Annotated in this window: 231 protein-coding genes, 7 pseudogenes and 1 riboswitch (2 of these 239 cut by a window edge); of the genes and pseudogenes, 116 read left to right on the forward strand and 122 right to left on the reverse strand. The window is 70.0% G+C overall.

Annotated elements, in window-relative coordinates:
* The 5 genes and pseudogenes from scpA to ACVDFE_RS10250 form a co-directional block, all read left to right on the forward strand.
* Positions 1–1,145, forward strand: the 3' portion of a protein-coding gene (scpA, locus tag ACVDFE_RS10230) for a methylmalonyl-CoA mutase (protein WP_458430276.1). Its footprint begins 991 nt before the window's first position; only the last 1,145 of its 2,136 coding nucleotides appear in the window; the start codon falls outside the window, past its left edge; the stop codon is at positions 1,143–1,145.
* A complete protein-coding gene (gene meaB, locus ACVDFE_RS10235) occupies positions 1,138–2,130 on the forward strand; it encodes a methylmalonyl Co-A mutase-associated GTPase MeaB (RefSeq protein ID WP_458430277.1) in 993 nt (330 codons plus the stop codon). Before scpA ends, meaB begins: the two co-directional genes overlap by 8 nt.
* A 56-nt stretch (positions 2,131–2,186) precedes the next feature.
* Positions 2,187–2,480 carry a hypothetical protein gene (locus ACVDFE_RS10240; RefSeq protein ID WP_360401648.1) on the forward strand — a complete coding sequence of 98 codons (294 nt, stop codon included), beginning with the start codon at positions 2,187–2,189 and terminating at the stop codon, positions 2,478–2,480.
* 214 nt (positions 2,481–2,694) lie between these two features.
* Positions 2,695–3,867: a M20 family metallopeptidase gene (locus ACVDFE_RS10245; RefSeq protein ID WP_360401651.1), complete on the forward strand. Its 1,173-nt coding sequence runs from the start codon at positions 2,695–2,697 to the stop codon at positions 3,865–3,867.
* Positions 3,864–5,139, forward strand: a pseudogene (locus tag ACVDFE_RS10250) (amidohydrolase). Before ACVDFE_RS10245 ends, ACVDFE_RS10250 begins: the two are co-directional and overlap by 4 nt.
* Positions 5,140–5,203: 64 nt before the next feature.
* Here the strand turns inward: ACVDFE_RS10250 and ACVDFE_RS10255 are convergent.
* Together ACVDFE_RS10255 and glpD are read right to left on the reverse strand one after the other, a co-directional pair.
* Entirely contained in the window at positions 5,204–6,643 is a 1,440-nt protein-coding gene (locus ACVDFE_RS10255) for an alkaline phosphatase D family protein (RefSeq protein WP_458430278.1), read from the reverse strand.
* Positions 6,644–6,671: 28 nt separating this feature from the next.
* A complete protein-coding gene (gene glpD / locus ACVDFE_RS10260) occupies positions 6,672–8,369 on the reverse strand; it encodes a glycerol-3-phosphate dehydrogenase (protein WP_360401723.1) in 1,698 nt (565 codons plus the stop codon).
* A 294-nt stretch (positions 8,370–8,663) separates the two neighbouring features.
* Between glpD and ACVDFE_RS10265 the strand changes: the two genes are divergently transcribed.
* Both ACVDFE_RS10265 and glpK read left to right on the forward strand, forming a co-directional pair.
* The gene (locus ACVDFE_RS10265) at positions 8,664–9,407 is read left to right on the forward strand and encodes an MIP/aquaporin family protein (RefSeq protein WP_360401660.1); all 744 of its coding nucleotides are present in this window, start codon (positions 8,664–8,666) and stop codon (positions 9,405–9,407) included.
* Positions 9,408–9,421: 14 nt separating this feature from the next.
* Entirely contained in the window at positions 9,422–10,930 is a 1,509-nt protein-coding gene (glpK, locus tag ACVDFE_RS10270) for a glycerol kinase GlpK (protein WP_458430279.1), read from the forward strand.
* Positions 10,931–10,979: 49 nt separating this feature from the next.
* On the opposite strand, the gene ACVDFE_RS10275 is transcribed toward glpK, so the two are convergent.
* The 5 genes from ACVDFE_RS10275 to ACVDFE_RS10295 all read right to left on the reverse strand — a co-directional run bounded on the left by ACVDFE_RS10275 (position 10,980) and on the right by ACVDFE_RS10295 (position 15,103).
* Positions 10,980–11,507 (reverse strand): sortase domain-containing protein, encoded by a 528-nt coding sequence (locus ACVDFE_RS10275; RefSeq protein WP_360401666.1) that lies wholly within the window; start codon positions 11,505–11,507, stop codon positions 10,980–10,982.
* Positions 11,508–11,571: 64 nt separating this feature from the next.
* A complete protein-coding gene (locus ACVDFE_RS10280; RefSeq protein ID WP_458430280.1) occupies positions 11,572–12,270 on the reverse strand; it encodes a hypothetical protein in 699 nt (232 codons plus the stop codon).
* Positions 12,271–12,357: 87 nt separating this feature from the next.
* Positions 12,358–12,966, reverse strand: a complete 609-nt coding sequence (locus ACVDFE_RS10285) for a class F sortase (RefSeq protein ID WP_360401672.1) — start codon at positions 12,964–12,966, stop codon at positions 12,358–12,360.
* Complete coding sequence (locus ACVDFE_RS10290) at positions 12,963–13,619, reverse strand: hypothetical protein (protein ID WP_360401675.1); 657 nt, start codon at positions 13,617–13,619, stop codon at positions 12,963–12,965. The genes ACVDFE_RS10285 and ACVDFE_RS10290 overlap by 4 nt, the downstream gene beginning before the upstream one ends.
* 80 nt (positions 13,620–13,699) lie before the next feature.
* A complete protein-coding gene (locus ACVDFE_RS10295) occupies positions 13,700–15,103 on the reverse strand; it encodes an NAD(P)H-quinone dehydrogenase (protein WP_360401678.1) in 1,404 nt (467 codons plus the stop codon).
* Positions 15,104–15,212: 109 nt separating this feature from the next.
* Between ACVDFE_RS10295 and ACVDFE_RS10300 the strand changes: the two genes are divergently transcribed.
* The gene (locus ACVDFE_RS10300) at positions 15,213–15,662 is read left to right on the forward strand and encodes a gamma-glutamylcyclotransferase family protein (protein WP_360401681.1); all 450 of its coding nucleotides are present in this window, start codon (positions 15,213–15,215) and stop codon (positions 15,660–15,662) included.
* 118 nt (positions 15,663–15,780) lie between these two features.
* Here ACVDFE_RS10300 and ACVDFE_RS10305 read toward each other — a convergent pair whose 3' ends face one another.
* The 8 genes from ACVDFE_RS10305 to ACVDFE_RS10340 form a co-directional block, all read right to left on the reverse strand.
* Complete coding sequence (locus ACVDFE_RS10305) at positions 15,781–16,596, reverse strand: ESX secretion-associated protein EspG (RefSeq protein WP_458430281.1); 816 nt, start codon at positions 16,594–16,596, stop codon at positions 15,781–15,783.
* Positions 16,596–17,831 carry a PPE domain-containing protein gene (locus ACVDFE_RS10310; RefSeq protein WP_458430282.1) on the reverse strand — a complete coding sequence of 412 codons (1,236 nt, stop codon included), beginning with the start codon at positions 17,829–17,831 and terminating at the stop codon, positions 16,596–16,598. The genes ACVDFE_RS10305 and ACVDFE_RS10310 overlap by 1 nt, the downstream gene beginning before the upstream one ends.
* A 1-nt stretch (position 17,832) precedes the next feature.
* Positions 17,833–18,198: a transcriptional regulator gene (locus ACVDFE_RS10315; RefSeq protein WP_360401690.1), complete on the reverse strand. Its 366-nt coding sequence runs from the start codon at positions 18,196–18,198 to the stop codon at positions 17,833–17,835.
* 97 nt (positions 18,199–18,295) lie between these two features.
* Positions 18,296–18,892 carry a DUF3558 domain-containing protein gene (locus tag ACVDFE_RS10320; RefSeq protein WP_458430283.1) on the reverse strand — a complete coding sequence of 199 codons (597 nt, stop codon included), beginning with the start codon at positions 18,890–18,892 and terminating at the stop codon, positions 18,296–18,298.
* 6 nt (positions 18,893–18,898) lie between these two features.
* Positions 18,899–19,465 (reverse strand): GNAT family N-acetyltransferase, encoded by a 567-nt coding sequence (locus ACVDFE_RS10325; RefSeq protein WP_458430284.1) that lies wholly within the window; start codon positions 19,463–19,465, stop codon positions 18,899–18,901.
* A 10-nt stretch (positions 19,466–19,475) separates the two neighbouring features.
* Complete coding sequence (locus ACVDFE_RS10330; protein ID WP_458430285.1) at positions 19,476–20,273, reverse strand: HAD-IA family hydrolase; 798 nt, start codon at positions 20,271–20,273, stop codon at positions 19,476–19,478.
* On the reverse strand, positions 20,252–20,638 hold the full coding sequence (locus tag ACVDFE_RS10335) for a DUF1707 SHOCT-like domain-containing protein (protein ID WP_360401702.1): 387 nt from the start codon (positions 20,636–20,638) through the stop codon (positions 20,252–20,254). The genes ACVDFE_RS10330 and ACVDFE_RS10335 overlap by 22 nt, the downstream gene beginning before the upstream one ends.
* A gap of 53 nt (positions 20,639–20,691) precedes the next feature.
* Complete coding sequence (locus ACVDFE_RS10340; RefSeq protein WP_360401705.1) at positions 20,692–22,467, reverse strand: acetyl/propionyl/methylcrotonyl-CoA carboxylase subunit alpha; 1,776 nt, start codon at positions 22,465–22,467, stop codon at positions 20,692–20,694.
* A 134-nt stretch (positions 22,468–22,601) separates the two neighbouring features.
* On the opposite strand from ACVDFE_RS10340, the gene ACVDFE_RS10345 reads away from it, so the two are divergent.
* On the forward strand, positions 22,602–23,258 hold the full coding sequence (locus ACVDFE_RS10345) for a hypothetical protein (protein WP_360401708.1): 657 nt from the start codon (positions 22,602–22,604) through the stop codon (positions 23,256–23,258).
* 3 nt (positions 23,259–23,261) lie between these two features.
* On the opposite strand, the gene ACVDFE_RS10350 is transcribed toward ACVDFE_RS10345, so the two are convergent.
* The 3 genes from ACVDFE_RS10350 to ACVDFE_RS10360 form a co-directional block, all read right to left on the reverse strand.
* Positions 23,262–24,545: a dicarboxylate/amino acid:cation symporter gene (locus ACVDFE_RS10350; protein ID WP_360401711.1), complete on the reverse strand. Its 1,284-nt coding sequence runs from the start codon at positions 24,543–24,545 to the stop codon at positions 23,262–23,264.
* Between the two features lie 180 nt (positions 24,546–24,725).
* A complete protein-coding gene (locus ACVDFE_RS10355; protein ID WP_458430286.1) occupies positions 24,726–25,325 on the reverse strand; it encodes a Maf family protein in 600 nt (199 codons plus the stop codon).
* The gene (locus ACVDFE_RS10360) at positions 25,285–26,718 is read right to left on the reverse strand and encodes an MFS transporter (protein ID WP_458430287.1); all 1,434 of its coding nucleotides are present in this window, start codon (positions 26,716–26,718) and stop codon (positions 25,285–25,287) included. Before ACVDFE_RS10360 ends, ACVDFE_RS10355 begins: the two co-directional genes overlap by 41 nt.
* A gap of 80 nt (positions 26,719–26,798) precedes the next feature.
* On the opposite strand from ACVDFE_RS10360, the gene ACVDFE_RS10365 reads away from it, so the two are divergent.
* Complete coding sequence (locus ACVDFE_RS10365; RefSeq protein ID WP_360401720.1) at positions 26,799–27,185, forward strand: hypothetical protein; 387 nt, start codon at positions 26,799–26,801, stop codon at positions 27,183–27,185.
* Between the two features lie 58 nt (positions 27,186–27,243).
* Here ACVDFE_RS10365 and ACVDFE_RS10370 read toward each other — a convergent pair whose 3' ends face one another.
* On the reverse strand, positions 27,244–27,480 hold the full coding sequence (locus ACVDFE_RS10370) for an acyl-CoA carboxylase subunit epsilon (RefSeq protein WP_360394872.1): 237 nt from the start codon (positions 27,478–27,480) through the stop codon (positions 27,244–27,246).
* Positions 27,477–29,123 (reverse strand): acyl-CoA carboxylase subunit beta, encoded by a 1,647-nt coding sequence (locus ACVDFE_RS10375; protein ID WP_458430288.1) that lies wholly within the window; start codon positions 29,121–29,123, stop codon positions 27,477–27,479. The genes ACVDFE_RS10370 and ACVDFE_RS10375 overlap by 4 nt, the downstream gene beginning before the upstream one ends.
* Before the next feature lie 117 nt (positions 29,124–29,240).
* Here ACVDFE_RS10375 and ACVDFE_RS10380 point away from each other — a divergent pair, with 117 nt between their 5' ends.
* From ACVDFE_RS10380 to ACVDFE_RS10390, 3 genes are read left to right on the forward strand one after another with little or no spacing between them, the layout of a single operon-like run.
* Positions 29,241–30,059 (forward strand): biotin--[acetyl-CoA-carboxylase] ligase, encoded by an 819-nt coding sequence (locus ACVDFE_RS10380; RefSeq protein WP_360394877.1) that lies wholly within the window; start codon positions 29,241–29,243, stop codon positions 30,057–30,059.
* Positions 30,060–30,072: 13 nt separating this feature from the next.
* On the forward strand, positions 30,073–30,597 hold the full coding sequence (locus ACVDFE_RS10385) for a PH domain-containing protein (protein ID WP_360394880.1): 525 nt from the start codon (positions 30,073–30,075) through the stop codon (positions 30,595–30,597).
* Positions 30,584–31,513: a hydroxymethylglutaryl-CoA lyase gene (locus ACVDFE_RS10390; protein WP_458430289.1), complete on the forward strand. Its 930-nt coding sequence runs from the start codon at positions 30,584–30,586 to the stop codon at positions 31,511–31,513. The genes ACVDFE_RS10385 and ACVDFE_RS10390 overlap by 14 nt, the downstream gene beginning before the upstream one ends.
* A 9-nt stretch (positions 31,514–31,522) precedes the next feature.
* Here ACVDFE_RS10390 and ACVDFE_RS10395 read toward each other — a convergent pair whose 3' ends face one another.
* On the reverse strand, positions 31,523–31,960 hold the full coding sequence (locus ACVDFE_RS10395) for a MaoC family dehydratase (RefSeq protein WP_360394885.1): 438 nt from the start codon (positions 31,958–31,960) through the stop codon (positions 31,523–31,525).
* A gap of 98 nt (positions 31,961–32,058) precedes the next feature.
* On the opposite strand from ACVDFE_RS10395, the gene ACVDFE_RS10400 reads away from it, so the two are divergent.
* Genes ACVDFE_RS10400 through ACVDFE_RS10415 form a run of 4 tightly spaced genes read left to right on the forward strand, consistent with a single transcriptional unit; the run spans position 32,059 to position 35,756 of the window.
* Entirely contained in the window at positions 32,059–32,541 is a 483-nt protein-coding gene (locus ACVDFE_RS10400; RefSeq protein ID WP_458430290.1) for a YbaB/EbfC family nucleoid-associated protein, read from the forward strand.
* Positions 32,538–32,852, forward strand: a complete 315-nt coding sequence (locus ACVDFE_RS10405) for a WXG100 family type VII secretion target (protein ID WP_360394889.1) — start codon at positions 32,538–32,540, stop codon at positions 32,850–32,852. The genes ACVDFE_RS10400 and ACVDFE_RS10405 overlap by 4 nt, the downstream gene beginning before the upstream one ends.
* 1 nt (position 32,853) lies before the next feature.
* Positions 32,854–35,508, forward strand: a complete 2,655-nt coding sequence (locus ACVDFE_RS10410) for a TNT domain-containing protein (protein ID WP_458430291.1) — start codon at positions 32,854–32,856, stop codon at positions 35,506–35,508.
* Entirely contained in the window at positions 35,505–35,756 is a 252-nt protein-coding gene (locus tag ACVDFE_RS10415; RefSeq protein ID WP_360394894.1) for a hypothetical protein, read from the forward strand. The genes ACVDFE_RS10410 and ACVDFE_RS10415 overlap by 4 nt, the downstream gene beginning before the upstream one ends.
* Here the strand turns inward: ACVDFE_RS10415 and hisN are convergent.
* Positions 35,737–36,516 carry a histidinol-phosphatase gene (hisN, locus tag ACVDFE_RS10420; RefSeq protein WP_360394896.1) on the reverse strand — a complete coding sequence of 260 codons (780 nt, stop codon included), beginning with the start codon at positions 36,514–36,516 and terminating at the stop codon, positions 35,737–35,739. The two genes, ACVDFE_RS10415 and hisN, sit on opposite strands and share 20 nt — an antisense overlap.
* 32 nt (positions 36,517–36,548) lie before the next feature.
* Here hisN and ACVDFE_RS10425 point away from each other — a divergent pair, with 32 nt between their 5' ends.
* On the forward strand, positions 36,549–37,223 hold the full coding sequence (locus ACVDFE_RS10425; RefSeq protein WP_360394899.1) for a response regulator transcription factor: 675 nt from the start codon (positions 36,549–36,551) through the stop codon (positions 37,221–37,223).
* Positions 37,223–38,497, forward strand: a complete 1,275-nt coding sequence (locus ACVDFE_RS10430; RefSeq protein WP_458430292.1) for an ATP-binding protein — start codon at positions 37,223–37,225, stop codon at positions 38,495–38,497. The genes ACVDFE_RS10425 and ACVDFE_RS10430 overlap by 1 nt, the downstream gene beginning before the upstream one ends.
* Before the next feature lies 1 nt (position 38,498).
* Here ACVDFE_RS10430 and ACVDFE_RS10435 read toward each other — a convergent pair whose 3' ends face one another.
* The 3 genes from ACVDFE_RS10435 to ACVDFE_RS10445 all read right to left on the reverse strand — a co-directional run bounded on the left by ACVDFE_RS10435 (position 38,499) and on the right by ACVDFE_RS10445 (position 41,888).
* Positions 38,499–39,032 (reverse strand): GtrA family protein, encoded by a 534-nt coding sequence (locus tag ACVDFE_RS10435; protein WP_360394904.1) that lies wholly within the window; start codon positions 39,030–39,032, stop codon positions 38,499–38,501.
* Positions 38,962–39,561, reverse strand: coding sequence for a GtrA family protein (locus ACVDFE_RS10440; RefSeq protein ID WP_360395657.1), 600 nt, complete (start codon positions 39,559–39,561; stop codon positions 38,962–38,964). Before ACVDFE_RS10440 ends, ACVDFE_RS10435 begins: the two co-directional genes overlap by 71 nt.
* An 89-nt stretch (positions 39,562–39,650) precedes the next feature.
* Positions 39,651–41,888, reverse strand: a complete 2,238-nt coding sequence (locus ACVDFE_RS10445; RefSeq protein ID WP_458430293.1) for a sigma-70 family RNA polymerase sigma factor — start codon at positions 41,886–41,888, stop codon at positions 39,651–39,653.
* Between the two features lie 139 nt (positions 41,889–42,027).
* Between ACVDFE_RS10445 and ACVDFE_RS10450 the strand changes: the two genes are divergently transcribed.
* The 7 genes from ACVDFE_RS10450 to ACVDFE_RS10480 all read left to right on the forward strand — a co-directional run bounded on the left by ACVDFE_RS10450 (position 42,028) and on the right by ACVDFE_RS10480 (position 48,100).
* Positions 42,028–42,795: a GGDEF domain-containing protein gene (locus tag ACVDFE_RS10450; protein ID WP_458430294.1), complete on the forward strand. Its 768-nt coding sequence runs from the start codon at positions 42,028–42,030 to the stop codon at positions 42,793–42,795.
* Positions 42,796–42,979: 184 nt separating this feature from the next.
* A complete protein-coding gene (locus tag ACVDFE_RS10455; protein ID WP_458430295.1) occupies positions 42,980–43,360 on the forward strand; it encodes a GntR family transcriptional regulator in 381 nt (126 codons plus the stop codon).
* Complete coding sequence (locus tag ACVDFE_RS10460) at positions 43,357–44,151, forward strand: ABC transporter ATP-binding protein (RefSeq protein WP_360394914.1); 795 nt, start codon at positions 43,357–43,359, stop codon at positions 44,149–44,151. The genes ACVDFE_RS10455 and ACVDFE_RS10460 overlap by 4 nt, the downstream gene beginning before the upstream one ends.
* Positions 44,148–45,068: a hypothetical protein gene (locus ACVDFE_RS10465; RefSeq protein ID WP_458430296.1), complete on the forward strand. Its 921-nt coding sequence runs from the start codon at positions 44,148–44,150 to the stop codon at positions 45,066–45,068. The genes ACVDFE_RS10460 and ACVDFE_RS10465 overlap by 4 nt, the downstream gene beginning before the upstream one ends.
* A gap of 99 nt (positions 45,069–45,167) precedes the next feature.
* Positions 45,168–46,367, forward strand: coding sequence for a 5-(carboxyamino)imidazole ribonucleotide synthase (locus ACVDFE_RS10470; RefSeq protein WP_458430297.1), 1,200 nt, complete (start codon positions 45,168–45,170; stop codon positions 46,365–46,367).
* Positions 46,364–46,858: a 5-(carboxyamino)imidazole ribonucleotide mutase gene (gene purE, locus ACVDFE_RS10475; protein WP_360394923.1), complete on the forward strand. Its 495-nt coding sequence runs from the start codon at positions 46,364–46,366 to the stop codon at positions 46,856–46,858. The genes ACVDFE_RS10470 and purE overlap by 4 nt, the downstream gene beginning before the upstream one ends.
* A 78-nt stretch (positions 46,859–46,936) precedes the next feature.
* Positions 46,937–48,100, forward strand: a complete 1,164-nt coding sequence (locus ACVDFE_RS10480; RefSeq protein WP_458430298.1) for an acyl-CoA dehydrogenase — start codon at positions 46,937–46,939, stop codon at positions 48,098–48,100.
* A 27-nt stretch (positions 48,101–48,127) separates the two neighbouring features.
* On the opposite strand, the gene ACVDFE_RS10485 is transcribed toward ACVDFE_RS10480, so the two are convergent.
* From ACVDFE_RS10485 to ACVDFE_RS10510, 6 genes are all read right to left on the reverse strand, one after another.
* Positions 48,128–49,171: a GTP pyrophosphokinase gene (locus tag ACVDFE_RS10485; protein WP_458430299.1), complete on the reverse strand. Its 1,044-nt coding sequence runs from the start codon at positions 49,169–49,171 to the stop codon at positions 48,128–48,130.
* 80 nt (positions 49,172–49,251) lie between these two features.
* Complete coding sequence (locus ACVDFE_RS10490; RefSeq protein ID WP_458430300.1) at positions 49,252–49,605, reverse strand: hypothetical protein; 354 nt, start codon at positions 49,603–49,605, stop codon at positions 49,252–49,254.
* Between the two features lie 69 nt (positions 49,606–49,674).
* Positions 49,675–50,265, reverse strand: a complete 591-nt coding sequence (locus ACVDFE_RS10495; RefSeq protein ID WP_458430301.1) for a hypothetical protein — start codon at positions 50,263–50,265, stop codon at positions 49,675–49,677.
* Positions 50,266–50,316: 51 nt separating this feature from the next.
* Positions 50,317–51,069, reverse strand: coding sequence for a GntR family transcriptional regulator (locus ACVDFE_RS10500; protein ID WP_458430302.1), 753 nt, complete (start codon positions 51,067–51,069; stop codon positions 50,317–50,319).
* A gap of 23 nt (positions 51,070–51,092) precedes the next feature.
* Positions 51,093–51,569 carry an SRPBCC family protein gene (locus ACVDFE_RS10505; protein ID WP_458430303.1) on the reverse strand — a complete coding sequence of 159 codons (477 nt, stop codon included), beginning with the start codon at positions 51,567–51,569 and terminating at the stop codon, positions 51,093–51,095.
* Positions 51,566–51,892: an ArsR/SmtB family transcription factor gene (locus ACVDFE_RS10510; RefSeq protein ID WP_360394942.1), complete on the reverse strand. Its 327-nt coding sequence runs from the start codon at positions 51,890–51,892 to the stop codon at positions 51,566–51,568. Before ACVDFE_RS10510 ends, ACVDFE_RS10505 begins: the two co-directional genes overlap by 4 nt.
* 104 nt (positions 51,893–51,996) lie before the next feature.
* Here ACVDFE_RS10510 and ACVDFE_RS10515 point away from each other — a divergent pair, with 104 nt between their 5' ends.
* Both ACVDFE_RS10515 and ACVDFE_RS10520 read left to right on the forward strand, forming a co-directional pair.
* The gene (locus ACVDFE_RS10515; RefSeq protein ID WP_458430304.1) at positions 51,997–52,734 is read left to right on the forward strand and encodes an META domain-containing protein; all 738 of its coding nucleotides are present in this window, start codon (positions 51,997–51,999) and stop codon (positions 52,732–52,734) included.
* A 97-nt stretch (positions 52,735–52,831) separates the two neighbouring features.
* Entirely contained in the window at positions 52,832–53,248 is a 417-nt protein-coding gene (locus ACVDFE_RS10520; RefSeq protein WP_458430305.1) for a DoxX family protein, read from the forward strand.
* Here the strand turns inward: ACVDFE_RS10520 and ACVDFE_RS10525 are convergent.
* The 3 genes from ACVDFE_RS10525 to ACVDFE_RS10535 all read right to left on the reverse strand — a co-directional run bounded on the left by ACVDFE_RS10525 (position 53,229) and on the right by ACVDFE_RS10535 (position 56,782).
* Positions 53,229–53,936 (reverse strand): TIGR03089 family protein, encoded by a 708-nt coding sequence (locus ACVDFE_RS10525; protein WP_458430306.1) that lies wholly within the window; start codon positions 53,934–53,936, stop codon positions 53,229–53,231. The genes ACVDFE_RS10520 and ACVDFE_RS10525 overlap by 20 nt on opposite strands.
* Positions 53,937–53,946: 10 nt before the next feature.
* Entirely contained in the window at positions 53,947–55,164 is a 1,218-nt protein-coding gene (locus ACVDFE_RS10530) for an LCP family protein (protein ID WP_458430307.1), read from the reverse strand.
* Positions 55,165–55,234: 70 nt separating this feature from the next.
* Positions 55,235–56,782, reverse strand: coding sequence for an LCP family protein (locus ACVDFE_RS10535; protein WP_458430308.1), 1,548 nt, complete (start codon positions 56,780–56,782; stop codon positions 55,235–55,237).
* A 128-nt stretch (positions 56,783–56,910) separates the two neighbouring features.
* Here ACVDFE_RS10535 and rfbB point away from each other — a divergent pair, with 128 nt between their 5' ends.
* Both rfbB and rfbD read left to right on the forward strand, forming a co-directional pair.
* The gene (gene rfbB / locus ACVDFE_RS10540; RefSeq protein WP_360394958.1) at positions 56,911–57,897 is read left to right on the forward strand and encodes a dTDP-glucose 4,6-dehydratase; all 987 of its coding nucleotides are present in this window, start codon (positions 56,911–56,913) and stop codon (positions 57,895–57,897) included.
* 6 nt (positions 57,898–57,903) lie between these two features.
* Positions 57,904–58,734 carry a dTDP-4-dehydrorhamnose reductase gene (gene rfbD / locus ACVDFE_RS10545; protein ID WP_458430309.1) on the forward strand — a complete coding sequence of 277 codons (831 nt, stop codon included), beginning with the start codon at positions 57,904–57,906 and terminating at the stop codon, positions 58,732–58,734.
* Between the two features lie 270 nt (positions 58,735–59,004).
* On the opposite strand, the gene ACVDFE_RS10550 is transcribed toward rfbD, so the two are convergent.
* The 5 genes from ACVDFE_RS10550 to ACVDFE_RS10570 are packed head-to-tail and all read right to left on the reverse strand — an operon-like array spanning position 59,005 to position 64,662.
* Positions 59,005–60,090 (reverse strand): glycosyltransferase family 4 protein, encoded by a 1,086-nt coding sequence (locus ACVDFE_RS10550; protein WP_458430310.1) that lies wholly within the window; start codon positions 60,088–60,090, stop codon positions 59,005–59,007.
* Complete coding sequence (locus ACVDFE_RS10555; RefSeq protein ID WP_360394967.1) at positions 60,090–62,576, reverse strand: glycosyltransferase; 2,487 nt, start codon at positions 62,574–62,576, stop codon at positions 60,090–60,092. The genes ACVDFE_RS10550 and ACVDFE_RS10555 overlap by 1 nt, the downstream gene beginning before the upstream one ends.
* 3 nt (positions 62,577–62,579) lie before the next feature.
* Positions 62,580–63,131: a hypothetical protein gene (locus ACVDFE_RS10560; protein ID WP_458430311.1), complete on the reverse strand. Its 552-nt coding sequence runs from the start codon at positions 63,129–63,131 to the stop codon at positions 62,580–62,582.
* A complete protein-coding gene (locus ACVDFE_RS10565; RefSeq protein ID WP_458430312.1) occupies positions 63,128–63,760 on the reverse strand; it encodes a hypothetical protein in 633 nt (210 codons plus the stop codon). Before ACVDFE_RS10565 ends, ACVDFE_RS10560 begins: the two co-directional genes overlap by 4 nt.
* The gene (locus tag ACVDFE_RS10570; protein ID WP_458430313.1) at positions 63,760–64,662 is read right to left on the reverse strand and encodes a glycosyltransferase family 2 protein; all 903 of its coding nucleotides are present in this window, start codon (positions 64,660–64,662) and stop codon (positions 63,760–63,762) included. Before ACVDFE_RS10570 ends, ACVDFE_RS10565 begins: the two co-directional genes overlap by 1 nt.
* 20 nt (positions 64,663–64,682) lie before the next feature.
* On the opposite strand from ACVDFE_RS10570, the gene ACVDFE_RS10575 reads away from it, so the two are divergent.
* The 3 genes from ACVDFE_RS10575 to ACVDFE_RS10585 all read left to right on the forward strand — a co-directional run bounded on the left by ACVDFE_RS10575 (position 64,683) and on the right by ACVDFE_RS10585 (position 67,756).
* A complete protein-coding gene (locus tag ACVDFE_RS10575; RefSeq protein ID WP_458430314.1) occupies positions 64,683–65,669 on the forward strand; it encodes a glycosyltransferase family 4 protein in 987 nt (328 codons plus the stop codon).
* A gap of 67 nt (positions 65,670–65,736) precedes the next feature.
* Positions 65,737–66,864: a glycosyltransferase family 4 protein gene (locus ACVDFE_RS10580; protein ID WP_360395659.1), complete on the forward strand. Its 1,128-nt coding sequence runs from the start codon at positions 65,737–65,739 to the stop codon at positions 66,862–66,864.
* Positions 66,865–66,910: 46 nt separating this feature from the next.
* On the forward strand, positions 66,911–67,756 hold the full coding sequence (locus tag ACVDFE_RS10585) for a glycosyltransferase family 2 protein (protein ID WP_360394981.1): 846 nt from the start codon (positions 66,911–66,913) through the stop codon (positions 67,754–67,756).
* 66 nt (positions 67,757–67,822) lie between these two features.
* Here the strand turns inward: ACVDFE_RS10585 and ACVDFE_RS10590 are convergent, their stop codons facing one another.
* Positions 67,823–68,233: a hypothetical protein gene (locus ACVDFE_RS10590; protein WP_360394983.1), complete on the reverse strand. Its 411-nt coding sequence runs from the start codon at positions 68,231–68,233 to the stop codon at positions 67,823–67,825.
* A gap of 118 nt (positions 68,234–68,351) precedes the next feature.
* Between ACVDFE_RS10590 and manB the strand changes: the two genes are divergently transcribed.
* Entirely contained in the window at positions 68,352–69,419 is a 1,068-nt protein-coding gene (gene manB, locus ACVDFE_RS10595) for a mannose-1-phosphate guanylyltransferase (RefSeq protein ID WP_360394987.1), read from the forward strand.
* Positions 69,412–70,293 (forward strand): DNA-3-methyladenine glycosylase family protein, encoded by an 882-nt coding sequence (locus ACVDFE_RS10600; RefSeq protein ID WP_360394989.1) that lies wholly within the window; start codon positions 69,412–69,414, stop codon positions 70,291–70,293. The genes manB and ACVDFE_RS10600 overlap by 8 nt, the downstream gene beginning before the upstream one ends.
* Positions 70,294–71,904: 1,611 nt before the next feature.
* Here the strand turns inward: ACVDFE_RS10600 and ACVDFE_RS10605 are convergent.
* Genes ACVDFE_RS10605 through ACVDFE_RS10620 form a run of 4 tightly spaced genes read right to left on the reverse strand, consistent with a single transcriptional unit; the run spans position 71,905 to position 75,471 of the window.
* On the reverse strand, positions 71,905–72,432 hold the full coding sequence (locus ACVDFE_RS10605) for an NUDIX hydrolase (RefSeq protein WP_360394992.1): 528 nt from the start codon (positions 72,430–72,432) through the stop codon (positions 71,905–71,907).
* Entirely contained in the window at positions 72,429–73,751 is a 1,323-nt protein-coding gene (locus tag ACVDFE_RS10610; RefSeq protein WP_458430315.1) for a coenzyme F420-0:L-glutamate ligase, read from the reverse strand. Before ACVDFE_RS10610 ends, ACVDFE_RS10605 begins: the two co-directional genes overlap by 4 nt.
* Positions 73,744–74,697: a 2-phospho-L-lactate transferase gene (cofD, locus tag ACVDFE_RS10615; protein WP_458430316.1), complete on the reverse strand. Its 954-nt coding sequence runs from the start codon at positions 74,695–74,697 to the stop codon at positions 73,744–73,746. Before cofD ends, ACVDFE_RS10610 begins: the two co-directional genes overlap by 8 nt.
* 39 nt (positions 74,698–74,736) lie before the next feature.
* Entirely contained in the window at positions 74,737–75,471 is a 735-nt protein-coding gene (locus tag ACVDFE_RS10620) for a site-2 protease family protein (protein ID WP_360395661.1), read from the reverse strand.
* Between the two features lie 260 nt (positions 75,472–75,731).
* Here ACVDFE_RS10620 and ACVDFE_RS10625 point away from each other — a divergent pair, with 260 nt between their 5' ends.
* Positions 75,732–76,028 (forward strand): WhiB family transcriptional regulator, encoded by a 297-nt coding sequence (locus ACVDFE_RS10625; RefSeq protein WP_045315329.1) that lies wholly within the window; start codon positions 75,732–75,734, stop codon positions 76,026–76,028.
* Between the two features lie 40 nt (positions 76,029–76,068).
* Positions 76,069–79,221, forward strand: coding sequence for a glycosyltransferase (locus tag ACVDFE_RS10630; RefSeq protein ID WP_458430317.1), 3,153 nt, complete (start codon positions 76,069–76,071; stop codon positions 79,219–79,221).
* Here the strand turns inward: ACVDFE_RS10630 and ACVDFE_RS10635 are convergent.
* The gene (locus tag ACVDFE_RS10635; protein ID WP_458430318.1) at positions 79,178–79,879 is read right to left on the reverse strand and encodes a hypothetical protein; all 702 of its coding nucleotides are present in this window, start codon (positions 79,877–79,879) and stop codon (positions 79,178–79,180) included. The two genes, ACVDFE_RS10630 and ACVDFE_RS10635, sit on opposite strands and share 44 nt — an antisense overlap.
* A 62-nt stretch (positions 79,880–79,941) precedes the next feature.
* A complete protein-coding gene (locus ACVDFE_RS10640) occupies positions 79,942–80,385 on the reverse strand; it encodes a metallopeptidase family protein (RefSeq protein WP_360395004.1) in 444 nt (147 codons plus the stop codon).
* A gap of 93 nt (positions 80,386–80,478) precedes the next feature.
* On the opposite strand from ACVDFE_RS10640, the gene ACVDFE_RS10645 reads away from it, so the two are divergent.
* From ACVDFE_RS10645 to ACVDFE_RS10680, 8 genes and pseudogenes are all read left to right on the forward strand, one after another.
* Positions 80,479–80,838 carry a DUF3499 domain-containing protein gene (locus ACVDFE_RS10645; protein WP_197288925.1) on the forward strand — a complete coding sequence of 120 codons (360 nt, stop codon included), beginning with the start codon at positions 80,479–80,481 and terminating at the stop codon, positions 80,836–80,838.
* 94 nt (positions 80,839–80,932) lie between these two features.
* Complete coding sequence (locus ACVDFE_RS10650) at positions 80,933–82,285, forward strand: phosphomannomutase/phosphoglucomutase (RefSeq protein ID WP_458430319.1); 1,353 nt, start codon at positions 80,933–80,935, stop codon at positions 82,283–82,285.
* Between the two features lie 13 nt (positions 82,286–82,298).
* Positions 82,299–82,499: a Trm112 family protein gene (locus ACVDFE_RS10655; RefSeq protein WP_458430320.1), complete on the forward strand. Its 201-nt coding sequence runs from the start codon at positions 82,299–82,301 to the stop codon at positions 82,497–82,499.
* Between the two features lie 5 nt (positions 82,500–82,504).
* Positions 82,505–83,569, forward strand: coding sequence for a hypothetical protein (locus ACVDFE_RS10660; protein ID WP_458430321.1), 1,065 nt, complete (start codon positions 82,505–82,507; stop codon positions 83,567–83,569).
* 21 nt (positions 83,570–83,590) lie between these two features.
* Complete coding sequence (gene manA / locus ACVDFE_RS10665; RefSeq protein WP_458430322.1) at positions 83,591–84,805, forward strand: mannose-6-phosphate isomerase, class I; 1,215 nt, start codon at positions 83,591–83,593, stop codon at positions 84,803–84,805.
* Positions 84,806–84,863: 58 nt separating this feature from the next.
* Positions 84,864–85,788, forward strand: a pseudogene (locus ACVDFE_RS10670) (cation diffusion facilitator family transporter).
* Positions 85,789–86,157: 369 nt separating this feature from the next.
* Positions 86,158–87,657 carry an amino acid permease gene (locus ACVDFE_RS10675; protein ID WP_360395020.1) on the forward strand — a complete coding sequence of 500 codons (1,500 nt, stop codon included), beginning with the start codon at positions 86,158–86,160 and terminating at the stop codon, positions 87,655–87,657.
* 10 nt (positions 87,658–87,667) lie between these two features.
* On the forward strand, positions 87,668–88,123 hold the full coding sequence (locus tag ACVDFE_RS10680) for a MarR family winged helix-turn-helix transcriptional regulator (RefSeq protein ID WP_458430323.1): 456 nt from the start codon (positions 87,668–87,670) through the stop codon (positions 88,121–88,123).
* A 90-nt stretch (positions 88,124–88,213) separates the two neighbouring features.
* Here the strand turns inward: ACVDFE_RS10680 and ACVDFE_RS10685 are convergent, their stop codons facing one another.
* On the reverse strand, positions 88,214–88,339 hold the full coding sequence (locus ACVDFE_RS10685; RefSeq protein WP_458430324.1) for a hypothetical protein: 126 nt from the start codon (positions 88,337–88,339) through the stop codon (positions 88,214–88,216).
* Between the two features lie 18 nt (positions 88,340–88,357).
* Here ACVDFE_RS10685 and ACVDFE_RS10690 point away from each other — a divergent pair, with 18 nt between their 5' ends.
* Complete coding sequence (locus tag ACVDFE_RS10690; protein ID WP_458430325.1) at positions 88,358–89,593, forward strand: glutamate mutase L; 1,236 nt, start codon at positions 88,358–88,360, stop codon at positions 89,591–89,593.
* Here the strand turns inward: ACVDFE_RS10690 and ACVDFE_RS10695 are convergent.
* Both ACVDFE_RS10695 and ACVDFE_RS10700 read right to left on the reverse strand, forming a co-directional pair.
* Positions 89,586–89,813 carry a helix-turn-helix domain-containing protein gene (locus ACVDFE_RS10695; protein ID WP_065916239.1) on the reverse strand — a complete coding sequence of 76 codons (228 nt, stop codon included), beginning with the start codon at positions 89,811–89,813 and terminating at the stop codon, positions 89,586–89,588. The genes ACVDFE_RS10690 and ACVDFE_RS10695 overlap by 8 nt on opposite strands.
* Complete coding sequence (locus tag ACVDFE_RS10700) at positions 89,813–90,292, reverse strand: DUF2975 domain-containing protein (RefSeq protein WP_360395030.1); 480 nt, start codon at positions 90,290–90,292, stop codon at positions 89,813–89,815. The genes ACVDFE_RS10695 and ACVDFE_RS10700 overlap by 1 nt, the downstream gene beginning before the upstream one ends.
* Before the next feature lie 98 nt (positions 90,293–90,390).
* Between ACVDFE_RS10700 and ACVDFE_RS10705 the strand changes: the two genes are divergently transcribed.
* Entirely contained in the window at positions 90,391–91,026 is a 636-nt protein-coding gene (locus ACVDFE_RS10705) for a TetR/AcrR family transcriptional regulator (RefSeq protein WP_458430326.1), read from the forward strand.
* On the opposite strand, the pseudogene ACVDFE_RS10710 reads toward ACVDFE_RS10705, so the two are convergent.
* Both ACVDFE_RS10710 and ACVDFE_RS10715 read right to left on the reverse strand, forming a co-directional pair.
* A pseudogene (locus ACVDFE_RS10710) lies at positions 90,969–91,487 on the reverse strand (GNAT family N-acetyltransferase); the annotation flags it as partial. The gene ACVDFE_RS10705 and the pseudogene ACVDFE_RS10710 overlap by 58 nt on opposite strands.
* 10 nt (positions 91,488–91,497) lie before the next feature.
* A complete protein-coding gene (locus ACVDFE_RS10715) occupies positions 91,498–93,903 on the reverse strand; it encodes a hypothetical protein (RefSeq protein WP_458430327.1) in 2,406 nt (801 codons plus the stop codon).
* Positions 93,904–94,001: 98 nt separating this feature from the next.
* Between ACVDFE_RS10715 and ahcY the strand changes: the two genes are divergently transcribed.
* The 5 genes from ahcY to ACVDFE_RS10740 all read left to right on the forward strand — a co-directional run bounded on the left by ahcY (position 94,002) and on the right by ACVDFE_RS10740 (position 97,355).
* Positions 94,002–95,465, forward strand: coding sequence for an adenosylhomocysteinase (gene ahcY, locus ACVDFE_RS10720; protein ID WP_458430328.1), 1,464 nt, complete (start codon positions 94,002–94,004; stop codon positions 95,463–95,465).
* Between the two features lie 66 nt (positions 95,466–95,531).
* Positions 95,532–95,771: a hypothetical protein gene (locus tag ACVDFE_RS10725; protein ID WP_458430329.1), complete on the forward strand. Its 240-nt coding sequence runs from the start codon at positions 95,532–95,534 to the stop codon at positions 95,769–95,771.
* A gap of 28 nt (positions 95,772–95,799) precedes the next feature.
* Entirely contained in the window at positions 95,800–96,243 is a 444-nt protein-coding gene (locus ACVDFE_RS10730) for a hypothetical protein (RefSeq protein ID WP_458430330.1), read from the forward strand.
* A gap of 9 nt (positions 96,244–96,252) precedes the next feature.
* Positions 96,253–96,939, forward strand: a complete 687-nt coding sequence (locus tag ACVDFE_RS10735; RefSeq protein ID WP_360395043.1) for a DddA-like double-stranded DNA deaminase toxin — start codon at positions 96,253–96,255, stop codon at positions 96,937–96,939.
* The gene (locus ACVDFE_RS10740; RefSeq protein WP_458430331.1) at positions 96,936–97,355 is read left to right on the forward strand and encodes an Imm1 family immunity protein; all 420 of its coding nucleotides are present in this window, start codon (positions 96,936–96,938) and stop codon (positions 97,353–97,355) included. Before ACVDFE_RS10735 ends, ACVDFE_RS10740 begins: the two co-directional genes overlap by 4 nt.
* Here ACVDFE_RS10740 and ACVDFE_RS10745 read toward each other — a convergent pair.
* Positions 97,352–97,534: a DUF397 domain-containing protein gene (locus ACVDFE_RS10745; RefSeq protein WP_458430332.1), complete on the reverse strand. Its 183-nt coding sequence runs from the start codon at positions 97,532–97,534 to the stop codon at positions 97,352–97,354. The genes ACVDFE_RS10740 and ACVDFE_RS10745 overlap by 4 nt on opposite strands.
* Positions 97,509–98,363, reverse strand: a complete 855-nt coding sequence (locus ACVDFE_RS10750) for a helix-turn-helix domain-containing protein (RefSeq protein ID WP_458430333.1) — start codon at positions 98,361–98,363, stop codon at positions 97,509–97,511. The genes ACVDFE_RS10745 and ACVDFE_RS10750 overlap by 26 nt, the downstream gene beginning before the upstream one ends.
* Positions 98,364–98,439: 76 nt before the next feature.
* Between ACVDFE_RS10750 and ACVDFE_RS10755 the strand changes: the two genes are divergently transcribed.
* On the forward strand, positions 98,440–100,527 hold the full coding sequence (locus ACVDFE_RS10755) for a hypothetical protein (protein WP_458430334.1): 2,088 nt from the start codon (positions 98,440–98,442) through the stop codon (positions 100,525–100,527).
* A gap of 60 nt (positions 100,528–100,587) precedes the next feature.
* Here the strand turns inward: ACVDFE_RS10755 and ACVDFE_RS10760 are convergent, their stop codons facing one another.
* Positions 100,588–101,556: a helix-turn-helix domain-containing protein gene (locus ACVDFE_RS10760; protein WP_360395055.1), complete on the reverse strand. Its 969-nt coding sequence runs from the start codon at positions 101,554–101,556 to the stop codon at positions 100,588–100,590.
* A 143-nt stretch (positions 101,557–101,699) separates the two neighbouring features.
* Between ACVDFE_RS10760 and ACVDFE_RS10765 the strand changes: the two genes are divergently transcribed.
* From ACVDFE_RS10765 to secA, 9 genes and pseudogenes are all read left to right on the forward strand, one after another.
* Complete coding sequence (locus ACVDFE_RS10765; RefSeq protein WP_458430335.1) at positions 101,700–102,344, forward strand: dTMP kinase; 645 nt, start codon at positions 101,700–101,702, stop codon at positions 102,342–102,344.
* Positions 102,345–102,419: 75 nt separating this feature from the next.
* Positions 102,420–103,250, forward strand: coding sequence for an SAM-dependent methyltransferase (locus ACVDFE_RS10770; RefSeq protein ID WP_458430336.1), 831 nt, complete (start codon positions 102,420–102,422; stop codon positions 103,248–103,250).
* Between the two features lie 185 nt (positions 103,251–103,435).
* The gene (gene mtrA, locus ACVDFE_RS10775; RefSeq protein WP_030471262.1) at positions 103,436–104,113 is read left to right on the forward strand and encodes an MtrAB system response regulator MtrA; all 678 of its coding nucleotides are present in this window, start codon (positions 103,436–103,438) and stop codon (positions 104,111–104,113) included.
* A gap of 10 nt (positions 104,114–104,123) precedes the next feature.
* Complete coding sequence (mtrB, locus tag ACVDFE_RS10780) at positions 104,124–105,866, forward strand: MtrAB system histidine kinase MtrB (RefSeq protein WP_458430337.1); 1,743 nt, start codon at positions 104,124–104,126, stop codon at positions 105,864–105,866.
* A gap of 476 nt (positions 105,867–106,342) precedes the next feature.
* Positions 106,343–107,206, forward strand: a complete 864-nt coding sequence (locus ACVDFE_RS10785) for an LpqB family beta-propeller domain-containing protein (protein WP_458434310.1) — start codon at positions 106,343–106,345, stop codon at positions 107,204–107,206.
* Positions 107,148–107,603: pseudogene (locus ACVDFE_RS10790) on the forward strand (LpqB family beta-propeller domain-containing protein); the annotation flags it as partial. The gene ACVDFE_RS10785 and the pseudogene ACVDFE_RS10790, both read left to right, overlap by 59 nt.
* A gap of 158 nt (positions 107,604–107,761) precedes the next feature.
* A complete protein-coding gene (locus tag ACVDFE_RS10795; protein WP_360395070.1) occupies positions 107,762–108,367 on the forward strand; it encodes a ComF family protein in 606 nt (201 codons plus the stop codon).
* A 974-nt stretch (positions 108,368–109,341) separates the two neighbouring features.
* Positions 109,342–110,022, forward strand: coding sequence for a ribosome hibernation-promoting factor, HPF/YfiA family (gene hpf / locus ACVDFE_RS10800; protein WP_458430338.1), 681 nt, complete (start codon positions 109,342–109,344; stop codon positions 110,020–110,022).
* Between the two features lie 391 nt (positions 110,023–110,413).
* Positions 110,414–113,282 (forward strand): annotated as a pseudogene (secA, locus tag ACVDFE_RS10805) (preprotein translocase subunit SecA).
* A gap of 221 nt (positions 113,283–113,503) precedes the next feature.
* On the opposite strand, the gene ACVDFE_RS10810 reads toward secA, so the two are convergent.
* The gene (locus ACVDFE_RS10810; protein WP_458430339.1) at positions 113,504–113,908 is read right to left on the reverse strand and encodes an Rv3235 family protein; all 405 of its coding nucleotides are present in this window, start codon (positions 113,906–113,908) and stop codon (positions 113,504–113,506) included.
* Between the two features lie 72 nt (positions 113,909–113,980).
* On the opposite strand from ACVDFE_RS10810, the gene ACVDFE_RS10815 reads away from it, so the two are divergent.
* On the forward strand, positions 113,981–114,391 hold the full coding sequence (locus ACVDFE_RS10815) for an HAD-IA family hydrolase (protein WP_360395081.1): 411 nt from the start codon (positions 113,981–113,983) through the stop codon (positions 114,389–114,391).
* An 87-nt stretch (positions 114,392–114,478) separates the two neighbouring features.
* A complete protein-coding gene (locus ACVDFE_RS10820; protein ID WP_360395084.1) occupies positions 114,479–114,781 on the forward strand; it encodes a hypothetical protein in 303 nt (100 codons plus the stop codon).
* A 4-nt stretch (positions 114,782–114,785) separates the two neighbouring features.
* Here the strand turns inward: ACVDFE_RS10820 and ACVDFE_RS10825 are convergent, their stop codons facing one another.
* Positions 114,786–115,535 (reverse strand): TrmH family RNA methyltransferase, encoded by a 750-nt coding sequence (locus tag ACVDFE_RS10825; RefSeq protein WP_360395087.1) that lies wholly within the window; start codon positions 115,533–115,535, stop codon positions 114,786–114,788.
* 118 nt (positions 115,536–115,653) lie between these two features.
* Between ACVDFE_RS10825 and ACVDFE_RS10830 the strand changes: the two genes are divergently transcribed.
* The 4 genes and pseudogenes from ACVDFE_RS10830 (at position 115,654) to ACVDFE_RS10845 (ending at position 118,790) form a co-directional block, all read left to right on the forward strand.
* Positions 115,654–116,319, forward strand: a complete 666-nt coding sequence (locus ACVDFE_RS10830; RefSeq protein WP_360395089.1) for a phosphotransferase — start codon at positions 115,654–115,656, stop codon at positions 116,317–116,319.
* Positions 116,320–116,329: 10 nt separating this feature from the next.
* Positions 116,330–117,721: a WS/DGAT/MGAT family O-acyltransferase gene (locus tag ACVDFE_RS10835; protein ID WP_360395091.1), complete on the forward strand. Its 1,392-nt coding sequence runs from the start codon at positions 116,330–116,332 to the stop codon at positions 117,719–117,721.
* Positions 117,721–118,213: pseudogene (locus ACVDFE_RS10840) on the forward strand (DUF6912 family protein). Before ACVDFE_RS10835 ends, ACVDFE_RS10840 begins: the two are co-directional and overlap by 1 nt.
* Positions 118,214–118,295: 82 nt before the next feature.
* Entirely contained in the window at positions 118,296–118,790 is a 495-nt protein-coding gene (locus ACVDFE_RS10845; RefSeq protein ID WP_458430340.1) for a pyridoxamine 5'-phosphate oxidase family protein, read from the forward strand.
* A gap of 19 nt (positions 118,791–118,809) precedes the next feature.
* On the opposite strand, the gene ACVDFE_RS10850 is transcribed toward ACVDFE_RS10845, so the two are convergent.
* A complete protein-coding gene (locus ACVDFE_RS10850) occupies positions 118,810–119,196 on the reverse strand; it encodes a VOC family protein (protein WP_458430341.1) in 387 nt (128 codons plus the stop codon).
* A gap of 36 nt (positions 119,197–119,232) precedes the next feature.
* Between ACVDFE_RS10850 and pruA the strand changes: the two genes are divergently transcribed.
* Positions 119,233–120,861, forward strand: coding sequence for an L-glutamate gamma-semialdehyde dehydrogenase (gene pruA / locus ACVDFE_RS10855; RefSeq protein WP_458430342.1), 1,629 nt, complete (start codon positions 119,233–119,235; stop codon positions 120,859–120,861).
* Here pruA and ACVDFE_RS10860 read toward each other — a convergent pair.
* The 4 genes from ACVDFE_RS10860 to aroA form a co-directional block, all read right to left on the reverse strand.
* Entirely contained in the window at positions 120,858–121,589 is a 732-nt protein-coding gene (locus ACVDFE_RS10860; RefSeq protein ID WP_458430343.1) for an NAD-dependent epimerase/dehydratase family protein, read from the reverse strand. The two genes, pruA and ACVDFE_RS10860, sit on opposite strands and share 4 nt — an antisense overlap.
* 67 nt (positions 121,590–121,656) lie before the next feature.
* Complete coding sequence (locus ACVDFE_RS10865) at positions 121,657–122,091, reverse strand: hypothetical protein (RefSeq protein ID WP_360395108.1); 435 nt, start codon at positions 122,089–122,091, stop codon at positions 121,657–121,659.
* Positions 122,092–122,126: 35 nt separating this feature from the next.
* Complete coding sequence (rsgA, locus tag ACVDFE_RS10870) at positions 122,127–123,125, reverse strand: ribosome small subunit-dependent GTPase A (RefSeq protein WP_360395111.1); 999 nt, start codon at positions 123,123–123,125, stop codon at positions 122,127–122,129.
* 2 nt (positions 123,126–123,127) lie between these two features.
* The gene (gene aroA, locus ACVDFE_RS10875) at positions 123,128–124,396 is read right to left on the reverse strand and encodes a 3-phosphoshikimate 1-carboxyvinyltransferase (protein ID WP_458430344.1); all 1,269 of its coding nucleotides are present in this window, start codon (positions 124,394–124,396) and stop codon (positions 123,128–123,130) included.
* An 86-nt stretch (positions 124,397–124,482) separates the two neighbouring features.
* On the opposite strand from aroA, the gene ACVDFE_RS10880 reads away from it, so the two are divergent.
* The 4 genes from ACVDFE_RS10880 (at position 124,483) to ACVDFE_RS10895 (ending at position 126,956) form a co-directional block, all read left to right on the forward strand.
* Positions 124,483–125,211, forward strand: coding sequence for an SOS response-associated peptidase (locus tag ACVDFE_RS10880; protein ID WP_458430345.1), 729 nt, complete (start codon positions 124,483–124,485; stop codon positions 125,209–125,211).
* Entirely contained in the window at positions 125,208–125,819 is a 612-nt protein-coding gene (locus ACVDFE_RS10885) for an alpha/beta hydrolase family protein (protein ID WP_458430346.1), read from the forward strand. The genes ACVDFE_RS10880 and ACVDFE_RS10885 overlap by 4 nt, the downstream gene beginning before the upstream one ends.
* Positions 125,820–125,861: 42 nt before the next feature.
* On the forward strand, positions 125,862–126,407 hold the full coding sequence (locus ACVDFE_RS10890) for a DinB family protein (protein WP_458430347.1): 546 nt from the start codon (positions 125,862–125,864) through the stop codon (positions 126,405–126,407).
* A gap of 66 nt (positions 126,408–126,473) precedes the next feature.
* On the forward strand, positions 126,474–126,956 hold the full coding sequence (locus tag ACVDFE_RS10895) for a hypothetical protein (RefSeq protein ID WP_458430348.1): 483 nt from the start codon (positions 126,474–126,476) through the stop codon (positions 126,954–126,956).
* Between the two features lie 22 nt (positions 126,957–126,978).
* Here ACVDFE_RS10895 and ybaK read toward each other — a convergent pair whose 3' ends face one another.
* Positions 126,979–127,455: a Cys-tRNA(Pro) deacylase gene (ybaK, locus tag ACVDFE_RS10900; protein WP_360395128.1), complete on the reverse strand. Its 477-nt coding sequence runs from the start codon at positions 127,453–127,455 to the stop codon at positions 126,979–126,981.
* 109 nt (positions 127,456–127,564) lie between these two features.
* Between ybaK and ACVDFE_RS10905 the strand changes: the two genes are divergently transcribed.
* Both ACVDFE_RS10905 and rsrA read left to right on the forward strand, forming a co-directional pair.
* Positions 127,565–128,179, forward strand: a complete 615-nt coding sequence (locus tag ACVDFE_RS10905) for a sigma-70 family RNA polymerase sigma factor (RefSeq protein WP_458430349.1) — start codon at positions 127,565–127,567, stop codon at positions 128,177–128,179.
* A complete protein-coding gene (gene rsrA, locus ACVDFE_RS10910) occupies positions 128,176–128,436 on the forward strand; it encodes a mycothiol system anti-sigma-R factor (RefSeq protein ID WP_360395132.1) in 261 nt (86 codons plus the stop codon). The genes ACVDFE_RS10905 and rsrA overlap by 4 nt, the downstream gene beginning before the upstream one ends.
* Positions 128,437–128,509: 73 nt before the next feature.
* Here the strand turns inward: rsrA and ACVDFE_RS10915 are convergent, their stop codons facing one another.
* Positions 128,510–128,584: a 50S ribosomal protein bL37 gene (locus ACVDFE_RS10915; protein WP_369809028.1), complete on the reverse strand. Its 75-nt coding sequence runs from the start codon at positions 128,582–128,584 to the stop codon at positions 128,510–128,512.
* Between the two features lie 54 nt (positions 128,585–128,638).
* Between ACVDFE_RS10915 and ACVDFE_RS10920 the strand changes: the two genes are divergently transcribed.
* Positions 128,639–130,117, forward strand: a complete 1,479-nt coding sequence (locus ACVDFE_RS10920; protein ID WP_360395662.1) for a sensor histidine kinase — start codon at positions 128,639–128,641, stop codon at positions 130,115–130,117.
* Between the two features lie 141 nt (positions 130,118–130,258).
* Here the strand turns inward: ACVDFE_RS10920 and ACVDFE_RS10925 are convergent, their stop codons facing one another.
* Complete coding sequence (locus tag ACVDFE_RS10925) at positions 130,259–130,513, reverse strand: WhiB family transcriptional regulator (RefSeq protein WP_015104912.1); 255 nt, start codon at positions 130,511–130,513, stop codon at positions 130,259–130,261.
* 252 nt (positions 130,514–130,765) lie between these two features.
* Complete coding sequence (locus ACVDFE_RS10930) at positions 130,766–131,704, reverse strand: diacylglycerol/lipid kinase family protein (RefSeq protein ID WP_458430350.1); 939 nt, start codon at positions 131,702–131,704, stop codon at positions 130,766–130,768.
* 251 nt (positions 131,705–131,955) lie between these two features.
* Between ACVDFE_RS10930 and ACVDFE_RS10935 the strand changes: the two genes are divergently transcribed.
* From ACVDFE_RS10935 to ACVDFE_RS10945, 3 genes are all read left to right on the forward strand, one after another.
* Positions 131,956–132,372: a hypothetical protein gene (locus tag ACVDFE_RS10935; protein WP_360395138.1), complete on the forward strand. Its 417-nt coding sequence runs from the start codon at positions 131,956–131,958 to the stop codon at positions 132,370–132,372.
* A gap of 82 nt (positions 132,373–132,454) precedes the next feature.
* On the forward strand, positions 132,455–133,171 hold the full coding sequence (locus ACVDFE_RS10940) for a S1 family peptidase (protein WP_360395140.1): 717 nt from the start codon (positions 132,455–132,457) through the stop codon (positions 133,169–133,171).
* 168 nt (positions 133,172–133,339) lie between these two features.
* Complete coding sequence (locus ACVDFE_RS10945; protein ID WP_458430351.1) at positions 133,340–134,158, forward strand: SAM-dependent methyltransferase; 819 nt, start codon at positions 133,340–133,342, stop codon at positions 134,156–134,158.
* Between the two features lie 114 nt (positions 134,159–134,272).
* Here the strand turns inward: ACVDFE_RS10945 and ACVDFE_RS10950 are convergent, their stop codons facing one another.
* The 3 genes from ACVDFE_RS10950 to ACVDFE_RS10960 all read right to left on the reverse strand — a co-directional run bounded on the left by ACVDFE_RS10950 (position 134,273) and on the right by ACVDFE_RS10960 (position 135,838).
* Positions 134,273–134,653 carry a DUF5684 domain-containing protein gene (locus ACVDFE_RS10950; protein ID WP_360395144.1) on the reverse strand — a complete coding sequence of 127 codons (381 nt, stop codon included), beginning with the start codon at positions 134,651–134,653 and terminating at the stop codon, positions 134,273–134,275.
* A gap of 115 nt (positions 134,654–134,768) precedes the next feature.
* Positions 134,769–135,242, reverse strand: coding sequence for an N-acetyltransferase family protein (locus ACVDFE_RS10955; RefSeq protein WP_458430352.1), 474 nt, complete (start codon positions 135,240–135,242; stop codon positions 134,769–134,771).
* Complete coding sequence (locus tag ACVDFE_RS10960) at positions 135,242–135,838, reverse strand: histidine phosphatase family protein (RefSeq protein ID WP_360395150.1); 597 nt, start codon at positions 135,836–135,838, stop codon at positions 135,242–135,244. The genes ACVDFE_RS10955 and ACVDFE_RS10960 overlap by 1 nt, the downstream gene beginning before the upstream one ends.
* Positions 135,839–135,906: 68 nt before the next feature.
* Between ACVDFE_RS10960 and ACVDFE_RS10965 the strand changes: the two genes are divergently transcribed.
* Positions 135,907–136,098: a hypothetical protein gene (locus ACVDFE_RS10965; protein ID WP_458430353.1), complete on the forward strand. Its 192-nt coding sequence runs from the start codon at positions 135,907–135,909 to the stop codon at positions 136,096–136,098.
* A gap of 146 nt (positions 136,099–136,244) precedes the next feature.
* On the opposite strand, the gene ACVDFE_RS10970 is transcribed toward ACVDFE_RS10965, so the two are convergent.
* On the reverse strand, positions 136,245–136,472 hold the full coding sequence (locus ACVDFE_RS10970; RefSeq protein WP_458430354.1) for a hypothetical protein: 228 nt from the start codon (positions 136,470–136,472) through the stop codon (positions 136,245–136,247).
* A gap of 813 nt (positions 136,473–137,285) precedes the next feature.
* Between ACVDFE_RS10970 and ACVDFE_RS10975 the strand changes: the two genes are divergently transcribed.
* On the forward strand, positions 137,286–137,960 hold the full coding sequence (locus ACVDFE_RS10975) for an NPCBM/NEW2 domain-containing protein (RefSeq protein ID WP_458430355.1): 675 nt from the start codon (positions 137,286–137,288) through the stop codon (positions 137,958–137,960).
* Between the two features lie 188 nt (positions 137,961–138,148).
* On the opposite strand, the gene ACVDFE_RS10980 is transcribed toward ACVDFE_RS10975, so the two are convergent.
* The 12 genes from ACVDFE_RS10980 to ACVDFE_RS11035 form a co-directional block, all read right to left on the reverse strand.
* A complete protein-coding gene (locus tag ACVDFE_RS10980; RefSeq protein WP_458430356.1) occupies positions 138,149–139,372 on the reverse strand; it encodes a tyrosine-type recombinase/integrase in 1,224 nt (407 codons plus the stop codon).
* A complete protein-coding gene (locus ACVDFE_RS10985) occupies positions 139,372–139,554 on the reverse strand; it encodes a helix-turn-helix transcriptional regulator (protein ID WP_319968535.1) in 183 nt (60 codons plus the stop codon). The genes ACVDFE_RS10980 and ACVDFE_RS10985 overlap by 1 nt, the downstream gene beginning before the upstream one ends.
* Entirely contained in the window at positions 139,551–140,882 is a 1,332-nt protein-coding gene (locus ACVDFE_RS10990; RefSeq protein WP_458430357.1) for a replication initiator, read from the reverse strand. The genes ACVDFE_RS10985 and ACVDFE_RS10990 overlap by 4 nt, the downstream gene beginning before the upstream one ends.
* Positions 140,883–140,965: 83 nt before the next feature.
* Complete coding sequence (locus ACVDFE_RS10995) at positions 140,966–141,757, reverse strand: hypothetical protein (protein ID WP_458430358.1); 792 nt, start codon at positions 141,755–141,757, stop codon at positions 140,966–140,968.
* 8 nt (positions 141,758–141,765) lie between these two features.
* The gene (locus ACVDFE_RS11000) at positions 141,766–141,951 is read right to left on the reverse strand and encodes a hypothetical protein (RefSeq protein ID WP_258946512.1); all 186 of its coding nucleotides are present in this window, start codon (positions 141,949–141,951) and stop codon (positions 141,766–141,768) included.
* Positions 141,951–142,277 carry a WhiB family transcriptional regulator gene (locus tag ACVDFE_RS11005; protein WP_458430359.1) on the reverse strand — a complete coding sequence of 109 codons (327 nt, stop codon included), beginning with the start codon at positions 142,275–142,277 and terminating at the stop codon, positions 141,951–141,953. The genes ACVDFE_RS11000 and ACVDFE_RS11005 overlap by 1 nt, the downstream gene beginning before the upstream one ends.
* Positions 142,274–142,735, reverse strand: coding sequence for a hypothetical protein (locus tag ACVDFE_RS11010; RefSeq protein ID WP_458430360.1), 462 nt, complete (start codon positions 142,733–142,735; stop codon positions 142,274–142,276). The genes ACVDFE_RS11005 and ACVDFE_RS11010 overlap by 4 nt, the downstream gene beginning before the upstream one ends.
* A 47-nt stretch (positions 142,736–142,782) precedes the next feature.
* A complete protein-coding gene (locus ACVDFE_RS11015; protein ID WP_458430361.1) occupies positions 142,783–144,153 on the reverse strand; it encodes an FtsK/SpoIIIE domain-containing protein in 1,371 nt (456 codons plus the stop codon).
* A 77-nt stretch (positions 144,154–144,230) separates the two neighbouring features.
* Complete coding sequence (locus ACVDFE_RS11020) at positions 144,231–144,416, reverse strand: hypothetical protein (protein WP_253322590.1); 186 nt, start codon at positions 144,414–144,416, stop codon at positions 144,231–144,233.
* 3 nt (positions 144,417–144,419) lie between these two features.
* Positions 144,420–144,575: a hypothetical protein gene (locus ACVDFE_RS11025; protein WP_458430362.1), complete on the reverse strand. Its 156-nt coding sequence runs from the start codon at positions 144,573–144,575 to the stop codon at positions 144,420–144,422.
* Between the two features lie 107 nt (positions 144,576–144,682).
* A complete protein-coding gene (locus tag ACVDFE_RS11030) occupies positions 144,683–144,895 on the reverse strand; it encodes a hypothetical protein (RefSeq protein ID WP_458430363.1) in 213 nt (70 codons plus the stop codon).
* 194 nt (positions 144,896–145,089) lie between these two features.
* Positions 145,090–145,479, reverse strand: a complete 390-nt coding sequence (locus ACVDFE_RS11035) for a hypothetical protein (RefSeq protein WP_458430364.1) — start codon at positions 145,477–145,479, stop codon at positions 145,090–145,092.
* A gap of 117 nt (positions 145,480–145,596) precedes the next feature.
* On the opposite strand from ACVDFE_RS11035, the gene ACVDFE_RS11040 reads away from it, so the two are divergent.
* A complete protein-coding gene (locus ACVDFE_RS11040; protein ID WP_458430365.1) occupies positions 145,597–145,965 on the forward strand; it encodes a GntR family transcriptional regulator in 369 nt (122 codons plus the stop codon).
* A gap of 183 nt (positions 145,966–146,148) precedes the next feature.
* The gene (locus tag ACVDFE_RS11045; protein WP_458430366.1) at positions 146,149–147,564 is read left to right on the forward strand and encodes a hypothetical protein; all 1,416 of its coding nucleotides are present in this window, start codon (positions 146,149–146,151) and stop codon (positions 147,562–147,564) included.
* On the opposite strand, the gene ACVDFE_RS11050 is transcribed toward ACVDFE_RS11045, so the two are convergent.
* From ACVDFE_RS11050 to ACVDFE_RS11070, 5 genes are all read right to left on the reverse strand, one after another.
* Positions 147,561–148,478, reverse strand: a complete 918-nt coding sequence (locus ACVDFE_RS11050; protein ID WP_458430367.1) for a phosphotransferase family protein — start codon at positions 148,476–148,478, stop codon at positions 147,561–147,563. The two genes, ACVDFE_RS11045 and ACVDFE_RS11050, sit on opposite strands and share 4 nt — an antisense overlap.
* 101 nt (positions 148,479–148,579) lie before the next feature.
* A complete protein-coding gene (locus ACVDFE_RS11055; RefSeq protein WP_458430368.1) occupies positions 148,580–149,431 on the reverse strand; it encodes a helix-turn-helix domain-containing protein in 852 nt (283 codons plus the stop codon).
* 4 nt (positions 149,432–149,435) lie between these two features.
* Positions 149,436–150,308, reverse strand: coding sequence for a Scr1 family TA system antitoxin-like transcriptional regulator (locus ACVDFE_RS11060; protein WP_458430369.1), 873 nt, complete (start codon positions 150,306–150,308; stop codon positions 149,436–149,438).
* Positions 150,305–150,538 carry a hypothetical protein gene (locus ACVDFE_RS11065; protein WP_458430370.1) on the reverse strand — a complete coding sequence of 78 codons (234 nt, stop codon included), beginning with the start codon at positions 150,536–150,538 and terminating at the stop codon, positions 150,305–150,307. Before ACVDFE_RS11065 ends, ACVDFE_RS11060 begins: the two co-directional genes overlap by 4 nt.
* Positions 150,539–150,650: 112 nt before the next feature.
* A complete protein-coding gene (locus tag ACVDFE_RS11070) occupies positions 150,651–151,856 on the reverse strand; it encodes a helix-turn-helix domain-containing protein (RefSeq protein WP_458430371.1) in 1,206 nt (401 codons plus the stop codon).
* Between the two features lie 78 nt (positions 151,857–151,934).
* On the opposite strand from ACVDFE_RS11070, the gene ACVDFE_RS11075 reads away from it, so the two are divergent.
* Complete coding sequence (locus tag ACVDFE_RS11075; RefSeq protein WP_458430372.1) at positions 151,935–152,657, forward strand: HAD hydrolase-like protein; 723 nt, start codon at positions 151,935–151,937, stop codon at positions 152,655–152,657.
* Here the strand turns inward: ACVDFE_RS11075 and ACVDFE_RS11080 are convergent.
* From ACVDFE_RS11080 to ACVDFE_RS11100, 5 genes are all read right to left on the reverse strand, one after another.
* Complete coding sequence (locus ACVDFE_RS11080) at positions 152,640–153,614, reverse strand: DUF4238 domain-containing protein (RefSeq protein ID WP_458430373.1); 975 nt, start codon at positions 153,612–153,614, stop codon at positions 152,640–152,642. The two genes, ACVDFE_RS11075 and ACVDFE_RS11080, sit on opposite strands and share 18 nt — an antisense overlap.
* A 459-nt stretch (positions 153,615–154,073) precedes the next feature.
* The gene (locus ACVDFE_RS11085) at positions 154,074–155,111 is read right to left on the reverse strand and encodes a DUF262 domain-containing protein (protein WP_458430374.1); all 1,038 of its coding nucleotides are present in this window, start codon (positions 155,109–155,111) and stop codon (positions 154,074–154,076) included.
* Positions 155,081–155,686, reverse strand: a complete 606-nt coding sequence (locus tag ACVDFE_RS11090) for a hypothetical protein (RefSeq protein ID WP_458430375.1) — start codon at positions 155,684–155,686, stop codon at positions 155,081–155,083. The genes ACVDFE_RS11085 and ACVDFE_RS11090 overlap by 31 nt, the downstream gene beginning before the upstream one ends.
* Positions 155,687–155,860: 174 nt before the next feature.
* A complete protein-coding gene (locus ACVDFE_RS11095; RefSeq protein WP_458434313.1) occupies positions 155,861–156,841 on the reverse strand; it encodes a NaeI family type II restriction endonuclease in 981 nt (326 codons plus the stop codon).
* A gap of 119 nt (positions 156,842–156,960) precedes the next feature.
* Complete coding sequence (locus ACVDFE_RS11100; protein ID WP_458434315.1) at positions 156,961–158,049, reverse strand: DNA cytosine methyltransferase; 1,089 nt, start codon at positions 158,047–158,049, stop codon at positions 156,961–156,963.
* A gap of 137 nt (positions 158,050–158,186) precedes the next feature.
* Here ACVDFE_RS11100 and ACVDFE_RS11105 point away from each other — a divergent pair, with 137 nt between their 5' ends.
* Entirely contained in the window at positions 158,187–158,561 is a 375-nt protein-coding gene (locus ACVDFE_RS11105; RefSeq protein WP_458430376.1) for a very short patch repair endonuclease, read from the forward strand.
* A 387-nt stretch (positions 158,562–158,948) separates the two neighbouring features.
* On the opposite strand, the gene ACVDFE_RS11110 is transcribed toward ACVDFE_RS11105, so the two are convergent.
* The 3 genes from ACVDFE_RS11110 to sodN all read right to left on the reverse strand — a co-directional run bounded on the left by ACVDFE_RS11110 (position 158,949) and on the right by sodN (position 160,527).
* Positions 158,949–159,434 carry a hypothetical protein gene (locus tag ACVDFE_RS11110; protein WP_458430377.1) on the reverse strand — a complete coding sequence of 162 codons (486 nt, stop codon included), beginning with the start codon at positions 159,432–159,434 and terminating at the stop codon, positions 158,949–158,951.
* A gap of 149 nt (positions 159,435–159,583) precedes the next feature.
* The gene (locus tag ACVDFE_RS11115) at positions 159,584–159,919 is read right to left on the reverse strand and encodes a hypothetical protein (RefSeq protein WP_458430378.1); all 336 of its coding nucleotides are present in this window, start codon (positions 159,917–159,919) and stop codon (positions 159,584–159,586) included.
* Positions 159,920–160,119: 200 nt separating this feature from the next.
* Positions 160,120–160,527 (reverse strand): superoxide dismutase, Ni, encoded by a 408-nt coding sequence (gene sodN / locus ACVDFE_RS11120; protein WP_065916284.1) that lies wholly within the window; start codon positions 160,525–160,527, stop codon positions 160,120–160,122.
* 94 nt (positions 160,528–160,621) lie between these two features.
* Between sodN and ACVDFE_RS11125 the strand changes: the two genes are divergently transcribed.
* Complete coding sequence (locus tag ACVDFE_RS11125; protein ID WP_360395664.1) at positions 160,622–160,903, forward strand: S24 family peptidase; 282 nt, start codon at positions 160,622–160,624, stop codon at positions 160,901–160,903.
* On the opposite strand, the gene ACVDFE_RS11130 is transcribed toward ACVDFE_RS11125, so the two are convergent.
* Positions 160,893–161,492 carry a dTDP-4-dehydrorhamnose 3,5-epimerase family protein gene (locus ACVDFE_RS11130; protein ID WP_360395155.1) on the reverse strand — a complete coding sequence of 200 codons (600 nt, stop codon included), beginning with the start codon at positions 161,490–161,492 and terminating at the stop codon, positions 160,893–160,895. The genes ACVDFE_RS11125 and ACVDFE_RS11130 overlap by 11 nt on opposite strands.
* A 386-nt stretch (positions 161,493–161,878) precedes the next feature.
* Between ACVDFE_RS11130 and ACVDFE_RS11135 the strand changes: the two genes are divergently transcribed.
* The 4 genes from ACVDFE_RS11135 to ACVDFE_RS11150 all read left to right on the forward strand — a co-directional run bounded on the left by ACVDFE_RS11135 (position 161,879) and on the right by ACVDFE_RS11150 (position 168,013).
* Positions 161,879–163,027: an NAD(P)-dependent malic enzyme gene (locus ACVDFE_RS11135; RefSeq protein WP_360395666.1), complete on the forward strand. Its 1,149-nt coding sequence runs from the start codon at positions 161,879–161,881 to the stop codon at positions 163,025–163,027.
* Positions 163,028–163,273: 246 nt separating this feature from the next.
* Positions 163,274–166,450, forward strand: coding sequence for a bifunctional diguanylate cyclase/phosphodiesterase (locus tag ACVDFE_RS11140; protein WP_360395158.1), 3,177 nt, complete (start codon positions 163,274–163,276; stop codon positions 166,448–166,450).
* 73 nt (positions 166,451–166,523) lie between these two features.
* Positions 166,524–167,225: a helix-turn-helix domain-containing protein gene (locus ACVDFE_RS11145; protein WP_458430379.1), complete on the forward strand. Its 702-nt coding sequence runs from the start codon at positions 166,524–166,526 to the stop codon at positions 167,223–167,225.
* A 494-nt stretch (positions 167,226–167,719) separates the two neighbouring features.
* Positions 167,720–168,013: a hypothetical protein gene (locus tag ACVDFE_RS11150; protein ID WP_458430380.1), complete on the forward strand. Its 294-nt coding sequence runs from the start codon at positions 167,720–167,722 to the stop codon at positions 168,011–168,013.
* On the opposite strand, the gene ACVDFE_RS11155 is transcribed toward ACVDFE_RS11150, so the two are convergent.
* A complete protein-coding gene (locus ACVDFE_RS11155; protein ID WP_360395166.1) occupies positions 168,010–169,560 on the reverse strand; it encodes a bis-aminopropyl spermidine synthase family protein in 1,551 nt (516 codons plus the stop codon). The two genes, ACVDFE_RS11150 and ACVDFE_RS11155, sit on opposite strands and share 4 nt — an antisense overlap.
* Before the next feature lie 133 nt (positions 169,561–169,693).
* On the opposite strand from ACVDFE_RS11155, the gene ACVDFE_RS11160 reads away from it, so the two are divergent.
* Genes ACVDFE_RS11160 through ACVDFE_RS11175 form a run of 4 tightly spaced genes read left to right on the forward strand, consistent with a single transcriptional unit; the run spans position 169,694 to position 172,978 of the window.
* A complete protein-coding gene (locus ACVDFE_RS11160) occupies positions 169,694–170,776 on the forward strand; it encodes an ABC transporter ATP-binding protein (RefSeq protein ID WP_360395169.1) in 1,083 nt (360 codons plus the stop codon).
* On the forward strand, positions 170,773–171,411 hold the full coding sequence (locus ACVDFE_RS11165; protein WP_360395171.1) for an ABC transporter permease: 639 nt from the start codon (positions 170,773–170,775) through the stop codon (positions 171,409–171,411). The genes ACVDFE_RS11160 and ACVDFE_RS11165 overlap by 4 nt, the downstream gene beginning before the upstream one ends.
* An 8-nt stretch (positions 171,412–171,419) precedes the next feature.
* The gene (locus tag ACVDFE_RS11170; protein ID WP_360395174.1) at positions 171,420–172,082 is read left to right on the forward strand and encodes an ABC transporter permease; all 663 of its coding nucleotides are present in this window, start codon (positions 171,420–171,422) and stop codon (positions 172,080–172,082) included.
* Positions 172,079–172,978 (forward strand): ABC transporter substrate-binding protein, encoded by a 900-nt coding sequence (locus tag ACVDFE_RS11175; RefSeq protein ID WP_360395177.1) that lies wholly within the window; start codon positions 172,079–172,081, stop codon positions 172,976–172,978. The genes ACVDFE_RS11170 and ACVDFE_RS11175 overlap by 4 nt, the downstream gene beginning before the upstream one ends.
* A 67-nt stretch (positions 172,979–173,045) precedes the next feature.
* Here the strand turns inward: ACVDFE_RS11175 and ACVDFE_RS11180 are convergent, their stop codons facing one another.
* The 3 genes from ACVDFE_RS11180 to ACVDFE_RS11190 form a co-directional block, all read right to left on the reverse strand.
* Positions 173,046–173,330 (reverse strand): hypothetical protein, encoded by a 285-nt coding sequence (locus tag ACVDFE_RS11180; RefSeq protein WP_458430381.1) that lies wholly within the window; start codon positions 173,328–173,330, stop codon positions 173,046–173,048.
* 40 nt (positions 173,331–173,370) lie between these two features.
* Positions 173,371–173,538, reverse strand: a complete 168-nt coding sequence (locus ACVDFE_RS11185) for a GNAT family N-acetyltransferase (protein ID WP_458430382.1) — start codon at positions 173,536–173,538, stop codon at positions 173,371–173,373.
* Between the two features lie 107 nt (positions 173,539–173,645).
* A complete protein-coding gene (locus ACVDFE_RS11190; protein WP_458430383.1) occupies positions 173,646–174,431 on the reverse strand; it encodes an IclR family transcriptional regulator in 786 nt (261 codons plus the stop codon).
* Between the two features lie 113 nt (positions 174,432–174,544).
* Here ACVDFE_RS11190 and ACVDFE_RS11195 point away from each other — a divergent pair, with 113 nt between their 5' ends.
* From ACVDFE_RS11195 to ACVDFE_RS11235, 9 genes and pseudogenes are all read left to right on the forward strand, one after another.
* On the forward strand, positions 174,545–175,072 hold the full coding sequence (locus ACVDFE_RS11195) for a SigE family RNA polymerase sigma factor (protein WP_360395183.1): 528 nt from the start codon (positions 174,545–174,547) through the stop codon (positions 175,070–175,072).
* Positions 175,069–175,977 (forward strand): hypothetical protein, encoded by a 909-nt coding sequence (locus tag ACVDFE_RS11200; protein ID WP_360395186.1) that lies wholly within the window; start codon positions 175,069–175,071, stop codon positions 175,975–175,977. The genes ACVDFE_RS11195 and ACVDFE_RS11200 overlap by 4 nt, the downstream gene beginning before the upstream one ends.
* Positions 175,978–176,049: 72 nt before the next feature.
* Positions 176,050–177,555: a histidine ammonia-lyase gene (gene hutH, locus ACVDFE_RS11205; protein WP_360395189.1), complete on the forward strand. Its 1,506-nt coding sequence runs from the start codon at positions 176,050–176,052 to the stop codon at positions 177,553–177,555.
* Complete coding sequence (gene hutU, locus ACVDFE_RS11210) at positions 177,552–179,213, forward strand: urocanate hydratase (protein ID WP_360395191.1); 1,662 nt, start codon at positions 177,552–177,554, stop codon at positions 179,211–179,213. The genes hutH and hutU overlap by 4 nt, the downstream gene beginning before the upstream one ends.
* The gene (locus tag ACVDFE_RS11215; RefSeq protein ID WP_458430384.1) at positions 179,213–180,382 is read left to right on the forward strand and encodes an allantoate amidohydrolase; all 1,170 of its coding nucleotides are present in this window, start codon (positions 179,213–179,215) and stop codon (positions 180,380–180,382) included. Before hutU ends, ACVDFE_RS11215 begins: the two co-directional genes overlap by 1 nt.
* Positions 180,379–180,921, forward strand: a pseudogene (locus ACVDFE_RS11220) (amidohydrolase family protein); the annotation flags it as partial. The gene ACVDFE_RS11215 and the pseudogene ACVDFE_RS11220, both read left to right, overlap by 4 nt.
* Positions 180,922–180,937: 16 nt before the next feature.
* On the forward strand, positions 180,938–181,654 hold the full coding sequence (locus ACVDFE_RS11225) for an amidohydrolase family protein (RefSeq protein WP_458434316.1): 717 nt from the start codon (positions 180,938–180,940) through the stop codon (positions 181,652–181,654).
* Positions 181,651–182,799, forward strand: coding sequence for an imidazolonepropionase (gene hutI, locus ACVDFE_RS11230; RefSeq protein WP_458434317.1), 1,149 nt, complete (start codon positions 181,651–181,653; stop codon positions 182,797–182,799). The genes ACVDFE_RS11225 and hutI overlap by 4 nt, the downstream gene beginning before the upstream one ends.
* A gap of 63 nt (positions 182,800–182,862) precedes the next feature.
* On the forward strand, positions 182,863–183,744 hold the full coding sequence (locus ACVDFE_RS11235) for a hypothetical protein (RefSeq protein WP_360395203.1): 882 nt from the start codon (positions 182,863–182,865) through the stop codon (positions 183,742–183,744).
* A 123-nt stretch (positions 183,745–183,867) separates the two neighbouring features.
* Here ACVDFE_RS11235 and ACVDFE_RS11240 read toward each other — a convergent pair whose 3' ends face one another.
* Positions 183,868–185,043: a S8 family peptidase gene (locus ACVDFE_RS11240; protein WP_360395206.1), complete on the reverse strand. Its 1,176-nt coding sequence runs from the start codon at positions 185,041–185,043 to the stop codon at positions 183,868–183,870.
* Positions 185,044–185,242: 199 nt separating this feature from the next.
* Here ACVDFE_RS11240 and ACVDFE_RS11245 point away from each other — a divergent pair, with 199 nt between their 5' ends.
* The gene (locus ACVDFE_RS11245; protein ID WP_360395209.1) at positions 185,243–186,235 is read left to right on the forward strand and encodes an aldo/keto reductase; all 993 of its coding nucleotides are present in this window, start codon (positions 185,243–185,245) and stop codon (positions 186,233–186,235) included.
* Positions 186,236–186,326: 91 nt separating this feature from the next.
* On the opposite strand, the gene ACVDFE_RS11250 is transcribed toward ACVDFE_RS11245, so the two are convergent.
* From ACVDFE_RS11250 to ACVDFE_RS11285, 8 genes are all read right to left on the reverse strand, one after another.
* The gene (locus ACVDFE_RS11250; RefSeq protein ID WP_030471325.1) at positions 186,327–186,506 is read right to left on the reverse strand and encodes a DUF6104 family protein; all 180 of its coding nucleotides are present in this window, start codon (positions 186,504–186,506) and stop codon (positions 186,327–186,329) included.
* Between the two features lie 80 nt (positions 186,507–186,586).
* A complete protein-coding gene (locus ACVDFE_RS11255) occupies positions 186,587–190,303 on the reverse strand; it encodes a multifunctional oxoglutarate decarboxylase/oxoglutarate dehydrogenase thiamine pyrophosphate-binding subunit/dihydrolipoyllysine-residue succinyltransferase subunit (RefSeq protein WP_458430385.1) in 3,717 nt (1,238 codons plus the stop codon).
* Positions 190,304–190,603: 300 nt separating this feature from the next.
* The gene (locus ACVDFE_RS11260; protein WP_458430386.1) at positions 190,604–191,428 is read right to left on the reverse strand and encodes a hypothetical protein; all 825 of its coding nucleotides are present in this window, start codon (positions 191,426–191,428) and stop codon (positions 190,604–190,606) included.
* A gap of 701 nt (positions 191,429–192,129) precedes the next feature.
* Positions 192,130–195,828, reverse strand: a complete 3,699-nt coding sequence (locus ACVDFE_RS11265; RefSeq protein WP_458430387.1) for an ABC transporter ATP-binding protein — start codon at positions 195,826–195,828, stop codon at positions 192,130–192,132.
* A 46-nt stretch (positions 195,829–195,874) separates the two neighbouring features.
* Positions 195,875–196,747, reverse strand: a complete 873-nt coding sequence (locus ACVDFE_RS11270; RefSeq protein ID WP_458430388.1) for a hypothetical protein — start codon at positions 196,745–196,747, stop codon at positions 195,875–195,877.
* Positions 196,747–197,706, reverse strand: a complete 960-nt coding sequence (locus ACVDFE_RS11275; RefSeq protein ID WP_360395224.1) for an ABC transporter ATP-binding protein — start codon at positions 197,704–197,706, stop codon at positions 196,747–196,749. The genes ACVDFE_RS11270 and ACVDFE_RS11275 overlap by 1 nt, the downstream gene beginning before the upstream one ends.
* A 21-nt stretch (positions 197,707–197,727) precedes the next feature.
* Positions 197,728–198,171, reverse strand: a complete 444-nt coding sequence (locus ACVDFE_RS11280; RefSeq protein ID WP_458430389.1) for a hypothetical protein — start codon at positions 198,169–198,171, stop codon at positions 197,728–197,730.
* On the reverse strand, positions 198,171–198,353 hold the full coding sequence (locus ACVDFE_RS11285) for a hypothetical protein (RefSeq protein WP_360395230.1): 183 nt from the start codon (positions 198,351–198,353) through the stop codon (positions 198,171–198,173). Before ACVDFE_RS11285 ends, ACVDFE_RS11280 begins: the two co-directional genes overlap by 1 nt.
* Before the next feature lie 343 nt (positions 198,354–198,696).
* Here ACVDFE_RS11285 and ACVDFE_RS11290 point away from each other — a divergent pair, with 343 nt between their 5' ends.
* Together ACVDFE_RS11290 and ACVDFE_RS11295 are read left to right on the forward strand one after the other, a co-directional pair.
* Positions 198,697–200,148 carry an MFS transporter gene (locus ACVDFE_RS11290; RefSeq protein WP_360395233.1) on the forward strand — a complete coding sequence of 484 codons (1,452 nt, stop codon included), beginning with the start codon at positions 198,697–198,699 and terminating at the stop codon, positions 200,146–200,148.
* A gap of 9 nt (positions 200,149–200,157) precedes the next feature.
* Positions 200,158–200,838, forward strand: coding sequence for a TetR/AcrR family transcriptional regulator C-terminal domain-containing protein (locus tag ACVDFE_RS11295; protein WP_360395235.1), 681 nt, complete (start codon positions 200,158–200,160; stop codon positions 200,836–200,838).
* 79 nt (positions 200,839–200,917) lie between these two features.
* Here the strand turns inward: ACVDFE_RS11295 and ald are convergent, their stop codons facing one another.
* Entirely contained in the window at positions 200,918–202,030 is a 1,113-nt protein-coding gene (gene ald / locus ACVDFE_RS11300) for an alanine dehydrogenase (RefSeq protein ID WP_458430390.1), read from the reverse strand.
* A 221-nt stretch (positions 202,031–202,251) separates the two neighbouring features.
* A riboswitch (glycine riboswitch) is annotated at positions 202,252–202,344 on the forward strand.
* A 60-nt stretch (positions 202,345–202,404) separates the two neighbouring features.
* Here ald and gcvH point away from each other — a divergent pair.
* Complete coding sequence (gene gcvH, locus ACVDFE_RS11305; RefSeq protein WP_360395239.1) at positions 202,405–202,785, forward strand: glycine cleavage system protein GcvH; 381 nt, start codon at positions 202,405–202,407, stop codon at positions 202,783–202,785.
* Positions 202,786–202,816: 31 nt separating this feature from the next.
* Positions 202,817–204,181: an L-serine ammonia-lyase gene (locus ACVDFE_RS11310; RefSeq protein ID WP_458430391.1), complete on the forward strand. Its 1,365-nt coding sequence runs from the start codon at positions 202,817–202,819 to the stop codon at positions 204,179–204,181.
* Between the two features lie 6 nt (positions 204,182–204,187).
* Here the strand turns inward: ACVDFE_RS11310 and ACVDFE_RS11315 are convergent, their stop codons facing one another.
* From ACVDFE_RS11315 to ACVDFE_RS11345, 7 genes are all read right to left on the reverse strand, one after another.
* Positions 204,188–204,544, reverse strand: coding sequence for a winged helix-turn-helix transcriptional regulator (locus tag ACVDFE_RS11315; protein WP_360395243.1), 357 nt, complete (start codon positions 204,542–204,544; stop codon positions 204,188–204,190).
* A gap of 89 nt (positions 204,545–204,633) precedes the next feature.
* On the reverse strand, positions 204,634–205,116 hold the full coding sequence (locus tag ACVDFE_RS11320) for a hypothetical protein (RefSeq protein ID WP_458430392.1): 483 nt from the start codon (positions 205,114–205,116) through the stop codon (positions 204,634–204,636).
* A gap of 17 nt (positions 205,117–205,133) precedes the next feature.
* Entirely contained in the window at positions 205,134–206,219 is a 1,086-nt protein-coding gene (locus ACVDFE_RS11325) for a TROVE domain-containing protein (protein ID WP_458430393.1), read from the reverse strand.
* A 328-nt stretch (positions 206,220–206,547) separates the two neighbouring features.
* Complete coding sequence (locus tag ACVDFE_RS11330; protein ID WP_360395247.1) at positions 206,548–207,195, reverse strand: TVP38/TMEM64 family protein; 648 nt, start codon at positions 207,193–207,195, stop codon at positions 206,548–206,550.
* Between the two features lie 145 nt (positions 207,196–207,340).
* Positions 207,341–209,221, reverse strand: coding sequence for an ABC1 kinase family protein (locus ACVDFE_RS11335; RefSeq protein ID WP_458430394.1), 1,881 nt, complete (start codon positions 209,219–209,221; stop codon positions 207,341–207,343).
* Positions 209,222–209,309: 88 nt separating this feature from the next.
* A complete protein-coding gene (locus tag ACVDFE_RS11340) occupies positions 209,310–209,693 on the reverse strand; it encodes an SSI family serine proteinase inhibitor (protein WP_360395251.1) in 384 nt (127 codons plus the stop codon).
* A gap of 87 nt (positions 209,694–209,780) precedes the next feature.
* Positions 209,781–210,638, reverse strand: a complete 858-nt coding sequence (locus ACVDFE_RS11345) for an SGNH/GDSL hydrolase family protein (protein ID WP_458430395.1) — start codon at positions 210,636–210,638, stop codon at positions 209,781–209,783.
* A 99-nt stretch (positions 210,639–210,737) separates the two neighbouring features.
* Here ACVDFE_RS11345 and ACVDFE_RS11350 point away from each other — a divergent pair, with 99 nt between their 5' ends.
* Positions 210,738–212,015 (forward strand): MFS transporter, encoded by a 1,278-nt coding sequence (locus ACVDFE_RS11350; RefSeq protein WP_458430396.1) that lies wholly within the window; start codon positions 210,738–210,740, stop codon positions 212,013–212,015.
* On the opposite strand, the gene ACVDFE_RS11355 is transcribed toward ACVDFE_RS11350, so the two are convergent.
* Together ACVDFE_RS11355 and ACVDFE_RS11360 are read right to left on the reverse strand one after the other, a co-directional pair.
* Positions 211,947–212,744 (reverse strand): hypothetical protein, encoded by a 798-nt coding sequence (locus ACVDFE_RS11355; RefSeq protein ID WP_458430397.1) that lies wholly within the window; start codon positions 212,742–212,744, stop codon positions 211,947–211,949. The genes ACVDFE_RS11350 and ACVDFE_RS11355 overlap by 69 nt on opposite strands.
* Before the next feature lie 50 nt (positions 212,745–212,794).
* Positions 212,795–213,742: an SPFH domain-containing protein gene (locus tag ACVDFE_RS11360; RefSeq protein ID WP_458430398.1), complete on the reverse strand. Its 948-nt coding sequence runs from the start codon at positions 213,740–213,742 to the stop codon at positions 212,795–212,797.
* Between the two features lie 37 nt (positions 213,743–213,779).
* Here ACVDFE_RS11360 and ACVDFE_RS11365 point away from each other — a divergent pair, with 37 nt between their 5' ends.
* Complete coding sequence (locus ACVDFE_RS11365) at positions 213,780–214,469, forward strand: NUDIX hydrolase (protein WP_360395260.1); 690 nt, start codon at positions 213,780–213,782, stop codon at positions 214,467–214,469.
* A gap of 44 nt (positions 214,470–214,513) precedes the next feature.
* Here ACVDFE_RS11365 and ACVDFE_RS11370 read toward each other — a convergent pair whose 3' ends face one another.
* The gene (locus ACVDFE_RS11370; protein WP_458430399.1) at positions 214,514–215,521 is read right to left on the reverse strand and encodes a Gfo/Idh/MocA family protein; all 1,008 of its coding nucleotides are present in this window, start codon (positions 215,519–215,521) and stop codon (positions 214,514–214,516) included.
* Between the two features lie 188 nt (positions 215,522–215,709).
* Between ACVDFE_RS11370 and ACVDFE_RS11375 the strand changes: the two genes are divergently transcribed.
* Together ACVDFE_RS11375 and metX are read left to right on the forward strand one after the other, a co-directional pair.
* Complete coding sequence (locus ACVDFE_RS11375; protein WP_360395262.1) at positions 215,710–216,996, forward strand: bifunctional o-acetylhomoserine/o-acetylserine sulfhydrylase; 1,287 nt, start codon at positions 215,710–215,712, stop codon at positions 216,994–216,996.
* Positions 216,996–218,006, forward strand: a complete 1,011-nt coding sequence (metX, locus tag ACVDFE_RS11380; RefSeq protein ID WP_458430400.1) for a homoserine O-acetyltransferase MetX — start codon at positions 216,996–216,998, stop codon at positions 218,004–218,006. Before ACVDFE_RS11375 ends, metX begins: the two co-directional genes overlap by 1 nt.
* On the opposite strand, the gene ACVDFE_RS11385 is transcribed toward metX, so the two are convergent.
* Positions 217,969–218,655: a TioE family transcriptional regulator gene (locus ACVDFE_RS11385; RefSeq protein WP_360395265.1), complete on the reverse strand. Its 687-nt coding sequence runs from the start codon at positions 218,653–218,655 to the stop codon at positions 217,969–217,971. The genes metX and ACVDFE_RS11385 overlap by 38 nt on opposite strands.
* A gap of 79 nt (positions 218,656–218,734) precedes the next feature.
* On the opposite strand from ACVDFE_RS11385, the gene ACVDFE_RS11390 reads away from it, so the two are divergent.
* Complete coding sequence (locus tag ACVDFE_RS11390; protein WP_458430401.1) at positions 218,735–219,841, forward strand: erythromycin esterase family protein; 1,107 nt, start codon at positions 218,735–218,737, stop codon at positions 219,839–219,841.
* On the opposite strand, the gene ACVDFE_RS11395 is transcribed toward ACVDFE_RS11390, so the two are convergent.
* On the reverse strand, positions 219,813–220,319 hold the full coding sequence (locus ACVDFE_RS11395; protein ID WP_360395269.1) for a hypothetical protein: 507 nt from the start codon (positions 220,317–220,319) through the stop codon (positions 219,813–219,815). The genes ACVDFE_RS11390 and ACVDFE_RS11395 overlap by 29 nt on opposite strands.
* 119 nt (positions 220,320–220,438) lie before the next feature.
* On the opposite strand from ACVDFE_RS11395, the gene ACVDFE_RS11400 reads away from it, so the two are divergent.
* From ACVDFE_RS11400 to ACVDFE_RS11410, 3 genes are all read left to right on the forward strand, one after another.
* The gene (locus ACVDFE_RS11400; RefSeq protein ID WP_360395270.1) at positions 220,439–221,557 is read left to right on the forward strand and encodes a sensor histidine kinase; all 1,119 of its coding nucleotides are present in this window, start codon (positions 220,439–220,441) and stop codon (positions 221,555–221,557) included.
* Positions 221,554–222,207, forward strand: coding sequence for a response regulator transcription factor (locus tag ACVDFE_RS11405; RefSeq protein ID WP_360395272.1), 654 nt, complete (start codon positions 221,554–221,556; stop codon positions 222,205–222,207). Before ACVDFE_RS11400 ends, ACVDFE_RS11405 begins: the two co-directional genes overlap by 4 nt.
* Before the next feature lie 62 nt (positions 222,208–222,269).
* Positions 222,270–222,974: an alpha/beta hydrolase gene (locus ACVDFE_RS11410; protein ID WP_458430402.1), complete on the forward strand. Its 705-nt coding sequence runs from the start codon at positions 222,270–222,272 to the stop codon at positions 222,972–222,974.
* Between the two features lie 438 nt (positions 222,975–223,412).
* Here the strand turns inward: ACVDFE_RS11410 and ACVDFE_RS11415 are convergent, their stop codons facing one another.
* Positions 223,413–224,748, reverse strand: partial view of a phospholipase A2 gene (locus ACVDFE_RS11415; protein WP_458430403.1) — the 3' portion only. It continues 674 nt past the right edge of the window; 1,336 of the gene's 2,010 nt are visible here — the last part of the coding sequence; its start codon lies off the right edge, out of view — the gene reads right to left on this strand; its stop codon occupies positions 223,413–223,415.

A 224,748-nucleotide genomic window follows, 5' to 3' on the forward strand; every position in this document is an offset into this window, starting at 1 on the left:
ACGTCGCGCGCACCTGCGTCGAGGCCATGGCCGCGACGCAAGGGCACACGCAGTCGTTGCACACCAACGCACTCGACGAAGCGCTCGCACTGCCCACCGACTTCTCCGCCCGCATCGCCCGCAACACGCAGCTGCTGCTGCAGCAGGAGTCCGGCACCACGCGGGTGATCGACCCGTGGGGTGGCAGCGCCTACGTCGAACGACTCACCAACGAGCTGGCGGCGAAGGCGTGGGGGCACATCACCGAGGTCGAGAAGGCCGGCGGGATGGCCCGCGCGATCGACGAGGGCATCCCCAAGCTGCGCATCGAGGAAGCCGCCGCCCGCACGCAGGCGCGCATCGACTCCGGCCGCCAACCCGTGATCGGCGTCAACAAGTACCCGGTGACCGGCGACGAGCAGATCGAGGTCCTCAAGGTCGACAACGCCGGCGTGCGCGCACAGCAACTGGAGAAACTGCGCCGCCTCCGCGAAGAACGCGACCAGTCCGCCGTGGACAGTGCCCTCGACGCCCTGACGAACGCGGCAGGCGGCGGGGGCAACCTGCTGGAGCTGGCGATCAACGCCGCCCGCGCCAAAGCCACCGTCGGCGAGATCTCCGAGGCGCTGGGCAAGGTGTGGGGCCGGCACTCCGCGCAGATCCGCACCATTTCCGGTGTCTACCGGCAGGAGGTCGGCCCAGTGTCCAACGTGGACGCCTGCCGCGAGGTCGTCGAGACGTTCGCGCGGCAGGAAGGCCGCCGCCCGCGCATCCTGGTCGCCAAGATGGGCCAGGACGGGCACGACCGCGGCCAGAAGGTGATCGCCACGGCGTTCGCCGACCTCGGCTTCGACGTCGACGTCGGCCCGCTGTTCCAGACACCCGACGAAGTCGCCCGCCAGGCCGTCGAGGCCGACGTGCACATCGTCGGCGTCTCCTCCCTCGCCGCCGGACACCTCACACTGGTGCCCGCACTGCGCGAGGAACTGGCCAACCTCGACCGCGCCGACATCATGATCGTCGTCGGCGGCGTCATCCCACCACAGGACTTCGACGAACTGCACGCCGCCGGAGCGGCGGCGATCTTCCCACCCGGCACCGTCATCGCCGACGCCGCCAAGGACCTCCTGGTCAAGCTCGCGGACCAGCTCGGCCACCATGGCTAGGGCGATCGACGTCGCCGAGTACGCGAAGGGTGTGCTCGGCGGCAACCGCAGCGTGCTCGCCAGGGCCATCACGCTGGTCGAGTCAACCCGCGCCGACCACCGCGCGCAGGCCCAGGAGCTGCTCGTCGAGCTGCTGCCGAAGTCCGGCGCGGCGGTCAGGGTCGGCATCACCGGTGTCCCCGGCGTCGGCAAGTCCACGTTCATCGACGCACTCGGCACGATGCTGGTCGAGCGGGGCCACCGGGTCGCGGTGCTCGCCGTCGACCCGTCGTCCACCCGCACCGGCGGCAGCATCCTGGGCGACAAGACGCGGATGGCGCGGTTGTCGGTGAGCCCGGACGCGTTCATCCGGCCCTCGCCGACCTCCGGCACGCTCGGCGGCGTCGCCCAGGCCACCCGCGAGACGATCGTGCTGGTCGAGGCGGCCGGGTTCGACGTGGTGCTGGTCGAGACGGTCGGCGTCGGGCAGTCCGAGGTGGCCGTCGCCAACATGACGGACTGCTCGCTGTTCCTCACCCTCGCCCGCACCGGCGACCAGCTCCAGGGCATCAAGAAGGGCATCCTGGAGCTCGCGGACGTCATCGCGGTCAACAAGGCCGACGGCGAGCACGAGCTGGACGCCCGCAAGGCCGCACGTGAGCTGGCGGGCGCGCTCAAGCTGCTGCGCGCGCCGGACGCGGTGTGGCACCCGCCCGTGCTCACCTGCTCCGGCCTCACCGGGGTCGGTCTCGACGAGCTGTGGTCCCGCGTGCTGGAACACCGGACGACCCTGAGCGAGGCCGGGGAGCTGGACGAACGCCGGCGGCGCCAGCAGGTCGACTGGACCTGGATGATGGTCCGCGACTCGCTGTGGCGGCAGGTGCGCGAGAGCCCGGCCGTGCGCGCGTCGGCACCCTCCCTGGAGGAGAAGGTCCGCAGCGGGGAACTCACCGCGACACTCGCCGCGGAGCAGATCCTGAAAGCCTTCCAGGCCGACGCTGGGTGAGTGCGTAACTAGTTTGGGTGACCTTCGATCGTGGTATTCGTTGTAGAGTTCAGGGCATGTCGAGGTTGCTGCTGGCCTGCGTGTTCGCGCTGATGGGCGTCTTCGGGATCGCCGGGACATCGGTCGCCGACGAGGGTGCGAACGCCCCCGCGGTGGTGGTGGCGCAGACGACGGCGAACCCCGGTCCGGCCCTCGACTCGCCGCAGGAGCCGTCCCCGGAGGTGCGGCAGGAGACCAAGCAGAAGCTGTGGATCGGCGGCATCGCGCTGGTGCTGTTCACGATCGTCTACTACCGCAACAAGAAGCGGTGGGCGGCGTGGAAGAAGGCGCGAGCGGCCAAGAAGGGCTGACTCGAGGACGTTCGAGGTGTGTTCGCCTGAGACGCCGCGTCCCACCTGATGGGACGTAATAGTCAAAGTTAAGCGTGCTTCTCGGCCATTTGCGTCATCGTTGATCGGTCAGACCGAAACTCGCTCGCCGCTCGGCGCAGCGCTGCGACCGGCCAGCCGGTTGATCATCATCAGCGCGTCGCGTCCTGGGGGCGGTGATGCAGGATGGTGGCAAATGGGTACCGACTTGAAGATCAGCACACGCTCGACCGTCGAGCGGTACTCCGACGCGCTGGTGGACCTGTCGCACTCGATCCACGCCGAACCGGAGCTGGCGTTCGAGGAGCACCGCAGCGCGGAGAAGATCACCTCCCTGCTGGCCCGCGAGGGCTTCAAGGTCGAGTCCGGTGTCGCCGGCCTGGACACGGCGTTCGTCGCGACGTTCGGCGACGGCGAGCTCGTGCTGGGACTGTGCGCCGAGTACGACGCGTTGCCCGAGGTCGGGCACGCGTGCGGGCACAACGTCATCGCTGCCGCTTCGGTGGGAACCGCTCTTGCGCTGCGTGACGTCGCCGACCGCCTGGGTGTCACCGTGAAGGTGATCGGGACGCCCGCGGAGGAGGTCGGTGGCGGCAAGGTGCTGATGCTGGAGCGGGGCGTGTTCGACGACGTCTCGTTCTCGATGATGGTGCACCCCGCGCCGTACGAGTCGTGCGCCGCGCGTTCGCTCGCCATCACCGACCTGGAGGTGCACTACAGCGGCAAGCCGTCACACGCGGCCGCCGCCCCGCACCTGGGCATCAACGCCGCCGACGCGGTCACCGTCGCGCAGATCTCGATCAGCCTGCTGCGGCAGCACCTCGAGCCCGGCCAGATGGTGACCGGCATCGTGACGAACGGCGGCACGGTCCCGAACGTAATACCCGCCCGCGCATCGGCGATGTTCGATGTGAGGGCGGAGAACCTGGAATCGTTGCAGCGCCTGGAGAACCGGATCCGGGACTGCTTCGGGGCCGGAGCGCTGGCGACCGGCTGCACCCATGAGGTCGTGCAGGTCTCGCCGATCTACGCCGAGCTGACCCCCGACCCGTGGCTCGCCGATGCCTACCGGCACGCGGCCACCGAGCTGGGGCGACGGCCGCTCTCCCGAGAAGAGGAAGCGGGCAGGAAGATCGGAAGCACCGACATGGGCAACGTCACCAGAGTGTTGCCCGCAATCCACCCGACCATTGCCATCGACTGCGGAGACGCGGTGAACCACCAACAAGAGTTCGCGACCGCCTGTGCGTCGGCATCGGCCGATCGCGCGATGCTCGACGGAGCACTCGCCATGGCCTGGACGACGATCGCGACAGCCACCGACCCCCAGCAGCGGGAACGCCTGCTGGCCAGCGGAGGTGCCGCATGACGGTCCTGGACTCCCGCCTTTCCGGCGCTGCGGTTTCTTCCTCCCCTGAGATGCTCGTCGACCCCACCGGGGTGAGCATGTCTCCTGTGGATGATCTCGGAGAGGGCCGCGGCCCCGCCTGGCTCGACGACTGGCTGAAGGCACACGCCTCGGACGTCGTCGCGTGGCGCCGCCACATCCACGCCCACCCCGAGCTTCTCCCGGCGCGAGTACAACACCACCGAGCTGGTGGCGAAGCTGCTGCGCGAGGTGGGCCTCAAGCCCCGCGTGCTGCCCGGCGGCACCGGCCTGATCTGCGACATCGGCCGCGGTCCCCGCATCGTGGCCCTGCGCGCCGACATGGACGCCCTGCCGTTGCACGAGAACACCGGCTCGCCGTTCTCGTCCACTGTGGACGGTGTGTCGCACGCGTGCGGTCACGACGCCCACACCACGGTCCTGCTGGGCGCTGCGCTGGCACTGGCCTCCGCCACCGAGCTGCCAGGACGGGTGCGGCTGGTGTTCCAGCCGGCCGAGGAGGTCATGCCCGGCGGAGCGCTCGACGTGCTCGCCGCGGGTGGCCTCGACGGTGTGGAGCGGATCTTCGGCCTGCACTGCGACCCGCGCCTGCAGGTCGGCCGCATCGGCACGCGCATCGGCGCCATCACCTCCGCCTCCGACCTGCTGGAGCTGCGGCTTTCGTCACCGGGCGGCCACACGTCGCGGCCGCACCTGACCGCCGACCTGGTGCACGCGCTGGGCACGGTGATCACCGGCCTGCCGACGATGCTGTCCCGCCGCGTCGACCCGCGTTCCGGCACCGTGCTGGTGTGGGGTGCCGTCCACGCCGGTGAGGCGCCCAACGCGGTGCCGCAGGACGGCCTGGTGCGCGGCACCCTGCGCACCGGCGACCGCGACATCTGGGCCGAGCTGGAACCGCTGGTCAAGGACCTGGTGACCGGTCTGCTGCTGCCGACCGGCGTCGGGTTCGACCTGCACCACCGCCGCGGCGTCCCGCCCGTGGTCAACGAGCGGGAGTCGACGCAGATCCTGCGCGCCGGCATCGAGGCCGCACTCGGCGACGACGCGCTGGCCGGCACCGAGCAGTCCTCCGGCGGTGAGGACTTCGGCTGGTACCTGGAGCACGTTCCCGGGTCGTTCGCGCGGCTCGGCGTGTGGAACGGGGTGGAGAAGCAGCGGGACCTGCACCAGCCGACGTTCGACCTGGACGAACGGGCCCTGCTCGTCGGGGTGCGCGTGCTGGTCCACACGGCCCTGGCCGCCCTCGCCTAGCTGTGAAGGCGTCCGCAAGTACCACCAACCACGTGGTTGGTGGTACTTGCAGACGCCGTTCGCGTCAGAGGACCTGGTCCACCTGAGCGGTGTCGTGCAGCGTCCGCCACGAGTGCGCGAGAGTCACCGCCGTGTTCGGGTCGCGCTTGTCGGCGAGGTAGTGCCAGTCCATCCGCACCTGCTCCGGCGTCACGGTCAGCACCTGCGCGCCGTGCGAGTCGAGCTCCACGAACTTCACGTGCGGGTTCAGGGCGCGGAACTGGGCCTCGATCTGCAGTGACGCGGAACGCGGCGGCACGCCGATGCGTTCGTCGAAGTTGTCCGAGGTCACCGAGGTCGAGACGAACTCCGTGGCGACCGTGCCCTCGCCGAACGGCACGTCGATCGCCCACGACGAGTGGATGTCGCCGGTCAGGAACACGGCGTTCTTCATGCCCGCGCGGTCGAGGGCGCGCAGCACGACCTCGCGGTCCGCGGGGAAGCCGTCCCACTGGTCGGTGTTCGTCGGCGGCAGGCCGGGCAGGGGCGGGATCTTCAGCGGGGCCAGCATCACCGAGTTGCCGACGAGCTTCCAGCGGGCGCGGCCGTCGGTCAGCGCGGACGTGAACCAGGCGCGCTGGGCGGTGCCCAGGATGGTCGTGTCGGTGCGGTAGCTGCGCAGGTCGAGCATGGTGAGGTCGGCGAGGCGGCCGAAGTGCAGGCGGCGGGTCAGCTTGCCCTCGCGGACCGGCATCCACTCGAAGTAGGCCTGCGTGGCCGCGGCCAGACGGGCGCCCCAGGGGCCCTCGGTGGCCGGGTCGTGGACAGGGGAGCCGATGGACGAGGAATTTTCCGCCGACTCGTGGTCGTCCCAGGTCGCGATGACCGGGTGCGCCGCGTGCAGGGCCTGCAGGTGCGGGTCGGTCTTGTACTGGGCGTGGCGGGTGCGGTAGTCGTCGAGCGTCTCGCACTCGTGCTGCGGTTCGGTGACGCGGACGCCGGGCTCGAAGTACTCGTAGACGTAGTCGCCGAGGTGGATCACGGCGTCCAGGTCGTCACGGGTGGCGAGGTAGCCGTAGGCGCCGAAGTGGCCGGCGATCCAGTTCGCGCAGGAGACGACGCCGAACGTCAGCGAGCCGCAGTCGGCGGACGGGCGGGGAGCGGTCTTGGTGCGGCCGACGGGGGAGACCACGTCGGCGGCGGTGAAGCGGTAGTAGTAGCGGGTGGCCGGGCGCAGGCCGGAGACCTCGACCTTCACGGTGTGGTCGCGGTGGGCGCCGGTGAGGGTGCGGCCGCGTGCCACGACGTGCGTGAACGACGCGTCGCGGGCCACCTCCCAGCGGATCGGCCCGTCGGTGACCACGCGGGTCCACAGCAGCACGCCGTCCGGGTGCGGGTCACCGGAGGCGACGCCGTGCTCGAAGACGGGTGCGGTGGTGGCGTGCGCGGTGCCGGTGACGGCGGCACCAGCGGCACCGGCGGCGGCAGTGGCTTTCAGGAACGTTCGACGATCGACCCCGGGCATGCCGCCCAGCATGCCCGAGGCCGGCTCGTCAGCTCACGGGTTCGGTCAACTGCGGACGGGCTTCGGGAGCCGCGGCACGAACGGCGTCCGCAGCTTGGTCGTCCGCCTTCGTCTGCGAGGTGCGCTCGGACTCGACCCGCGCGTTGTAGACCTCGACCTCGCGCTTCACCGCGTCGTCGTCCCAGCCGAGGACCGGGGCCACCAGGCGGGCCACGGCCTCCGCGCAGTCCACGCCGCGGTGCGCGTACTCGATGGAGATGCGGGTGCGGCGGGTCAGGACGTCCTCCAGGTGCAGGGCGCCCTCGTGCGACGCCGCGTAGACGGCCTCGACCTGGAGGTAGTCGGGGGCCGCGGTGATCGGCTTGAGCAGCTCAGGGTTGCCCGCGGCCAGGCCGAGGACCTCGTGCACCAGCGAGCCGTAGCGGTCCAGCAGGTGGCGGACGCGGTACGGGTGCAGGCCGTGCCTGGCCGCGAGCTGGTCGGCCTGGTTGACCAGGGCGTGGTAGCCGTCGGCACCCACCAGCGGCACCTTGTCGGTGATCGACGGCTGGATGCGGCCCGGCACGTCGACCTGCGCCGCGTCCACGGCGTCGGCGCCCATCACGCGGTACGTCGTGTACTTGCCGCCCGCGATCGCCACCAGACCGGGCGCGACCCGTGCCACGGCGTGCTCGCGCGACAGCTTCGACGTCGAGTCGGACTCACCGGCCAGCAACGGGCGCAGACCCGCGTAGACGCCCTCGATGTCGTCGTGCGTCAACGGCGTCGCGAGCACGGAGTTCACGTGTTCGAGGATGTAGTCGATGTCGTGCTTGGTCGCGGCGGGGTGCGCGAGGTCGAGGTTCCAGTCGGTGTCGGTGGTGCCGACGATCCAGTGGTTGCGCCACGGGATCACGAACAGCACGGACTTCTCGGTGCGCAGGATCATGCCCGCCTCGGCCACGATCCGGTCGCGCGGGACGACGATGTGCACGCCCTTCGACGCCCGCACCCGGAACCGGCCGCGCGAACCCGAGAGCCGTTGCAGCTCGTCGGTCCACACACCGGTCGCGTTGATCACCGCGTGCGCCCGCACGTCGACCTCACGGCCGTCCTCGACGTCGCGGACCCGCACGCCGGACACGCGGTCCGCCTCCCGCAGGAAGCTGATCACCTGGGTCGACGTGCGCACGACGGCGCCGTAGTGCGCGGCGGTGCGGCCGACCATCATCGTGTGCCGGGCGTCGTCGGCCTGGGCGTCGTAGTAGCGGATGCCGCCGATCAGCGCGTCGCGCTTCAACGCGGGCACGAGCCGCTGGGCACCCGCACGGGTGAGGTGCTTCTGCCCCGGCACGGACCGGGCCCCGCCCATCGTGTCGTAGAGGAACAGGCCGGCCGCGGTGTACGGGCGTTCCCAGATCCGGTTGGTCAGCGGGTAGAGGAACGCGACGGGCTTCACCAGGTGCGGCGCGATCCGGGTCAGCATCAGCTCGCGCTCCCGCAGCGCCTCGCGGACCAGGCCGAACTCCAGCTGCTCCAGGTAGCGCAGGCCACCGTGGAAGAGCTTGGACGACCGGCTCGACGTGCCCGAAGCCAGGTCACGGGCCTCCACCAGGGCCACCCGCAGGCCGCGCGTGGCCGCGTCCAGTGCCGCGCCGACGCCGACCACCCCACCGCCGACCACGACGACGTCGAACGTCTCGGACCCCAGGCGCTGCCACGCCTCCTCGCGTTCGGCGGGGCCCAGCCCGCCGGTGACCGGAGGGGCGACGGGGGTCTGCGGTGCTTCAGCTGCGTCCTTGTTCGTGGCCACGACGGATGCCTCCCCTGTGCCGACTCGCGGATCACGTTACCTGCAGTCACCGACCTCCGCCCACGGGCGAGCGCACCGGGTCCCCACGGCCTGAAAACGGCCCGGCGAACCCACCTCGCGTGGACAACTGATCAGCCCGGTAATAGCGTCCGAGCACGTTGCAGGCGGGCAGCGCGGCCTGACCTCCGGGTGTGCGCTCCTCCTGGCCGCAGACGAAGGAGGCTGACGGTGGGTGCAGGCTCGATCTTCGTGTGGGAGGTGCTGGGGACGGCGGTCCTCATCCTCCTGGGCACCGGTGTGGTCGCGAACCAGGTGCTCAAAGACACGCTCGGCAACAGCACGGGGTTCCTGTTCGTCAACGTCGGCTGGGCGTTCGCGGTCTTCGCGGGTGCGAGCATCGCGAACCCGAGCGGTGCGCACCTCAACCCCGCCCTCACGTTCGGGCTCGCCATCGCGGGCAAGACGCCGTGGGGTGACGTCCCGTTCTACGTCCTCGGGCAGATGGCCGGTGCGATCATCGGCGCGATGCTCTGCTGGGCGACCTACAAGCTGCAGTTCGACACCCACGACGAACCGCAGAACACCCTGGGCATCTTCGCCACCGGGCCGACCGTGCCGAACGCGCTGTGGAACACGGTCTCCGAGGTCATCGGCACGTTCGTGCTCGTCGCCTGGGTCCTGCTGTCCCCGTCCGCGAAGGCCGCCGAGGGCGGACTGCCGCAGTTCGGCAACTCGGCGCTCGGCTACGCGGGCGTGGCGTTCGTGGTCCTGGTCATCGGCACGTCACTCGGCGGCCCCACCGGGTACGCCATCAACCCCGCTCGCGACCTCGGTCCGCGCATCGCCTACGCCTTCCTCATGCCCATCCGCGACAAGGGTGGCGCAAACTGGGGCTACTCGTGGGTGCCCGTCGTCGGCCCGCTGGTCGGCGGCGCACTCGCGGCGTTGCTCTACCTGGTTCTCCCGGTCTGAAAGGACACACGCGCATGACCCAGTACGTGGCCGCGATCGACCAGGGCACCACGTCGACCCGCTGCATGATCTTCGACCACTCCGGGCGGGTGGTGTCGGTCGACCAGAAGGAGCACGAGCAGATCTTCCCGAAGGCCGGGTGGGTCGAGCACGACCCGAAGGAGGTCTGGCAGAACACCCGCCAGGTCGCCGCCGGCGCGCTCGCGAAGGCCGACCTGACCACCGCGGACATCGTCGCCGTCGGCATCACCAACCAGCGCGAGACCGCGGTGGTGTGGGACCGCAACACCGGTGAGCCCGTCTACAACGCCATCGTCTGGCAGGACACCCGCACCGACCGGATCGTCACCGAGCTCGGTGCGCTGGGCGGCGGCCAGGAGCGCTACCGGGCCAAGGTCGGCCTGCCGCTCGCCACCTACTTCTCCGGCCCCAAGGTCCGCTGGATCCTCGACAACGTCGAGGGCGCCCGCGAGAAGGCCGAGGCGGGCGACCTGCTGTTCGGCAACATGGACACCTGGGTGCTGTGGAACATGACCGGCGGGGTGAACGGCGGCGTGCACGTCACCGACCCGACCAACGCCTCCCGCACCATGCTGATGGACCTCGACACGCTGCAGTGGGACTCCTCCATCGCATCCGACATGGGCATCCCGATGTCGATGCTGCCGGAGATCCGGTCCTCCTCCGAGGTCTACGGGCAGGTGCGGGAACGCGGCGCGCTCGCCGGCGTGCCGATCGCGGGCATCCTCGGCGACCAGCAGGCGGCGACGTTCGGGCAGGCCTGCCTCTCGCCCGGCGAGGCCAAGAACACCTACGGCACCGGCAACTTCATGCTGCTCAACACCGGCACCGAGAAGGTGATGAGCGAGAACGGCCTGCTGACCACGATCTGCTACAAGATCGGCGAGGCGGCACCCGTGTACGCGCTGGAGGGCTCGATCGCCGTCACCGGCTCGCTGGTGCAGTGGCTGCGCGACAACCTCGGCATGATCGGCGACGCGGCCGAGGTCGAGCGGCACGCGCGGTCGGTCGAGGACAACGGCGGCGCGTACTTCGTGCCCGCCTTCTCCGGCCTGTTCGCGCCCTACTGGCGCTCCGACGCCCGCGGCGCGATCGTGGGCCTCACCCGGTTCGTCAACAAGGGCCACCTGGCGCGCGCGGTGCTGGAGGCGACCGCGTTCCAGACGCGCGAGGTGCTCGACGCGATGAACGCCGACTCGGGCGTGGACCTCACCGCGTTGAAGGTCGACGGCGGCATGGTCGTGAACGAGCTGCTGATGCAGTTCCAGGCGGACATCCTGGGCGTGCCGGTGATCCGGCCGGTCGTGGCCGAGACGACCGCGCTGGGCGCCGCTTACGCGGCCGGGCTCGCCGTCGGGTTCTGGAAGACCGAGGACGACATCCGCGAGAACTGGGCGATGGACAAGCAGTGGGAGCCGCAGATGGACGACTCCCGCCGCACGTCGGAGTACGCGAACTGGAAGAAGGCCGTCACGAAGACCTTCGACTGGGTCGAGGACTAGGAGTCACGGCACGGCGAGTTCGTGCCGGACGACCGGCACGAACTCGCCGTCAAACAGCGTGCACGATCACGTTGTCGCGGGTGCCGCACGTGATCAGCCGCAGCCCCTGCTGGTCCGCGTCCTTCGCCACGGCCTCGGCGAAGTAGTCGTCGCGGATGACCCGCTCGGTGCGCGTCACCGTGAACCGCGCCACCGAACCGTCCTTCTTGGACACCTCGACGACGTCGCCCTCTGCCAGGTCGTTCAGCCGGTAGAACACGCCGCGGGCCCCGTTGCTCTCGATCCGCCCGACGATGATCCACTGCTTCGGTTGCGTCTGGTGCCAGCCGGCCTGCATGCCCTCGTTGGCCGGGGGCATCTGCACGGCGCCGTCCGCGCCGAGGGGCAGCTGGATCAGCGAGGACCGCACGCCGATGCGCTCGACTCTCAGCTCCATCGGATCCGAGTTGCCGAGCGGCGACACCACCGGCGGCGGTGCGCTCTCGCTCGTCGCAGCCGTCGGCTTCGGCGCCGGCTGCGAGCAGGCGGTGCCGGCCAGGGCCACGCTCAGCACCGCGATCAAGACACGAGTCCCCACGAACCCATTGACGCACATCCGGTGGTCAGGTTGCTCGTCCGGCCAGGACAGTGCCGAACTGTGATCAGGCCGTGCCGCCTCCACCGGTCTGCGGCGCGCCCTTGGGCTTCACGATGGGCGGCTTGGGCTTGGCCGTGGGCGCTGCCGGAGGCGTCGTGGAGGTCGGCGGGGTGGTCGGCGGGGCCTTGACGGTGAACGTGTTCACGAAGGTCTGGTTCTTGTAGCAGTGGACCGTCGCTTCGTACGTTCCGGGCGTGCCGGTCGCCTTGCCTTCGCCGTGCGCGCTGCCCCCGGGGTTGTTCGGGAGGCTGATCGGTGCGACGAAGCCGTTCGACTCGGCGGTGGGGCAGAACGAGTACCCGGTGACCTGCACCTTGATCGTCTCGCCCGGCGCGTACACCTCCTTGTCGAGGAACCGGCCGTCGAACGGGGGCACCGGCGGCTGCGGCTTGTCCAGCCGGTAGCGCACGACCCCCTGTGCGCTGGTGCCCTTGCACTCCAGGTACGCCGCGAACGGGCCCTGCACGTCGGCGAACCTGCCGCGCAGGGTGGCCAGGTCGAACGTCGCGAAGCCGGGCGACGTGAGCGACGTCGGACCGCCGGGACAGGTGCCCTCCTCGATCGTCGCGGTGAACTCGGAAGCGTGCGGGAAGACCTCGCCCCCCAGCGAGAACTTCGGCGTGACGTCCTCCTGGGCAGCGGCGATCGGCGTGAGCGCGAACACCACGCCGACGGCCGCGAGCGCGGCAACTGACCTGATCATGGCTGTCTCTCCCCCCTCGGGCACATGGACTGCTGGTACCGAACACGCCCGAGCGGGCGGTTCGGTTGCCGACAGGCGGCCTTTTCCTCAGATCAGCGTCGCGTAGACGATGATGTTGTCCCGGTAGCTGTGCGCGGCCTCGTCGAAGCTGCCCCCGCAGGTGATCAGCCGCAGCTCGGGTTCGGCGGTGTCGCCGTAGACGGCCTCGGTGGGGAAACCGGCCTTGGCGATCTGCTCGGTCTTGCGCACGCGGAACCTGGCCGTGGTGCCGTCCTTCCTGGACACCTCGACCTCGTCACCGGCGACCAGTTCCTTGAGGCGGAAGAAGATCCCCGGCTTCTTCAGCCCGTCGACGTGACCCAGCAGGATCGCGGGACCGGCCTCGCCGGGAGTGCGTGCGAGCCGGTACCACCCGGCCTGCATCGGCTGTTCGACCGGCGGCACCTCGACCGTCTCGTCGGCGTTCAGGCCGAGCGGGACGAGTGACGACGTGGCGCCGATCTTCGGGATGCGCACCTCGGTCGGTTCCGACGGTGGCATGCCCTTCTCGGCGACCGTTCGTGCCGCGGAACCGGTCGGGTGCGCCGGTGAACCGCTCGGCGGCGGGGTCGTCCGCGGTTCTGCCGCGGGAGGGGTGGCACAGGCGCTGAGCAGCGCCAGTGCCACCACCACGACCGCGATGGCGAGCCGCTTCACCGGGCCGTGCCCCCGCCGCCGGTCTGCGGCGCGCCCTTGGGCTTCACGATCGGCGTCTTCGGCTTCGCCGCGGGCTGTCCGGCCTTGGCCTTGACCGTGAACTTCCTGGTCGCGGTCTGGCCGGAGCACTGCATCGACGCCTCGTAGGTCCCCGGCGTGTCGACGACCTTGCCGCGACCGTTCCGCAACGATCCCTCGGTCTTGTAGACGATGTCGATCGGCTCGACGAACCCGGCGGACGTCACCGGGCCCGTGCACATCGCCGTGACCTGCCGGTGCACGTCGATGGTGCCGCCCGCCTCGACCACGTCGTCCGGGAAGAAGTAGAACGTCTCGACCACCCTGAACTTGACCGTGACCGGCTTGCCCCCGCAGGTCGCCGTGGCCTCGTACTCACCGTTCTGGTCGACAGCGGTCCCGCGACCTGCGAGGAGGTTCGGCTGGTTCTTCTCGAGCTCGATCGGCGCGGCGAAACCCTTCGAGGTGACCGGTCCGACGCAGTTGTGCCCCTGGTCAGCGGTGACCCCGACCGGTGCGCCCGGCAGGTACTCGCTCCTGTCGAGGGTGAACCCGGCGTTCTCCTGCGCGCCCGCTGCATGTGCGAATGCGAACGTGGCTCCGAGCGCGACGACGGTCGCGAAAATGCGCTTCATCTGTTTCTCCCCCTGAGTGGAACTCGCACCCCGAAGACGCCCCGGAGGGCGCCTCGGTTGCCGGGGGAGGTCTGAGTTACCTAGTCGAGATCGTCGTGCCGCATGAGCTGGCGGCCGGACTCGGTGATGGAGCCCGAGAGCGACGGGTAGACGGAGAACGTCGTCGCGAGGTGCTCGACGGTCAGCTGGTTCTGCACGGCCAGCGCGATCGGCAGGATCAGCTCGCTCGCGTTCGGCGCCACCACGACACCGCCGATGACCACGCCGGTGGCCGGGCGGCAGAACAGCTTCACGAAGCCGCGGCGCAGACCCTCCATCTTGGCGCGGGGGTTCGTGGCGAGCGGCAGCATGATCGTGCGGGCCGGCACCTCGCCCGAGTCGATCGCCTGCTGGCTGATGCCGACGCTCGCGATCTCGGGGTTGGTGAAGACGTTCGCGGCGACGGTCTTGAGCTTGATCGGGCTGACGCCCTCGCCCAGCGCGTGCCACATGGCGATGCGGCCCTGCATGGCGGCGACCGAGGCGAGCAGCAGCACACCGGTGCAGTCGCCGGCCGCGTAGACGCCGCTGACGTTCGTGCGGCTGACCCGGTCGACCGGGATGTAACCGCCGCGCCCGAGCTCGATGCCGATCTTGTCGAGACCGATGTCGTCGGTGTTCGGGACGGAACCGACGGTCATCAGGGCGTGCGACGCCTCGATCGTGCGACCGTCTTCCAGGTGGATCAGGACGCCGTCGCCGACGTTCTCAACCTTGTCCGCGCGCGCGTGCTTGACCACGGCCGTGCCGCGCTCGGCGAACACGTCCTCCAGCACCGCGGCCGCGTCGGCGTCCTCGTGGGGGAGCACCCGGTCCCGGCTGGAGACCATCGTCACCTTCACGCCCATCTCGGTGTAGGCGCTGGCGAACTCGACACCGGTCACACCGGAGCCGATGACGGCCAGGTGCTCGGGCAGCTCGGGCAGGTCGTAGATCTGCCGCCAGGTCAGGACGCGCTTGCCGTCCGGCTCGGCGCCCTGCAGGACGCGCGGGGTGGCACCCGTTGCGATGAGCACCACATCGGCGGTCAGGACCTCCTCGGCACCGTCCGGGGTCGTCGCGACCACGCGGTGCTGGGCCAGCCCCTTCGAACCGTCCGCGAACCGGGCCCGGCCGTTGATCAGCCGCACGCCCTCGCGCTGCAACCGCGCCCGCACGTCGGCGGACTGGGCGAGGGCGAGCCCCTTCACCCGGCCGTGCACGACCGGCAGGTCGACCGCCGCCTGGTCGTTGTTGGTCTGGATGCCCAGCTCACCGGCGTTGCGGAAGGCGCTGCGGGCCCCCGCCGACGCGATGAAGGTCTTCGACGGCACGCAGTCGTACAGCACGCACGCGCCACCCGCCCCGTCGGTCTCCACCAGGGTCACGTCAGCGCTGTGCTGAGCCGCAACCAGGGCTGCCTCGTAACCTGCGGGTCCGCCGCCCATGATGACGATGCGGGTCACGATCAGTTCCCTTCTGCGTGCTTGCTGGCCGGGACAACCGTACGCGTTGTCGCGAACCGCCGTGTCGCCAGGACCGAAAGCTGATCGTCGAGTCGCTACTCTGTCGGACGTGCCGCTCTATGCCGCGTACGGGTCGAACATGGATCCGAACCAGATGATGGAGCGAGCCCCGTACTCCCCGCTCGCGGGGACCGGCTGGCTCGTGGGTTGGCGTCTGACCTTCGGCGGCGAGGACCTCGGCTGGGAGGGTGCGCTCGCCACCATCGTCGAAGAGCCGGACCAGCAGACGTTCTGCGTGCTCTACGACGTCTCACCGCGCGACGAGTCGCGCCTGGACCGGTGGGAGGGGGCGCTCGGGCTGTACAAGAAGATCAGGCTGCGGGTGCAGACCCTCGAGGGGTCCGTGGTGGCCTGGCTGTACGTCCTCGACGCGTACGAGGGCGGCCTGCCCTCCGCCCGGTACATCGGCGTCGTGGCGGACGCGGCCGAGGCCGCCGGCGCTCCGCACGACTACGTCAACGACCTGCGGACCCGCCCCTGCCAGGGCATCGGCCCCTAGCTCCCTCTCCCTGCGCGCCCCGCGCCGCTGCCCTCACGCGGGGCCCTTTCGTGCGCTCACAGCGCACGAAAGCTCCCCGCGTGCACCTCAGCAGGCGGGCGAAGGGGCGCGTGAGGGGTCAGAACGGCTGGCCGGTGGCCTCTTCCAGCAGCTCCACCAGGTGGTGGTGCAGCCGGCGGTAGTCCACCGGGGTGATCGTCGACCACGGCGGCCTGCCCTCCGAGGCCCGGCGCATCTGCAGGTAGCGGCCCTGGGGCGTGTCGTAGAACGAGACCACCCGGTCCGGCCGCACCCGCTTGCCCCACTTGTCGCGGGCCGCCGCGCCGAACTGGCCGCGGTGCGTGGCGTCGCGGACCATGTCGGCCAGCGCGTGGGCGTCGTCGGCGCGCAGGCCGCGGGAGCGCAGCTCGGCCTCCAGGTCCTCGGGTGAGGCCGCTGAGGAGGCCGCCGCGTCCAGGTCCGCCGACGGCAGGGTGATGGAGTGGCCCTCCCCGGCCGGCGCGGACGGCAGGACGGTCAGGGCCTCACGGGGCAGCCCGTCGGCCTCCGCGGGGCGCAGCAGGAGCTGGCCGCCGTCGAGGACGGCGAGCACACCGGCCTGGCCCTTGCCGGCCGCCAGCAGGCGGACGCTGCGCTCGTGCAGCCAGAGGCGGGCGTCGATCTCCCGCTGCGGGCGGTTGAGCACGTGCAGCAGGTCTTCCAGGGTCGGGTCCAGCGACCGCGGGCCGCCCAGGCCGCGGGCGCCGAGCTGGCGCCAGACCTGGTCCTCGAGCACGCGGCGTTCCTCGCGGGTCTTGCCCGGTGAGGGCACCTTGAGCACCAGCGGCATCGTCTCCAGGCCGAGGTGCTCCCAGAGGACGTCGAACTCCAGCGCGGAGATGACCACCGGGTCGCGCGTGTCACTCGTCCCGAGGTCCAGGCCCAGCAGCGTCATCAGTCGGTCGTGCTCTCCCCGATCACCGGCAGCGCGTAGCTGCCGATCCCGTAGATGTCATCGCGTTCGCGCAGGTAGTCGGCGGCCTTGTGCTCAAGGTCCTCTTCGTCCTCGCCCTTGCGCGGGCCCATGCCGCCGAACGGGTCGTACGACTGCGGCAACGGCACGGAGCGCTGGTGCACGCGGTCGTTGTTCTGCCCGCCGACGGTGCCCAGCGGGCCCATCGACGAACCGTGGGCGCCACCCGCGTTGTTGACCGTCGCGCTGTGGCCGACCATCTGGCCGACGGCCGCCGACGACGACGCGGTCGCGCCCTCCTCCATCTCCTTCACCTCACCGGTGCCGGCCGAGGACGACGAGCGGTTGCCGGTGCGCTGACCGGGCACGGCGCCCGTGGTGCCGACGCCGGCCGCGCCGGTGCCCGCCGGACCGGACGTGCCCGCGGTGCCGGCCTGGCCGGCCGAGGACAGCGACGTCGAACCGGTGCCCCTGCCCGTGGTCGCCGCGGGCGACACGCCCGAGCTGCGGGTCGTGGTGCCCGGAGCGGTGCCGCTGCCGCCACGCGGGGGCGCGGTGGTCGAGCCGCGCGAGCCGGAGCCCGTGCGGGTGCGCGGACCGGTGCCCGTGCCGCCGTGCGGGCCGAAGACCCAGCCACCGGGCGTGTGCACGCCGGGGCCGCTGCTCGACGTGATGCCCGAGGCGCTGATCTGCAGCTGCGGCGGCTGGGTGAACTGGCCCAGCGTCGAGGTGTTCGCCGTCGTGGACGACGCGTAGGTGGCCATGACCTCACGGGCGCGGCGCTCCGCGGAGTCCGCTGCCGCCTCCTGCTGCTCGTGGTCGGTCTGGCCGCCGAAGAGGTGCACGATGCCGCTGACCAGCGCGTTCGGCTGCTCCGCCGTCACCTTCACCGGCGCGGGCATGTCGGCGCGGGCCTTGGCGATGTGGTCGGCCTGCAGCTCGGCCGAGTAGCGCATGACGTCGGCTCCGCCGCGGGCGCCGTCGGCCCAGGCGGCGAGCGGGTTCATGCCGGCGGCGGCCTGCTCGGCCGCCCTGCCCTGCCACCGGGCGCCGGACTTCGCGATGCCGCGGTGCAGGTCGTCGTTGATCTCGCTCAGCGCACTGGACACACCGGCCCAGCGCTCGACCGAGGTGTGCGAGGCAGCAGCGCCGGGACCGGCGTGGATGCGCGCGTAGAGTTCCTCGTGGCTGTAGCCCTGCCAGCGGTGCTCCACCATCTCAGCAACCACTCTTCCCCATCAGGCCCGTGTTGTCGCCCTCGACCACGCGGTACTGGCGTTCGATCTGGTTCAGGTTGTCCATCGCCGTCTTCAGCTGCCGCTGGTAGTTCTGCAGCGCCTCGAGGGCGGAGTCGCCGTCGGTGACCGACCGCTCGTTGAACTTCTCCGCTGCCTCGGCGCTGACCGGGTCGCCGGCCCACGGGCGGACCCGGAACTCGGTGACGGCGAGCTCGATCTGCTTGTCGAGCTTCGTCAACGCGGCTGAGAAGGTGCTGCGCAACGCGGGGATCGCGTCCGGCTCCACGTTCAGCTCGTGCTGGACGGGCGGCGAGGAGTCAGCCCCGCTGCGTCCCCCTGGCGGCATGGTGGAACCTCCGGCGGTTGTGCTTGCAAGCGCTCAGCCACTCTAACCACCGAAGGTAACGCTGTGGAGTGCAACGGGTGACTTCCCCCCGTGTGGGTCAGCGCTTCTGGGTCAAACTGGCCATCGCGGCCTCCGCCACCCGCTGGGCCCCGAGACACAAATGATCTTGTTGCGCGCCACTGGAATTGCCGCCGTCGCGGAACATGACGTCGAGGAACTGGCCCTCGGCGACGTCGACCTCGACGTTGCAGACGTCGTCGATCCCGGGTGTGCGGACAGTAATCGCCGCGAACCCCTCGATCGCCCCGATGACGTACTCGACCTGGGCGTTCTCCGAGATCCACACGTCGGCGCCGGAGACCAGGACGAGCGCGAGGCGGGCGACGTTGCCGCTGGTCGTGCTGCGGATCGAGCACGCCTTCGCGCCGTTGAAGCTCGTCTCGACGTACGGGTTCGGCGGGCTGTCCAGGCTCAGCGCCGTGCGCTGGTCGGCGGTCAGCACCGCGCACGGGTCGACCTCGTCCAGCGGGACCGCCAGCGGCCGGGGCGGCAGGGACGGCCTGGTCGCCGAGGACGTGGGCGCCGGCGGCGGGGCACTGCTGTCGCCGGAGCTGCGTTCAGGCCCGGTCGTGCACCCGGTCAGCGCCAGCGCCGGCACCACCACCGCGGCGGTGAGGAGCGCTCGGATCCGCATGGCCGGTCACCGTAGCTGCTCCGGGAAGGGGTCCGTGGCCAGGCGAGACCAGAGCAACATGTCTTCTCGCTGCTCATCGACTATCGCCTCGTCGCGAAGTCGACCCTCCAGGGTGAACCCGCACTTCTCCGCGACGCGCTGCGACGCCTTGTTCGACGCCGCGTGCCGGTAGGCGACCCGGTGCACGCCCAGCCCGCCGAACGCGAACGCGAGCGTCGAGTTCAGCGCGATCGTCAGCACGCCCCGGCCGCGGTGCTCCGGCTGCGTCCAGCAGGTGATCTCGCCGAGCCCGAACTTCAGGTCCAGGTCGCGGATCACCACACCGGCCAGCAGCTCGGCCGTCGTCGCGTCGCACACCGCCCACGAGACGCGCTGCTCGTAGGTCCAGCCGTTGGTCAGGTAGTCGATGAAGATCTCGGCCGCCGCCTCGTTGTGCAGCCCCATCCTCGGCATGTACCGGCGCGTCTCCTCGTCGGCGAACGCGGCCGTGATCGCCGGGACGTCGTTGATCCGGTCGTCCCGCCGGAACGCCCTCAGGTAGTACTCGCCGGCGTTGATCTCGACTGCTTCCACGCGGGTGAGGCTAGTGCTCCGCGGCGAACCCGTCGTGCCGCTCCGCCAGCTCGTCGAGCTCGTCGCGGTGCGCGGAGGCGGGGGAGCCGTCCGGTGCGGTGGTCAGCTCGACCACCCAGTCCACGTCCTCGGCGTCGTCCTCACCGGCCAGCATGTCCCGGTGCACCCGCGCGGGCGCCCAGCCCTCTCCCAGCAGCTCGGTGGCGAGCTCCTCGGCCTCGTCGCGGTCGGGCAGCACCAGCAGCACGGTCGGCGGGATCAGCCCGCGCGTGGCCAGCGCCACCCGCAGCGCCCGCACGTCCGGCACGTGCACGCCGTCCAACCCGGCCGCGGTCGCCGCGACGGCGTTCTCCTCGCTGTCGTCGCAGAACACCGCCGTGGTGCGGCCGAGCTCGTCGAGCACCCGCCGGTAGATCGCGGGGTCCGGCTTCGCGACGCCCAGGCGGGAGGAGTTGAAGACCGCGTCGAACTCCCCGTCGAGCCCGAGCACGGCCAGGTCCGCCTCCAGCCGCGTGGTCGCGTTCGACAGCAGCGCCACGAAGCACTGCCGGCGTGCCAGCCGGGCCAGGTGCAGGGCCTCGGGAACGACCTCACCGCCCGCCGCCCACGCGTCGACCCGTTCGCGGGGGATCGTCCTGGCGATCTCGTCCTGCCACTGCGCGTCGGTGATCTCACCGGTGACGGCCCGGTGCAGCAGACCGGGCTCGAACGCGACGGCGGCGACGTCCGGCGGGGTCGGCGGGTACGCGCGCAACACCCCGTCGAGGTCGAGCAGCAGCAGCGGTTTCACCGCCGGCGCCCGTTCCACTGCCCCCACAGGATCGCGACGGCGGGGATGAGCAGGAAGATCAGCGGGTTCTTGACGAGCACGAAGAACGCGATCACCACGGCGACCCCGACCACCGGCACCACCGCGCCCTCCCAGCGGCGCGCGGGCACGGCAGAGGGCTGGTCGAACATCGGCGTCGGCACGGCGAACTGCGGCCGCGGGTCCGGCAGGTCGCGGAACTGCGCGAGCAGCTCACCGCGGGTCTTCGCGGTGGTGATCCGCGCGGACCGCTCGCCGTACTCGTCCACGTCGATGCGGCCCGCGCTCATGTGCTCACCGAGCACCTGCAACGCCTGGCTGCGCTCGGTGTCGCCGATGCGGATGTCCCGTGCCGGGTCGCTCACCCCTCAATGGTAGGCGAGCCCCCACCCTGCTTCCCCCGCAGATGCTTGAGCTGTCAGTCCTTCAGCTCGCAGATCACGGTGCCCTGGGTGATCGGGTCACCGGGCGCGGCCGCCAGCCCCGTCACGGTGCCCGCCTTGTGCGCCGTCACCGGGTTCTCCATCTTCATGGCCTCCAGCACCACGATCAGGTCCCCGGCCGCGACGGTCTGCCCGTCCTCCACGGCCACCTTCACGATGGTGCCCTGCATCGGCGCCGCCACCGCGTCACCGGACACCGCCGCCGACCCGCCGCCCGCGCGCTTGGCCTTCGCCGGCTTCTTCACGGCGGCACCACCGGCGGCCGGACGCGCGCCCACCGCGAGGTCACCCGGCAGCGACACCTCCAACCGCCGCCCGCCGACCTCGACCACCACGGTCTGCCGCGGCGCCTCCTCGGCGGCGGCGTCCGCGCCACCGGAGAACGGCGGGATCCGGTTGTCGAACTCCGTCTCGATCCACCGCGTGTGCACGGTGAAGCCCTCGGGCTTCTCGGCGGTGAACGCCGCGTCGCGCACGATCACGCGGTGGAACGGCAGCACGGTCGCCATGCCGTCGACGACCATCTCGTCCAGCGCGCGCCGGGCCCTCGCCAGGGCCTCCTCGCGGGTCTCGCCGGTCACGACCAGCTTGGCCAGCAGCGAGTCGAACTGCCCGCCGATCACGGAACCGCTCTCCACACCGGCGTCCACGCGCACGCCCGGCCCGGACGGCGCCACGAACGTGGTCACGGTGCCCGGCGCCGGCAGGAAGCCGCGGCCGGCGTCCTCACCGTTGATCCGGAACTCGATGGAGTGCGCGCGGGGCGCCGGGTCCTCGGTGTACCGCAGCTTCTCGCCCGCGGCGATGCGGAACTGCTCGCGCACCAGGTCGAGGCCCGTGGTCTCCTCCGACACCGGGTGTTCGACCTGCAGCCGGGTGTTGACCTCCAGGAACGAGATCGACCCGTCGAGGCCCACGAGGTACTCGACGGTGCCGGCGCCGTGGTAGCCGGCCTCCAGGCAGATCGCCTTGGCCGACGAGTGGATGGTGGCGCGCTGCTCGTCGGTCAGGAACGGCGCGGGCGCCTCCTCGACGAGCTTCTGGTGGCGGCGCTGCAGGGAGCAGTCGCGGGTGCCGACGACGATCACGTTGCCGTGCGTGTCCGCGAGCACCTGGGCCTCGACGTGGCGCGGCTTGTCCAGGTACCGCTCGACGAAGCACTCGCCGCGGCCGAACGCCGTGACGGCCTCGCGCACCGCGGAGTCGAACAGCTCGGGGATCTCCTCCAGCGTCCGCGCGACCTTCAGGCCGCGGCCACCGCCGCCGAACGCGGCCTTGATCGCGATCGGCAGGCCGTTCTCCTCGGCGAACGCGATGATCTCGTCGGGGCCGGACACCGGGTCCTTGGTGCCGGGCACCAGCGGCGCGCCGGCGCGCATCGCGATGTGCCGCGCGGTCACCTTGTCGCCGAGGTCGCGGATCGCCTGCGGGGTCGGGCCGACCCAGACCAGGCCCGCGTCCAGCACGGCCTGCGCGAACTCGGCGTTCTCGGACAGGAAGCCGTAACCGGGGTGCACGGAGTCGGCACCGGACTGCGCTGCGGCGGCCAGCACCTTCTCGATCGACAGGTAGCTCTCGCCGGGGGTGTTCCCGCCGAGCGCGAACGCCTCGTCGGCGAGCCGGACGAACGGTGCGTCCCGGTCGGGGTCGGCGTAGACGGCGACGCTCGTCAGCCCGGCGTCCTTGCAGGCGCGGATGACCCGGACGGCGATCTCACCGCGGTTGGCGATGAGGACCTTGCGCAGCGACACGGCGTCGTACCTCCTGCTGGGACCGGCAATTACGGCTCTGGCTGGTGCCGCAGTCTACGGAAACCGGTGAACGGGGAGAGGGAGAGACGGCTCACTTCACATCCATCGTGGGCCCATCCGCCACAATCTGCTCTGTGGGTGCAGCCAGGTCCTCGCGGGTGGTCGCCGTCGTCGCTGCCGCCGTGGTCGTCGCGGGGCTGGTGTTCGCCTACTCCCAGCGTCCCGACCACACCGGTTCGGGCCAGTCCGGCAGCGGCGGGGGAATGCGCTGCGGCACCACCGTCTGCCAGTCCGTCGTCGGCAGGTCGGTCGGCGGCGACATGGTGGAGCTGCTCGGCGGCACCGGCGGCGGGCGGATCAGGGTGACCGGGGAGACCGGCACGTTCATCTTCGAGATGACCACCGCCGAGGCGGGCGCGACGATCACCGCCGACTCGTTGCTGTGCCACGCGTCGGCGGTCAGCGTGTGCCTGGTGCGCGGCCCGCACAACGACGAGGTGCTCGGCGAGGTGCTGGTCCGCAAGAACGGCACGTGGTCGCGCATCCAGACGACGTACCTGGCGAGCGCGGCCTACCTGGGGCTGCACGACGTCGACGAGGACGGCGTCGCGGACATCGTCGCCGCGCAGCTCGCGTGCGGCGGTCAGTGCCGCGACGCGTTCGTGCAGGTGTTCAGCGCACTCGGTCCGGACATCGGCTGCACGCAGGCGGCGCCGGCGCGGGAGCAGCTGCCAGGCTGGCCCGCACCGGCGCCGAGGTTGTCCCAGCTCCGTCCCTGCACCGACGCCTAGGCGTCAGGCGTTGATCAGTTCCTTCTCGGCGGGAGCGCCGTCCTCGATCAGGCCCTCGCTGCGGGCGACCACGACCGGCACGGTGATCTGCCCGGCCACGTTCGTCGCGGTGCGCATCATGTCGAGGATCGGGTCGATCGCGTAGACCACGGCCACACCGGTCGCGATCACCTGCGGCGGCAGGCCGATGACGCCCAGCGTCAGGGTGAGCATCGTGTACCAGCCGGTGGTGCCGGCGGTCGCGAACGCGCCGAACACGGCCACCGCGACGATGCCGACGTACTGCCACACCGAGAGCTGGATGCCGAACAGGTTCGCGATGAAGATCGTCGCGACGGCCGGGTAGACCGCGGCGCAGCCGTCCATCTTGGTGGTGGTGCCCAGCGGCACGGCGAAGTTCGCGTACTCCTGCGAGACGCCGAGGTCCGTGGCTGCCTTGCGGGACAACGGGAGCGTGGCGCCCGACGAGCGGGACACGAACGCGAACTGGATGGCCGTCCACGACTTGCGGAAGAACTCGACCGGCGAGACCTTGCCGACGAACTTCAGCAGCACCGGGTAGACGACGAACAGCACGATCGCGGTGCCGAGGTAGACGGCGACGATCAACGAGAACAGCGGCCGCACGAACGAGTTGCCGTACGTGGCGACGGCGTTGCCGATGAGGCCGAAGATGCCGATCGGGGCCAGCAGGATGATCCAGCCGACGACCTTCTGCACGATGTCGAAGAACGAGCGGACCAGGTTCGTGAACGGTGCGGCCTTGTCGCCGAGCGCGTAGGCCGCGAAGCCGACGAGCACCGCGATGAACACGACCTGCAGCACGTCGCCCTCGGTGAAGGCGCTGAAGATGTTCGACGGGACCAGGTTGTCGAGCAGCGCGCTCCACGAGCCGGACGCGCGCTTGGCGAGCTTGTCGACGGCACCGGCGGCGGGTTCGATCTGCACGCCCTGGCCGGGCTTGAGGACCGCGCCGACGGCGAGGCCGATCAGCACGGCGACCAGCGACGTGATGCCGAACCACAGGAACGTCTTGCCGCCCAGGCGCGCGGCGGTGCGACCGCCGCCGAGGTGCCGCAGCGACGCGATGCCGACGACGATCGCCGTGAACACGAGCGGGATGACGGTGAGCTGGAGCAGCTTGGTGAAGTTGCCGCCGATCCAGGCGAGCACGGGTGCGAGCCACGTGCCCTTCCCGAGCCAGCCGGCCAGCGCGCCGAGGACGAGCGCGGCGAGCACGGTCAGGCCGAAGACCTTGGGTTTGCGGTATGTCTGGACGATCGACACTGGAACATCTCCTGGGCAGGGATGAGCGAAAGGGGGCTGGGGGCGGTCAGCCCGTACAGCCCGTGCTCGTCCTGCGTCCGTGGTCGATGGTCCGACGACGCGTCAAATACTCGTTCACCGCGTACCCCCAACGCGTCCGCTGGGGACAATCTTCCCTGTTGGGAGGAAGTGTGACCAGGGCTACCAGAGTGTGGACACCGGAACACCCAACCGGCCCAGCAGCCGCCGGGTGAGCGGCAGGCTGATGCCGATCACCGAGGTGTGGTCGCCGTCGATGCCGTCGATGAACCAGCCGCCCAGCCCGTCGATCGTGAAGCCGCCCGCGACGTGCAGCGGCTCACCGGTCGCGAGGTAGGCCTCCAGCTCCTCGGCGGCCGGCGTGCCGAACCGCACGGTCGTCGACTCGGCCGCGGACGCCCGGTCGACCACCTCCCCGCCGGACACCCGCAGCACGGTGTGCCCGGTGATCAGCACACCGCTCTTGCCGGCCACCCGCTGCCACCGCTCCCGCGCGACCTCGACCGTGCCCGGCTTGCCGACCAGCTCGCCCTCGAACAGCAGCATCGAGTCGCAGCCGATCACCACGCACTCGTCGTCGTGCTCGACCGCCTCCGCCTTGGCCGCGGACAGCGCGACCACCGTCTCCTCGGGCGTCGGGTCGGTGAGCGAGGCGACCAGCGCGTCCTCGTCGACACCGGACACGCGGACGACGGGCTCGATGCCCGCCGCCCGCAGCACGCTAAGACGAGCGGGGGACTGGGAGGCCAGGATCAGGTGCACGCCCGGAGTCTGGCACGGGCGGTGCGCTACCCGGGGGTGTGGTCGCCGGGGTCACGGGCCGGAAGGCCACCGCGGCGACCAGCCCGACCAGGAGCACCGCGATCAGCATCCAGAACGTCGCCCGCACCGCCGTGGTGAAGTCGCCGGTCGCGGCCAGCACCACCTGCAGCACCGCGCCCATCGCGGCGCTGCCCAGCACGTTCCCGAACTGCCGCGAGGTGTTGTAGATGCCCGAACCCGCACCGAGCAGCGACCGGTCGACCGTGCGGATGGAGATGTTCGTGAGCGGCGAGTACACCAGCCCCATGCCGACGCCCAGCGCGACGAGCGAGGGGACCAGCACCCACTGGTTGCCGTCGTGCAGGAGGAACGTCATCGTGCCGATGCTCACCGCCAGCAGCACGAACCCGCTGATCGGCAGCACCTTGGCGTTCGCCCGGTTCGACCAGCGCCCCGCGAAGATCGCCGTGGTGCCGGACATCAGCGACGCCGGCGCCGTGACCAGGCCCGCCATCAGCGGCGACAGCTTCGGCACGGTCTGCAGGAACAGCACCAGCGCCACGAAGAAGGCGGTGACCGTGAACCCGATGGCGATGTTCGCGACGTTGCCGAGCGAGAAGTTGCGGTTGCGGAAGATCCGCAGCGGCAGCAGCGGCTCCGGGTTGCGCGGGGCCGCCTGCCAGAGCACGAACGCCACCAGCACCACCACCCCGGCCACCACGACCTCGGGGATCGTGACCGGTCCCGCGACCCGCCCCCACCCGTAGTGCTCGCCGTTCTGGATGCCGAACACCACGAGCCCGAGCCCCGCGCAGCACAGCACCACGCCCAGCACGTCGAACCGGTGCGCCCGGCCGGGCCGCAGGTCCGGCACCCACAGCGCGAGCAGGACCAGCGCGACCACCCCGATCGGGATGTTCACGAAGAAGATCCACTGCCACCCCAGGTGCGTGACCAGCACACCGCCCAGCAGCGGTCCCGAGACCGTGGCCAGTCCCGCGACCGAGCCCCACGTGCCCAGCGCGGCACCCCGCCGGTCCGCCGGGAACAGGTGCGTGATGAACGCCATCGTCTGCGGCGTCATGGCCGCGGCCCCCAGCCCCTGCACCGCGCGGGCGGCGATGAGCGCCGTGGAGCTGCCCGCGAGCCCGCACGCCAGCGAGGCGAGCACGAACAGCAGCAGCCCGATCAGGTAGAGCCGCTTCGGCCCGTACCGGTCACCGAGCCGGCCGGTCATCAGCAGCGGCACGGCGAACGCCAGCAGGTAGGCGCTGTTCACCCAGATGATGTCGTTCAGCGAGGCACCGAGCCCGGCCTGCATCGAGGGCATCGCGACGTTGACGATCGTGGTGTCCAGCAACGTCATGAAGAAACCGACGCAAAGGGCGTACACGGCACGCCAGGCAGCCCGGTCTGCTGATTGCGTAGGACTACTGATGCGCGCTCTCCTCTTCCGTCGGCACCCTCGGTGGGGTGAAGCGCTGGGTGCTTGTCCTCACCGAACGCGGTCCCGATCGCGAAGGCAAGCGCAGACGGACCGCCGCACTCCTCGTCGCGCTCGGCGCCCTCCTCGGCGCCGGTGCCGTCGGAGGCGTGCTCGCGAGCGACCCCATCGGCTACGGCGTACCCGTCTGGCCGTTCGCCAACCCTGCCGACCGCGCGGAGAACGCGTTGCTGGCACAGGTCGAACCCGCGCTGCGGTCCCGGCAGCCACTGCCCACACAGGACGCACAGGTGCTGCGCACGACCGAGTCGTACGGCAGCGTGTTCTGGACGTTGAAGCTGAGGGTGGACGGTGAGGAACGGTGCCGGGAGGTGGCCGTGGGCCTCGACTTCACGAGCCGCCGCGTTCCCTGCTAGCCAGAAGGCGTCTGCAAGTACCACCGACTGGCAGTCGGTGGTACTTGCAGACGCCGGATCAGCCGGGGAGGCCCGAGGCGCGCCACGCCCCCGGCCCGTGCTGCAACGGCCTGCGCACCCGCCGGGCGGGGTTGGCCCACTCCGACCGCGGCGCCGGCGCGTCCTCGACCGGCCCACCCGCGGCCAGCCCGGCCACGACGACCGTCAGCGCCGCCAGCTCGTAGTCGTCCGGCGCGCCCTTGACGACCCGCAGCAACGGCCGTTCGGGAGCGGCCTGCTCGTCCGCGGCGCTCACAGCGGGATGTTCCCGTGCTTCTTGGGCGGCAACGTCTCCCGCTTGTCCCGCAGCATCGACAACGCCCGCGCCACGTACCCGCGCGTGTAGGACGGCGGGATCACCGAGTCGACGTACCCGCGCTCGGCGGCCACGTACGGGTTGCACAGCGCGTCCTCGTACTCCTGCTGCAACCGGCCGCGCAACGCGTCGACGTCCTCACCACCGGCTGCCGCAGCGGCCAGCTTCTTGCGGTGCACGATGTTCGCCGCGCCGGACGCACCCATGACGGCGATCTGCGCGGTGGGCCACGCGAGGTTGATGTCGGCGCCGAGGTGCTTGGAGCCCATGACGTCGTACGCGCCGCCGTAAGCCTTGCGGGTGATGACGGTGACGAGCGGGACGGTGGCCTCGGCGTAGGCGTAGATCAGCTTGGCGCCGCGGCGGATGATGCCGTTCCACTCCTGGTCGGTGCCGGGCAGGAAGCCGGGCACGTCCACGAACGTCAGCACCGGGATGTTGAACGCGTCGCAGGTGCGCACGAACCGCGCGGCCTTCTCGGAGGCGTCGATGTCGAGGCAGCCGGCGAACTGGGTGGGCTGGTTCGCGACGACGCCGACGGAGTGGCCGTCCACGCGGCCGAAGCCGACCAGGATGTTCGGCGCGAACAGCGGCTGGACCTCCAGGAAGTCGCCGTCGTCGAGCACGCGGTTGATGACCTCGTGCATGTCGTACGGCTGGTTCGCGGAGTCCGGGATGAGCGTGTCCAGCGCGCGGTCGTCGTCGGTGATCGAGTCGGAGATCGAGCCGGCGGCCAGGGTGGGCTCGAACGCGGGCGCGTCGGACAGGTTGTTCGACGGCAGGTACGAGAGGAGCTCCTTCACGTACGCGATCGCGTCCTCCTCGTCGCTGCCGAGGTAGTGCGCGTTGCCGGACCTGGTGTTGTGCGTGCGGCCGCCGCCCAGCTCCTCGAACGTCACGTCCTCGCCGGTGACCGTCTTGATGACGTCCGGACCGGTGATGAACATGTGCGAGGTCTGGTCGACCATCACCACGAAGTCGGTCAGCGCGGGGGAGTAGACGTGCCCGCCCGCGTTCGAGCCCATGATCAGCGAGATCTGCGGGATCACGCCGGACGCGCGGACGTTGCGGGTGAAGATCTCGCCGTACAGGCCGAGCGAGACGACGCCCTCCTGGATGCGCGCGCCGCCGCCCTCGTTGATGCCGATGATCGGGCGGCCTGTCTTGATCGCCAGGTCCATGACCTTGACGATCTTCTCGCCGTAGACCTCGCCGAGCGAGCCGCCGAACACCGTGACGTCTTGGGAGAACACGCACACCGGACGGCCGTCGACGGTGCCGTAACCGGTCACCACGCCGTCGCCGTACGGGCGGTTGGTCTCCTGCCCGAAGTTCGTGGAGCGGTGCCGCGCCAGCTCGTCCAGCTCGACGAACGAGCCGGGGTCGAGCAGGAGGTCGATGCGCTCGCGGGCGGTCTTCTTGCCCTTCACGTGCTGCTTCTCGACCGCGCGCGCCGAGCCGGCGTGGACCGCCTCGTCGTTGCGCCGGTAGAGGTCAACGAGCTTGCCCGCGGTGGTGTGGACGTCGGGAGCGCCTGAAGCGTCGCCGGGGACGCTTCCGATCGGCTCGGTCGCACTGCTCATGGGCTCGCAGCCTAACGAGACCATTGCTGAACTGCCCCGTGCAGTTGTCCAGGTCACGGCAACCTGTTGGTCGTGTTCGATCGCACGTACCCTCTTCCGTTCCAATAGCCTGGCGCGATGGACACCGCACTCGACGCCGAAGCGCTGCGCGCGCGGCTGGTCGCACCCCACGGTCCGTACGCCGCGCTCGACGTCGTGCAGACCACCGCCTCCACGAACGCGGACCTCACCGCCGCCGCCGTCGCGGGCGCGCGGGACCGCTCCGTGCTGATCGCGCTGGAGCAGAGCGCGGGGCAGGGCCGGCGCGGGCGCAGCTGGTCGTCGCCGGAGGGCGGGCTGTACGTCAGCGTGCTGTTCCGGCCGGCGGACGTGCCGGCGCAGCGGCTGCCGTGGCTGAACCTCATCGCCGGGCTGGCGCTCGTGCGGGTGGCCCACTCGACCGGGGTCGAGGCAGCGCTGAAGTGGCCCAACGACCTGCTGCTCGGCGCCAAGGGCGAGAAGGGCGCCGGAATCCTGTCCGAGATCACCGCGGGTGTGGAGCCGGCCGTCGTGGTCGGCATCGGCCTGAACGTCGCGGCCCTGCCGGACGACGTGCAGCCCGCGCCGGGTGGGCTCGCCCCGACGTCGCTGGCCGACGTGGGCGCGAGCGAGCTCGACCGCGGCGAGCTGGCCTTCCGGTTGCTCGTCGAGCTGGCGGGGCTGGAAGGCGTGTGGCGCAAGAACGGTGGCGACGCCGTGGAGTCCGGTGTGCTGGAGGAGTACCAGGAGCACTGCGCGACCGTCGGGCAACGCGTGCGCGTCGAGCTCGCCGGTGGCGTGCAGCTGGAAGGCACGGCCCAGCGGATCGAGCCCGACGGCACCCTCGTCGTGCGCGGCACCGACGGCGTCGACCACGGCGTGTCCGCTGGTGACGTGGTGCATTTGCGCCCTGCGTAGCTAGGGTTGTCCCATGGCCTACCCCGACGACCTGCTGAGCTCCGGCGAGCACGTCGTGATCCACCGGCGCCCGCACTGGAAGGTGCTGGTCCTCCCGGTGTTCTGGCTGCTGGTGGTGGTCGTGCTCGGCACGTACCTGGCCGGGCTCGTCGGTGACCTGTCGTGGGCGGGCATCGCCTGGACCGTGCTGGCGGTCGTCGCGCTGCTGCTGGTCGTCGGGCTGACGCTCGTGCCGCTGGCCCGCTGGCGGACGACCCACCTCGTGATCACCTCGGACCGGGTGATCTACCGCGAGGGCGTGGTCAAGCGCACCGGCCTGGACATCCCGCTGTCGCGGGTGAACAGCGTCCGGTTCGAGCAGAGCCTCGTCGACCGCGTGCTCGGCTGCGGCACCCTGGTCGTCGAGTCGGCGTCGGACGCGCCGATCCCGATCGACGACGTACCGTCCGTGGAGAAGGTGCACACCTTGCTGTACCGCGAGATGAACGACAACCCCGAAGACGACTTCGAGCAGAGGACCATCAATGGGCGCGCGTGAGGTCGGCCTGCCCGACGTGGTCGGCTCCGGTTCGCTGCCGTCGTCGGTGACGATCTGGGAGGTCGGCGCGCGGGACGGCCTGCAGAACGAGTCCGCGGTCGTGCCGGTCGAGGTGAAGATCGAGTTCCTCGACCGCCTGGCGACCGCCGGTCTGTCCGTCCTGGAAGCCACGTCCTTCGTGCACCCGAAGTGGGTGCCGCAGCTGGCCGACGCCACCGAGCTGCTGGCCGGCCTCGACCGCAGGGCCGGGGTCACCTACCCGGTGCTGGTGCCGAACGAGCGCGGCCTCGACCGCGCCCTGGAGGCCGGCGTCACGCACATCGCGATCTTCGCGTCGGCCACCGAGACGTTCGCCTCGCGCAACCTGAACCGGACGCTGGACTCGCAGTTCGAGATGTTCGAGCCGACGGTGACCCGTGCGCTGGCGGCGGGCCTGTCGGTGCGCGGGTACGTGTCGATGTGCTTCGGCGACCCGTGGGAGGGCGCGGTGCCCCGCTCCCAGGTCGTGGCCGTCGGCGAACGGCTGCTGGACCTGGGCTGCTCGCAGCTCTCGCTCGGCGACACGATCGGTGTCGCCACGCCGGGCCAGGTCGAGGCGCTGCTGGGCGAGTTCCGCGACGTCTCCCGGCTCGCCGTGCACTTCCACGACACCTACGGCCAGGCGCTGTCGAACACGCTGGCCGCGTTGCGGTGCGGCGTCACGACCGTGGACTCGTCGGCCGGTGGGCTCGGCGGGTGCCCGTACGCGGAGTCGGCGACCGGGAACCTCGCCACCGAGGACCTGGTGTGGATGCTGGACGGGCTGGGCGTGAAGACCGGCGTGGACCTCGACAAGCTGGTCGAGACGTCGGTGTGGATGGCGGAACGGCTCGGGCGGCCGAGCCCGTCGCGGGTCGTGAGGGCGCTGGCGGGGTAGCGGGTCCGGTCAGCCGCGGGTGCCGAACATCCCCGTCGACTCGAACCGGTAGACCAGCTCGCCGCCGCGCAGGGCCGACCCGCGCATCTCCACGAGCCCGAGCCCCGGCCGGCTCTTCGACAGCCGCGCGCCGAGGACCTCGACCTCGAACGCGAGCCGGTCGCCCGCGAACACCGGCGCGAGCCAGCGCAGCTCCCGCACCCCCGGCGAGCCCTGCCCGGTGGAGTTCGAGAGGACCTTGTCGACGTAGACGCGCATCCAGAGGGACGCGGTGTACCAGCCGGAAGCGGACAACCCACCGAAAATCGAGTCGCGGCCAGCCTCTTCGTCCAGGTGGAACGGCTGCGGGTCGAACTTCCGGGCGAAGTCGACCATCTCGTCCCGGTCGACGACCACCTCGCCGAGCGGGATGATTCGGCCTGCCGGCAGATCCTCGAAGGCGAACACGTCGTTGATCGTACGTAACTGAAGTCGCCGGGAACCGATCTAATGGCAACGGCGTCCAAGCAGCCCGAGCCCAGGGCTATGCGTGTGAGGGGGACTCGGTGGACGACCACCGTGCGCAGGTCGAGGAGCTGATGGCCGACTACCGGCGCAGCCGCGAGCAGCTGGCGTCCGTTCAGCGCGAGCTGGCGACCGTGGCCGGGCGGGCGAGCAGTCCGGACGGGACGGTCACGGCGACGGTGGGCGGCCGCGGCGAGCTCACGGCGCTGGAACTGTCCGAGGTGGCCTACCGGCGGCACCGGCCGGAGCAGCTCGCCGAGCTGGTCGTGCGCACCGTGGCCGCCGCTGCCGCGCAGGCCGCCGAGGGCACCTACCAGGCGTTGAGCGCCGTGCTGCCCGCCGCCACGGACCCCGCGGCGCTGGTCGCGGGCACCGCGGACCTCAAGCCGGACGAGTACGGGCTCGACGACAACCGGGCGGTCCTGGGTCAGCAGCCCGCGCGCCGGCGCGTGGACGACGACGAGGACAACGAGCAGCGCGAGAGCTGGCTCGACTCCGAGCTCATCAACAGGAGGGCGCGATGACCGGGTACGACGCCGATCTGGGCCGGCTCGACGCCGGTGCCGGCGAGCTGCGCGGGTTCGCCGCGCAGGCCGGTGAGGTCACGGGTGCGCTCGAGAAGACGCTGTCGGCGCTCGGTGCCTGCTGGGGCGACGACGCGGCCGGGCGCAGCTTCGCCGACTCGCACGTGGGTCCCGCGAACTCCACGGCCGCGGCGCTGACCTCGGTCGCGACCACGTTCGGCGGCGTCGGCGACAAGTTCGCCAAGACCGCGGAGACGTACCGGCACGTCGAGGAGAGCAACGCGACCGCGATGAGAAGGTTGGACGGCTGACATGGGCATCGAGCTTCCCGCCGAACTCGCCGAGGTCGCCGCCAAGGCAGGCGTCTCGTGGCCCAAGGCGGACGAGGACAAGCTGCGCGCCAGTGCCACGGCCTGGCGCGAGGCCGGCGACAAGATCACCCGGCTGGGTGCCTCCGCCGACGGCGCCGCCGGCCGCGCGTTCGAGAGCCTGCACGGCGCGACCGGTGACGCCGCACGCGGCACGTGGTCCAAGGTCGTGGCACCCGACGGCGACCTCCAGCGCGCCGCGAAGGGCTGCCACGCCGCCGCCGCGCGCCTCGACCACGCCGCCAAGCAGGTCGGTGCCGCCAAGGTCGAGATCGTCCGCGAGCTCGTGACGCTCGCGAAGAACAACGACGCCGCCAAGGCCGCCGCCGGCACCGGCAACCAGACCGCGCTGCTCGGCCTCGAGACGCTGATCCGCGGCGCCGCGGCCAACGTCGCGAACCTGACCAACACCCTGACCTCCGCCATCCGCCTGGACAGCGGGGTCGACATGGGCCAGGCCGGCCAGCCGGTCAACACCGCGCCCGGCTCCCACGGCCCCGGCCTGAACCTCGGTGGCGCTCCCGGCGGTCTGCTCGGCGGCGTCCTCGCGCCCGTCGGCGAGGTCGTCACCGGTGTCACCGCCCCGGTCGCCGACGTCGTGTCCGGCGTGACCGCACCCGTGGCCCCCGTGGTCGGCGCGGTGACGGCACCGGTCGCACCCGTGCTCGGCGCGGTCACCGCCCCGGTCGCCCCGGTGGTCGGCGCCGTGACCGACGTCGCCGCACCCGTACTCGACGCCGCGGCCCCGGTCACCGCACCGGCCGCCGCCGTCGTGGCGCCCGTCCTCGACGCGGTCCCCGGTGGCCGCGAGGCCGCCGCACCGGTCCTCGACGCGGTCGACGGACCCGGTGACGGGCACGGCCGCGGTGAGGGTCGCGGTGAGGGCCACGGTCCCGCCCAGGGTGGGGGCCAGGGTCCTGCCGACGGTCCCGGCCGCGGTGGCGAAGGCCCCGGCCGCGGCCAGGGCCCGCAGGTCCTGCCGCAGGTGCTCGGCCCGGTCGCCGACGCCGTTGCCCCGGTCGCGCAGCACGCCGCCGACGCCATCCCGAGTGTCCACGGCAGCCTCGGCCCCGTCGCCGAGGGCACCACGCAGGCCGCGGGTGCCGCGGTCCTCGACCGCCCGTTCACGCCCGATCTGCACAACCAGCCCGCGGCCCCGCAGACCGGTGCCCCGAGCGCTCCGAACGCACCCGCCGGCCCGGGGATGAGCGGCCCGTCCGGCCCGTCCGGCCCGATCGGCGGACCCGCCGGTGGTGTCGGCGGTGCGGTGGGTGGTGCCGCTGGTGCCGTCGGCGCGGCTCCGGCCGCGGCGGCCCACGCGGGTGCCGCGGTCGCCGGTCAGCAGGGCCAGGCCGGTGCGACCGGCCAGGGCCAGCAGGGTCAGGGCCAGCAGGGCGCCAAGGTCGGCGCTCAGCCCGGTGCCCAGGCCGCGGCCCAGGGTGCGGCTCAGCCGGGTGCCCAGTCCGGCCCCGGCGCGCAGTCCGGCCCCGGCACGCAGTCCGGTCCGGGTGCGCAGTCCGCAGCGGGCAAGGCGGGTGCGCCCGGCGCGGCAGGTGCCGCGGGTGCGGCGGGCCAGGCCTTCGGCAACCAGCCGGGCCAGCTCGGCACCCAGACCGGCCAGAGCGGTCCCGGCCAGACCTCCCAGTCCGGCCAGTCCAGCCAGTCCGGCAGCCAGCCCGGTCAGGGCCAGCCCGGTGCCAAGGACGGCCTCTCCAAGGACCCGGCGAAGGACGCCCTGCTCAAGGACGGCCTGCCCGACCCGGCCGACGAAGCGCCCGGCGGTGCCGCGACCGGTGGCTCCACCGCACCGAACCCCGGCGACACCCTCGTCTCGGCCCCGGTGGCCCCCGGCGTGGACCTCGGCCAGCAGTCGAGCCCGATCGCCGACCGCCTGGAGAACCGCGACCAGTCGCAGGCACTGGCCGGTGCGCCCGGCATCGCCTATGACATCGCCCGCCACGCTTACACGGCGGCCGCGGTCGGCAGCTGGTTCATGGCGGTCTTCCTCAGCGCGGGCCAGCCCCCGCGACTGGCCCCGAAGCCCGCACGCCAGCTGCCCGCGCCGAAGCAGGAGGAGACCGAGCCGGTCGCCCGGTTCGCCCCGCAGGACCACCCGCGGGCGGACCTGGTCGACCCGTCCACCCCGCGGCCGTTCGAGCCGACCGGTGGGCTCGGCGCGGACCACCCGGTCGTGCAGGCCCTGCTGGAGGGCTACGACCCGTTGGCGGGCATGCACGAACGCGACTGGGAAGCCCTCTTCCTCACCGAGGACGGCGAGCCGAGGTGGCCCGCCGAACGCGAGGGCGGCTACGAGGCCAGCCAGCCGGAGGTGCTCCAGGCGGGCGCGGAGCTCGACCGGTTCGGCACGCCGGAGGGCCGGGTCCTGAGCACCGCGGGCACGCCGTACGCGGAGCGCTCCCTGCCGCCGCACAGCGCCGGACAGGGCTACCGCCGCTACCGGGTCGTCCGCGACCTGCCCGTCCACCGCACGATCAGCGCACCCTGGTTCGGCCAGCCCGGCGGCGGCGCGCGGTACCGCACCACCCACCCGGTCGCCGACCTCGTCGCGCTCGGCTACCTCACGGAGATCACCGCATGAACGTCGAGACGCTGCCCGAGTGGCTGACCAGGATCGGTGTGCCGGACGACGTCGTCAGCATCGGCGAGGAGGCGGACCAGCGCTGGTGCGTCCTCACCGAGGACGGCTACGAGGTGTTCTGGCAGGAGCAGGGCAACCGGTACGACTGGGCCAGGTTCGACGACGAGAGCGTGGCGTGCCACTACCTCTTCGGCCGCCTCGCCTGGGCCCAGGTCGCACGCGGAACCCTCACGGCGCCAACAGCGTGAGAGCGGCCTCGTGCAGGTGGCCGTTCGACGTCAGCACGTTGCCGGCGTCGTAGCGCTCCTCACCCTCCAGTGAGGTGAAGCGGCCACCCGCCTCGGTCACCAGCACCTGGAACGGCGCGATGTCCCACGGGTTCGCGACCGCTTCCGGGGCCAGGTCGATCGCACCCTCGGCGACCAGGCAGTGCTGGTAGAAGTCGCCGAACGCGCGGCTCTCCCAGGTGGCGTCGACCAGCCGCAGGTACGACTCGCGGGTGCGGTACCGCACCCACGTCTTGAGGTCGGTCGTCGAGACGTAGGCGTCCTCCAGCTCCCGCACCCCGGACACGGAGATCGCCCGCTCACCGGCGGCGTCGGAGGCGAACGCGCCCCCGCCCGCGGCGGCCCACCAGCGGCGGCCCAGCGCGGGGGACGACACGACGCCCACGACCGGCACGCCGTCGACGACCAGGGCGATCAGCGTCGCCCAGATCGGCACGCCGCGCAGGAAGTTCTTGGTGCCGTCGATCGGGTCGAGCACCCAGACCCGTGCGGCGTCCAGCGTGCCGCCGCGTTCCTCGCCCATGACGACGTCGTCGGGGCGTTCGGCGGTGAGCAGCGCGCGGACGGCGTCCTCGACGGCGATGTCGGCGTCGGTCACGGGGGTGCGGTCCGGTTTGCGCTCCACGGCGAGGTCGTGGGAGCGGAACCGGGTGGCGGTGATCGCGTCGGCGGCGTCGGCGAGGCGCAGGGCGAGTTCGAGATCAGCATCGTGGCGTGACACGCGGCGATCGTTCCACGAATAGTCTGATTGCCGTGAGCGTGGTGTTGCTGGCCGAGGACGACCCGGCCATCGCGGAACCGCTCTCCCGCGCGTTGACGCGGGAGGGCTATTCGGTGCAGGTCGTCGGGGACGGGCCGAGCGCCTTCGACGCCGCGATCACCGGGGGCATCGACCTCCTGGTGCTCGACCTGGGACTGCCCGGCATGGACGGGTTGGAGGTGTGCCGCAGACTCCGGCAGAACGGCAGGGGCATCCCGGTGCTGATGCTCACGGCCCGTGCCGACGAGGTCGACTTCGTGGTCGGCCTGGACGCGGGCGCGGACGACTACGTGGCCAAGCCGTTCCGCTTGGCGGAGCTGATGGCCCGCATCCGCGCCCTGCTGCGCCGCCGCGCGCCCGGAACGCTGGAGGTCAACGGCGTGCGGGTCGACCTGGCCGCGCGCAGGGTGACCGTCGACGGCGGGGAGGTCCAGCTGGCGAACAAGGAGTTCGAGCTGCTCAAGGTGCTGATCCAGCGCGCTGGTCAGGTCGTGAGCCGCGACGAGATCCTCTCCGAGGTCTGGAACGACCCGGACCTCAAGGGCAGCAAGACGCTCGACATGCACATGTCGTGGCTGCGGCGGAAGCTCGGCGACGGCACCCCGAACTCCGCGGAGAAGCGCATCGCGACCGTGCGCGGCCGCGGTTTCCGCTTCAACGCCGACTGATGCGCCGCCGCATCCTGCGGGCGATCCTGCTCGCCGTCGCCGTCACCGGGTTCGTGCTCGGCCTCCCGCTGGGCTACTCGGCGCTGACGCTCGTCGAGGACAGCGCCCGCGGCGACCTCACCGAACGCGCCCAGAGCATCGCGACCAAGCTCGACGACCAGATCGCCGGCCGGCAGGTCCTGGACGTCGAGGCCGTGAAGTTCGCCGTTCCCACCGGTGGCCGCCTCACCGTGGTGTCCGGGGGCGCGACGACCGTGACGGGTCCGTCGCCCGGTGCCGACCCGCTGACCGTCGAGCTGACGATCGCCCAGCAGGGCACCGTGCGGCTGGAGATCCCCTCCGGTCCCATGCACACCACGCAGTACCAGGTGGCGGGCCTGGTGCTGCTGCTGCTCGCGCTCTCCGTCGGCACCGGCACGGTCGTCGCGCTGGTGACGGCGCAGACGTTGTCGCGGCCCCTCATCTACGTCGCGACCCGTGCGTCCCGCCTCGGTGCCGGCGACTTCCGCGAGGACGGCCAGCGCTTCGGCATCCCCGAGCTCGACGCCGTCTCCGAGGCCCTCGACACCTCCGCCACCGCCCTCGCCCGCCTCGTCCAACGCGAACGTGAGCTCGTCGGTGACGTCTCCCACCAGCTCCGCAGCCGCCTGACGGCACTGCAGCTGCGCCTGGAGGCCCTTGCCGAGCACCCGGAACCCGACACGGCCGCCGAGGCCCGTGCCGCCCTCGAACAGGCCGAACGCCTGGCCGCCGTCCTCGACGAGCTCCTCGCCGCCGCCCGCGCCGCCCGTGCCGTGGATGCGGAACCGCTGGAGATGCGCCCCGCCCTGACCGCCATCGCCGAGGAATGGCGCGAACAGGTCAAGAGCCAGGGTCGTGCGTTGCGCGTCCGTGTGCCCGATGGCCTGCTCGCGCGCGCCACGCCCGCCCGTCTGCGCGAGGCCATCGGCGTGCTGCTCGACAACGCCCTGCGCCACGGCGAGGGTTCCGTCGTCGTCTCCGCGCGAGGGGAGGAGGGCACGGTCGTGGTCGAGGTGTCCGACGGCGGCGCCGGTGTGCCGGATGAGCTGGCCGCGCACATCTTCGAGCGTGGCGTGTCCGGCGGTGGCTCCACGGGCGTGGGCCTGGCGCTGGCCCGCGCGCTCGTCGACGCGGACGGCGGGCGGCTGGAGCTGTCGACGGCACGGCCCGCGACGTTCGCGGTGTTCCTGCCGGTCCCGAAGGCCAAGGACGTGGTCGGCATCCCCTGGAAGGCGCCGAGCACGCCCCGGTAGCTCAGGAGTGGCCGAGCGCCTGCTCGTCGTCGAGGGGGCGCTGGTTGCGGGCGTTCTCCTCGGGGAACACCCACTTCTTGTACCCGTACCAGCGGAACGCCATCGCGACCAGCGTGCCGACGATCTGCGCGCTGAGGAAGTCCGCCAGCTCCTCCGTCACCCGCGTGACGTGCGGCTCCTGGAGGTCGAACAGGTAGCGCGACACCCACAGCGGCGCCGAGTTCAGCACGATGCCGATCCCGTTGACCAGGAAGAACAACGCGGCCTCGTGGTGCCGTTCACGGCCGCCTCGGGTGCGGAAGGACCACTCGCGGTTCAGGACGTACGACACGATCGTGGCGACCAGGGTCGCGATGATCTTCGCCGTCACCGGGTGCGATGGGAGCACCAGGGTCTTGATGCCGAAGAACAGCACCGTGTCGATGATGAAGCAGGTGCCCCCGACCAGGGCGAACTTGACCAGTTCACGATGCTTCAGCGCGATCGACCGGATCGGTTCCGGAAACCGGGAGACCACTGTTTCGGATAGTGACACGAGACGAGTCTACGGAGATCGGGTGAACTCGCCGGTCAGGCCGGGCACCGGCGTCCGGGAACACCCACCGGCGCATGGCCCAGAACTTGAACCCGGTCGCGAGCAGCATGCCGATGATCGAGCCGGACACGAAGTCGGCGATCTCCTCGGTCAGTGCCGGCACGGCTGGCGCCTGCAGGCCGAACAGGTGCCGCGACAGCCACAGCGGCAGGATGTTGATCGCCACGCCCAGGCCGCTGACCAGGAAGAACAGCGCCGCCTCGTGGTGGCGCTCGCGGCCGCCGCGGGTGTGGAACGACCACTCGCGCGACAGCACGTACGAGGCGATGATCGCCACCAGCACGCCGATGACCTTGGCCGTGACGACCTTGTCGGTCAGGATCGTCAGCTTCAGCGCGTACCAGACGCCGTTGTCGATGAGGAACGTCGTGCCGCCGACGACGGCGAACCGGATCAGCTCACGGTGCTTGTTGATGAGGAACCGGAGAGGTTCGGGGAACCAGCTCAGGACCTTGCGAGCGATCGGCAGCACCGCGCCAGCTTACGGATCAAGGTAACGGCCATCGCCCCGGGGTGTTACTTTCCGCAACGTCCGGATTGGTCTGGAATGTCCGGAAATCAGTGTTCAGGCGTCCGGCACGGCCACGGCAGGAGGTCCGGGATCAGCGGCAGCCGCCACACCGGCGGCGGCTCGCACGGCTCCGACGTGGGCGGTGGCGTCGTGGGCGGAGTGGTCGTGGGCGGCGCCGGCACCGTGGTCGACGGTGGTGTGGACGGCAGCGGCAGCGGCAGGTTCGGCACCGGGACCTGCGGCACCGTCAGGGTGGTCGGCTCGGCCGGTTCGACCGGCGTGGACGGCGTGGACGGCTCGGTCGTCCGGCCCGGCTTCGTGGGCTCGGTCGGCTTCGCCGGCTCGGTCGTCGGCACGGGGGCCGGGGCCGGCGGCTCCACCGGGTCGACCGGCCAGTGGTCCGGCCGGCCCTTCACCGGCACGGTCACCGACTTCGTCGCGTTGCCCAGGGTGGCGGTCACGGTGATCGACCCGCCCCGGTGCGGCAGCCCGAACGCCCACGCGGACATCCGGAACTTCGCGCCCTGTTCGAGGTCCGCGACGCAGCGGAGGACGTTCTTGTCCGTGCGCGTGCAGTCGCGGTACGGCGTGAACACCACGACGTTGGACGATGCGGACAGCTCCAGCTTCAGCGTGCCCGGCCGCGGTCCGCGGTTGCGCACCTGGACGTCGACCCGCGGGTCCCAGAACACCTGGTGCCACGTCGAGGCGGTGAGCTCGATGTCGTCGTTGACCGGCGGCACCTCGACGCCGACGCTGACGTTCACGCTGATCGCCGTGCCCGCGCTGACGGCACCGGTGATGACGCCGGTCACCGCCTCGGGCGTGGCGCGCAGCCGGAAGAGGAACGTCGCCTGCCCGCCGGGGGCGATGCCCTGCGGGGTCGTGCAGGTGAGCACGCCGCTGCCGGCCGGGCAGTTCACGGTCTGGTCGGCGGCGCCGTCCGGTTGCAGCAGGCGCGCGGCGAACGACGAGGGTCCGCCGGTCGACAGCACGCCCGGCGGCAGCGTGAGCACCATGCTCGCGGGCGGTGCCGCGGTGCCGCCGGTGTTGCGGACGGTGATCGGCAGGTCCTTGGCCTCCTCGCCGGGCGTGAGCGTGAACCCGGTCGGGACGGTCGGGGTCAGCACGGCGGGCGGCGGCGGAGCGGGCTCCTCGGCCGGTGGCGCCTGCGGCGGCGGGGCGGGGACCGGCGCTTCGGGCGCCGGTTCCGGAGTCGGGACCGGCGCCGGCGGAGACGGCGGAGGTGGCGGAACGGGCGTCGGCACCTGGACGGCGGGCGGGGGCGGCGGCTGGACGATCGTCTGCGCGGGCGGCGCTTCGGCCTGCACCCGCGCGGGCGCCTGCTCGCCGCCACCGGAGGCGAGCGCGATCGCGACGGCGGCCACCACCGCGACGGCGGACCCACCGACGGTGAGCAGCTGGCGGGGCAGCGCGGCACCGGCCGCGCCCGCGCCACCCGCAGCGGCACCGGCGCCGACGGCGACCTTGGTCGCGCCCGCGACCGTGAGGTAGGTGGCGGCACCCGCGCCCAGCACCAGCGGGGCGACGAACCCGCGCAGCGCGCCGTTGACGTCGGCGAGCTCCGCGGCCAGCGAACGGCACCGGTAGCACTCGTCGAGGTGCGCCTCGACCTGCGTCGCCTCGCGCCTGGACAGACCGGCGCGGGTCCACGCGCCGAGCCGGTCGACGGTCGCCTTGCAGCGCTCGGCGTCGGTCTCGGCCAGGTGCATCTGCAGGTACTGCTGCTTGAGGCCCTCGCGGGCGCGGTAGGCGAGCGCGGACACGCCGTTGGCCGTCAACCCGAGCAGCGGGCCGACCTCGGCGGGTGACTGGCCCTCGATCTCGGTGTGCCAGAGCACTGTCTGCCAGCGCTCGGGCAACGCGGCGAACGCGCGCGCTGCGAGCGACCGTTCCAGACCGGCGACCGCGGTGTCGCTGAACGCCACGGGCGGTGCGACGTCGGTCATGTCCTCGGTGAGGTCGACCTTCTTGTCGCGGCGGGTCTTGTCGTAGGCGGTGTGCCGCAGCGCGGTCAGCAGGTACGCGCGGAACGCCGAGTCGGGGCCGCGGCCGGCGCGCAGCGTGTCGAGCACCTTCGCGAAGGCCTCCGACACCAGGTCGTCCGCCTCGGCCTGCGAGCGGGCCAACTGGCGGGCGAGGTTGTAGGCCGCCGAGACGTGCCGTTCGTACAACTGGCCGTAGGCGTCGATGGTCCCTCCGCGCACGGACTCGATGAGTTCCGCGTCGCTCGGGCCCTGGACGTCTGCAGGAACGGTCGCCAAGATTCTTTCCCCTCCTCGCGCGCCCAGTGTGACCTACGGCCCGCGGAAGAGTCATCTCAATCCCCCGCGAGGGTTGCGTCACGAGCCGGGCACGGGCGCGTCTCCCACCTGGAATCCACGGAGAAGGGAGACGGACCGGGTGGGAGTCGCACAAGCGGAACGCCTGCTGAAGGCCAGATGGCGGACCGCCACGATGGCCGCGGGCTGGGCGTTCCCCGCAGACTGGCCGCTCGCCGAGGTCGACGAGGTGTGCGCGGCGGTGTCGGAGGGCACCGACCCCTCCGACGCGCTCGTGCGGCTCGGACGGGCTCGTGCCGAGGCGGGTGCCGGTCTCGGCGAGACGCTGCTCGACCTGGCGGCGCTGCACGCCGTGCTGACCGACGAGTCGCACGTCGTGTCGCCGGACGTCGACGCGCTCCCGTCGCGGATGGTGCGCACGACGGCGCTGGGGTGGGCGGACGTGGTGACGAGGCAGGCGGGCGACTGCGCGGCCGAGGACCCGCTGACCGGGCTGGCCACCACCGCCTACCTGCGGACACGGCTGGGCGAGGTGTACCGCGAGACGCCGGTCGTGCCGCTCGACTACGCGCTGGTGCTGCTGCGCCTCGACACGCACCGCGCCACGGGCTGGTCCCGCGTGGTCGCGATGACGCTGGCCTCCGACGCCCTGCGCACGGTCTTCGACGGCGGCGAGACCCTGGCGACCCTCGGCCCGAGCGTGGCCGCGGTGCTGGCCCGCCGCGACGAAACCCTCGCGCGCCGCGTCTCCAACCTGCGCGTCCTCAGCGCGGACCGGCTCGCCGACGACCCGCACGTCCGCCCGGCCGGTCCCGCGAAGGTGTGGACCGAACGCCTCCCCGACACCCACTCCCAGGCCTGCGCCCTCCTCACGTCGCTCGGACGCTGACCCCCTGTCCCGCGCCCGCGCGCTCCCCGTTCCCCTCCGTCACGCGGGGACCCCACGTTCCCTTCTGGGGAACGCGGGGCCCCCGCGTGCGCTCCTGGAGTACGAAAGCTCCCCGCGTGCACTTCACAACGGCGCGAGAAGTGTTCTATTGTCTTAGTTCAGTAGCACAATCTGGGGAGCATGTGTGGTCGAGTTCCACGTCGACCGCGGCAGTGGCCTTCCGGCGTACCTGCAGCTGGGGCGGCAGGTCAGGGAGGCCATGAGGCTCGGCTGGTTGCAGCCGGGCGACCGGTTGCCGACGGTCCGCGACGTCGTCGCGCGCAGCGGGGTGAACGCGAACACCGTGCTGAAGGCCTACCGCGAGCTGGAGCTCGCCGGTCTCGTCGAGGCCCGCCAGGGCTCCGGCACCTTCGTCAAGGCATCCCTGGGGTCCGCCGCCCCCGAGGACCTGGACCCGCTGCGGGTCACGCTCGCCGGCTGGGTCGCGGGGGCACGCGCCGCCGGGTTGGAGGACGAGGACATCTACGCGCTGCTGCGCGAGGTGCTGAGCAGGGGAGCGCAATGAGCGTGGTCGCGGCCGAAGTCTCGAAGTGGGCCATCCGTGGCGTCTCCTTCGAGCTGCCGCCGGGCAGCGTCACCGCCGTCGTCGGCGCCAACGGTTCCGGCAAGTCGACGCTGCTGAACGTGCTGGCCGGGCACCTGCCCCCGGAGTCGGGGCACACGGCGGTCGCGGGCCGCGTCGCGTACGTGCCGCAGCACAAGCCGATCTACCGCAACTTCAAGGTGGCGGACGTCCTGCAGTTCGGCCGGCGGATGAACGCGGTGTGGCACAACGACCTCGCCGACGCGTGGCTGACCAGGTTCAAGGTGCCGCGACGGCTGCAGATGGGCGACCTCTCCGGCGGCCAGCGCACCCACGTGACGCTGGCGCTGGCGTTGGGCGCACGCCCGGACGTGCTGCTGCTGGACGAACCACTGTCCGAACTGGACCCGTTGGCGCGCCGCAGGGTCATGAGCGCGTTGCTGACCGAGGTTTCCGACAACGGCATGACGCTCGTCTTCTCGACGCACGTCGTCGCCGAGATCGGTGGCGTCGCCGACCGGTTGCTGCTGATGCACGACGGCCGCGTGCTCGTCGACGGCGACACCGACGAGCTGCTGGAGGAGCACGTCCTCTACACCGGCCCGCACGCCTCGCAGCCACCGGTGGAGGGGCCGGTGGTGCTGGCCAGGCACGGTCAGGCGCAGTCGACGTTCCTGGTGCGCTCCGGCGGTGCCCGGGTGGACGAGCCGTGGACCGCCCGGTACGTGACGCTGGAGGAGCTGGTCGTGGCACACCTGGAGCGTGCGGCGTGAACGCGGAGACGATGATCTGGCTGACGTGGCGCCAGCACCGGTGGGCCATCACCACGACCTCGGCCCTCGCCCTGTTCGCGGCGTACGGGCTCGTGTCGGCGGAGCTGCGGCACTTCCAGGTGACGATGACGCTGGCCGCGTTCTACGGCCTGGTGGTGCAGCTCGGGTTCGGCGCTGTCGTCGGGGCGTTCTGGGGTGCCCCGCTGCTGGCCCGCGAGCTGGAGGAACGCACCTACTTCGTCGCCTGGGGGCAGGACGTCACGCCCGCGCAGTGGTTGCGCGGCAAGCTGGTCGTGCTCGGCCTGCTCGCCGCGGTGCTCGCCGCGCTGGTCGGCGTCGGCGACGGCCTGGGCGGCAGCGAGGACCGGTCGTGGTCGATGTTCGAGGCGAACTGGGTGGTGCAGGTCGGGTACGCGCTGCTGGGCCTCGCCATCGGCGTCCTGGCCGGTCTGCTGACCCGGCACACGCTCACCGCCATGGCCGCGACCCTCGTCTGCTACACCGTCGTCCGGACCGTGCTCGCCGTGGTGGCCCGCGACCGCTACCTGCCGGTGCACCGCTCGATCGCGCGCTGGGACCAGAACCCGGCGGTGCCGAACGACGCGTTGAAGATCGGCGACGGCTTCGTCGGCCGCGACCTGGAACCGGTGCCCGTGCCCGACCGGTGCGCGGGCCTGGTCCCCAACGGCTGCATGCGCCGCACCGGCTCCGCCATCGGCACCTACACCGACTACCAGCCGGCGGACCGCATCGACGTCTTCCGCTGGATCGAGTTCGGCGTCTGCGCGGCACTGGCCGCGGCGGCGTTGTGGCTGACGTTCCGCTTGCTGCGCAACGGCGGCGGCTGGCGACCCTCGCGTTCGCACCGCCGTGACGTCTCGACGGCTCCGGTCGCCCCCGCCCCGGCGCAGGGGTAGGCCGGTCCCGCTCGCCTGCTGAACGGCTCCACTGGGGGTGTGGCCGTTCAGCAGGCACCGTTCGGCGGTTGCGGAACGTGCAGGTAGGCTGCCTGAACCGTGGACTCCCGTACCCGTCTCCCCGTCGTCGGAATGATCGGCGGCGGGCAGCTCGCCCGCATGACCCACCAGGCCGCGATCCCGCTCGGACAGTCGCTGCGCGTGCTCGCCGTCTCGGAGAACGACCCCGCCGCCCTCGTGGCGCGCGACGTGGTCCTCGGCACGCACACCGACCTCGACGCGCTGCGCTCGTTCGCGAAGGGCTGCGAGGTGGTCACGTTCGACCACGAGCACGTGCCCGGCGACCACCTGCGCGCGCTCGTCGCCGAGGGCGTGAAGGTGCACCCCGGCCCGGACGCGCTGCAGTACGCGCAGGACAAGCTGAAGATGCGGGTGCGGCTGGCGGAGCTGGGCCTGCCGGTGCCGCCGTTCACCGAGGTGAACGACGTCCGCGACGTGCTGCGGTTCGGTGCCGAACACGGCTGGCCGTGCGTGCTGAAGGCGGTCCGCGGCGGCTACGACGGCCGTGGCGTGTGGATGCTGAACACCCCGTCGGGCGCCGAACGGGTCGTGCCCGAGCTGCTGGAGGCCGGGACACCGCTGATGGTCGAGCAGTGCGTGCCGATGCGCCGCGAGCTGGCCGCCGTGGTGGCGCGCTCGCCGTTCGGCCAGGGCGCCGCGTGGCCGGTCGTCGAGACCGTGCAGTCCGACGGCATCTGCGTCGAGGTCCTCGCCCCCGCCCCCGCGCTGGACGGTGACGCGGCCCAGGAGCTGGCGCTGAAGGTCGCCGACGCGCTGGGCGTCGTGGGCGTGCTGGCCGTGGAGCTGTTCGAGACCGCCTCCGGCGTCGTCGTGAACGAGCTCGCCATGCGCCCCCACAACTCCGGCCACTGGTCCATCGAGGGCGCCCGCACCTCCCAGTTCGAACAGCACCTGCGCGCGGTCCTCGACTACCCCCTCGGCCGCACCGACCTGATGGCCCCGGCCGTGGTGATGGCGAACGTGCTGGGCGCCACCGAACCGCCCGCCATGGGCCCGGACGAGCGCGTGCACCACCTGTTCGCCCGCTTCCCGGACGCGCACGTGCACCTCTACGGCAAAGAGGAACGGCCGGGCCGCAAGGTCGGCCACGTGACGTTCCTCGGCAACGACATGACGACGGTCCGCACGCGCGCACGGCTGGCGGCGGACTGGCTGTCCACCGGCGTCTGGTCGGACGGGTACGACATCCACGGCGAAGAGAAGCGGAGCGCGCAGTGAGTGCGGTTCAGGTTGGCGTGATCATGGGCAGCGACTCGGACTGGCCGGTGATGAAAGCCGCCACCGAGGCACTGGCCGAGTTCGACGTGCCGTTCGAGGTGAGCGTCGTCTCCGCCCACCGCACCCCGCAGCGCATGCTCGACTACGCGTCGTCCGCGGCGTCGCGCGGTCTGCGGGTGATCATCGCCGGCGCGGGTGGCGCCGCCCACCTGCCCGGCATGGTCGCCTCCGCCACGGTGCTGCCGGTCATCGGCGTCCCGGTGCCCCTGAAGTACCTCGACGGCATGGACTCGCTGCTCTCGATCGTGCAGATGCCCGCAGGCGTCCCGGTCGCCACCGTCTCGGTGGGTGGAGCGCGCAACGCGGGCCTGCTGGCCGTGCGGGTGCTGGCTTCGTCCGATGTGGCGTTGCAGGAGCGCATGGCCCGCTTCCAGGCAGAACTCGAGCAGCTCGTACTAGACAAGGACGCGGCTCTGCAGAAGTCCCTCTGAGTGCTCAACGGCACAGCGGCGCCCGGTGTGAACGGGCGCTAACATCGTGCCGAGTACTCGCTACCGGGAGGTAACAAGGTGAACCCGAGCTTCGGCACCTACCAGCTCGCCGAGGAGCACGAGGCGCTGCGAGAGGCCGTCCGCTCGCTCGCCGAGAAGGAGATCAAGCCGTACGCGGCCGAGGTCGACGAGAACGAGCGCTTCCCGGTGGAGGCGCACAACGCCCTGGTCAAGGCCGGCTTCGCCGCCGTCCACGTCCCCGAGTCCTACGACGGCCAGGGCGCCGACTCCGTCGCCACCTGCATCGTGATCGAGGAGGTGGCCCGCGTCTGCGCGTCCTCCTCGCTGATCCCGGCGGTGAACAAGCTCGGCACCATGCCGATCCTCCTGTCGGCCTCGGAGGAGCTCAAGCAGCTCGTCATGCCGTCCATCGCGTCGGGTGAGGCCATGGCTTCCTACGCCCTGTCGGAGCGCGAGGCCGGCTCGGACACCGCCTCGATGCGCACGCGTGCTCTGCTGGACGGCGACCACTGGGTGCTCAACGGCACCAAGTGCTGGATCACCAACGCCGGCGAGTCCACCTGGTACACCGTGATGGCGGTGACGGACCCCCAGGCGGCCAAGAAGTCCGCCGGCATCTCTGCTTTCGTGGTGCACAAGGACGACCCCGGCTTCTCCGTCGGCCCGAAGGAGCGCAAGCTCGGCATCAAGGGCTCGCCGACCCGGGAGATCTACTTCGAGAACTGCACGATCCCCGCCAACCGGATCATCGGTGAGCCGGGGACCGGCCTGAAGACGGCTCTTCGCACTCTGGACCACACGCGTCCGACGATCGGTGCGCAGGCCGTGGGCATCGCGCAGGGTGCCCTGGAGGCCGCGGTCGCGTACGTCAAGGACCGCAAGCAGTTCGGGAAGTCCATTTCGGACTTCCAGGGTGTGCAGTTCATGCTCGCGGACATGGCGATGAAGATCGAGGCCGCGCGGCACATGGTGTACGTCGCCGCTGCGAAGGCTGAGCGTGGTGAGGCGAACATCGGGTTCATCACCGCTGCGGCCAAGTGCTTCGCTTCGGACGTGGCCATGGAGGTCACCACCGATGCCGTGCAGCTGTTCGGTGGGGCGGGGTACACGCGGGACTTCCCCGTGGAGCGGATGATGCGGGACGCGAAGATCACGCAGATCTACGAGGGCACGAACCAGATCCAGCGCGTCGTGATGTCGCGTGCGGTTCTGAACGGCTAGATCGTCGGGTGTTGCGGAGCCAGAACCTCACTCTTGGCTCCGCAGCTTCTTGTGGATTACCTCGAACATCCTCCAGCCTGTGCTGTCGCTGTCGGGGAAGATTCGCGTGAACTGTTCTTCTGTCAGACCGTTGAAGGTCGCGATGATGCTTCCCAAGCTGATTTCGATCGCGCGGCCTTCTGACCGAGGGCCGAACACCGACAAAAACGCGGTGAGCACCCGGTGCGCTGAGGTCCCGTCTGGCAGCAACCCGTCGAACTCCCCGATGGTCCTCGCGTCGAGCGCCCCGGCGATCGCCACCAGCACGCTGAGATTGCTCTCCCAGTAGGTGATTCTCAGTTTCCTCGCCACTTCGATGATCGTCGATACCTTGGTGCTGTTGCGCAAGTAGGCTTCGATGGACTGCGCGTCGACGTTCATGTCGAGGATGCCGTGCCTCACGCTGTCGGAGTACTCGCCGGACAGTGTGTCGATGGCGTCCTTGATGGTGGAGAACTGCTCATCCGCCAACTCGAACAACGCGCTCAGCCGGAACAACTTCCGTTGCAGCGGCACCGGCACGTCAGCCTCGCGCTTGTAGCCGAGCTTGTGGTGCATCGCGGCCCAGGCGTGCTGCGACATCGTTCTGACCTGGAACTCGACGGAAATGTCGGCGTACTTCGCCCACTCCAACCGTTCGCTCCGACTCCCGATTCGCACGACCAGATGATTCGACGTGTAACCGAACTGGTCGGGCGCCAGTTCGTCCTGCTTGTTCATCGAGTGCTCTTCGCGAACCTCGAACTCCTTGCCCAGGAGCTCGACGATCCGGTCCACGTCCTCGACGTAGTGAGCGATGATCCGCACACCGACCAGGTCCGTCATGTCGGTGAGCGGGTTGTCGTACTTGCCGGACTTCCGTCGGATCTTCTCGTCGAAACTGTCGAGCGTCTTCACCCGGCCCTCGACCTGGAAGACGTCGATGCCGGCGTGATCGAGGATCTCGCACACGAGCTCGCGCAATTTCTTCTCATATGCCTCGTACTTCGAGCGGACCTCGGCGTACTCGGCCTTCCAGTTCGGCGACGTCACTGCGGCTCCTGATCTCGGCGGTGGTGCACGCTGTTGATCGGGAGCCACCCGACGACCATTACAAGCCACGTCACGTGGCATCAAGCAGGCACGCACGTCCCCAGCGCATCACCGATCGCCGCCTTCGCCCCCACCACGCACTCCGCGTCCGCCGTCACCGACTTGTCCGACTCCTGCTGCGCGAGCGCGATGACGATGTTCATCAACCGCACCGCGTCGTTGCTCCCCGCCGCCTCCTGCACCGCCGCGTTGCGGGCGTCCTCCGTTGTGCAGCTGAGGTCCGTGCCGACCGTGTCCACGCGCGGCAGCCAGAGCGCCTTCTGGCCGGCGGGGCACGGCTCGACCTGCCAGTGGCCTGACGGCTCGGCGTCGGCGTGGGGAGTCAACAGTGCGGTGCTCGCCGAGAGGGCGAGCGCTACGAGGAAACGGCCCATGCGGCGAACGTAACGCGCCTGACCTGCCACGACAGGGGGAATCGAGGTCACGGTCGGGTGCCGCGGAAGCTACCCAGCGACATCGGCGGCGACCGTGCAGCCGCGCAGTTCGCGGATCAGTGCGGAGGCCAGCACGCGGTGCACGAACGGGTCGTCGTAGGCGAAGTCGCCGGCGCGGACGGCGACCGGGGCGAGGGTGCCGGGGCGGTACAGCGAGCCGCGCACGCCGGCGATCGGGTGGTGGCGGACGCGCACGGTCACGACACCTTTGCGCAGTGACGGGCACAGGCGGCGGGAGAGCGGGACGCACGGGCGGCACACCGGTGGTTCCGTCGACGCCATGCCCTCCGGCCAGTTCGGCCAGTCGCCGCGGAAGTCGCGCAGCAGCCAGAGGACGCCGGTCTCGTCCTGGTCGGCGGGGTTGCCGCACACCTGGCACAGCAGCCGTTCCATCGCCCGGCGTTGCCGCTGCGGGTGGACGCGGGCGAACTCGGGGCGGCCGTCACCACGGCGCGAAACGGTCTGGGTCCACAGGACGCCGTGCCGGTCGCGGTCGGTGAGGAGTTCGGTCGCGTAGCCGAGGCGGTGGTCGGGGCGGTCCACCAGCACGCACGGGAGGTCGTGCTCGGAACTCCAAGCGGTGACGTATGGCGCGATCATCGGACTCGCATTCTCTAGAGAACCACGCGACGTGGAGTCAACCGTAGTTCCCTAGAGAACGCAAGTCAGTCGTTCGAGGAGAAGCGGTATTCCAGCAGGTAGGAGGCGGAGTCGAGAGCCATCTCGTTGATCTCGACGGGGCGGCCGTCCGCAGTGCGGGCGGTGCGCGTGATCAGGATGATCGGCGTGCCCTGGGCGAGGTCGAGAGCTTCTCGCTCGGACTCGCGCGGCATGCGGACGCGGAAGCTCTTCGGTGAAGCGCGTCGGCTCAGCGCCCAGTTCGGCCAGCCGGGCGTAGACGCCACCTGAGCCCGTGTCGATCCGCGTGATCGCGGTTCCCGCCACGAGCGACTCCGGGAAGTAGGACGTCGCCAGTTGGACGGGCTTGTCCTCGACCACGTACCGGCGCCGGCGGACCACCACGCGGTCACCGTCGCCGAGGTCCAGCGCCTCGGCGACCTTCGACGAAGGCTGCTCCACGTCTACGGTGACGTTCTCCGTGCGCGGCCTGGATCCCAGGTCTGCGTCCCAGATGGACTGACCTGCCCGCAGCCGGTTCGGGGAGACGCGCCTGATCGGCTTGAACTCGCGCACGAAGGTCCCCGAGCCGCGCCGAGCGACGATCAGGCCCTCGTTCTTCAGCACTTCGAGGGCCTGTCGTGCGGTCGGGCGTTCGACGTCGTAGCGCGACATCAGGTCGTTCTCACCGGGGACCCGGCTGCCGGGTGCCAGCTCGCCCGAGTCGATGCGCTGCCGCAGTTCGTCGGCGATGTCGCGATATCCGACCCGTCCGTTCTCGGCCATGCGGCCAAGTTACCCGCCTGCCGTCAGAACGTCGGCAGCAGCTCGGACAGGCGCTCGTAGCTGCGCCCGGCCCCGTCCGCCATCCCCGTCGCCAGCACCGCGTCCCGCGCCTCCTGCGACCCCAGCTCCATCGTCGACACCATCGTCGTCCGCCCGTCCTCCTCGGTGAACGTCGTGGTCACGGTCGCCGGCGGGTTGTCCTCGAACTGCTCGGTGTGCACGATCCGGGTGTACGGCTCCAGCTCCACGTACGAGCCGTGGATCTCGAACGCCTCGGAGCCGTCGGGCTGGGCCCAGCCGTAGCGCCACCTGCCGCCGACGGCCAGGTCGATCTCGCAGATCGGCATCTCCCAGCCGTCGGGGCCGAGGAGCCACCGGCGGACCAGCGCGGGGGTGGTGAACGCCTTCCACACCAGCGCGGCCGGCGCGTCGAACGAGCGGGTCATGGTGATGGTGCTGGCGGTCGGGGTGGTGACGGCGGTGCCGTAGGTGGTGGTCATTCCTCGTTCTCCTTCATCTCGGTCAACAGCGCGTCCAGGCGGGCGTAGCTCGCGTCCCAGAAGCGGCGGTAGTTCTCGGCCCACACGGCGACCTCCTGCAACGGTGTCGCGTCGAGCTGGCAGGGGCGCCACTGGGCCTCCCTGCCGCGGGTGATCAGGCCTGCCTTCTCCAGCACGCGCAGGTGCTTGGAGATCGCCGGGCCGCTGATGTCGAACGGCTCGGAGAGCTCCTTCACCGTCGCGGGGCCCTCGGTGAGCCGCGCGAGGATCGCGCGGCGCGTCGGGTCCGCCAGTGCGGCGAAGGTGGCGCTCAGCTGGTCCATCTCATACCTAACCGATTGGTTATCTAACCTCTGGGTTAAGTACGCCAGATCGTCGGCGAGATGTCAAGGGCAACCGCGCCTGCTCCTCGTTCCGTCCTGGAGGCATGAGACTTGTGCCGGTTGTCGTCGTCCTGCTCGCGGTCGCCGGGTGCGGTGGATCGGCGGGGAGTGCGGACTCGTTGCGCGGCAAGGTGTTCGTGTCGACGTCGGTCAGTGACCGGCGGCTCGTCGAGGGCACGTCGGTGGAGCTGCGGTTCACCGACGACGGGCGGTTGGTCGCGCGGGCGGGGTGCAACCTGATGCAGGGCCCGGTGGACCTCGGCGGGGGCAAGCTGGAGGTCGCCGACCTCTCCAGCACGGCGATGGGGTGCCCGAAGCCCGAGCTGCACGAGCAGGACGAGTGGTTGTCGAAGCTGCTCGGCGCCACACCGGACTGGCGGCTCCAGGACGAGAACCTGGTGGTCACCGGCGCGGGCGGCGAGATCGTGCTCGCACCGGAGGCGCCGGCCCGGCTCGAAGGCGGGGAGTGGCGGGTCGACACGCTCGTCTCCGCCGACGCCGCCTCGTCGGTGCCGGGGGCGGTGCCGGCCACGCTCAAGTTCGAGAACGGCCGGGTCGAGGTGTTCACCGGCTGCAACTCAGGTTCGGCGTCCTACCGGGTGGACGGGAGGGCCATCACGTTCGAGGGGCTCGTGCACACCGACAAGGCGTGCGGCCCGGACGAGGCGCTGGTCGAGAAGGCTGTGGTGGGGGCGTTGCAGGGGGAGGTCAACTACGAGGTCGAGCGCAGCTCGCTCTCCCTGACGAACACGCAGGGTGACGGCATCCAACTTAAGAAGTAGCTGTTGGAATCCTGTCGAAATCGTGAGGTTGTTCAAACCTGCACTAGTTTTGGTTCGAAGTTGAACAGCTGAACGACAGGATCGGGGAGCACCAACCATGGTCAAGGACGTCACCGCGCTGATCGGCCGGATCGGCATCGGCACCGTCTTCATCGCGCACGGCTGGCAGAAGTTCACCCAGTACGGGCTGGACGGCACCGCCGCGAGCTTCGAGAAGATGGGGGTGCCGGCGCCCACCCTGTCGGCGTGGTTCGCCGCGATCGTCGAGCTCGTCGGTGGCGTCGCGCTCATCGCCGGTGTCGCGCTGCCGGTCGTCGGGGTCCTGCTGGCGCTCAACATGCTCGGCGCGTGGCTGATCGTCCACCTGCCCAACGGCCTCATCGGCGAGGGCGGTGCCGAGCTCGTGGTCGCCCTGGGTGCGGCGGCGCTCGCGCTCGGCTTCAACGGCGGCGCCTACGCGCTGGACCGCGTGCTGTTCAAGAACAACAGGGTGCTCAACCCAGCGGCAGCGTGACGCTGACCCTCTCGACGTCCCGGCGCGCGGCCAACCGGCCCGCGTCGGGGTTCGTCACCTGCACCAGCGAGCCACCGGCCGCGAGCACGGCGAGAAACCCTTCCAGCACATCGGAAGGCGAGTTCCACTCCAGAGTGGACAGCACGCGCGGCTGGTCGCCCAGCGCCTCGCCGAGCTCGCGCGCCCGCGCCACCAGCTCGTCCACAGTGGACTCATCGAGGGCCGGGGCGGAGCCGTCGACCGCGTCCCACGGCGTGAAGTCGTCGCCGTGCACGCGCACGTCGTCGTTGTAGTCGACCGCCGCGCCCGAGCCCAGGCCCATGGGGTGCAACGAGGCCACGGCCACCACGTCGGCCTCGGCAGAACCACCCGGCGGCACCACGGCCACCTTCACGGCCACCTTCACGTCCGCGGCGTCCGCGCTCATCACCACGTGCGCCCCGCACCACCAGGCGCCCAGCAGCACGCCCGTGGTCTGCCAGTGCGCGGGCAGCAGCACCGCCACCCGGTCGCCCGGCTCGACGTCGTGCTCGTCGCGCAGCCAGTTCGCCGTCTTCGCCGCCCAGTTCGCCACCGTCGCGCGGGACAGCTCGACCCTGGTGCCCGCCGCGTCGTCGTAGTGCGTGATCAGCGGACGGCCGGAGTCGGCCTTCAGCAGCGGCGTGAAGAGGATCTCGGTCACGCTCACGGGCGCACTCCTAGTCGACGCAGGGCACAGACGGTTGCCGCGCTGCCACGGCACGGGCGCCGTCCAGCGACAGCAGCCTCTCACCGCCGAACCGCGACGGCGTGCTCGGGGTGGTGGACCCGGTGGGGGCGGCGGAGGTCGTCGACGGCACCGGTGCCGTCGTCTCACCGATCAGCTGGCGCACCCACGCCTTCACGGCCTCGCGGTCCACCGCCACGACGCTCTGGCCGCGCTCGTTGCGGAAGTCGATGTTCGTGACCGGGATCGTGGCGAACTCCACGTTGCCCGTGGCGAGCCCCTGCGCCTGCGTCGCCAGCGTCGCGATGTCGAGCTTCTGGTCCACGACCACGGACTTCGAGACGGCGTCGAGCAGGCCGTTCAGCTTGGCCGGGTCGGTGAACGTGCCCGCGGACAGCAGCTGCTTCATCGCCTGCGACATGAACACCTGCTGGCGCGCGATGCGGCCCAGGTCACCGCCGGGCATGTTCCGCTGCCGCACGAACGACAGCGCGTCACCGCCGGAGACCGTCTGCTCGCCCGCGCGGAAGTTCGCACCGGAGTTGGGGTCCGACGTGCCGGCCTTCAGGCACACCCGGACGCCGCCGATGACCTCGGTCAGCAGGTAGAAGCCGTAGAGGTTGATCTCGGCGTAGTGGTCGACGCGCATGCCGGTCAGCTCCTGCACGGCCTGCACCAGCGCCTTGCGCCCTGCCTCGTCCGACCGGCGCTCGCGCTCGGCCTGGTCGCTCACGCCCTCGGCCTGCAACCGTTCCGCCGTCAGGTACTTCACCGCGCCGTACGCCGAGTTGATCTTGTCCTCGCGGTAGCCGGCGATCGGCACGTACGTGTCACGGGGAATCGAGATCGCGCTCGCCTTGCCGCCGTTGCGCGGTACCCGCAGCACGATGACGGTGTCGGTGTTCACGCCGTCGGTGCTCTCGGTGCGCAGCTTGCGCAGCACGTCCGCGGGCAACGGCCGGCCCTGCGCGTCCGTGCGGCTGTCGCTGCCCACGAGCAGGATGTCGACGGCGCCGTCCTCGACCGGCGGCGAGTTCGGGACGTCCTCCAGCACCTCGAGGATCTGCGTGGTGTTGGTGTTCTGCTTGACCAGCCGCAGTGCCGTCCAGAAGTACCCGGAGAACACCAGTGTTGCCACCGCGACCAACGCGACCACCGTGCGTCCGGTGACCAGGAACGCCTTCCTGGCGCGCGATGCAGCGCTCAACACGGGTTCCTTCCAGTACGGGTTTCGAATGCACAGCGTAACCGCCGAGAACCGGTACCGCAGGGATTTCCGGTCAGTTGACGCAGACGAGACCACCCGCGGTGATCGGAGGTGTGCTGCTCGTCGCGGTCGACGGGGTGCCGGAGGCGTTCTGCGCCTCGACGTCCTCGCCGTCCCCCTCGTCACCGTTCGAAGTCACGTAGTCGGTGCCGACGTGCACCTGCACCTGTCCTCTTCGGACCGACTTCTCCTCGGCGACGGTCACGTTCGGCCCGAGCTCGGCGGCGACCTTGCGCGCCGCCCCCTCCTCGCCGGCCGCGTAGTACACGACGGTGGAGTCGCTGGCCGGCCCCGAGAGCGCCTGCCCGCGGGCGAAGCCCTTGGCGACCAACGCGTTCAGCACCTCGCCCGCGAGACCCTGCCGGTTGGTCGCGTTGTACACCTGCACGGTGATCGCGGAGTTCGGCGGCGCTGGCAGCGTGGTCGTGGGCGTCGGCGGGGTGCTCGACGGCTTGTCGCCGGCCAGGCCGGTGATGAACTTCTTCACCTGGGCCGGGTTCACCGGCAGGACGTTGCCGTCACCGTAGGTGTCCATCGGGTCGCCGACCGGGATCGTGCGGAACTCGATGTTGCCGCCCACCAGGCCCTGCATCTGCTCGGCGAACGTGGTGATGTCCCAGCCGTCGCTGAGGATCACGGACTTCTGGATGGCGGCGATGAGCCCGGAGAGCTTGCCCGAGTCGGTCAGCGTGCCGGTCGAGAGGACCTTCTTCGCGAGCGCCCCGATGAACACCTGCTGGCGCACGATCCGGTCCAGGTCCCCGCCGGGCAGGTTCTGGCGCTGCCGCACGAACGACAGCGCCGAGCGGCCCTCGATGAGCTGCGGGCCCGCCGCGAAGTCGGCGCCGGAGTCGCGGTCGCTGGTCGGTTCCCTCAGGCACACCTCGACGCCGCCGATGGCCTTCGTGACCTCGTAGAAGCTCGCGAGGTTGACCTCGGCGTACCGGTCGATGCGCACCGAGCCGCCGGTCATGCCCTCGATGGTCTTGATCAACGTCTTGCGGCCGGCGGCCATCGACTCGTCGCGGATCAGCTTCTCGTCGGTGACGCCCTTGTTGCGCAGCTCCTGGTCGACGGTGTTGCGCTGGCGCGCGAACGCCGAGTTGAGCTTGTGCTTGCCGAACCCGTCGGCCATCTCCACGTAGGCGTCGCGCGGGAACGAGATCGCCACCGCACGCGTGCCGTCCACCGGGATGTGCACGAGGATCATGGTGTCGGTGTTCTGCTCACCGTCCGGGATGCCGCCGTTGAGCAGGGCGAGCGCCTCCTGGGACAGCGGGTTGCCCTGCGCGTCCGTGCGGCTGTCCAGGCCGACCAGCAGGATGTCGACGGCGCCGTCGAGCGGCTTGCGCCCGGCGTCCTTCGCGATCTCCTGGTCGATCACGTCCGTCTTGGTGATGCCGTCGTTGGCGCTCTTGTACTGCGCCCAGCCCACCGACGTGACGAGCAGCACACCCGCTGAGACGAGTGCGACGAAGATGCGCCCCGTGACCAGGAACGCGCGGAAAGCGGGCGACGGGCGGGTGACCGTGACCCGTACCGGCAGACCTCTGCCTTCCACTGCTGGTTCCTCCCCCACCACACGGAGTTTAGTCGTTTATAAGACAAACGACGTGACATTGCTGTGGGTTGCACCGATGGACCCCATGACAGACTGCAAGTGGTGGAACACCACGAGAGGAAATGAGCATGCGCGTACTGGTGACAGGTGGGGCCGGGTTCATCGGCTCGCACTACGTGCGGGAGTTGGTGAGCGGCTCGTACCCGGCCTTCGCGGGTGCCGACGTGGTGGTGCTCGACAAGCTCACCTACGCGGGCAGTGAGACCAACCTGGCCCCGGTCGCCGGCCGGTTCGAGTTCGTGCGCGGCGACATCTGCGACCCCGTCGTGGTCGCCGAGCAGATGCGCGGCGTCGACGTGGTCGTCCACTTCGCCGCTGAATCGCACGTGGACCGCTCCATCACCGGCTCGGCGGACTTCGTGCTGACGAACGTCCTCGGCACGCAGACCCTGTTGCAGGCCGCGCTCAACGCGGGCGTGGGCCGGTTCGTGCACGTGTCGACCGACGAGGTCTACGGCTCGATCGAATCGGGTTCGTGGGACGAGGCGCACGCGCTGGAGCCGAACTCGCCGTACTCGGCCTCGAAGGCCTCCTCCGACCTGCTCGCGCGGGCGTTCCACCGCACCCACGGGCTGCCGGTCAGCATCACCCGGTGTTCGAACAACTACGGCCCGTACCAGTTCCCGGAGAAGGTGATCCCGCTCTTCGTCACCAACCTCATCGACGGCAAGAAGGTGCCGCTGTACGGCGACGGCCTCAACGTGCGCGACTGGCTGCACGTCGACGACCACTGCCGCGGCATCCAGCTCGTCGCCGAGGGCGGCCGGCCGGGCGAGGTCTACAACATCGGCGGCGGCACCGAGCTCACCAACCGCGAGCTCACCGAGCGCCTGCTCGCCGCCACGGGCCGTGACTGGTCGTCCGTCGAGCCGGTGGAGGACCGCAAGGGGCACGACCGGCGCTACTCGGTCGACATCTCGAAGATCGCCGCGGAGCTGGGGTACAAGCCGCAGGTCGACTTCACGACCGGTCTCGCGGAGACCGTCGAGTGGTACCGCGCGCACCGCGAGTGGTGGGAGCCGCTCAAGGAGCGCGCGGCGCTGGCGAAGGGCTGAGCCGGCGTGATCCTCGTTCCCGGAGGTCGTGGTCAGCTCGGCCACGACCTCGCCGCGCTCTCCGCCGACGTCCACGCGGCGTCGTCGGCGGAGCTCGACGTGACCGCGGTGACCGCCGACGACGTCCGCGGGTACTCGGCGGTGATCAACTGCGCCGCGTACACCGCGGTCGACGCGGCCGAGACCGACGAGGACCGCGCGTTCGCGGTGAACGCCGTCGGTCCCGGTCTGCTGGCGCGCGCGTGCGCCACGGCCGGCATCCCGTTGATCCACGTGTCGACGGACTACGTCTTCCCCGGCGACGGCACGCGCCCGTACGAGCCCACGGACGACGTCGGCCCGAAGAGCGCCTACGGCCGCACGAAGCTCGAAGGCGAACGCCGGGTGCTCGAAGAGGGCGGCTGGGTCGTGCGCACCTCGTGGGTGTACGGCGCGAACGGCTCCAACTTCGTGAAGACCATGGCGGCACTGGAGTCCTCGCGCCCGTCGGTGTCCGTTGTGGACGATCAACGCGGTGCGCCGACGTGGTCGCACGACCTCGCCGCCGGTCTCCTCGAACTGGCGGCCGTGCTGCCGTCCACGCGCTTGCTGCACGCGGCCGGCGGCGGCGAGACGACGTGGTTCGGCCTCGCCCAGGCCGTTTTCGAGGAACTGGGTGCCGACCCCGCGCGCGTCACGCCGTGCACCACCGCGGACTTCCCGCGGCCGGCGCCCAGGCCCGCCTACTCGGTGCTGTCGGGTGCGGCGTGGGCAGCAGCGGGACTGCGCCCGTTGCCGCACTGGCGCAGCGCCCTAACGGCTGCATTCCGGGCGGGTGTGGTCGCTCCGCGTGCCTGAGCTGGTCCATTGGGGTGACCGGTCTGGTCTGGCCGTGGGCGATGCGGGAGCCTGTTCGGCATGGTCGATTCCGGGCGCAAACCCCAGCGTCCCGCGACAACGGATTCCGACAGGCAGCGCTTCCTGCGCTGCGTTGCCGTGGTGACGGGCTCCCGACAGGCGTCGCAGAGCCAGCTCGACAGGTACGCACCGGGGCCGCATTCCCGGTGACGTGGACGACGTGGTGGGGCGTCAGGACTTCCTGACGCCCTCACGCAACAGCACAGGACGTCAGGCCTTGCTGCGCCGGTACGCGCCCAGCGTCAGCTCCGCGCACCGCCGCCACGTGAACCCCGCCGCGTGCGCCCGCCGTTCCGCCTGGGCCGCCGGGGTCGCCGGTGCCGCAACGGCTTGCGCCAGCCCGGCCGCCAGCGCCTCGACGTCACCGACCGGCACGTGCAACGCGTGTCCGCCGGCCACCTCGCGCAGCGCCGGCACGTCCGAGCACACCACGGGGACGTTGCACGCCAGCGCTTCCAGCACCGGCAGCCCGAAGCCCTCGTCGCGCGACGGCAGCACCAGCGCGGTCGCGCCCGCCACCACCGAACGCAGGTGCACGTCCGACAGGTACCCGGTCCGCAGCACCCGTCCGTCCACACCGGACCGGCCGGGGCCGACGATCACCAGCGGCGGCAGCGACGGGTCGGACGCGTGCGCCTTCGCCAGGTGGCCGAGGCCCTTGCGCGGGCCGTCGGCGCCGACGAACAGCAGGTACTCCGACGGCAGCCCCAGCCGGCCGCGCAGCGTCGTGGTCGGGGGGCGGGAGGCGAACCACGCCGGGTCGACGCCCAGCGGGGTCACGACGACCTTGTCCAGCGGCACCGAGAACCGGTCGGCGACGACGTCGGCGACGGCAGCGGTCGGCGTGCAGATCACGTCCGCGCGCTGGGCCGAGAGCCGCACGAGCTCCGGCAGCCGGGCGTCGGAGGCCGGCAGGTCACCGGGGCTGTCCAGGAACGCGAGGTCGTGGATCGTGACGACCCCGCGGGCCCTGATCGTGGGCGGCAGCACGAAGTTCGTGGCGTGCATGACGTCGGAGAACCCGGCCAGCAGCTCCACCGGCGGGAACGGCGCGCGCAGCCACAGCTGCCGCAGCGCCCGTGCCGCGACGGGCAGGCCGCGGGCCGTGACGTCGTGCGGCAGCACCGTCCGCAACGCGCGCCAGCCGCGCAGGGTGAACGCCACCGCACGGACGTCGGCCTCGTCCGGCATCGACGCCAGCTCCTCGGCCAGCGCCGCCGTGTAGCGGCCGATGCCGGTCCGGTGTCCGAGCAGGGGAGTGCCGTCGAGCAGCACCGAAAGGGGTTTGCGAGCCATCAGCCACCGCCACGCGCGATCTTGCGCAGACGCCCCGTCGCCCGCTTGGCCAACTCCGTCGGGCCACCCGCGTCCAGGTACTCGCGCACCAGCCGCAGGTCCCGCTTCACCTTGTCCGCCTTGCTCAGCTCCGGCGTGCGCACCAGCGGCGCCGAGCCGGGCAGGCGGTCCGCGGCGGGCCTGGGGTTGCGGCAGAACTCGGCCAGCGGCGCGAGTGCCGTCTCCCAGGTGTACCGCTCGCGGACGACGGCGATGCGTTCACGGCACCCGGCCGCGAACTCCTCGTCGTAGAGCACCGTCTCCAACGCGTCGGCCAGCGCCTCCGGGTTCTCCGGCGGCACCACGACGCCCAGTCCCTCCCGCGCCACCAGGTCCGCGAACGAGTCGCCGGACGTGGTGACGATCGGCAGCCCCGACCACAGGTAGTCGAGCACCCGCGTGCGGAACGCGAACGTGGTCTCCACGTGCTCGTAGTGCGTGGTGACGCCGCAGTCCGCGTCCAGCAGCCAGTTCTGCCGCTCGGTGTAGGGCACCCACCCGTCGTTGAAGAACACGTGCTCGCCGGTCAGCCCCAGCGACGCGGCCAGGCCGCGCGTCTGTCCGGCGATGTCCATGTCCGGCACCTCGGGGTTCGGGTGCTTCATGCCGAGGAAGTACAGCTTGGCGTTCGACCGCCGCTTGCGCAGGTGGTCCATGGCCTCGACGAGCGTCAGCGGGTCGAACCAGCTGTAGACGCCGCCCGCCCAGATCACGACCTTGTCCGCGTCGGTCACGCCCGGCACGACGCCCTTGATCGCCGGTGCGGTGCGCTGCGGCGGCTTGCCCGACAGTCCGAACGGGACGATGCCGAGCAGCGACTGGGTCGTGGGGTCGTTGTCGTACAACGTGGGCGTGAGCCGGCCCAGCGACGCCAGGTGGCCCAGCCAGAAGTGCCGCTGGCGTTCCGACGCGCACAGGAAGAAGTCGCCGCGTTCGAGCTGGGTGTTCAGCACGCGCGTGACCGTCTTCAGGTCCAGCGCGCGCTTCTCGTCCGTGTCGTCCTTGCCCTGTTCCAGCAGTTCCAGGTGCATCGGGTCGTACATGTCGCAGACCACGATCTTGGTCGACGACTTGCGCTTGAGCTCCTGCACCATCTCCAGCGCGTGGCCCTGCAACACGACTACGTCCGCCCACGCCACGTGCGGCGGCAGCTCCTTCGGCCGTGCCCGCTCGACGGCGAACGGTGCGTCCGGCGGCGCGCACAGCGGGTTCGTGGTGACCAGCCGCACCTGGTGCTCGCCGGACAGCACGTCCGCCATGTGCCACGCGCGGATCGCCGGACCCGCCATCCGGTCCGAGATCGCGTCACCGGTGATCACCAGGACCTTGCGCGGCTTGCCGAACACGTCGTCCAGGCCCAGTACCTCGACGAGCACGTCGTGTGCCGCCAGGTAGCGCGGCAACGGGTACGCGGGCTCCAGCGCCTTGCGCATCAACGGCACCAGGTCGGTGTCGGAGAGCCGGCGCTTGGCCTGCTCCACCTTCCGCGACTCGGCCAGCGACGGCATCAGCTCGACGAACTGGTCGATCGCGAGGAACCCGGCGAGCGCCTGCCGCGACACCCCGACCGGTTCGCGGTCGAGCGCCGGGTCCGCCGGCCTGCGGGTGATCTCCAGCTGGGTGGGGTCGATCTCGCCGCGCGCGGTCGCCCTGCGCACGCACAGCGCGAGCGCCGCGGGCAGCACCTTCGCGAGCGTCTCGTCGGAGAAGTTCTTGTAGAGCGCCGCCAGGGCGTTGCGCTCCAGCAGGTACAGCTCGCGGCTGTGGTCGATCGAGCTCATCGACGCGTGGTGGCGGTGGAACGTGAGCGACGCGGGCTCGTAGCGCACCCGCCAGCCGCGCAGGTTCATCCGCCAGCCGAGGTCGACGTCCTCGTAGAACATGAAGAACCGCTCGTCGAACCCGCCGAGCTCGCGGTAGACCTCGGCCCGCACGAACAGCGCGGACCCGGTGCCGAACAGCACGTCCCGCGGGCCGTCGTGGCTGCCGTCGTCGGGCTGGCCCGCGTGCCGCTTGTAGCCCATGCCGAACCAGGTCAGCCCGCCGTCGACGAAGTCGATGTTCGCGCCGTCCCAGTCGAGCACCTTGCTCGCGACCGCGCCGACCGCCGGTTCGGAGTGGAAGACCCTGATCGCGGCCTTCACCCAGTTCCTGTCGGCACGCGCGTCGTTGTTCAGGAACGCCAGCACGCTGCCCGTGGCGTGTTCGACGCCGAGGTTGCACCCGCCGGCGAACCCGAGGTTCTGCTGCGAGGTGACGATCCGCGCGCCCGGCAGCTCCCGCGTGAGCCGCTCGGTGTCGTGCGCCTCGTTGTCGACGACGACCACCTGCAGCAACTCGGCCGGGTAGTCGAGCTCGGCGAGACCGCGGACGCAGGTGATGGTGTCGTCCGCGCCCCGGTAGTTGACGACGACCACCGAGACGACGGGCAGAGAGGCTCGATCCACGCGCTAAGCCTGCCTCATCACTCTGCGCGCCCGCAGGCTGGTCGCACAGATCAGCAGGAGCAGGACCGCGACCGGCACGCCGGCCACCCAGCCCACCGACCAGTCGTTGCGGTCGGCGAGCAGCGGCCGCATCCACTCGTGCCGCAGCACGGTCGCCGGTCCCGGCGGCAGCCGCTTGTCGGCGTCGCCCTGCACGACGATCGTGAGCCGCGCCCCGTCCGGGCACAGGACCCGGTGCGCGTGGGCGGGGTTGTCCTGGCCGGCGACCTCGTCGACCCGTTCGACGACGCACGTGTCGCGGTGCGCGAACACGTCCATCAACGCGCGGTGACCGTCACCGGCGAGCACCGCCGTGCCCGGCACCAGCACCATCAACGCGGGCAGCACCAGCCACGGGTCGCTCAGCTCGCCGATCCCCCACGCGAACGCGCACGCGAGCAGGCAGCCGGGGACCATCACCGCGAGCCGGTGTTCGTCGGGCACGACGGCACCCAGGACGGCGGCCGCGGCGATGCCGAGCACGCCGGCCACGATCAGCGGGAGGGGCCGGCTCATGGCCGTTTCCTGAGGGCCCTGGCCAGTGGCACTAGTGCGATCATCACCAGGGGGACGCCCGTGACCACCCAGAGGTTCCACCCGCCCGGCTCCGCGAACACCGGCCGCGCCGGCGGACCGATCCTGACCTGGGCCTCGTGCCCGCGGAGGCGGTCGGGCCAGTCGCGGCTCAGCTCGACCTCGCCGCTGGGACAGGTCAGCACGTAGTCGACCGACGGGTACTTGGTCCGTGGGTGCTCGACGGCCTCGGTGACCGCGCATTGCTCCGTGTGGCCGATCTCGTCCATCACCACGCTGTGCCCGCCGAACGTGAGGACGAACGGCGCCGCGAGCCCGACGGCGAACGCGGGCAGCGCGACGGCCTTGCGCTCGCCCAGGGCGCTGATGCCGAGCGCGAAGGCGAGCCCGCCGAGCAGGCCGACGAGCAGGAAGCCGACGTCGACGGTGATGCCGAGAGCGGACCCGGCCAGGACGGCCGCGCCGCCACCCGCGACCAGCCACCGGGCGAGGCGCTGCTGCACCGCGTCGAGCGCGCGCCGGTGCGCCGGTTCCTCGGGGTCGTGGACGGGGCGTGGCTCGCGGCTCGGGCCGTTCCTCGTGCGGACCGGTCTGCGCTTGCGCCGGGACATCACCGGCCGGCCCATTCCCGCCAGACGCGCCGGCGGCCGGCCGTCGTCGTGATCCGCGCCCGCTGCCACAGCGACGCCGGCAGCCGCACCACCACCTCCGCGAGCACCCGGACGCGCAACCCGACCCGGAAGTTGGCCGCGTCCGGCACGTTCTCCCGCAACGGCAGCAGCGCCGTGATCGCGGCGAACCGCCCGAGCTGGGAGAGCGCGACCGGCAGGGGTGCGCAGCGCAGCAGCATCAGCAGGCGGTTGCGCTCGTTCCAGCGGTGGAACAGCACCGAGCCGGGCCTGGTCGACGCGCCGTGCCGGTGCCGCACCCGCGCCGGCCCGACCGAGATCACCCGGTGCCCGGCCAGCCGCAGCCGCCAGGCCGTGTCGGTGTCCTCGTAGTAGCAGAAGAAGCTCGCCGGCACCCCGCCCACGGCCCGCAGCACGCCGGTCCGCAGCAGCGCCGCCCCTCCGCAGAACCCGAACACCTCGCGCCCGGCCAGCACCACGTCCCGGCCGTACCCGTCGGCGGTCAGCGCGACGCCCACCGACTGCGTCGAGCCGTCGGTCAGCTGGATCGACGAGGTGGCCGCGGCGGCGCCGGGATCACCCTCCAGCGCCCGCTCCAGCTCGGCCAGCCACGACGGGTCGGGCACGGCGTCGTCGTTCAGCCAGGCGACGTACGGCGTCTCGACCATGGCCAGCACCGCGGCGAGACCACCGGCGTAGCCGCGGTTCGACGGCAGGCGCACGACCTCGTGCCCGCTGATCAGCGCTGCCGTGCCGTCGTCGGAGGCGTTGTCGACGACGATCGTCCTGTGTGGACTCTTCTGGGCGGAGAGGGCGTCCAGGCAGGCCGTGACGTGGTCACGGCCGCGCCACGTCACGACCACCACGGTGCTGAGCGGCGACACGGCGTGAGACGGTACGCGACGTGCCCGAGCTGGTAGTGCTGACCGAGCAACTCAACGCGCCCGTCCCCGGCGGGACCGGCCGGTACACCGCGGAGCTGCTCCGCGCCCTCCGCGCGACCGCGCCCGGCGGGTGGGGCGTGAGCACCGCCGCCACGGCCGGCGCCGACCGGAACCTGCGGGTGCCGCGGCGGGTGCTGGTGGCGCTGTGGGAGCGCGGTCTTCCGCCACACCTCGGGCCGCACGTGCACGCGCCGACACCGCTCGCACCGCGCGCGGGGGCCGTCGTGACGGTGCACGACGTCGTGCCGTGGACGCACCCCGAGACGCTCACGCCGCGCGGGGTCGCCTGGCACCGCAAGGTGATCACGCGCGCGGCCAGGGAGGCCAAGGCGCTGGTCGTGCCGACGAGGGCGGTCGCCGACCAGCTCGCCGAGCACGTCCCGGTCGAGGTCCCGGTCCACGTCGTCCCGAACGGCGTCACGAACCTCCAGGCGACCGGCAGGCCGGCGGACCTCCCCGACACCTACGTGCTCGCGATCGGCACGATCGAGCCGCGCAAGGGGTTCGACCTCCTCGTGCGGGCCACCGAACGGCTGCGCGTGCCGCTCGTGGTCGTCGGGCCGCAGGGCTGGGGCGGTGTCGACCTGCGCGCGCCGCACGTCCGGCTGCTCGGCGGCGTCAGCGACGAACGGCTGGCATCGGTGCTGGCCGGGGCCACCGCGCTGGCCGCGCCGAGCCTCGCGGAGGGGTTCGGACTGCCGGTGCTGGAGGCCATGGCGGCGGGCGTGCCGGTGGTCCACTCCGACGACCCGGCGCTCGTGGAGGTGGCGGGCGGAGCGGGCACCGCGGTGCGGCGCGGCGACCTCGCGTCGCTGACGGAGGGACTGCGGGCGGTGCTGGCCGACCCGGACCACACCAAAGAGGCCGGGATCACTCGCGCGAGTGAGTTCACCTGGGAAAAGACTGCGCGCGGTGTCTGGGCAACCCACGTGCAACCACGTAGTTGATGCATTCGGTGTAAGTGGGTTTCGCGATGACCGTACGCTGCTGACCGTGCCGATCGTCGAACCCAGCGTGCTGATCGACGCCACCGCCGTGCCCGCGGACCGAGGCGGCGTCGGGCGTTACGTGGATTCGCTCGTCGCGGCGCTCGACGCGGACGGCGCCAAGCTCTCCGTCGTCTGCCAGCCGCGTGACGAGGACCTCTTCACCAAGATCGCCCCGAACGCCCGCGTGCTCCGCGCCGCCGACGCCGTCGCCACCAGGACAGCCCGCCTGACCTGGGAACAGACGACGCTGCCGCGGCTGGTGCGCACACTGGGCGTCGACGTGCTGCACTCGCCGCACTACACGCTGCCGATCGCGAGCAAGGCCGCGTCGGTCGTGACGCTGCACGACGCGACCTTCTTCACCGACCCCGTGCTGCACTCGTCGGTCAAAGCGCGCTTCTTCCGCGCGTGGACCCGTGCGTCGCTCAAGCGCGCCGACCTGTGCGTGGTGCCGTCGCAGGCCACCGCGGACGAGCTGGTGCGCGTGGCCGGCGCCGACCGCAGGGCGTTGCACATCGCCCAGCACGGCGTCGACACCGAGCGCTTCCACCCGCCGTCGCCCGACGAGGTCCTGAACGTGCGGACCGCGCTGTCGCTGGGGGAGACGCCCTACGTGGCGTTCCTCGGCGCACTCGAACCCCGCAAGAACGTGCCGGCGCTCATCCGCGGCTTCGCCCAGGCCGTCGCCGGCCGCCCGAACCCGCCCGCGCTGGTGCTCGCCGGCCAGCCCGGCTGGGACAGCCAGGTCGAACGCGCGCTCGACTCGGTCCCGCACCGCATCCGCGTGATCCGCGCCGGCTACCTGCCGTTCGAACAGCTCGCCGGCTTCCTCGGCGGCGCGCAGCTCGTCGCCTACCCGTCGCTCGGCGAGGGCTTCGGCCTGCCGGTGCTCGAAGCGATGGCGTGCGGCGCCTGCGTGCTCACCACCCGAAGACTGTCGCTCCCGGAGGTGGGTGGCGAGGCGGTCGCGTACTGCGGTGTCGGAGCGGGTGACATCGCGGCGGCGATCGCCGAGTTGTTGGACGACCCGGCCCGCCGATCGTCGCTGGCCACGTCCGGTCAGCAGCGCGCGAAGGACTTCTCGTGGGCCGTCAGCGCCGAACGCCACCGGCTCGCCTACGAGCGCGCATCGCTCATCCGCCACCGCCGCTGACGGTGCACGCGTTTTCGCGCAACACCGAACCACTATCGTGTCGCGCGTGAACTACGGCGACGGACTAGGTGTCGTGACGGTCACGTACTCGCCGGGCGAGACGCTGGCACCGTTCGTGGACACCCTCGCGAAGGCGACAACGCGCGACATCAGGGTGATCCTCGCCGACAACGGCTCCACCGACGGCGTGCCCCAGCAGGTGGCCGCCGAACGCGAGCACGTCACCTTCGTGCCCACCGGGGGCAACCTCGGCTACGGCGGCGGAGCGAACCGCGGCGTCGCGGCACTGCCCGCCGACGTCGGCTGGATCCTGATCTCCAACCCCGACATCGAGTTCTCCCCCGGCAGCGTCGACACGCTGATCGACGCGGCGGCCCGCTGGCCCCGCGGCGGCATGTTCGGCCCCCTGATCCGCGAACCCAGCGGTGAGGTCTACCCGTCCGCGCGGCTCCTGCCGTCCGTCGGGCGGGGCATCGGCCACGCCCTGTTCGCGGTGGTGTGGCCGGGCAACCCGTGGACGCGCGCCTACCGGCAGGAGCAGGAACCCGTCGAACGCGTCGCCGAATGGCTGTCCGGGTCGTGCTTCCTGATGCGCAGGGAGGCGTTCGACGCGGTCGGCGGGTTCGACGAGAGGTACTTCATGTACTTCGAGGACGTCGACCTCGGCGACCGGGTGGCGCGGGCCGGGTGGGTCAACGTGTACGTGCCCGACGCGGAGGTCGTGCACATCGGCGGCCACTCGACGGCGCGGGCGTCGGACCGGATGCTGGCCGAGCACCACCGGTCTGCCTACCGGTACCTGGCGGACCGGCACCGCGGGGTGCTGTGGGCGCCGTTCCGGTGGGCGGTGCGAGCGGGGCTGGGGGTGCGGGTCCGGATGCTCACCCGGTGACGTTCGCGGACTGACCGCGGGTGATCCCGCTCACCCCGGAACCGGGCTCACGCGCGGGCGCGCAGGTCACATGTCGCCGCTCAACCGCTGCGAGAGCGAGGAGCGGGTCGTCTGGTGGTGGGAGACGGTCGGGATCATGCCCGGTTGCACGACCTGCGTGATCTCCGCGTCGTCGGCCGCGGCGGCGGGGGACGGCAGCGGCTGGGCCGGCACCGGGTGCTGCTGCGGGCGGTGCTGCTGCGGGCGGTGGGCCTGACCGGGGCGGGGCACGGCCGCCTGGCCCGCTGCCTGGGCGGCCGAGAGGACCATCGTCGAGTCCGGGTCGAGGCGCGGGTCCACCGCGTTGACCAGGCTGCGCGGGATCTGCAGGGTGGCCGAGGAGTCCATGGGGGACGTCATGTTGTCCGGCGTCACGATGTTCCGCCCACGTGCGCGGGCGCGGGCGAGCAAGGCGTCGGCCCGGTCGCGGGGGTCCATGTCGGATTCAGCTCCTTGCCGGGACCAGATCCCTGGCGGGACCAGACTCCATCTGACGATCTGCTTCGTGTCAGAGTATTCCGTCGAACGGCTTGCTGTAACGCGGAGGAGGAAAAAGGTGCACGGCGTTGAAGCTGTGGTGCTGGTCGGGGGTAAAGGCACCCGTCTTCGCCCGCTTACCCTGTCCGCTCCCAAGCCCATGCTCCCGACCGCGGGGGTGCCGTTCCTGACGCACCTGCTGTCGCGGATCAAGGAGGTCGGGATCACCCACGTGGTGCTCGGCACCTCCTACAAGGCCGAGGTCTTCGAGGAGTACTTCGGGGACGGGTCGAGGCTCGGGCTGGAACTGGAGTACGTGGTCGAGGAGGTGCCGCTGGACACGGCGGGCGCCATCAGGAACGTGGCCGACAAGCTGCGCGAGCCGGACGTGATGGTCTTCAACGGCGACATCCTGTCCGGCGTCGACCTGGCCGGGATCGTGGACACGCACCGGCAGCACGCGGCGGACGTCACGCTGCACCTGGTGAAGGTGGCTGACCCGCGGGCGTTCGGGTGCGTGCCCACCGACGAGCAGGGGCGCGTCCAGGCGTTCCTGGAGAAGACCGAGAACCCGCCGACCGACCAGATCAACGCGGGTTGCTACGTGTTCAAGCGCGAGGTCATCGACGCGATCCCGGCGGGCCGGCCGGTGTCGGTGGAGCGGGAGACGTTCCCGGGGCTGCTGGAGGCCGGCCGGCGGCTGCAGGGGCACGTGGACGCCACCTACTGGCTGGACCTGGGCAAGCCGGAGGCGTTCGTGCAGGGGTCGGCCGACCTCGTGCGCGGTGTCGCGCCGTCGGCCGCGGTCGCCCAGGCCGGTGACTTCCTCGTGCTCGACGGGGCGAACGTGCACGGGGGTGCGACGGTCCGCGGCGGCAGCACGGTCGGTGCGAACTGCACGGTGGCCGAGGGCGCGGTGCTCGACGGCGCGATCCTGTTCGACGGGGCCGTGGTCGGCGAGGGCGCGGTGGTCGAGCGGTCGATCGTCGGCGCCGGTGCGCTGGTGCAGGCCGGTGCGGTGCTGCGGGACGCGGTCGTGGGCGACTCGGCGGTGATCGGGGCGCGGTGCGAGCTGATCGGTGGGGCGCGCGTGTGGCCCGGCGTGGTGTTGCCGGAGGCCGGTGTGCGCTTTTCGACGGATGCCTGAGAGGAGCTGGACACCACCGTTCCCACTGGACCTGGGAGCGGTGCTCGGGCCGTTGCGCCGCGGGCCGGGTGACCCGTCCTTCAGCACGGAGGGCGGCATCTGGTTCGCGGCGAACACCCCGTGCGGGCCCGGCACGCTGCACGTCACCAGGGTCGGCGACGAGGTGCGCGCGCGGGCGTGGGGTGACGGCGGGCTGTGGCTGCTCGACGGCCTGCCCGCCCTGCTCGGCGCGGACGACCCGGTGGACGAGTTCGTCGCGCACCACGACGTCGTCGCCGAGGCGCGCCGGCGGCGGCCGGGACTGCGGCTGGGCAGCACGGGCCGGGTGTGGGACCTGCTGTTCGCCTCGATCCTGGAGCAGAAGGTCACGGGCACGGAGGCGTTCCGGACGTGGCGCGAGCTCGGCCGCCGGTTCGGCGAACCCGCGCCGGGACCGTTGCCGCTCAAGGTCCCGCCGACGCCGCAGCGGTTGCTGGGCCTGCGGGACTGGGAGTGGCACCAGTGCGGCCTCGACGGCGCGCGGCGGCGCACGCTGGTCAACGCCGCCCAGGTCGCGCACCGGCTGGAGAAGGCGGCGGAGATGCGCAGCCGTGAGCTGCTGGAGAAGGTGCCCGGCATCGGCGTGTGGACCTCCGCCGAGGTGGCGCAGCGGTCCTGGGGCGACCCGGACGCCGTGAGCGTCGGCGACTTCCACGTCGCCAAGAACGTCACGTGGGCGTTGACCGGCACGCCGGGCGACGACGACGGAATGATGGAACTCCTCGCGCCCTACACGCCACAACGGCACCGCGCGGTCTGCTACCTCCAGGCCGCGGGCCTGCACCGCCCACGGCGAGCCCCGCGGTTCTCACCGCGCGACTACCGCAAGTTCTAGCGCCCCCAGGCTGCCGACCGCCTGCAAGTGTCCTCATCGGCGCTGGCGCGCGTTTTTGCTGCGGCGATACGCGGTGAGTTCCCAGGCACGGGAACCCACCGCTCATGAGCGCTCATCCGGCCTGTTGGAGAGTTGCCCATGCTCATCACGGCTCGGTAGGAGCTGTAGACACCGCGAAGCTATGTCCAAAGGTTCGCGCTGCGCCTATTGCAGAACAGTGTTTTGGGACGGTCGCCTTGACGAGCCGTTCGCCTGTTCATCAGGCAAAACAGGACCGTACGGGGATTTGTGGACGCCTGAGTGGCGCAAATTCGCTGGTGACGGAGAACACATGCCGCGACTCGAAATGGGACGCTTTGAAGGAGGAACCGAGAGCGTTGCGCCTGGATGATGTTTGTTGTCGGACTTGTCAAGTACTCATCTCGGCGCTGACGGGTAGGCACACCCCAGGCGTCGAAGGCGTAGTCCGGTATCCGCTCATCCGGCCTGTTGAAAGGTAGTAACTGCTCATGATCTCGGTGCATGTTCCGGAACCCATCAGGTCCGGTGACAATTGCGGTTGCACGCTCCGCTCGGTTCGCCTGCGCACGAACGGTGTCGTGTGCGTCTTGGTAGTGGTGATTCTAGTCGTCCTTCAGAACCTCGGGGTGGATCCTTTCGCCGCCTTGGGCATCGTGGGGGCGTCGGGCTGGCTGAGTTCCGGGTTGATGCAGCACCTCCTCGCTGCTTCTTCGCCGCAGTCCTGCTGAGCCGGCAAAGCCCGTGACCGCAGCGTCGATGCTCTCGGTGTCGCAGCGGAAGCACCGGAAGGCCGTCACCACGGTGGCCGCCTTTCGGGCGGAGTTGTTGCGGCTGTGCAATCGAAGGGGTCAGCCCCTCACGGTCGAAGAGATGTCCCGACGGTCGGGGCGTCCTGCAGCGCTCTTCCGGCACTTCCTGCGCGGTGGCTCTGTGTTGCCGGACTGGCAGGTCGTGCAAGCCGTACTCACGGCCACAGGTGAAACGTCGCCTCAGGCAACCACCGCGTGGAAGCGGCGTTGGGCGGCCTTGGAGCGCCAACGGGACGGAGAGGCTGCGAGCGTGGCGAGACGCCATCGCAGCAAGCGTCAAGCCAGGATCTCAGAATTCTATGTGACGACGAATTATGAGGATGCAGGTACGTACGCGACAGATAACCCCGATATCTCATGGCGTCTTCTGGAGGATGAGAGCGAGGGGCGGAGCGATCTTGGCAATGCCGTCGTGAGCCTCTCCGCTGAACAACGCGATCGCCGCCATAAGTCCGGGCGAGTACGTATCGGCCTTGGCGGAACTTCAGAGGACGGCTGGGTTTTCATACGCCGTCGTAGCTGAGCGCAGCAGAGGGCGACTGTCCAAGTCCAGCGCTCATCGAATAGTGACCAGTGGTCGGCTTCCGGCCAAGAAGGCGACTCTTGTCGCATACCTGATGGGATGTGGTGTTACCCGGCCGTTGGAACAGCGGCTGTGGGTAGACAAGTGGGAGCAACTCCGTCGGAGGTCGCCGTTGGCTCCGTAGGAGTGACTGTGTCCCCATGCTTGCCATGGGGACACAGCACTGCGGAGACTTGCGGTCATCAGGTGATGCAAGTTCTAGCGCAGGCGGGCCAGGGCCGACTCGATCAACGGGTGCAGGTCGTCCACGTCGGCCGGCAGCGAGTCCAGCGGCCACCACTGCAGGTCCACCGACTCGGCCGAGCGCACCGGCTGCGCACCGACCGGGGCGCGCACCAGGAACCGCACGTCGAAGTGCCGGGTCGGCACGCCCAGCGAGCACGTGATCGGGTGCACGTCGAGGTGGATCGGGGTCGGTTCGATCCGCAGCCCGCGCATGCCGGACTCCTCGGTGGCCTCGCGCAACGCGGCCGCGGCCAGCGAGACGTCCTCCGGCTCGCAGTGACCGCCGAGCTGCAGCCACCGGCCGACGCGCGGGTGCAGCGTCAGCAGCACGTGCTCGGCCGTCGCGTCCAGCACCAGTGCCGAGGCCGTGAGGTGCCCCGGCTCGCACGACCGCTGACAGGCGTCCTCGCGTGCGGCCAGGAAGCCCAGGTAGGCCTCCTTCAACGCGTCCTGCCCCGAGAACGCCCGCAGGGTCGCGACGGCGTCGGCGTGCAGTGTCACAGCTCGATCAGTCCTTCCAGCGGTGCGCGGGGGACCAGCGGCTCCAGCGGGTGGCCCACGGCCACCGCGCCCAGCGGCTCCCAGTCCCGCGGCACGTCCAGCACGGAACGCACGACGTCCGCGCAGAAGATCGTCGACGACACCCAGCACGAACCGAGGCCCTCGGCGGCCAGCGCCACCAGCAGCCCCTGCACGGCGGCGCCGCCGGCGATCGTGAACATCGTCTTCTCGGCGTCGGCCCGCCGCGCGTCGGGGTAGGTGTGCGCGCCTTCGCGGACGAGGAACGGCACCACCACCTCCGGCGCCTCCACCAGCAGGTCGCCCCGGCGCACCCGGCGCGCGACCTGCTCGTCGGTGAACCCGTCGCCGCGCAGGTCGCGTTCCCACTGCTCGCGCATCGCCGCCAGCAGCGCGGCCCGCTTCTCCCGCACCAGCACGAACCGCACCGGCCCCGTGTGGTGCGGAGCGGGTGCGGTCAGCGCCGCCCCGACCGCGCGCCGCAGCACCGCGAGGTCCACCGGCTCGTCCGAGTAGAACCGCACGGACCTGCGCAGCAGCACGGCCTCCGCGCGGCCCTGGGCCAGCGCCTCCTCCGTGCCGAGGCGGAACAGGTCGAACTCGGTCGGCCTGGTCAGCTCCCGCGCGCTCGACCCGTCGTCGACCACCTCGTACCCGCGCAGCACCGCCACCGGCACCGCGCCGAGCTTGCCCTTGACCAGGTCGGCCGCCGCCGCGATCTCGTCGGCCACCGCGACCTGCGTGACGAACAGCTCGTTGCCGTGCCGGTCGACCGAGCCCGCGTAGTCGTGCAGCACGCGCAGACCGGACGCGCCGATCGCGGCATCGGTCTGACCGACTCGCCACGCACGGCCCATCGTGTCGGTGACGACCACGGCCACGTCCACGCCGAGCAGGGACTTCACCGCGGCGCGCAACGCCGCCGCCGACCCGTCCGGGTCCAGCGGCAGCAGCGCGATCTCGTCACCGGCGACGTTCGAGGCGTCGACACCGGACGCGGCCTGCACGATGCCCAGCCGGTTCTCGGTGATCAGCGTCCTGCCCCTGCGGGCCAGCACCCGCACCGACTCCGCGGTCACGTGCTCGCGGCGGACGCGGTCGCGCTCCTCGGGGTCGGCGGGCACGGTGACCAGCCTGCCCTCCACTTTGGACAGCACCTTGGAGGTCACGACGAGCACGTCGCCGTCGCGCAGCCAGGGCGCGGCGGTCGTGATCGCACGGGCCAGGTCGTCGCCCGGCCGGAACTCCGGCAGACCGGGCACCGGCAGCAGCTCCAGCGCGGCCGCGGCGTGGTCAGCCAACGTCGACCCCGGCGAGGTCGAGCGCGGCGCGCGCCATCTGCGCCGTCGCGTCCACATCGGACATCAGCAGCGGCACCGCGCGCACCGCGACCCCCGGCACGTCGGCGCGGTCACCGGTGTTGACCAGCCACGCGTCCAGGATGCCGTCCTCGGAGCACTTGCGGGAACCGTAGAGCCGCCCGACCCCCTCGGCGGAGGTCTCGACACCGATCGCGTCCAAACAAGCGTCCGCCATGCCGCGCAACGGTTTGCCGCCGATGATCGGCGACAGGCCCACGACACCGGCGTCCGTCTTGCGCAGCGCGTCCCGCACACCCGGCACGTTCAGGATCGTGCCGATGCTCACGACGGGGTTCGACGGGGCCAGCACCACGGCGTCGGCCTCGGCGATCGCGTCGAGCACCCCGGGACCGGCGGTGGCGGTCTCGGCACCGACGAACGCGAACGACTTCGCGGGCACGGCCGCGCGGTGCTTGACCCACCACTCCTGGAAGTGGATGGCCTTCGTCTCGCCGTCGAGCTCGACGACGACGTGCGTCTCCACCCGGTCGTCCGACATCGGCAGCAGCTTCACGCCCGGCTGCCAGCGGGTGCACAGCGCCTCGGTGACCGCGGACAGCGGGTAGCCGGCGCGCTGCATCCGGGTGCGGACGAGGTGCGTGGCGATGTCCCGGTCGCCGAGCCCGAACCAGCTGGGCTCGGCGCCGTAGGCCATCAGCTCTTCCTTGACGGTCCACGACTCGTCCGCACGGCCCCAGCCGCGCTCGGAGTCGATGCCGCCGCCCAGCGTGTACATGCAGGTGTCGAGGTCGGGGCAGATGCGCAGTCCGTGCATCCACACGTCATCGCCGGTGTTGACCACCGCGGTGACGTCGGCTCCCAGGTGCTTGAGCCCTTGCAGGAACCTCGCGCCGCCGACCCCGCCGACCAGTGCTACGACCTTCACGCCGGGCCATGCTTCCACAGCGCCCCGAGGCGCCCGGAGTCAGCGCCAGAACATGAAGTTGGCGTAGCCGTAGAACGCGCCGACGGAGTTGCCGCCGATGAGCTCGAACACCCACGTCGAGACCTGGAACAGCAGCCGGCTGACCTCGGAGAAGGTGAACAGGACGGCGAACAGCACCAGCGGCGCCCACGGCCGGACCTTGGCGCCGAAGCGCTGGGCCTCGTACGACATGAACGGCTCCCACACGCCCCAGCCGTCCAGGCCGGGGATGGGCAGGATGTTCAGCACGAAGGCGAGCACCTGCAACAGTGCCAGGTACGAAATGGCCGCCGTGAGCGCTCCCGGCGGGTCGAACAGCGCCACGACCGCGACCAGCAGGGCACCGACCGCCAGGTTGGTGGCCGGGCCCGCCAGCGAGACCATCGACTCGACCTTCTTGGAGCGCAGCGCGTGGTGGTTGATCCACACGGCACCACCCGGAAGGGGGATTCCGCCGAGCGCGAGCAGGACGAGCGGCAGGACGATGCTGAGCACCGGGTCGGTGTAGCGGCGGATGTCGAGGGTCAGGTATCCCTTGTCGCGCACCGAGAAGTCGCCACCCCGGTAGGCGACGGCCGCGTGCCCGAACTCGTGCAGGCACAACGTCACCGCCCAGCCGGCGAGCACGAACAGGACGGTGCCGGCGATGACGGCCACATCGCCTTCGAACAGGGTGAGGACGGCTCCGGCGGCGGTCGCCGCGAGCAGGCCGAGGAACAGTGGACTGGGGCGCACCGCTGATCGCTTCACCCCACCAGTGTGGCGTGTCGGCTGGCGCGGTGGGCCGTTCGGGGACGGGTTGCGGTACGTGGATCACCGTCTGTGCTGCACGTCAAGGTTTCAACGGCCATCTGCGCGAATATCCCCCGACGTGTGGACTCGGCTTGACCCCCCGCTGTGACGCAGGTGTAATCACATCGGTGTCATTCGTCGTTGTGGGAACGGCGTCTGGCGTCCGCCAACCGGGGAGAGCGGAAGGCGAGGAGGCGGACGAAATGCAGGAATTCGAAGAAGATCACGTCGCGCAGCCGGTCGTACAGGGCGAACTGTCGTACCTGTTCGACCCAGCCGACGAGCAGGACTGGCAGGAACGCGCCCTGTGCGCGCAGACGGATCCCGAGGCGTTCTTCCCCGAAAAGGGTGGTTCGACGCGGGAGGCCAAGCGCATCTGTCTGGGTTGCGAGGTGCGTTCGGAGTGCCTTGAGTACGCGCTCCAGCACGACGAACGCTTCGGCATCTGGGGCGGTCTCTCGGAGAGAGAACGCCGCAAGCTGAAGAAGCGAGCCGTCTGAGACGTCTGGAAGTGTGATCTTTTTGCCTTAACTTGAGGGAGTGACAAGCCCTCACCCGAGGCTCCGGACCGCGCCGGTGCTGTGCGTCCTGGTCTGCCACGACGGCGACCAGTGGCTCAGCACGGCGCTGTCCGCTTTGCGGCGTCAGCGAATTCGTCCCCGCCACGTGATCGCGGTCGACACCGGATCCCACGATCGCACCGCGAAAGTACTGGCGGAGGCCGAAGATCTGCTCGACGGCGTGCTGTCGCTGCCGCGCGGTACCGGTTTCGGCACCGCGCTGCGGCTGGCGGTCGAGCACGCCGTCGACCGCTGGGGAGACCCCGGCAAGTGGCTGTGGCTGCTGCACGACGACAGCGCACCCGAACCGGACTGCCTGGCCGCACTGCTGACCGCGGCCGAGGTCTCGCCCTCCGCCGCGGTGCTCGGCCCGCTCTGCCTCGACTGGGAGGACCCCCGGCTCGTCGTGGAGGCGGGTCTCTCGACCGACGCCTCCGGCCACCGGCAGACCGGGCTCTCGTCCACCGAGCACAGCGCGCTGTTCCAGCAGAGCGCCGAGGTGCTCGCGGTGTCGTCGGCGGGGTCGCTCATCCGCCGCGAGGTCTGGCACGCGCTCGGCGGGTACGACGAGGCGATGCCGTTGCTGCGCGACGACGTCGACTTCGGCTGGCGGGTCAACCGCGCGGGCCACCTGGTGCTCTGCGTCCCGGTCGCCCGGATGCGGCACGCCCGTGCGGCGACGAAGGGCCTGCGCCGGCTGGACGCGGCCGTCGCACGACCCGGTCCGTCGGTCCGCGGCGTCGACCGCGCGCACGGGATGCGCACGTTCCTGGTCAACACCTCGGGTCCCTCGTTCCTCATCGGACTCCCGCGCCTGCTGTTGTTGTCCCTGCTGCGGGCGCTGGGCTTCCTGCTGCTCCGACGTCTCGCCGACGCGCACGCGGAGGTGGGTGCCGCCCGGTACCTGCTGACCCGCGGCCGGTTGCTGGAGGGACGCAGGGCGCGGCGCGGTTCCGCGGTCGTGCCCGGCCTCTTCACGAGCAGGCTGACCCGGTTCCGCAACGCCCTGCGCGCCGGGGCCGCGTTCCTGATCCGCCGCCGCGTCGAGGCCGACGCCGCACTGGGTCGTTTGCCCGCAACCGATTCCGGGTCCGCGTGGCTGGAGCCGTCCGAAGTGGACTCGCCGCGGCCGGTCGGACCGTCCGCGCTGCCGGCCGGCGCACGGGGCCGGCCGCGGGTCGCGGGCCTGCGCCGCCCGCCCGTCGTGGTCACGGTCGACGCGGCGCTGCCGGGTGCGCTGCGGCCGTCGCCCAAGCCGCGGCCCTCACCGGGACCGCGCCGCGACATGGTGTTCGTCGAGGTCGACCAGGGCCGGGTGCTGCGGTCGCTGGTGCTGGCACCACCGGTGTTGCTGCTGCTGGGGCTGTCGGCGCTGGCGGTGGTGGCGAACTGGTCGCGGCTCGGCCTGGACCTCGCGGGCGGCCGGCTGCTGCCGGTCGGGTCGCTCGGCGAGGTGTGGTCGGCGTACCTGGCGTCGTGGCACCCGGTGGCCGGCGGAACAGCGGCCCCGGCTCCCGCGGCGCTGGCGTTCCTCGGCCTGGTGCCGGGCGGGCCCCGGTTCGCGGTAGCGATGCTGCTCCTGGGTGACATCCCGTTGGCGGCCTTGTCGGCGTACATCGCTTCCCGTGGCATGCGCGTACGGCGTTCCGTGCGCGCGGTGGTCGCCGCGTTCTACGGCTTGCTGCCCGTGTCGACGACCGCCGTTGCCGAAGGGCGCCTGGACGTCGTCGTCGTGCACATCGTCACGCCGTTGGTGTTCGCCGGCGTGTACGCGGTCTTGCGCGCGTCGTCCACGCACGCATGGCTCGCCATGGCCTCGGGAACGGCCGTCGGCGTCGCCGTGCTCGGCGCGTTCTCGCCGCTGAGCCACGTGGTGGCGCTGGTGGGGGCCCTGGTCGGCTTCGTGGCGGTGTCGGGCGGTGCCCGCCGGATCGCCGCGCTGTTCGCGATCGTCCTGCTGCCGATGGCGCTGCTGCTGCCGTGGCCCGCCGTCCTGCTGCAACACCCCGAGATGGTCCTGAACGGCCTCGGCGCCGCCTACTCGTCACCGCCGCCGAACCTGATCGTGTGCTCGGTCTTCGCGGCCGCCGCGTTCGCCGCCGCGGTCCTGCGCCCGAACGCGGCGATGCTGCCCGGCCTGTTCGTGGTCGTGCTGGCGATCGGCGCGCTGGCCGCGGTCACCGCCTTCCACGCCTGGCCGGGAACACCGCTGGTGATCCTCGCCTGGGGCCTCGTCTGGGTGGTGCTGGCCGGGTGCCGGCGCGGTGTCACGCCGGGCGTCGCCGGTCGGCTGCGGGTGCGGCGCGCGGTGTACGCCGTGGGTGTGGTGACGCTGGCCAGCCTGGGTGTCGCGGGGGTGCTCGACCTGCGGACCGGTCCGCTGCGCGCCGACGGTGGCGAGCAGCTGAGCGCGTCGCTGACAGCGGAGCTGGACCGCTCGGGCCGGTCGGTGCTGGTCCTCGGCACCCCGACCCGCCAGGTGGCCGGCCGCATGCCCGCCTTCGGCGACGACGACCTCGTGCCGACCACGTCCTCACCCGCACGCCTGCGCCGGTGGACCACGTCCCTGCTCGACGGGTCGTCCTCCGCCGTGGGGGTGGCGCTGGCCCAAGCGGCGTCGTCCGGCGTGTCGTTCGTGGTGCTGCCCACTGCCGCGGACGCCGATCGCGTGCGTGCCGCGGCGGGGGAGCTGGTGTCGGTGGCGGCACCGACGACCGCGGGCCGTCCCGTGCTGCGCATCCGGCTGGTGTCCGACACCGGCGTGCTGCTGCCGCCGGAACTGGCCCGCCGCGCGCGCACCGGCGGCGACCCGCCCGCGGAACCGGCAGCGGAGGTGGCGCCGGTGAACGTGACGCTGCCGGACGTGGCGGTGCGGGTCTCGCCGGGCTCCGACGGGCGGGTGCTGGTGCTCGCGGCCGAGGACGAACCGGGCTGGGAGGTGTTCGTGGACGGTCAGCAGGTGCCGGTCGTGCGGTCCTGGGGCCACCTCGTCGGCGTGCCGCTGCCGGGGGCGGGGGCCGAGGTGAGGGTGACGATGAGCACAACCCTGCGGGACCTGCTGCTGCTCGCGCAGGCCGCGGTGGCGTTGTTCACGGTGCTGACGGCGATCCCCACGCGGCGGCGCCAGGCGTGAGCGGGCCGCTGTAGGTGCCGTGAGTGAGCGGGCCGCAGTAGGTGCCGTGCGTGGGCGGGCCGCCGTGGGTGTCGTGCGTGGGCGGGCCGCTGTAGGTGCCGTGGGTGCGCGGGCCGCTGTAGGTGTCGTGCGTGGGCGGGCCGCCGTGGGTGTCGTGCGTGGGCGGGCCGCCGTGGGTGTCGTGCGTGGGCGGGCCGCTGTAGGTGCCGTGGGTGCGCGGGCCGCTGTAGGTGTCGTGCGTGGGCGGGCCGCCGTGGGTGTCGTGCGTGGGCGGGCCGCCGTGGGTGTCGTGCGTGGGCGGGCCGCTGTAGGTGCCGTGGGTGCGCGGGCCGCCGTGGGTGTCGTGCGTGGGCGGGCCGCCGTGGGTGTCGTGCGTGGGCGGGCCGCTGTAGGTGCCGTGGGTGCGCGGGCCGCCGTGGGTGTCGTGCGTGGGCGGGCCGCCGTGGGTGTCGTGCGTGGGCGGGCCGCCGTGGGTGTCGTGCGTGGGCGGGCCGCCGTGGGTGTCGTGCGTGGGCGGGCCGCCGTGGGTGTCGTGCGGGTGCGGGCCGCCGTGGGTGTCGTGCGGGTGCGGGCTGCCACAGGTGCCGTGCGTGGGCGGGCCGCTGTAGGTGCCGTGAGTGAGCGGGCCGCCACAGGTGCCGTGCGTGTTTCCACACACACGACGGCGCCGGGATCCCCCGATTTTGATTCTAGTCGCGGGGTCCGACAGTCGGCGGGGCCTCAGCCCTCGTCGATCACGTCCGGGTCCAGCCCGAGGTAGTTCGCCACCTGCTCCACCAGCACCTCGTGCACGAGGTCCGCGAGGTCCGCGCCGTCCTTCGCGCGGGCCTCCAGCGGCCGGCGGTACAGCACGATGCGGGCGCGCTGGTCCGAACCCGCGGGCAGCAGGCGCGCGAGCGGCACGTTGCCGTCCTCGACGACCCCGTCCTCGCCCTCCACCTGCACGTCGGGCACGTCGTCGACGGCCACGTCGAGCTGGGTGAGCTCGGTGCGCCAGCGGGCCTCGATGGGCTCCAGCGCCTCGATCACCAGAGCGTCGAAGCGCTCCGCCCGTGAGCGGGCCGCGGGCAGGGTGGCCGGGTAGAGCGGACCGCGCAGGCCCCTGCCGTGCCGGTCGCGACTGCGCCGACGCGGCGAATCCTGCCGCCGTGAACCCCGTGCCATCACCACAACCCAGCAGCCTAGTTGCTGTCCCGCGGGAGCAAACACAGCGTGCCTCACACACAGCCCCGCGTGGACGCGCTATCGTCCCGGATCGTGCGGAGCGTGAGACGGTGCTCGCGAACCGGGTGTGCTAACCCGGCTGTCGCCACGCTCACCTACGCCTATGCGGACTCCACCGCAGTCGTCGGACCGCTCGCCACGTACTCCGAACCGCACAGCTACGACCTGTGCGAGGAGCACGCGATGCGGCTCACGGCGCCGCGCGGCTGGGAGGTCGTGAGGCATCAGGGTGAGTTCGCGGCCCCCGAGCCGAGCGTGGACGACCTGACGGCGCTTGCCGAGGCCGTGCGCGAGGCCGGACGAGCAGATGTGACCCCGAAGCTGCCCGAGGTCCCGGCGGGGACCCAGCGGCGCGGTCACCTGCGCGTTCTTCCGGATCCGCACGAGGACTGAGCCACTCAACCCACGACCACACGCGTCGCTGATCTGCTCGCCGGTAGGCTGCCCTGGCAGTGGCCGTCAAGAGCGAGTTTCGGGAGTGTGCGGCGTGCGTGACCTGTCCGGCATCGTCAAGGCGTACGACATCCGCGGGGTGGTCGGCGAACAGCTGGACGCCGGTGTGGTTCGCGACTTCGGGGCGGCCTTCGCCCGCCTGGTCGGCGGACCCGCGATCGTGATCGGGCACGACATGCGCGACTCCTCGCCCGAGCTGTCCAGGGCGTTCGCCGAGGGCGCGCAGGCGCAGGGCGTCAACGTGATCAGCATCGGTCTCGCCAGCACCGACATGCTGTACTTCGCCTCCGGCAAGCTCGACCTGCCCGGCGCGATGTTCACCGCGAGCCACAACCCGGCGCAGTACAACGGCATCAAGCTCTGCCGCGCGGGCGCGAGCCCGGTCGGCCAGGACACCGGTCTCGCGCAGATCCGCCAGGACGCGGAGAACCAGGTGCCGGACGCGGAGGGCGTCGAGCCCGGCACGTTCGAGGAGCGCAACATGCTCGTCGACTACGCGGCGTACCTCAACGAGCTGGTCGACCTGAAGAACATCCGCCCGCTCAAGATCGTCGTGGACGCGGGCAACGGCATGGGCGGCTACACCGTGCCCCAGGTCTTCGAGGGCCTGCCCATCGAGGTCGTGCCGATGTACTTCGAGCTCGACGGCAGCTTCCCCAACCACGAGGCGAACCCGCTCGACCCCAAGAACATCGTGGACCTGCAGGAACGCACCAAGGCCGAGGGTGCCGACGCCGGTGTCGCGTTCGACGGTGACGCCGACCGCTGCTTCGTCGTGGACGAGAACGGCGACCCGGTCAGCCCCTCCGCGATCACGGCGCTGGTCGCCGTGCGCGAGCTGGCCAAGGACCCCGGCGGCACGGTCATCCACAACCTGATCACCTCGCACGCCGTGCCCGAGATCGTGCGCGAGCACGGCGGCAACCCCGTGCGCACCCGCGTCGGCCACTCGTTCATCAAGGAGGAGATGGCCAAGACCGGCGCCATCTTCGGTGGCGAGCACTCGGCGCACTACTACTTCCGCGACTTCTGGCGTGCCGACACCGGCATGCTGGCCGCGCTGCACGTGCTGGCCGCGCTCGGCGAGCAGGACGGCCCGCTGTCGGCCCTGACCTCGGACTACAACCGCTACGCCGCCTCCGGTGAGATCAACTCCACGGTGACCGACCAGGCCGGCCGCATCGCCGCCATCAAGGACGCCTACGGCGCGAAGGACGGCGTCACGATCGACGAGCTGGACGGTCTGACCGTGCAGCTGCCGGACGGGTCGTGGTTCAACCTGCGGGCCTCGAACACCGAGCCGCTGCTGCGCCTGAACGTCGAAGCCGCCAACGCCGAGGCCGTCGCCGCACTGCGCGACGAGGTCCTGGCGATCGTGCGGGGCTGAGGAGAGAACAGAAGTGGCCGTCAAGCTCGAAGAGCAGTTGCTGGACATCCTGGCCTGCCCGTGCCCCGAGCACGCCCCGTTGCGGCTCGGGACGCCGGACGACCCGGAGGCGGACTTCCTCACGTGCACCGCGTGCGGCCGTTCGTTCCCGGTGCGCGACGGCATCCCGGTCCTGCTGCTCGACGAGGCGGTCGAGCCGCCGCCGGCTGGGTGACGTAGGTGCTCGACGACACGCTGCTCGACGACTCGAGCCGCCTCGCCGACGCCGACACGGGCGGCTGGCTGCGTGCCGCCGCACGGGCCGGCGCCCAGGTGCGCGCCACCGCGGAGGCCGCGGCCGAGGCGGGGGTGGACCGGGTCTTCGCCGAACGCCCCCGCGCGGTCGTCCTGGTCACCCGGCCCGGTCACGCCGTCGCGGTGGCGGGCGTCGTCGTGGCGTTGCTCGGTCCGGGGTGCTCGGTGCCGGTCGTGGTGTCCGACGAGGTGCCGCCGTGGGTCGGCGCGCTCGACGTCGTGCTCGCGCACACCGAGGACCCCGGTGACCGGGTGCTCGCCGAGTCGATCGACCGCGCCGCCCGCAGGGGCGCGCGGACCCTGGTGACCGCGCCGGACTCCGGCCCGGTCGCCGCCGCGGCCGCGGGCAGGGCGGTGCTGCTGCCGCCGCGCGTGGACGTGCCGCCGGGCTTCAGCTTCCACCGCGCGCTCGCCGCGTGGCTCACGGTGCTGGGCTCGCTCGGCCTGCTGAAGGTCGACGTCGACCTGATCGCCGACGAGCTCGACCGCGAGGCCGAGCGCAACCACCCGGTGCACGAGTCGTTCGTGAACCCGGCGAAGTCGCTGGCCCTGCGCGTGGCCGACCGCACGCCGCTGCTGTGGGGCCTCGACGACGTCGCCACGTCCGTCGGGGTGCACGGCGCGGGCGTGCTGGCCGCGTTCGCCGGGGTTGCCTCTGACGTCGCCGGGTATCCGCAGGCACTGACCCGCCCGGTGCTGCACCGGCGGGCCGTGCAGGGAACTTCCGGCGCGGACCTGTTCGCCGACCCGGACGACGAGACCGGTGGACTCGTCCGCGTGCTGTTGCTGGCCGTGCGCCAGGGCCCCGTGGCCGAGGCGCTGCGGCGCGCCGCCGAGGACGCGCTGCCCGGTGCCGACGTGCTCGAACCGGCGGTCGAGGTGGTGGCGGGAGGCGACGCGGTCAGCGCCGCGCTGCTCGCGCTCCGCTTCGAGCTCGCCGCGTTGTACCTCGGGCTGGCCGCCGGAACGCTCGGCGGCAACCCGTACTGAGTTTGGGGAGCTGAACGAGAAGTGGACCTGCTGCACAACGCGGTGAGGCCGTACGCGTGGGGATCACGCACGGCCATCGCAGAGCTGCTCGGGAAGGAGGTGCCCGCACCTCATCCCGAAGCCGAGCTGTGGATGGGCGCCCACCCCGGCGACCCGTCCCGCGTGGTCGGCGCCGACGGCACCGAGCACTCGCTGCTCGACCTGCTGACAGCGGACCCCGACGCCCAGCTCGGACGGCGCCTGACCGACCGGTGGGGCAGCCGGCTGCCGTTCCTGCTCAAGGTGCTCGCCGCCGAGGAGGCGCTGAGCCTGCAGGCGCACCCGTCCGCCGCGCAGGCCGCCGAGGGCTTCGCCGCCGAGGAGGCCGCGGGCGTGCCGCGCGACGCCGCGGTGCGCAACTACAAGGACCCGGCCGCGAAGCCGGAGCTGATCTGCGCGCTGACCGAGTTCCACGCCCTCGCGGGTTTCCGGGCGCCCGACCGCACGGCGGCGCTGCTGCGGTCGCTCGACGCACCCGACCTCGCGCCGTACACCGAGATGCTCGTCGCCCAGCCCGACTCGTCGGGCCTGCGCGCGTTGTTCACGATGCTGATCACGCTGCCGCAGACGTCGCTCTCGTCGCTGCTGCCGCAGGTGCTCGACGCGTGCGTGCTGCACGTGAAGGAGCGCGGCGAGTTCGACCTGGAGTGCCGCACGATCCTGGAGCTGGGCGAGTCCTACCCCGGTGACGCGGGGGTGCTGGCCGCGCTGCTGCTGAACCGCATCGTGCTGCAGCCGGGCGAGGCGATCCACCTGCCCGCCGGCAACCTGCACGCCTACCTGCGCGGCACCGCCATCGAGATCCTGGCCAACTCGGACAACGTGCTGCGCTGCGGTCTCACGCCGAAGCACGTCGACGTGCCGGAGCTGCTGCGCGTGCTGGACTTCGCCTGCGGCGACATGCCCGTGTCGACCGGCGAGGAGGTCGCGCCCGGCGTGCGGGTCTACCGGACGCCCGCGCCGGAGTTCGAGCTGTCCCGCCTGGACCTCACCGGCGAGGCCCGGCTCGACCACGACGGCCCGCAGATCATGATCTGCACGGACGGCGCCGCGGTGCTGTCCAACTCCCGCGGCGAGGAGCTGACCCTGACCCGCGGCCAGTCCGTGTGGCTGCCCGCGTCGGACCCGGCGGTGCTCGTTCGACCGGATGGTGTTGAATCCGCTCAACTTTTCCGCGCCACGGCGGGAACGGACTAAGGTTCACGACCGGACAAAGCGGACCGGCTCCGGCCGGGACAGGTGCGAGGAGACAGGCGTGTCAGCAGGGGGCGGAACCAAGGCCATCGTCGCAGCGCTACTGGCGAACGCCGGTATCGCGGTGGCCAAGTTCACCGGATTCTTGATCACCGGCTCGTCGTCGATGCTCGCCGAGTCGGTGCACTCGCTCGCGGACACGTCGAACCAGGGCCTGCTGCTGCTCGGGCAGAAGACGGCCCAGCGCAGGGCCACGAGGCTGCACCCGTTCGGCTACGGCCGCGACCGGTACTTCTGGTCGTTCGTGGTGGCACTGATGCTCTTCACCCTCGGCTCGGTCTTCGCGCTGTACGAGGGCATCCACAAGCTGCAGCACCCCGAGGGCCTCACCAGCCCGCTCGTGGCGGTCGGCATCCTCGTCGTCGCGATCGGCCTGGAGTCCTACAGCTTCGTCACCGCGATCAACGAGTCGAAGAAGATCAAGGGCGACGCCTCCTGGTGGGGCTTCATCCGCAACTCCCGCACCCCGGAGCTTCCCGGTCGTGCTGCTGGAGGACCTCGGCGCACTCATCGGCCTGCTGCTGGCACTGCTCGGCGTCGGCCTCACCATGGTCACCGGCAACCCGGTCTTCGACGCGCTCGGCACCATCGCGATCGGCGTGCTGCTCGGCATCATCGCCGTGATCCTCATCATCGAGATGAAGTCGCTGCTGATCGGCGAGGGCGCCTCCGACTCCGACCTCGACGTGATCTGCGACGAGCTCGCCGCGGGCAAGGTGCAGCGCGTCATCCACATCAAGACCCAGTACATCGGCCCCGAGGAGCTGCTGGTCGCGGCGAAGATCGCGCTGGAGCCGCAGCTCCCGCTCGACGAGGTCGCGCAGGCCATCAACGACGCGGAACAGCGGGTGCGGGGCAAGGTGCCGCACGCGCGGCTCATCTACCTGGAGCCGGACCTGGACCGGACGACGGTCACCAGCGCCTGACGGTTGTGCCTCTGAAGCCCGTCCCGGTCTCGGCCGGGGCGGGCTTCGCCGTGAGCGGGCCTTGTGCGGTCGCACTGCGGAGCAGGCCCGACAACGGGAGCCAACCGGGCAAGAAGCGTGCCTGGGTGACTCCCCTTCTCCTCCCAGGCAGACGATCGCGGCGTTCGGCGGGGAAGCTGCTCACCGCGGAACCGCCCGAGAAAACCTCGAACACCTCCGGAACCCGTCTCGCTTCGCCGCGGCGGGTTTCGCCGCGTTCGGGATCGGGAAGCACGGAAGTCCTGACAACGTCCGAACACAGCTGCGGGCATCTCACCTGGTGATACCTCTAGGGTGGGCCGAACGCGTTCCATTGAGGAGGTATCGATCGTGCCGGGCAACGGGTTGTGGCGCACGAAGTCCATCGAGCAGTCGATCGCGGACACGGACGAGCCGGACACCAAGCTCCGCAAGGAGCTCACCGCCTGGGACCTGACCGTCTTCGGTGTCGCGGTCGTGATCGGTGCCGGCATCTTCACGCTCACCGCGAGCACCGCGGGCAACCTGGCGGGGCCGTCGGTGTCGCTGGCGTTCGTGCTGGCGGCGATCGCGTGTGCGCTGGCGGCGTTGTGCTACGCGGAGTTCGCGTCCACGGTGCCGGTGGCGGGGAGCGCGTACACGTTCTCGTACGCCACGTTCGGCGAGTTCGCGGCGTGGATCATCGGCTGGGACCTGGTGCTGGAGTTCGCGCTCGGGTCCGCCGCGGTGGCCAAGGGCTGGTCGATCTACCTGCAGACGGTGCTGGCGCAGCTGGGCGTCCAGGTCAAGACGACGGTCGCGCTCGGGCCGCTGCAGTTCGACTGGGGCGCGGTGGTGCTGATCGGTGCGCTGTCGGCGTTGCTGGTGGTGGGCACGAAGCTCAGCTCGCGGGTCAGCACCGTCATCACGACGGTCAAGGTGGCCGTGGTGCTGCTGGTGATCATCCTGGGCGTCCAGTACATCAAGGCGGAGAACTACACGCCGTTCATCCCTCCCGCGGAGACCGGTGGCGGTGCGCACAGCGGGGTCGACCAGTCGCTGCTGAGCGCGATCACCGGCTTCGGCGGCAGCTCGTACGGCACGCTGGGACTGCTCGCGGCCGCGAGTCTCGTGTTCTTCGCGTTCATCGGGTTCGACGTCGTGGCGACCACGGCGGAGGAGACCAAGAACCCGCAGAAGGCCGTGCCGCGCGGCATCCTCGGCTCGCTCGCCATCGTCACCGTGCTGTACGTGGCGGTGTCGCTGGTGATCACGGGCATGGTGCCCTACGAGAAGCTCAAGACCCAGGCCGACGGGTCGCGTGCGACGCTCGCCAGTGCGTTCGCCGAGAACGGGGTCACGTGGGCGGCGACCGTCATCTCGGTCGGTGCGCTCGCGGGTCTGACCACCGTCGTGATGGTGCTGATGCTCGGCCAGAGCCGGGTGCTGTTCGCGATGTCGCGCGACGGGCTGCTGCCGCGCGGGCTCGCGAAGACCGGCAAGCACGGCACGCCGACGCGGATCACGGTCATCATCGGGATCGTCGTCGCCATCGCGGCCGGCTTCACCTCGATCGGCACGCTCGAAGAGATGGTCAACGTGGGCACGCTGTTCGCGTTCATCCTCGTGTCCGCCGGTGTGCTGGTGCTCCGCAAGACCCGGCCGGACCTGCCGCGCGGGTTCAAGGTGCCGCTCGTGCCGCTGGTGCCGATCCTCGCGATCCTCGCCTGCCTGTGGCTGATGCTGAACCTGACCGTGTTCACCTGGATCCGGTTCCTCGTGTGGATGGCGCTCGGTGTCGGTGCCTACTTCATCTACAGCCGGCGGAACTCGCTGCTCGCCAAGGGCAACCAGAAGACGCCCACCAACTAATCTGCGAGCCATGGCGAACCCGCGGTGGCTGTCCGAGGAGGAGACGTACGCCTGGCACCACTTCGTCCAGGCGTACCACCTCCTCGAACGGCAGATCGAACAGCAGTTGCAGCGCGACGCGGGGCTCTCGCACGCGCAGTACAACGTGCTGGTCGTGCTGTCCGAGCAGCCCGGCAACCGCATGCGGATGACCGAGCTGGCCCGGCGGGTGGTCGTGTCGAAGAGCTCGCTGACCTACCAGATCGGCAAACTGGAGAAGAGCGGGCTCGTGCGGCGCGAACCGCACGAGTCCGACGAGCGCGGCATCGTCGCCGTCCTCACCGAGGCCGGGCGGGAGCTGCTCACGACCACCGCGCCCGGTCACGTGGAGACCGTGCGCGAGTACCTCGTCGACCTCTTCACGCCGGACCAGCTCGCGCAGCTCGGCGAGCTCATGGAGGTCGTGCACGAGAAGGCCGACAACTGAGCACGTCGCCAGACGTTGTGCCTCCGACGCCCCAAGCCTGGAAGGCCGTTGTGGACAGGTGGAACCGGTCGACGATCCACGAGCAGTAGCTCAGCGGTGAGTGGTAGCGGTACTTCCGGTGACCGACGAGGCGGGGTGTTCGTTGAGCGCGTCGGCCGGGTCCGTCTTGCCGGTCAGACGGGTGCTTTCGAGGATCACCTTGGGCGTGAGCTTCATGGTGCGTTAGCTTGCCTCGTGATCCTGTGCCTCGACGTCGGTTCCACCTGGACCAAGGCCGCTCTCGTCACCGAGGAGGGCGAGCTGGTCCGCACGGGACAGCACCCGACCACCCCACCCGAGGTGCTGCGGGGCGTCGACGCACTGCGCGCGAGCGTGGGCGACGGTGAGGTCCTCGCGTGCTCGTCGGCCGGTGGCGGGCTGCGGCTGGCGGTCGTCGGCCAGGAACGCGTGGTCAGCGCCGAGGCCGGATACCGGGTGGCGCTGAGCGCGGGCGCCAAGGTCGTGCACGTCAGCGCGGGGCCGGTGGACGTGAAGGCGTTGCGTGCGAGTGCACCCGACCTGGTGCTGCTGGTCGGCGGCACGGACGGCGGCGACCAGTCGGTGTTGCTGCACAACGCGGGCAAGCTGGCCCGCGTGGCCGTGCCGATCGTGCTGGCCGGCAACGTCGAGGCGCAGCCGGAAGCGCTGCGGCTGCTGCACAACCGGACCGTCGTCGCCTGCCCGAACGTGCTGCCCGACGTCGGCAGGCTCGCCCCGGAACCCGCCCGCAGGGCGATCCGGGAGGCGTTCCTGCAGCACGTCATCGGCGGCAAGGGCCTGTCGAGGGGCCCGCGGTTCCGGCGGCTGGTGCGGGCCGTCACCCCCGACGCGGTGCTGGGAGGCGTGTCCCGGCTGGCCGCGCAGGACCGCGAGGGAGCGGTGCTCGTGGTCGACGTCGGCGGTGCCACGACGGACGTCTACTCCGCGGTGTCCACAGCGGACAGCGAGGGCGTGGAGCGGACCGTCGCCCTGCCACCGGACCGCCGCACCGTCGAGGGCGACCTCGGCATGCGCTGGTCCGCTCCGGGAGTGGTCAAGGAGGCGCACGCGGAACGCCTCACCACCGAGGACCTGACCGCGGAGGCGCAGCGGCGGGCCGAGGACGTCGGCTGGCTGCCGGAGGACCCGGCCGTGGACACGAAGCTGGCGTCGTTCGCCGCGATCCTGGCCGTCCGCAGGCACCTGCGGCAGGTCGACGGCCAGCTCGGCCCGCACGGCGCGGGCCTGCTCGTGCTGTCCGGCGGTGTGTTCCGGCACATGGCCGACATCACGCCGGTCGAGGAGGCGCTGCGCGGCGACCCGGTGCTGCGACCCGTGCTGCGGACCGCGGAGATCACCGTGGACCGCGACTACGTGCTGGCACCGGTGGGCCTGCTCGCCGAGTCGGGGCGGCACGAGGCCGCCGACCGACTGGCGAAGCGGCTCAGCTGAGGAGCTCCTCGGCGTCCTCGTCCACGAACTCCAGGAGGTCGCCGGGCTGGCACTCCAGCACCCGGCACATGGCTTCGAGCGTGCTGAACCGCACGGCCTTGGCGCGGCCGTTCTTCAGCACCGCGACGTTGGCCGGTGTCAGCCCGACCTTCTCCGCGAACTCGCCGACGCTCATCTTGCGCTTGGCCAGCTCGACGTCGATGCGCACGACGATGGCCATCAGATCACCGCTTCCATGTCGGTGCGCAACGTCGTCGCCCGCCGCAGCAGCGCCCGCATCACGACCATCACGAGCCCCACCACCGTGACGCCGGTCGTCAGCAGGAACAGCAACATCGGCAGGCCGGGGTCGTCGGCGTTGAAACCGACCCACAGGAACACCGACACCAGCACCACCCAGCCCGCCGTGATCGCCCAGATCATCACGTCGACCCACTTGAGCGCGGCCTCCGTGAAGATCAGATCTTTGCGCACCAGCGTGAGCAGTTTCCACGTGGCGACCACCACGACCTGCACGCACACCACCCAGAACACCGTGATGATCGTCGCGGGCCACCTCAGGTGCGCGTCGTTCGGACTCGTCTCCGCCATGTGCCGGAACTGGCCCGGCAACGACATCGTCTCGAACACGACCAGGATCCCGAACAGGACCACGAGGAAGACCCGCAGGGCGGTCACCGCCCAACGCTCAGCAATCATGCATCGAGTATCGGTAGCCATCTATCGAAAGTCAATCGGTAGTGATCGTGTTGCAACAGGTGTCCCCGGTGTCCCGGCAGGTCTCTACAGTGATCGCCGTGGGACTGCGTGAGCGCAAGAAGACCGAGACCCGAGCGGCGCTGGCGGCCGCCGCACTGCGCCTGGCCCTGGACAAGGGCGTCGACAACGTGCGGGTCGACGAGATCGCCGAGGCCGCGAACGTCTCACCGCGCACCTACAACAACTACTTCCCGAGCCGCGACCACGCGATCGTCGCGGGCATCACGGCGACGCGCGCGTTGCAGGTCACCGCGGCCCTGCGGGAACGGCCCGCCGACGAACCGCTGGTCGACTCGATCGTCGCCGCGTTCGCCGCCCAGTACCGGGAGCCGCCGTCGGAGGCGCTCGCGCTGGTCACCTCGACGCCGTCGCTGCGCGAGGCCTACCTGGACTCGGTCACCGCGGTGGAACCGCCGATCGCCGAGGTGATCGAGCAGCGGCTGGGCAAGGACCCGCTCGGGGCGGCCGTGCTGGCGGCCGCGGTGTCGGCGGCGGCCAGGCTGGCGGTGCGGCGGTGGGTGGACGTGCGGCCGTCCGGCCTGGTCGTGGTGCCGGCGGCGACCGTGGAGGAGCACCTGCGCGAGGCGATCGGCCACCTCGCGCCCGCCCTCACGTGCAGCTCGTCGCGCAGCACGCACATCAGCAACGAGTCGTGCCACTCGCCGTCGCGGTAGAACGACTGCCGCAACCGCCCGTCGACCTGGAAGCCGACCTTCTTGTAGGACTTGACGGCACGCTCGTTCGCCTCGACCACGCCGAGCTCGATCGAGTGCAGCCGCATGGTGTCGAACCCGTACCGGCAGATCGCGCGCAGCGCGTCCGTGCCGTAGCCGCCGCCCCAGTACTCCTTCTCGCCGATGTAGATGTCGACCTCGGCCCGCGCGTTGACCGGGTCCGCGTCGCGCAGCGCGACCACGCCGATGAGCCGGCCCTCGTCGAGCGTCTCGATGCACAGGGTGACCTTGTCGTGCCGGTTCTCCTGGCGGTCGGCGAAGCGCTTGCGGATGGCCGCCAGCGACTCGTGGAAGTAGCTCTGCAACCAGCGCATGACGTCCTCGTCGTTGTGCCAGCGGTAGAACGCGTCGGCGTCCTCCGGCTCGACGGGACGCAGGCGCACGAGATCCCCGGTCAGCATGACCGCGACACTAGGAGCCGCCGAGGGTGTCCCGCGACCCGATATTCGGCTTGCGCGCGAAGGGCAGCGACGGCGCCTCCGGCGTGTCCACCCGCATCAGCCCCGCCGCGATGGCCACGGCCCGGTCCCACTCCGGGTCCGAGGTGTAGTCGGAGTGCGCCGACACGCCCGACCGCCAGCGCCGGCCGGGGAACGGCCCCCGCTGCGGGTCCGGCAGCCAGTGGTCGCCGCCCAGCACCAGCGCTCCCGTCGGCCCGCGCAACGCCGGTGCCAGCGCGCCCTCCGACCCGTCCTCGCGGTAGCCGGCGCCGAGCAGCATGCCGTCGAACACCTGCCGCCGCCACGTCGTCACCGCACCGCCCAGCGGGTCCGTGCCCCGGCACAACGCGCGCCAGCGGCCGTCGAGCCCACCGGCCAGCCGCGCCAGCGACGCGTGCGGCACCACCGCCGGGAACGCCCGCGGGTAGGCCCACTGCAGCTGCGAACCCGCGGTGACGAGCCCGATCCGCTCCCGGTCCTGCGGTGGCAACGACTCCAGCAACCGCGCGGCCGCGACGGCGACGAGCAGCGAGCCCTGCGAGTGTCCACACAGGACCACGCGCGTGCCGGGGTCGCGCAGGTGGTCCTCGACCCGCGACACCAGCTCCGGCACGACCTTCAGCGCGTAGCAGGGCGGCACGATCGGGTGCGCCTCCCGCGGCCAGAACTGCGCGATGTCCGCGATGATCCCGAGCCGCCGCCCGGACTCCGGCTGCCGCGCGGCCAGGTAGACCGCCCGCAGCAGCGACACGGCGAGCAGGCCGAGCACGCCCACGCCGAACGCCGAGAACGGCCGCGTCCACGCCGCCAGCGGCACGTCCCGCACCCGCAGGACGGTCGCGATCACGGCACCGGTGACCAGCACGAACGCCACGATCATCATCAGGTGGTGGCCGTGGTTGCGCTCCCAGCGCGCCCACCACCACGCCCGCGTCGCTGCCCGCAGGTCGCGCATCCGGCCGGAGTGCAGCAACGACGCCTCACGCGCCCACAGCTTGCCCTTGCGGAACGCCCGCCAGCGCACCGCGCCGGTGAACGACGCCACCGCGAACGTGCTCAGCAACGCCAACGCGCCCGCCACACCCCACAGCAGCGTGATGTAGCCGTACCCGACCGGCAGGTGCAGCTCCTCGCCGAGCGCCTTGCGCACCGGCAGCGCGATCCCGGCACCGAACCCGCCGCCCAGCAGCCCCGCGACCGCGAGCACCGGCGCGGCGAACCAGCCACCGGCCCACGGCCGCAGCTCGCGCGGCAGGTCCTTCCACGTCCCGCGGGCCAGCACCGCCGCGGGCACCAGCACCAGCCCGAACAGCACGAGCACGAACGCCATCAGCAGCGCGATCACCTGCACGGTCACGTCGGCGCCCGGCACCCGGTCCGGCAGCTGTTCCTGCAAACCCAGCGTGACCAGCACCAGCACCGCCGCCAGCGCGAGGAACACCCGGCGCGGCCTGCGCGACAACGCGGCCCGCAGCCACCGCCCACCGCGGTGGGGTGCGCCGCCCGTCGGGTCGTCCAGCAGCAACGCGCTGACCAGGCACAACCCGATGAACACCAGCGACGCGACCCACGCCGCGGTGATCGCGACCCCCATCGGCCCCGAGGCCGTGAGCTGCTGCAACGGCCCACCCAGCGCGATCAGCGCGGCCGTCGCCAGGCCCATCACGACGTGCAGCGAGCGCAGCGCCGGCGTGTCCGGGTCGGTCGCCACGTGCGCGCCGGGCAGGCCGGAGGACGGCTGCCGCTCCTCCTTCTCCGCCTCGGCGATCTCGCGGCGCTCGATCCGCCACTCGACGTGCGAGATCCGGCGCATGACGACCAGCAACGCGATGATTGGGAAAAGTCCTAGGAACGCCCGGAACCAGGGGAAGGTGCGCGCCTCGGCCGGAATGCTGGTCAGGCAGCCGGTGCCGGGACGCAGGCACTGCGCGGCGAGCAGGTCGAGGCTCACCACCGAGACCTGCGCGATCAGCAGTGCCGTGAGCAGCAGCGCGAACACCCGCAGCAACGACCGCAGACCGAGCCCCAGCAGGTGCGCCGGCAGGTTCCGATCGGGAACGGGGGGCAGCATCCAGTGGGCGACGTTGGCGATGCTGAACGGGAAGAGCAGCGCCCACGTGGCCTTGGCCACACCACCGGACGTCATCCCGCCCCACAGGTAGCCCTCGACGACGCGGGGCACGGACCGGCTCTCCGTCTGGAGCACGGGACCGGGTGCGGGCCTGCGGAGTCTGTCGGCGGGGCGCACGATGCGCCCCAGCCCGTCTCCGGCGACGTCCACGGCCGCTACGGCGTCGACCAGCGTCTGCGGCGTCGTCCCCTGCACACCGTGCACCCGCAGTTCGACCACCCGTGTGTCGGGGCCCGCAATGAACACCCCAGACCTCCCTCACCCGACGTGAGGTCATAGTGGTGCATCGTGAGGGCGGTATGGTCGCACGACACCCTCTCCGAAGTGCCTTGGAGGACTTCGCAATGACCGCGGACCGCTTGCAGACCCGCAACGGCATCGACTTCGCTGTGGCCGACCTGTCACTCCACGAGTTCGGCCGCAAGGAAATCCGTCTGGCGGAGCACGAGATGCCCGGCCTCATGGCGCTCCGTCGCGAGTACTCCGGTGCACACCCCCTCAAGGGCGCCCGCATCTCGGGCTCCCTGCACATGACCATCCAGACGGCCGTGCTCATCGAGACGCTGGTCGACCTGGGCGCCGAGGTCCGCTGGGCCTCCTGCAACATCTTCTCGACCCAGGACCACGCGGCCGCGGCCGTCGTCGTCGGCCCGCACGGCACCGAGGAGGAGCCCAAGGGCGTCTCCTGCTTCGCCTGGAAGGGCGAGACGCTGCCGGAGTACTGGTGGACCTGCGAGCAGATGCTCACCTGGCCCGACGGCAAGGGCCCGAACATGATCCTGGACGACGGCGGCGACGCGACGCTGCTGGTCCACAAGGGTGTGCAGTACGAGGCGGCCGGTGTCGTCCCGTCGGCCTCGGAGGACGACTCCGAGGAGTGGGGCATCGTCCTGGACACGCTGCGCGCGTCGCTGGAGCGCGACGGCAAGAAGTGGACGAACATCGCCGAGGGCATCCGCGGCGTCACCGAGGAGACCACGACGGGCGTCATGCGCCTGTACCAGCTGGCCGCCGCCGGTGACCTGCTGTTCCCCGCGATCAACGTCAACGACGCGGTCACCAAGTCGAAGTTCGACAACCGCTACGGCATCCGCCACTCGCTGGTCGACGGTCTCAACCGCGGCACCGACGTCCTGATCGGCGGCAAGGTCGCGGTCGTCTGCGGCTACGGCGACGTCGGCAAGGGCTCCGCGGAGTCGCTGCGCGCCCAGGGCGCCCGCGTCATCGTCACCGAGATCGACCCGATCTGCGCCCTGCAGGCCGCCATGGACGGCTACCAGGTCGCGCGCCTGGAGACGGTCCTGCCGATCGCCGACATCGTCATCACGACGACCGGCAACAAGGACGTCGTCACCGTCGAGCACATGGCCCAGATGAAGCACCAGGCGATCCTGGGCAACGTTGGCCACTTCGACAACGAGCTCGACATGGCCGGCCTGCAGCGCTACCCCGGCATCCGCAAGACCAACATCAAGCCGCAGGTCGACGAGTGGACCTTCCCGTCGGGCCGCACGATCATCGTGCTGTCCGAGGGCCGCCTGATGAACCTGGGCAACGCCACCGGCCACCCCTCGTTCGTCATGTCGAACTCCTTCTCCAACCAGGTGATCGCCCAGATCGAGCTGTTCACCAAGTTCAAGGAGTACGACAACGAGGTCTACCGCCTCCCGAAGGTGCTCGACGAGAAGGTCGCGCGCATCCACCTGGAGGCGCTCGGCGGAGAGCTGACCAAGCTCACCAAGGAGCAGGCCGAGTACATCGACGTGGACGTCGAGGGCCCGTTCAAGCCGGAGCACTACCGCTACTGATCGGTCGCTGACGAGCCCTTGCCCCTTTCCCGGGGTGAGGGCTCGTCGCCGTGTTGAGGGCCTTGGGTGATTCCGGACGAACTGAAACGAGCCCTGGGAAACCTGCGCGCGGTTCGTGCGCAAAGACCTGACGGCCCTTCCACCACGCTCACCTACGCGCAGTGGCGTGATCACATGGCCGATGCGCTGGACGCGCTGGCCGAGACCTTGCTGTTCTCAGCAGATCGGGACCGGGCAGCGGCCGAGGCCACCGCGGCCCGCAGGGAGGCAGCGGCGATTCGCGCCCGACTCGCCGACTCACCCTGACCGGCACCGTCGCACGGCCCCTGTTTTCATGTCCGTCGTGGGATTCTTCGGCACCTATGCCTACGAGAACGGCTCCTGGACCACGTTGTCCGAGGGCGAACTGCCGCCGCTGACCGAGCCGTGGCTGTGGATCGACATCCACGACAGCGACATCACCTCGGTCGTCTACGCACCTGCTGGGCCTGGCACTGGTGTCGCCTACCTGGGCCTGACGCCGCGCACGTACTTCGAGAACCCCAGCGCGTCCGACCCCACGGATGTCTCGCGTGAGGCTGCCGGGCTGGCCGCGTGGGCTGGGCACGTCTCGGCCGAGAAGATCCGCGGGTTCCTGGCCGAGGACGAGGACCCGGACTCCTTCTCGTGGGACGAGGAGGACGTGGACGCGTTCGACGGCGCCGAGGTGTTCGTCGAGGTCAAGACGGCGCGGTTCCTGGCGGCGATGGAGTTGCCGGTGCCGTACGAGCTCAGCTGACGAACGTGCATGGCAACGCTCGGAGACGTCATCGCCGCGTTGCGCGCAAGCCTGGAACGGCTGCCCTTCGCCGAACTCGCCAACGCACTTGACGCCGCCGAGGAAGCGCATGTTCTCATCGAACGGGCGGCAGCCGGAAGCGGCCAAGCCGACATCCACCAGGTGCTCGACACGTTCGCGCAGGTGATCGCGGGCATCGACGCGTTGCAGCGCAGGTTGACCACCATCCACGCTGGTGTGACGGCTGTGGCGAACAGGCTGGAGGGCAGCGGTCGAGCCGACGAACCGTTGCCAGCAGCACCTGTTCCTGCGCCCGGCGCGACGTTGCTCGCCAAGCTCCCCGCTCGGGAGAACGGCAAGACGTCGGGGATCTGGGTCGGTGAGGACGGTGTGGAGCGTCCGCTCGTCAGCGGCGAGCACGACTGGCAGCAGGCACGCGGCGTGCTGGCGGAGCTGGGGATCGGCCCGGCCAGGGGCACCCTGTGGGTCGCTTCGCACGTCGAGGTCAAGCTCGCCGCGGCCCTCCGCGCCCTGTCGTCCATGCGCGTTACGCTCGCCGTCAACAACGCGCCGTGTGACGAGGGCCGGTGGTCCTGCGACCGCCTCTTGCCGAGAATCCTCAAGCCGGGTCAGACCGTGACAATCCACTGGCCAGGTGGTCAGCGGACCTACCGGGGGAAGGAAGCCCAGGGATGAGCTATGTCTTGGAGGCTTCGTACAAGCACGGTGCCGGCGTGCGCTTCCTGCGCGGCGACGGTGACATCGACGGCTTCCTCACCGAACTGCTGAACGCCGGACCGGACTACCGGTCGGCGACGGTCTACGCCGTGGACGAGGCCGCCGACGAGGACCCCGCACACGAGCTGGTGGTCGGCGTGGACGAGGCCACCGGGCTCGGTGCCGTCCGCTACGCCGGCGACGACGGCGAGTGGTTCAGCAAAGGCGGGAAGGTCAATCCCGACGGTGTGCGCTTCCTGTACTACGGCACCGCGCACGAGTACCCCGCCGACTCGGAGGTGCCGCTCGACCTGGTGCGGCAGGCTCTGCGGGAGCTGCTGGCGAACGAGGGCAAGCGGCCTGAGTGCGTGACGTGGCAGGCGGCGGGCGACTAGCGTTCGTCGCCGCTGACGAACACTCGCCAGGCCTTGGCGCTGAACTTCAGCTGGGGACCTGTGGTGTTCTTGGAGTCACGCACGCGGACGACCTCGGCGAACGCCACCTCGACGCACTCTTGACCACCGTTGCTGCCGCCGCTGTAGCTGCTCTTACGCCAGGTGCAGTTTCCGGCCACTGAGGTCCTCCCGCGATCGGCTGGCGAGGTCCGCCACCATCGTTCGCGATTGTTCCTCACTGAGGGCCAGCCCATCCAGACGCTTGAAGAGGGACTTGCACTGCTTGACTCCGGCAAGGTCCTGCACGAAGACCATGGCGAGGTCGGACTCGGTGTAAGCGACGCTGCTCCGTTTTTCGTACTCCCACAGCACGTAAGGGGCCATGAGGATGCCGGCCATCCCCATCGCTGCGGGCACGATCCGGATCGAGTGGGTGTGGAAGAGCAATCTCATGAGCTGGTCTTCCATGACCTCGGCGCTGCCGACCGTGATCCGCAGCGCGTTCTCGTGGATGTAGAAGGTGCACGGCGGTCGGTTCGGTCGCCGAAGGATGGCCTGTCGGTCCATCCGGAAACGGACGAACGCTTTGATCTCGTCCGGGGTGGCGTTCCCGCAGATCTCGAAGAGCGCGGTTGCGTACTCCTCTGTCTGGAGCAAACCCGGGATCGCCGTCAAGTTGTAGCTCGTGATCTTGTCGGCGCTCGACTCCGCCATCGACAGCGTGCGCAGGTTCGTCGGCACCTGCACGAAGTACTGGTCGAAGGCCCGGCGATACCGGTCCAGAAACCCCTCGATGAACTCCAGCGACCGTCCACACCGCCCCAGGTACTGCACGATGTCGATCTCGCTCGCCCGCACCTTCCCGTGCTCGATGTTCGACACCTTCGCGGGGTCCCACCCGAGCATCCGCGCGATCCTGCGCCCGCGGAACGTCGTGCACTGCTCGCGGATCTGGCGCAGCTCGTCACCGAGGTCACGGCTGTACGGGGTGGACGGGTCACCGTTCATGGAACTCGAAGGTAGGCGTTGTGCGAAGAACAACATCGGCCCCGAACGGGTGCACTTACTCGGTTGACGTGCGAGGTTGACTGAGCGGGTGCTCATGACCCTCATCGGCCGGACCTTGCGCGTGCCCACCTCGACCGGGGCCGCCGGTGACGGCCGGGCCGAAGCCAGGCGGTTGGACGCGGCGCTGGTGCAGGTGGGGTTCAAGGCGTCGAAGGAGCTCGTCGAGCACGTGGCGGGTCTGCAGAACCCGGCCGCGTACACCCGGACGATCGTGGATGCCGTCCGCAGGCTCGTCGGGGACGACGTGCGGCACAACCCCTACTTCAAGGACTTCCCGCACGGCGTGCCGGACACCGTCGAGTTCTGGGCGCACTGCCTGCGCGACGCGCTGCTCAAGAACGTGCCTGCCGACGAGCTCGCGGCGAACGGCGTGCTCAACCTGCTCGCGTTGCCGGAGTACGGCACCCACCGGCACACCTACGAGGAGCTCCTCCAGGCGCACGACGCGCTGATCCCGTCCGTCAAGGACCGCGTCACCGTCCTGCACCTCGGCGGGACCGAGGCGGAGGAGACCCGCCGCCTCTACCTGGAGCTGGCCGGCAGCCCGACGCCGCTGGGCGAGGCCGACCTGCACCTGCTCGCCGAGCTGGCCGAGCAGACCGACGAGCTGCCGGAGGCCGTGCCGGTCAGGGAGAACCGCGCGGTGGTCAACGCCGCCCGGCTGGCCCGTGGTGCCGTGCCGTCCGTCGACACCGTCACGGACGTGCTGCGGCTGGCGTGCCAGGCGTCGGGCGGGGACGTGACACTGCGGACGCCCACCCGGTTCCGGTCGTTCCGGCGGCCGGAGCGCCGGGTCCTGCTGGCGGCGCTGGACGAGACCGTGCGGAGCAACCCCGGCAAGCTCGGTGACGTGCCGCGGCACCGTGAAGCGTGGAAGCGGCTCGGGGAACGGCTGCACCCGCACGAGTACGAGCTGCTGCCGTGCGCGCAGGACGTGTTCGCGGTGGCACGCAGGGAGAAGGTCGTCAGGTCGTTCGCAGGACGGGTGGAGCTGGCGTTCCAGGAGGGCGACCTCCGCACGGCCGTCGGTGTCCTCGGCGCGGCACCGGGGATGCTGCTGCGCCAGCTCGACCGGCTGCTGCGGTACGGCGCGGACCAGGACCTGGTCGTGGACGCCGTGCGCGCCGCCGCGCCCGAGGTGTCCGGCCGCGTGCTCTGCTCGGTGCTCGAACACCTCCAGAACCGCGAGAAGCCGGACGCCGCGAGGGTCTTCGCCAACCGGAACGGCCGGGCGTGGGTCACGGACGACGTCCGGCCGCCGCTCGCGAGCCCCGTCGTCGGTGCCCTGGTCGACGTGCTGGAGGACGAGCTCGTCCGCAGGCTGCCCGGTGTCTCGGAGCTGCGCGTGGCGCCCGAGGCGCTCGACGTCGTGCTCCCGTTGTCCGGCAAGGCCTCCGAAGAGGGGTTCAACGTGCTGCCGCGCGGGTCGAAGGCGTGGCTGGAGGGCGACCTCCTGCGGTTCTTCGCGTACTGGCGGCAGAAGGGGCAGCGCACCGACTACGACCTGTCCGCGGTGCTGCTCAACGCCGCCTTCGACTTCAAGGGGCAGGTGTCGTGGACCAGCCACCACGGCGACGGCGCCTACTACTCGGGTGACCTCACCGAGGCGCCGGACGGTGCCACGGAGTTCATCGACGTGCCCCACTCCGCCATCACCGCGAAGTACGTGGTGCCGCAGGTGAACATCTACGACGGCGAGGGCTTCAACGAGGTCGCCGAGTCGATGTTCGGGTTCATGACCCGGGAGCCCGGCCAGCGCGGCAAGCCGTTCGAGCCGAGCACCGTGCGGGCGCGCAGTGCCATGCGCGGCAACGGCCGGGTCGCGCTGCCGGTCGTCTTCGAGCGCTGCGAGGGCGGCTGGCTCGCCACGTGGCTGCACCTGTACCTGCGCGGCGCCTCGTGGGGGAACCGGGTCGAGGGCAACCGCGGCATCGTGCGCGAGACCGTGGCGGCTGTACTGGGGCGCAAGCACTTCACCGTCTGGCACCTGGCCGACGTGGTGCGCCGCAAGTCCACTCCGGACGGAAGTCCGCTCACCGCGACCGTCGAGCAGCTGGACAAAATCCTGGACAGGACTGCTAGCGTGGACGACGCGAGGCCATGAGAGGGCTTCCTTCTCACACTCCTGTAAAGATAGCCCTCTCGCTTTCCTCGCCCTCGCTTCTCAGCTCCACTCGACCGCGATGCCCGCGATCCCCGGCCCGACGTCGCTGAAGTAGGCGCTCACCACGCCGCCGAGCCCGCACACCAGCTCCTCGACGTCGACCGGGGTGGCCTCGGCCGACGCGCGGAACTGCTTCGTGCACCGCGCCGGCATCGCCCGCCGGTGGAACGACAGCTGCACCAGGTAGGAGCCGCAGACGTCGCGGAACGTGCGGTGGTTGCCGGGTGTCGCGCCGCCGGTGTCGTCGACGACGGTGTAGCTGAAGACGTGCTCCTCACCGGCCGAGAGCCTGCGGTCGAAGAGCATCTCCACGGCCAGGTTCCGGGAAGCGCCCTCCCTGCGCAGCCGCCCCTGCCGGCAGCCCTCACCCGCGCGCACGAGCGCGTTGTCGATCACCGCGCCGTCGTCGCCCTGGTGGACGGCGAGGTAGCGGTCCGGGCCCTGGCGCACCGCGCGCACGACCAGCCGTGTGGTGATGGAGCGCTGCTCGCGGTGCATGCCGATCTGCACGGTGTCGTGCACGGAGAGCACTTCGAGGTCGGCGTTGCTGCGCGCGGCCTCGGGCACCGAGTCGAACGAGGCGAGCAACGGCGCCGAGTCCGGGCACGTCGGCACCGGGCGCGGCAGGTAGGTGTTGGCGGTGCGTGGACCGATGAGGTCCAGCAGGGACGATGGCGGCAACCGCAGGACGGACTCCAACGCGCGCACGGTGCTGATCGCACGCGGGACCTCCGGGTGGCGCAGGCCGCGTTGCCAGTACGAGAGCGTCGACTGGCCCACCTGGACACCGAGTTGTTCGAGGTGGGCGCGCAGCCGTGCGAGCGAGAGGCCCCGGTGGGCGATCGCCTCGCGCAGAGCGCGGTGGAACGGCCCGTAGCGCAGCGTCTCGGCGAGCGGGGTCGGCAGACCCCCGGTCGGGTTACCGATCGGTTCGTCGACCGACTCGGCGTGCCCGGATTCCGCGGCCACCGCGGCACCTACCCTTCACACACGAGCCGTGTGACTGTTCACCGTAGTCACTCGATCTGGTGATCGAAAGATCGGATTTCGCCCGTGTGGGGGACTGGTTGCGGCCGTGTGAGTGGCCGGTACCGGTCCCGTAGGGTGCTGGCGTGGGAAAGCTCGTAGTGATCGAGGGCCTCGACGGGGCCGGCAAGCGCACCTTGGCCAACGGTCTGATCGCCGCTCTTGAAGCCGAGGGCAGGACCGTGACCAGCCACGCTTTCCCCCGCTACGGGATCAGCGTGCACGCGGACCTGGTCCGCGACGCCCTCTACGGCACCATCGGCGACCTCAGCGACTCCGTCTACGGCATGGCCGTGCTGTACGCGCTGGACCGGCGCGGTGCCGCCGACGAGATCCGCGCGGACCTCGAACGGCACGACGTCGTGCTGCTCGACCGGTACGTCGCCTCCAGCGCCGCCTACAGCGCCGCGCGGCTGCACCAGGACGAGCACGGGGAGTTCGTGCGGTGGGTCCGCGAGCTGGAGGTCGAGCGGTTCGGGCTGCCCGTTCCGGACCTGCACCTGCTGCTGCGCGTGCCCGTCGAGGTCGCCGCGGAACGTGCCGCGAAACGGGAGCGGGAAGACGGGTCTCGTGCGCGAGACATTTATGAATCCGATGGCGGCCTGCAAGCCCGTTGCGGTGCTGTTTACGACGGATTGGCGAACATCGGCTGGCTCGCGCCGTGGCAATTGGTCGACGGCCGGTCAAACGTGAACTTCCGTTCGCTTTTGGGACCGCTCTTCACTCCTTGAGTGGTCGCTCACGTGCGTACCCGTTGACACGATCGAGTGTCGGTACGTCACTGTGAGTTAATAGGAGTGCCCAATTTGAAGCGCGTATTGCAGCGCACCCCGGTCGGGGTCGCCCGGACGGCGGTCCTGATCGCCGCCGCCCGTGCCACCGAGCAACGCCAACTCGACCGCCTCTTCGACGACCCGCTGGCCGAGGGGCTGGTGACGGCCGCAGGCTCCGCGAGCGACCTCAACGGCGTGCGCAACCTCGCCGGTGACCACTTCGTCCTGCGCACCCGCTACTTCGACGACCAGCTCCTCGACGCGGCGCGACCCCAGGTCGTGCTGATGGCGGCCGGGCTCGACACAAGAGCGTTCCGGTTGAACTGGCCGCCGGGCACGACCGTGTTCGAGCTCGACTTACCCGAGCTGCTCGACTTCAAGGAGCAGGCCCTCGGCGACCTGGGGGCACGCCCGTCCTGCGACCGGGTCGTCGTCCCCTGCGACCTGCGCGACGACTGGGCGACCTCGCTGATCCACGCGGGGTACGACCCGAGGAGGCCCACGGCGTGGTTGCTGGAGGGCCTCTTCATGTTCCTGCCCCCCGAGGCCGGCGAGCGGATCATGCACTGGGTCGGCGCGCTGTCGGCCCGCGGCAGCACGCTCGCGCTCGAACACGTCAACCACGCGTTCAGGGAGCTGCCGCAGATGAGGGCGGTGCAGCAGCGGTTCGACTCGATGGACGCCGGCTGGTGCTCCGACGTGGAGGACCCGGTGGCGTGGCTGGCAGGGCACGGCTGGCGCGGCACCGTGACGCACCAGGTCGACCTGGCCGCGCGGCACGAACGCCCGGTGCCCGCCATCACCGACCCGCGGAAGGTGGGTGACGCGCGCATCTGGCTGGCCTCGGCCGTCCGCACGGCCTGACACCACCGGGTAACGAATGGTGACCGTCGCACGACGATGCACGCGACGATCAGGCCGAATCAGGCGAGGTGGGGCACGTGGAACGAGGGTTCCGGCCGGTTACCGAACGAGCGCGCTCCGCCACCAGCGGCGATGGAACGTGGGTGGTGCGCGAACGCGCGACCGGCAGTGCAACGATGTTGGGCATGAAGGCACGCGTGCTCGTCGTCGATGACGACCCCGCCCTGGCGGAGATGCTGACGATCGTGTTGCGCGGGGAGGGCTTCGACACCGCGGTGGTCGCCGACGGTGCCCGTGCCCTGCCCGCGCTGCGCGAGCTCAAGCCCGACCTCGTGCTGCTCGACCTGATGCTGCCCGGCATGAACGGCATCGACGTCTGCAAGGCGATCAGGTCCGAGTCGGGCGTGCCGATCGTGATGCTCACCGCGAAGAGCGACACGGTCGACGTGGTGCTGGGTCTTGAGTCCGGTGCCGACGACTACGTCGTCAAGCCGTTCAAGCCGAAGGAGCTGGTCGCCCGCATCCGGGCGCGCCTGCGGCGCACCGAGGCCGAGCCGTCCGAGGTGCTGCAGATCGGCGACCTGACGATCGACGTGCCCGGTCACGAGGTGCTGCGCGAGGGCCGTCCGATCCAGCTGACGCCGCTGGAGTTCGACCTGCTGGTCGCGCTCGCCCGCAAGCCGCGCCAGGTGTTCACCCGCGAGGTGCTGCTCGAACAGGTGTGGGGCTACCGGCATGCCGCCGACACCCGCTTGGTGAACGTCCACGTGCAGCGGCTGCGGTCCAAGGTGGAGCGGGACCCGGAGCACCCCGAGGTGGTGTTGACCGTTCGCGGTGTCGGGTACAAGGCCGGCCCTCCGTGACAGGTGGCGTATGAAGTTCGTTCGGCCGCTCGCCGCGAAGGCGCAGTTCCTCGTCGAGGAGGCGCGCAAGCGGTGGGCCGCGTTCGGTGATCTGTGGCGGCGTTCGCTGCAGCTGCGGGTCGTGGTGTCCACGCTCGCGCTGTCGTCCGCCGTGGTCTTCGTGCTGGGCATGGTCCTGCAGATGCAGATCACCAACCAGCTGCTGGCCACCAAGGAGGAGGCGGCGGTCCGCCAGGCGAAGGCCTCGCAGACGCTGATCCAGTCCGACCTCGTGGGCCTCAACCCCGGTCCGGACAGCGTGCAGACGCGGTTCACCAGCGCGATCAACAAGCTCGCGGTGGGCAGCGCCGGCACCGACGCCACGGCGGCCGGCGCCGGCGCGTTCGAACCCGTGCTGGCCGACGGGCTCGCGTCCAACAGCGCCCGCGTGCCGTCCGTCGGGCCGCTCGACGACGTGCCGCCCGGCCTGCGCGAGATGGTCGAGAACGGCGGCGAGGGCACCCAGATCCACACCGTGCAGCGCGGCGGGCAACCGACCACGCTGTACGTCGTCGGCCTGCCGATGAGCACCACGGCCCGGTCGATGCAGCTCTACCTGATCTTCCCGCTGGCCTCCGAGCAGCGCACCGCCGAGGTCGTGCAGTCGACGCTCGTGGTCGGCGGCGTCGTGCTGCTGATGCTGCTCGCGCTGATCGCGAACCTGGTGACCCGGCAGGTCGTGCGGCCGGTGCGGCAGGCGGCCGAGGTCGCGGAGCGGTTCGCGGACGGCGTGCTGCACGAACGCATGCACGTCGTCGGCGAGGACGACGTGGCGCGGCTGGCCGAGTCGTTCAACGAGATGGCCGAGTCCATCCAGGCCCAGTTCAAGCAGCTGGAGGAGTTCGGCCAGCTGCAGCGCCGGTTCACCTCGGACGTCTCGCACGAGCTGCGCACGCCGCTGACGACCGTGCGCATGGCCGCGGACGTCCTGCACGCCTCGCGCGAGCAGTTCCCCGCCGGGCTCGCCCGCTCCACCGAGCTGCTGGTCGACGAGCTCGACCGGTTCGAGTCGCTGCTGGGCGACCTGCTGGAGATCTCCCGCCTGGACGCCGGTGTCGAGGAGCTGACCGCCGAACAGGTGGACATCCGCGTGCTGGCCCGCCGGGCGCACGACTCGGTGCGCGCGCTGTCGACGACGGCGAACTCCCCGGTGGTGCTGGACCTCCCGGACGAGGAGCTCACCGCCGAGCTGGACTCCCGCCGCGTGGAGCGCATCCTGCGCAACCTGCTGGCGAACGCGATCGACCACGGCGAGGGCCAGCCGGTCGAGCTGACCATGCGCGGCAACGCCGACGCGGTCGCGATCACCGTGCGGGACCACGGCGTCGGGCTGCGGCCGGGCGAGGCGGACCTGGTGTTCAGCCGGTTCTGGCGCGCCGACCCGTCGCGCAACCGGCGCACCGGCGGCACCGGCCTCGGCCTGTCGATCTCGCTGGAGGACGCGCGGCTGCACGGCGGCTGGCTGGAGGCATGGGGAGAACCGGGCCACGGCGCGGTGTTCCGCCTGACGCTGCCGCGCACGCACGGCGAGGAGCTGCGCGAGAGCCCGTTGCCGCTGGCGCCCGCCATCGCGACCGGCGCGGTCGCCGCCGTCGCGGAGACGCCGGTGGCGGAGGAACCGGAGGAGGTCGAGCTGACCCCCGAGGAGATCACCTGGCAGCCGGCCGAACCGGTCGACGGCGTGCCCGACGAGGTTTCGGAGGAAGTGCGGTGAAGCGGCTGACCCTGGTGCTCCTCGTGCTCGTGACGATCACGGGCTGTGCCGCGATCCCGACGAACACCCAGCCGAAACCCATCGGCACCAAGGACAACAAGGCCTCGAACACGAACCAGGCGCCCGAGCCGAGGCGCGACCTCGACCCGTTCGAGCTGGTTCGCGACTTCATCGGCGCGACGTCCAACCCGGACCACAACTACGCGGCGGCGCGGGCGTACCTGACGCCGGAGGCCGACAAGAAGTGGGACACCAAGAGCCCCACGATCATCGAGACGTCGTTCTCGACCGTGCCGACCTCGCAGGCGCAGGCCGAGAAGACGCAGACCGTGTTGCTGCAGGGCAAGAACGTCGGCCGCCTGGGCGCCAACGACAACGCGTTCGTGCCGCAGCTCGGCGACTTCTCGACGCCGGTGAAGCTGGAGCGCAACAACGAGAACCAGTGGCGCATCTCCGAGCCGCCGCTGGGCGTCTACATGCCGCAGAACGTGTTCAACAACAGCTACCGCCGCGTCGTGCTCTGGTTCTACAACCCGGAGTTCAGCGTGCTGGTGCCGGACCCGCGGTTCGTGGTCGTGCCGCCCGCCACCGACATCCCGACCCGCGTGACCGAGCTGCTGATCAAGGGCCCCAGTGACGCGCTGCGCGACACGCTGGTCTCCGCGCTGGGCCCGGACACCGACAAGTTCTCGAACACCAAGGAAGCCGACGACGGCGCGCTCGAGGTCAACCTCACCAAGGTCGGCAACGACCGCACGCCGGAGAAGAACAAGCAGATCGTCGCGCAGGTCGTGAAGTCGTTCCAGGGCGTCACGTCCTCGCGCATCCGCGTCCTCGTCGACGGCCAGCAGATCCTGGCCGAGCAACGCGACTACCGCCCGTCCGACGTGTCGGCGACCGCGGGTGAGGCGTTGCTGGCCTCGAACGTGAACCTGCCCGGCATGCTGGTCGTGGACGGCCGCCTGCGCTCGCTGAACGACGGCGTCGCCGTCAAGGGCCCGGCCGGCGACGGCACCTACACCGTGGCGAGCGCGGCCCAGTCGCTGGACGGCTCGCGCCTGGCGGTGGTGACCCGCGACGGCGCGGCGATGCGCCTGCGGGTGGGGGAGAACGAGCAGCCGCTGTCCGAGGTGGACCTGCCGGCCACCTCGCTGACCAGACCGACGTGGCTGCTGTCGAGCGGTCCGAAGGAGCCGAGCAAGGAGGTCTGGACCGTCGCCGACGGGAAGCTCGGTCACGCGCGTCACCCGTGCGGACAACGGCAACTGGACCGCGAAGAGCGTCAACACCACCGACCTGGCCGCGTTCGGCGGCATCACCGAGCTCCGCCTCTCCCGTGACGGCACGCGCGCGGCCCTGGTCATCGCCGGGAAGCTCTACGTGGCCTCCGTGGTCCGCAACCAGCAGGACGTGGCGCTGCGCTCCCCGCGGGCCGTTCAGCCGTCCCTGCTGGGCTCCTCGGTGCTGTCGGTGGACTGGCTGTCACAGGACATCGTGGTCGTGTCGTCGTCCGTGGCCGCGCTGCCGGTCAGCAAGGTCTACATCGACGGGGCCAAGCTCGACCGGTACAGCCAGTCGAACCTCACCGGGCTCGTCGGGTCGGTGGCCGCGGGCCCGTCGCGGTCGGTGCAGGTGATCGACAGCTCCGGGCTGTGGATCGCCACGGACATCACCGACGTGTGGCGTCCGAGCCCGATCCGCACGTCAACCGGTTCACAGGTCTTCTACCCGGGCTGACCCCCTGCTCCTACCGGCGTCTGCAAGTACTGCCAACTCAAGATCAGCGAGCACTTTTCCGCTGCCAACCGCCCTTCCGGCCGCCTGCGCACCCATCGCTGGTTCGGCGGTGTGCGGGACCGCGGAAAATGTCAGACCCCGTCGTCACCCTGGTCCACATGCCCCTTGAGCTGATCGTGCCCGTCCGCTGCTCCGGCTGCGGGCGGCCCGGCCCCGCCTGCTGCTCGTCCTGCCTCGGTGCGTTCGGGCCGCCGGCTCGCCTGTCCGTGCCCGGGGTCGGGCCGCCGGTGTGGGCGCTGGCGGCGTACGACGGCGTGGTGCGGGAGCTCGTGCTCGCGTTCAAGGAACGGGGTGCGCGGGCGTTGGCTGCGTGGTTCGGCGCCGTGGTGGCCGCGGCGCTCGTGTCGGTCGGGCCCGCGCCGTGGGTGCTGGTGCCGGCGCCGTCACGGGCCGGGGCGGCCAAGGAACGCGGGGGCGACCACATGGTGAGAATCGCGCGGGCCGTGGAGATCGCCGCCGTGGCACCGGTCCTGTCGTTCACGGCGGGCGTGGCCGACTCCGTGGGGCTGGGTCCGGGAGCGCGCAGGAGGAACGTGGACGGGCGCGTGCGCGTTTGCGGCAGACCCCCACCGGGAACAGTTGTGCTGCTGGACGACGTGGTCACGACGGGTGCGACGGCTGGTGAATGTGCCCGCGCGTTGCGATCGTCCGGTGTTCGCGCGCAGGCCGTGCTGGCGCTTTCGTCAGCGCGTTCGTGGGGTTGACGGTTCGACCGGGACTTTCGGCACCGCCCACAAGGGTGAAGTTGGTGTCGGCCAGTGGATCACCGGTTCGTCCCGGTTGGACGGGAATCCCCAGGTCGTCGTCGCGAGCCCCGTCCTGTCCGAAGATCCGGAACTGCGGAGTGGCACGTTTGGACCCGACGTTGGACAGACCCGTGTTTCGTCGCCGTGTCGTGCGCCGCCGCAGAGCGCTGCCCCTGGGCGTGGAGCGGCAGGGCTGGTCGCGCGGCCCTGTGCGGTGACCCTCGCAGGCGGTGCGTTTGGCACCGCCCGATGTCGGCTGTCTGCTCGGTGCTCCGGTTAACGCCTATTCACTTGTAGAGCTGACCAGCGGTTATCAGAGGAATCGCATGGTTCGCCGGACATGGTGGAGATCGCCGGGCTCGTACGCGAATGGGCGAAAACCGCTGGCGTGCCGGGCGTGACACGCTCGTGATCGGTCAGCGAAACGGAACGGTTCAGTTGGAGAATGCGCGGTTCCGTCGCATCTGGACCGGAGTCGGAGGCATCGGAATCGATCTCTTCGAAGTTTCGGGAACATGACGCGGTGGTCACCCGTTGGCTAGGTATGAGGCCGCGCTGGGAACCGTTCGACGCAGTGGTGCTGCGGTCGAGTGGTGGCCACGCGCTGCGCCTTACGGGTGAGCGAGATGCCGGAGAGCGGTGCTCGTGCCACGCTGGGAACACGTGCTGTGGCAGGGAGTTGTCGCGCTGCGTAGTCGCCGAAAAATCTGCCGGTTCGCCCGGCAAGGGGGCTTACGCGACGGTGAATCCCAAGCTAACGTGCACCGCTATCAGCGTTCCCGGCCCGCGGGGAGGAGGCGAACAGCCCATGACCCAGGCGCCGTGAGACCTGCCGAGGACGACCCTCTGCGACACATCTGCGATCCAAGATCGCCACGGCGCTCGATAAATCAGTCCAGCCAAAGCTCGCAGCAAAGCGAGGGAGGTCGTGTATGGACATCGTCGTCAAGGGCCGCAACGTCGAGGTGCCCGATCACTACAGGGTGCACGTCGCCGAAAAGCTGGCCCGGCTTGAGCGTTACGACCGCAAGGTCATCCGCTTCGACGTGGAACTCTTCCACGAGCCGAACCGCCGCCAGTCGAAGAACTGCCAGCGGGTCGAAATCACCGGCAAGGGACGTGGACCGGTGGTCCGTTCCGAAGCCTGCGCGGGTGACTTCTACGCCGCGTTGGACGCTGCGGTCGCGAAGCTCGAGAACCGCCTGCGCCGGTCGCACGACCGCAGGCGCGTCCACCACGGGGCCCGCGCCCCGATCTCGGTGGCGGAAGCGACAAGCGGGCTGGTGGACACCTCCCCCGCTGCTGACCAGAACGGTCAGGTCATGACGTCGCGCCGCGCGAAGACCGCGGTGCTCGACGCACCTGAGGCCGACTACGAGGGCATGGCGGAAGTGCCCGCGCAGCGGTGGGACGACGGCCTCGAGGACAAGTTGCCCGGACGCGTGGTGCGCGAGAAGGAGCACGCCGCCAAACCCATGACGGTCGACCAGGCCCTCTACGAGATGGAACTGGTCGGACACGACTTCTACCTGTTCGCCGACTCCGACAGCGGTCGCCCGAGCGTCGTCTACCGCCGGAAGGGATTCGACTACGGCGTGATCAGGCTGGCCTGATCCGGTAAACCACACACCTTCGACCACCGCCGCCCTTCGCGCCCCTCGCGCGTGAGGGCGGCGGTGTGCGTTCACCGGCCATCCGCCGATGGCGCAAACGGGACCAAACGGGCTTGTCAACCGCGGTTCGTTCACCGTCAAGGTGAACTTCGCGCCGCCAGGAACCTTCACACGGGCCTCATGCGTTCTCCACACCAGTAGCCGAGATGGGGGCACCGGCGGCAGGTGGTCTGCGGAAGATCGCAGAACGGCCTGCCTGACCTGCCCATACCAGGTCAGGCGCGGCAATCCGCCTGTGTCTGTGCACACATCTTGGCGACTTGCCTACGATGGGCAGGGGAAAGGCGTCCGACGTGGGCGCGCCGCGATACAGGTGATGAGGTCTATCCAGATGGTGCTGTCCCGACTGCTCCGCGCCGGCGAGGGCAAGATGCTCAAGCGCCTCCGCAACATCGCAGCACACATCAACCACCTCGAAGACGACGTGGTCGACCTTTCCGACGCCGAGCTGCGTGCGAAGACGGAGGAGTTCAAGAAGCGCCACGCCGAGGGCGAGTCGCTCGACGAGCTGCTGCCGGAGGCGTTCGCCGTGGCCCGCGAGGCCGCGAAGCGCACCCTCGGCCAGCGCCCGTACGACGTGCAGCTCATGGGCGGCGCGGCGCTGCACCTCGGGCAGATCTCCGAGATGCGCACCGGTGAGGGCAAGACGCTGACCTCCGTCATGCCGGTCTACCTCAACGCGCTGGCCGGCCGCGGCGTGCACGTCATCACCACGAACGACTACCTCGCCAAGCGCGACGCGGACTGGATGGGCCGTGTCCACCGGTTCCTCGGGCTCACGGTCGGGGCGATCCTGTCCGAGATGACGCCGGAGCAGCGGCGTGCGGCGTACAACGCGGACATCACCTACGGCACGAACAACGAGTTCGGCTTCGACTACCTGCGCGACAACATGGCGTGGAGCCTGGACGAGTGCGTGCAGCGCGGGCACTACTACGCGATCGTCGACGAGGTCGACTCGATCCTGATCGACGAGGCGCGCACGCCGTTGATCATCAGTGGTCCCGCGGAGCAGAGCGCCCGGTGGTACGTCGAGTTCGCGCGGCTGAGCCCGCTGATGAAGCGCGACACGCACTACGAGGTCGACGAGCGCAAGCGCACGGTCGGCGTGTCCGAGCAGGGCGTCTCGTTCATCGAGGACCAGCTGGGCATCGAGAACCTGTACGAGGCGGCGAACACCCCGCTGGTGGGCTACCTGAACAACGCCCTCAAGGCGAAGGAGCTCTACACCAAGGACAAGGACTACATCGTCCGCAACGGCGAGGTCATGATCGTCGACGAGTTCACGGGTCGTGTGCTCGCCGGGCGGCGCTACAACGAGGGCATGCACCAGGCCATCGAGGCCAAGGAAGGTGTGGAGATCAAGGCGGAGAACCAGACGCTCGCCACGATCACCCTCCAGAACTACTTCCGCCTCTACGAGAAGCTCGGCGGCATGACCGGTACCGCGGAGACCGAGGCGGCCGAGTTCCACCAGACCTACAAGCTGGGCGTCGTGCCGATCCCGACGAACCGCCCGCCGCAGCGCAAGGACCAGCCCGACCTCGTCTACAAGAGCGAGGAGGCGAAGTTCGAGGCGGTCGCGGAGGACATCGCGGAGAAGCACGCCAAGGGCCAGCCGGTCCTGATCGGCACGACGAGCGTCGAGCGCTCCGAGTACCTGTCGAAGCTGTTGGTGCGCAAGGGCATCCCGCACGAGGTGCTGAACGCGAAGCACCACGACCGCGAGGCGCTGATCATCGCGAAGGCCGGCCGCAAGGGCGCCGTCACGGTCGCGACGAACATGGCCGGTCGCGGTACGGACATCGTGCTGGGCGGCAACCCGGACATCATCGCCGACCACGAGCTGCGCGACCGCGGCCTCGACCCGGTGACCACGCCGGAGGAGTACGAGGCCGAGTGGGCCAAGGTCGTCGAGGAGCTGCACGACCCAGGGCAAGGCCGAGGCCGACGAGGTGCGCGAGGCCGGTGGTCTCTACGTGCTCGGCACCGAGCGCCACGAGTCGCGCCGCATCGACAACCAGCTCCGCGGCCGCACCGGCCGTCAGGGCGACCCCGGTGAGTCGCGGTTCTACCTGTCGCTGCAGGACGAGCTGATGCGCCGGTTCAACGCGTCCATGGTCGAGATGGTCATGACGCGTCTGAACGTGCCGGACGACGTGCCGATCGAGCACAAGATGGTCACCCGCGCCATCCGCAGCGCGCAGACCCAGGTCGAGCAGCAGAACTTCGAGATCCGCAAGAACGTCCTCAAGTACGACGAGGTCATGAACCGCCAGCGCACGGTGATCTACGCCGAGCGCCGCCGCGTCCTCGAGGGTGAAGACCTGAAGGACCAGGTCGAGCACATGATCGAGAGCGTGGTCGAGGAGTACGTCAACGGCGCGACCGCCGACGGCTACGCCGAGGACTGGGACTTCGACAAGCTGTGGACGGCGCTCAAGACGCTGTACCCGGTGAGCGTCGACCCGGACAAGCTGCTGGAGTCCGACGAGGACGTCAGCCGCGAGTACCTGCGCGAGGTGCTCGTCGAGGACGCGCTGAAGGCCTACCGCGAGCGCGAGGCCGAGATCGACGGCCGCGTCGGCGAGGGCGCCATGCGCGAGCTGGAGCGCCGCGTGCTGCTGTCGGTCCTCGACCGCAAGTGGCGCGAGCACCTCTACGAGATGGACTACTTGAAGGAGGGCATCGGTCTGCGCGCCATGGCGCAGCGCGACCCCCTCATCGAGTACCAGCGCGAGGGCTTCGACATGTTCAACGCGATGCTCGACGCGTTGAAGGAGGAGATCGTCGGCTTCCTGTTCAACCTGCAGGTCGAGGCCGCAGAGCCGGAGCCCCAGCCGGAGCCGGAGGTCCCGGTCCTGCTGAGCCAGGCCCCGCAGCCGCTGCCCGCGACGGGGGCCCGTGCCCGCGCCCGTGCCGCGGCGGCCGCCCAGCAGCAGGCGCAGCAGCAGCCGGCTGCCCCGGCGGGTCCGGCGATGGCGCAGCTCGCCACCGGCAACGCGATCCCGCCCGCCCTGCGCGGCAAGGGTCTCGGTGGCCCCGGTGAGCAGCACCTGAGCTACAGCGGCCCGGCCGAGGACGGCGGCGTCGAGCAGCACAGCGACGAGAACAACGGCGGTGGCGCCCAGAGCGGCACCCGCAAGGAGCGGCGTGAGGCGGCCCGCCAGGCCGCGAAGGGCAACCGCCGCAAGCGCTAGCAGCAACCGGCCACACAGGGGCCCCGCGCTTCCCCCAGGGGAACGCGGGGCCCCTGCGTGTACCTGGAAGGGCACGCGGGGTCCCCGCGTGCCCTCTGGAGGGAACGCGGGGCCCCCGCGTGACTTCCGGCATGCGGAATTGAGGGAGCGCACGCGGGGAGCTTTCGTACTGCAGGAGAGTACGAAAGGTCCCCGCGTGCGCTCCGCGGAAGCGGGGAGGGTTACTCCAGCACTGTGAACGTCGTCAGCAGCCAGCGGCCGTCGCGGTGCTCGGCGCGTGCGGCCACGGCGAGCACGCGCTCGTCGCGGCGCACAGTGGCGGCGATCTCGGCGGCGAACCGGGTCGGGTGGCAGACACGAGGAGGCCGCAGCAGGCGGGTGGTCCGCACGCGCACCGACCGGACCAGGCGGGCGGCCAGCGCGGGCAGGGCGAGCTGTTGCAGCAAACGGCCGGGGCGACGGCCGTCCACCACCTCCAGGACGGCTGTGAGCAGCCGGGCCGCGTCGAGCGGCGGCGGCGGTGGCTCCGGTGCGGGCAGCCACGACCCGCGTGCGCGGGGGCGTGGCACGAAAGTCGCCCCGGCGGGCGGCTCGTAGGTGGGCAGGCGGCGAACGACTGGGGGCATGCCGAAACCGGCGGCGCAGCGCGCCGATCAGGACATCCACCACCCGAAGGAGTGGGTAGTACGGTCCTGACCATGCTGAAGGCCCTCGTGCTGGACTACGGCGGCGTCCTGACCGACCCCGGTGAGGACAACCCGCCGGAACCGCCGCTGCTCACCGCGGTGCGCAAGGCGCGGCAGCAGGGGTTCAAGACCGCGCTGCTGTCCAACGCGGACGGCTGGTGGCAGCCGCCGGCGCACTGGCACGGCCTGTTCGACGCGGCGGTCATCTCCGGCGAAGTCGGGCTGGCGAAGCCGGACGCCGGCATCTACCTGCTCACGGCCGCGAAGCTCGGTCTCGAACCGGGCGAGTGCGTGTTCGTCGACGACCTCGCCGTGAACGTCCGCGGCGCAGCCGAGGCGGGCATGGTCGGCGTCCACCATCGGTCGACGCGGACCACCCTCGAGGAACTGGAGATCCTGCTAGCGACAGCGCTGCGCGGTTGAGGGTTCACCCCGAGGCGTAATTGCCGGTCATTCCGCTCCCCGGATAACTTCGACGCGGCCTGGTTCCGCTGATCCTCAGGAGAGCGAATGCGAAGAATTGCCGCTTGTGCCGCGATCGTCATCGCCGTCGGTTCGGCGGTCGCGGCTCCTGCGCGGGCGCAGGAGCGCGGCTGCCGCGAGGAGTTCCCGCGGGACGGGCGCAGCGTCGAGGTCTTCTGCGACGACGGCTGGCCGGGCAACTTCCGCGCCGTCGCCCACTGCCGGACCACGCTGTCGAGCTGGGACGAGCACGGCACGATCGGGCACGTGCGCGCGAGGTCGTCGATCGCCGGGTGCGACGGCCTGGTCGGCCCGGTGTGGGTCGAGGGCTACCACGTCGACTGGCTGTAGGCGGTCAGCCTTGGGCGCGCCGCACGAGCTCGAAGCAGAGCACGGCCGCCGCTGAGGCGACGTTGAGCGATTCCACGCCCGCCGCCATCGGGATCGAAAGCCACGAGGTGATGTGCGGGCGCACGTCCTCGGTGATCCCGAACGTCTCACTGCCGAGCACGAATGCCGACCGTTCCGCGAATTCAGCGGAATAGATCGTGTCGGACGCGTGGGAATCGAGCGCGTGGAGCGGATATCCGGACGCGCGCAGGAGAGCGGAGGCCTCCGCCGCGGTGCCGCAGCGCAGGACGGGCGCGCGGAAAGCCACCCCGGCGGAGGCCTTCACCACGAGCGGGTCGATCGAGGCGACGCCGCGGCGCGGCACCACGATGCCGTCGATGCCCGCGGCCGTCGCGGTCCGCAGGATCATGCCGACGTTCGCCGGCGTGGTGATGCCGTCCAGCACCAGCACGGACCGCAGGTCGTCCTCCTCCAGCGCGAGCGCCAGCGGCTTCATCCGCGGCGCCACGACGTCGGCGAGCACGCCCTGGTCCTGCTTGCCGTTGCCCGCCAGCACCTTCACCCGCTGCGCGGTCGCCCGCTGCACCTGCACGCCCCGCGACCGGGCCGCGTCCAGGATCTCGCGCGCCGCAGGACCGCGTGCGGTGTCGGCGAGCACCACCTTGTCCACCGACAGCGCCGGGTCGTCCAGCGCCTCCAGCACGGGCTTGCGGCCGTAGACGGTGACGAAGCGGTCCTTGGGCGAGATCTCCACGCCGAAGAGGGTGCCAGACGGCCCGGCACGCCCCCGCACGCCCGGCTCGAACGGGTGAAGAGCACGAGTAGAGCCGTTCGGCCCTTGTGCTTTGGATCATATGCATGATGATCGTCACATGACGTCAGGTGTGCGCAGCGTCGCGCAACGTCAACACCTCGCGAGCGGCCAGGACTCGGACGTGTTCATCCGGTCCGACGGGTTGCTCGTCAAACGCACGCGCACAGGCCGTGACCTGCGGCGCGAGGCCGAGATGATGCTGTACCTGAGCGGTCACGGCATCCCCGTGCCGCGGGTGCACGACGCGACGGCGGACGAGCTCGTCATGCAGTACGTGCCCGGCCCGCGGATGTCCGAGGAGATCGGCCGCAAGCCGTGGCTCGCCGGTCAGCTGGGCCGCGAGCTCGCCGACCTGCACCACCGCCTGGACGCGGTGCGGGCCCCCGACTTCCTCACCGGCGACGGCGACCTGCTGCACCTCGACCTGCACCCCGGCAACGTCGTGCTCGGCCCGGAGGGACCGGTCGTGCTCGACTGGGCCTGCGCGATGAGGGGCGACCGGCGGCTCGACGTGGCGCTGTCCTGGGTGTCGCTGGCGGTCGCGCGGCTGACGACGGCTCGCCGGTTGACGCGGTGGAACTTCCTCAGGTCGTTCATGGCCAACGTGGACCCGCGGGCGCGGGAGGCGATTCCGGAGGCCGCGCGCATCCGGCTGGAGCGGCACGACCGCGATCCGCGGGAACGGGCGGCGCTGGAAAAGCTCATGGACGCGAAACGGCACTAGTCTGGCGGGCATGCCGGACCGACTGTCAGCGCTGGACGCCTCGTTCCTGTACCTGGAGGGCTCCACGACGCCGATGCACGTCGGTGGCGTGGCGGTGTTCCGCAGGCCCAAGGCGGGGTTCGACTACGACAAGCTCGTCGACCTCATCGAGCAGCGGCTGAGCCTCGTGCCGCGCTACCGGCAGAAGGTCGTGCACGTCCCCGGCCGCATCGCGCGGCCCGTGTGGGTGGACGACCCTGACTTCGACGTCACCTACCACGTGCGGCGCTCCGCACTGCCCAAGCCGGGCAACGAGAAGCAGCTGCACGACCTGGTGGCGCGGCTGATGTCGCGGCCGCTCGACCACTCGCGGCCGCTGTGGGAGAGCTACCTCGTGGAGGGGCTGGCGAAGAACCAGCTCGCCGTGATCACCAAGACCCACCAGGCCATGGTCGACGGCATCGCGTCGCTGGAGATCGGCCAGGTCATGCTGGACGTGTCGCCGTCGCCGCGCACGAACGTCGAGAACCTCTGGATGCCGCAGCCGGAGCCCAGCTCGTTGCAGCTGGTGAGCGACGCCGTCACGGACATCGTGCACCGGCCGGGCGAGCTAGTGGAGAACGTGCGCAGCGCCGCGATGGACACCGTCGCCACGGTCGGCAAGGTCGTCAACGCCGTGGGTGCGGTCGCCGCCGCCATCCACACCGCCGCGAGCCCGGCGCCCGGCAGCCCGCTGAACGTCCGGATCACCTCGCCGCAGCGCCGGTTCGCCGTGGCGCGCGCCCAGCTCGACGACCTGCGCGCCATCCGCAAGGCCCACGGCGGCACGGTGAACGACGTGGTGCTGGCGGCGCTGGCCGGTGCGATCCGCAACTGGTTGCTCAGCCGCGGTGAGAACGTCACCGGCAGCACCACGATCCGCGCGATGACGCCGATGTCGGTGCGCGACACCGACCCCGACTCGGGCAACAACGTCTCCGCCTACCTGGTGGACCTGCCGGTCGGCGAGCCGAACCCGGTGGTGCGGCTGCACCACGTGAGCCACGCGACCCGCGCCCACCTGGAGTCCGGCCAGTCGGTGGCCGCCGATGCGCTGGTCAAGGTCTCCGGCTTCGCGCCGCCGACCCTGCACGCGCTGGGCGCGCGGGCGGCCAGCTCGTTCAGCCGCCGGCTGTTCAACGTGATCGTCACCAACGTGCCCGGCCCGCAGGTGCCGCTGTACGCGGCGGGCGCGAGAATGACCGAGATCTTCCCGGTCGTGCCGCTCGCCAAGAACCAGGCGCTGGCGATCGGGGTGACGTCGTACGACGGCGGTGTGTACTTCGGGCTGAACGGCGACCGCGACGCCATGTCCGATGTGGACGTTCTCGCGAGCATGGTCGAGGAGTCGGTGGAGGAACTGATGGGGACGGCGAGCGCGTGATGAGGGTCTACATCCCGGCCACGGTGGCCATGCTGCGCAGCTTCGTCGACAGCGGCGAGCTGCACACCGGTGGGCGGCACGGCGTTCGCGCTGACGCCGGCGCTGCGCGAGTCCTACGCCGCCGGCGACACCGAGGAGCTGGAGTACGCCGCGATGCTCGACGCGGCCCGCGCGTCGCTGCGGCTGCTGGCCGGTGACGAGAAGTCGGAACCGCGCCGCGCGGTCGTCGCGGTGGACGCGGACGACGTGACGTTGCGCCCGGACCTGGACTTCTCGGTGGTGAAGGTCGTGGGCCCGTTCACGTTGAAGGACGTCGCGTCCGTGCACCTGGACACGGCCGAGGCCGAGGACGACGTGCGCGCCGCCGCCGAGGTCGTGGACGCGGCGGACCTGGGCGACCCGGATGCCGAGTTCGCGCTGGGCAGCGCCGAGGACCACGAGCTGGCCTGGTACGCGGCGCAGGAGCTGGCGTTCGTGCTGGAGCTGATGTGACTCAGGTCACGTCGGAGTGAGGTAGAGGTGCCGTGAGCGGCTCCGTCCCCGAGGTGTCCGACACCGGAGAGACGGAGCCGCCATGAACCAGCACGACGTCGACGAGGTCCTGAACCGCCCGCTGAGCCAGGAGCTGCTCGGCCGCGACATCGCCCGGCTGGCGTTCGTCGCGCAGGACGGCACGCCCCGCAACCTCCCGGTCGGGTTCTGCTGGAACGGCAGCGAGATCGTCATCTGCACGTCGAAGAACGCCCGCAAGCTCGCGATGCTGGCCGCGAACCCGGCCGTCGCGCTCACGATCGACACCGAGGCGTTCCCGCCGCGGATCCTGTCCGTGCGCGGCAGGGCCGAGCTCGACCCCGTGGACGACATCCCGGCCGAGTACCTCCAGGTGACCAAGTCCATGACGCCGGAGCAGCGCGCCGAGTGGGAGGCCGACGTCCGTTCGCTCTACACCGACGGCATGGTCCGGATCGTCATCCGGCCGGCCTGGGCGAAGCTGACCGACTTCGAGACCACGTTGCCGGACAACGTCGCCGAGCTCGTGCGGCGCCAAGCCGCGGCGCGGCAGGCCTGAGCACGGCGGAAACCGCCACTCACATGCCCTCGGCGGGCTCCCACAGCTCGATCCGGTTGCCCTCGGGGTCGACGCACCAGCCGAACCGGCCGAACTCCGAGTCCTCGGTTTCCGGCAGCACCTCGACGCCGCTGCCGCGCAGCTTCACCATCAACGACTCCAGGTCGTCGACCCGCAGGTTCAGCATGGTGCGCTGGTGCGGTTCGCCGATGTACTCGGTGTCCTGCGCGAACAACGCCATCGTCGTCGTGCCGGGGCGGTCCGACGTCGCGGTGTCGAGCCAGTGGAAGGTGACGGTGCCGCGTTCGCTCATCGGCACACCGAGGTTCTCGCGGTACCAGGCGGCCAGCCGCACGGGATCCCGGGAACGCAGGAAGACCCCGCCGATGCCAGTCACCCGCGCCACCCGACGGACCCTACTACCGCGTGCCACGATGGGGGAATGGACGCCGTGACGGCTGCACCCGAACCGGTCAACGAACCCGTGCGCACCTACGCTCCCGGCAGCGCGGAACGCGCCTCCCTGCAGGCCCGCATCGCGGAGCTGGAGGGCACCACCCACGAGCTGACGATGACGATCGGCGGCGAACAGCGGATGGGCGGCGGTGACCGCGTCGACGTGGTCCAGCCGCACGACCACCGGCACGTGCTCGGGGTGACCGCGCAGGCCACCGGCTCCGACGTCGCGGCGGCGATGAGGGCCGCGCAGCACGCCGCACCGGGGTGGCAGGAGCTGCCGTACGACGAACGGGCCGCGGTGCTGCTGCGAGCGGCGGACCTGCTGTCCGGCCCGTGGCGGGACACGCTGAACGCCGCCACGGTCCTCGGGCAGTCGAAGTCCGTGCAGCAGGCCGAGATCGACGCCGCCTGCGAGCTGATCGACTTCCTGCGGTTCAACGTCCACTTCGGCCGCCGGGTCCTGGAGGAGCAGCCGGCGTCCAGCCCCGGCGTGTGGAACCGGATGGACCACCGGCCGCTCGACGGGTTCGTCGTCGCGATCACGCCGTTCAACTTCACCGCCATCGCCGGCAACCTGCCGCTGGCACCGGCGCTGATGGGCAACACGGTGGTGTGGAAGCCGTCGCCGACGCAGCAGCTCGCCGCGCACTGCACCATGCGGCTGCTGGAGGAGGCCGGCCTGCCGCCGGGCGTGGTCAACCTCGTCACCGGCGACGGCAAGGCGCTGGGTGAGGTGGCGCTGCGGGACCGGTTCTTCGCCGGACTGCACTTCACTGGGTCCACCCGCACGTTCAAGGCGCTGTGGCAGACCATGGCGAGCAACCTCGACCACTACCGCGCCTACCCGCGGGTGGTCGGCGAGACCGGCGGCAAGGACTTCGTGCTGGCCCACGCCTCCGCCGACCCCGACGCCCTCGTCACCGGTCTGGTGCGCGGTGCTTTCGAGTACCAGGGCCAGAAGTGCTCGGCCGCGTCCCGCGCGTACATCCCGCGGTCGTTGTGGGACAACGGTGTGCGCGACCAGCTCGTCGACGTCACGAAGTCGTTGGCGTACGGCGACGTCAGGGACCTGTCGGTGTTCGGCGGCGCCGTGATCGACCACCGCGCGTTCGCCAAGCACAAAGACGCACTGCTGATGGCGTCCGCGTCCACCTCCGTCGACGTGCTGGCCGGCGGCACCTGCGACGACTCGGTCGGCTACTTCGTGGACCCGACGGTGCTGCTGGGCACCGACCCGCACCACGACATCTTCACCTCGGAGTACTTCGGCCCGATCCTCGCCGTGCACGTCTACGACGACGCGGACTACGAGGACGTCATGGGCGTCATCGACACCTCCACGCCGTACGCGCTCACCGGTGCCGTGTTCGCGCGTGACCGCGTTGCGGTGGAACAGGCCCACCGCGCGTTGCGGTTCGCGGCGGGCAACTTCTACGTCAACGACAAGCCGACCGGTGCGGTCGTGGGACAGCAGCCGTTCGGCGGGTCGCGCGGGTCCGGCACGAACGACAAGGCGGGGTCGATCTACAACCTGCAGCGGTGGACGTCACCGCGTGCCATCAAGGAGACGCTGGTGCCGCCCACGCACCACGGCTACCCGCACATGGGTTAGCGGGCCCGCGGTGCCCAGCCCGTCGCCGCGGTGAGCTTGGTGCTCACGACCCGTTGCGAACGCCCGAACACCGCCAACGACGCCGCGAGCCTCCCGAACGCGCGCGGCAGCCGCGTGATCCCCAGGTCCCGCTTCAGGACCGGCGTGCCGACGTTGTAGACGCCCGCGGGCGCGCCGAGCACGGCGACGGCGGCGGCCGCCGCGTCGCCGGGGTGCACGACCGACGTCCAGCCGTCGCCGACTAGCACGGGCGGCGACTGGGCAGCGCCGCCCATCAGCATCCCGAAGCGCAGGAAGACGCCGCCGGGGTGGCGCAGGACGTTGTGCTGCGCCGTCACCGAGCTGGCGATGTGACCGACGGGCTCGATGGGAGCGTTCTCGTCCAGCTCCCGCTCACCGCCGTCGGCGTACACGAACGAGATGCCCTCCTGCACCACGCGGCCCACGCCCGCCCGCAACGCCGCCTCGGCCACCGCCGCGCTGCCCTCCGTGCGGATGCGGTCGTTCTCGGCCCAGGCACCGGGCAGCACGGCCCTGGCGCTCAACGGGACGCGGGTGGCGAGGTTGAGGACGGCGTCGTAGCCGCTCAGCGCGGCCGTCAGCCGGCCGGCGTCGAACATCGAGGTGGTGTGCCGGTCGAGCACCCCGACCTCGTGGCCCGCCTCCCGCAGCCGCGGCAGAGCTTCCCGCCCGAGCACACCCGTCGCACCGATCACGAAGACCTTCATGACCGGTGGACGGGACAGGCTGCCGATTCGTGACGGCCCGGTTCATGACAGCTCAGCCCGTGGCAGCTCAGCCCGTGGCAGGCAGCCGTTCCAACGCCTTCAGCGCCAGTCCCTGCGTGGTCTGCCCGAGCACGTTGTCGTCCTCGCCCTGCTTGGTCACGGTCAGCCCGAGCAGCTCACCCTCGCGGACCTGCACCACGGCCTCGCACGCCGACGACGCGCACCGGCGGGTCATCGGCCGGTCCTCGACCACCGCGCCGTAGCCGCCGTTCGCCTGCAGCCGCGCCGACTCCTGCTCGAACTTCGCCTCCAGCAGCTTCAGCGTCACCGTTGCCGAGCCGAACGAGAACGTGCACTCGCGCTCACCCTTCGCGGTACCGGACAACGAGCCCAGGTCACCGTCCCGCAGCAGCGTGCACGGGTCGGTGTCGGTGAACTTCGGGGGAGCGGGGTCGCCACCGCAGGCGCTCAGCAGCAGCACCAGGGCCAGAACTCGCTTCATCCACTTCCTCTGCAGTCGGTCACGGGGGTCGGAGCTCAGTCCGTGTGGTCGTCCAGCCCGGCACGGGAGGCGAGCAGGCGGCGCAACGACGTCAACCGGCCCGGCGCGTCCGGCACGAGCTCGTCGAGCATGCAGCCGGGGTCCTCGGGGGCACCCAGGTGGCCGCAGCCGGGCGGGCACTCCTCGGCGGCCTCCGCGAAGTCGGGGAAGGCCTTCACGATGTCGTCCGGCGTGATGTGCGCGAGGCCGAACGAGCGGATGCCGGGGGTGTCGACCACCCAGCCGCCGCCGGGCAGCCGCAGCGCGACGGCCTGGGTCGAGGTGTGCCTGCCCTTGCCGACGCCGGAGACGACGCCGACCGCGCGGTTCGCGTCCGGGACGAGCTTGTTGACCAGGGTGGACTTGCCGACACCTGAGTGGCCGATCAGGCAGGACACCGTGTCCCGCAGGCGTTCGCGAAGCTCGGCCGGTTCCTCGTCGGACCGGGTCACGAGCACCGGCACGTCCAGCTCGGTGTAGAGCGCGAGCAGGTCGTCGGCCGACGCGAGGTCGGACTTCGTCAGGCACAGCACCGGTTCCAGGCCACCGGCGTACGCGGCGACCAGGCACCGGTCGATGAAACCGGTGCGCGGCGGAGGATCGGCCAGCGCGACGACCATGATGAGCTGGGAGGCGTTCGCGACGACGACGCGTTCGAACGGGTCCGTGTCGTCGGCGGTCCTGCGCAGCACCGAGGTCCGCTCCTCGACGCGCACGATGCGGGCCAGCGTGTCCGGCTGGCCGGAGGTGTCACCGACGATGCCGACCTGGTCGCCGACCACCACGGGCGTGCGGCCGAGCTCACGCGCACGCATCGCCGTGACGACCACACCGGACTCCAACGCGCACGTCCAGCGGCCGCGGTCGACGCCGATCACCATCGCGATCTCGGCGTCGGCGTGTTCCGGCCTGATCTTGCTGCGCGGCCGCGTCCCCTTGCCGGGGCGCACCCGCACGTCCGACTCGTCGAGCTTGCGCCAGTCCCGCTTGCCCACTGCTACGCGCCTCCGCCGAGCATCGCGTCCCACATCCCCGGGAAGTCGGGGATCGTCTTGGTCGTCGACCCGATGTCGTCGACCGAGACGCCCGGCACCACCAGCCCGATGATCGCGCCCGCGGTGGCCATCCGGTGGTCGGCGTAGGCCTTCCACACCCCGCCGTGCAGCGGTGCCGGCTCGATCACGAGCCCGTCCTCGGTCTCGGAGGCGTTGCCGCCCAGCGCGTTGATCTCGTTCACCAGCGCGGCGATGCGGTCCGTCTCGTGGCCGCGGATGTGCGCGACACCGCGGATCTGCGTGCGACCGCGAGCCACCGTCGCGAGCGCTGCCACCGTGGGCGTCAGCTCGCTCTCGTCGCGCAGGTCGATGTCCACTCCGGACAGCTCAGCCGGTCCGCGCACGGTGAGCCCCTCCTCCGACACCTCGACCGCACAGCCCATGCGTTCCAGGATGCCGCGCACCGCGTCACCGGGCTGGGTGGTCCGCGCGGGCCAGTGCGGGATCGTGACCTGGCCCCCGGTCACCGCGGCGGCCGCGAGGAACACCGTCGCGTTCGACAGGTCCGGCTCCACGTGCCACGTCCGCGCCGCGATCGGGCCCGGCTCGACGTGCCACGCGCTGCTGCCGTCGGTCTCCACCGCGACCCCGACCGAGCGCAGCGTCTGCACCGTCATGTCGATGTGCGGCAACGAGGGCACCGGCCGGCCCGAGTGCCGCACCGTCACGCCCTTGTCGTAGCGCGCCGCCGACAGCAGCAGCCCGGACACGAACTGCGACGAGCCCGACGCGTCGATCGTGACCTCGCCACCGGCCAGCGAACCGCTGCCGCGCAACGTGAACGGCAGCGCGTCACCCTCGACGTCCGCACCGAGCGCGCGCAACGCGTCCAGCACCGTGCTCATCGGGCGCACCCGCGCGTGCGGGTCGCCGTCGAACCTGATCTCGCCCTCGGCCAGCGCGGCGGCCGGCGGCAGGAACCGCATGACCGTGCCCGCGAGCCCGCAGTCGACGTCGGCCGGTCCGCGCAACGCGCCCGGCGTGACGTCCCAGCCGCCGTCCTCCCGGTCGATGATCCCGACGCCCAGCGACGTGAGCGCCTTCACCATCAACACGGTGTCGCGGCTGCGCAACGGCGCGTGCACCGCGGACGGCCCGTCGGCCAGTGCCGCGAGCACCAGGACGCGGTTCGTGATCGACTTCGAGCCGGGCACCGGCACCGTGGAGTGGACTGGGCCGGACGCGCTGGGGGCTGACCAGTGCTGAGTCATGCCCGGAATGATCCCGCACGGCGTCGAGGGCGGCTCGCACAGGTGTTCCCGACGTGCGACGATTGCGACTTCGGAGGTGATCGGTTTTGTGTGGTAGGTACGCCTCCACCAAGGACCCGGCGCTGCTCGCGGCCGAGTTCGAAGCGGTGGACGCCACCGGCGACGAGGCGCCGGGGGCGGACTACAACATCGCTCCCACCAAGCACGTCATGGCGGTGGTCGAGCGCAAGCCGGAGGACGAGGACCTGGAGCGCAGCATCCGCGTGATGCGCTGGGGCCTCGTCCCGCACTGGGCCAAGGACCTCTCCGGCGCGGCGAAGATGATCAACGCCCGCGCGGAGACCGTGCTGTCCAAGCCCGCGTACAAGCAGTCGGCGATGAAGCGCCGGTGCATCATCCCGGCCACCGGCTGGTACGAGTGGCAGCCGGGCGAGGGCCGCAAGCAGCCGTACTTCATGACGCTCGGGGACGACGCGTCCCTCGCGCTGGCGGGCATCTGGTCCGTGTGGTGGAAGGACGACGTCCCGACCGTGACGTGCGCGGTGCTGACGACGGACGCCATCGGCGCGCTGACCGAGGTGCACCACCGGATGCCGTTGCTGCTGCCGCCCGACCGCTGGTCGGCGTGGCTCGACCCGTCCTCGCTCGACCCGAGCGGGCTGCTCGCGCCGGACCCGTCGATCGTCGACGCGCTGGAGCTGCGCCCGGTCTCCACCGCGGTGAACAGCGTGAAGAACAACAACCCGTCGTTGCTGGACCGCGTCTCGCTCACCGAGGACGGGACGCCCGCACCCACCGCGGTCGAGCTGTCGTGACGACGCTGTCGGTGGACACGCCGCACGGCCCCGCACGGGCCTCCCTGCACTGCGCCCACGAACCGCGGGCCGCGCTGCTGCTCGGCCACGGCGCCGGCGGCGGCGTCGAGGCACCCGACCTGGTGGCCGCGTGCCACGCCGCGAACTCCGTCGGCGTGCACGTGGCCCTGGTCGAACAGCCCTACCGCGTGGTCGGCCGCCGTGCCCCCGCACCGGCGGGCCAGCTCGACACGGCGTGGCTCGCGGTGGTCGACGACCTGGGCGAACGCTGGTTCGACGGCCTGCCGCTGGTGTTCGGCGGCCGGTCGTCGGGCGCCCGCGTGGCCTGCCGGACGAGCGTCGAGGGCCAGGCCGTGGCGGTGCTGTGCCTGGCGTTCCCGGTGCACCCGCCGGGCAAGCCGGAGAAGTCCCGGATGGCCGAGCTGGACGGCGTCGAGGTCGCCACCCTGGTCGTGCAGGGCGAGAACGACCCGTTCGGCCGCCCGGTGCGCGCCCCGCACCGCGAGGTCGTGCTGCTGAACGGCGACCACTCGCTGAAGGCCTCCATCGCGGACGTGGGCCGGTGCGTGGGCGAGTGGCTTGACCGCGTGCTGCGGCCGCTCGACTGAATCACCTGCTGGGACGGGGTCGCGCCGTTACTGTCCCGCCCCATGACCGTTATCGACGAGCAGGGCAGACCAGAACCTCCGACCGACGGCGACGAGCTCGCCACCCTGACCGGGTTCCTCGACTTCCAGCGCGCCACCCTCGCGTGGAAGACCGAGGGCCTCACCGCCCAGCAGCTGGCCATGACCACCGCCAAGTCCGAGATGACCCTCGGCGGCCTGGTCAAGCACCTCGCGTACGTCGAGCAGCAGTGGTTCCACGTCGTGCTGCACGACCGCGAGCCGCTGGAGCCGTGGAAGAGCGTGGACTGGAAGGCCGACCACGACTGGGACTGGCACTCGGCCGCCGACCACGCACCGGAGGAGCTCCTCGCGCTGTGGCAGGACGAGGTCGGCCGTTCCCGCGAGGCCGTCGAGGAGGCGCTGACGACCGGCGACCTCGGCCAGGCGGCCAAGCGCAAACCGTGGCGCGGCGATGACCGCACGGTGAGCCTGCGCTGGATCCTCACGCACATGGTCGAGGAGTACAGCCGCCACAACGGCCACGCCGACCTGTTGCGCGAGGCGGTCGACGGCCGAACGGGCGAATGACAACCGATCGGGGCTCTGCGGCGTTCACCTGGAAGTAGACGAACGCCACATGATCGGGGAGAACTCGTGAACAAGATCCGTCCGACCGCCGTCGCACTGGCCGGTGCCGCCCTCCTGGCCGCCGCGGGCACTCCCGCGCAGGCCGAGACGCCGTGGTGCACCGGCGACGACCTGGTGATCACCGCCCACGACATGCGTCCGACGACGAGCCCGAACAAGGGGCACGTCATCAGGTTCGCGGCCGTCGAGGGCGTCACCTGCACGATCGGCGGCAGCCTGAGCAACGTGCGGTTCCTCGACGCCGAGGGCCGGGACCTCAACGTCCCGCTGACCGGCGGCCAGGGCCCGTACACCGAGGCGACGGTCCACGGGATCTTCAGCGCCGTGGCCTACGTCGGCTCGCCGAAGAAGAGCGACACCGTGACCCCGGCGTTCATCCGGTTCGACCTGCCGGGCAAGGGCAGCCTCGGTGCCAGGGTCACCACGGCGTGGCCGTCGTGGGTCGGCACGCCCGTGCAGTTCACGAACATCGGCTGGCCGGTGAGCTGACCGTTGCCGAGACCGGAACGTGCTAGGCGCTGATCGAGGCCACCACGGCACCGGTGAGCCGCACCAGCTCGGCCGGCGCGATCTCCACCTCGAGCCCGCGCCGGCCCGCGCTGCAGAACACCGTCTCGAACTCCAGCGCGGAGGCGTCCACCACGACCGGGAGGCGCTTCTTCTGCCCGAGCGGCGAGATCCCGCCCGCGACGTACCCGGTGGCGCGCTCGGCGTCGGTGACCACGGCCATCTTCGCCTTCTTGCCCTTCAACGCCGCCGCCAGCGCCTTGAGGTCGAGCTGCACCGTCACCGGCACGACGCCGACCGCGAGCTTGCCGTCGACCTCGGCGACCAGGGTCTTGAGCACACGGCCCGGCACCAGGCCGAGCGCCTCCGCGGCCTCCAGCCCGTACGACTCGTGGCGGGGGTCGTGCTCGTACGAGTGCAAGGTGTGCGCCACCCGCTGCTTGTCCAGCAGCGCTGTGGCGGGGGTCCCACGTCCGGCCATGCGGAATTACTACCAGCACGTCCGTGTTGGTCAGGACGTGGCTACGAACACGCTCGAGCGGCCCCGCGTAGAGTCAGCACCGACCCAGGACCTGTGGGAAGGGAGCGCGGTGCCCGCCACCGGCACGACGGAGACGACGGCGGAGCGCGCCGCGCGTTTCGAGCGCGATGCAATGCCGATGCTCGACCAGCTGTACTCGGCGGCGTTGCGCATGACCCGCAACCCGGCGGATGCCGAGGACCTCGTCCAGGAGACCTACCTCAAGGCCTACTCGGCGTTCGCGTCCTTCTCGGAGGGCACGAACCTCAAGGCCTGGTTGTACCGGATCCTGACGAACACCTACATCAACGGCTACCGCAAGAAGCAGCGCCAGCCGATCCAGCAGCCGACCGAGGAGATCACGGACTGGCAGCTGGCGCAGGCGGAGAGCCACACCTCGGCCGGGCTGCGCAGCGCGGAGGTCGAGGCACTCGACAACCTGCCTGACAGCGACGTGAAGGAAGCATTGCAGCGGTTGCCGGAGGAGTTCCGGATCGCGGTCTACCTCGCCGATGTCGAAGGCTTCGCGTACAAGGAGATCGCAGACATCATGGGCACCCCGATCGGCACGGTGATGTCCCGGTTGCACCGGGGCCGTCGCCAGCTCCGCGACCTGCTCGCGGACACCGCACGCGAGCGCGGCTTCCTCCGCGGTGGCAACGGTGGCAACGGAGACGCGTCATGAACTGCGGCGAACCCCACGAGACCGACTGCTCCGAGGTCCTGTCCGAGGTCTGGCTGTTCCTCGACCAGGAGTGCGACCAGGGTCGTCGCGCGGCACTGCAGACCCACCTCGACGAGTGCCACCCGTGCCTGGAGCAGTTCGGGCTGGAGGAGCACCTCAAGGCGCTGCTCGCGCGCAAGTGTGGCGGCGATTACGCCCCCGCCGACCTGAAGGCGCGCATCCGGGCCACGATCGTGGAGATCCGCACCGAGGACTGAGCGCCTCGCACACCGCCCCAGAACAACGAAAAGGCCTGGTCACCGTCGTGGTGGCCAGGCCTTTTCGCAGCACTCAGGCGTTGGGGCGCTTGCCTCGGTTGGCGCCGCCCTTTTTGCGGTCGCGGCGCTTGCGAGCACGCTTCGACATGGGTGTCTCCTAGGATCAGAACTGCTTCACCGACCAGTTTCTCATGGAGGAGTTCTGTCTACTCTCACGGACCTGCTGGCCGAGCACACCAAGCTCTCCGGCGCCGCCGCCGACCACCTCCAACTGGTGGTGGCGGAGTGGCAGCTCCTCTCCGACCTCTCGTTCGCGGACTTCCTGCTGTGGGTGCCGCTGGACGACGACGTCTTCCTGTGCGTGGCCCAGGCCCGGCCCACGACGGCGCCCACCGCCCACCCCGAGGACGTGGTCGGCAGCGAGGTGCGCTCGGACGAGCACCCGCAGCTGCGCCGGGCGATGGACGAGTCGCGGATCTGCCGCGAGGAGGACCCCCGCTGGCACCTGGGCGTGCCGGTGCGGCGCGAGACCATCCCGGTGCGGCTGGGCACGCAGGTCATCGCGGTGCTGAGCCGCAGCACGAACCTGGCCGTGCCGCGGGTGCCGTCGCCGTTGGAGATCTCCTACCTGGGCAGCGCGGCCGACCTGTGCCAGATGATCGCGGACGGCACGTTCCCCGCGCCCGAACCGTCGCCGGACGTGCACACCAGCCCGCGCGTCGGTGACGGCCTGATCCGGCTCGACCCGTCCGGTGCGGTGGTGTTCGCCTCGCCGAACGCGCTGTCGGCCTACCACCGCATGGGGCACGCGTCCGACCTGGTCGGCGTGCACCTGGCGCCGCTGACCCGCAGCCTGATCGGTGACCCGTTCGACGCGACCGAGGTCGCCCAGCGCATCCGGCAGGCGCTCGACGGGCAGCCGTCGATGCGCATGGAGGCCGAGTCGCGCCGCGGTGCCGCGGTCCTCTTCCGGTCGTTGCCCCTTCGGCCACGGGGTCAGGCGGCGGGCGCGATCGTGCTGTGCCGCGACGTCACCGAGGTCCGCCGCCGCGACCGCGCGCTGATGTCGAAGGACGCGACGATCCGCGAGATCCACCACCGGGTCAAGAACAACCTGCAGACCGTGGCGGCGCTGCTGCGGCTGCAGTCGCGCCGGCTGTCGAACCCGGAGGCCAAGGAGGCGCTCGCCGAGTCGGTGCGCCGGGTCACCTCGATCGCGCTCGTGCACGAGACGCTGTCGATGTCCGTCGACGAACGCGTCGACCTCGACGACGTCATCGACAAGGTCATCCCGATGATGGGCGACGTCGCCGTCACCGAGACCCAGGTGAAGGTGCGCCGCGAGGGCGGGTTCGGCATCGTCTCCTCGGAGATCGCGACCCCGCTCGTCATGGTGCTGACCGAGCTCGTGCAGAACGCGTTCGAGCACGCCTACGCCCCTGGCCAGCGCGGGGAGGTCGTCGTGCACAGCGAGCGCTCGGCGAAGTGGCTCGACGTGACGATCTCCGACGACGGCAAGGGCCTGCCGCCCGGTTTCTCCCTGGAACGCACGGATCGTCTCGGTCTGCAGATCGTGCGGACCCTCGTCGACTCCGAACTGAGGGGCTCGTTGAGCTTGCGACGGAGGCCCCGAGGCGGTACAGAGGCGGTCCTGCGCGTGCCGCTGCGGGGGCGGCGCTAAACTGGCCTCGTGCACACGTGACGACCAGCCTCAGCGGTCTCACGTGGTCATGCGGGAGGGTGTGCAAACAAGAAAAGAACCCGACACCTGGCACGGTGTCGGGTTCTTCTCTATGTGTGCTTGTCGCGGCGAACAGCCTGCTCAGGCGTTGCTGCGGGCGCGCGTGCGAGCGTTGCGGCGCTTGAGAGCGCGACGCTCGTCTTCGCTCATCCCGCCCCAGACGCCGGCGTCCTGGCCGCTCTCCAGTGCCCACGCGAGGCAGTCGGAGACGACGGGGCAACGGCGGCAGACGGTCTTCGCCTCGGCGATCTGAAGCAGCGCGGGACCACTGTTCCCAACGGGGAAGAACAGCTCGGGGTCCTCGTCGCGGCAGATCGCGCGGTGGCGCCAGTCCATTGGAACTACTCCTCAGCCTTGGCGCGCACAAAGGCACGCCGGTTGTCAGCGGTCGTTTTGGGGTGCTTGTGAATGCTTTCACGAACGGCTGGGATGTCAAGGGGTTGGCACCAACCCGGTGAGTGAACTCACCCAAAAGATCGACAGCGTTCACCTGGGGTTTCACGCTCTGCTGTCACTCGATTGCTCTACATCCCGGATGGGTAGCGAGACGGTTACAGAACGATCACGGACCGTCGAGTTCGCCCTGCGTCACACAGCTACGGTCAACGCCTGGGGAACCGCCCGGAACTCCACCTGGGTCGTCGTGCCGAGGAAGTCGCCATCCACCTGCAGGTTGGCGGGTTCCTCGCTCTTCACTTTGACATATTCGACGTCATCGCGCCGCACGAGTTTCGGGCTCTTCGGGTTCCCGGTGGCCAGCACCTGTGTGATGTAGCGCGCAACGGTCGGCGGTCGCAATGTCGTGAGCGCCGACAGGCCCAGCCCGTTGTCGAACGAGGTGCTCGGGTTCAGGTGGATGTCGTTGTCCCCGAAGTACGTCCACGGGTCCGTGTTGGACACGAACACCATGCCGACATCGAACTGCGGCTCGTCCGGCACCTCGACGGTGAAGCGCTCCGGCGTGCGCACGAGCTTCGCGTACGCCTTGAGCGCCACCGCCAGGTAGAGCGCCGGGCTCGCGTTGCGGCCGCGGGCGCGCTTGGCCTCGACACCGGCCACGACGTCGGCGTCCAGGCCGATGCCCGCGTTGAAGGTGAACCAGCGGCCCTCGTCGCGGCCGATGACGTCGGAGAAGACCTGGCCGAGGCCGATGCGGCGGGTCGTGCCGTTCTCGATGGCCTGCAGCAGGACGTGCGTGGCCTCGACGGGGTCGCGCGGGATGCCCAGCGCGCCCGCGAAGACGTTCGCGGAACCGCCGGGGACGACGCCCAGCATCGGGGTGCCGGGGCGGGGGCCGTCCAGCAGGATGCCGTTGACGACCTCGTTGACCGTGCCGTCGCCGCCGTGGGCGATGACCAGGTCGAACCCGTCCTTGACCGCCTGCGCGGCCGCGTCGAGCGCGTGGCCGCGGTAGGAGGTCTGGACGATCTCCAGCTTCACGTCGGAGGCGAGTGCGTGCGCCAGCACGTCGCGACCCGCCGGCGTCGTTGTAGTCGCCTGGGGGTTCACCACGAGAAGAGCGCGCACCACTTGAGGGTAGGACAATGCGTGACCGCTCGCGGTTCGCATGTCCTCCCTCGGAGCGACTCCAGCCTCACGAAAGTGGCGTAGATCTCCCTCCCGCTCGCACCGCGCCGAGCCCGCAGGCGAGTGCACCCCGGACGACCGCCGGCTCGCTGAAGGCCCCTTGATCTTCCCCCTCCCGGCGTGCTCGCAGAGCCCTCCAACCGGGTGGCCTACGATCCGTGACCAGTACAGAACGTGAGGAAAGGTCGCCTGTGACTACCGGTACCCCGGCCCCGCCGCGCGCGGTGCGGACCGCCGCCGCACTCACCTTCGTCCAGGGGCTCGGCGGCATCGCACTGGCCGGCGCGCTCGTCCTGCGGGTGCTGCAGGGCGCTCCCTCCGCAGGTCCGGTGCTCGGAGCCGCCGGTGTGCTCGTGCTGTGGTTCGGCGGGGTGATCTTCGCCTGCGTGATGCTGTTCCGCGGCCGGCACGGCGCCCGCACGCCCGTGATCGTCACGCAGCTGCTGCTCCTGGGCTGCGCCTGGTACGCCTACGGCCCGTCCGAACAGCCGCTCATCGGATCTCTGGGCGGCATCTACTGCGTCGTGGTGCTCGTCCTGCTCTTCACCCGCGACGGCCGGGAGTGGGCGCTCGGTTTGCCGAGCGTCGAAGAAGACAAAGCCGACTAACGGAGGGTGGTCACGGTCACGCAGTCGGGTGAAGCTGTCGGTGGTTGCTTAACCACTCCCTGCACTCACGAGGTGACCAACCATGCGTTTCAAGACCGCGATCGCGAGCGCTTTCCTGGCGGCGCTTTCCCTCGCACCCATGACGGCGACGGCCACGGCCGCGCCGGAAGAGCCGAGCATGTCGCCGATGATCATCGGCGGCAGCTACGCGCAGAACTTCCCGTACGCCGCCCGCCTGTTCTTCAACGGGCGGGAGAACTGCTCCGCCACGAAGATCGCACCTCAGTGGATCCTGACCGCTGAGCACTGCGTCTCGGGCAGCGGCACGTACACGTTCCGCGCGGGCAGCCTGGACCAGACGTCCGGTGGCCAGCTGGTCACCGCGACCCAGATCATCAAGCACCCGTCGGCCGACCTCGCGCTCGCGCGGGTCGGCACGTCGATGTCGGCGCCGTTCGCGCCGCTCGGCACGACGTCGGACGTGGCCAACGGCAACACCGTGCAGCTCTACGGCTGGGGTGCCACCTGCACCAACCAGCCGGAGATCAACTGCCAGTCGCGCTACCTCAAGGTCGCGAACACCCGCGTGACGTCGGTCAACGGTCGTGACTACCGCGGTGGCACCGCGGTGGCCGTGACCCGCGTCGACGGCATCGCCGCCGGCGGTGACTCGGGTGGCCCGATGTTCTCCAACGGCAAGCAGGTCGGTGTCGCCTCGACGTCGGACCGCTCGACGCGGTCCAACTACACCCACGTCGGCGTGTACCGCTCCTGGATCCGCCAGTACGCGGGCGTCTGATCCCGAAGTAACGCGGGGGCCCCGCGTTCCTCTCAGGGGAACGCGGGGCTCCCGCGTGTCACGTGGAAGCACGTGCGTATGTCACCGAGCGTGTTCACGAATGGTGGATGGACACGAACGGAGTAGCCAGCTACCGTGCTGCCAGCGTTCGCGCCGCTCGGGAGCAGGGTGAGGTGCGCAGTGCAGGACGGCCCGCAGCGGGTGACGACAGGCAGCAGTTCCGAACGACCCAACGAGGCGCGCCTCTTCGACTACTACCTCGGCGGCGCCCACAACTTCGCGGTTGACCGGGCTCTCGCCGAGGAGACGATCAAGCAGTTCCCCATCGCCGAGATGGCCCGCACGATCAGGTCGTTCTCCCGCCGGGTGGTGCGCTTCTGCGCCGAGGACCTCGGCATCCGCCAGTTCCTCGACCTCGGCAGCGGCATCCCGACCGTCGGCAACGTCCACGAGGTGGCCCAGGCCGTCGACCCCTCGTGCCACGTCGTGTACGTGGACCGCGACCCGGTCGCCGTCGCCCACTCCCGCACGATGCTGCGCGAGAACCTCAACGCCGCCATCGTCCAGGCCGACATCTGCGACGTCGGCGCCGTGCTGCGCGACCAGGAGACCCGCCGCCTGCTCGACTTCGAGAAGCCGGTGGCCGTCCTGATGATCGGCATCCTCCCGTACGTCCACGAGGACCCCACCGGTGTCGTCGCGCGCTACCGGGCCGCGGTGAGCGGGGGGAGCGTGCTGGCGCTGACCCACCTGACCCGCGACGTGGAACCCGAGCTCGTCGACAAGCTCGTGACCCTGGCGGACGGCCTGCAGACGCCCCTCGTGCCGCGCACGAAGCAGGACGTCGAGGAGTTCGTCTGCGGCCTGGAACTGCTCGAACCGGGCCTCGTGCTCGCCGCGCACTGGCGGGCCGACGGTGAGCTGCCCGGCGGTTCGGCGGCGGCCGACGCGTCGACTTACGGTGCCGTCGCGCTCATCCGGGACTGACGAGCAGGTAGCGCTCGTCCCAGAAGCTCGTCACGGCGCGCGGCTCCTCCTCCGGCGGGAACGGCGAAGGCCGGGCCCCAGAGGTGGGCCCGGCCTGGTCGTTTTGCTGCCGCGTCAGCCCCGGTAGGCGCCGCCGGCCGCGGCCGGGCCCTGGTACTGCGCGCTGCCGAAGCCGAGCATCGGGTAGCCGATGAAGCCGAACAGCCACAGCCCGAAGAACCCGAACACGCCGCTCTTGCCGAACGACTTCGCGATGTCGAGCGACACGATGATCGAGATCACGAGGTTGACGAGCGGGATGATCATCAGGATCAGCCACCAGCCCGGACGGCCGGCGACCTTCAGCCAGACGTAGATGTTGTAGATCGGGATGATGGCGGCCCAGCCGGGCTTGCCGGCCTTGCTGAACGTCGCCCACATGCCGGCGATGACGAGCACCGCGAACACGAGGCTGAAGATCAGGGAGCCGGTGCTCGAGCCGGAGTCTTCGTACACGGTAGGTCCTTCCAGGATTTGCCGGGGATCGGCGACGCGGGACGCTGCCAGCACCGAGCACCGGTCCTCAGTGGAATTCCCGTTTCGTGAGCCTTTCGAGACCTTCCGTCAACCTTCAGCGTGCAGCGCCGAGCTCCCGCAGCGCGTGATCGGCCACCCGCATCACCGTCCACTCGTCCATCGGGACGGCACCCAGCGACTTGTAGAACCCGATCGACGGCTCGTTCCAGTTGAGCACCCACCACTGCAGCCGGGTGTACCCGCGCTCGACGCATTCCCGCGCGAGCACCTCCAGCAGCTGCTTGCCGAGGCCCTTGCCGCGCTGCTCCGGCGTGACGTAGAGGTCTTCGAGGTAGATGCCGTGCACGCCGTCCCACGTCGAGAAGTTGAGGAACCACAACGCCATGCCGACGACCTGACCGTCCACTTCGGCCACGTGCCCGAACAGCGCGGGGTGCTCGCCGAACAGCGCCGTCCGCAGCTGCTCGGCCGTGAGGTGGCACTGCTCCGGCGCCCGTTCGTAGAGCGCGAGCTCGTGCACCAGCCGCACGACCGCGTCGACGTCGCGCGGTTCCACCCGCCGGATCATCACACCTCCCAGGCAGGCACGTTGAGCCTGCGCACCTGCGGGTCGCCCCGCTCGTCGCCCAGCTGGCAGGTGCCGGCCGGGTCCAGTCCGAAGTGGACGCCCTGGTCGGGCGCCAGCCCCAGCCACGCGGCGATCAGCACGCGGCTGAAGTGGCCGTGGCCGACCAGCACCACGTCACCACCGGGCAGGACGCGGCGCACCTCGGCGAGCACCTTGCGGGCCCGCTCCTGCACCTCCGCGTGCGTCTCGCCGCCGGGCATCGGGTGCGTCCACACGGTCCAGCCCGGCACGCGCTCGCGGATCTGCGGCGTGGTGATGCCCTCGTAGTCGCCGTAGTCCCACTCGGCCAGGTCCTCGGTCGTCGCCGTGATCTCCAGTCCGGCCAGCTCCGCCGTCCTGGTGGCGCGCTGCCGCGGGCTCGTCAGCACGAGCGCGGGCGCCTGGTCCGTCGCTCTGAGCCGGGCGAGCGTGGCGCCCGCCCTGCGTGCCTGCTGCTCGCCCTCGGGCGTCAGCTCGATGTCGGTGCGTCCCGTGTGCCTGCCGCTCTCGGACCACTCGGTCTGGCCGTGGCGCAGCAGGTAGAGGTGGGTGCTCACCTGTTCGATCCTAAGGAGTGGCCGCGACCACGTTTGGGGGAGTCTCCGTTCGAGGTACCCCGCTCGCCATGACCTCCGAGCCCCACGACCACGGCGAGCCCGACGAGGTGGATGCCCGGGAGATCCGCGAGGCCTTCGGGGTGCGCGTCGCGCGCATCCGGGCCGAGCTGCACGTCGACGTGGAACAAGCTGCGGCAGAACGAACGCGACGCCGACAACGGGGGAGAATGACCTCCTGGCGCTCGACTCTGGGCGCATAGGTCGTCGAACAACCCGCAGACGCAAAACGACGCTGGCCCGCGAACGAATTCGCAGGCCAGCGTCGTTCACAAGGCTGAGGGAATCAGCCCTGCTTGGTCTCCCAGAAGATCTTGTCGATTTGTCCGGGAACACGCCTTGAGCTGCACTAATGGGTCTCGGCGGGGACTTGGGCCGTCTCCGGGCCGTCACTGTGGAGCTGGGCCAGGAACCCGTCGATCACGCCCTTGGTCTGCGGGATGTTCTCGGGGATGAGGTGCGTGTACGTCGCAAGGGTGAACGTGGGGTCCGCGTGCCCGAGTAGTTCCGACACGGTCTTGATCGACTCGCGGCCGTCGAGCAGGACCGAGGCGTACAGGTAACGCAGGTTGTGCATGCCGTTTTCGTACCGGCCCGCGGGCACCCCCGCCCCGACGAGCGCAGGCTCCCTTGTGGTGCTCAGGCAATTGGGCAGCGTCGGCCTTCACTTACTTGCGGCGGGCGACAAGAAGTAGGGCCTGGACCGGCTGGGCGGGACGGCGACCAAACGAATTCACCAAGGTCCGCAAGGCCAAAAGATCATGTCCTCGCCGGGGCAGGCGGGCAGTCTGATGACGCGAAGCCGTCGATAGTTCGCGAACCAGCACAACCAGGATTCATGTCATCCGCTGATCTCTATGAGAGCAGCCACACCCGCTAGGGGTAAACCCGCTCAAGCTCTCGTCCGTAGCGAAGGTGTCCCTTGGCACGTACGGTTGGACGGATCATTCCTCCAGACAAAATTCGCCCGTTCAACCCGTACGGCCGACTGCGATGAGGGCTCTTCTCAATAGAGGCCATGGCACTGTTGGACCTGATGTAGCCGAAATCTGCAACCCTGACGGCGCGTAGGCAAGTATTTTCACCCAAAAGAGTGACGTATCCCTGATCGAGCGGCCGGATAAGCTACGCAGCGCATCAGCCGCTACTGAACCGTGAGATCCGCAACCTGTCATCCTTGTTCGCTTCCGTCACGTTTTCGCAAGCCTCAGACATCAGGAGCAAGGTCACCGGACCTGCTTACCTGTTCGGCAGATGCCCTTCTCGTTGCCGGTACATGGGCGGCTCATGCCGACAGGAGGTGCACCTCCGACCTGAACCTGCCACCGTTGCCATCGAGGCTCGCCCGAGCGGGTGGCACGCCAGTCACGATATGTACAGCGGAGACCCAATGAACCTGTTGTGGGCACTAGCGGCAGTCTTGGTGGCTGTGGCCATCGGGATCTTGTCAAACTGGCTCCCAAAGCCAGCAAAAATGCCAACCGTTGCCGTTGTGGTTGCCTTGCTGTTGTTCGCTTTAGCAAGTGTAATCATAACGACCGGTAAGGATGACAACCATTCAGGTAAGATTGAACCGACGGAACGGCCATCAAGTTCCGGCGATCTCAACCCAACTGTATCCACCTTCGATAACCCAAGCGGTGAAGTTGGTAAGGATGCATTCGTGTCGGACATAGAGCCGGCGGGGGCTTTGGGAAATTTTGTCGACCGGCGCGCAGCCGAAATTGATGGACGCAGCTACGCGAAGAGTGTTATTACGGTCTGTCATAATCCTAAAGACGAAAGTCCGGCGGTGTACACTTTGGGTAAAAGCTATGCTAGCCTAACTGCCGTTGTTGGAGTTGAGGGAAAGTGGCCCTTTAATTATTCGTCGACAGTTTCAATAAAGGGTGACGGTAGAACGCTGAAAAGCCTTACCGTGGGCGTAAGTAGGTCGCAGTCGATATCGGTTGACATTAGGAATGTGAACCGCCTGGAGCTTCATTGTTCCTTTGCGATTGAGGAAGGCAAGGCTGGAGGCTATGTAATTGAGGTTGCATTCGGTGACGCCAAAATCATCAAATGACCCTAAGGAGTTTTATGAGAATCTTTGCGCAGGCAGGAGCTTGCATCCAGTGCAATGCGCTGTTGTCGACGAACAGCAGCACGGCCGCGCCGACTAGTGAATAGCACGGTCCACCTTGGCGGTTTGTCCGGGTACATGCCCCGAACTGCGAAAACGGGTGCGCTGGCGACTTGGTCGTCTCTGGGTCGTTAGTCGCGGAGTTGCCCCAGAAACCCGTCGATCACGCCCTTGGTCCGCGGGATGTTCTCGGGGATGAGGTGCGTGTACGTCGCAAGGGTGAACGCGGGGTCCGCGTGCCCGAGCAGTTCCGACACGGTCTTGATCGACTCGCCGCCGTCGAGCAGGACCGAGGCGTACAGGTGGCGCAAGTTGTGCATGCCGTTCTCGTACCGGCCCGCGGGCACTCCTGCCCCGAGGAGTGCGGGCTTCCAGTAATTCCGGTCGAAGTCGTTCGCCCGGATCGGGAGGCTCCTCATCGACGTCATGATCAGCTCGACCGTCACCAACGGACCGTCTGGTGTCTCCCACGGCAGCGTGGTCCGGACTGGCGGGAACTGCTCCATGTGCGCGTCGATCGAGCGCTCGACGTGGTCCGGCAGTGGAACAGTGCGAGTCTTCTTGTTCTTGGGCAACGCGAAGACGAGCGTGTTCCTCACGGTCTTGATCTGCCGGACGATATGCACCTCTCGCGCTTTGCGGTCGATGTCTTCCACCGCGACGCCGAAGCACTCACCCTGGCGCATGCCGAGCCCCGCACCGAGGTTCGTCCCAACTCGAAAGCGCTCGGGCAAGCCCCGTTGTACGGCCGAGACTCGCGCGGCCGGCCATGGCACCACCTTCTTCTTGGTCGGCTTCGGCTTCTTGACCGACTTGCCCTCACACGGGTTCTTGTCGATCACTTCGTCGTCGACCGCAGCGTTCATGACCGCCGATAGATTCATGAACAGTGTGTGCCGGTACCGGTCCGACAGCTTGTCCTTGCGGAGCTTGCTGTCCCAAGACCTCAGTGACGATGCGTTGATCTCATCGAGCGGCATTTCACCGAGGTGCGGGAAGATGTGCTTCCCGAAACGCATCTCCAGGATCTCCCGCGAGGCTTCATCCATGTCGTGATCGGCGATGTAGTCCGACGCGAACGGCTTCAGGAGAGGCATCCCCTTGGGCTTCTTGGAAGCTTGCGGAGACTCGTAGATCCCAAGCGTGATCTTCGCTTCGGTCGTGTTGATCCACTCCTGAGCGGCCTTGTCCTGACCGTCCGCGAAGCTCTCCGAGATCTCGCCACCGTCAGGCCCGATCACCCGAGCCCGGTAACGCTTCCCGACTCCGCAACGCGAAGTTGGTTGCTGGACAGTCTTCTTGGGGTTGCTCGGATCCTTGACGGTGGTGAACCAGCGGTCCTGTACGTGGCCCATCACGCCACCTCCGCCGGTTGAGCCTGAAACCAGGCACGAACCTCATCTGGGTCCCACCGGATGTGCTTACCGACTCGTCTTCCCTTGGGGCCGTACTTCTTGGTGCGCCATCCGTAGACGGTGGCGACCGTGACCTGGAGGTAGTTGGCTACTTCTGCGATGTCCCAAAGTTGTTGGCTCATGCTGCTGTTTCCCTTTCGTACTTGCGTAGGCGTTGCGCGCGGACTCGTTCGGCGATGCCGGCGGCGAGTTCGCGTTCCGCGTCGTTGTCGTAGCCGGACCCGGCGTACTGCCAGTCGTTGACGACGACCACGGATGCGGGATCGAGTTCGAGGCGCTCGAACATTTCGAGCTTCCGGAACGTCCTGCGCTCTTCGCGGATGGAGCGGAAGGTGGTCGAGTAGTGCTTGGACTTGGTGAGGAAGTGGCCGCGGAATCCGAGCATGTGCGCCCACTTGCGCAGGTTCAGTTCCTCGAAGTCGGCCAGGCCGCCGAGGTCCCAGGCCGTTTGCACCATCCGTCGGTGGTGCTCGGAGATCTGGAGGATGTCGATGTCCAACTGGGAGCGGATCGGCCGGTCCGCCGTGTCCTTTGCTCCCGTGCCCTTGGTGGCGTACTTGGCGACGTAGCCCGCCAGCCGGGCCTCACTGATCTCGCCGGACTCGTCTTCCACCTGGGAGCCGCGGATTCCTTTGGTATCGACCTGTTCGCCCCACAGCAGGTGCAGCGCCGAGCCGTCCGGCCGCGTGGTGTCGATCCGCACCGCCCGAGCAGCCGCCTTGATGCAGTCGGCGAGCAGTTCGGCCGTGGCCCAGGCCGGGGTGGGGTCGTAAGGTCCGTCCGGTCCGTCGACGCGAACGACGGCGTGGAAGTGGACGAGGCCCCGCCGCTGGTATTCGGCGACCTTGGCGTACGACAGCCGAGCGTGGTCCTTGAACTCGGAGACCTTCAGGCCGGCCGCGCCAGCGAGCTTGCGGCGCAGGGCGATGGTGAACCGGTGCCACAGCTTGCCTGCGTGTGCCTGCCAGAGGACCGCGCCGGTGTAGTCGTAGGTGCCGGGGTCGACGGCACCGCCGATGCGGGGATCGTCGCCGTGGTGCCATTCACCGCAGCCCGTGCAGGGCCGGACCTTGCCGGTCGTGGCGATCGGACGGTTGTGGACCGGACCGAACGACGGCGCGGTGAGCGTCGCGAACACGCGCGGCTTGTCAGACACTGTCTCCGGGACGCCCTTGCTGCCACCAGCCAGGCCCGCGTGCATCAGGTGGTAGGCGTCCGCCGCGTACCGGTCGGAACAGGCCGGGCAGACGGACTCGCGGCGGTTGCCGCACGGGACCATGACGTCCCCGCCGATGTGCTCGATCAGCCCGCCGTTGAGGTCCTGGAGTTGGAAGGCGCCGGACAACCGGATGGGTGCGGCGCAACCACCGATCGCGGTCACCCGGTCTCGCCATGCCCGGAAGTCGACCGCCTTTACTCGCGCGGTGATGCGGTCTTCCAGGGTGAGCACGGGCGCCCTCCTTATCGTTGCGGGAAAACGAAAGGCGGGGCATGACCGGTCTTCTGGTCATGCCCCGCGTGGTTGAGATGGGTTCAGGCTGCGAGTTGCGCAGCGAGCCGCGCGGCGTACTCCTCAGGCACGTTGAGCGCGTCTTGGATGTCTTGCGCGGTGAGCGCTCGACCCTCCGCGTGAACCTCGTTCGCTTTGGCGTCCAGCGCACCTTGCAGGTGTCCGGGAAGCCTCAGAGCGGTTCGAGCGGGTGCCGCTTGGGTGACAGCGCTCGGAGGGGTGGACGTCGGCGCAGGAACGATCTCAGCGACCTTGTCACGGGCGGCGTTGCAGCGTGCCTGGATCACCGGCATGACTTCGGCGAGCAGGAACACCACGAGCGGGATCACGAGGTGCAGGAACACCATCCCGGCGTTGATCTGCCCGTCCGGTGGCCGTAGTGACGACCACACGTTGGTGACGAGCGTTGCGCCGAGCAGCACCCGCTTGAGCCACTTGACCGGCCGGTCGTCGACGGCCAGGCCGTGAGCGAGCATCTGCGCTTCCCACCGCAGGAGCGTGATCAGGATTCCGGCGAAGGCCGGTTCCACGAGCCACGCGCCCCACCACATCGGGTCAGACGGCCCGAGGTGTCCGGCGAGGAACGCTTGCACGCCGGTTGCGGTGAAGCCGAGTCCGCAGGTCAGGAAGCACCACATCGAGCGTGTCACCGAGGCCCGGAACCGGTCCGCCTGCACGGCCGCCAGCAACGGGTTCGCGGTGAGCTTGTGGATGTCCTGCGCCTCATCGAGTTGCGCCCGCAGCCGTCGAACAGTGCGAGTCTCGCGCGCTTCCTCGGACTCGGTTTCGTTGCTGTGATTGGACTTCTCGGGCACCAGGCCACCTACTCCCCGTGTGCTGCCTTGAGGAGCAGGCACCCCAGCCACAGCAGTTCGACGGCGAGCACCAGGCATCCGACGAAACCGAACAGTAGGTACATGCAGATCAGAGAGGTCACCACGGCGGTTGCCATGTGCGCGATGCGGACGAAGCCGCGGAGATTGATCGGGACAGCGAGCACGAGCTTCATCAGGCCACGTCCTTTGCGTTCCTGGCGAGGTAGTGGATGCGGCGCCGATCAGCACCGGTGAGGCCGCCGACGACGCCGGAGGCGTTGGCACGGAACCGGGGAGTGGTGGCTTCCCAGTCCAGTTGGTCCTGGCGGCACTCGACGAGGACCGGGCAGGACGCGCACACCTTCTTCGCGGCGGCGATTCGGCCGGCGGTGTCGAACAGGCTCGGATCGGAGCCCGCGCAGGCGGCCCGTTCACGCCAGGCAGGCGGTCCGTCAGTCGGTCCGAACAGGACCCGCATCAACACCCGGTAGCCGAAGGCCTCAGCGTCATTGGTGCTCATGCCGCCACCGCCAGCCGGGCAGTGGACGCCCGCGCGGCCTGAACGACTTGGGCCACCTCATCGAAGGTGACCTGTTCCGGCGTGCACACCGACAACCGGAAGGCCTTGGCGAGCACCGCCCCGGAGCCGGACTTGACCTTGCCACCCAGTTCGACCACGGAGGCCGAGGCAGCGAGACCGAGCGTGATCCCAGAGGCAGTGCGGCCGGTCGCCGCGACCGAGAGGGTTCCTGCGGCTTGCAGGGTCCAGGTCAGCTCGACCCCGTGCAGCGAGGCTGCCCAGACCAGCAGGCAGGCCAACCGATCGGGTGCGGTGCCGGAGGTGAATTCGGCGTGCACCGAGCCGGACTGTGTGGAGATGACCAGCCGGTCCGGCCGGGGCAAGCCGAGAGTGCGGATGTGGCCGCGGACTGCGCGGAGCAGGCCGTCGAGGCGGCGAAGGGCGTTGTTTTCGGGCATGGTGAGGCCTCCACGATTAGTGGCGAAAGTCTTGGGGCAAAAGAAAGTCAGGCGATCGAGCGAAGAGAGCCGGTCTGTCCGTCGCGGACGAACTCCACGAGTTCGCGGATGTTCTCGTCCGTTGTGTATGCCGCGCGGACTCGACGGGGAACGCGTGAGCGTTCGTCGGTGCGGTAGCCGATGCCGGCGGTTTCAGGAACGGCCGGGATCTGGTCAGCGATCGCACCTCGTTCGCGTGCGCCCTCACCCAGCACCATGTCCGGGTGCGTTGGTGACGTGGTGCGAAGGCAGATGCGGTTGGGGAACAGGTCCCGGATCTTCAGCGTGTCCTTGTCCGGTTCCTGGATGTAGGCGTCCGCCACGTGGTTGGTCGCCCGTCCCATCGAGGTGCCGCGAGCCAGCAGGCCCGTGATCTCGCGGGCGTACTCCGGCCGGTAGGCGACCAGCGATGCGATTTCGTCCACGATCAGCAGGTTGAGTGGGTACTCACGCGACGGCTGTACCGACCGAAGTCCTGCCCGCTGCATTCGTTTCTGGGTGCGCTCCATGTCGTCCACCCACTTCTCGATCAGCTCCAGGCACTCGCCCGCGTCATCGGCGTAGCGGTTCTCCGTGATCGGTTTGATGGCCGCGAACTCCAGGTACTTCGGGTCGCAAACCCACAGGCGGACGATGCCGTCCCTGATCAGCGGGGCCATCGAGCGCAGCTTGGCGAACGCGAGCGAGTTCTTGCCCGACCCGGTTCCGCCCGCCGTGAGGGTGTGCGTGCCTTGGACGGGTTCGGTCCAGTCGCCGCCGTACTCGTCCTCACCCAGCAGCACAGCCCGCAGGTCCACGTCCTCGGAATGCTCGGGCATGTCCGGCGCCGGGATGATCTCCGTGAACGGTTCGTCCCGCTGGACGACAAGCGCCACGTAACCGGGTTTCACCAGCTCGATTGCGACGCGTTCAGCTTCCATCGCGTGCGCCAGCTCTTCGGCCTGGCGGGCGAAGTGCATCGGTGACTGGCCCTTGGCGAGCTTCACCAACACGGTGTCGATCGACGGCGAGTACGACCGGACGCGGACCACGCGCGGGTAGTTCGTGACCTTCTTCCGGCGATGCTCGGTTGTCAGCTTGTGCACGTCCATCAGATCCCGCCAGCGCCCACCGACGTAGGCCCCGAACCACCGCCGCTGCCAGGCTCGCAGTGTGGGTGCGGCCAAGGTGTCGAACGAGTCCGGGTGACCCCGGTACCAAAGCCCGGTCGCGCCAGCTGCGCCGCCGAGGACGTAGCCCGTGACGCTCGGGCCAAGCGTGTAGGCACCGGCCGCGACGGCGGACGGGGCGAGCATCCATTCCGGGTTCCTGGCCAGCCATCGCGCCGCGCGGAACTCGGCGGCCACGACGCGCTTGCTTGCGTTCCACTTCCAACCCATTGCAGTACTCCTCAGGAAGCGCGGCGGCCGACCCTCGAATGTGTCGAAGATCGGCCGCCGCGTTGATCAGTGCGGATTCAGTTGTTGGGCAGTTGCCCGCGGGCGTAGGACGCCTCCGTGGTCAGCACGCTGACCGAGCGGACGAACCGGCGCCGCAGGTCCGTGAAGCCCTCACGACGGACCGGGATGCCGTCCATCGCCGTACGGAGCTGCTTCATCGCCTGGTCCAGGTTGGACACGGCGTTGTCGAGCTGGTGAGACATCGATCAGGCTCCCCACTCTTTGGCCTTCAAATTGATCTCGTGCCGCTTGGCCTGCTCCCGGAGCGCACTGAGGTCGTTCCGCACGGTCCGCAAGTAGCCCTTGAGTTCGTCAGGTGTCGCGACCCGCCAGCCACCGGCCTTGCCAGGCTTCTCGCTCATCCGGTTGATGAGCTTTTACAGCGGCACCAACAACTCCTCAACGAAATCCATCGCGCCGACGAACGAGCCGTACCGCTGCTGTGCTCGCTCGTTCAACATCTCTTGGATCAACTGGCCAACCTCTCAGTCCTCGTGTCTCCCACGTAGATGAAGCGGTACAACGCTTGCTGCAACTCCAGGTGGTCTTGCCAGCTCTGGCCGACAACCGGAAAGCCGTGCTTCTCAAGTACTTCGCCGACCTCGTGAACGAGGCCGAACGTGAAGCGCGGGTCATCGCCGTTCGGACCAGCCAGTGCGATCGGGTAAGAGCGCTCATCCATGCCGGAACTCCTTTCGGGAGGCACGGCAAACCCAGGAACAAAGGTCGTACCTGGATTCACCGAATCTCGCGGAGCACGCGAAATGCTCCGGATTTAGGCATGGTTCGACTCACTGTGTAATTCTCAAAGAACAAATTGAGTGCCCTGGCCCGACTCGAAGCGGGCTACCGGCCTACCGGGCAGGGCTTCCGGGACTAAGCCGCGGGAGCGGACACGATGCGCGCCGCAGGGGTGAGACCGTCAGCCTTGAACCACAGGCCGGAGGCGGTGATCTTGCCGTCTTCCCCACGCATCTCGTAGGTGTTGATCACAGGGTTGATCAGCTCGACGTAGTCGCCTTCCTCGAAACCCTCACCGGGGTCACGGGGCAGGTTGACCTTGATCTCTTCGCCCTTGGACTTGCGCCGTCCCTCCGAAGGGCGAGCCTTGGCGAACAGCACCACCACGAACTGCTCTTCGTTCGTGTTGCGGTCGACCACGGGCACCATCTGGCCGCCGTCGAGCTCGCGCATCTTCACGCAGGGCGCTTCGGTGATCAGGAGCTTGTAGTGGGACAGGATCACGGGGATGTCGTTCAGAGCCATGTCGTACCTCCGGTGATGAACGGCTGATACATACCAATGTAGAGCAGTATGGATCGGATGGCATAGTCCAATCGGGTGATCTGTAGCAGTGTGGGTCAGTGAAGTTAGGCTGATGCCGTGAGCGACCAGCCAGGACTTGCCGCGTACCAGCGGGTTGTCGAAGCGGTGAAGAAGGACATCCGGTCCGGAGCCCTGGAAGTGGGCGCCCGTCTACCCGGTCACCGCAAACTCGCCGAGCAACACGGCGTCGCGCTCGGGACCGCGCAGAAGGCTGTGCAGATCCTTGAGACCGAGGGCTGGGTGGTCTCCCAACCCGCCGTAGGCGTCTTCGTTCAAGAACCGCCGGCCGAGGATCGAAGCCCGGTCACGATCGAGACGGTCATTCGCCAGCTCGATCAGTTGCAGGCGGCGGTCTTGCATCTGACTGAGCGTGTCGAGCACCTCGAAGCCGCCGACGACGCTCGATCTGTTCCACCTTCTCAGTGACCCTCGTTATGGCGAACTGCAACTGACGCAGCTTGAGGCTGATGAATTCCAACTCATCCGGTGTTCCGTTCATGTAGACATAGAACGCCAGGTGAGGGGGTGCATTGCAGTGTGCTCAAGGGGGTGCATTGGTGCACGGAGGGGGTGCACGGGAGGTGCACAGCGTGCCAACGCGGTGATCAGTTGACCGGAACCAACGAGCCGAACAAGCTCCTAGCTGCGGTGATGTCGGATGCCGACATGAGCAACAAGGGGCTTGCCGCACGAGTCCGGGAACTCGCCCAACGCGATGGTCAGACCATCTCGGCTGATCATGTGTCGGTTCGCCGCTGGCTCGACGGGACGCGGCCCAAGGCAGCGACTCAGAACTACATCGCACTTGCTCTCGGCGCCAAGCTGGGCCGGCGCGTCGACCTGGCAGAGATCGGCTTTAACGGCGGACTCCAGACCGTTGGCCCTGATGCGACAGAGCACGGCGCCGAGTACCCGCCGAGTGCGGACGCAGCCGTTGACCTGATGAGTCAGCTCACCGCGGCTGACCTCGAAGACCAGCCTGCCCTTGTGCGTTCCCAGTGGGCGCAGGAGGCGACGCCGAGCATCATCACCGGCTACATGTTCGGCGACTCGCTGCACGTGGCTGATGCGCACGAGCTGCGTCGAGGTGGGGGAGCGGCGGCATCGGCGATTCGTGCGACAGCAGCGAACCTGATGGACCTCGACTTCCGGTACGGGGGCGGACACGTCCGGAAGATGCTGCTCTTCTACTTCAAGACCGAGATCACGCCGCTTCTGCAAGGCACTCACAGCGAGTCGGAGCGGCGGGACCTGTTCGGTGCAGCTGCGGAGGTGGCGCAGCTGCTCGGGTGGAGTGCCTACGACGCGGGCCGTCACGGAGCAGCACAGCGGTACTTCGTGCAGGGACTTCGGCTTGCCCGTGAAGCTCAGGACCACGTCCTAGGTGGACGATTGTTGGCGAACCTCAGCCACCAGGCGAACTACCTCGGGCGCTTCAACGACGCCGTCCAGTTCGCACGTGCGGCGCAGGGGGCGACCATTGGCAAAGCCACGCCGGCGGTTACCGCGATGTTCCTGGCGATGGAAGCGAGGGCGTTGGCGAGCAACGGCCAGGCGCGCGAGTTCGCCCGCGTGATGCACGAGGCGGAGCGCTTCTTCAGCCAGCACGTTCCCGACGACGAGCCGCCGTGGATCAGCTACTTCAACGCCGAAGAACTGGCGGGGGAGGCCGCCCACGGCTTCCGGGACCTCAAACAGCCGGAGAAGGCCAGGCTCTACGCCGCGCAAGCCATCGCGCCCGACGACACTCCGCCGCGGACGCGAGCCTTCATCGGCATGGTTTCGGCCGCCGGGGCGCTCACGAACGGCGACCTGGAGGAAGCCGTTGATCTCGCGATCGACGCGGTAGACCTTGCTGGTCCGCTGCAATCCAGCAGGTATGTGCGCTATCTGACCGACTTCCACGCGCAACTTGCTGCGCTACACGCAAACGACCACCGCACGCGCCTGTTCGTCGAGCGGGTGATCCGGCACTATCCGGGCCTCGACCTGGGAACCGCCGCACTGCTGACACGGATCGCTTAGAAGGGTCGCCACGGCTCCGTTGCGCGCCCGGTCCGCATGGTCTCGATCCGCGTGGCGTACTCGGCAGCGATCTCTTCGGACTCATCAACGTTCTGCATGATCCACGTAGTCATCTTGATCTCATGCGTGGCTTGCAGGACCTTGAAGCCGTCCCACTGCGTCACATCGTGGCCGTAGGCCTCGCAGAACTTGCGGTACTCGTCCGCTGTCCACCAGCCGGCGGACAGGTACTCGGTCGCCGTCATGGCCAAGTCCCACTCCGGCTGGCCCCACGAGAAGCGCTCGAAGTCGATCAAGATCGCTGCGCCGTCGCTGATCATTAGGTTCTGAACGTGCGCGTCCCCGTGGGTCGCTGTTGGTTCAAGCGGGAACTCGAGCGCATTGATCTCGTCGCGAAGTTCAGCGACCCTGTTCAGCAGGAAGAGCTTGTCAGCATCTGGGACGCTGGCGGATTCGATCCGAGGTTGGACGCGCGCGAGGATGTCTTGCTTCGGCAGCTCGAACGTCGTCGGGCGAGGCGTTTCGTGCAGCTTCAGCAGCAGGCGACCCAAGGCGTCGACATCACCGCGACCGCCGTTGCGACCGTCGATGTAGTGCCAGAACGTCACCGGGTACCCGGACACCGAGATCGGCTGATCGAGGTCGCACAGCCGCGCGGCGGGCAAGCCACTCTCGTGGAGCCAGCCCGCAACCGCCACTTCCTTGACTGCGTCGTCCCAGTGATCGCGGCTCCGGGCGATGCGCACAACGGCGGACGAATCCGGGAGATGAAACAGGGCGTTCTCGCCGAGCCGCATCAAGCGCGCATCAGTCGAGTCGATCCCCGTGTGGGCGGAAGCCGCCTTCAGCACAGCAGACACAAGACCAGAGCTGAAAGGCCCATCTGGGATGTCCGCTTCAAGCACGTTGTGCACCTTGCCCACGCTAGAGGTTCGGTTTTTGGCCTGCCAGCTCTTCTAGATGCCCGAAGAGGTCAAGGCTGAACCTCGGGTACCCCCGAAGCCCCAGCTCAGCGTCACGACACTTGCGGACGCTCACCCGACGCGGCCGCGATAGCAGCCACGTACTCCTCCGTGAGCAACTGACTGAAGAGGTCTCTCGACTCGGAGTGATTCAAGGCTATGCGGTCCAGGCTCGCCAGGACCCTCCGGCATCGAGACGTGGCCGCATCGTCCTGCGCGAAAACTCTCGCAACATCGCAATCGACGACGGCCGTGGCAGGCATCTTCTCGTATTCGTAGAGCGTGAAGCCGGATGAGGAAGGCAGCTCCTTGCCCGCAGGAACGACGCGAAGTGCCCACGACATACGCTTGAGCAGCTCCAGTTGATCCATCCGCGTGCGGTCGTCATCGAGCTGCGCTCTGACTGCCGTTTCGTTCACGTAGAACATGCACGCCGGCCGCCTGGACGCTCGCAGAATGCAACAGCGCTCCTGTTGGGACTGGACGGCAGACCGGATCTGCTCCGGGGTCGCCCCGCACTGCTGGAGCGTGTGCTCCGTGTAGGCGTCAGTCCGAACCAGGTCCGGGATCATCGTCCCGCCATAGCCAGTGATGGTGGTTGCCGTGCGTTCCGCGAACAGGATCGTCGTGGAGTTCGTTGGCGGTTGGGCGAAGTACGGTTCGAAGGCCTGCCGGTAGTGGCCGATGAACTCGGTGATCCAGCGTCGATCTTTGCCGCACGCGGTCAAGAACTGAGCGAGGTCTACGTCAGTCGGATAGACCTTCCCGCGTTCAATGTTGGACACCTTGCTGGGGTCCCAGTCGAGTGCCTTGGCGAACTCGACCCCTTTGGCGAACCGCTCCCGCAGGGTCCGGAGTTCGTCGCCGAGTTCGCGGCTCCGCGGCGTGAGTGATGTCCGATCCATGCGCTCAGTGGCCTCCGTCTGTCATGGTGCTGGCCGTCTCGGCTATTACCTCTATGGACTGCACCGGACTGAGAGCGACCTGTTGCAGCGCCCGGAAGCTCTGGCTGACCAATTGGCACACGATCGAGTCCTCGATGTACCTCGCGTTGCCCTTGTCTTCCAGGTACACCGCGTCGCCGTGTTGTCGATGCGGAAAGGAAAGATGGAAATATGAGCTTTCCGGCAGAGGATCGCCTTCGGTCACCTGGACCGTGAAGGTCTCGACTTCAGAGAGCCGTATCAGCTGGAGAAGAGCGGCGTTCGTGATCGGCGGGCTGCCGACTACTCGGCGAATCGCTTTCCTGCTGATCAGAACCTTCACGGTAGGGCCACGTCCTGCCGTCGCAGTTAGGCCATCTGTCCAGCGCGTCTGCTGCTCTGCCGTGCGTTCCGGACAGTCAGCCGGATAGGTAGGGCATCCCAGAGTCGTGGCAGAGATCCTGTATTCAGGAGTCTGGAGGAAGCGCGGGATCATGTCCGCGCCGAAGGCGCAGATTGTTGCAGCCTCCAGATAAGCGTCATCCACATCTCTGGCTGCGTTTAGCTCAACCGGACTTTGCTGCCCGTTCGCATTCTGGGTGCGTTCCCTCACAGCAGTCTCGGCGCGCTTGACCGCCTGCTTCCAGACATGGTTGGGGAGCTCGTAGACGCGCCCGAGCAGCATGATGTCCAGCGGGTCGAACGGCTTCAAGGCGTTCTCGGTCAGGCTGAGTGTCGCTGCCGAGAACCCTGCCCTCTTGCAGGCATCGGAGAGACTCAAGCCGGCGTCGTTCCGCCACCTTCGCAGTTCGCGGCCGATCGCCCTTTCGGCCATTGACGGATGGAAGTTCGTCGTCACTGCGGTCCCAAGCTTTCAGTGGCCCCGTGACCGTCTATTGCCCGCTCAGGCGGACTTCGCCTTTCGGCACGGTCGGACAAGGTCTCGCCGAGCGCGATGAGAATTCGGCCGAACTCACGCTCGCTTTCAGGCGGCAGGGTCTCCATGACGATGTCGAACGCGATGCCAGGCATCAACTCCGAGACCTTACGGAGGCCCGCAACTAGATCGACATCCTCGGACGACAACACGGTGAGCACTCCTCGACGCGACAGCTATAGGGCGCCTGACAGCAGCGACGCTAGGTCGGCTACTGATCAGTAACCCGAGCTGTTGGTTAGGCCTGGCCAGGAGCGCTGCTACTCAGAGAGGTGCACCAACGCGAGTGGCCAGCCGCGCGGCTTCCGTCGCGACCGAACGCCGAGCCCGCTGGACGAGCGTTCCCAGCAGCTTGTGCGCAGCCGGCCGATGCTTCAGGTCCTCGGGTGCTTCCCGTTCAGTGGCGGACAGCATGACCAACGCGCTGCCGTAATCGCGGCGCTGCACCTGGCCCTTAGCCTGGTCGAGGAGGAAGGCCACACGACGTTCGATCGAGGGGGAGCGGTCGTGGTCGATCCGTTCGGCTAGGCGCAGCCCGTCCGCAGCCGCGCCCGCTTCGACCTCAACGCTGACCGCGTGCATCGCGACATTCGTTGGACCGAAGACCGTCCACAACGTATTGCGTTCGCCGGTCTGCTTCGCCAGCGGCTCAACTGTCTGTACGCGCTCTCGTGCCCGCCAGACATCCCCTCGACGTGCGGCCGCGATGGAGCCGACGAGCAGGAGCGCACCGCGGAGCGCGACGGCGTCGAGGTCGTTGTCCGTCCAGGTCGCCAGTGCCTCAGCCGCCTGCATCGCGACGTCTTCGGCGCCCTCAGCTTCGCCATCGGCAAGCAAGACCTGAGCGAGGTTCCACTGGGCCATCGCCAACCGCAGCGGGTCGTCTGCGTTCTCGCCGGCGCGGATTGCACGATCCGCCGCAAGCAGCGAGACGTCCACCCTGCCCAGCCTCTTGGCGACACTGCGCAGCAATGCATACAGATCAGCAGCGCAGCACTGAACCTCTCGCCGATCAGCCGCTGGTCCGTTAGCGCGGCTACGCAAGGCCTGCTCGGCCTCGATCACGAGTGCCGGAAGCTCCGGGGTGAGTTCGCTGTATCGCGTGGCCGACGTCTGCCAGGTCTGCCACGCGCTCAAAACGTTGCGGCGCAATGCCTTCACATCGATGGCTACTGCATCGGATGTCACCGGCCTGGTAAACGCTCGATACAACGCTTCGCCCGCTGGCTCCGGTCTAGTTGACGTCTCGCGCGTTGGAGTGGAGCTCAACAACTCGTCAGCCGACACGTTCAACACCTCGGCCAGTTGCTTCAGCACCGTGACCGTGGGGAGCTTGAGCCCGCGCTCGATCTGATAGAGGTAGTCAGGCGTGATGCCCGCCAGTCCTGCAATCACCGTCTTGGGCAAGCGCGACGCGAGGCAACGCACGCGCACTCGTTCGCCGATCGTGGCTGCGAGCTGTTCGTTCATCCCCACCCCTGCGAAGCGTTGACCTGCACTGATGCTACGCCCCAGCGCGAGACCCCAATCGAGTGACAAACTCGCTACATGATCTCGTCGAACGAGCCGCGGCTGCTCGTGCTCTGGGACATCGACCACACGTTGCTCCAGTCGCGCGGCATGGGTCGCGAGATGTACGAGCGCGCGTTCCCGGCAGCGTTCGGCCGGCCGCTCCAGCAACTCGCCGACGTGAGCGGCCGCACAGAGCTGGACATCATTACCGAAACCCTGAAGCTGCACGGCATCGAGCCGGACGAAGACGCCGTGCGGCAGCTCGCCGATGCGCTCGTCCACAGCTACGAGGTAGGCCGCGACGAGTTCGCCGAGCGAGGCCGAGCACTACCAGGAGCGCGGGAAGCACTGGCGACCTTGGCGGCCGATACGACCCTTCACCAAGGGGTGCTCACCGGGAATCTGCGAGCGGTAGCCCGCATCAAGCTTGCAGCGCTCGAACTGGACCGGTTTCTCGATCTGGAGACGAGTTCCTACGGCGACGACCACGCCGAGCGCGCGGAGCTGGTGGCGATTGCCAGGGAGCGTGCATCGCGCACGATCGGCACACAGTTTGACGAGGACGACACCCTGCTCATTGGTGATACACCACGTGACGTAGCAGCCGGCCTGGCAGCAAACGTACGCGTTATCGCTGTCGCGAGTGGCCGCAGCACAGTTGATGAACTGACGCAGGCCGGAGCTGCCGCCGTTCTTCCCGACCTCTCGGATTCGGAAGGACTGTATAATCTAATCAAGAGCTTAGTGAGTAGTTCTTAGTGTGGCTTGAGTGAGTGAAACGAAGGCCCTCAGTCCGCTATCTGGGTGGTAGTAAACGAATCGATCAGCGTCTCGGATCAATGTCGCGTTGAAAAAGTCGACCTGTTCGGTCGTGAGAACCGATCTCTTCTTCTTTAGTCCGGTGCAGGCTAGTGTTGTGCGGCTCAAAGGCATCACGACAGTATGGGCGTCTCCAATTGCTACCTTAGTGCGCGTAATACGGCGATCTGCTGAGTATTGCATTGTAAATGCTGGCGAGTCCGAGATCAGTAGCTCGGTGTTGGGAGGAGTTCTCCAGATCTGCACGGCATGATTGCTCAACAGCCGCTTAGCGGAGTTGAAAGTGTGCTCGATCATCACGCGCGTATGCGAGCCATCGAATCTTTCTTCGGCCTGTTCGGTAATTAGTTTCTCTGTAAAGCGGATCAAGTCTGCAGGGCTGGGCTCGTGCCCGTGCCGCTTGAGGTACTCACATCGAAGTGCGCGGTATTGCTCTCGGAGAGCCTTGTCAAGAATTCGGTTTGGTACTCGCTTCGCGCTATCATGGTGGATCTTCATATAGTGAGTGCTGCGAACAAGATGAAGTGCGATGGCATCTTTGATAATTCTTGCGGTGTTTAGGTCGAGTCGTCCCTGTTCGATCTTGTCGATTGCGGCGCCGATCTTGTCCTCGACGGTCTGCCAAAGTTCTTCCACCGATTTAGATGCATACGGGACGAAGTGAGGAATCCAGGCGCAGCCTGCGGGACCTGTCTGATTCAACTCTCGACCGTTTTTGACGTCGAACGGAACTAGGGACGCACCGCCGTTCTTGTCTTGTCCGGCGAACTGCCTCAGTAGTACCTGAGACACGATGTGCTGTTTCTTGATCAGGTTCTCGGCCTCCGGCTGGAGCCTTAGCAGATGAGCTTCGTACTCATGGCTGAAGGCTTCGCGGCGGGAGGTCCAGGGACGCATGCCAAGAAGGTACGGCCTGCCCGCGCGCGTCCCAACTGGTTATGCGCTGGTGGCGCCTCAAGGTCAACAGGGATGCCGTGTTCAGAGTTTCTTTTCTTCATCAAGGCGGCCCCCTGCGGGGGCCGCTGGCCGTTCGTGCCGTACCCCTCGCGGAGTTCAGCCCCGGACGTATTTGTCTGCCGCGCCCAAGAGGGCCTGGCGGCCCTCGGGCGCGGCACGGAGGCATCCGGGGCTGTCCGCGAGGGAGAAGGGCACGGCCAGCGGCCCCCGCAGGGGACCGCGGCATCCATCAGCTCCACAGCACAGCATCCTCACGGATGGGCATGACTCGAGGGCCGTGCACGAGCAGGGTTGCTGGCGTTCAGGCATGGTGCCGAGGCGGACACCGTCCGTACGAACTTCGCGAGAGCAACCACTAAGGGGAAGGGGCCTGCCAAGCCAGCGAGGTGGCAATCTAGATCAATCCACGATCGACTCCAGCCGGCCACGAAGCGCTTCTGCCCGGCTAATTCGATTACTTCGGTTGTTGATGCCACTTCGCACTCGCCGGTAGTACTCGGCTGCGTCAACCGCTGGAGACGTGGTTGTAGTTACACTATTGACCTCATCGTAGAACCGCCCAATTGCGTCGTGGGTACGAAGTGGGTCAAGAGGATGGCCGCCAACGTTGATGATCCGGTCGATTTCGACTGCCGCCGTCAGCATGTCACCCTTCTGCCAGATCCGGCTGCGCCGATCGAAATTGCAGGAGCTTATGAAGTCGAATATCTTCCTGAGTCGAACTTCCGTTGCTTCACGCTCGGGGAAATCGTCGTTGTAGCGCTCAAGATAGTCCTCGTGGGCTTCATCGAGGTTGAAGTATCCGCTCATCAAAGTGATGATCAAGGTGAGCGTAAAGCGCACGTCGTTCATTCTGCGGCCGTCGAGCGCAGTGAAGAAACCATGTGACTCGAAAAACTCATCACCGGCCATCTTCTCTGCAAACTTCTTGAGCTCACCATCAAATCGAGAGTTGTTTACCTCCATCGCGTTCAGCGAGTACTTTGTCGAGTTGATTCGATTGAAAATCTCGCGGGTCTCTTCTTCGGACAGAGGTCCAAGGTCTCTAACAACTACCTCGTACTCAAGAAACGCGATTTTCTGCGGTTGGCTCAACTCGGCGTATGGAGGAATCTGGCCTTGGAGTTTTAGGTCTACATGTGCATTGAAGTACTGATAGAGAGTCGTAATTCGTTGCTGACCATCGACAATCAGCTCTGTGCCATCACCTGTATCGGGGTTGACATCTCCGGCGCTGGTGAAGATCTCCGGAAATGGTAGGCCCTCCAGGACCGTTTTCAGAAATGCAAGCTTGTGGTCATTGGACCAGACGAGTCTGCGTTGAAAGTGTGGATTAGGAATAACGGTGTTGTCTCGAATGCCCGTGAGAAGCGTTCGGAGACGCTTGTTGGTTGCTGATGTTTGCATCACGAACCCTCCGGGCTGGCGGAACGACATAGATTTACGGCGTTGTTCTGGTACCTGATCAAGAAAGTTGGGTCGTGATACAGGGCGCCAGAAACTTTGTAGGGGCCACCTACTCTACGCTCCTGCAGGCTCCTGAAGAACTCCCACCACTCGTTCGTGAACGAGAAGTATCGACTCTTGGGTAGCTTGTCTGGCCTGATCCATCCCCAGGACAAATAGCTTTCAAAAGATTGCTGCTGACGCCACGCCTCGCCGGACAATTTGAATTCGTGCACCTCATGCCATACCGACTTGTAGAGATCGTGATTGATTATCGCTACATCTATGTCCGAGGTGTCGTGAAAGCCGCGAAATCGCTTATTGGGAGCAATGCTGAAGCCGAGCTTCGCCGAGCCTACCACGAAAATATCGGTGGCTGACTCTAGCGAGAACTTGGCCGCTATCTCAGACTTGAGGTCGTAATGCGTCTGCTCGTCGATCGCAAAGCAATTTCCGTGAAGTATAAATCGCCTCGTAAAAGCATCGTTGTCAGGATATGTGATGAGGTTATCCATGAACTGGGTGATGAGTGGATCTTGCGGCGCTTTGTCTGCGTCTGTGGCCAACCTGCGTACCTCATGTCGATGAGCCATCTCGTGGTATCGAGGACTGTGAACGTTCCACTCCTGGGGCGATCCGTCTAGTCACTGGATAGCCGGACGACGTGCTGCGCGTGTCTTGGTCAAGCAAGAGGCCACGCCGCAACGTAGGCCTCGACGGCCAGCAGGTCGATAGACCTCCTACTCATCGTCCAGAGGTTTCCCTCGGGGTACTACAGGCGCTGGTGCCACCGGGTCTCCATCGGTCCAGATGGCCCAGTGTCCGTCTTCTGTCGGGAACTTCGGTCGAGTCGACTCTGGCGTTACTGGTGCGATCCTGACGGAGACCCACTCTCCTGACTTCGGGACAGGCAGTCCGAGTGTCTTCGCAATCTGGACATCCCACGAGTAGTGCCCTAGTACGATTATGCCTTCCCTGCCGAGTTGTTTCGGCTCGCGGGCCATTCGGGCTCGCCGAGGTCCATCCTTCTGTTGAGCAACTGTAAGCACAACTTCGCGTCGAATAATTCTGCCCTGAACCCTGCGGAACAGCTCGTTTACTCGTTTCTGCCCCTTCCGCTTGCCTTCATGGGAGAAAATCCCATTCAGCTTTTCTGCGTCGAGATGCAGGAGAAGGTTCTCGTCAAGCCCAGCTTCGCGCCAGAGCCATTGGATCTGAACGCGTCCAGTAGCGGAGATTGTCCGCTTCCTGTCTCGGTTGTTTCCTTGATTCAGATGCTTCGGATCTACGCGCCAAAGGCCGACTGACCATTTGCTGTTGTCGTCATCTGCCCAGGTCAATAGAACGATATGGCCGATCGCCTCAAGTGGAATTGCCCACCCGGTCCGGCTCATCGAGTACTTGCAGTCGACCTGCACGCCTGCAATCTGATAATCCATTTCGGCACCATCTTGGAAACCAAACTCTTTAGCGAGGTTGATTTCTACAATGGTTCCGACGTGAGTCTTCTCCGTCTTGCGCAAGTCGGAATAGCGGAATCTTCCGGTCCGAGGGCCGTCAAGTACTTGGTCGAGAGACTCACGCAGTACCCGTGCGAACCTCTTGCCGTCAGGGTCGTTCGCGATTAGCCAGCGCCGTACACGGTCTAGATCGCCGTCCGTGTCAGGACTCGGTAGCGCCTCTCCTCGGCCAGCTAGGCCGCTGGTAGAGGGATTGGTCAGCTCTAGGATAAGTGGCAGTTGGGCAGCTGAATCGGGTCCGCTCACGCCCGCAGAGGCTAGACCACCTGTGGGCCGTATAGGGCCGTTTGAGTGGATCAGCGGCGAACGGATCCTGTGCGCTACGTGAGATGGGGTTTGATGTGGGCGGCGATGGCTTGGGCAAGTCCGGCTGGCACCGCGTTGCCGATCTGTCGAGCGATCTCGATCTTAGAGCCGCACCACAAGAAGTTCTCTGGGAAGTCCTGCAGAAGTGCCGCTTCTAGATGAGTGATGGGCCTGTTGACGCGGTGCTTTCCTTCCTTATCCCATTGTGGGTGAAGGTAAGCGCCTTTCTCTGGCTTGAAGAACTCAGTGCGGATTGTATGGGACGGCATATCCCAGCGCATCCGGCCCATGACATCTGTCGTCCCGGTTGGCTTGTCTCGCCAGCACTTGGGCAGAAGCTCAGGGTAAGGGTTCAGGTTGAAACGACCGCCACCCGGAGGAATCTTGTCGTAACGCTGCAATGACAGGCTGGTCGGGTTTCGGCCGACGTGAATGTCCAGTCCCTTGAACGGACCAGGCATGGTCTGTCCGAAGAATTCCACAGTCGTGCGGGGCAGTTCCGTTGTGTCCGGAATCTCAGGCAGGACGGCGATCCTGGCCGCAGTTCCCACCCATGGCTTTAGCCCAGACCCTGGCACTGGGGCGCGGGCATGCGTCGGCGCCGGCAATTCGATCTTCCCAACACGAGAGCCGATGACGATCGTGCGCTTGCGGCGCTGTGAGACGCCGTAGTCGGCAGCATTGAGATGTCCATAGGACAGTTCGTACTCAGCGAGAGCGCCGTGGTCCGCCTCGTTCACCAGCAGCGCGAACTCCGACGAGGACATGAATCTGTCAACGTTCTCGATGACGAAGACCTTGGGGCGTGCAGCCAACACCACTCGGACATACTCACGCCAAAGCTGGTTGCGCGGATCGTCTATGTCCCGACTGCCTAGATTCGAGAACCCCTGGCACGGAGGCCCGCCGATCACAACATCAACTTCTGGGATGTCCGCCTCGCGGAGATCGGCGATGTCCCCGTAGAAGGTGTGCTTCTCGCCGAAGTTGGCAGCGTAGGTGGCCGCAGCGTGGAGGTTGAACTCCACGGCAAGCTCGGACGTGAACCCCTCCGCGGCGAACCCGACGGTCATACCGCCACAGCCAGCGAAAAGGTCGATCATGGTGGGCACTAGGTCATCATATGCGGGGGGTCTGACACTTTTGGGACGCGACATCGGATTTGCGGTCACGCTGTACCTTCCGACCTGTGGTGCAGGTTGAGCCCTCGTGGGCGTCGTCTCCAGGGGTCCGGGCGAGCATGCGGTCGAACCGTGGGCGTGACACGGGGCCGGAGTTGGCTGTCCGTCGAGCCGTGCACGCGCTTGGGCTTCGCTATCGAGTCTCATATCGGCCGGTTCCCTCCTTGCGTCGTACTGCTGACCTGGTCTTCATCCGCGCGAAGGTCGCGGTGTTCGTGGATGGCTGCTTCTGGCACGGCTGTCCTGACCACCACACAGCTCCGAAGGCCAACGAGGGTTTCTGGGCCAACAAAGTGCAGGCGAACCGTGAGCGCGACGTGGACACCAACCGCCGGCTGAACGAGGCGGGTTGGACAGTGCTGCGGTTCTGGGAACATGAGGGTCCTCACGATGTGGCTAGGCAGATCGCCGAGATCGTGAGGACAAGCGGCTGAGCAACCGCCGTGGGTCGATTCGTTGAACCACAAGATCCGAGTGCACGTTGGGACGAGCGCCGAGTGGGCAGCGTGATCAGGCTGGTCTTGGCGCTCGGCTGCCGCGCCTGTGGACAGCTCAACGCCTTGACGGCGTCGCCCAGCCCACAGGCTTGCCCTCGAACCATATGCAGCTGCGGCCATCCACCCCGGCCCGCCCGACATCCGCTTCACTGCGCCGGTCGGTCGGGGCGCGCGGTCCCTGGAACATGCGTGGAACGTCGGTCGTCAGCTAAGCCGAGGACGCTCCTACGCCGCTGGTCATGCTGGCATCGGCTGATCCACAGGACCTCCGCACGATGGAACTCCGCGGCTGATCAGTCGCTCCGATAGAAGAGGAGCAATGCACTAGGCGGCGAGGCGCGGGTTCTCATGTCCGCGAACGACCGTCAGGCGACCAAGTTGATCCCGATTCCAACGTCGACCGTTGGAATCCGTGAACGTAACTGACAAGCCAAGTTGATCAGCGCCTCCTGGATCCTGCATGGCTGCTTCCTGGAGAGCCTGGTTGATCCACTTATCGATCCGAGGCTGAACAAGATCAGCATTCTGCGGAGGGAGCGAGGCGATCCGCTCAGGTGCGCCAACGGGCATTCCGCGCCAAGCGAGCCTCAGCTCTACGTTCGCAACGGGCAAGCTGCTGAGGTTGTAGAACGCCACGGTGAGCGTTGCGAACGGCGGCCTGCTGTCCTGCAGTACGTTCACGTGCACCGAGACCTGTCCTGCTTGTGCACGCCGTCGATCCAACAGGCCGATGATCAGTGTTGTAGTGGTCGTGATCAGCGCGAGAGATGCGGCGATAGCCGACAACCAGGGGGCCATCTCGTCAGCCAACCATGTGCTCAATCAGAGCGCGGACGATCACGGCCATCAGCTCGCTGTGTAGCGCCCGGTCACTGAGTCGGCACGAGCGAAGAGGGCAAGTTTCGGAATTGTTTGGGGTGCTCTGGAGTGCGAAGGCTTGTCCGCTCACCACCTCAGGCTCAGCTTTTCTCGGACTGTCGCACGGGGTCTCGGTCGAGCTTCAGGCGTCGCAGGAACTCGACCGCCTCTGACTCGGCCTTGGTCCCACGGGCTGCTTCGAGAAGGCCGATGAGCGATAAGAACGCGTAGTGGTTGAGGTGGAACAGATGTCGCATCAGGTCCGGTGCTGATGGGCCGTCGATCCGCACGCATTCACCGGTTGCCAGGCGATCATCAACGAGCACGGGTTGGCCATCCACCTCGGCGACTGTGAACCGTGTGGAAGTGTTGGCGAGCTTGCGCAGCAGGTCCACCTGATTGTCGAAATGCGCTGCTTGCCGCCATGTCATCCGCACCTGTACACCATCGCACATACGTTCGAATGGGTGTCAATCTTCGTTCATGCACGAATCGTTGCAACGGCTTGGCGATACACTGTCTAAAGTGGACTGACTGGGGCCGTCCTGGGGCCGTGAAACAACGCCAAGAGACGACAAACGACGCTGACCGACGAAAGAGGTCTTCGCTGGTCAGCGTCGTTTACAAGGCTCTGACCTCAGCCCTGCTTGGTCTCCCAGAAAATCTTGTCGATCTGCGCGATCAGGTCCAGCAGCTGCTGCCCCGTCGCCGGGTCCATCGAGCCCTTGGTGCCCGACGCACCCGCCGCCTTGGTGGCGCGGTTGAAGAGGTCGTGCAGCTCGGGGTACTTCTCGAAGTGCGGCGGCTTGAAGTAGTCCGTCCACAGCACCCACAGGTGGTGCTTGACGAGCTCGCTGCGCTGCTCCTTGATCAGGACGGCGCGCTCCCGGAACTCCGGGTCCTCGTTGGCCTGGTACTTCTCCTGGACCGCCTTGACGGACTCGGCCTCGATGCGGGCCTGCGCGGGGTCGTAGACGCCGCAGGGCAGGTCGCAGTGCGCGGTGGCTTCGACGCGCGGGCGGAGAATGCGCGACACGAGTCGCATCGTTCCTCCCAGAGTGAAAACAGTGGATGCTCCGACAAGTAGGACCCTACTCCGGCTGACCGAAGGGTGATCGTTGAGACCGCGCCTTTCCACCGTGCTCGTCCGCGGACCGTCGATGGCACCAGCGCTGCGCAGTGAGGACGTCGTGCTGGTCAGCTGGGGTGCGCGCCCCAGGGCCGGTGACGTCGTGCTGGTCAGGTGGGCGCAGCGGCCCGATCAGCTGTCGGTCAAGCGCGCCTCCCACCTGGTGGACGGCGGGTGGCACGTGGTGGGGGACAACCCGTTCGCCAGCACGGACTCCGGGCAGCTCGGGCCGGCCGAGGTGCTCGGGGTCGTCAGGGCGCGGTTGTGGCCGCGGCCGCGGTTCAGGCTTTGAGGGACGCGTACAGGGCCACGCAGTCCTCGTAGCGGGGGAGGACGCCGGCCTCGTAGGCCTCGGCCAGGGTCGGGGCGGCGGTGTCCTTCTCCGAGAGCAGGAACTCGATCTCGCGCGGCCACGGCAGGTCGAGGGCCGGGTCGAGCGGGGTGAGGCCGTGTTCGCCGGAGGGGTTGTACGGGGTGGAGCACAGGTAGTTCATGGTCGTGTCGTCCTCCAGCGCGATCATCGCGTGGCCGAGGCCCTCCGCCAGGTAGACGGCGTTGCACTTCTGCGCCGTCACCAGCACCGCGTCGAACTGGGCGAACGTCGGCGAGCCCACCCGGATGTCGACGACCACGTCGATGAACGAGCCGCGCGGGCAGAACACGTACTTCGCCTGGGAGGGCGGGACGTCCGCGTAGTGGATGCCGCGGATCGTCCCGGCGCGCGAGACGCTGTGGTTGGTCTGGGCGACCCGCAGCGGGTGGCCGACCGCCTCGACGAACGCCGCCTCCTGGTACGGCGAGACGAACACGCCGCGGTCGTCGGGGAAGGTCCGGGGCGTGAACTCGAAAGCGCCGTCGATTTTCAGCGAACTCGCCTGCATGCCGTCACTCTAAGGCGTCATGTTTTCTTGACCGATCGGGTGCTTCCTGCCTGCATAAACCGACCGGTCGGTGCAGAAAACCGGACGGACGTCTTGCTACATGCCCTCTGACCTGCGGAAAAAGTGTGATCCCCGCCGCAGACAGGTCGGTCCGGTCCTGCCACACTTCGCTCCACCCGCAGCACTCGGACTGTTCCCGGACGCAACTCGTCGGAGGACGTCGACCGAGTTTCCAGGCCCCGTGTACCCGGTGTGACAACGCTGGGCCGGTGCGCCGTTTGGTGATGAGCCCACAGCTAGAGGGGCCACTACGCCGCCCGCACCGCAGGAGGGACGCCGTGACAGCAGTGAACGAAGCCCGTACCGAGAACTCCGATCCGACGCAGCTGACGGACGAGGAGATCTTCACCGCGCACCTGGGCGGGAAGCTCGAGGTGGGTGCGACCGCCTCGCTCGCTGACCCCAAAGCGCTGTCCATCGCGTACACCCCCGGTGTCGCTCGGGTGAGCAGGGCGATCGCGCAGGACGCGAGCCTCGCCGCCCGGTACACCTGGGCGCACCGGCTGGTCGTCGTCGTGAGCGACGGCACCGCCGTGCTCGGCCTCGGCGACATCGGCCCCAGCGCGTCGCTGCCCGTCATGGAGGGCAAGTCGGCGCTGTTCAAGACCTTCGGCGGCCTCGACTCCATCCCGCTCGTGCTCAACACGACGGACGTGGACGAGATCGTCGAGACGCTCGTGCGGCTGCGCCCGTCGTTCGGCGCGGTCAACCTGGAGGACGTCTCCGCACCGCGCTGCTTCGAGCTGGAGCGGAAGCTGGTCGAGGCGCTCGACTGCCCGGTCATGCACGACGACCAGCACGGCACCGCCGTGGTGTCGCTGGCCGCGCTCAACGGCGCGAACGAGGTCCTCGGCAAGGGCATCGGCGACCAGCGGGTGGTCATCTCCGGTGCGGGTGCCGCCGGCATCGCCATCGCCAAGATCCTCATCGCCGCCGGCGCCGGTGACATCACGCTGCTCGACTCGCGCGGCATCGTCCGCACGGGCAGGGCCGGTCTCAACCCCGTCAAGGAGGAGATCGCGGCGCTCACCAACACCTCCGGCCTCGACGGCGGCATCGACGTGGCCCTGCGCGGCGCGGACGTCTTCATCGGCGTCTCGTCGTCGAAGGTGCCGGAGGACCTGATCGCGAGCATGGCGAGCGGCTCGATCGTGTTCGCGCTCTCCAACCCGGACCCCGAGGTGCACCCGGAGGTCGCCGCACGGCACGCCGCGATCGTCGCGACCGGCCGCAGCGACTTCCCCAACCAGATCAACAACGTGCTCGCGTTCCCCGGCATCTTCCGCGGCGCATTGGACGCGGGCGCGCGCCGGATCACCGAGGGCATGAAACTCGCCGCGGCCGACGCCATTCTGGCGGTCGCGAAAGATGATTTGGGCCCAGACCGAATTGTTCCGTCCGCGCTCGACCCGCGGGTCGGTCCCGAGGTCGCCGCGGCCGTCGCGGTGGCGGCGAAGGCAGACGGCGTGGTCTGATCTCGGCGAACGCCACAGCGGAGCGGCGCGCGTATTTGCCACCTTTGTGCATCACGCGGTTGAGCGGAACCACGAACGTGGCTTTTCGTTAACCCGTGCAGGGGTGGGCGATGACGCTCCGAAGCGCTACCGTCCCTCTCCTCGGGTGTTCACCCGGGGAGAGGGTTCGTGTTTGCCGCCGTTCGGGTGCCGTTGTCGTGCCCACCCGAATTGCCGCGGGCGGCTAATGCGGGAGAGGGTGGGCCGGTGCCCAAGTGGGTGGGACGCGCGACGGTGGTGAACGGCCGTGCCAGATCGGCGGCTGCTCAGGAGGCGGAGAAGCCGCCGGTGACGCTGGACGGGCTGACCCTGCCCGACGCGCCGTCGTTGCTGGTCGACACCAAAGGCGTCGTCATGCGGGCGAACCCGGCCGCCGTCGGGCTGGCCGGCGCGCAGGGGGCCGACGACCTCGTCGGGCACCCGCTGGGCGAGCTGCTGCTGGGCAACTCCTCCGACCTCCGGCTGTCCCGCGCGGACGGCACGCTGCTGCCCGTGCGGGTGGCCCGGCACGCGGTTCCCGGCACCGGGCTGCAGGCCGTCCTCCTGATCGACGTGTCCGACCTCTCCGCGGCGGCGGACGCGCTGCGTGACGAACAGCGGCGGCTGCGCAAGGTCCAGCGGGTCGCCCAGCTCGGGTCGTGGGAGTACGACCCCGAGACCGGTCTGACGGTGTGGTCGGACACCCACTACGAGCTGCTCGGCATCACCCGCGGCAAGGTCGTCCCCGGCGCGCAGGCCGTGCTCGACGTCGTGCACCCCGACGACTACGACATGGTCGAGTCGTACTGGCACGGCCGCGAGATCACCGGCGACCCGATAGACATCGAGTACCGGATCGTCCGCCCGGACGGCCAGCTGCGGTGGATCCGCGGCGTGGCCGAGGCGCGGCTCACCGACGGCAGGCTCGACAAGATCACCGGCTACATCCGCGACATCACCGAGTCGAAGCGCGCGGCCACCGATCTCGCCCAGGAACGCGCACGGCTGCTGGAGGCCCAGCGCATCGCCAGGATCGGCAGCTGGGCCTACGAGACCGGCACCCGCGCCGTGCACCGCAGCGAGGTGCTGCTGGAGATGTACGCCGAGCTGGGCATGACACCGGACGACGACCTGCTCTGCGGCGTGCACCCGGACGACCGCCAGGCCGTCACCGACCTGCGCCACCGGCTGCTGCACGCGCAGGACAACGACCCGGTGGAGGTCGAGGTCCGCAGCGAGTCCGGCGACCGCGTCTACATCTGCCGCGCCCGCGCGGAGATCTCCTCGTTCGGCCGGATCGAGCGCTTCCACGGCACCATCCAGGACGTCACCGAGGCCCGCGCGCTGGAACGCCAGCTGCGCGACGACCGCCGAAGATTGGCCGATGCCCAGCAGGCGGCACGGCTGGGCACGTGGGAGTGGAACCCGGCCACCGACGAGACGGTGTGGTCGGACATGCTGCGCGAGCTCTACGGCCTGCCGGAGGACGCCAGCAGCCGCTACGAGACCTACCTCGACCTGATCCACCCGGAGGACCGCGGCTGGGTCGACGACCTGTGGCGCCAGCTCGCCCGCGACGAGGTGCCCGTCCAGTGCGAGCACCGGCTCGTGCGCCACGACGGCCAGACCCGCGTCTTCCGCTGCCACGGCATGATCGTCCGCGACAACCACGGCCAGCAGCTCGCCGTCGGCACCGCCCAGGACGTCACCGAGCAGCGTGCCGCCGAGGCGCGCATGAAGCGTTCCTCGCAGCGCTTCACCGACCTCGTGTCCGTGACGCCGGTGGGCATCGGCCTGTTCGACGAGGGCGAACGGCTCGTGGACGCCAACGACGCGTTGTGCGACCTGCTCGGCATGGAGCTGGAACAGCTGCGCGGCATGACCGCGGAGCAGCTCACGCACCCCGAGGACACCTCGCCCGGCCTGCAGTGGGCCGCCGAGCGCACGCAGAAGATCCCGCAGCGCATCCTCGTCCGCCCCGACGGCGAGAAGGTGTACTGCGAGCTGCACATCGCGTTGTCCGTGCAGGACGACGGCCGCCGCTTCTGGCTGATCGTGTTCCTCGACATCACCGAACGCCGCCGCGCCGCCGAGGCCCTGCGCCACCAGGCCACCCACGACGAGCTGACCGGCCTGCCGAACCGCGCGCTGGTGAAGGAGATCCTCGGCCGGCTCCTGGACGGTCCCGGCCGGTCGAAGGTCGCCGTCTTCTTCTGCGACATCGACAACTTCAAGCGCGTCAACGACTCCCTCGGCCACGACGCCGGCGACGAGCTGCTGGTCGCCTTGGCGCGCAGGCTGGAGGGCGGCCTTCCGGACGGGTGCACGGCCGCGCGGTTGTCCGGCGACGAGTACGTGATCATCTGTGAGGACATCGACGCCGTGGGCGGTGTCGACGCACTGGCGACCCGCGTGGCGTCCCTGTTGCGGACCGCGGTCCCCGTGCACGGCCAGCTCGTCCGCGTGTCCGCCTCCATCGGCGCCGCGGTGCCGAACGGTTCCCGCGCGAACGGCGCGGACCTGCTGCGTTTCGCGGACGCGGCGATGTTCGAGGCCAAGCGCAACGGCGCCGGTCGCGTGTCCCTCGCCTCCGCCGCGCTGATCGCCTCCGCCGACCGCCAGGTGCACCTGGAGGGCCAGCTGCGCGAGGCACTGCAGCACGACGGCCTCGCACTGCACTACCAGCCGGTCGTCGGCGTCGACGGCTCGGTCCTGACCGCCGAGGCCCTCGTCCGCTGGCCGCACCCCGACCGCGGCCTGCTGCCACCCGACGTGTTCCTGCCGGTCGCCGAACAGGGCGACCTGATGCGCGAGCTCGACCGCTGGGTGCTCCGCACCGCGCTGAAGGAGGCCGCGACCTGGCCCGCACCCGACGGCCGCCCGGTGTCGGTGGCCGTGAACCTCGCCGGCCTGGTGCCCGGTGACCCCGAGTTCGTCGACATCGTGTCGACCGCGATCCTCGAGTCCGGCGTGCCGTGGGACCGGGTCGTGCTGGAACTCGTCGAGACCGCACTGGTCGACCTGCCCTCGCGGGTCCGCCAGTCGATGGACGAGCTGGTGCAGCGCGGCGTCCAGTTCGCGGTGGACGACTTCGGCACCGGCTACTCGTCGCTGGCGCGCCTGAAGGACCTGCCGGCCCAGATCATCAAGGTGGACCGCCGCTTCGTCTCCGGCGTGGGCAACGACTCCTCCGACTTCGCCGTCGCCCGCGCGGTCGTCGACATGGCGCGGGCGATGGGGCGCAAGTGCGTGGCCGAGGGCGTGGAGACGGCCACGCAGTTCCACGTGCTGCGCGGGGTCGGGGTGGACGCATACCAGGGGTGGCTGTTCTCCCGGCCGGTGCCGCCGAAGGAGTTCAGGGCGATACTGGCCCTCGGGCCCCTGCACATCCCCCGTGCGGGGTGAGCAGTTCCCTCACCTGCGTTTTTACAGTAACCCCCACCTAATGCGGGGTATACTGTAAATCGGAGGACAGCGGATGAGCTTGGTCGGATGGCTTTCGGTCGCCGAAGCGGCCCAACGGCTCGGGGTGTCCGCTGCGCAGGTCCGGGACCTGGTGGCAGCAGGACGGCTGAACGCCGTCAAACCCGGGCGCGACCTGCTGGTCGACGCTGACGCGGTCCACCGGCGGCTGCACGTCGAGAAGCCGCAGCGCGGACAACCGTGGTCGCCGCGGATCGCTTGGGCCGTGCTCGCTCACGCGTCAGGTGCGCACGTGGACTGGCTGTCCCCTTCGGAACTGGTTCGCGTGAAGCGCTATGCGCAGCGACCCCTGAGCGACTGGCCCCGATTGCTGGCCAGGCGTGCGGACGTCCGCTGTGCGCGCATGCTGGCGAACGTTCTTCGTCGTGCCGAGGAGTTGCCGGGCGTCGCGATCGGCGGCGTCCGAGCCGCGAACCACCACGAGGCCGCACTGGTCTCGGCGGACGAGCCGCGCGCGGAGCTGCTGACCTCTGTCGAGGCGTTCGACGCGCTTGCGCGCATGAGGGGCAGCAGTTGGGATTCGCCGAAGCCGAATGTGACTGTGCGTGTCCTTCCTGGAGGGCTGCCCCGGTCTGTCGAGGAGATGGTGTTCGGCGCGCCGTACGTGCCGAAAGCCGTTGCCGCAGCGGATTTGCTGGACTTGGGCGACGAACGGTCACGTGGAGCTGCTCAGGAACTGCTCACCCATATTAGGTAACGTTGCGCGATGATCTTCGCGCGTTGGCCTGATCTGCACGTCGCGGGAACGGCCGTGCTGCCCGAACTCGGCGACTCGACGCTGTGGCCGAGCCTGCTCGATCTGAGCGAGGCGCTGCCGGCGGACCACGTGATCATCGGCGGGGTGATGGTCTACCTGCACGGTGCAGTCCTGGGGCGTCAACCTGTCAGGGTCACCCGGGACGTGGACGTGCTCTTCGACGTGCAGTTGGTCCCGTCATGCCTGCGCGATGCCGTCGAGGTGTTGCAAGGCCTGGGATACCGGGTCGATCCGGCGAGCCCGGACGACTCGACGCACAGGTACATCGGTGCGAACGACGAACGCGTCGACGTCCTCGCGCCGGCCGGGGTCCGGCCACCACCCGACCTGACCACGACGCCGCCGGGGCGGACGATCGAGGTGTACGGCGGCCTTGCCGCGCTGCGCAACCGTGTCGCCGTGCGTGCCGAGTACCGAGGCGGACGGGCGCCGTTGTGCTTCCGGACCTGGCCCGAGCCCTCTGTCTCAAGGTCGCCGCCTACGCGGGCGAGGCGCACCGGTCGCCCGCTGCGGCCTTCGGCTCCCGGCATCTGGAGGACCTGGCGTTCCTCACCTCGCTGGTGGACGACGCCGACGTGCTGCTGGAGCAGTTGGGTCCGCCTCCGGCGAACGGCCGTTTCGCACAGGCCTCCGTGTTGGACGAACCGGAGCACCACGCATGGCGTGCCGTGGGCGACGACGCCGAGGACGCTCGGCTGACCTGGGACCTCCTGCGCCACGGTGACTAGCCCTCCGGCCGCTCCACGTACCGCGCGCTGGCCGACACCTCCGGCAGCAACGCCGCGATCCGGTGCTTCGGCAGGTCGATCAACCGCAGCTCCAGGTCCTCCGAGTCCGCCGCGGCGTTGTCCACGACCTCGGCCGCCTGCCGCTTGGTCAGCAGGCCCTGCGAGGCCGTGATCAGCGCCTCGCGCCAGACGTTGCGCAGCTTGCCGTGCGCCTTCATCAGGACCTCGCGCACGACCCGGTCGCCGAGGGACAGCGAGCCGTGCAGGACCTGGTCGGCGACCACGATCGTGGTCTTGCCGTCCGGCTTGTTGCGCAGGAACTTGAGCGTGAAGCGGGTGCGCACGAGCGACTGCAGCTCCTGCTGGCCCGCCGCCGACGACACGGCCGGGTGGTTGTTCGGCACCAGGCAGGCCAGGCGGGCGGGGGAGGACGCCAGCAGCGTCCGCAGCAGCCACGGGCCTGGGTCCGCGGACAGGTCGACGGCCAGGGACGCCGCGCCCTTGCCGACCGGTTCGGCCCACCCGGCGGCGCGCGGCTTCGGGGGTGGGGAGGACTCGGGGCGGGGGGCCAGTTCGGACAGGGCGGCGAGGGCCTCGCGGGACGGGCCGGTGGACTCCACGGACTGCGCGCCGTGGGTGTAGATGCGGGTGCCGCCGGTCACCGCGCGGCGGCCCGTCGGGCGGCAGACGTACAGGTCGGCGGCCGAGCCGATGGCCTGGGCGCCGTCGAAGCGGTGGAACGCGGGCAGGATCGCCTCGAAGACGAGGCCGAGCTTCTGCAGTTCCTGCTGCACCTTCAGGCCCAGTGCCGGGGTGCGGTCGGAGAAGCCGTAGGCGAGCAGCACGCGGCCCGAAGCGATGTCGGACAAGGCCTCCACCGCGCGGCCGGCGAACAGGGCCATGCCCTCCGGCGTGTACGGCGGGTCGGAGAACACGAGGTCCGCCGACTCCAGCACGGACGCGGGCAGGCCGAAACGCATGTCGCAGTGCAAGGTTCTGATGGTGAGGCCGCGGTCGCGGGCGCGCGAGTCGATGAACTCCAGCAGGCGCTCGTCGAGGTCCACGACGGTGATGGACACCGCGGGGTTCACCGCGGCGACCGCCAGCGAGGTCAGGTCGTGGTCGCCCAGGCACAGCAGGTGCTTGCCCGCGAGGTCGTAGACCGAGTTCAGGTGCACGGCGCGGTGGAGTGCGGTCTCCGCGGTGGCCTGCACGTGGTCCAACGAGGACAACGGCGGTGGCACGTCGGCGATGTCGACGAGGATCTGGCGCAGCACGTCGGTGTGGTCGCGCACGCCGGCGACGGCGAACGCCTCGCGGTAGGCGGGGACCAGCTTCGGCGCGATGCGGTAACGATCACCTGAAGATTCGGCGTCGTCGCCGAGGGCTTTCAGCAGGTCCTGGACCGTGCGGCGGGGGACAGCGGGCAGGCGCACCAGCTCCGCCAGCGGGTGCCAGTCCTGGCTGAGCAGGGACAACACCTCGCGGAGCTTGCGCGCGTGCACGCCGCGGTCGGACAGCAGCGTGCGCACCTGGTCGATCGTCACAAGCGGTAAACCATACGGGCTGTCACATTCTGGAACGCTGTGCCGGGGTACGCCGAACGAGTTAAGGTCTCAGGGATCTGCATCCAGGGCGGTCCGAACCGGGGAGACCGTCACGACCGGAGGGATCCGAAGGGTGATCGAGTTCCGGGCCGTCACCAAGCGGTTCGAGGACGGGACCATCGCTGTCGATCAGCTCGACCTCGTGGTCGAGGCGGGTACCATCACGGTGTTCGTCGGTCCTTCCGGATGTGGCAAGACGACGTCGCTGCGCATGGTCAACCGCATGATCGACCCCACCTCGGGCACGATCCTGGTCGACGGCGAGGACGTGCTCGAGGTCGACCCGCCCACGTTGCGGCGCGGCATCGGCTACGTCATCCAGCAGGCCGGGCTGTTCCCGCACCGCACCGTCCTCGACAACGTCGCCACGGTGCCGCTGCTGTCCGGTTGGGACAGACGCAAGGCCCGCACGCGCGCCGCGGAGCTGCTGGAGATCGTCGGGCTGGACCCGAGCTTCGGCAAGCGGTACCCGGCGCAGCTCTCCGGCGGCCAGCAGCAGCGCGTCGGCGTCGCCCGCGCGCTCGCCGCCGACCCGCCGGTGCTGCTGATGGACGAGCCGTTCAGCGCCGTCGACCCGGTCGTGCGCGAGGACCTGCAGAACGAGCTGCTGCGGTTGCAGGCCGAGCTCGACAAGACCATCGTGTTCGTCACCCACGACATCGACGAGGCGCTCAAGCTCGGCGAACGGGTCGCCGTGTTCCAGACCGGCGGCCACCTGGCGCAGTACGCGCGGCCGGCCGAGCTGCTGAGCGCGCCCGCCAACGACTTCGTGGCGTCGTTCGTCGGCAGGGACCGCGGCTACCGCACCCTGACGTTCCTGCACGCGGACGTGCCCGTGCACCCCGTCGCCACCGCCAGGATCGGCGAACGCGTCACCGTCACCGACTGGACGCTCGCCGTCGACGAACAGAACAGGCCGAAGGGCTGGCTGTCCGGAGTGGACGGTGAGGTGCTGGTCAGCGAGGACCACCTCGTCTCCGGCGGGTCCCTCTACGACGGCGGCTCGTTGCGCGGCGCGCTCGACGCGGCGCTCAGCTCGCCGTCCGCGCTCGGCGTCACCGTCGACGGCTCCGGCGCGGTGATCGGCGTCGTGCGGGCCGACGACGTGATCAAGGCCCTCGCGAAGGCCCGCGCGGCGGGTGAGGTCCCCAAGTGAACTGGATTTTCGAGAACTGGGAGAAGTTCTGGGAAGTCACGGAGGTTCACGTCCGGCTCGCCCTCCTGCCGGTGGTGATCGGTTTCGTGCTCTCGATCCCGCTCGGGTGGTGGGCCAGCCGGTCGCAGCCGGCGCGCGCGGTGCTGTTCCCGCTCTCCAACATCCTGTTCACGATCCCGTCCATCGCGCTGATCGTGATCACGCCGGTGCTGCTCGGCGTGCAGATCCTCGACGAGATCAACGTCATCGTGCCGCTGGTGGTCTACACGGTGGCGCTGATGGTGCGCTCGGTCGCCGACGCGCTCGCCGCGGTGCCCGGCAACGTGGTGGCGGCGGCGAACGCGATGGGCTACCGGCCGTTGCGCCGGTTCCTCACCGTCGAGTTCCCGCTGGCGCTGCCGGTCACGGTGGCGGGTCTGCGGGTCGCGACGGTGTCGAACATCAGCATGGTCAGCGTCGGCGCGCTCGTCGGCCTCGGCGGGTACGGCCAGCTCTTCACCGAGGGCTACCAGAACGACCACACCGAGAAGGTCGTCGCGGGCCTCATCGGCACGGTGGTGCTGGCGGTGCTCGCGGACGGGGTGCTGCTGCTGGCCGGACGGCTGCTCACGCCGTGGGCACGGGTGGGGAGGTGAGCTGAGCGATGGGCTGGCTCTTCGACCCCGCGCACTGGAGCGGTGAGACCGGGATTCCGGTGCGGCTGCTGGAACACCTCGGGTTCACGTTCTTCACGCTGCTGATCGCGGCCGTGATCGCCGTGCCGCTCGGTGCGTTCGTCGGCCACACCGGCCGTGGCGGGTTCGTCGTCGTCGGGCTGTCGAACGCGCTGCGGGCGTTGCCGACGACGGCGGTGCTGATCCTCGTCGTGCTGTGGGCGGGGCTGGGCGACTTCCCCGTGTACGTCGCGCTGGTGCTGCTGGCGATCCCGCCGATCATGGCGGGCGCGTACGCGGGCATCCGCGCGGTGGACCCGGCGATCGTCGACGCCGCGCGCGGTGTCGGCATGCGCGAGTCGGGCGTGCTGCTGAAGGTGGAGATTCCGAACGCTCTTCCCCTGATCTACGGCGGTTTCCGGGGCGCCGCGCTCCAGGTCGTCGCCACGGCCACCATCGCCGCCTACACCGGCGCGGGTGGTCTGGGCAGGTTCGTCTTCGACGGCCTCGCCCTCCAGGAATTCGGTCAGATGCTCGCCGGCGCGGTGCTCGTCGCACTGCTCGCCGTCCTCGTCGACCTGGCGTTCGCCGGACTGCAACGGCTGACGGTCTCGCCAGGGCTGCGTCCAGTGGGAACCGGAGGAAAGAAATGAAGCGCATCGCCACGGCTGTTGCTGCGGTCGTGCTCCTGTCGGCGTGCGGTGGTGACCCGTTGTCCGGCGGAGGTGGCAACAACCCGGCCCCGACGGACACGATCGTCGTGGGCTCCGGCAACTTCCCGGAGTCCCGCCTGCTCGCCGAGATCTACGCGGAAGCCCTGTCCGCCAAGGGCGTCAAGGTCTCCAAGAAGCTCAACATCGGCAACCGGGAGCTGTACTTCAAGGGCGTCCAGGACGGTTCCATCGACCTGATCCCCGAGTACACCGGCGTGTTGCTCAAGCACGTCAACAAGAACGCGACCGAGGTGGCCGCGGAAGAGGTCTACACGGCGCTGAAGAAGTCGCTGCCGCAGGGCCTGACCGTGCTGGACAAGTCCGCGGCCGAGGACAAGGACGCGGTCGTCGTCACCAAGCAGACCGCTGCCCAGTACAGCCTCAAGTCGATCGAGGACCTCGTCCCGTACTGCAAGGAGATGGTCTTCGGCGGCCCGCCGGAGTTCCAGACCCGTCCCGACGGCCTGCCCGGCCTGAAGGAGAAGTACAACTGCGAGTTCAAGTCCTTCAAGGCGCTCGACGTCGGTGGCCCGGTCACCGTCGCGGGCCTGAAGGACGGCACGGTGCAGGCCGCCGACCTCTTCACCACCGACACCGCCATCTCGGCCAACGAGTTCGTGGCGCTGGAGGACCCGAAGAGCGTGTTCGCGGCGCAGAACGTGCTGCCGCTGATCAACGAGAAGAAGGCGTCGGAGCAGGTCCGCGGGATTCTCAACGGCATCTCGAAGAAGCTCGACACGAAGACGCTGCTCGACCTGAACGCCAAGCTGGCGGCGCCGGACAAGCCGGAGCCGGACAAGGTCGCGAAGGACTGGCTGGCCTCGGTCGGCCTCTGACGCTCTGCCTCTCGGGCGTCTGCAAGTACTACCAACACGCTGTTGGTGGTACTTGCAGACGCCCTTGTCACGCCGCCAGGTCGGCGATCTTCGCCTGCACCGCGAGGTAGACGAACTGGTCGCGGTAGCCCAGGGCGTGGTTCACCCGGAGCATGTGCTCGTTCTGGCTGCTGGTGCGCGTGAGGACGACCTCGATGCCGGTCAGCTCGCGCATCATGCGCGTCTTCATGAGCCGGCCCAGCCCCTTGCCGCGATGAGCCGGAACCCGGCCCGTCCAGGTGACCAGCTCATACCCGGCCGGAAGCTCGCTGACCTCCGGCAGTTCGGTCACGTCCAGCCGTTGCCGCGTCATCGAGGTCACCGTCCGGAAGCCGCGTGCGGCGGCGAAGCCCTCACCGGCCGGTGCCCTGGAACACGGCCCACGACTCCGCGATCGTCCGGCCGCTCGTCAGACCCAGTACGGCGCGCAACAACGACGTGCCGATGCCCCTGCGCCGGTGGCTCGGCAACACCACGACGGTGACCAGGGCGAGGTAGCGGTTCGCCTCCTCCTCGGACACCTGGGCTTGACGTACCCGACGATCCGGCCGTGCTCCCTGACCACCGCGAACCGCGGCGGCTCGAACCCGAACTCTTCAACCCAGGTCGTTCCAGCCGGGACGAGCGGTCAGGGCGTCGCCGCGTGACCGCCGATCCGCGCGGTCAGCTCCTCGGCGGCCTTGCGGACCTCCTTCGCCAGGTCCGGCCACGTCTGACCGCACGGCGTGTCGCACAGGTGGCGGAACGTCAGCGTGATCGCCGCGATCGGGCGCTCGCCGTGGTCGAACACCGGGGCCGCCACCGAGGCGAAGCCGGCCGTCACGAACCCGTCCTCGACGGCCCAGCCCTGCCGTCGTTCGACGGTCAGCAGCCGCCGCAGCGCCGGGAGGTTGTGCGGGCCGCGGCCGGTGCGGTCGACGAACGCCGCCACCGACGGGAACACCGCCCTGACCTGCGCCGGGGGCAGGTGGGCGAGCATGGCGCGGCCGGAGGCGGTCAGGTGGGCGGGCAGGCGGACGCCGACGTCGGAGACGATCGACTGGGGTTGCCGGGGCTGCTCGCGGACCAGGTACAGCGCCTCCGAGCCGTGCAGGACGCCCAGGTGGGCGACCTTCTCCATCCGGTCGGCGAGCTTGCGCAGCAACGGGCGCGCGAGCCGTTCCAGCGGGTCGTGGCGCAGGTAGGCGGAGCCGAGCTCGAACGACGCGACGCCCAGGCCGTACCGCTTCTCCTCGGGGAAGTGCGTCGCGAAACCGGCCTCGGTCAGCTCCGAGAGCAGGTGGTAGGTCGTTGACCTGGGCAGGTTGAGCTCACGCGCCACCGACGCCGCGGAGACCGGGCCCGGACGGCCGGCCAGCAGGCGCAGGACCGCGAGCCCTCGCCGCAACGCGGGAACATCACTGCTGCTGCCCACACCGGTGATTTTCCCACGTGATCCAGCCCACGCCGATCCGCCGTCAGTGCACACTCAACAGAACGGGCCGCGGGTGCGTTGGAGTGGTGTGACGGTTTTGAAGGGGGTCGGGATTGACACCGAGTTTCGATGACTTCGTGGCAGAACAGGTGACCCCGTTGCTGCGCTACGCCACCGTGCTCACGTGCGACCCACACCTGGCCCAGGACGTGGTCCAGGAAGTCCTGCTGCGCGCGCAGCAGAAGTGGGACCGCATCGGTTCAGTCGACCTCCCTCACGCCTACGTCAAGCGCATGGTGACCAACGAGTACCTCTCGTGGCGCAGACGCAGGGCCGCCAAGGACGTCGCCCTCTGCACGACCACCCTGGAGTCCGTCACACCGCCGGTCGGGGACACGACGCACCACTACGACGAGCGGGAAGCCATGTTGCAGCGGATCGCCAGGCTGCCCCGCAAACAGCGGGCGGCCGTGGTGCTCCGCTACTACGAGAACTACGAGGACTCGGAGATCGCACAGATGCTCGGTTGTGCCGAGGGAACCGTGCGCAGCCACATCTCACGTGCGCTGGCCACACTCCGGATGGACCACACGCCGCAGCCCGCTGGTGTCGGGTTGCGGCTCGGGGAGGGCCTGTCGTGAACGACACCGAACAGCTGATCAAGGAGGCGCTCGGCCAGCTCGCCGAACGCACCCCGCACCCCGGACCGACGTTGAACGCGCTGCGCCGCAAGCGCAAAAGGCAGCGCAACGTCTTCCTCATCGCCACCGCCGGAGTCGCCGCCGTCGCGGTCCTGATCTTCACGGGACTCGTCGCGAGCGAGCGGTACACCCCGCCGAACCCGAACGACGCCGCCGCGGCGCTCGCGCAGGACGCCGGCAAGGGCGTTCCGTTCAAGTACGCACCGCACTGGCTGCCGGCCGGGTTCGTCGAGAGCCTCCGCGCCACGAACGCGGGGCCCACCAGGGTGTGGGGTCCCGCGGGCGCCGCGCCCTACGGCAACCCGGGCCTCGTGCTCAGGGTGCACGGCGAGATGCCGGACGTCCGCGGGTGGGACCTGACCCGTGTTCGCGGCCTGGAGGCCAGGGTGCAGGTCAGGGGTGACGCCGCCACCGTCGTCTGGCAGGCGCAGGACGTCCTGGACGTGTCCGTGACCGGGGTGGGCGACGCGCGGGAGATCGCCCTGCGCGTGGCCGAGTCGGTGCGGGCCGACGCCAAGATCACGCACGCGCCGCCGTTCAAGCTCGACGGCAGGTACGCCGAGGTCGTGCGCGGCACCGCACCGGACAGGTGGCACTCGTCGCTGGGCAGGAACTCGGTGTCCGTGCAGGTGGCGACGGACAAGCCGGAGCTGCCCGCGCCGAACGAACCGCTGACCGTGCGCGGCAAGCAGGGCGTGCGCAACGGCAACACCGTGGCGGTCCAGGACGGCGGCCTGTGGATCTCGGCGACGGCCGGCTCCTGGTCCGACGAGCTGGTCGAGCTGGTCAACGAGGTCGAGGTCGTCGAGCAGCCGGACACGGCCTGGATCGGCCGCGGCCTGTAGGCGTCTGGAGTCCCAGACACGATCGAGCGCTCCGGGGTCGCTGAGGCGGTCCCGGAGCGCTGTGATGTCTGCATGACACAACCGGTGGAGCTGGGTCCGAAGCCGCTGACCCTGGAGGACGTCCACGCCGTCGCCCGCGACGGTGCGCCGGTGGCGATCACCGAGGCGGCCCGCGAGGCGGTCAGCACGGCCCGCGGCCACATCGAGCAGCTCGCCACGGCCGAACGCCCCACCTACGGCGTCTCGACCGGGTTCGGCGCGCTCGCCGTCCGGCACATCCCGCCGGACCGCCGCGCCCAGCTGCAGCGTTCGCTGATCCGCTCGCACGCGGCCGGCTCCGGCCCCGAGGTGGAGCGCGAGGTCGTGCGGGCGCTGATGCTGCTGCGGCTGCGCACCCTCGCGACCGGCCACACCGGTGTCCGGCTGTCCACCGTCGACGCGATGGCCGGGATGCTGAACGCCGGCATCACGCCGGTGGTGCACGAGTTCGGCTCGCTGGGCTGTTCCGGCGACCTGGCGCCGCTGTCGGCGAGCGCGCTCGCGCTGATGGGCGAGGGCATGGTCCGCACCGCGGCCGGCGAGCTCGTCCCGGCCGCCGACGCGCTCAGGGCCGCGGGCATCGAGCCGGTGCAGCTGGCCGAGAAGGAAGGCCTCGCGCTCATCAACGGCACCGACGGCATGCTCGGCATGCTGTCGCTCGCGATCGCCGACCTGACCAGGCTGCTCGACGTCGCCGACCTCACCGCCGCGATGAGCGTCGAGGCCCTGCTCGGCACCGACCGCGTCTTCGAGCCGGAGCTGCACGCGCTGCGCCCGCACCCCGGTCAGAACCTCTCGGCGGCCAGGATGCTCGCGTTCCTGCGGGACTCCGAGATCGTCGCCTCGCACCGCGGCCCCGACTGCACCCGCGTGCAGGACGCGTACTCGCTGCGCTGCTCCCCGCAGGTGCACGGCGCCGCCCGCGACACCGTGGCGTACGCGGCGACGGTGGCCGACCGCGAGCTGTCGTCGGTCGTCGACAACCCGGTGGTGCTGGCCGACGGCCGGGTCGAGTCCAACGGCAACTTCCACGGCGCGCCCGTCGCGTACGTGCTGGACTTCCTCGCCATCCCGGTCGCGGACGTGGCCTCGATCGCCGAGCGCCGCACCGACCGCATGCTCGACGTCTCCCGCTCGCACGGCCTGCCGCCGTTCCTCGCAGACGACCCCGGTGTCGACTCGGGCCACATGATCGCCCAGTACACCCAGGCGGCGATCGTGTCCGAGCTCAAGCGCCTGGCCGTGCCCGCCTCCGTCGACTCCATCCCGTCGTCGGCGATGCAGGAGGACCACGTGTCGATGGGCTGGTCCGCCGCGCGCAAGCTGCGCAAGGCCGTGGACGGGCTCACGACCGTGCTGGCCGTCGAACTGCTCACCGCCGCGCGGGCCCTCGACCTGCGCGCGCCCCTCAAGCCCGCCCCCGCGACCGCCGCCGCCGTGGCGAAGCTGCGCGAGACCGTCCAGGGCCCCGGCCCCGACCGCCACCTCGCGCCCGAGATCGCCGCCGCCGAGGCCCTGATTCGAAGTGGAGCTCTGTGATGACCACCGTTCGCGCCGACCGCGGCACCGAACTGACCGCGAAGAGCTGGCCGACCGAGGCCGCACTGCGGATGTTCCACAACAACCTCGACCCCGACGTCGCCGAGCGCCCCGAGGACCTCGTGGTCTACGGCGGCACCGGCAAGGCGGCGCGCGACTGGCCGTCGTTCGAGGCGATCTCGCGTGAGCTGAGGAACCTGGAGGCCGACGAGACGCTGCTCGTGCAGTCCGGCCGCCCGGTCGGCGTCATGCGCACGCACGAGTGGGCGCCGCGGGTGCTCATCGCGAACTCGAACCTCGTGCCGGACTGGGCGAACTGGCCCGAGTTCCGCCGCCTGGAGGCCGAGGGCCTCACGATGTACGGGCAGATGACCGCCGGGTCGTGGATCTACATCGGCACCCAGGGCATCCTGCAGGGCACGTTCGAGACGTTCGCCGCCGTCGCCACCAAGCGCTTCAACGGCACGCTCAAGGGCACGCTGACCGTCACCGCGGGCCTCGGCGGCATGGGTGGCGCGCAGCCGCTCGCCGTGACGATGAACGAGGGCGTCGCGCTGTGCGTCGAGGTCGACCCGCACCGCGCCCAGCGCCGCCTGGAGACCCGCTACCTCGACGAGATCGCGGACGACCTGGACTCGGCGATCGAACGGGTGCTGGCCGCGAAGGCCGCCGGTGAGGCCGTGTCCGTCGGCGTCGTGGGCAACGCGGCGGAGGTCCTGCCCGAGCTGCTGCGCCGCGAGGTCCCCGTCGACATCGTCACGGACCAGACCTCGGCGCACGACCCGCTGGCGTACCTGCCGGTCGGCGTCCCGCTCGACGAGTGGCAGGACTACGCGGCCGCGAAGCCGGACGAGTTCACCGACCGCGCGCGCAAGTCGATGGCCGACCACGTCGAGGCCATGGTCGGGTTCCTCGACCGCGGCGCCGAGGTGTTCGACTACGGCAACTCGATCCGCGGTGAGGCGCAGCTCGGCGGCTACGACCGGGCGTTCGCGTTCCCCGGCTTCGTGCCCGCCTACATCCGGCCGCTGTTCTGCGAGGGCAAGGGCCCGTTCCGCTGGGCCGCGCTGTCCGGCGACCCGGCCGACATCGCGAAGACCGACAGGGCGATCCTGGAGCTGTTCCCGGAGAACGAGCAGCTGCACCGCTGGATCAAGATGGCCGGTGAGCGGGTCGAGTTCCAGGGCCTGCCCGCCCGCATCTGCTGGCTCGGCTACGGCGAACGGCACCTGGCGGGCCTCAAGTTCAACGAGATGGTCGCCTCCGGTGAGCTGTCCGCGCCGATCGTCATCGGCCGCGACCACCTCGACTGCGGCTCGGTCGCCTCGCCGTACCGCGAGACCGAGGCGATGGCCGACGGCTCCGACGCGATCGCCGACTGGCCGCTGCTGAACGCCCTGGTCAACACGGCCTCGGGTGCGACGTGGGTGTCGCTGCACCACGGTGGTGGCGTGGGCATCGGGCGGTCCATCCACGCCGGCCAGGTCACCGTCGCCGACGGCACCGAGCTGGCCGCGCAGAAGATCGAGCGCGTGCTGACCAACGACCCCGGCATGGGCGTCATCCGGCACGTGGACGCCGGGTACGACGAGGCGAAGACCGTGGCCGCGGACAAGGGCGTCCGCATCCCGATGATGCACAGTCCGGTGGAGGGTTGATGCTCGACCAGATCGCGGACGTCGGCAGGGACTCGAAGCGCGGCGGCTACTCGCGGCACGGGTACGACAAGCCCGAGCTGGAGCTGCGGCACTGGTTCGTGGAGCAGGCGGTCCGGCGCGGTCTCGGCGTGGAGACCGACCGGAACGGCAACCTGTGGGCGTGGTGGGGCGAGCCCGGCGACGACGCGCTCGTCACCGGCAGCCACCTCGACTCCGTGCCCGGTGGCGGCGCGTTCGACGGCCCGCTCGGCGTCACGTCGGCGCTGGAGGCCGTTGACCTGTTGCAGGCCAAGGGCTTCCAGCCCGCACGACCGTTCGCGATCGCGGTCTTCGCCGAGGAGGAGGGCGGCCGGTTCGGCGTCGCCTGCCTCGGCAGCAGGCTCCTGACCGGGGCCATCCCGCCCGGGAAGGCGCTGGCGCTCAAGGATCCGGACGGCGTCACGCTGGCCGAGGCCATGAAGGTGGCCGGCCACGACCCGGACCTGGTCGGACGGGACGAACGGGCGTTGCGGCGCATCGGCCGGTTCGTCGAGCTGCACGTCGAACAGGGCCGCGGCCTCATCGTGCCGGTGGGCGTGGCCAGCAGCATCCTCGCGCACGGCCGGTGGCGCTTCACGTTCTCCGGCGAGGGCAACCACGCCGGGGCGACGTTGATCGAGGACCGCCGCGACCCGATGCTCCCCGCGTCCCGGCTCGTCCTCGCCGCCAGGAAGGCGGCCAGGGGTGGCGGCCGTGCCACCGTGGGAAGGCTCGTCCCCAACCCTGGTGGCACCAACGTCATCGCGTCCACCGTGGACGTCTGGCTGGACGCGCGGGACAGCGACGACGCACGCACCCGCGCGATGGTCGCGGAGATCTCCGAGGCAGCCGGCCAGGCGGCTGAGGAGGAGGGCTGCGAGCTGCGGATCACCGAGGAGTCGTACGGGGACACGGTGCACTTCGACAGCGCGCTGCGGGACGACATCGCGGGTGCGCTCGGCGGCGTTCCGGCGTTGCCGACGGGGGCGGGCCACGACGCCGGCATCCTCGCCGCCCACGTGCCGACGGCGATGCTGTTCGTGCGCAACCCGACCGGCGTGAGCCACGCGCCGGAGGAGTTCGCCGAGCAGGCCGACGTCGACGAGGGCGTGCGCGCCCTCGCCGCCACGATCGAACACCTCGGGTCATGAACTTCTGGTGCGAGCGGGCCTGGTTGCCCGACGGCCTCGCGGACCGGGTGCTGATCAGGGTCGAGGACGGGAAGATCGCGAGTGTGTCCACCGTGGACACGATCCCGCTGGGCGTGCGCCGGTTGTACGGCGTCGTCGTGCCGGGCTTCGCGAACGCCCACTCGCACGCGTTCCACCGCGCGCTCCGCGGCCGTACGCACGACGGCGGCGGCACGTTCTGGACGTGGCGCGAGGGCATGTACGCGCTCGCGTCCAAGCTGACGCCGCAGTCCTACTACCGCCTGGCCCGCGCGGTCTACGCGGAGATGGCGCTCGCCGGGGTCTCGGCCGTCGGCGAGTTCCACTACGTGCACGACCGCTCGAACGAGTTCGGGTACGCGCTGCGGGAGGCCGCGGCGGACGCGGGCATCCGGCTCACCCTGCTCGACACCTGCTACCTCGCCGGCGGCATCGACCAGCCGGTCAACGAGGTGCAGCAGCGGTTCTCCGACGGCACCGCCGAGGCGTGGGCGAACCGCGTCGCGGAGCTGAAGGCCGACGACGTGATGCTGGTCGGTGCCGCGATCCACTCCGTGCGGGCCGTCCCGCGCGCAGAGCTTCTCCGTGGTGGCGCAGGCGTTCCCGGACGCGCCGCTGCACGTGCACCTCTCCGAGCAGCCCGCGGAGAACGAGGCCTGCCTCGCCGCCTACGGCCTGACGCCGACCGCGTTGCTGGCCGAGGCGGGGGCGCTGGGCCCGCGCACCACCGCCGTGCACGCCACCCACCTCACGGCAGAGGACATCGCCACCCTGGGCGGCACCGGCACCGGCGCGTGCTTCTGCCCGACCACCGAGGCCGACCTGGCGGACGGCATCGGACCGGCCCGCGAGCTCGCCGACGCGGGCAGCCCGCTGTCGCTGGGCAGCGACCAGCACGCCGTCGTCGACCCGCTGCTCGAAACGCGCGCGCTGGAGCACGGCGAACGCCTCCGCACCGGTCAGCGCGGCCGGTTCTCGCCGGTCGAGCTGCGCGCCGCCGCCACCCGGCACTCGGCGCTCGGCCGCGACGGCGGGCGGATCGAACCGGGCGCGCCCTGCGACCTGGTGGCGATCAGCCGCTCGACCCCGCGCACCGCCGGGTCGTTGCCGGAGCAGGTGTTCCTGTCCGCGACGGCGTCCGACGTGGACACCGTGGTGGTCGGCGGCCGGGTGGTGGCCTCCGGTGGCGTGCACGAGACCCTGGGAGACGTCGGCCGGCTGCTGGCGTCCGCGATCGAGGAGCTGTGGGCATGAGCGTGTTGATCACCGGCATCGGTGAGCTCACCACGAACACCGACGACACCGGGGACGCGCTGGTCGTCGACGGCGACCGGATCGCGTGGGTCGGGTCCGCCGCGCACGCCCCCGCCGCCGACGTGGAGGTCGACGTCGAGGGCCGGGCGGTGCTGCCCGGCTGGGTCGACTCGCACACCCACCTGGTCTTCGCGGGCGACCGCACCGCCGAGTTCGGCGCGCGCATGGCCGGTCAGCCCTACACCGCGGGCGGCATCGCGGTCACCGTCGGCGCGACCCGCGGGGCGTCGGACCAGGAGCTGTCCGAGGGGGTGCGCCGGCACGTCGCCGAGGCGTTGCGGCAGGGCACCACGTTCCTGGAGACCAAGACCGGTTACGGCCTGAACGTCCGCGACGAGGTGCGGTCGGCCCGCATCGCCGCCGAGCACGTCGAGGAGGTCACGTTCCTCGGTGCCCACCTCGTCCCGCCCGGCGAGGACGCCGACACCTACGTCGACCTGGTGCGCGGCGAGATGCTCGACGCCGTGGCGCCGCTGGTGCGCTGGGCCGACGTGTTCTGCGAGAAGGGCGCGTTCGACCACGACCAGTCCAGGGCGGTGCTGCTCGCGGCACGGGAGAAGGGCCTCGGCCTGCGCGTGCACGGCAACCAGCTCGGCGAGGGCCCCGGCGTGCGGCTGGCCGTCGAGCTCGGCGCCGCCTCCGTCGACCACTGCACCTACCTCTCGGCCGCCGACGTCGACGCACTGGCGTCGTCGGACACGGTCGCCACGCTGCTGCCGGCCTGCGACCTGTCCACCCGCCAGCCGCTGCCCCCGGCACGAGCCCTGCTCGACGCGGGCGCGACCGTGGCGCTGGCCAGCAACTGCAACCCCGGCTCGTCCTACACCTCGTCGATGGCGTTCTGCGTGGCGACGGCGGTGCTGCAGATGTTCCTGAGCGTCGAGGAGGCCGTCCGCGCCGCCACGCTCGGCGGTGCGCTGGCCCTGCGCCGCGACGACGTCGGCGTGATCCGCGCCGGTGCCCGCGCCGACCTGCACGTGCTGGACGCGCCGTCGATCACCCACCTCGCCTACCGGCCCGGCGTGCCGCTCACGCACGCCGTCTGGAAGAACGGCGAACAGGTGATCTGGCACCGAACGAGATAGCGATCTTGTAACCCTCCGGGTGGGCCTACTGGCGCAGGGCCCGGCGGCCGTATGGTTCCACCCGTGGCGGATTTCGCGGACGCGCTGACCAGGGCCGTCGACGACAGCGGGCTCAGCCTCGAACGGATCCAGCACCACCTGGCCGCCCGCGGCATGCAGGTGAGCGTGTCGACGCTCAGCTACTGGCGCCGCGGCCGCAGCCGCCCGGAACGCCCCGAGTCGCTGAAGGTCGTCACGGCGCTGGAGGAGCTCCTCGGGCTGGCGGAGGGCCACCTCACCGACCGCCTCGGCGACAAGCGCCCCCGCGGCCGCTGGGTCGGGCAGGCGATGTCGCTGGAGGACATGTGGGACTCGCGGGCCACCGACCTCGGTGAGGTCATGGCGCGGATCGACCGCCTGCAACCCACCGCGTCGACCTACCTGACCGTGCGCGACCGGCAGGTGATCGGGCCGGACCGGCGTGAGGTCGAGATGCACTGCACCGGTGTCGTGCAGGCACTGGAGGACGGGGTCGACCGGTTCCTCGCGATTCAGCTGGCCGACGCCACCGACCTCGGTGTCGCGACGGTCGAGGCGGGTCCGCCGTGCCGGCTCGGGCGCGTGCGCAGCGACGACACCACCGGGTTCCTCGTCGCGGAGATCCTGTTCGACCGGATGCTGCGGGCGGGGGAGACCGCCCTGGTCGACTACACGGCCAAGATGCGGCCCGGCGCGGAGAGCGAGGTCTGCGACCGGCGGTTCCTGCGGCCGGTGGGCGACTACGTGCTGCAGATCGACTTCCACCCCGACGCCGTGCCCGCGCGGTGCTTCGAGTTCACCCGGCCCTCGCTGCACGAACCGGAGACCGCGGTGTCGGACCTGTGGATCGGGACCACCGCGTCCACCCACATCCACGTGCGCAACGCGAAGCCGGGCATCTACGGAGTGCGGTGGGAGTGGGACTAGTACCCACTCCCACCGCGAGGCGCCCCCGGTGGATCGACGCTCACGGCCGAGCCGCATTCGGCCGGAGCATCAAGGGCGCAGGATGGCCGTCGCCGGTGCAGGGAGTGACGACGACGGCATGTCTCACACCTTCAGCAGCAGGTTCGGCGAACCGGTCCTGGTGTCGGTGAGCTTGTTCGGCGTCGCCGCGCCGACCAGTGCGTTGCGCACCTGGGCGGGCGTCGCCGACGGGTTGGCGCTCAGGTACAGCGCCGCGGCACCCGCCACGTGCGGGGAGGCCATCGAGGTGCCGCCCATCGAGCGCGTGCCGGTGTCGCTGCTGTGCGACGCGGACACGATCTCGCTGCCCGGCGCCCAGATGTCCAGGCACCGGCCGTAGTTCGACGAGCCCGCCGACCAGATCGACCGCCGGTCGTTGCGGTCCGACGCACCCACGGTGATCGCCTCGGGGGTGCGGGCGGGGGTGAAGCCGCACGCGTCCTGGCCGCTGTTGCCGCCGGCGAGCACGTAGGTGGTGCCGGAGCTGATCGAGCGCCGCACCGCGTTCTCCAACGAGCTGTTCGTGCCGCTGCCACCGAGGCTCATGTTCACCACGGCCGGCTTCTTCGCGTTCTGCGTGACCCAGTCGATCGCGCGGATGATGCCGTCCCACGGGCCGCTGCCCGCGCAGTCGAGCACCCGCACGCCGACGAGCTTCACCTGCTTGGCAACACCGTAGGACTTACCGCCGACGGTGCCCGCGACATGTGTTCCGTGGCCGTTGCAGTCCTGCGCCACTGAATCGTTGTCGATGAAGTCGTAACCGTCCGAGGCGCGGTTCTCGAAATCGACGTGCGTTTTGCGGATGCCGGTGTCGAGAATGTACGCCGTCACGTTCCCGGCGGTGTTCGGGTAGGTGTAGGAGCGGTTCAGCGGCAGGCTCGCCTGGTCGATCCGGTCGAGTCCCCAGGTCGGGTTGGCCTGGGTGCCCTGGATCGTCGCGAACGTGTTGCGCTCGACGAAGTCGACGGCGGGGTCGGCCGCCAGCCTGCGGGCCTGCTGCTCGGACAGACCGGCCACGGAGAAGCCGTTCAGCGCGGTCGTGAAGGTGTGCCGGACCGTGCCGCGGTAGCGGGAGGCCAGCGTCGCGGCAGGGGTGTGCGCGCCGTCCTTCAGCACCACGATGTAGCTGCCCTCGACGGCCTTCTCGCCGGCACCGGGCAGCACGGCCTGCTCAGCGACCGCAGTGGGCGCCCAGATCGCCGTGGAAGCGATCCCGAGTGCCGCCGCAACCGCCACACGACCTCGTTGTCGTGCCATTGGTTCCTCCTGGCAGGGAATGAACTTGGGGAACGTGACGAACTTAACCGCACCAACGGGTGAAATGGGAGGTTCGAAAATTCAGCCGGCAATACTGTCAAAACTGTGGCCGAGCTGTGGCGGCTGTGAAGGGCCGCGCCGGGCGCACCTGGAGCAGCTCCACGTGGTCAAGCACTGCCGGGAGGGGCAGGGTTGAGCCATGGACTACACGAACCTCGGCCGCAGCGGCCTCTCTGTCTCCCGCCTGTGCCTCGGCACCATGAACTTCGGCCCCGAGACGACCGAGGCCGACAGCCACGCGATCATGGACCGCGCCCACGAGCACGGCTTGAACTTCTTCGACACCGCCAACGTCTACGGCTGGAAGATGGGCGAGGGCGTCACCGAGCAGATCATCGGCCGGTGGTTCGCGCAGGGCGGTGGCCGGCGCGAGAAGACCGTCATCGCCACCAAGCTCTACGGCAGCATGGGCGAGTGGCCGAACGAGACGAAGCTGTCGGCGTTGAACATCCGCCGCGCCGCCGACGCCTCGTTGAAGCGCCTGCAGACCGACTACATCGACCTGTACCAGATGCACCACGTCGACCGGGACACGCCGTGGGACGAGATCTGGGAGGCCTTCTCGGTCCTGCGCCAGCAGGGCAAGGTCATCTACTTCGGCTCGTCGAACTTCGCCGGCTGGCACCTCGCCCAGGCGCAGGAGGCCGCGCGCACCCGCGGGTTCCTCGGCCTGGTGTCCGAGCAGTCGATCTACAACCTGATGACCCGCTGGATCGAGCTGGAGGTGCTGCCGGCCGCGCGCCACTACGGCCTCGGCGTCATCCCGTGGTCACCGCTGCACGGCGGCCTGCTCGGCGGCGTGCTGCGCAAGCAGCGCGAAGGCGGCGCCTCCCGCAGCGCCTCCGGCCGTTCCTCGGACGCGCTGGAGAAGCACCGCGACGCCATTGATGCCTACGAGAAGCTCTGCGCGGAGATCGGTGAGGACCCGGCGAACGTCGGTCTCGCGTGGCTGCTGCACCAGGAGGGCGTGACCGCGCCGATCATCGGCCCGCGCACCGGCGAGCAGCTCGACAGCTCGCTGCGGGCGGCGGAGCTGAAGCTCGACGCGGACGTTCTCTCGAAGCTCGACGAACTCTTCCCGGCCCCCGCTCCCAACGGCTCCAAGCCGGCCCCCGAGGCCTACGCCTGGTAGCCACCCCCTGCTTGCTGAACGCACGCGGGGACCTTTCGTATCCTCAGAGAGTACGAAAGGTCCCCGCGTGCGTTCGCAGGAAGCGCGGGGACTAGTCCTCGAAGTCGTCGTCGTCGCGCGCCAGGAACGTGGCGAAGCGCTCGATCGGCGTCTCGAAGTCGGGGTTGGCGTCGACGAACTCCCGCAGCTTGTCGGCGAGCCACGCGAACGTGACCTCCTCCTCGCCGCGCCGCTTCTCGAGCTCCTCGATGCCGCGATCGGTGTGGTACATGGCCTGAACTCCTGTGAGGGCTGGAAAAACGAGCCGCCGGACCCAGTCGGATCCGGCGGCTCGTTCGGGCGTACCCGGGTTTACTCGAACGCGCGGTTGATGATCTCGCGCTGCTCGACCTCGTGCACCTTGCTCGAACCGGCCGACGGCGCGGCCATCGGGCGGCGCGACACCCGCTTCACACCGGACAGGTGCGCGGGCAGCAGCTCCGGCAGGGCGAGACCGTAGAACGGCCACGCACCCTGGTTCGCCGGCTCCTCCTGCACCCAGCGGATGTCCTTCGCGTTCGGGTAGCTCTCCAGGGTCTCGGTCAGCTTGCGGGCCGGGACCGGGTAGAGCTGCTCGACGCGCACGATCGCCACGTCGCTCGCCGCGCGCTTCTCCCGCTCCGAGTGGAGCTCGTAGGAGATCTTGCCGCTGCACAGCAGGACCTTCGTGACCGCGTTGCGGTCCTTGACGGTCGGGTCGTCCATCACCGACTGGAAGCGGTCGTTGATGAACTCGTCCGTGCCGCTGACGGCCGCCTTGAGGCGCAGCATCGACTTCGGCGTGAAGACGATCAGCGGCCGGTCGACGCCGTCGAGGGCGTGGCGGCGCAGCAGGTGGAAGTAGTTCGCCGGCGTCGACGGCACCGCGACGGTCATGGAGCCCTCGGCGCACAGCTGCAGCCAGCGCTCGATGCGGCCCGACGTGTGGTCGGGGCCCTGGCCCTCGTGGCCGTGCGGCAGCAGGATCACGACGTCGGAACGCTGACCCCACTTGGCCTCACCGGACGAGATGAACTCGTCGATGATCGGCTGCGCGCCGTTGACGAAGTCGCCGAACTGCGCCTCCCACAGCACCAGCGCCTGCGGGTTCGCCACGGAGTAGCCGTACTCGAAGCCGACCGCCGCGAACTCCGACAGCACCGAGTCGTAGACCATGAACTTGCCCTGGTCCGGCGACAGGTTCTGCAGCGGCGTGTACTCCTCGCCGGTCTTGCGGTCGATCAGGGTCGCGTGGCGCTGCACGAACGTGCCGCGGCGCGAGTCCTGGCCCGCCAGGCGGACCTTGCGGCCCTCCAGTGCGAGCGAGCCGAACGCGAGCAGCTCCGCGAACGCCCAGTCGATGCCGCCCTCGCGCGCCATCTTGGCGCGGCGGTCGAGCACCGGCTTGACGCGGGCGTGCGGCGTGAAGCCCTCCGGGAGGTTCACGTGCGCGTCGGCGATGTGCTCCAGCACCTCACGGGTGATGCCCGTGGGCAGCTTCGCCGGGACCTGCTGCTCGGACTCGACCGACGGGCTCGCGACGATCGGGTGCTTCTCGAGCTCGCGGACCTCGTTGAAGACGTGCTCCAGCTGGCTGGAGAAGTCCTGCAGCGCCTTCTCGGCCTCCTCGACCGTGATGTCGCCGCGGCCGATCAGGGACTCGGTGTAGGTCTTGCGCACCGAGCGCTTCTGGTCGATCACGTCGTACATCGCCGGCTGGGTCATCGAGGGGTCGTCGCCCTCGTTGTGACCGCGGCGGCGGTAGCAGACCATGTCGATCACGACGTCCTTGCGGAACCGCTGGCGGTAGTCGACAGCGAGCTTCGCGACCCAGTAGCAGGCCTCGGGGTCGTCACCGTTCACGTGGAAGATCGGCGAGCCGATCATCTTCGCGACGTCGGTCGAGTACTTCGACGACCGCGAGTGCTCCGGCGCGGTGGTGAAGCCGACCTGGTTGTTCACGACGATGTGGACCGTGCCGCCGGTGCGGTAACCGCGCACCAGGGCCAGGTTCAGCGTCTCGGCCACGACGCCCTGACCGGCGAACGCCGCGTCACCGTGCATGGCGACCGGCAGCACCGGGAAGGTGTCGCCGCCGATGCCGATGAGGTCCTGCTTGGCGCGCACGATGCCCTCGAGCACCGGGTCGACCGCTTCGAGGTGCGACGGGTTCGCCGTCAGCGACACCTTGGTCTCGCCGTCGCCGAACATCCGGAAGTACTTGCCCTCGGCACCGAGGTGGTACTTCACGTCGCCGGAGCCGTGCGCCTGACCGGGGTCGAGGTTGCCCTCGAACTCGCGGAAGATCTGCGAGATCGGCTTGCCGACGATGTTCGCGAGGACGTTCAGGCGGCCGCGGTGCGGCATCGCGATGACGACCTCGTCGAGCTCGTGCTCGGCTGCCTTGTCCAGCACCGCGTCGAGCAGCGGGATGACGGTCTCGCCGCCCTCCAGCGAGAAGCGCTTCTGCCCGACGTACTTGGTCTGCAGGAACGTCTCGAACGCCTCAGCCGCGTTGAGCTTGCTGAGGATGTACTTCTGCACGGTGGCCGGGGGCTTCTCGTGCGGGACCTCGACGCGCTCCTGGATCCACTGCCGCTCCTCCGGCTCCAGGATGTGCATGTACTCGACGCCGACCGTGCGGCAGTACGAGTTGCGCAGCACACCGAGGATGTCGCGGAGCTTCATCCGCTCCTGGCCGGCGAACCCGCCGACCGGGAACTCCCGGTCGAGGTCCCACAGCGTCAGGCCGTGGCTCAGGACGTCGAGGTCCTGGTGGCTGCGCTGGCGGTAGTTCAACGGGTCCGTGTCGGCCATCAGGTGGCCGCGGGTGCGGAACGCGTCGATCAGCTCGATCACGCGGGCGGTCTTGTCGACGGCGCCCTCGGGGATGTCGGCGACCCAGCGGATGGGCTCGTACGGCAGCCGCAGCGACGCGAAGATGTCGTCGTAGAAGCCGTCCTCGCCGAGCAGCAGCTGGTGGATCCGCTTGAGGAACTCACCGGACTCCGCACCCTGGATGATGCGGTGGTCGTAGGTGCTGGTCAGCGTGATGATCTTGCTGACGCCCATGTCGGTGAGCGCCTGCTCGCTGGTGCCCTGGAAGTGCGCGGGGTACTCCATCGCGCCGACGCCGACGATCGTGCCCTGACCCGCGGTCAGCCGCGGCACCGAGTGGTTCGTGCCGATCGTGCCGGGGTTGGTCAGCGAGATCGTGGTGCCGGAGAAGTCCTCCGACGTGAGCGACCCACCGCGGGCCTTGCGGATCAGGTCCTCGTAGGCCTGCCAGAACTGCGTGAACGTCATGTTCTCGCAGCCCTTGACCGAGGCGACGACCAGCGTGCGCTGCCCGTCCTTGCCGGGCAGGTCGATCGCCAGGCCGAAGTTCACGTGCTCCGGCGTGACGACGAACGGCTTGCCGTCCACCTCGGCGTAGTGGCGGTTCATGTTCGGGAACGCCTGCAGCGCCCGCACGACCGCGTAGCCGATGACGTGGGTGAAGGAGACCTTCCCGCCACGCGTCCGCTTCAGGTGGTTGTTGATGACGATGCGGTTGTCGGCCAGCAGCTTGGCGGGCACGGCACGCACGCTGGTCGCGGTCGGAACGGTGAGCGACAGCTCCATGTTCTTCGCGATGGCGGCGGCGGCACCGCGCAGCTGCTTCTGCTCGGGCTGCGCGCTCGGCGTGACCGGGGCGGCCTTCGCGGCCTGCTGCGGCGCCGGCTTGGCAGCCGCGGGCTTGGCGGCGGCGGCGGGCTTCGCGGCGGCGGGCTTGGCGGCCGCGGGCTGCGGCGCGGCCTTGACCTCTGCCTTGGGTGCGGCCTGGGCTTTGCCGGTGTCAGCGGCAGGTGGCGTCACGGTCGTGGTGGTCGTCGTGCCACCCGCGCTCGCCGAGGCGGCGTTCCCGTTCCCGCCCGATCGCTTGTAGTCGGCAAAGAAGTCATGCCATGCCGGGTCTACGGATGACGGGTCCGCGAGGAACTGCTCGTACATCTCCTCGACGAGCCACTCGTTCGGCCCGAACTGTGACGCAGGACTGCTGCTGGACACGGCTGGCGCTCGCCTCTATCCATCTCGCTCTTGGTGGTGACTCATGCGGTAGTCAGGTTAGTCCCCTCAGCGTGGCCCTTCACACGCTGGAGGCACCTGGCAAGGAGTGCTCTGTCACAGGATCGATCAGGACGGCCTTCGCGTCACCCGCAGTTGAGCATCCCTTGAGGTGGAACTCGCTGTAAAGCATCCCATCGTGCTTTTCCGCCGCGCTCCCGGACCGGGACGGACACCGAACGCAGTGATCAGATCACGACGGGTACAACGACTTCGCTCAGAGGAATGATCCCGCTCTTCCGGTCAGCCGGCCGAACCGGTGATCGACTTGACCACGGCCTCGACGAACCGGTCCCTCGTCCGCTCAGGTACCCGGTCCAGCGACAGGTACGGGTTGAGGTCCTCCAGCTCGACCAGCAACAGCTCCCCGTCCCGCGTCCGGCACGCGTCGACCCGCTGAATGCCGTGCTCCAGCCCGTTCCACTCGACGAACCTCTCCGCGAACGCGAGGTCCGCACCGGTCGGCCGGTACTCGACCAGCTCCCAGCGCCGCGCGGGATCGGGTGCGTTCAACGCGTACTGGAACTCGCGGTCGACGTAATAGAACGACACCTCGTATTTGAAGTCGACCTTCGGTTGGATCAGCATGTCGCTCTCGTCCCGGATTTTCTCGCGCGGGACGATTTCCAGCCCGTGAGAATCCGCTCCCGCTTTCGGCTTCACGACGTACAGCTCCGCCTCCGGCAACCGCCCGACGTCCGCGACCCGCTCCACCGTGGGAATGACCGGGAACCCCAGCGCGGTCAGGTCGACCAGGTACTGCTTGCCCGCCATGTCGCCCTTGCCGGTGAGCGGGTTGTAGACGGTGATGCCACTCGCCAGTGCCGCCTCCCTGAACTCCCGGTACGCCTCCGGGTAGTCGATCACCGGCCCGCTGTTGCGCACGACCACGACGTCGAACCCGCCACCGCCGCGGATGAACGCGGCGGCGTCCCGGGGGTTGCACAGCGCGATGTCGAAGTGCTCGCGCAGGCGGGACGTCAGGTGGATGTCCTCGTCGCAGTACCGGCGGCCGCGGGCGGGGTAGGAGAGGTCGGTGACGTAGAGGACCTTGAGGCGACCGGGCACGGCGAGCTCCTGGGGGTGGGGGTGTTCGCTTTGTACGTGAGGACGGGGCCGATCACGAGGGTTTCGTGGGGGGCGCCACGGGCGGGGTTGGTGTCGTGGGGCGGGTGGCGGTCGGAGCGGAGGTTGCCGCGGAGCGGCGATGGACCCCGAACGCGCGGTCTGCGGCTGTTCGACTTGGGTGCCGATGTGGTGGGCGACGTGCCTGGCCCGCGTGCCGACGTGGCGGGTGACGTGTCCGACCGCTGTGTCGGCGTGACAGGCAACGTGCCCAGCCCGCGTGCCGACACAGCGGGCGACGTGGCCGACCGCTGTGCCGACGTGACAGAGAACGTGCCTGGCCCCTGGCGCCAAGACTGCGGGTGACGTGCCCATTCGCGGTGCGAAGGCGCAAGCGAGCGCCTTGCGCGACCACCTCTCCCGAGGTGACCGGCAGCGTGCTCGCCTCAACCCGGTGTCGCCCGCATCCGGCACGCGCCCGCCTACCGCGGTGCGAGGCGCAGGTGAGCGCCTTGCGCGACCACCCCTCCCGAGGTGACCGGCAGCGTGTCCGGCTCAACCCGGTGCCGACCGCAAACGGCACGCGCCCGCCTACCGCCGTGCGAAGGCGCGGGCGAGTGCCTGCGCGGCCGACCTCGCGGGCGAGCGGCAGCGTGTACGCGTTGGCCGCCCCAAGCGGTGGGCGGCGGGAGCAGGGGCGAGGGTCAGGGGGTTGAGGTGCCGTGTCGCCAGAGGCGGGCGTAGGCGCCGTTGGCGGCCAGGAGGGTGTCGTGTGTGCCGACCTCGGCGACGCGGCCTGCTTCCAGCACCACGATGCGGTCCGCGCGGGCCGCGGTGGCCAGGCGGTGGGCGACCACGAAGGTCGTGCGGGAGCCGGCCAGGTGGTCGCTGGCCGCGAGGACCGCGGACTCGGTGGCCGGGTCGAGGGCTGCGGTTGCCTCGTCCAGGAGCAGGAGGTCGGGGTGCACGAGCTCGGCGCGGGCGAGGGCGACCAGTTGGCGTTGGCCGGCGGACAGGCGGTTGCCGCGTTCGCCGACGGGCTGGTGGAAGCCCGAGGGGAGGGTGGCGACCATCGGCAGGGCGCCGACCGAGGTCACGGCCTGCTCGATCTCGTCGTGGGTGGCGGTCGGGCGGCCGTAGGCCACGTTCTCCGCCACGTCGCCGCCGAACAGGTGGGCTTCCTGCGGGACGACGCCGAGGCGTTGGCGGTAGGCCTGGAGGTCGTAGGTGCGGATGTCGACGCCGTCGACCAGGACGGTGCCCGCGGTGGCGTCGTAGAAGCGGGCCACCAGCTTGACGAGGGTCGACTTGCCGGCGCCGGTCTCGCCGACCAGTGCCACGGTCTCGCCGGGGCGGACGTGCAGGGAGACGTCGGCGAGGGCCGGCTGGTCGGTGCCGGGGTAGGCGAAGGAGACGCCGCGCAGCTCCACCTCGCCGCGCAGGTGCGCCGGGACCGGCACCGGGGACGCCGGTGGGGAGACGGTGGTCGGGGTGCGCAGCAGGTCGCCGATGCGGCGCAGGCCCACGCGGGCCTGCTGGTAGCCGTCGAAGACACCGGACAGCTGCTGCAACGGGCTGAAGAACATGCCGAGGTACAGCAGGAACGCCAGCAGCACGCCGGGGCTGAGGCTGCCGGTGGCGACGCGGTGGGCGCCGGCGGCGAGGGCGATGGCCTGGGCCACGCCGGACAGCATGGCGACGAACGGGAAGTACGTCGCGATGTACCGCTGCGCGCGCAGGCGGGTGCGGCGGTAGGCGTCGCTGCGTTCGGCGAAGGCCTCCGCGGAACGGCGTTCGCGGGTGTAGGCCTGGGCGACGCGCAGGCCGGAGACGTTCTCCTGCAGGTCGGCGTTGACGGCGCTCACGCGTTCGCGGGCCTCCGCGTAGGCCGCCGAGGACAGGCGCTGGAAGACGATCGTCGCGACCACCAGCAGCGGCAGCACGGCCAGCGCGATCAGGGCCAGCGACGGGTCGGTCACCACCAGGGCGACGGTCACGCCGACGACGGTCAGCAGGCTGATCACGGCGGTGACCAGGCCGGTCTGCAGGAACGTCGACAGGGCGTCCACGTCCGTCGTCATCCTGGTCATGATCCGGCCGGCCATCTCGCGCTCGTAGTAGTCGAGCCCGAGCCGCTGCAGGTGGGCGTAGCTGCGGACGCGCAGCAGGTACAGCAGCCGCTCGCCGAGCCGGGCGGCGAGCACGGTGCTGCCGGCCGTCGTCAGCCAGCCGGCCACCACGAGCCCCACGCCCAGTGCGACCGCGAGCCACAGCGACGACGTCTCGCCGCCCACCACACCGCCGTCCACGCCGAGCCGGACCAGCGCGGGCAGACCCATGCCGACCAGCGCGTCCAGGACCACCAGCGCGCCCACGCCGAACAACGCCCACCGCACCGGCCGCACCAGGCGGGCCAGCCGGAAGCCGGGGTCGGGTGTGGTCGGGTCCTCGGTCAGCACCGGCTCCTCCGTCGCGGGCGGCAACGCGCGCACCTGTGCCAGCAGCTCCGGCGTCGGCGGGCCACCGGCCAGCGCGGACGCGGCGCCCCCGCCACCACCGCGGCGACCGGACAGCGCGGCGGCACCGGAGCCACCGGCCGGCCGGGCGTCCTCGACGAGGCGCTGGTCGAGCTCCTCCTGCGACACCTCCGGCCACAGGTCACCGGTGGGTGCCGGGGCCGCCGACTCGATCGCCTCGCCGGGACCGGCCAGCAGGTCGCGGTACAGCGCGCACCGCTCGGTCAGCTCCTCGTGCGTGCCCACGTCGACCACCCGGCCCGCGTCCAGCACGGCGATCCGGTCGGCCAGCGAGAGCGTGGAACGGCGGTGCGCCACCAGCAACGTCGTGCGGGAGGCCGTGACCGACGCCAGCGTCGCGTGGATCGCGGCCTCGGTCGCGTTGTCCACCGCCGACGTCGCGTCGTCCAGCACCAGGATCCGCGGGTCCGACAGCAGCGCCCGCGCCAGCGCCACCCGCTGGCGCTGACCACCGGACAACGTCAGCCCGCGCTCGCCGACCACCGTGTCGTACCCGTCCGGCAGCGCCTGGATGAAGTCGTGCGCCTCCGCGGCCTTCGCCGCCCGCTCGACCTCCTCGCGCGAGGCGTCGGGACTGCCGTAGGCGATGTTCGAGAACACGCTGGAGGAGAACAGGAAGGCCTCCTCGAACACCACGCCCACCGCGCCGCGCAACGACTCCAGCCGCAACGTCCGCACGTCCGCGCCGCCCACCGCGACCGCACCCGAGTGCACGTCGTAGAACCGGGGCAGCAGCAGCGACACCGTCGACTTGCCCGATCCGGCGGTGCCGACCAGCGCCAGCGTCTCGCCCGGCTCCACCGAGATCGAGAAGTCCGTCAGCACCGGCTCACTGCGCGTGTAGCCGAACGTGACGCCCGAGAACGACACCCCGAGCGGACCCGGCGGCACCTCGTCGGGCCCGTCGGTGACGTCCGGCTGCGAGTCGATCAGCTCGTAGACCCGCTCCACGCCGGCCCGCGCGAGCTGCGCGGACACCACCAGGCTCGACAGCAGCCTGGTCGGTCCGACCAGGTTCGCCACGTACGCCGAGAACGCCAGGAACGTGCCCAGCGTGACCTGCCCGTGCAACGCGAGCCAGCCGCCCAGCCCGAGCACGCCGACCTGCCCCAGCAGCGGCAGCGCCGTGACGGTGGCCAGCGGCCGCGAAGACAGCTTCGCGGCCCGCATCCGCTCGGCGAACAGCCACCGCGCGTGCTTCTCCAGCCGGGCGACCTCGCGCGCCTCCTGGCCGAAGCCCTTCACGACGCGCACGCCGGTGACGGTCTCCTCGACGTGCTGCGCGAGGTCGGCTGCGCGCTGCTGGGCCGACCAGGTGGCCGGGAACAGCGTGAGCCGGGTCCGCCCGGCCAGCCACGCCACCAGCGGCAGCACGACCAGCGCGACGATCGTGAGCGGCACCGACAGGTAGAGCATCGCGGCGAGCGCGGCCAGCGCGAACACGACGGTGCCCACCGCCAGCGGCACCATCATCAGCAGCGACTGCACCAGCTGCAGGTCGGTGATCGACCGGGACACGATCTGCCCGGTGCGCAGCTCGTCCTGCTTCGCGCCGTCCAGCCGCTGCACCGAGGAGAACACCGACCGCCGCAGGTCGTGCTGCACGTCGAGCGCCAGCCGTCCGCCGACGTAGCGCCGCACGAAGGCCGACGCGAACGTCAGCACCTCCAGCACGACCAGGGCGACGACCAGCATCACCAACCGGTCCGTGCGCCCCGCCGTCGAGTCGTCGACCGCGACCTTGAGCAGCAACGGCCCGGCCGCCTGCAGACCCACGCCGAGGACGGCGGCGACCACTGACAGCACCACCAGCCGCGGATGCTGCCAACACGCCGCCACCAGTCGGCGGACCCAGCCCTGTTTCACACGGATGAGGCTACGGACCGGGTCTGACAATCGTGATAACCGCAGGTCAGGTGATGTCCTTGGACTGGGTCGCCGCCCAGCCGCCCGCGAAGACCACGCCGGCCCACGCCACGAACACCAGTCCCGACCACCACCAGTCGAGCGCGCCGGACGCACCCGCGATGGCGCGCAGCACGTCCTCGATCTCCGGCGGCACGACACCGGCCGTGGACAGGAAGAGGTCGACCGCGACCGACCCGGTCAACCCGTTGATCGACCCGTTCGGCAGGAACCCGATCACCGACGGCACCTCGAGGTAGGCGAGCACGAAGTGCAGCACGTTCTCGATCACCAGGAAGTACAGGATCAGGATCACGACCGAGCCCGCGACGTTCGGGATCAACGCGCCGACGCCGACGCCGAACATCGTCATCAGGATCGACGACAGCACGCAGACCAGCGTGAGCATCGCCCAGCCACCCGCGTCCGGCAGCTGCCCGGAGTTCGAGGTGAGCACCACGCCCAGCGCGATGAAGGCCATGATCGCGAGGCCGTAGATCGCGCCCCACAGGACGTAGACCAGCATCTTGGCCAGCATCGCCTGCATCCGCGACGGCGCGGTCAGGAACGTCGTGGTGATCGTCCGCCGCTGGATCTCACCGGACACCGCCAGCGCACCGAAGATCAACGGGAAGATCGTCGACACGTTGATCGCCCGCGCGATGCCGAAGAGCGAGATCTTCCACTGGTCCGGCGTCACGCCTAGGAAGTCCGACACCTCGTCCACGTCCGACGACGACGCGAGGTCGACGAAGAACTGCCCGAGCAGACCGGTCGCGAGCCCCCAGCCCAGCGCCAGCACGGCGGTCGGGATCAGCAGCCCCCACCACAGCCCGGTCGTGGTCGTCTTGCGGAGCTCCGCCTGTACGAGGTTGCCCATCAGGCCCAACCACCCTGTTGCTGTTGCTGCTGCTGGTACGGCGCCGGCGCGTACCCGGCGTACTGGCCACTGGTGAGCTGGAAGAACAGCTGTTCGAGGTCGACCTGCTCCTCCTGGATGCCGTAGATCGACACGTTCGCCTGCAACGCCGTGTCCGCCACGTACTTGGCGTCCACACCGGACACCGCGAGCCGCCCGTCCGGCAGCTGCTCGACGTGCACGCCGGCCGTGCGCAGGGCGGTCGCCAGCGAGTTGACGTCCGACGGCTGCACGAGGACGCGCTTGCGCTGCGACTGCCGCAGCTGGTCCAGCGGGCCGTAGAACATCGTCTGCCCGCGCGAGATGATCACCACCTGGTCGACGGTCTGCTCGACCTCCGCCAGCAGGTGGCTGGAGATCAGCACCGTGCGCCCCATGCGCGCGTAGGACTGCAGGAACGTCCGCAGCCACGCGATGCCCTCGGGGTCCAGGCCGTTCGCGGGTTCGTCGAGCACGAGCACCTGCGGGTCGCCGAGCAGCGCGGTGGCCAGCGCCAGCCGCTGCTTCATGCCCAGCGAGAACCCGCCGACGTTGCGGTCCGCCGCGGACGCGAGGCCGACGAGTCCGAGGACCTGGTCGGCCTGCGCGTCCGGCACGCCGATCGCCGCCGCGTACACGCGCAGGTGGTTGCGGGCCGTGCGCGCCGGGTGGAAGCCCTGCGCCTCCAGCACCGCGCCCACCACGCGGCCGGGCTGGCCGAGCTGGTGGAACGGCCTGCCGTTGATCGTCGCGATGCCACTGGTCGGCTTCACCAGTCCCAGCAACATGCGCAGGGTCGTCGTCTTCCCCGCGCCGTTCGGGCCGAGGAAGCCCGTCACGCTGCCGGGTGACACGGTGAAGCTCAGGTTCTGCACCGCGGCGACCGAACCGAACTGCTTGGTCAGGTTCTGCACCGCGATGAGGCCGCTGCCGTCATGCATGCGGCCCATCCTGCCTGATGGTCAGTCGGGCAACGCGTGCTTTGGCCGCGACACGACCGGCGCGCGGTGCACCACCTGCGGTGCGTCGGTCAAGATCGGCAGCTCGGGCGTGGGCTCGGCGGGGGTCCGCGGGGGCACTTCGGCGATCGCACCGGATCGGGTGAACGGGTTGCGCAGCGGCCCGCGGCGTTCCCGGTGCGGCAGCCCCTCTCCGATCAGGTGCCGGTGTGCCGTGTTCCAGACCTGGCACGGCCAGCGCCGCCTCCACCGCAGCCGGCTCGGGCACGTCCGGCACCGGCCGTCCTCGTCGGGCTGGTGCAGTGTGAGCAGCAACCGCCAGCCGTCCGTCAGGCGGTGGATCTCGGTGCGGGCCAACGGGACCAGCGCCTCGGCCGCGCCCTGCTCGGCCACCTCCTCCAGCAGCGCCAACCGGTGCAGCACCGCGTCGCGCAGGACCTCGTCCATCACATCTTCGCCGAGGCCTGGTCGAGCAGGGAGCCGAGCCGGCGCGTCTGGGTGGCGGACATCACAGCGGCCTCGCCCGGTGGTGCGACCAGCAGAACCCGGTCGTTCTCCACCAGAACGGTCATCGACCTGTCTCGACCGAACGGGTCGTGGCAGTGGATCCAGCCCTGTGGTTCAGCCATGGAATCTCCCTTCGAGGGACACCCGACTCCTGCTTCATCGGCCGTCGGCCCTGCTCGGCGCACCGGCAGCGGGGGATTTCACTCGTTTGCCGGATGAGCGGGACACGGGCGGTGGTCTGGTCGAGGCAACTTTTGGGTCGCGTTTCGGCGGGGGTGCTGGGCGCCACCGCCGAAGAGCCGCTATATTTGGTCCCGGCGGCCCCGCTCCCAGTGACCCCCAGGCTGGTTGAGCGCGGCCGCCCTTTATTTTTCCCACTTCTTCCCTCTTGTTCAGAAAAACCCCCTTGCGCCCTGCGGTCTCGTACGCTGTAAGTTGCTCGTACACCGTAAGGGGGAGGTTTTCATGAGTGCGACCACGACAGAAACCGTCGGCGTGCAGCCACATCCGCAGCGCTGGGCCGTGCTCGGCGTGCTCTGCCTGTCCGTGATGGTCGTGGTGCTGGACAACACCGTGCTGAACGTGGCGATCCCGTCCATCTCCACCGGTCTGGGCGCGAGCACCGCCGACATCCAGTGGATGATCAACGCCTACTCGCTGGCGCTGGCGGGCCTGCTGCTCACGACCGGCTCGCTGAGCGACCGGTTCGGCCGCAAGCGGGCGTTGCTGGGAGGGCTGGCGCTGTTCGGCGCGGGCAGTGCCGTGGCGGCCTGCGCGGGCTCGTCCGAGGCGCTGATCGCGGCGCGGGGGTTCATGGGCGTCGGGGCGGCGTTGCTGATGCCCGGCACGCTGGCCGTGCTGATGCAGCTGTTCGACGAGGAGGAACGCCCGAAGGCCATCGGCATCTGGGCAGCGGTCACCAGCCTCGGCTTCGCGGCCGGTCCGGTGATCGGCGGCGCGCTGATCAAGCACTTCTGGTGGGGCTCGGTGTTCCTGATCAACGTGCCGGTGGCGCTGCTCGCGATCGCGGCGGTGGCGTTCCTGGTGCCGGAGTCGAAGGACCCGGCCGTGCGCAGGCCGGACGTGCTCGGCTCGGTCCTGTCGATCATCGGCATGGTCTCGCTCGTGTACGCGGTGATCTCGGTGCCGGAGAACGGGTTCGGCTCGCCGCAGTTCGGCGTGCCGCTCGCGCTGGGGCTGGTCGCGATGGCCGTGTTCGCGTGGTGGGAGCGGCGCACCACCGACCCGATGCTCGACCTCGGGTTCTTCGCCGACCGCCGGTTCACCGGTGCCGTGGCGTCGGGCGTGCTGGCGGCGTTCGGCATGGCCGGCTCGCTCTTCCTGCTGACGCAACACCTCCAGGGCGTGCTCGGCTACAGCCCGCTGGAGGCAGGTCTGCGCGTCGCGCCGATGGCGATCGCGTTGCTCGTCACCAGCAACACCCTCGGTCAGCTCGTGCTGAAACTGGGTGCAGCCAAGGCGATGCTGCTCGGCATGACGGTCGTCGCGGGCGGCGTGGTGCTGCTCTCGATCGGCACCACCTACCCGCCGACGCTGGCCGGGCTGGTGCTGATCGGCGTCGGTGTCGGTGTGGCCCAACCGGTTGCCGTCAACGCGCTGATGGGCGCGATCCCGCCGGAACGCGCCGGCATCGCCTCCGGCCTGTCGTCCACGCTGACCGAGCTGGGCTCGTCGTTCGGCATCGCGATCCTCGGCGCGCTGCTGTCCGCGCGGTTCGTCGCCGCGCTGCCCGACGGCGTGCCGGGACGGTCGCTGTCGGAGGCGCTGCACAGCGGCGCGGACCTGACCGTGGTGCGCGAGGCGTTCTCGTCGGGCATGAGCGTCAGCCTGGTGGCCGGCGCCGTGTCCGTGTTCCTGGGAGGTGTTGTGGCGAGCGTGCTGCTGCGGCGTGCCTAGTATCGAGCCGTGGACAGCGTGTGGTTCGGCAAACCCAGGCCGGCGAGCGGCCAGCACCTCGGCCTGAGCCGGGAGGCCATCGTCCGCAAGGCGATGGAGGTGCTGGACGAGCACGGCCTGGCGAAGCTGTCCATGCGCAAGCTCGCCGCCGAGCTGGGCGCGGCCCCGATGTCGCTGTACTGGCACGTGCCCACCAAGGACGCGCTCATCGAGCTGTGCCTCGACGAGATCTACGGCGAGTTCCCGCGCCCGGCTCCCGGCGCCGCGTGGGAACCCGCGCTGCGCGAGATGATGCACGCGTTCCGCCGTCTTGCGCTCGCACACCCGTGGTGGGTGCGCGGCATCGGCGAGTTCACCACCATCGGTCCCAACGCCGTCGCCATGGCCGACGCGATGCTCGAACCCATGCGGGCGGCCGGCCTGACGATGGTCCAGGCGTCGCAGGCGATGTCGGCGGTGTCGAGCTTCGTCGTCGGGTACACGACGGCGGAGGCGAACTTCCGCAGCCGCGGCGGCCACGACGAACCGCCACCGGACCTCGGCCGGATCGCGGACCTGTACCGGGAGAAGCACCCCCGCTACGTCGAGATGCTGGACCAGCAGGAGCTGTGGTCGCTGGAGGGGCAGTTCGAGTTCGGGCTGGACTGCGTGATCGACGGGGTCAAGGCGCGGGTGGCCGCGCTGCGGTGACCGCGAGGAGGCGCGCCCGTGAAAGGCGAAACCCCCGCAGCGTGCTCCGCGTGCGGGGGCTCCTCCATCCGACTGGCTCTCAGACCACGGACTCCAGCGGCGTGTGCACCAGGCCGGTCGCCTCGGCCACCGGGCCGTTGGTCAGCTGACCGGCGTGCGCGTTGAGGCCCAGGGCGAGCGAACGGTCGTCCTTCAGCGCCTTCTCCCAGCCCTTGCCGGCCAGCGCGACCGCGTAGGGCAGCGTCACGTTGGTGAGCGCGTAGGTGGAGGTGCGGGGGACGGCGCCGGGCATGTTGGCGACGCAGTAGAACACCGAGTTGTGGACCTCGTAGGTCGGCTCGGCGTGCGTGGTGGCGCGCGAGTCCTCGAAGCAGCCGCCCTGGTCGATGGCGATGTCGACGAGCACCGAACCCGGCTTCATCTCCGCGACCAGCGCGTTCGAGACGAGCTTCGGGGCCGCGGCACCCGGCACCAGGACGGCGCCGATGACCAGGTCGGCCTCGCGGACGGCCTGCTCGATCGCGAACGAGTTGGACGCGAGCGTGCGCAGGCGGCCCTGGAACTGGGCGTCGACCTGGCGCAGGCGGTCGACGTTGGTGTCGAGGATCTGCACGTCGGCGCCCATGCCGACGGCGATGGTGGCGGCGTTGACACCGGCCACACCGCCGCCGATCACGACAACGCGGGCCGGGGCGACACCGGGGACGCCGCCGGGCAGCACGCCGCGGCCACCGGAGGGCTTCATCAGGCTGAACGCGCCCACCTGCGGGGCGAGGCGGCCCGCGACCTCGGACATCGGGGCGAGCAGCGGCAGCGAGCGGTTCGGCAGCTGCACCGTCTCGTAGGCGATGGCCGTGGTGCCGGAGGCCAGCAGGGCCTCGGTCAGCGGCTTGTCGGCGGCGAGGTGCAGGTAGGTGAAGAGGGTCTGGCCGGAGCGCAGGCGGGGGTACTCCTCCGCGATCGGCTCCTTGACCTTGAGGACCAGGTCGCCCTCGGCCCAGACGTCGTCGGCGGTCGGGAGGACCTTCGCACCCGCGGCGAGGTACTCCTCGTCGGTGATCGCGGAGCCCAGACCGGCGCCCTGCTCGACGTACACGTCGTGGCCCCGGCTGGTCAGCTCGTGGGCCCCGGCCGGCGTGAGGGCGACGCGGTACTCGTGGTTCTTGATCTCGCGAGGAACGGCGATCCGCACGATGACTCCTCCGTTTCGGCTGGCTGCTATCTCACAATGTGGGGCAGCCGGGAGGTCATGTCACTGTGCGGGTCGCACTGTTCGGGACCAGGCCGGTTGTGCTGCTGGGACAAAGCGACCTGCGCCACGCCTGTACCGGTCCCGCGTTGACACCCGGTGGCGGGCCCACATAGCGTTCCCACCGGAACTGAATAACGGCCGCGGTGCCCCTGATGGGCACCAGAACCCGGGTGGGAGAGACCTCGACGAGCTGGTCGGGGCGCCGAAGGGGCAAGCTCCCGCACACTCTCAGGCAGCAAGACCACTCGGGGTAGGCAACTCTGCACGGCGGAGGGGCGCACGTTTCCTGCCCGTCATCTGCCAGAGGAGTCGCCGTGGAGTTCCCCGAGAACCTGCTCTACACCGCCGAACACGAGTGGGTCGACTGGACGCCGGGCACCCAGGACCCGTTGACCTGCGGGATCACCGAGTACGCCGCGGACGCGCTGGGTGACATCGTCTTCGTCCAGCTCCCCGAGGTCGGGGCCGAGGTCGTCTCCAACCAGGTCTGCGGTGAGCTGGAGTCCACCAAGTCCGTCAGCGACCTGTTCTCCCCGGTCACCGGCGAGGTCCTCGAGGTCAACACCGCCGTCGTCGACGACCCGGCGATCATCAACACCGACCCGTACGGCGCCGGCTGGCTGTTCAAGGTGCGCGTGGACTCCGCGGAGGACCTGCTCACCGCGGCCAAGTACGCCGAGCTCACCTCGGACTGACCCGCTCGCACCCACCACGAAGGACTGATCAGTGGCGATCAGCGTTTTCGACCTGTTCTCCGTCGGCATCGGGCCGTCCAGCTCGCACACCGTCGGCCCGATGCGCGCCGCCGCCATGTTCGTCGAGAAGCTCGGCGCCCGCGCGTCCGAAGTGGACCGCGTGCACGTCGAGCTGTTCGGCTCGCTCGGCGCCACCGGGCACGGCCACGGCAGCCCCAAGGCCGTGTTCCTCGGCCTGGAGGGCAACCTCCCGGAGGAGGTGGACCCCGCGGCCGCCGCCCACCGCGTCGAGAAGATCGTCGCGAGTGGACGGCTGCGGCTCGGCGGCACGCACGAGATCGGCTTCGCGCACGACCGCGACCTCGTCATGCACCGCCGCAAGTCGCTCCCGTTGCACCCCAACGGCATGAGCTTCGAGGCGTTCCGCGGTGACGAGCCGGTCGAGCACGCCGTCTACTACTCGATCGGCGGCGGCTTCGTCGTCGACGAGAACGCGTCCGGCAGCGACCGCATCAAACCCGACTCGACCCCGCTGCCGCACCCGTTCCTGACCGGCGACGAGCTGCTCGCGCGCTGCCGAGAGACCGGCCTGTCGATCAGCGAGATCATGATGGCCAACGAGCTGTCGTGGCGCTCGGAGGAGGAGGTGCGGGCCGGGCTCCTGCACATCTGGCACGTGATGCAGGAGTGCGTCGAACGCGGCTGCACCGAGCAGGGCATCCTGCCCGGCGGTCTCAAGGTCCGCCGCCGCGCCGCCGAGATGCGCAAACGGCTGGAGGGCGAGCACTTCGTCACCGACCCGCTGCGCGTCATGGACTGGGTCACGCTCTTCGCGCTGGCCGTCAACGAGGAGAACGCGGCCGGCGGCCGGGTCGTCACCGCACCGACGAACGGCGCGGCCGGCATCGTGCCCGCGGTCCTGCACTACTACACCAGGTTCGTGCCCGGTGCGAACGACGACGGCGTGGTGAGGTTCCTGCTCACCGCAGGCGCCATCGGCGTGCTGTTCAAGGAGAACGCCTCGATCTCCGGCGCCGAGGTCGGCTGCCAGGGCGAGGTCGGCTCCGCGTGCTCGATGGCCGCCGGTGGTCTCGCCGAGGTCCTCGGCGGCACCCCGGAGCAGGTCGAGAACGCCGCCGAGATCGCCATGGAGCACAACCTCGGCCTCACGTGCGACCCGATCGGCGGCCTGGTGCAGATCCCGTGCATCGAACGCAACGCCGTCGCGTCCGTCAAGGCGATCACCGCGGTGCGCATGGCGTTGCGCGGCGACGGCTCGCACTTCGTGTCGCTGGACAAGGTCATCAAGACCATGCGGGACACCGGCAAGGACATGTCGGTGAAGTACAAGGAGACGGCGCGCGGCGGTCTCGCCGTCAACGTCATCGAGTGCTGAGGCCGGTCAGGGCCTGGCGTCGTACCGGCGCTGGGCCTCGATCACGTCCGGCATCCGCGACTCCAGCAGCACGATCAACGCCATCAGCTTCTCCGCCGTCTCGCGCCCGAGCGGCGTGAGGCTGTAGTCGACCCGCGGCGGGTTCGTCGGCTGCGCGTCGCGGTGCACGAGCCCGTCGCGCTCCAGCGCGTGCAACGTCTGGGACAGCATCTTCTCGCTGACGCCGTCGACCCGGCGGCGCAGCTCGTTGAACCGCAGCGACCCGTCGACCAGCGCGCTCAGCGTCAGGCTGCCCCACCGGCCGGTGACGTGCTCCAGCGTGGGACGTGACGGGCACGCCTTCGCGAACACGGTGAACTCCATGTCCGCGAGGGTACCCCATTGCACTTACGAAAAGTTAGTGCTCGCTCGGACGGCAGGCCCGCACACAGCGCGTGTGCGGGCCTGCCGGCTCAGAACGGCCAGTCGGCGTCGCGCCCCGCCTCGATCAGCGGAACCGCGCGGAACGTCGCGTCCGTCAGGCCACCGAACTCGTGCCGGTTCCCCGTGCCCGACGCGAACGCCCCCTGCCGGTACCCGCCCAGGTTGAACCCGTAGACCGGCACGTGCCGCGGCACGACGTCGTCGACCCCGGCACCGCCCGGCCCGGCGACCGTCTGCATGTCCGAGATGATGAACACCCGGTCGTGCCCTCGGTACGAGCTCTTCAGCGCACCGATGACGTCGGTGCCGTGCCCCACCTCACCGACCCTGCCCAGGAACCGGTCGACCTCGCTGATGACCGACGCCCCTCGCCGCAGCTCGTGGCGGAACACGCCGGTCGCGAACCCGTGGACGTCGACCTGCTCGCCCTTGGCCCCGAGCGCCACGCCGAACACGGCCGCGGCCTTGGCCGGCGTGACCTTCGAACGCGCCGAGTAGCCCGTGCAGGTCATCGACCCCGAGGTGTCGATCAGCACGAGCGACCGGCCCGGCAGCGCCGGCAGGTTGCCCAGCGACGCCTGCAGCGCCCGGTCGAGCGCGTGGCCCCAGCGCAGGCTCGGCGCGCCGCCTCGTACGCCGAGAGGAAGCGGAACGGGAACTGCCGCGACCGCGCCACCTGGCCGGGGTCGGCCAGCCGGGCCGCGACCTGCGCCGCGACCTCGTCCGACACGCCCGCCTCGTCAAAATTCCTGAGGTTGCGGATCGCGGCCATGAAACCCATCGACGGTGCCAGTGCCTCCCACACCCGCGCCGTCATCGGACCCTGCAACCACCCGGCCACCGACTCCCACGTCATCCCGGCCCGCCGCAGCACGTCCGCCGCGTCCGGTCGCCCGAACAACGCCCGGCGCTGCTCGACCGGCCACGCCATCAGCTCCCGCCGTGCCGCGACGGTCCGCAGCGACTCGGGAACGGTGACGTCCGGGTCGCGGCGGCGGTCGAGCACGTACTGGAACAGGTCCCCCTGCCAGGCCGCGCTCGGCGACGGGTGCACGAGGTTCAGCACGTCGGCCACGCGGAAACCGCGCGCCTCGCTGTCCCACTTGAGCACCGACCGCTCGTCGTAGAGCCGCCGCACCACGTCCGCGATGCCGCGCTTGACGGGCTTCGGCACGGCCCGGCCGTGGACCGCGGTCCAGTAGGCCAGCAGCTCGCCCGGCTCGTCCGCGCGCTGCAGCACCGACGCCACGACCGCGCGGTTCGTCACGCCCGCGTCGGCACCGGCCTCGAGCCGCGCCTTCACGAACTCGGCGGCGCCGACCAGTGCCGCGGTCCGCATGTTCGCCTCGCCGCGCAGCCACGCCAGCATCCGCGCCGTCCACTCGGGATCCTGCAACGCCGCCGTGCGCACCAACTGCGCGTAGCGCTCGTCGCGGGTGCCGCCGCTCTCGTAGAACGTCTGCTCGCCGCCCATGTTCGACACGGCCAGCAGGAACAGCTCGCCCAGAGCGGTGCGCTCGTAGCCGGCGCCGCCCTCGTGGGTGCGGCCGGACCGCTTCGACCCGATGGGGCTCTTCCCGAACGGACGCGCCTTCAGGACGTTGAACTTCGACATGGCTCTTCCCCCTCGGGAGGCGAGACGGGGGAGCGCACAGCGGACAGGAATCCGGCTGACGGGATTCGAACCCGCGACCGCCCCATTTGCGGTGAAAGGTTTCGCACCGGGTGCACGTACAGACAACCACGCCACGCCACCGAATTGTTCTCAGGAACTCGGTGGCGTGGCAGAAGGGTGGCCCGAGGTCAAGGCGCAGAAGGTGACTGCCCACCGGGGTGGGCGAAGAGCCGGACTGGCCGGCCTTCAGGAGTCGAACCTGAGATACCGAAGTAACCCTCTGCTGCGCACCGGGCCTGACTACAGGAAACCACACCGCGCAAGCGGTTTACGGTGTTTTCACGAAACGCCGCAGGAGGTAGAACAACCCGGCGGTGGCCAGGAAACCGAATGCGCTGATCATGACGATCTGCTCGACGGTGTCCGCCCGTGACCCGGCGAAGACGTAGGCCGCGCAGATCGGGACGGTTCCCAGCAGGGTGGACGTCATGAAGGTCCCGAACGACACCCGCGACACCCCGGCCGACACGGACACCGTCTCCGCCATCATCGGGATTCCGCGTGCGACCCCGAAGAACCAGGGCCCGAACTGCCGTCCCCACCGCCGCATCTCCCGCAGCTCCTCGATGGTCACGACGCGCCGCACCAGCCACGGGCGTGCGAAGCGGCCCAGTGCGTAGCCCGCCGCGGAGGAGCCCAGGGAGCCCACGACCGCGAGCACCAGGCCGAACGGCAGGCCCAACGCGGTTCCGGCGAGGACGATGAGCGGAGTGGACGGCACGGGCAGGAGGACGTCGACGACGAGCAGGGCGAAGATCACGGCCGCGGCCCACACGGGGTCGATGCCGCGCACCCAGGTGACGACCCCCTCGAAGTCGATCAGGTTCAGCGCCTCGAACACGATCCAGCTCAGCAGCACGAAGCCGAGCACGACGAACGGTATCCACTTCCACCGCACGCCCGTCTCACAACTCATCGGGTGATGGTCGCCCACCGCGGTGCGCCGGACAATCCGCCAGTGGCGCGGGTTCAGCGACTGGAACCCGAACGTGTGTCGTCTCGACGCACCGGGTGCCCGCTCCGGTGCTCAGCGCTCACGCCGTGGCTGGTGCACAAAGGACCTAGGCGCGGCGCGGGCGGAACACGGCCACGACGACGCGCAGGCCCAGCAGCACCGAGATGATCAGCAGGTTGTAGCCGAGCACCTGGTGCAGGCCCAGGTCCGGCACGACCTGCGGGCCGCCGTCGGCGCCGAGCAGCAGCACGGCCATCACGCCTGCGGTCGCGCCGAGGACGGTCAGCATCACCTGGTGCAGCAGACCGGTCACGTAGGCGCGGTCGCGTTCGTCGGCGAACAGGCGCATCGACATGCTCAGGCGGCCCTGTTCCACGGCGCCGGTGATGCGGTCGACGCGCCGCGGCAGCCTGCGCAGCACGGGCAGGACGGCCTGCAGCTCCTCGGTGAGGGTGCGCTGGACCGACTCGGGGGTGAGGCGTTCGGAGATCTGCTCGGCGGCGAACGCGCGTGACTCCACGACGATGTCGAAACCGGGGGAGAGCACGCCGAGGGTGCCCTCCAGGGTCGCCAGGGCGCGGAACACGGCCGCGACCTCCGGCGGGATGCTCAGGCCGAAGCGGGACACGATCAGGAACAGGTCGCCGAACATCTCCACGTCCGGGCGCATGCCGGCGCCGAGGTGGCGGGCCATGAACTGGCCGAGCGAGCGTTCCAGGCGCTGTTCGTCGATGTCCTCCGGGCGGGAGGTCAGCTCCAGCACCGCGTCGGTGAGGCCGGCCGGGTCACCGCGGTCGATGGCGAGCAGCAGCCGTTGCAACGCCGAGCGCAGCGCCGAGTCGATGCGGCCGACCGAGCCGAAGTCGAGCAGGCCCAGGCGGCCGTCGGCGAGCAGCAGGACGTTGCCGGGGTGCGGGTCCGCGTGGAAGACGCCGTCGAGCACGACCTGGCGCAGCACGAACCGCAGCAGCGTGCGCGCGAGGCCCTCGTCCGCCGCGGCACGGCGGACCGGCACGCCGTCGAGGCGGTCCATCACCAGCACGCGCTCGGTCGACAGGTGCACGTGCGGCAGGCCGACGGAGGCGTCCGCGACGGCGGAGACGGCCGCGATGTTGCGCGCCTCCACCCGGAAGTCCAGCTCCTCGCGCAACGCCACCGCGAACCCGTTCGCGAGGTCCCGCACGCCCAGCGCCGCACCCCACCGCGTGCGCTGCAACGTCTCGGCCAGCCGGCCCACGATGTCCAGGTCGCCCTCGGCGACCGCCCGCACGTCCGGGCGCTGCACCTTCACCACGACCTCGGCACCGGTCCTCAGCACCGCCCGGTGCACCTGCGCGATGGACGCCGCCGCCAGCGGTTCGGGATCGACCGAGGTGAACGCGTCCACGCCCACCTCGGCGTCGAGCACCGCGCGCACCGACTCCCAGGACGCGGCGGGCACCTCGTCCTGCAGCAGGCTGAGCTCGGCGACGAAGTCGGCGGGCAGCAGGTCGGAGCGGGTCGACAGCACCTGGCCGAGCTTCACGAACGTCACCCCGGCGTCCTGCAGCGCGAGCCGCAGCGACCGGGCGAGGCCGGTGTCGGTGCGTTCCCGGCCGCGCAGGTAGGGGCCGAGGCCGTGGCGGAACGCGATGGCGGTGATGCGCGAGTACCGGCGGGTGCGGGCGATCCGGCGGCGGAGCAGGCCCCACCACTCGGTGACCGGCGGGATCGAGCCGGTCGGCACCAGCACCTCGGCGAGCGCCAGCAGCCCGATCACGACGAGCAGCGACAGTCCGAGCTGGACGCTCACCAGCGCGGGCGAGGGCTCCGCGGTGGTGGCGCCGAAGAGTCCGGAGGCGATCGACATGGCCAGCAGGCACATGAGCGCGGTGCGGACCAGGCCGACGCGCAGGCCGAGGATGCGGCGCGCGGCCAGCGCCATTCCCAGCACCAGCAGCAGGAAGGTGGCCGGGAAGCCGACCGCGTAGACCAGGAAGTCCCCCATGGCCGCAGCCTAGGCTGAGCGAGCTGAACGCCACCGGTGCTCCAGCACGACGGCGGTGCGCTGGAACACCGGTGGCGCGGTCAGGGGGTCAGAAGTCGAAGACCTTGCCGGTGTGGGCGCGCACGGCGCACGGGTTCGAGTACACCTGCTGGAAGTCGATCCTCTTGCCGCGCCACTTGCCGCGCAGCATCGCCTTCGTCGGGTTCAGCTCCATCGTGCACATCGCGCCGGTGTCCTCCAGCCTGCGGAAGTCGCCGTCGACCGGCGTGAGCTGGTCGCACGCCTGCTGGGCGTGCTTGTGCAGCCCGCCGGCGGGGTCGCACTGCAGCTGCGTGGTGCTGAGGGCGCCCATCTCCGGCTGCACCGTCAGCACCAGGCCGGATGCGGGGAGGAAGGGCGCTGCCTGCGCGGTCGCGGGAACCAGGGGAACGGCGAGCGCGAGGCAGGCGAGCAGAAGTCGGGTCCTTGCCATGCCACCACCATGGCGTGGCGAGGACCCGGAACTCCATTCAACTCAGCGGTAACACCGGATCGTGTAAACCGCCCTCACGGCGTGCAACTAGACGCCCGCGAGCTCCGTCCCGGCGAGCGCGCCGGCGACCTGGTCACCGACCGCCGCCATGCCCTTGGCGTTCGGGTGAACGGGGAACGCGATGCTCGTCGGGATGATGCCCTCGACCCACTTGTCCCACGGAGCGGCGCACGTGTCGCGGCCCGCGCTGATGTCGTAGGGGTTCACGAACGTGGCACCGGCGGCCTGGGCCTGCGCGCCGAGCATGGCGTTGAGCTGCTGCTGCACGCCGTCGAGGTACGGCACGTCGCCGCGCGAGATCGGCACGACCGGCCAGCAGCCGCCGGAGGACGGCAGGATGCGCAGGTAGCCGACCACGACGACCTTCGCGGCGGGCGAGCGCTGCTTGATCCCGGCGAGCACGGCGGCCACCTCGGGGGCGGTCGCGGCGACGCGCTGGGCGAGCTGGTCGCCGTAGGTCGCCTTGCAGGGCGCGCCGTTCGGGTCGAGCACGCTCTTCGCGGCGCACGTGAGGATGATGTCGGAGAAGCCGATGTCGTTGCCGCCGATGGACACCGTGACGAGGTCGGTGGTGGCCTTGAGCGCGGAGAACTGCGGCACGGACTGGCCGGGGACGCCGGACTGCACGCCCAGCATGTCCTTCGTCTGCGCGCCACCGCAGGAGATGTCGGTGAAGCTCTCGACGTTCAGCCGCCGGGCCAGCACCGACGGGTAGTTCTGCGTGGACTTGAAGCAGCTGAGCGGGTCGAGCCGTTGCAGCGGGATGAACGGTCCGGAGACGAACGAGTCGCCCAGCGAGACGTACTCGCGGTACTGCGGCGCGGCGGAGGCCGCGGGCGCCAGGAACGCGGCGACCAGGGCGGTGAGCACGGAGACAACAGTCACTCGGCGCGTCATTGCTACCTCGTTACTGAACAGTAGGAACGTAGGACGAAGGGTGACCGGGCCATTGCGCACTGTCAATCCCTCCACCAGGCTGGAACGATGACGGGGGTACGCAGGGCAGCGTTCGCATCGGCGGTCGGCAACACGATCGAGCTGTACGACTTCCTCTTGTACGGCACGGCTTCCGCGCTCGTGTTCGACAAGATCTTCTTCCCGCAGTTCGACCCGCGCATCGGCGTGCTGCTCGCCTTCGCCACGTTCGGCGCGGGCTTCCTCGCCCGGCCGCTGGGCGGCGCGGTGATCGGGCACCTCGGTGACCGCGTCGGGCGACGCTCGATGCTCGTGGTCACCCTCTCGGTGACAGGGCTGTCCACGGCGTTGATCGGGCTGTTGCCGACCTACGCGCAGGTGGGCATTCTCGCGCCGTTGCTGCTCGTGCTGCTGCGTCTCGTGCAGGGCTTCTTCATGGGCGGTGAACAGGGCGGCGCGTCGCTGATGGCGGTCGAACACGCGCCGCCGGGCCGGTGGGGCTGGTACGGCAGCTGGGTGTTCATCGGGTCGCCGGCGGGTGTGCTGCTGGCGAACCTTGCGATGTACGCGTCGTCGAAGGCGTCCGGGACGGCGTTCCTGGAGTGGGGCTGGCGGTTGCCGTTCCTGTTCTCGGTCGTGCTGGTCGGGATCGGCCTGTACATCCGGCTGCGGGTGGCGGAGAGCCCGCGGTTCGAGCGCGCGGAGAAGTCGCGGCTGCCGATCGCCGAGGTGCTGCGGACGCGGTGGCGGGTCGTGCTGCTGGGCGCGGGCGTCAACCTGGGCTTCACGATCTTCATCTACCTGCTGAGCGTGTTCATGATCGGCTACGGCCGCACGGCGCTGAAGATCACGGCGGACGACCTGCTGGTGGCGACCGTGATCGGGTCGCTCGCGCAGGTGGTCGCGGTGCCGGCGTTCGCGCTGCTGTCGGACCGGATCGGCCGGCTGCCGGTGATGTTCGGCGGCGCGGTCTTCCAGGCCGCGTTCGCGTTCCCGCTGTTCTGGCTCACGGACGCGGGCTGGTTCACCTTCGCGATGGTGCTCGGGTTCATCGGCTCGGCGGCGTTGTTCGGCCCGTCCGCCGCCTACTTCGCCGAGCTGTTCCACACCCGCGTGCGCTACAGCGGTGTGGCGTTGAGCTTCCAGCTCGGTGCCGTGCTGGGCGGTGGTCTCGCGCCGCTGGTCGCGCAGTCGTTGCTGCGCACCGGGACCTGGGCGATCTCGCTCTACCTGGTCGCGGGCGCGGTGCTGTCCGGGGTGTGCCTGCTGGTGATCGGCTCAGCGCACGAGGCGGAGCCGGCGGGCGGCGAGACCGACGGAAAGCCGCTGGCCCCAGCCGAGGCGTAGCGCGTCGCTCTCGATGCCGTCGCCGAACGCCACCAGCCCGTCGGACTCGACGTCGACGTGCAGCGGCCCGTCGGTGATCTCGCCCTCGGTGTGCTCGACACCGGTGCCCGGCGACGGCCACGCCTCGCGCACGAACCACACGAGCCTGCGTTCGGTGGGGGTGGGGAGGGTGAGGGTGCTCCCGCGTTCGCGGTGGGCGGAGGAGCACCAGCCCGTGGCGCCGGTGCCGCTGCCGACGAGGATGCCCGACGAGGCCTGGCGCTCGCCGTGCACGCGGTAGCGGCTGGTCTGGTGGCCCGGGTGGCCGACGTAGACCTCGTTGAGCGCCAACAGGACCTGGCCGTCGTCCGACCGCGCCTCGACCATCGTGCGGTCCTCGGTGTTCCCGGTGCCGCGCAGGAGCTCCGCGGCGTCCTTCGGGGCGTGCGTGGCGAGCACGCCCCTGTCGGGGTTGATGCCGATCACGGGCTGGCCGTCGAGGTACTTCGCGACGTTCGCGACCAGCCCGTCCTGCCCGACGATGACGACTACGTCCTCGGGCGCGAACAGGAACCGCGACAGGTCTTCCCTCTCGACCACGCCGCGGCGCCAGTCCAGCGGGATCGCGGCGCCGACCTCTCCCAGCGCCCGCCGGGTCTGCTGGTCACGATCCACCACCTCGTCCAGGGTTCGGTTGCGGGACTTCAGGAAGAACTCGACCTGGCCCCGTGTGCCGTGTCGTGCCAGCAACTCTGTCAGCTCGGTGCGCCGGTGCACCACCACAATTCGGGGAGCGAGGCTCATCGCGCGAGCCGCTGCAGGATCGGCTGGATCAAATCGGGGGTGAGGGTGATGCTGCCGATCTCGGGCAGGTTGCCGGCCAACTCCTTGGCGGCCAACGCGAACAGCGTCTCCTGCGGCACGTCGCGGTAGGCCTCCAGCCGCGCCTTCTCGCCGGCGGCCTCCGCCTCGGCGAGCTTGCGGATGCCCTCGGCCTTGACGTCGTCGGCGATCCGGGCGGCCCGCGCGTTGTCCTCCGCCTTCTTCAGCGCGTTGGCACCGCGCTGCACGACGAGCAGCTCCTCCCGCTTCGCGAGCTCGATCTGGTTCTGCAGCTCGTTCTCGCTGATCGCGCGCTCGCGCTCGACGGCCACCGCACGGCGCTGGTAGGTCGCCTTGTCCGCCTCCTGCTGCACCTGCTCGCGGACGGTGGTCTGCAGCGCCTTCTCCATGTCCGCGTCCGGCCGGATCGCCACGACGCGCACGTCGATGACCTCCAGGCCGATGTGGGCGGCGGTCAGGTTGGCGGCCACGGCCTGCTTGACGCGCTCCACGCCGGTGCGGATCGCGGTCTGCAGGTCGAGCGTGCCGAGGATCTTCAGCGCGTGCTGCTGGGTGCTCTCGGTGAGGGTGTTCGCGATCTGGCTCAACGGGTCCTGCCGCCAGGTGCCGGTGTCCGGGTCGATCGAGAAGTCGATGCGCGCGGTCGCCGTCTCCGGGTCGGTGCAGCGGTACGTGACGGTCAGCTGCACGGTCACGTCCTGGTAGTCCTGCGTGCGGGCGTGGAAGAGCATCGGCAGCTCGCGGTCGTCGACCGGGACCTCGCTCAGCACGGCGGTCCTGGGCCGGAACCAGAAGCTCAGCCCGGTGCCGTCGTGGACCAGCTCGCCGTTGCGGACGTGTCTGATGTGGACCGTCGGGGTGCCGCGCAGGTGGCGGAGTCCGGGGTAGCGGCTGATGTCGGCCATGGGTTCGTCTCCTTGTCGTCAATCTGACGATAACCCTATGCTCGCTGTCGTGTACACGCCAAGTGATTTCCCTCCCTTCGCCGTCACGGTCGACCTGGTGGTGCTGACCGTGCGGTCGGACGCGCTGTGCGCCCTGCTGGTGCGGCGGGGAGAGGCGCCGTTCCGGGGGCGGTGGGCGTTGCCGGGCGGGTTCGTGCGCGTGGCGGAGTCGGTGGACGCGGCGGCCGCGCGGGAGCTGCGGGAGGAGACCGGGGTGTCCGGGCTGCACCTGGAGCAGCTCGCGACCTACGGGGAACCCCGGCGGGACCCGCGGATGCGGGTGGTGTCCGTCGCCTACCTGGCCCTCGCACCGGACCTGCCGGTGCCCGTCGCGGGAACGGACGCCGCCGCCGCGTCCTGGGTGCCGGTGGCGGAGGTGTCGTCGCTGGCGTTCGACCACGCGCGGATCTTGGGCGACGGGGTGGAGCGGGCGCGGGCCAAGCTGGAGTACACGCCGCTGGGGACCGCGTTCTGCCCGGCCGAGTTCACGGTCGCCGAGCTGCGGCGGGTGTACGAGATCGTGTGGGGGGTGACGTTGGACCCGCGGAACTTCCACCGGAAGGTGACCGGGGTCCAGGGGATGCTGGAGGCGACGGGGGAGAGCACCGGGCGGGACGGGGGGCGGCCTGCGGCGTTGTTCCGGCGTGGGGTGGCGGAGGTGTTGTACCCGCCGTTGGTGCGGGGGTGAGCCGCGTCTTCGGCCGGGGGAACGGCTCGGCCTCCGGCCTCGGCTCAGAGGCGGACCGAGGTGCCCGTCGCCGCCGACTGCTTCGCGGCCTCGATGACCTCCAGGCCCGTCACGGCGTCGAGCGGCGACACGGGAGCGGTGCCGGCTGCGACGGCCGCGTAGAAGTCCTGGTACGCGCCGGGCTCCGTGCGGTGCGGGGTGCCGCCGAGCGTGCCCCACGCGGACTCCGGTTCCTCGCCCCAGCCGGGGCCGCCGGGGATCTCGCCCGCCTTCAGGCGGTCCTCCTGGGGGTCCATGCCGTGCTTCACGTACGCGGCGTCGTGGCCGAGGACGCGGAAGCGCGGGCCGAGGTCCGCGGCGAGTGCGCTCATCCAGAGGTGCGAGTGGACGCCGCCCTCGTGGGTCAGTGCGAGGAACACGTCGTCGTCGGTGCGCGCGCCGGGGCGGACGGTCGCGATCTCCGCGTGGACCGAGGACGGGCGGCCGAACAGGGCCACGGACTGGTCGATCAGGTGGGTGCCCAGGTCGAAGAGGATGGAGCCGAGGTCGGCGGGGTCGCCGGACTCCTTCCAGGACGACTTGACCTCCGGGCGGTAGCGCTCGAAGCGCGACTCGAAGCGGTGCACCTTGCCGAGGGCGTCGGTGGCCAGCAGGGACTGGACGGTGCGGAAGTCGCCGTCCCAGCGGCGGTTGTGGAACGGGACCAGCAGCAGGCCGCGGGCCGCCGCGATGGAGGCCAGGGCGCGGGCCTCTGCCGCCGAGGCGGCGAAGGGCTTGTCGACGACCACGTTCAGGCCGTGGTCGAGGACCTGGCGGGCGTGGGTCGCGTGGAAGCGGTTCGGGGTGGTGATGACGACCAGGTCGAAGCCGCCGGACCACACCTCGTCGAGGGAGGACAGCACGCGGGTGGAGGGGTAGCGGGAGCGCACCTCGGACTGGCGGCGGGGGTTGGCGGTGACCACGGCCGAGAGCTCGAGACCGGGGGTCGTCGAGATGAACGGGGCGTGGAAGGCGGCTCCACCGAGTCCGTAGCCGACCAGAGCTGTGCGCATGTGATCAGAGTAAGCGGTCCCACCTGGTGGACGGGGTGTCCCTGCGGCTGTTCGGCCCCCTACGGTTTGCAACCATGACCGTGCTGCTCGTGAGCCGACGCCACGTGGACTACGTGCGCGTCACCAGCATGGCCTGTCGCAGCTCCCGTTGATCCCGACCCCCGTCAACACTCTTTCGGAGCACAGCCATGTCCTGGTCCTTTGAGACGACGCAGATCCACGCGGGCGCAGCGCCCGACCCGGCGACCGGTGCGCGCGCCACGCCGATCTACCAGACCACCTCCTACGTCTTCCGGGACACGCAGCACGGGGCGGACCTGTTCGCACTCGCTGAGCCCGGCAACATCTACACGCGCATCAACAACCCCACGCAGGACGTGCTGGAGCAGCGCGTCGCCGCGCTCGAAGGCGGGGTCGCGGCCGTCGCGTTCGCCTCGGGGCAGGCCGCGGAGACCGCCGCCATCCTCAACCTCGCCAAGGCCGGCGACCACCTCGTGTCCAGCGCGTCGCTCTACGGCGGCACGTACAACCTGTTCCGCTACACGCTGCCCAAGCTGGGCATCGAGGTGTCGTTCGTGCAGGACCCGGACGACCTCGACGAGTGGCGGGCGAAGGTCCAGCCGAACACCAAGCTGCTGTTCGGCGAGTCGCTGGCCAACCCGCGCAGCCACGTGCTCGACATCGAGGGCGTCGCCGCGGTCGCGCACGAGAACGGCATCCCGCTCGTCGTCGACAACACCGTGCCCACGCCGTACCTGCTCAAGCCGCTGGAGCACGGCGCCGACATCGTCGTCCACTCCGCGACCAAGTACCTGGGCGGGCACGGCACGGCCATCGCCGGCGTCGTGGTCGACGGCGGGAAGTTCGAGTACGGGCCGGAGAAGTTCCCCGACTTCCACGAGCCGGACCCCAGCTACCACGGTCTGCGGTACTGGCCGGCGCTCGGGCACGGCGCGTTCGCGGCGAAGCTGCGGGTGCAGGGGCTGCGCGACACCGGAGCGGCCATCGCCCCGCTGACGAGCTTCCTGGTGATCCAGGGCATCGAGACGCTGTCGCTGCGCGTCGAGCGGCACGTCCAGAACGCGCAAGCGCTTGCCGAGTGGCTGGAGGGGCGCGACGAGGTGGCGAAGGTCCACTACGCGGGCCTGCCGTCGTCGCCGTTCCACGCCAACGCGCAGAAGTACCTGCCCGGGGGTGCCGGCGCGGTGGTGAGCTTCGAGCTGCGCGGCGGCGTCGAGGCGGGCCGGGCGTTCGTGGACGGGACGTCGTTGTTCAGCCAGCTGGTCAACATCGGTGACGTGCGGTCGCTGATCGTGCACCCGGCCTCCACGACGCACAGCCAGCTCACGCCGGAGGAGCAGCTCGTCGCGGGCGTCACGCCGGGGCTGGTGCGGCTGAGCGTCGGCCTGGAGGGCCTGGAGGACCTCAAGGCCGACCTGGAGGCGGGCTTCACCGCGGCGAAGTCCGAGTTGTAGTGGGCGGCTGGCGCTTCGGCGACCCGAACGGGCGGCGGAAGTGGTTCAGCCACACCGAACCGTTCGCCGGGTTGCCGGGTTTCCAGCTCGCGTACGAGACGTGGGGGACCTTGAACGCGGAGGCCTCCAACGCGGTGCTCGTGCTCCACGCCCTCACCGGTGACAGCCACGTCGCCGGGGGCGTGGAGCCGGGTCACCCCACGCCGGGCTGGTGGGACGCGCTCGTCGGTCCCGGGCCGCTGGACGGGTGCTTCGTGGTGGCGCCCAACGTGCTCGGCGGGTGCCAGGGCAGCACCGGGCCGTGGCAGCACCCGGTGTTCCCCTCGCTCACCATCCGCGACCAGGTCGCGGCGGAGGTGCTCCTGGCCGACGACCTGGGCATCGAGCGGTGGGCCGCGGTGCTCGGCGGGTCGATGGGCGGCATGCGGGCGGTCGAGTGGGCCGTGAGCGAGCCGGAGCGGGTGGAGTCGCTGCTCCTGCTGGCCACGACGGCGGCCGCGTCCGCGGAGCAGATCGCGCTCGCGTCGGCGCAGCTGCACGCGATCAGGGCCGACCCGCTGGAAGGTCTCGGTGTGGCACGGCGGATCGCGCACATCAGCTACCGCAGCGAGCAGGAGCTGCAGGCGCGGTTCGGCCGGCAGGTGCAGGAGGACGGCCGGTTCGAGGTCGAGTCCTATTTGGACCACCACGCGGCCAAGCTCGCCCGGCGGTTCGACGCCGCCAGCTACGTCACGCTCACCGAGGCGATGAACTCGCACGACGTGGGCCGCGACCGCGGTGGTGTGCGGGCCGCGCTGCGCAGGGTGACGGCGCGGACGCCGGTGGCCGGAGTGGACTCCGACCGGCTGTACCCGTTGGGGCAGCAGCAGGAGCTGGCGGCGGGCATCCCCGGCGCCGACGACCTGCGGGTGATCACCTCGCCGTACGGGCACGACGCGTTCCTGATCGAGAGCGAGCAGGTCGGGGCGCTGGTCAGCGAGCTGCTGCCCGCGCACTCAGGTAGTCGTTGAGCCGCGCGGAGGCGGCGAGCACCGCCAGCCCCCGCGCGGTCAGCCTGCGCCGCCAGTCGGCCAGCGCGGCGGTCAGCGTCTCGGTGCCGCCCGCCGTGCGGACCTGCTGCACCACCACCGCGATCCGCGCCAGCGGGTAGCCGCCGCGGCGCAGCAGGTGCGCCAGCTCGGCGTCGCGGACGTCGGCGGCGGAGAACACCCGGTAGCCGGTCGCCGCGCGTTCGGGCGCGAGGACACCCGCCTCCTCCCACGCCCGCAGCGTCGCCGGGGTGACGCCGAGCCGGCGCGCGAGCTCGCCGATCGAGTGCGGCACCACGACCGGTTCCACCTCGGTCAGGTCGGCGACCGCGCGGCTCACCGAGTCGAGCGTCTCGCGGTCGCGCAGCAGCCGGTGGTGGCCGCGGTCGATGGTCACCAGCATGTCTTCGACGGACCCGGCGTGCACCGCGTTCATGATCTGCCCCGCCACCGCGTGCCCGAACGCGGGTATCAGCGCGATGAACGCCCTCAACGCCGACGCGTGCACCTCGGTGTAGACGCGGTAACCGGACTCGGTGCGGTCGGCGGCCGGGATGAACCCGTCCCGCTCGTAGTTGCGCACCGCCTGCGTCGACAGGCCGTGTTCACGTGCTAGGTCGGCTGGACGCACGGTTGAGACTTTAACGCCTGCCTACAGCGACTATGGCGGAAAAGTCTCAACGGAGGTTTCAAAGATACGATTGAGCCACATGAGCCAGGACATCCGCGAGTTCCTCCACCCCTTCACCGAGCTCCTCGCCTTCGGCGAACCGACCCACCTCGAACACGCCCACACGTGGATCCGCAACGAGCTGTTCGAGCAGCTGGCCGCCGCGGGCTTCCGCTCGATCGCGCTGGAGACCTGCCGGGTCAGGGGCCTGCTGGTCGACGACTACGTCAAGGGCGGCCCCGGTGACCTCGACACGGTGCTGGAGGAGGGCTTCAGCCACCGCTTCGGCCAGTGGCCCGCCAACCGCGAGCTGGTCGCCTGGATGCGCGAGTACAACCGGGACCGGCCGGCCGCCGAGCAGCTCGCGTTCCACGGCGCCGACTTCCAGACCGAGACCACCAGCGCGCCCAGCCCGCGCCCGTACCTCGAACACGCCCGCGACTACCTCGGCCTCGACGTCGACCTGAGCACCGACGACGAGAAGTGGAGCCGCGACGAGGCCGTCCTGGACGTGACGAAGTCACCCGGACAGTCCGAAGAGGCCGTCCGGTTCCGCGCGATCGGGCAGGAGATGCTTGCGCGGTTGCACGCCCGGCCGCGCGACGAGGGCTGGGAGCGGGCGGAGACCCACCTGAGCGCCGCGCTGAGCCTCCTGCGCTACCACCGGGAGTGCGCGGAGCCGAACCCGCTCGGCGTGCGCCTGAACCGCCTCTGCCAGCTGCGCGACGGCGTGATGGCCCGCAACCTGCTGGAGATCCGCCGGATCGAGGCGAGCCGCGGGCCGACGTTCGTGTTCATGCACAACGCCCACCTGCAACGCACGAACAGCTCGATGGAGATGGGCGGCGAGCGCATCGAGTGGTCCTCCGCCGGCGCGCTCGTCGCCCCGATCCTCGGCGACCAGTACACGGTCATCGCGGGCACCCTCGGCCGCAACGACAGCTTCGGGCTCGGTGAACCGGACGAAGGCACCTTCGAAGGGTCTCTGCAGGACCGTTTCACCACCTGGGGGCTCGCTGAGAAGCCGACCGGGACCGTGCGCACCGACACGAAGCTGGAGATGGGCTACTTCCCCGTCGACCAGCACCTGCTCGACGGGGTGGACGCCGTGCTGCACGTCAGGGCTGGTCGTCCAGTGACGCGGTGATCCAGGTCGCGACGGGCAGGTCGCGCGTCTCGCACTCGATCGCCAGCTTCAACGTCCACCGCAGGGCTTGCAGCACCACGGTCGCGAGCTCCTGCGGCTGGCCGTTGGCCAGGGCGATCTCGATCTGCTCGGAGGCCGCGTCCTGGTCGCCGTGCACCTCGGCCAGCAACGCGCGGATGGCCGTGCGGACCGGCGGGTCGGCGTCGTCGATCTGGACCTCACGGCCCTCCTCGTCGAAGACCTGCATCTTCACCGGTGTCGCGCCGCCGGAGCCGAGCGAACCGACCATCGAGCTGCACTCGGCGAACAGCAGCAGCACGAGCTCGCGGATCTCCTCGTTGCCCTCGGGCGACCCGCTGAGATAGCCGGTCACGAGGTCCACCGCCACAGCGTCCTCACCGGCCCTGGCAGCCGCCAGCGCCTCGCCGGCCACGGCGGTCAGCCGCGCCCAGCGATCCGGGTCCTGTGGTGGTCTCACAGGTACTGCCTACCGGCGGCCCAACACAATCGCAATGCCCCATCTTGATCAGAGTGCTACCGGGGTATGTCACTCCGCAGGTCAATGTGCGGATGAGGGCGTGCACCTAGTCTCGGGTGGTGTTCCGCACGTTGTACTGGACCCTGCTGGGCGTCGACCGCACCCGCGTGCTCGAACGGGCACTGGGGCGGTTCCGCAAGCCGTTCCACGCCGCGCTGCTGGTCTACGCGCTGGTGTTCGCCATCGTCGGCTCCGCCCGGTTCGTCTCGCTGCAAGATCCGGACGGCTGGTGGCCAGCCCTGTTCGCGTCGGTGTTCCTGCCGTACGTGCTGCTGATCTGGTCGCCGCTCTACGCCTGGCGGGTGGCCGCCCTCGCGCTGTACCCGGTCGCCTCGCTGATCAGCTGGACCGGTGTCGCGGACTTCCAGTACTGGACCCTGCTGCCGCTGGTGGCGGGCGTGGCCGCGTTCTACTCGGGCGGGGTCACCCTGACCGCCACCGTGCTCACCATGGCCGTGGTCGGCTTCTCCGAGTCGCAGCACCACGACGCGATCATGGCCGTGCCGGTCATCACCGGCGTGATCTACCTGTTCGGCGCGCGCGGCCGGGTCGAGCGCGAGCTGGAGGAACAACGCGGCGAGAAGGCGGCGCTGGAGGAACGCGCGCGCATCGCGAGGGAGATGCACGACGTCGTGGCGCACCACATGTCGATGGTGGTCGTCCGGTGCGAGACCGCGCCCTACCGCCTGCCGGGGCTGAACGAGGCCGCGCAGAAGGAGTTCGAGGAGGTCGGGCAGGCCGCGCGGGAGGCCATCACCGACATGCAACGGCTGCTGGGCGTGCTCAGGGCGAACGGCGAGACGCCGGCGAAGGAGCCGCAGCCGGGCATCAGCCGCATCCCCGAGCTGGCACGGCCCGGTGACGAGGCCGAGGTCGACGTGGACGACGTGCCGGAGGCGGTCGGGCTGACCGCGTACCGGATCGTGCAGGAGGCGCTCACGAACGCGACCAGGCACGCGCCCGGTTCGAAGGCGTCCGTGCACGTCCACAAGCGAGATGGCCAGCTGGACGTGCTGGTGCGCAACACCGCGGGTGGACCGTCCAGGGGCGGTGGCAGCGGTCAGGGCCTGATAGGCATGCACGAGCGTGTGGCGGTTCATGGCGGCACGTTGACCGTGAAGTCGACCGAGGACGGCGGCTTCCTGGTGCGGGCGCGGATTCCGTTGGGGGACAAGTGATCAGGGTGGTCGTGGTGGACGACCAGGAGATGGTGCGCGAGGGGTTCTCCGCGCTGCTCGACGCTCAGGAGGACATCGAGGTGATCGGCTCGGCGGGCAACGGCGTGGAGGGCGTCGCGCTGGCCCGCCGCACGGAACCGGACGTCGTGCTGATGGACATCCGCATGCCCGAGATGGACGGTCTGCACGCCACCCGGCTCCTGATCGACGGCGGCAGCGAGTCCAAAGTGCTCGTGCTGACCACGTTCGACCTCGACGACTACGTGTACGAGGCGTTGCAGTCCGGTGCGAGCGGGTTCCTGCTCAAGCACGCGCCCGCCCGTGAGCTGCTGAACGCCGTGCGCGTCGTGGCCGCCGGTGAGGCGCTGCTGGCGCCCTCGATCACGAAACGCCTGATCGAGGACTTCGTGAAGGCCCGCCGCAGCGAACGCGTCCGGCCTGCGCAGCTCGCGGCGCTGACCGAGCGCGAGACCGAGATCCTCGTGCTGGTCGCGCAGGGCCTGTCCAACGCCGAGATCGCCGCGAACCTCGTGCTGGCCGAGCAGACGGTCAAGACGCACGTGAGCCGGGTGCTCACGAAACTCGGTCTGCGCGACCGGGCGCAGGCGGTCATCGCGGCCTACGAGAGCGGGCTCGTGGTACCGGGGTAGCACCGGAGAACAGCACGTCAGCGTGATGATCACGGGCGGGTCGCCTCCCTAGCTTTCCGGTCATGCGCCGAACCCTGCTGGTCCTCGTGCTGATCGTGCTGCCGTCCGTCGCGCCGTCGATGGGCGAGTGGCGCTCCGACGCCGCACGCCGGGTCGCCGTCGTCGGCGACCTGAGCACCGCCCGCGACGTCGTGGTCATCGTTCCGGGGTCCGACGTGGACGTCGACCGGTTCGACCGGACCGTCGGCAAGAACGCCACCGACCTGTACGAGGCCGTGGGCCGCGACGACCTCGCGGTGATCGCCTGGCTCGGCTACGCGACGCCGCAGGGCCTCGGCGTGGACGCGGCGACCGGCCGGCTCGCCAGAGCGGGTGCGGCCGCCCTCGTCGACTTCGTGCGCGCGTTGCAGACCAACGCGCGCATCCGCATCTTCGGCCACAGCTACGGCTCGGTGGTCGTCGCACTCGCGGCACCCGAGCTCGACGTCGCCGACATCGTGTTCAACGGCAGCCCCGGCGTGCGGGCGGCATCGGTCGCCGAGCTGCGGACGAAGGCCAAGGTGTGGGCGCTGCGCAACGCCGGTGACTGGGCGCGGTTCATCCCCGGCCTGCGGCTGTTCGACCTCGGGCACGGCACCGACCCGGTGTCGGCCCGCTTCGGCGCCACCGTGCTGCGGTTCCCCGGCGGCACCCACGCGAGCTACTACGAACCGGGCACCGACACGCTGGCCGCGCTGGCCCGCATCGCCGTGGGGGAGCAGCCGTGACCAGGAACGTCCTCGTGGGCACCGCGTTGTGCGCGGTCGTGGCGGGCCATTGGCTCACGACCACCCTGGTCGACACGCCGGCCGGGATGGTGCCGGGCCCGCAGCGGCCGTTCTGGTTCGGCCTGGTGCTGAACGCCTTGGTGCTGCCGGTGGTCGTGGCCGGTGCGGCCGTGCCGGTGCGGCGGCTGGTGGGGCAGGTGCTGGTGCTGCTCGGCTGCTGGGCGGCCGTCCTCTTCGGACTCGCGCTGCGCGGCGTCGACCAGGGCACCGCCTGCAACGTCGCCGTCCTGGTGGTGGAGCCGCTGTGGTTCGTCGGCGCCTACCTGGTCGTGAAACCGTTGCTGCGCAAGCAGGTTCCGCGTGATGACTGGCTGAGCCGCACCGCGCTCGGCGTCCTGCTGGTGCACCAGAGCGCGCTCGTCACGGTGTCGCTGGTGTTCAGCGCGTGGGGGCCGCTGCCGGGACTGCAGCAGGAACCAGGTCCGGGCTGGGTGTGGCAGCGGCTGCTGTGGCTGCCGGTGTGCGCGGCCGTGACCTGGGGATGGCTGCGAGCACTGCGCACCCGATCGCCACGGCGTGCAGCACCACGACCTGCGGTGCCGGCTGCAACGCCAGCAGTGGTGGCACACACGCCAGTGCCGTGAGCAGCCACGGCAACCGGGTGTCGCAGCTGCCGGTGCGGGCGGTGTGGATCAGGTACCAGCCGAGCAGCAGGTGCAGGACGTTCTGCAGCGGGTCGACCGGCAGCAGCACCAGCACCCCGGCGCCGAGGAACCCGGCCACGACGAACCCGAGCACCCCGAGCGTCCCGAAGCTCACGCCCAGCGCCGTGGCGAGCCGGGTCCGGTGCGACTCGTGCGCGAGCCGCGGGAACCGGACCCCCTTGCGCTCGAACCGGTGGAACAGCAACGTCAGCGGCAGCAACAGCCCCGCGAACCAGCTCGGCGCCGCCGTGAGGCCGAGCAGTCCCACGACCGCGCCGACCCCGGCCAGGTACGCCAGGTAGACGGTCATCGGTGCCCGCCGCGCGAAGCTCACGACGTGCCAGGCCCGGCCCTCGAGCCACGCCGACACGTGCCCGCGGGCCAGCAGCGCGAGGCAGACCTGCGCGACCCCGAGCACCAGCGTCGACCGCGGGTAGTCGCTGAAGAACACCAGCGCCGGCAGGGTGACCGCGCCCAGCGCCGCGAGCACCTTGCGCGGGATGCGCTGCACCGTGCCGTCGGCGTAGAAGAACCCGGCCTGCTGCATCAGCAGCGCGCCGACGACCAGGTTCGCGTACCCGCCGGTCCGCCAGTCCGTGGACGTGCGCGCGACCTCGACCGCCAGCGTGAGCAGCGCGAGGACGACCGGCGTGGCGCGGCGGTGGTGGCGGTGCAGCCAGGCCGCGGCCGGTGTCGCCGCCACCGCGAGCAGGTAGACCCCGAGGAACCACAACGGGTGCGTGATCAGCCGGCTGTACGCGTCGACCCGGACGTCCAGCAGGTTCAGCGCGGTGAACAGCACCACCCACAGCAGCACGAACCCGAGCACCGGCCGCAGCAGCCACGACGTCCGGCTCGACACCCAGCACCCGAACCCGCCCTGGTGGGCCTGCCAGCTGCGCAGGTTCGCGTGCCCGCCCGCGAAGAAGAACAACGGCACCGCCTGCAACGCCCACAGCCACGACGTGCCGGAACCGCGCAGATGTGCCACCGTGGCAACGGTTTCGCCGAGCACCAGCAACGCGAGGCTGAACAACCGCAGGAACGTCGCGTACCGGTCCTGCTCGACG

The organism is Lentzea chajnantorensis, assembly GCF_054300775.1.

Excerpts from the sequence above, each read along its gene's own strand:
- meaB (WP_458430277.1), top strand. The coding sequence starts at position 1,138 with ATGGCTAGGGCGATCGACGTCGCCGAGTACGCGAAGGGTGTGCTCGGC.
- ACVDFE_RS10240 (WP_360401648.1), top strand. The coding sequence starts at position 2,187 with ATGTCGAGGTTGCTGCTGGCCTGCGTGTTCGCGCTGATGGGCGTCTTC.
- ACVDFE_RS10245 (WP_360401651.1), top strand. The coding sequence starts at position 2,695 with ATGGGTACCGACTTGAAGATCAGCACACGCTCGACCGTCGAGCGGTAC.
- ACVDFE_RS10255 (WP_458430278.1), bottom strand. The coding sequence starts at position 6,643 with ATGCCCGGGGTCGATCGTCGAACGTTCCTGAAAGCCACTGCCGCCGCC.
- glpK (WP_458430279.1), top strand. The coding sequence starts at position 9,422 with ATGACCCAGTACGTGGCCGCGATCGACCAGGGCACCACGTCGACCCGC.
- ACVDFE_RS10280 (WP_458430280.1), bottom strand. The coding sequence starts at position 12,270 with ATGATCAGGTCAGTTGCCGCGCTCGCGGCCGTCGGCGTGGTGTTCGCG.
- ACVDFE_RS10290 (WP_360401675.1), bottom strand. The coding sequence starts at position 13,619 with ATGAAGCGCATTTTCGCGACCGTCGTCGCGCTCGGAGCCACGTTCGCA.
- ACVDFE_RS10305 (WP_458430281.1), bottom strand. The coding sequence starts at position 16,596 with ATGACGCTGCTGGGCCTGGACCTCGGGACGAGTGACACGCGCGACCCG.
- ACVDFE_RS10310 (WP_458430282.1), bottom strand. The coding sequence starts at position 17,831 with ATGGTGGAGCACCGCTGGCAGGGCTACAGCCACGAGGAACTCTACGCG.
- ACVDFE_RS10315 (WP_360401690.1), bottom strand. The coding sequence starts at position 18,198 with ATGCCGCCAGGGGGACGCAGCGGGGCTGACTCCTCGCCGCCCGTCCAG.
- ACVDFE_RS10320 (WP_458430283.1), bottom strand. The coding sequence starts at position 18,892 with ATGCGGATCCGAGCGCTCCTCACCGCCGCGGTGGTGGTGCCGGCGCTG.
- ACVDFE_RS10375 (WP_458430288.1), bottom strand. The coding sequence starts at position 29,123 with ATGAGCAGTGCGACCGAGCCGATCGGAAGCGTCCCCGGCGACGCTTCA.
- ACVDFE_RS10380 (WP_360394877.1), top strand. The coding sequence starts at position 29,241 with ATGGACACCGCACTCGACGCCGAAGCGCTGCGCGCGCGGCTGGTCGCA.
- ACVDFE_RS10385 (WP_360394880.1), top strand. The coding sequence starts at position 30,073 with ATGGCCTACCCCGACGACCTGCTGAGCTCCGGCGAGCACGTCGTGATC.
- ACVDFE_RS10390 (WP_458430289.1), top strand. The coding sequence starts at position 30,584 with ATGGGCGCGCGTGAGGTCGGCCTGCCCGACGTGGTCGGCTCCGGTTCG.
- ACVDFE_RS10405 (WP_360394889.1), top strand. The coding sequence starts at position 32,538 with ATGACCGGGTACGACGCCGATCTGGGCCGGCTCGACGCCGGTGCCGGC.
- ACVDFE_RS10410 (WP_458430291.1), top strand. The coding sequence starts at position 32,854 with ATGGGCATCGAGCTTCCCGCCGAACTCGCCGAGGTCGCCGCCAAGGCA.
- ACVDFE_RS10415 (WP_360394894.1), top strand. The coding sequence starts at position 35,505 with ATGAACGTCGAGACGCTGCCCGAGTGGCTGACCAGGATCGGTGTGCCG.
- ACVDFE_RS10430 (WP_458430292.1), top strand. The coding sequence starts at position 37,223 with ATGCGCCGCCGCATCCTGCGGGCGATCCTGCTCGCCGTCGCCGTCACC.
- ACVDFE_RS10460 (WP_360394914.1), top strand. The coding sequence starts at position 43,357 with ATGAGCGTGGTCGCGGCCGAAGTCTCGAAGTGGGCCATCCGTGGCGTC.
- ACVDFE_RS10490 (WP_458430300.1), bottom strand. The coding sequence starts at position 49,605 with ATGGGCCGTTTCCTCGTAGCGCTCGCCCTCTCGGCGAGCACCGCACTG.
- ACVDFE_RS10495 (WP_458430301.1), bottom strand. The coding sequence starts at position 50,265 with ATGATCGCGCCATACGTCACCGCTTGGAGTTCCGAGCACGACCTCCCG.
- ACVDFE_RS10500 (WP_458430302.1), bottom strand. The coding sequence starts at position 51,069 with ATGGCCGAGAACGGACGGGTCGGATATCGCGACATCGCCGACGAACTG.
- ACVDFE_RS10505 (WP_458430303.1), bottom strand. The coding sequence starts at position 51,569 with ATGACCACCACCTACGGCACCGCCGTCACCACCCCGACCGCCAGCACC.
- ACVDFE_RS10510 (WP_360394942.1), bottom strand. The coding sequence starts at position 51,892 with ATGGACCAGCTGAGCGCCACCTTCGCCGCACTGGCGGACCCGACGCGC.
- ACVDFE_RS10515 (WP_458430304.1), top strand. The coding sequence starts at position 51,997 with ATGAGACTTGTGCCGGTTGTCGTCGTCCTGCTCGCGGTCGCCGGGTGC.
- ACVDFE_RS10520 (WP_458430305.1), top strand. The coding sequence starts at position 52,832 with ATGGTCAAGGACGTCACCGCGCTGATCGGCCGGATCGGCATCGGCACC.
- rfbB (WP_360394958.1), top strand. The coding sequence starts at position 56,911 with ATGCGCGTACTGGTGACAGGTGGGGCCGGGTTCATCGGCTCGCACTAC.
- ACVDFE_RS10550 (WP_458430310.1), bottom strand. The coding sequence starts at position 60,090 with ATGGCTCGCAAACCCCTTTCGGTGCTGCTCGACGGCACTCCCCTGCTC.
- ACVDFE_RS10560 (WP_458430311.1), bottom strand. The coding sequence starts at position 63,131 with ATGAGCCGGCCCCTCCCGCTGATCGTGGCCGGCGTGCTCGGCATCGCC.
- ACVDFE_RS10565 (WP_458430312.1), bottom strand. The coding sequence starts at position 63,760 with ATGTCCCGGCGCAAGCGCAGACCGGTCCGCACGAGGAACGGCCCGAGC.
- ACVDFE_RS10590 (WP_360394983.1), bottom strand. The coding sequence starts at position 68,233 with ATGGACCCCCGCGACCGGGCCGACGCCTTGCTCGCCCGCGCCCGCGCA.
- ACVDFE_RS10600 (WP_360394989.1), top strand. The coding sequence starts at position 69,412 with ATGCCTGAGAGGAGCTGGACACCACCGTTCCCACTGGACCTGGGAGCG.
- ACVDFE_RS10625 (WP_045315329.1), top strand. The coding sequence starts at position 75,732 with ATGCAGGAATTCGAAGAAGATCACGTCGCGCAGCCGGTCGTACAGGGC.
- ACVDFE_RS10640 (WP_360395004.1), bottom strand. The coding sequence starts at position 80,385 with ATGGCACGGGGTTCACGGCGGCAGGATTCGCCGCGTCGGCGCAGTCGC.
- ACVDFE_RS10680 (WP_458430323.1), top strand. The coding sequence starts at position 87,668 with ATGGCGAACCCGCGGTGGCTGTCCGAGGAGGAGACGTACGCCTGGCAC.
- ACVDFE_RS10685 (WP_458430324.1), bottom strand. The coding sequence starts at position 88,339 with ATGAAGCTCACGCCCAAGGTGATCCTCGAAAGCACCCGTCTGACCGGC.
- ACVDFE_RS10695 (WP_065916239.1), bottom strand. The coding sequence starts at position 89,813 with ATGGCCATCGTCGTGCGCATCGACGTCGAGCTGGCCAAGCGCAAGATG.
- ACVDFE_RS10700 (WP_360395030.1), bottom strand. The coding sequence starts at position 90,292 with ATGATTGCTGAGCGTTGGGCGGTGACCGCCCTGCGGGTCTTCCTCGTG.
- ahcY (WP_458430328.1), top strand. The coding sequence starts at position 94,002 with ATGACCGCGGACCGCTTGCAGACCCGCAACGGCATCGACTTCGCTGTG.
- ACVDFE_RS10730 (WP_458430330.1), top strand. The coding sequence starts at position 95,800 with ATGTCCGTCGTGGGATTCTTCGGCACCTATGCCTACGAGAACGGCTCC.
- ACVDFE_RS10735 (WP_360395043.1), top strand. The coding sequence starts at position 96,253 with ATGGCAACGCTCGGAGACGTCATCGCCGCGTTGCGCGCAAGCCTGGAA.
- ACVDFE_RS10740 (WP_458430331.1), top strand. The coding sequence starts at position 96,936 with ATGAGCTATGTCTTGGAGGCTTCGTACAAGCACGGTGCCGGCGTGCGC.
- ACVDFE_RS10750 (WP_458430333.1), bottom strand. The coding sequence starts at position 98,363 with ATGAACGGTGACCCGTCCACCCCGTACAGCCGTGACCTCGGTGACGAG.
- mtrA (WP_030471262.1), top strand. The coding sequence starts at position 103,436 with ATGAAGGCACGCGTGCTCGTCGTCGATGACGACCCCGCCCTGGCGGAG.
- mtrB (WP_458430337.1), top strand. The coding sequence starts at position 104,124 with ATGAAGTTCGTTCGGCCGCTCGCCGCGAAGGCGCAGTTCCTCGTCGAG.
- ACVDFE_RS10785 (WP_458434310.1), top strand. The coding sequence starts at position 106,343 with ATGCCGCAGAACGTGTTCAACAACAGCTACCGCCGCGTCGTGCTCTGG.
- ACVDFE_RS10795 (WP_360395070.1), top strand. The coding sequence starts at position 107,762 with ATGCCCCTTGAGCTGATCGTGCCCGTCCGCTGCTCCGGCTGCGGGCGG.
- hpf (WP_458430338.1), top strand. The coding sequence starts at position 109,342 with ATGGACATCGTCGTCAAGGGCCGCAACGTCGAGGTGCCCGATCACTAC.
- ACVDFE_RS10810 (WP_458430339.1), bottom strand. The coding sequence starts at position 113,908 with ATGCCCCCAGTCGTTCGCCGCCTGCCCACCTACGAGCCGCCCGCCGGG.
- ACVDFE_RS10815 (WP_360395081.1), top strand. The coding sequence starts at position 113,981 with ATGCTGAAGGCCCTCGTGCTGGACTACGGCGGCGTCCTGACCGACCCC.
- ACVDFE_RS10820 (WP_360395084.1), top strand. The coding sequence starts at position 114,479 with ATGCGAAGAATTGCCGCTTGTGCCGCGATCGTCATCGCCGTCGGTTCG.
- ACVDFE_RS10830 (WP_360395089.1), top strand. The coding sequence starts at position 115,654 with ATGACGTCAGGTGTGCGCAGCGTCGCGCAACGTCAACACCTCGCGAGC.
- ACVDFE_RS10835 (WP_360395091.1), top strand. The coding sequence starts at position 116,330 with ATGCCGGACCGACTGTCAGCGCTGGACGCCTCGTTCCTGTACCTGGAG.
- ACVDFE_RS10845 (WP_458430340.1), top strand. The coding sequence starts at position 118,296 with ATGAACCAGCACGACGTCGACGAGGTCCTGAACCGCCCGCTGAGCCAG.
- pruA (WP_458430342.1), top strand. The coding sequence starts at position 119,233 with ATGGACGCCGTGACGGCTGCACCCGAACCGGTCAACGAACCCGTGCGC.
- ACVDFE_RS10860 (WP_458430343.1), bottom strand. The coding sequence starts at position 121,589 with ATGAAGGTCTTCGTGATCGGTGCGACGGGTGTGCTCGGGCGGGAAGCT.
- ACVDFE_RS10865 (WP_360395108.1), bottom strand. The coding sequence starts at position 122,091 with ATGAAGCGAGTTCTGGCCCTGGTGCTGCTGCTGAGCGCCTGCGGTGGC.
- aroA (WP_458430344.1), bottom strand. The coding sequence starts at position 124,396 with ATGACTCAGCACTGGTCAGCCCCCAGCGCGTCCGGCCCAGTCCACTCC.
- ACVDFE_RS10890 (WP_458430347.1), top strand. The coding sequence starts at position 125,862 with ATGACCGTTATCGACGAGCAGGGCAGACCAGAACCTCCGACCGACGGC.
- ybaK (WP_360395128.1), bottom strand. The coding sequence starts at position 127,455 with ATGGCCGGACGTGGGACCCCCGCCACAGCGCTGCTGGACAAGCAGCGG.
- rsrA (WP_360395132.1), top strand. The coding sequence starts at position 128,176 with ATGAACTGCGGCGAACCCCACGAGACCGACTGCTCCGAGGTCCTGTCC.
- ACVDFE_RS10925 (WP_015104912.1), bottom strand. The coding sequence starts at position 130,513 with ATGGACTGGCGCCACCGCGCGATCTGCCGCGACGAGGACCCCGAGCTG.
- ACVDFE_RS10940 (WP_360395140.1), top strand. The coding sequence starts at position 132,455 with ATGCGTTTCAAGACCGCGATCGCGAGCGCTTTCCTGGCGGCGCTTTCC.
- ACVDFE_RS10955 (WP_458430352.1), bottom strand. The coding sequence starts at position 135,242 with ATGATCCGGCGGGTGGAACCGCGCGACGTCGACGCGGTCGTGCGGCTG.
- ACVDFE_RS10965 (WP_458430353.1), top strand. The coding sequence starts at position 135,907 with ATGACCTCCGAGCCCCACGACCACGGCGAGCCCGACGAGGTGGATGCC.
- ACVDFE_RS10970 (WP_458430354.1), bottom strand. The coding sequence starts at position 136,472 with ATGCACAACCTGCGTTACCTGTACGCCTCGGTCCTGCTCGACGGCCGC.
- ACVDFE_RS10975 (WP_458430355.1), top strand. The coding sequence starts at position 137,286 with ATGAACCTGTTGTGGGCACTAGCGGCAGTCTTGGTGGCTGTGGCCATC.
- ACVDFE_RS10980 (WP_458430356.1), bottom strand. The coding sequence starts at position 139,372 with ATGGGCCACGTACAGGACCGCTGGTTCACCACCGTCAAGGATCCGAGC.
- ACVDFE_RS10985 (WP_319968535.1), bottom strand. The coding sequence starts at position 139,554 with ATGAGCCAACAACTTTGGGACATCGCAGAAGTAGCCAACTACCTCCAG.
- ACVDFE_RS11000 (WP_258946512.1), bottom strand. The coding sequence starts at position 141,951 with ATGAAGCTCGTGCTCGCTGTCCCGATCAATCTCCGCGGCTTCGTCCGC.
- ACVDFE_RS11005 (WP_458430359.1), bottom strand. The coding sequence starts at position 142,277 with ATGAGCACCAATGACGCTGAGGCCTTCGGCTACCGGGTGTTGATGCGG.
- ACVDFE_RS11010 (WP_458430360.1), bottom strand. The coding sequence starts at position 142,735 with ATGCCCGAAAACAACGCCCTTCGCCGCCTCGACGGCCTGCTCCGCGCA.
- ACVDFE_RS11015 (WP_458430361.1), bottom strand. The coding sequence starts at position 144,153 with ATGGGTTGGAAGTGGAACGCAAGCAAGCGCGTCGTGGCCGCCGAGTTC.
- ACVDFE_RS11020 (WP_253322590.1), bottom strand. The coding sequence starts at position 144,416 with ATGTCTCACCAGCTCGACAACGCCGTGTCCAACCTGGACCAGGCGATG.
- ACVDFE_RS11025 (WP_458430362.1), bottom strand. The coding sequence starts at position 144,575 with ATGAGCGAGAAGCCTGGCAAGGCCGGTGGCTGGCGGGTCGCGACACCT.
- ACVDFE_RS11030 (WP_458430363.1), bottom strand. The coding sequence starts at position 144,895 with ATGGATGAGCGCTCTTACCCGATCGCACTGGCTGGTCCGAACGGCGAT.
- ACVDFE_RS11035 (WP_458430364.1), bottom strand. The coding sequence starts at position 145,479 with ATGGCTCTGAACGACATCCCCGTGATCCTGTCCCACTACAAGCTCCTG.
- ACVDFE_RS11055 (WP_458430368.1), bottom strand. The coding sequence starts at position 149,431 with ATGGATCGGACATCACTCACGCCGCGGAGCCGCGAACTCGGCGACGAA.
- ACVDFE_RS11070 (WP_458430371.1), bottom strand. The coding sequence starts at position 151,856 with ATGAACGAACAGCTCGCAGCCACGATCGGCGAACGAGTGCGCGTGCGT.
- ACVDFE_RS11075 (WP_458430372.1), top strand. The coding sequence starts at position 151,935 with ATGATCTCGTCGAACGAGCCGCGGCTGCTCGTGCTCTGGGACATCGAC.
- ACVDFE_RS11080 (WP_458430373.1), bottom strand. The coding sequence starts at position 153,614 with ATGCGTCCCTGGACCTCCCGCCGCGAAGCCTTCAGCCATGAGTACGAA.
- ACVDFE_RS11085 (WP_458430374.1), bottom strand. The coding sequence starts at position 155,111 with ATGTCGTTCCGCCAGCCCGGAGGGTTCGTGATGCAAACATCAGCAACC.
- ACVDFE_RS11100 (WP_458434315.1), bottom strand. The coding sequence starts at position 158,049 with ATGATCGACCTTTTCGCTGGCTGTGGCGGTATGACCGTCGGGTTCGCC.
- ACVDFE_RS11105 (WP_458430376.1), top strand. The coding sequence starts at position 158,187 with ATGCGGTCGAACCGTGGGCGTGACACGGGGCCGGAGTTGGCTGTCCGT.
- sodN (WP_065916284.1), bottom strand. The coding sequence starts at position 160,527 with ATGCGACTCGTGTCGCGCATTCTCCGCCCGCGCGTCGAAGCCACCGCG.
- ACVDFE_RS11130 (WP_360395155.1), bottom strand. The coding sequence starts at position 161,492 with ATGCAGGCGAGTTCGCTGAAAATCGACGGCGCTTTCGAGTTCACGCCC.
- ACVDFE_RS11145 (WP_458430379.1), top strand. The coding sequence starts at position 166,524 with ATGAGCTTGGTCGGATGGCTTTCGGTCGCCGAAGCGGCCCAACGGCTC.
- ACVDFE_RS11170 (WP_360395174.1), top strand. The coding sequence starts at position 171,420 with ATGGGCTGGCTCTTCGACCCCGCGCACTGGAGCGGTGAGACCGGGATT.
- ACVDFE_RS11175 (WP_360395177.1), top strand. The coding sequence starts at position 172,079 with ATGAAGCGCATCGCCACGGCTGTTGCTGCGGTCGTGCTCCTGTCGGCG.
- ACVDFE_RS11180 (WP_458430381.1), bottom strand. The coding sequence starts at position 173,330 with ATGACGCGGCAACGGCTGGACGTGACCGAACTGCCGGAGGTCAGCGAG.
- hutH (WP_360395189.1), top strand. The coding sequence starts at position 176,050 with ATGACACAACCGGTGGAGCTGGGTCCGAAGCCGCTGACCCTGGAGGAC.
- ACVDFE_RS11215 (WP_458430384.1), top strand. The coding sequence starts at position 179,213 with ATGCTCGACCAGATCGCGGACGTCGGCAGGGACTCGAAGCGCGGCGGC.
- hutI (WP_458434317.1), top strand. The coding sequence starts at position 181,651 with ATGAGCGTGTTGATCACCGGCATCGGTGAGCTCACCACGAACACCGAC.
- ACVDFE_RS11240 (WP_360395206.1), bottom strand. The coding sequence starts at position 185,043 with ATGGCACGACAACGAGGTCGTGTGGCGGTTGCGGCGGCACTCGGGATC.
- ACVDFE_RS11245 (WP_360395209.1), top strand. The coding sequence starts at position 185,243 with ATGGACTACACGAACCTCGGCCGCAGCGGCCTCTCTGTCTCCCGCCTG.
- ACVDFE_RS11250 (WP_030471325.1), bottom strand. The coding sequence starts at position 186,506 with ATGTACCACACCGATCGCGGCATCGAGGAGCTCGAGAAGCGGCGCGGC.
- ACVDFE_RS11270 (WP_458430388.1), bottom strand. The coding sequence starts at position 196,747 with ATGGGCAACCTCGTACAGGCGGAGCTCCGCAAGACGACCACGACCGGG.
- ACVDFE_RS11275 (WP_360395224.1), bottom strand. The coding sequence starts at position 197,706 with ATGCATGACGGCAGCGGCCTCATCGCGGTGCAGAACCTGACCAAGCAG.
- ACVDFE_RS11280 (WP_458430389.1), bottom strand. The coding sequence starts at position 198,171 with ATGGACGAGGTCCTGCGCGACGCGGTGCTGCACCGGTTGGCGCTGCTG.
- ACVDFE_RS11285 (WP_360395230.1), bottom strand. The coding sequence starts at position 198,353 with ATGGCTGAACCACAGGGCTGGATCCACTGCCACGACCCGTTCGGTCGA.
- ACVDFE_RS11290 (WP_360395233.1), top strand. The coding sequence starts at position 198,697 with ATGAGTGCGACCACGACAGAAACCGTCGGCGTGCAGCCACATCCGCAG.
- ACVDFE_RS11315 (WP_360395243.1), bottom strand. The coding sequence starts at position 204,544 with ATGGAGTTCACCGTGTTCGCGAAGGCGTGCCCGTCACGTCCCACGCTG.
- ACVDFE_RS11320 (WP_458430392.1), bottom strand. The coding sequence starts at position 205,116 with ATGACCTGCACGGGCTACTCGGCGCGTTCGAAGGTCACGCCGGCCAAG.
- ACVDFE_RS11325 (WP_458430393.1), bottom strand. The coding sequence starts at position 206,219 with ATGTCGAAGTTCAACGTCCTGAAGGCGCGTCCGTTCGGGAAGAGCCCC.
- ACVDFE_RS11330 (WP_360395247.1), bottom strand. The coding sequence starts at position 207,195 with ATGAGTTGTGAGACGGGCGTGCGGTGGAAGTGGATACCGTTCGTCGTG.
- ACVDFE_RS11335 (WP_458430394.1), bottom strand. The coding sequence starts at position 209,221 with ATGGGGGACTTCCTGGTCTACGCGGTCGGCTTCCCGGCCACCTTCCTG.
- ACVDFE_RS11340 (WP_360395251.1), bottom strand. The coding sequence starts at position 209,693 with ATGGCAAGGACCCGACTTCTGCTCGCCTGCCTCGCGCTCGCCGTTCCC.
- ACVDFE_RS11350 (WP_458430396.1), top strand. The coding sequence starts at position 210,738 with ATGACGGGGGTACGCAGGGCAGCGTTCGCATCGGCGGTCGGCAACACG.
- ACVDFE_RS11360 (WP_458430398.1), bottom strand. The coding sequence starts at position 213,742 with ATGGCCGACATCAGCCGCTACCCCGGACTCCGCCACCTGCGCGGCACC.
- ACVDFE_RS11365 (WP_360395260.1), top strand. The coding sequence starts at position 213,780 with ATGCTCGCTGTCGTGTACACGCCAAGTGATTTCCCTCCCTTCGCCGTC.
- ACVDFE_RS11370 (WP_458430399.1), bottom strand. The coding sequence starts at position 215,521 with ATGCGCACAGCTCTGGTCGGCTACGGACTCGGTGGAGCCGCCTTCCAC.
- ACVDFE_RS11375 (WP_360395262.1), top strand. The coding sequence starts at position 215,710 with ATGTCCTGGTCCTTTGAGACGACGCAGATCCACGCGGGCGCAGCGCCC.
- ACVDFE_RS11390 (WP_458430401.1), top strand. The coding sequence starts at position 218,735 with ATGAGCCAGGACATCCGCGAGTTCCTCCACCCCTTCACCGAGCTCCTC.
- ACVDFE_RS11410 (WP_458430402.1), top strand. The coding sequence starts at position 222,270 with ATGCGCCGAACCCTGCTGGTCCTCGTGCTGATCGTGCTGCCGTCCGTC.